Origin of the sequence: Serratia sp. NFX21 (genome assembly GCF_048517035.1) — a bacterium.
Taxonomy (GTDB): Bacteria; Pseudomonadota; Gammaproteobacteria; order Enterobacterales; family Enterobacteriaceae; genus Serratia; species Serratia quinivorans.
The window spans coordinates 1,030,382-1,260,221 of sequence record NZ_CP183196.1 but is presented as its reverse complement, the minus strand read 5'-3'; the positions used below and the strand labels follow the sequence as shown (position 1 = coordinate 1,260,221).

The 229,840-nt window shown below is 56.3% G+C and carries 212 protein-coding genes, 3 tRNA genes, 2 pseudogenes, 1 riboswitch and 1 other annotated feature (2 of these 219 cut by a window edge); of the genes and pseudogenes, 78 read left to right on the top strand and 139 right to left on the bottom strand.

Annotated features, from left to right (window positions below; translation table 11 throughout):
• Positions 1-348: the beginning of a serine endoprotease DegP gene (degP, locus tag ACNT1W_RS05855; RefSeq protein WP_012005237.1), read on the bottom strand. Its footprint begins 1,083 nt before the window's first position; only the first 348 of its 1,431 coding nucleotides appear in the window; the start codon lies at positions 346-348; its stop codon lies beyond the left edge, outside the window.
• A 190-nt stretch (positions 349-538) separates the two neighbouring features.
• Positions 539-2,056, bottom strand: a complete 1,518-nt coding sequence (dgt, locus tag ACNT1W_RS05850) for a dGTPase (protein WP_012005236.1) — start codon at positions 2,054-2,056, stop codon at positions 539-541.
• A gap of 129 nt (positions 2,057-2,185) precedes the next feature.
• Here dgt and mtnN point away from each other — a divergent pair, with 129 nt between their 5' ends.
• From mtnN to ACNT1W_RS05830, 4 genes are all read left to right on the top strand, one after another.
• Positions 2,186-2,887 carry a 5'-methylthioadenosine/S-adenosylhomocysteine nucleosidase gene (mtnN, locus tag ACNT1W_RS05845; RefSeq protein ID WP_261422213.1) on the top strand — a complete coding sequence of 234 codons (702 nt, stop codon included), beginning with the start codon at positions 2,186-2,188 and terminating at the stop codon, positions 2,885-2,887.
• A gap of 46 nt (positions 2,888-2,933) precedes the next feature.
• Complete coding sequence (gene btuF / locus ACNT1W_RS05840) at positions 2,934-3,695, top strand: vitamin B12 ABC transporter substrate-binding protein BtuF (RefSeq protein WP_390901873.1); 762 nt, start codon at positions 2,934-2,936, stop codon at positions 3,693-3,695.
• Positions 3,695-4,309 (top strand): TRIC cation channel family protein, encoded by a 615-nt coding sequence (locus ACNT1W_RS05835; RefSeq protein WP_012005233.1) that lies wholly within the window; start codon positions 3,695-3,697, stop codon positions 4,307-4,309. Before btuF ends, ACNT1W_RS05835 begins: the two co-directional genes overlap by 1 nt.
• 226 nt (positions 4,310-4,535) lie before the next feature.
• Positions 4,536-4,784, top strand: a complete 249-nt coding sequence (locus ACNT1W_RS05830) for a hypothetical protein (protein ID WP_135345175.1) — start codon at positions 4,536-4,538, stop codon at positions 4,782-4,784.
• A 58-nt stretch (positions 4,785-4,842) separates the two neighbouring features.
• Here ACNT1W_RS05830 and erpA read toward each other — a convergent pair whose 3' ends face one another.
• Positions 4,843-5,187 carry an iron-sulfur cluster insertion protein ErpA gene (gene erpA, locus ACNT1W_RS05825; RefSeq protein ID WP_012005231.1) on the bottom strand — a complete coding sequence of 115 codons (345 nt, stop codon included), beginning with the start codon at positions 5,185-5,187 and terminating at the stop codon, positions 4,843-4,845.
• A gap of 89 nt (positions 5,188-5,276) precedes the next feature.
• Positions 5,277-6,716, bottom strand: a complete 1,440-nt coding sequence (gene clcA / locus ACNT1W_RS05820) for a H(+)/Cl(-) exchange transporter ClcA (protein ID WP_012005230.1) — start codon at positions 6,714-6,716, stop codon at positions 5,277-5,279.
• A gap of 178 nt (positions 6,717-6,894) precedes the next feature.
• Between clcA and hemL the strand changes: the two genes are divergently transcribed.
• Positions 6,895-8,184, top strand: coding sequence for a glutamate-1-semialdehyde 2,1-aminomutase (gene hemL, locus ACNT1W_RS05815; protein ID WP_017891616.1), 1,290 nt, complete (start codon positions 6,895-6,897; stop codon positions 8,182-8,184).
• A gap of 60 nt (positions 8,185-8,244) precedes the next feature.
• On the opposite strand, the gene ampE is transcribed toward hemL, so the two are convergent.
• Positions 8,245-9,099: a beta-lactamase regulator AmpE gene (gene ampE / locus ACNT1W_RS05810; protein ID WP_012005228.1), complete on the bottom strand. Its 855-nt coding sequence runs from the start codon at positions 9,097-9,099 to the stop codon at positions 8,245-8,247.
• Positions 9,100-9,314: 215 nt separating this feature from the next.
• Between ampE and nadC the strand changes: the two genes are divergently transcribed.
• From nadC to hofC, 4 genes are all read left to right on the top strand, one after another.
• The gene (nadC, locus tag ACNT1W_RS05805; protein ID WP_261131970.1) at positions 9,315-10,205 is read left to right on the top strand and encodes a carboxylating nicotinate-nucleotide diphosphorylase; all 891 of its coding nucleotides are present in this window, start codon (positions 9,315-9,317) and stop codon (positions 10,203-10,205) included.
• Positions 10,206-10,403: 198 nt separating this feature from the next.
• Positions 10,404-10,853, top strand: a complete 450-nt coding sequence (gene ppdD / locus ACNT1W_RS05800; RefSeq protein ID WP_012005226.1) for a prepilin peptidase-dependent pilin — start codon at positions 10,404-10,406, stop codon at positions 10,851-10,853.
• On the top strand, positions 10,850-12,295 hold the full coding sequence (gspE, locus tag ACNT1W_RS05795; protein ID WP_419246511.1) for a type II secretion system protein GspE: 1,446 nt from the start codon (positions 10,850-10,852) through the stop codon (positions 12,293-12,295). The genes ppdD and gspE overlap by 4 nt, the downstream gene beginning before the upstream one ends.
• Entirely contained in the window at positions 12,292-13,491 is a 1,200-nt protein-coding gene (hofC, locus tag ACNT1W_RS05790) for a protein transport protein HofC (RefSeq protein WP_419246510.1), read from the top strand. The genes gspE and hofC overlap by 4 nt, the downstream gene beginning before the upstream one ends.
• 67 nt (positions 13,492-13,558) lie before the next feature.
• Here hofC and ACNT1W_RS05785 read toward each other — a convergent pair whose 3' ends face one another.
• Positions 13,559-14,602 (bottom strand): GMP reductase, encoded by a 1,044-nt coding sequence (locus tag ACNT1W_RS05785; RefSeq protein ID WP_012005223.1) that lies wholly within the window; start codon positions 14,600-14,602, stop codon positions 13,559-13,561.
• Positions 14,603-14,933: 331 nt separating this feature from the next.
• Between ACNT1W_RS05785 and coaE the strand changes: the two genes are divergently transcribed.
• The 3 genes from coaE to yacG are packed head-to-tail and all read left to right on the top strand — an operon-like array spanning position 14,934 to position 16,560.
• A complete protein-coding gene (coaE, locus tag ACNT1W_RS05780) occupies positions 14,934-15,548 on the top strand; it encodes a dephospho-CoA kinase (RefSeq protein ID WP_017891611.1) in 615 nt (204 codons plus the stop codon).
• A 5-nt stretch (positions 15,549-15,553) separates the two neighbouring features.
• The gene (gene zapD, locus ACNT1W_RS05775; RefSeq protein ID WP_012005221.1) at positions 15,554-16,306 is read left to right on the top strand and encodes a cell division protein ZapD; all 753 of its coding nucleotides are present in this window, start codon (positions 15,554-15,556) and stop codon (positions 16,304-16,306) included.
• A gap of 50 nt (positions 16,307-16,356) precedes the next feature.
• Positions 16,357-16,560, top strand: a complete 204-nt coding sequence (gene yacG, locus ACNT1W_RS05770) for a DNA gyrase inhibitor YacG (protein ID WP_012005220.1) — start codon at positions 16,357-16,359, stop codon at positions 16,558-16,560.
• Between the two features lie 107 nt (positions 16,561-16,667).
• Here yacG and mutT read toward each other — a convergent pair whose 3' ends face one another.
• From mutT to secM, 3 genes are all read right to left on the bottom strand, one after another.
• Entirely contained in the window at positions 16,668-17,072 is a 405-nt protein-coding gene (mutT, locus tag ACNT1W_RS05765) for an 8-oxo-dGTP diphosphatase MutT (protein ID WP_419246509.1), read from the bottom strand.
• Positions 17,073-17,174: 102 nt separating this feature from the next.
• Positions 17,175-19,886, bottom strand: coding sequence for a preprotein translocase subunit SecA (secA, locus tag ACNT1W_RS05760; RefSeq protein WP_419246508.1), 2,712 nt, complete (start codon positions 19,884-19,886; stop codon positions 17,175-17,177).
• A gap of 87 nt (positions 19,887-19,973) precedes the next feature.
• Positions 19,974-20,507, bottom strand: coding sequence for a secA translation cis-regulator SecM (secM, locus tag ACNT1W_RS05755; RefSeq protein ID WP_041418462.1), 534 nt, complete (start codon positions 20,505-20,507; stop codon positions 19,974-19,976).
• 26 nt (positions 20,508-20,533) lie between these two features.
• Between secM and ACNT1W_RS05750 the strand changes: the two genes are divergently transcribed.
• Positions 20,534-21,058, top strand: a complete 525-nt coding sequence (locus tag ACNT1W_RS05750; RefSeq protein ID WP_012005216.1) for a DUF721 domain-containing protein — start codon at positions 20,534-20,536, stop codon at positions 21,056-21,058.
• A gap of 14 nt (positions 21,059-21,072) precedes the next feature.
• On the opposite strand, the gene lpxC is transcribed toward ACNT1W_RS05750, so the two are convergent.
• The 16 genes from lpxC to mraZ all read right to left on the bottom strand — a co-directional run bounded on the left by lpxC (position 21,073) and on the right by mraZ (position 38,923).
• On the bottom strand, positions 21,073-21,990 hold the full coding sequence (lpxC, locus tag ACNT1W_RS05745) for a UDP-3-O-acyl-N-acetylglucosamine deacetylase (RefSeq protein ID WP_017891607.1): 918 nt from the start codon (positions 21,988-21,990) through the stop codon (positions 21,073-21,075).
• Between the two features lie 103 nt (positions 21,991-22,093).
• Positions 22,094-23,248: a cell division protein FtsZ gene (gene ftsZ, locus ACNT1W_RS05740; RefSeq protein WP_004950150.1), complete on the bottom strand. Its 1,155-nt coding sequence runs from the start codon at positions 23,246-23,248 to the stop codon at positions 22,094-22,096.
• A 74-nt stretch (positions 23,249-23,322) separates the two neighbouring features.
• A complete protein-coding gene (gene ftsA, locus ACNT1W_RS05735) occupies positions 23,323-24,579 on the bottom strand; it encodes a cell division protein FtsA (RefSeq protein WP_004950148.1) in 1,257 nt (418 codons plus the stop codon).
• Entirely contained in the window at positions 24,576-25,427 is an 852-nt protein-coding gene (gene ftsQ, locus ACNT1W_RS05730) for a cell division protein FtsQ (RefSeq protein WP_259190223.1), read from the bottom strand. Before ftsQ ends, ftsA begins: the two co-directional genes overlap by 4 nt.
• 1 nt (position 25,428) lies before the next feature.
• Complete coding sequence (locus tag ACNT1W_RS05725) at positions 25,429-26,349, bottom strand: D-alanine--D-alanine ligase (protein WP_261099219.1); 921 nt, start codon at positions 26,347-26,349, stop codon at positions 25,429-25,431.
• On the bottom strand, positions 26,339-27,817 hold the full coding sequence (gene murC, locus ACNT1W_RS05720; RefSeq protein ID WP_012005212.1) for a UDP-N-acetylmuramate--L-alanine ligase: 1,479 nt from the start codon (positions 27,815-27,817) through the stop codon (positions 26,339-26,341). Before murC ends, ACNT1W_RS05725 begins: the two co-directional genes overlap by 11 nt.
• Positions 27,818-27,900: 83 nt before the next feature.
• Positions 27,901-28,965, bottom strand: a complete 1,065-nt coding sequence (gene murG / locus ACNT1W_RS05715) for an undecaprenyldiphospho-muramoylpentapeptide beta-N-acetylglucosaminyltransferase (protein WP_012005211.1) — start codon at positions 28,963-28,965, stop codon at positions 27,901-27,903.
• A 3-nt stretch (positions 28,966-28,968) separates the two neighbouring features.
• Positions 28,969-30,171, bottom strand: coding sequence for a cell division protein FtsW (ftsW, locus tag ACNT1W_RS05710; RefSeq protein WP_115183292.1), 1,203 nt, complete (start codon positions 30,169-30,171; stop codon positions 28,969-28,971).
• Positions 30,168-31,487: a UDP-N-acetylmuramoyl-L-alanine--D-glutamate ligase gene (murD, locus tag ACNT1W_RS05705; protein ID WP_112364385.1), complete on the bottom strand. Its 1,320-nt coding sequence runs from the start codon at positions 31,485-31,487 to the stop codon at positions 30,168-30,170. The genes ftsW and murD overlap by 4 nt, the downstream gene beginning before the upstream one ends.
• 2 nt (positions 31,488-31,489) lie before the next feature.
• The gene (gene mraY / locus ACNT1W_RS05700) at positions 31,490-32,572 is read right to left on the bottom strand and encodes a phospho-N-acetylmuramoyl-pentapeptide-transferase (protein WP_012005208.1); all 1,083 of its coding nucleotides are present in this window, start codon (positions 32,570-32,572) and stop codon (positions 31,490-31,492) included.
• Positions 32,566-33,927 (bottom strand): UDP-N-acetylmuramoyl-tripeptide--D-alanyl-D-alanine ligase, encoded by a 1,362-nt coding sequence (murF, locus tag ACNT1W_RS05695; RefSeq protein ID WP_419246507.1) that lies wholly within the window; start codon positions 33,925-33,927, stop codon positions 32,566-32,568. The genes mraY and murF overlap by 7 nt, the downstream gene beginning before the upstream one ends.
• The gene (gene murE / locus ACNT1W_RS05690; protein WP_012005206.1) at positions 33,924-35,411 is read right to left on the bottom strand and encodes a UDP-N-acetylmuramoyl-L-alanyl-D-glutamate--2,6-diaminopimelate ligase; all 1,488 of its coding nucleotides are present in this window, start codon (positions 35,409-35,411) and stop codon (positions 33,924-33,926) included. The genes murF and murE overlap by 4 nt, the downstream gene beginning before the upstream one ends.
• On the bottom strand, positions 35,398-37,161 hold the full coding sequence (locus ACNT1W_RS05685) for a peptidoglycan glycosyltransferase FtsI (RefSeq protein ID WP_012005205.1): 1,764 nt from the start codon (positions 37,159-37,161) through the stop codon (positions 35,398-35,400). Before ACNT1W_RS05685 ends, murE begins: the two co-directional genes overlap by 14 nt.
• A 42-nt stretch (positions 37,162-37,203) precedes the next feature.
• Complete coding sequence (ftsL, locus tag ACNT1W_RS05680) at positions 37,204-37,524, bottom strand: cell division protein FtsL (RefSeq protein WP_012005204.1); 321 nt, start codon at positions 37,522-37,524, stop codon at positions 37,204-37,206.
• The gene (gene rsmH, locus ACNT1W_RS05675) at positions 37,521-38,462 is read right to left on the bottom strand and encodes a 16S rRNA (cytosine(1402)-N(4))-methyltransferase RsmH (protein ID WP_261131985.1); all 942 of its coding nucleotides are present in this window, start codon (positions 38,460-38,462) and stop codon (positions 37,521-37,523) included. Before rsmH ends, ftsL begins: the two co-directional genes overlap by 4 nt.
• A 2-nt stretch (positions 38,463-38,464) precedes the next feature.
• Positions 38,465-38,923, bottom strand: coding sequence for a division/cell wall cluster transcriptional repressor MraZ (gene mraZ / locus ACNT1W_RS05670; RefSeq protein WP_012005202.1), 459 nt, complete (start codon positions 38,921-38,923; stop codon positions 38,465-38,467).
• Between the two features lie 871 nt (positions 38,924-39,794).
• On the opposite strand from mraZ, the pseudogene ACNT1W_RS05665 reads away from it, so the two are divergent.
• A pseudogene (locus ACNT1W_RS05665) lies at positions 39,795-40,234 on the top strand (L-alanine exporter AlaE).
• Between the two features lie 33 nt (positions 40,235-40,267).
• Here ACNT1W_RS05665 and cra read toward each other — a convergent pair.
• The 5 genes from cra to leuO form a co-directional block, all read right to left on the bottom strand.
• The gene (gene cra / locus ACNT1W_RS05660) at positions 40,268-41,272 is read right to left on the bottom strand and encodes a catabolite repressor/activator (protein ID WP_012005200.1); all 1,005 of its coding nucleotides are present in this window, start codon (positions 41,270-41,272) and stop codon (positions 40,268-40,270) included.
• Between the two features lie 216 nt (positions 41,273-41,488).
• Positions 41,489-41,980, bottom strand: a complete 492-nt coding sequence (ilvN, locus tag ACNT1W_RS05655; protein WP_004932806.1) for an acetolactate synthase small subunit — start codon at positions 41,978-41,980, stop codon at positions 41,489-41,491.
• 2 nt (positions 41,981-41,982) lie between these two features.
• The gene (ilvI, locus tag ACNT1W_RS05650) at positions 41,983-43,701 is read right to left on the bottom strand and encodes an acetolactate synthase 3 large subunit (protein ID WP_419246506.1); all 1,719 of its coding nucleotides are present in this window, start codon (positions 43,699-43,701) and stop codon (positions 41,983-41,985) included.
• A gap of 317 nt (positions 43,702-44,018) precedes the next feature.
• The gene (locus ACNT1W_RS05645) at positions 44,019-45,827 is read right to left on the bottom strand and encodes an AMP-dependent synthetase/ligase (protein ID WP_419246505.1); all 1,809 of its coding nucleotides are present in this window, start codon (positions 45,825-45,827) and stop codon (positions 44,019-44,021) included.
• Positions 45,828-46,291: 464 nt separating this feature from the next.
• Positions 46,292-47,239 carry a transcriptional regulator LeuO gene (gene leuO / locus ACNT1W_RS05640; protein WP_012005197.1) on the bottom strand — a complete coding sequence of 316 codons (948 nt, stop codon included), beginning with the start codon at positions 47,237-47,239 and terminating at the stop codon, positions 46,292-46,294.
• Positions 47,240-48,117: 878 nt separating this feature from the next.
• On the opposite strand from leuO, the gene leuA reads away from it, so the two are divergent.
• From leuA to leuD, 4 genes are read left to right on the top strand one after another with little or no spacing between them, the layout of a single operon-like run.
• Positions 48,118-49,692: a 2-isopropylmalate synthase gene (gene leuA / locus ACNT1W_RS05635; RefSeq protein WP_017891594.1), complete on the top strand. Its 1,575-nt coding sequence runs from the start codon at positions 48,118-48,120 to the stop codon at positions 49,690-49,692.
• A 2-nt stretch (positions 49,693-49,694) separates the two neighbouring features.
• The gene (leuB, locus tag ACNT1W_RS05630; RefSeq protein ID WP_012005195.1) at positions 49,695-50,786 is read left to right on the top strand and encodes a 3-isopropylmalate dehydrogenase; all 1,092 of its coding nucleotides are present in this window, start codon (positions 49,695-49,697) and stop codon (positions 50,784-50,786) included.
• A gap of 1 nt (position 50,787) precedes the next feature.
• Positions 50,788-52,188, top strand: a complete 1,401-nt coding sequence (leuC, locus tag ACNT1W_RS05625; protein WP_329907120.1) for a 3-isopropylmalate dehydratase large subunit — start codon at positions 50,788-50,790, stop codon at positions 52,186-52,188.
• Positions 52,189-52,199: 11 nt separating this feature from the next.
• Positions 52,200-52,802, top strand: coding sequence for a 3-isopropylmalate dehydratase small subunit (gene leuD / locus ACNT1W_RS05620; RefSeq protein ID WP_259190209.1), 603 nt, complete (start codon positions 52,200-52,202; stop codon positions 52,800-52,802).
• Positions 52,803-52,851: 49 nt separating this feature from the next.
• Here the strand turns inward: leuD and ACNT1W_RS05615 are convergent, their stop codons facing one another.
• The 3 genes from ACNT1W_RS05615 to sgrT form a co-directional block, all read right to left on the bottom strand.
• A complete protein-coding gene (locus ACNT1W_RS05615; RefSeq protein ID WP_112364391.1) occupies positions 52,852-54,324 on the bottom strand; it encodes a DASS family sodium-coupled anion symporter in 1,473 nt (490 codons plus the stop codon).
• Between the two features lie 141 nt (positions 54,325-54,465).
• Positions 54,466-55,665, bottom strand: coding sequence for a sugar efflux transporter (locus tag ACNT1W_RS05610; RefSeq protein ID WP_112364392.1), 1,200 nt, complete (start codon positions 55,663-55,665; stop codon positions 54,466-54,468).
• A gap of 156 nt (positions 55,666-55,821) precedes the next feature.
• A complete protein-coding gene (gene sgrT / locus ACNT1W_RS05605) occupies positions 55,822-55,995 on the bottom strand; it encodes a glucose uptake inhibitor SgrT (RefSeq protein WP_012005190.1) in 174 nt (57 codons plus the stop codon).
• A gap of 90 nt (positions 55,996-56,085) precedes the next feature.
• Between sgrT and sgrR the strand changes: the two genes are divergently transcribed.
• The 7 genes from sgrR (at position 56,086) to ilvN (ACNT1W_RS05570) (ending at position 63,517) form a co-directional block, all read left to right on the top strand.
• Complete coding sequence (gene sgrR, locus ACNT1W_RS05600) at positions 56,086-57,747, top strand: HTH-type transcriptional regulator SgrR (protein WP_261099213.1); 1,662 nt, start codon at positions 56,086-56,088, stop codon at positions 57,745-57,747.
• Between the two features lie 37 nt (positions 57,748-57,784).
• Positions 57,785-57,890, top strand: a riboswitch (TPP riboswitch).
• Between the two features lie 58 nt (positions 57,891-57,948).
• Positions 57,949-58,935 carry a thiamine ABC transporter substrate binding subunit gene (gene thiB / locus ACNT1W_RS05595; protein WP_012005188.1) on the top strand — a complete coding sequence of 329 codons (987 nt, stop codon included), beginning with the start codon at positions 57,949-57,951 and terminating at the stop codon, positions 58,933-58,935.
• Positions 58,911-60,518, top strand: coding sequence for a thiamine/thiamine pyrophosphate ABC transporter permease ThiP (gene thiP, locus ACNT1W_RS05590; protein WP_261409102.1), 1,608 nt, complete (start codon positions 58,911-58,913; stop codon positions 60,516-60,518). The genes thiB and thiP overlap by 25 nt, the downstream gene beginning before the upstream one ends.
• A complete protein-coding gene (thiQ, locus tag ACNT1W_RS05585; protein ID WP_419246504.1) occupies positions 60,505-61,209 on the top strand; it encodes a thiamine ABC transporter ATP-binding protein ThiQ in 705 nt (234 codons plus the stop codon). The genes thiP and thiQ overlap by 14 nt, the downstream gene beginning before the upstream one ends.
• Before the next feature lie 88 nt (positions 61,210-61,297).
• Positions 61,298-61,414 carry an ilvB operon leader peptide IvbL gene (gene ivbL, locus ACNT1W_RS05580; protein WP_208295193.1) on the top strand — a complete coding sequence of 39 codons (117 nt, stop codon included), beginning with the start codon at positions 61,298-61,300 and terminating at the stop codon, positions 61,412-61,414.
• Positions 61,415-61,525: 111 nt separating this feature from the next.
• A complete protein-coding gene (ilvB, locus tag ACNT1W_RS05575; protein ID WP_261422234.1) occupies positions 61,526-63,220 on the top strand; it encodes an acetolactate synthase large subunit in 1,695 nt (564 codons plus the stop codon).
• A gap of 3 nt (positions 63,221-63,223) precedes the next feature.
• Entirely contained in the window at positions 63,224-63,517 is a 294-nt protein-coding gene (gene ilvN / locus ACNT1W_RS05570) for an acetolactate synthase small subunit (protein WP_012005184.1), read from the top strand.
• A 27-nt stretch (positions 63,518-63,544) separates the two neighbouring features.
• Here the strand turns inward: ilvN (ACNT1W_RS05570) and ACNT1W_RS05565 are convergent, their stop codons facing one another.
• A complete protein-coding gene (locus tag ACNT1W_RS05565) occupies positions 63,545-64,315 on the bottom strand; it encodes a DedA family protein (RefSeq protein ID WP_012005183.1) in 771 nt (256 codons plus the stop codon).
• 183 nt (positions 64,316-64,498) lie between these two features.
• Between ACNT1W_RS05565 and ACNT1W_RS05560 the strand changes: the two genes are divergently transcribed.
• The 3 genes from ACNT1W_RS05560 to rluA all read left to right on the top strand — a co-directional run bounded on the left by ACNT1W_RS05560 (position 64,499) and on the right by rluA (position 70,861).
• Positions 64,499-66,862 (top strand): DNA polymerase II, encoded by a 2,364-nt coding sequence (locus ACNT1W_RS05560; protein WP_419246503.1) that lies wholly within the window; start codon positions 64,499-64,501, stop codon positions 66,860-66,862.
• A gap of 385 nt (positions 66,863-67,247) precedes the next feature.
• Positions 67,248-70,154 (top strand): RNA polymerase-associated protein RapA, encoded by a 2,907-nt coding sequence (rapA, locus tag ACNT1W_RS05555; RefSeq protein WP_419246502.1) that lies wholly within the window; start codon positions 67,248-67,250, stop codon positions 70,152-70,154.
• A gap of 56 nt (positions 70,155-70,210) precedes the next feature.
• Entirely contained in the window at positions 70,211-70,861 is a 651-nt protein-coding gene (rluA, locus tag ACNT1W_RS05550) for a bifunctional tRNA pseudouridine(32) synthase/23S rRNA pseudouridine(746) synthase RluA (RefSeq protein ID WP_012005180.1), read from the top strand.
• 48 nt (positions 70,862-70,909) lie between these two features.
• Here rluA and djlA read toward each other — a convergent pair whose 3' ends face one another.
• Entirely contained in the window at positions 70,910-71,731 is an 822-nt protein-coding gene (gene djlA / locus ACNT1W_RS05545; RefSeq protein WP_012005179.1) for a co-chaperone DjlA, read from the bottom strand.
• A gap of 228 nt (positions 71,732-71,959) precedes the next feature.
• Between djlA and lptD the strand changes: the two genes are divergently transcribed.
• From lptD to apaH, 6 genes are all read left to right on the top strand, one after another.
• A complete protein-coding gene (gene lptD, locus ACNT1W_RS05540; RefSeq protein WP_017891581.1) occupies positions 71,960-74,323 on the top strand; it encodes an LPS assembly protein LptD in 2,364 nt (787 codons plus the stop codon).
• Positions 74,324-74,388: 65 nt separating this feature from the next.
• A complete protein-coding gene (gene surA, locus ACNT1W_RS05535) occupies positions 74,389-75,687 on the top strand; it encodes a peptidylprolyl isomerase SurA (RefSeq protein WP_012005177.1) in 1,299 nt (432 codons plus the stop codon).
• Complete coding sequence (gene pdxA, locus ACNT1W_RS05530) at positions 75,674-76,666, top strand: 4-hydroxythreonine-4-phosphate dehydrogenase PdxA (RefSeq protein ID WP_017891579.1); 993 nt, start codon at positions 75,674-75,676, stop codon at positions 76,664-76,666. Before surA ends, pdxA begins: the two co-directional genes overlap by 14 nt.
• Positions 76,659-77,477 carry a 16S rRNA (adenine(1518)-N(6)/adenine(1519)-N(6))-dimethyltransferase RsmA gene (rsmA, locus tag ACNT1W_RS05525; protein ID WP_012005175.1) on the top strand — a complete coding sequence of 273 codons (819 nt, stop codon included), beginning with the start codon at positions 76,659-76,661 and terminating at the stop codon, positions 77,475-77,477. The genes pdxA and rsmA overlap by 8 nt, the downstream gene beginning before the upstream one ends.
• Positions 77,478-77,489: 12 nt before the next feature.
• The gene (apaG, locus tag ACNT1W_RS05520) at positions 77,490-77,867 is read left to right on the top strand and encodes a Co2+/Mg2+ efflux protein ApaG (RefSeq protein WP_012005174.1); all 378 of its coding nucleotides are present in this window, start codon (positions 77,490-77,492) and stop codon (positions 77,865-77,867) included.
• 2 nt (positions 77,868-77,869) lie between these two features.
• Complete coding sequence (gene apaH, locus ACNT1W_RS05515) at positions 77,870-78,721, top strand: bis(5'-nucleosyl)-tetraphosphatase (symmetrical) ApaH (protein ID WP_012005173.1); 852 nt, start codon at positions 77,870-77,872, stop codon at positions 78,719-78,721.
• A gap of 39 nt (positions 78,722-78,760) precedes the next feature.
• On the opposite strand, the gene ACNT1W_RS05510 is transcribed toward apaH, so the two are convergent.
• From ACNT1W_RS05510 to ACNT1W_RS05495, 4 genes are all read right to left on the bottom strand, one after another.
• Entirely contained in the window at positions 78,761-80,650 is a 1,890-nt protein-coding gene (locus ACNT1W_RS05510; protein WP_012005172.1) for a PhoX family protein, read from the bottom strand.
• A gap of 193 nt (positions 80,651-80,843) precedes the next feature.
• Positions 80,844-81,326 (bottom strand): type 3 dihydrofolate reductase, encoded by a 483-nt coding sequence (gene folA, locus ACNT1W_RS05505; protein ID WP_012005171.1) that lies wholly within the window; start codon positions 81,324-81,326, stop codon positions 80,844-80,846.
• A gap of 143 nt (positions 81,327-81,469) precedes the next feature.
• Positions 81,470-81,934, bottom strand: coding sequence for a threonine/serine exporter (locus ACNT1W_RS05500; RefSeq protein ID WP_017891577.1), 465 nt, complete (start codon positions 81,932-81,934; stop codon positions 81,470-81,472).
• Entirely contained in the window at positions 81,931-82,731 is an 801-nt protein-coding gene (locus ACNT1W_RS05495; protein ID WP_012005169.1) for a threonine/serine ThrE exporter family protein, read from the bottom strand. Before ACNT1W_RS05495 ends, ACNT1W_RS05500 begins: the two co-directional genes overlap by 4 nt.
• 128 nt (positions 82,732-82,859) lie before the next feature.
• On the opposite strand from ACNT1W_RS05495, the gene ACNT1W_RS05490 reads away from it, so the two are divergent.
• Entirely contained in the window at positions 82,860-83,474 is a 615-nt protein-coding gene (locus ACNT1W_RS05490) for a LysE family translocator (RefSeq protein ID WP_419246501.1), read from the top strand.
• A gap of 43 nt (positions 83,475-83,517) precedes the next feature.
• Here ACNT1W_RS05490 and kefC read toward each other — a convergent pair whose 3' ends face one another.
• The 5 genes from kefC to dapB all read right to left on the bottom strand — a co-directional run bounded on the left by kefC (position 83,518) and on the right by dapB (position 91,782).
• Positions 83,518-85,371 (bottom strand): glutathione-regulated potassium-efflux system protein KefC, encoded by a 1,854-nt coding sequence (gene kefC / locus ACNT1W_RS05485; RefSeq protein WP_261132010.1) that lies wholly within the window; start codon positions 85,369-85,371, stop codon positions 83,518-83,520.
• Positions 85,364-85,921, bottom strand: coding sequence for a glutathione-regulated potassium-efflux system oxidoreductase KefF (gene kefF, locus ACNT1W_RS05480; protein ID WP_259190193.1), 558 nt, complete (start codon positions 85,919-85,921; stop codon positions 85,364-85,366). The genes kefC and kefF overlap by 8 nt, the downstream gene beginning before the upstream one ends.
• A gap of 180 nt (positions 85,922-86,101) precedes the next feature.
• Positions 86,102-89,326, bottom strand: a complete 3,225-nt coding sequence (carB, locus tag ACNT1W_RS05475; protein ID WP_012005165.1) for a carbamoyl-phosphate synthase large subunit — start codon at positions 89,324-89,326, stop codon at positions 86,102-86,104.
• A gap of 15 nt (positions 89,327-89,341) precedes the next feature.
• On the bottom strand, positions 89,342-90,490 hold the full coding sequence (gene carA, locus ACNT1W_RS05470; RefSeq protein ID WP_026142192.1) for a glutamine-hydrolyzing carbamoyl-phosphate synthase small subunit: 1,149 nt from the start codon (positions 90,488-90,490) through the stop codon (positions 89,342-89,344).
• Between the two features lie 470 nt (positions 90,491-90,960).
• A complete protein-coding gene (gene dapB, locus ACNT1W_RS05465) occupies positions 90,961-91,782 on the bottom strand; it encodes a 4-hydroxy-tetrahydrodipicolinate reductase (protein ID WP_419246500.1) in 822 nt (273 codons plus the stop codon).
• A 320-nt stretch (positions 91,783-92,102) separates the two neighbouring features.
• On the opposite strand from dapB, the gene ACNT1W_RS05460 reads away from it, so the two are divergent.
• From ACNT1W_RS05460 to ACNT1W_RS05435, 6 genes are all read left to right on the top strand, one after another.
• Positions 92,103-92,834 carry a FadR/GntR family transcriptional regulator gene (locus ACNT1W_RS05460; protein ID WP_419246499.1) on the top strand — a complete coding sequence of 244 codons (732 nt, stop codon included), beginning with the start codon at positions 92,103-92,105 and terminating at the stop codon, positions 92,832-92,834.
• Between the two features lie 205 nt (positions 92,835-93,039).
• Entirely contained in the window at positions 93,040-94,470 is a 1,431-nt protein-coding gene (locus tag ACNT1W_RS05455) for a sugar porter family MFS transporter (protein ID WP_419246498.1), read from the top strand.
• Between the two features lie 28 nt (positions 94,471-94,498).
• Positions 94,499-95,887: an MFS transporter gene (locus ACNT1W_RS05450; RefSeq protein WP_419246497.1), complete on the top strand. Its 1,389-nt coding sequence runs from the start codon at positions 94,499-94,501 to the stop codon at positions 95,885-95,887.
• Between the two features lie 2 nt (positions 95,888-95,889).
• Positions 95,890-97,602, top strand: a complete 1,713-nt coding sequence (gene ilvD / locus ACNT1W_RS05445; RefSeq protein ID WP_419246496.1) for a dihydroxy-acid dehydratase — start codon at positions 95,890-95,892, stop codon at positions 97,600-97,602.
• A complete protein-coding gene (locus tag ACNT1W_RS05440; RefSeq protein WP_419246495.1) occupies positions 97,602-98,504 on the top strand; it encodes a dihydrodipicolinate synthase family protein in 903 nt (300 codons plus the stop codon). Before ilvD ends, ACNT1W_RS05440 begins: the two co-directional genes overlap by 1 nt.
• A 25-nt stretch (positions 98,505-98,529) precedes the next feature.
• Positions 98,530-99,312 (top strand): SDR family NAD(P)-dependent oxidoreductase, encoded by a 783-nt coding sequence (locus ACNT1W_RS05435; RefSeq protein WP_012005157.1) that lies wholly within the window; start codon positions 98,530-98,532, stop codon positions 99,310-99,312.
• A gap of 53 nt (positions 99,313-99,365) precedes the next feature.
• Here ACNT1W_RS05435 and ACNT1W_RS05430 read toward each other — a convergent pair whose 3' ends face one another.
• The 3 genes from ACNT1W_RS05430 to pvcA all read right to left on the bottom strand — a co-directional run bounded on the left by ACNT1W_RS05430 (position 99,366) and on the right by pvcA (position 102,562).
• Positions 99,366-100,622, bottom strand: a complete 1,257-nt coding sequence (locus ACNT1W_RS05430) for a glycosyltransferase (protein ID WP_419246856.1) — start codon at positions 100,620-100,622, stop codon at positions 99,366-99,368.
• A gap of 20 nt (positions 100,623-100,642) precedes the next feature.
• The gene (locus ACNT1W_RS05425; RefSeq protein ID WP_419246494.1) at positions 100,643-101,506 is read right to left on the bottom strand and encodes a TauD/TfdA dioxygenase family protein; all 864 of its coding nucleotides are present in this window, start codon (positions 101,504-101,506) and stop codon (positions 100,643-100,645) included.
• Positions 101,507-101,596: 90 nt separating this feature from the next.
• The gene (gene pvcA / locus ACNT1W_RS05420; protein ID WP_041418459.1) at positions 101,597-102,562 is read right to left on the bottom strand and encodes an L-tyrosine isonitrile synthase; all 966 of its coding nucleotides are present in this window, start codon (positions 102,560-102,562) and stop codon (positions 101,597-101,599) included.
• A 191-nt stretch (positions 102,563-102,753) separates the two neighbouring features.
• Here pvcA and ACNT1W_RS05415 point away from each other — a divergent pair, with 191 nt between their 5' ends.
• Positions 102,754-103,677: a LysR family transcriptional regulator gene (locus tag ACNT1W_RS05415; RefSeq protein ID WP_012005153.1), complete on the top strand. Its 924-nt coding sequence runs from the start codon at positions 102,754-102,756 to the stop codon at positions 103,675-103,677.
• A 307-nt stretch (positions 103,678-103,984) separates the two neighbouring features.
• Here ACNT1W_RS05415 and ispH read toward each other — a convergent pair whose 3' ends face one another.
• Genes ispH through ribF form a run of 5 tightly spaced genes read right to left on the bottom strand, consistent with a single transcriptional unit; the run spans position 103,985 to position 109,687 of the window.
• Positions 103,985-104,938, bottom strand: coding sequence for a 4-hydroxy-3-methylbut-2-enyl diphosphate reductase (ispH, locus tag ACNT1W_RS05410; protein ID WP_012005152.1), 954 nt, complete (start codon positions 104,936-104,938; stop codon positions 103,985-103,987).
• Positions 104,919-105,389, bottom strand: a complete 471-nt coding sequence (gene fkpB, locus ACNT1W_RS05405; RefSeq protein ID WP_135344687.1) for an FKBP-type peptidyl-prolyl cis-trans isomerase — start codon at positions 105,387-105,389, stop codon at positions 104,919-104,921. Before fkpB ends, ispH begins: the two co-directional genes overlap by 20 nt.
• Position 105,390: 1 nt before the next feature.
• A complete protein-coding gene (gene lspA / locus ACNT1W_RS05400) occupies positions 105,391-105,900 on the bottom strand; it encodes a signal peptidase II (RefSeq protein ID WP_012005150.1) in 510 nt (169 codons plus the stop codon).
• Positions 105,900-108,716, bottom strand: a complete 2,817-nt coding sequence (gene ileS, locus ACNT1W_RS05395) for an isoleucine--tRNA ligase (protein WP_259190182.1) — start codon at positions 108,714-108,716, stop codon at positions 105,900-105,902. The genes lspA and ileS overlap by 1 nt, the downstream gene beginning before the upstream one ends.
• A gap of 32 nt (positions 108,717-108,748) precedes the next feature.
• Positions 108,749-109,687 carry a bifunctional riboflavin kinase/FAD synthetase gene (gene ribF, locus ACNT1W_RS05390; RefSeq protein WP_012005148.1) on the bottom strand — a complete coding sequence of 313 codons (939 nt, stop codon included), beginning with the start codon at positions 109,685-109,687 and terminating at the stop codon, positions 108,749-108,751.
• Between the two features lie 390 nt (positions 109,688-110,077).
• Here ribF and rpsT point away from each other — a divergent pair, with 390 nt between their 5' ends.
• Positions 110,078-110,338 carry a 30S ribosomal protein S20 gene (rpsT, locus tag ACNT1W_RS05385; RefSeq protein WP_012005147.1) on the top strand — a complete coding sequence of 87 codons (261 nt, stop codon included), beginning with the start codon at positions 110,078-110,080 and terminating at the stop codon, positions 110,336-110,338.
• A gap of 69 nt (positions 110,339-110,407) precedes the next feature.
• On the opposite strand, the gene nhaR is transcribed toward rpsT, so the two are convergent.
• From nhaR to dnaK, 4 genes are all read right to left on the bottom strand, one after another.
• Positions 110,408-111,307, bottom strand: coding sequence for a transcriptional activator NhaR (nhaR, locus tag ACNT1W_RS05380; protein WP_004950031.1), 900 nt, complete (start codon positions 111,305-111,307; stop codon positions 110,408-110,410).
• Positions 111,308-111,506: 199 nt separating this feature from the next.
• A complete protein-coding gene (gene nhaA / locus ACNT1W_RS05375) occupies positions 111,507-112,673 on the bottom strand; it encodes a Na+/H+ antiporter NhaA (RefSeq protein ID WP_041418458.1) in 1,167 nt (388 codons plus the stop codon).
• 236 nt (positions 112,674-112,909) lie between these two features.
• Positions 112,910-114,037, bottom strand: coding sequence for a molecular chaperone DnaJ (gene dnaJ, locus ACNT1W_RS05370; RefSeq protein WP_012005145.1), 1,128 nt, complete (start codon positions 114,035-114,037; stop codon positions 112,910-112,912).
• A gap of 106 nt (positions 114,038-114,143) precedes the next feature.
• Positions 114,144-116,057: a molecular chaperone DnaK gene (dnaK, locus tag ACNT1W_RS05365; protein WP_012005144.1), complete on the bottom strand. Its 1,914-nt coding sequence runs from the start codon at positions 116,055-116,057 to the stop codon at positions 114,144-114,146.
• Between the two features lie 324 nt (positions 116,058-116,381).
• On the opposite strand from dnaK, the gene satP reads away from it, so the two are divergent.
• Positions 116,382-116,981 carry an acetate uptake transporter gene (gene satP / locus ACNT1W_RS05360; RefSeq protein WP_012005143.1) on the top strand — a complete coding sequence of 200 codons (600 nt, stop codon included), beginning with the start codon at positions 116,382-116,384 and terminating at the stop codon, positions 116,979-116,981.
• Between the two features lie 52 nt (positions 116,982-117,033).
• Here satP and ACNT1W_RS05355 read toward each other — a convergent pair whose 3' ends face one another.
• The 3 genes from ACNT1W_RS05355 to tal form a co-directional block, all read right to left on the bottom strand.
• On the bottom strand, positions 117,034-118,341 hold the full coding sequence (locus tag ACNT1W_RS05355) for an MFS transporter (protein WP_012005142.1): 1,308 nt from the start codon (positions 118,339-118,341) through the stop codon (positions 117,034-117,036).
• Positions 118,342-118,465: 124 nt separating this feature from the next.
• A complete protein-coding gene (mog, locus tag ACNT1W_RS05350) occupies positions 118,466-119,053 on the bottom strand; it encodes a molybdopterin adenylyltransferase (RefSeq protein WP_017891557.1) in 588 nt (195 codons plus the stop codon).
• A 150-nt stretch (positions 119,054-119,203) separates the two neighbouring features.
• Positions 119,204-120,157, bottom strand: a complete 954-nt coding sequence (tal, locus tag ACNT1W_RS05345) for a transaldolase (RefSeq protein ID WP_012005140.1) — start codon at positions 120,155-120,157, stop codon at positions 119,204-119,206.
• Positions 120,158-120,538: 381 nt separating this feature from the next.
• On the opposite strand from tal, the gene ACNT1W_RS05340 reads away from it, so the two are divergent.
• Complete coding sequence (locus ACNT1W_RS05340) at positions 120,539-121,963, top strand: alanine/glycine:cation symporter family protein (RefSeq protein WP_261099203.1); 1,425 nt, start codon at positions 120,539-120,541, stop codon at positions 121,961-121,963.
• 104 nt (positions 121,964-122,067) lie between these two features.
• Positions 122,068-122,841: a peroxide stress protein YaaA gene (gene yaaA / locus ACNT1W_RS05335; RefSeq protein ID WP_012005138.1), complete on the top strand. Its 774-nt coding sequence runs from the start codon at positions 122,068-122,070 to the stop codon at positions 122,839-122,841.
• Positions 122,842-123,053: 212 nt separating this feature from the next.
• Here yaaA and thrC read toward each other — a convergent pair whose 3' ends face one another.
• From thrC to ACNT1W_RS05310, 5 genes are all read right to left on the bottom strand, one after another.
• Complete coding sequence (gene thrC, locus ACNT1W_RS05330; RefSeq protein WP_419246493.1) at positions 123,054-124,343, bottom strand: threonine synthase; 1,290 nt, start codon at positions 124,341-124,343, stop codon at positions 123,054-123,056.
• Between the two features lie 3 nt (positions 124,344-124,346).
• Positions 124,347-125,276, bottom strand: a complete 930-nt coding sequence (gene thrB / locus ACNT1W_RS05325) for a homoserine kinase (protein ID WP_012005136.1) — start codon at positions 125,274-125,276, stop codon at positions 124,347-124,349.
• A 1-nt stretch (position 125,277) separates the two neighbouring features.
• On the bottom strand, positions 125,278-127,737 hold the full coding sequence (thrA, locus tag ACNT1W_RS05320) for a bifunctional aspartate kinase/homoserine dehydrogenase I (RefSeq protein WP_026142189.1): 2,460 nt from the start codon (positions 127,735-127,737) through the stop codon (positions 125,278-125,280).
• Positions 127,738-127,762: 25 nt separating this feature from the next.
• Positions 127,763-127,881 (bottom strand) — a sequence feature (Thr leader region).
• The gene (thrL, locus tag ACNT1W_RS05315; protein WP_071998276.1) at positions 127,820-127,888 is read right to left on the bottom strand and encodes a thr operon leader peptide; all 69 of its coding nucleotides are present in this window, start codon (positions 127,886-127,888) and stop codon (positions 127,820-127,822) included. (Overlaps the previous feature by 62 nt.)
• Before the next feature lie 212 nt (positions 127,889-128,100).
• The gene (locus tag ACNT1W_RS05310; protein ID WP_012005134.1) at positions 128,101-128,787 is read right to left on the bottom strand and encodes a tRNA/rRNA methyltransferase; all 687 of its coding nucleotides are present in this window, start codon (positions 128,785-128,787) and stop codon (positions 128,101-128,103) included.
• A gap of 633 nt (positions 128,788-129,420) precedes the next feature.
• Here ACNT1W_RS05310 and arcA point away from each other — a divergent pair.
• Positions 129,421-130,137, top strand: a complete 717-nt coding sequence (arcA, locus tag ACNT1W_RS05305) for a two-component system response regulator ArcA (RefSeq protein WP_004949989.1) — start codon at positions 129,421-129,423, stop codon at positions 130,135-130,137.
• A gap of 48 nt (positions 130,138-130,185) precedes the next feature.
• Here arcA and creA read toward each other — a convergent pair whose 3' ends face one another.
• Positions 130,186-130,665 carry a protein CreA gene (gene creA, locus ACNT1W_RS05300; RefSeq protein WP_012005133.1) on the bottom strand — a complete coding sequence of 160 codons (480 nt, stop codon included), beginning with the start codon at positions 130,663-130,665 and terminating at the stop codon, positions 130,186-130,188.
• A 341-nt stretch (positions 130,666-131,006) separates the two neighbouring features.
• Here creA and robA point away from each other — a divergent pair, with 341 nt between their 5' ends.
• Entirely contained in the window at positions 131,007-131,876 is an 870-nt protein-coding gene (gene robA, locus ACNT1W_RS05295) for an MDR efflux pump AcrAB transcriptional activator RobA (RefSeq protein WP_012005132.1), read from the top strand.
• Here the strand turns inward: robA and gpmB are convergent.
• The gene (gene gpmB, locus ACNT1W_RS05290; protein WP_012005131.1) at positions 131,873-132,520 is read right to left on the bottom strand and encodes a 2,3-diphosphoglycerate-dependent phosphoglycerate mutase GpmB; all 648 of its coding nucleotides are present in this window, start codon (positions 132,518-132,520) and stop codon (positions 131,873-131,875) included. The two genes, robA and gpmB, sit on opposite strands and share 4 nt — an antisense overlap.
• A gap of 111 nt (positions 132,521-132,631) precedes the next feature.
• Between gpmB and yjjX the strand changes: the two genes are divergently transcribed.
• Positions 132,632-133,171, top strand: a complete 540-nt coding sequence (gene yjjX / locus ACNT1W_RS05285) for an inosine/xanthosine triphosphatase (protein WP_012005130.1) — start codon at positions 132,632-132,634, stop codon at positions 133,169-133,171.
• Positions 133,172-133,189: 18 nt separating this feature from the next.
• Here the strand turns inward: yjjX and trpR are convergent, their stop codons facing one another.
• Together trpR and sltY are read right to left on the bottom strand one after the other, a co-directional pair.
• Positions 133,190-133,519, bottom strand: coding sequence for a trp operon repressor (gene trpR / locus ACNT1W_RS05280; protein WP_012005129.1), 330 nt, complete (start codon positions 133,517-133,519; stop codon positions 133,190-133,192).
• A gap of 55 nt (positions 133,520-133,574) precedes the next feature.
• Positions 133,575-135,503: a murein transglycosylase gene (gene sltY / locus ACNT1W_RS05275; protein ID WP_012005128.1), complete on the bottom strand. Its 1,929-nt coding sequence runs from the start codon at positions 135,501-135,503 to the stop codon at positions 133,575-133,577.
• A 744-nt stretch (positions 135,504-136,247) separates the two neighbouring features.
• Between sltY and ACNT1W_RS05270 the strand changes: the two genes are divergently transcribed.
• The 4 genes from ACNT1W_RS05270 to ettA all read left to right on the top strand — a co-directional run bounded on the left by ACNT1W_RS05270 (position 136,248) and on the right by ettA (position 140,448).
• Positions 136,248-136,862 carry a YfiR family protein gene (locus tag ACNT1W_RS05270; protein WP_017891552.1) on the top strand — a complete coding sequence of 205 codons (615 nt, stop codon included), beginning with the start codon at positions 136,248-136,250 and terminating at the stop codon, positions 136,860-136,862.
• Positions 136,859-138,106, top strand: a complete 1,248-nt coding sequence (locus tag ACNT1W_RS05265; RefSeq protein ID WP_012005126.1) for a diguanylate cyclase domain-containing protein — start codon at positions 136,859-136,861, stop codon at positions 138,104-138,106. Before ACNT1W_RS05270 ends, ACNT1W_RS05265 begins: the two co-directional genes overlap by 4 nt.
• A 36-nt stretch (positions 138,107-138,142) precedes the next feature.
• A complete protein-coding gene (locus tag ACNT1W_RS05260; protein WP_012005125.1) occupies positions 138,143-138,640 on the top strand; it encodes an OmpA family protein in 498 nt (165 codons plus the stop codon).
• Between the two features lie 140 nt (positions 138,641-138,780).
• Complete coding sequence (gene ettA / locus ACNT1W_RS05255) at positions 138,781-140,448, top strand: energy-dependent translational throttle protein EttA (protein ID WP_419246492.1); 1,668 nt, start codon at positions 138,781-138,783, stop codon at positions 140,446-140,448.
• Between the two features lie 180 nt (positions 140,449-140,628).
• On the opposite strand, the gene ACNT1W_RS05250 is transcribed toward ettA, so the two are convergent.
• On the bottom strand, positions 140,629-141,540 hold the full coding sequence (locus ACNT1W_RS05250; RefSeq protein WP_012005123.1) for a LysR family transcriptional regulator: 912 nt from the start codon (positions 141,538-141,540) through the stop codon (positions 140,629-140,631).
• Between the two features lie 98 nt (positions 141,541-141,638).
• Between ACNT1W_RS05250 and ACNT1W_RS05245 the strand changes: the two genes are divergently transcribed.
• Positions 141,639-142,640, top strand: a complete 1,002-nt coding sequence (locus ACNT1W_RS05245) for a zinc-binding alcohol dehydrogenase family protein (protein ID WP_012005122.1) — start codon at positions 141,639-141,641, stop codon at positions 142,638-142,640.
• 36 nt (positions 142,641-142,676) lie between these two features.
• Here ACNT1W_RS05245 and nadR read toward each other — a convergent pair whose 3' ends face one another.
• The 3 genes from nadR to serB form a co-directional block, all read right to left on the bottom strand.
• On the bottom strand, positions 142,677-143,936 hold the full coding sequence (gene nadR / locus ACNT1W_RS05240; RefSeq protein ID WP_012005121.1) for a multifunctional transcriptional regulator/nicotinamide-nucleotide adenylyltransferase/ribosylnicotinamide kinase NadR: 1,260 nt from the start codon (positions 143,934-143,936) through the stop codon (positions 142,677-142,679).
• A 56-nt stretch (positions 143,937-143,992) separates the two neighbouring features.
• The gene (radA, locus tag ACNT1W_RS05235; RefSeq protein WP_012005120.1) at positions 143,993-145,378 is read right to left on the bottom strand and encodes a DNA repair protein RadA; all 1,386 of its coding nucleotides are present in this window, start codon (positions 145,376-145,378) and stop codon (positions 143,993-143,995) included.
• A gap of 62 nt (positions 145,379-145,440) precedes the next feature.
• A complete protein-coding gene (gene serB / locus ACNT1W_RS05230) occupies positions 145,441-146,418 on the bottom strand; it encodes a phosphoserine phosphatase (RefSeq protein ID WP_419246491.1) in 978 nt (325 codons plus the stop codon).
• Between the two features lie 104 nt (positions 146,419-146,522).
• On the opposite strand from serB, the gene ACNT1W_RS05225 reads away from it, so the two are divergent.
• Positions 146,523-147,227, top strand: a complete 705-nt coding sequence (locus ACNT1W_RS05225; RefSeq protein WP_012005118.1) for a YtjB family periplasmic protein — start codon at positions 146,523-146,525, stop codon at positions 147,225-147,227.
• Here the strand turns inward: ACNT1W_RS05225 and yjjJ are convergent.
• From yjjJ to ACNT1W_RS05135, 18 genes are all read right to left on the bottom strand, one after another.
• On the bottom strand, positions 147,224-148,567 hold the full coding sequence (yjjJ, locus tag ACNT1W_RS05220) for a type II toxin-antitoxin system HipA family toxin YjjJ (protein WP_419246490.1): 1,344 nt from the start codon (positions 148,565-148,567) through the stop codon (positions 147,224-147,226). The two genes, ACNT1W_RS05225 and yjjJ, sit on opposite strands and share 4 nt — an antisense overlap.
• Positions 148,568-148,707: 140 nt before the next feature.
• Positions 148,708-149,439: a purine-nucleoside phosphorylase gene (gene deoD, locus ACNT1W_RS05215; protein ID WP_012005116.1), complete on the bottom strand. Its 732-nt coding sequence runs from the start codon at positions 149,437-149,439 to the stop codon at positions 148,708-148,710.
• Positions 149,440-149,510: 71 nt separating this feature from the next.
• Positions 149,511-150,734, bottom strand: a complete 1,224-nt coding sequence (gene deoB / locus ACNT1W_RS05210) for a phosphopentomutase (RefSeq protein ID WP_012005115.1) — start codon at positions 150,732-150,734, stop codon at positions 149,511-149,513.
• Between the two features lie 69 nt (positions 150,735-150,803).
• Positions 150,804-152,126: a thymidine phosphorylase gene (gene deoA / locus ACNT1W_RS05205; protein ID WP_012005114.1), complete on the bottom strand. Its 1,323-nt coding sequence runs from the start codon at positions 152,124-152,126 to the stop codon at positions 150,804-150,806.
• Between the two features lie 69 nt (positions 152,127-152,195).
• Entirely contained in the window at positions 152,196-152,975 is a 780-nt protein-coding gene (deoC, locus tag ACNT1W_RS05200; RefSeq protein ID WP_012005113.1) for a deoxyribose-phosphate aldolase, read from the bottom strand.
• A gap of 372 nt (positions 152,976-153,347) precedes the next feature.
• Entirely contained in the window at positions 153,348-154,625 is a 1,278-nt protein-coding gene (locus tag ACNT1W_RS05195; RefSeq protein ID WP_012005112.1) for a NupC/NupG family nucleoside CNT transporter, read from the bottom strand.
• A 221-nt stretch (positions 154,626-154,846) separates the two neighbouring features.
• Complete coding sequence (locus tag ACNT1W_RS05190) at positions 154,847-156,394, bottom strand: bifunctional metallophosphatase/5'-nucleotidase (protein ID WP_041418873.1); 1,548 nt, start codon at positions 156,392-156,394, stop codon at positions 154,847-154,849.
• 369 nt (positions 156,395-156,763) lie between these two features.
• Positions 156,764-157,537 (bottom strand): TatD family hydrolase, encoded by a 774-nt coding sequence (locus ACNT1W_RS05185; protein WP_419246855.1) that lies wholly within the window; start codon positions 157,535-157,537, stop codon positions 156,764-156,766.
• Positions 157,537-158,658, bottom strand: coding sequence for a patatin-like phospholipase family protein (locus tag ACNT1W_RS05180; RefSeq protein WP_012005109.1), 1,122 nt, complete (start codon positions 158,656-158,658; stop codon positions 157,537-157,539). The genes ACNT1W_RS05185 and ACNT1W_RS05180 overlap by 1 nt, the downstream gene beginning before the upstream one ends.
• Before the next feature lie 10 nt (positions 158,659-158,668).
• The gene (locus tag ACNT1W_RS05175; protein WP_012005108.1) at positions 158,669-158,854 is read right to left on the bottom strand and encodes a CsbD family protein; all 186 of its coding nucleotides are present in this window, start codon (positions 158,852-158,854) and stop codon (positions 158,669-158,671) included.
• A 58-nt stretch (positions 158,855-158,912) separates the two neighbouring features.
• Complete coding sequence (locus ACNT1W_RS05170; RefSeq protein WP_004857650.1) at positions 158,913-159,074, bottom strand: DUF1328 domain-containing protein; 162 nt, start codon at positions 159,072-159,074, stop codon at positions 158,913-158,915.
• 157 nt (positions 159,075-159,231) lie between these two features.
• Positions 159,232-159,846 (bottom strand): molecular chaperone OsmY, encoded by a 615-nt coding sequence (osmY, locus tag ACNT1W_RS05165; RefSeq protein WP_012005106.1) that lies wholly within the window; start codon positions 159,844-159,846, stop codon positions 159,232-159,234.
• 748 nt (positions 159,847-160,594) lie between these two features.
• The gene (prfC, locus tag ACNT1W_RS05160) at positions 160,595-162,184 is read right to left on the bottom strand and encodes a peptide chain release factor 3 (protein ID WP_012005105.1); all 1,590 of its coding nucleotides are present in this window, start codon (positions 162,182-162,184) and stop codon (positions 160,595-160,597) included.
• Positions 162,185-162,341: 157 nt separating this feature from the next.
• A complete protein-coding gene (locus ACNT1W_RS05155) occupies positions 162,342-162,545 on the bottom strand; it encodes a hypothetical protein (protein WP_261099196.1) in 204 nt (67 codons plus the stop codon).
• A gap of 68 nt (positions 162,546-162,613) precedes the next feature.
• Positions 162,614-162,886, bottom strand: a complete 273-nt coding sequence (locus ACNT1W_RS05150) for a hypothetical protein (protein ID WP_261099195.1) — start codon at positions 162,884-162,886, stop codon at positions 162,614-162,616.
• Between the two features lie 3 nt (positions 162,887-162,889).
• Positions 162,890-163,195: a helix-turn-helix domain-containing protein gene (locus ACNT1W_RS05145; protein ID WP_112363131.1), complete on the bottom strand. Its 306-nt coding sequence runs from the start codon at positions 163,193-163,195 to the stop codon at positions 162,890-162,892.
• Positions 163,196-163,322: 127 nt separating this feature from the next.
• Positions 163,323-163,766 (bottom strand): ribosomal protein S18-alanine N-acetyltransferase, encoded by a 444-nt coding sequence (gene rimI, locus ACNT1W_RS05140; protein ID WP_012005104.1) that lies wholly within the window; start codon positions 163,764-163,766, stop codon positions 163,323-163,325.
• On the bottom strand, positions 163,711-164,148 hold the full coding sequence (locus ACNT1W_RS05135) for a DNA polymerase III subunit psi (protein WP_017891542.1): 438 nt from the start codon (positions 164,146-164,148) through the stop codon (positions 163,711-163,713). Before ACNT1W_RS05135 ends, rimI begins: the two co-directional genes overlap by 56 nt.
• 156 nt (positions 164,149-164,304) lie before the next feature.
• On the opposite strand from ACNT1W_RS05135, the gene rsmC reads away from it, so the two are divergent.
• Entirely contained in the window at positions 164,305-165,348 is a 1,044-nt protein-coding gene (rsmC, locus tag ACNT1W_RS05130) for a 16S rRNA (guanine(1207)-N(2))-methyltransferase RsmC (RefSeq protein ID WP_012005102.1), read from the top strand.
• A 60-nt stretch (positions 165,349-165,408) separates the two neighbouring features.
• Here the strand turns inward: rsmC and ACNT1W_RS05125 are convergent, their stop codons facing one another.
• Positions 165,409-166,401, bottom strand: coding sequence for an aldo/keto reductase (locus ACNT1W_RS05125; protein WP_419246489.1), 993 nt, complete (start codon positions 166,399-166,401; stop codon positions 165,409-165,411).
• Between the two features lie 130 nt (positions 166,402-166,531).
• On the opposite strand from ACNT1W_RS05125, the gene ACNT1W_RS05120 reads away from it, so the two are divergent.
• From ACNT1W_RS05120 to ACNT1W_RS05105, 4 genes are all read left to right on the top strand, one after another.
• Entirely contained in the window at positions 166,532-167,476 is a 945-nt protein-coding gene (locus tag ACNT1W_RS05120; protein ID WP_419246488.1) for a LysR family transcriptional regulator, read from the top strand.
• 72 nt (positions 167,477-167,548) lie between these two features.
• Positions 167,549-167,635, top strand: a tRNA-Leu gene (locus ACNT1W_RS05115).
• Between the two features lie 34 nt (positions 167,636-167,669).
• Positions 167,670-167,756: transfer RNA gene (locus ACNT1W_RS05110), tRNA-Leu, on the top strand.
• A 43-nt stretch (positions 167,757-167,799) separates the two neighbouring features.
• Positions 167,800-167,886 (top strand) — tRNA-Leu (locus ACNT1W_RS05105).
• A gap of 84 nt (positions 167,887-167,970) precedes the next feature.
• On the opposite strand, the gene ACNT1W_RS05100 is transcribed toward ACNT1W_RS05105, so the two are convergent.
• Positions 167,971-168,255 (bottom strand): DUF1435 family protein, encoded by a 285-nt coding sequence (locus ACNT1W_RS05100; protein WP_012005099.1) that lies wholly within the window; start codon positions 168,253-168,255, stop codon positions 167,971-167,973.
• A 263-nt stretch (positions 168,256-168,518) separates the two neighbouring features.
• On the opposite strand from ACNT1W_RS05100, the gene ACNT1W_RS05095 reads away from it, so the two are divergent.
• Complete coding sequence (locus ACNT1W_RS05095) at positions 168,519-169,592, top strand: diguanylate cyclase (RefSeq protein WP_261414054.1); 1,074 nt, start codon at positions 168,519-168,521, stop codon at positions 169,590-169,592.
• Between the two features lie 17 nt (positions 169,593-169,609).
• Here the strand turns inward: ACNT1W_RS05095 and fucP are convergent, their stop codons facing one another.
• The 7 genes from fucP to ACNT1W_RS05060 are packed head-to-tail and all read right to left on the bottom strand — an operon-like array spanning position 169,610 to position 175,762.
• Positions 169,610-170,839, bottom strand: a complete 1,230-nt coding sequence (fucP, locus tag ACNT1W_RS05090) for an L-fucose:H+ symporter permease (protein WP_419246487.1) — start codon at positions 170,837-170,839, stop codon at positions 169,610-169,612.
• A 23-nt stretch (positions 170,840-170,862) separates the two neighbouring features.
• A complete protein-coding gene (locus tag ACNT1W_RS05085; RefSeq protein ID WP_017891539.1) occupies positions 170,863-171,222 on the bottom strand; it encodes an L-rhamnose mutarotase in 360 nt (119 codons plus the stop codon).
• Entirely contained in the window at positions 171,219-171,995 is a 777-nt protein-coding gene (locus ACNT1W_RS05080) for an SDR family oxidoreductase (RefSeq protein WP_261277683.1), read from the bottom strand. Before ACNT1W_RS05080 ends, ACNT1W_RS05085 begins: the two co-directional genes overlap by 4 nt.
• Positions 171,973-172,836: an amidohydrolase family protein gene (locus tag ACNT1W_RS05075; protein ID WP_419246486.1), complete on the bottom strand. Its 864-nt coding sequence runs from the start codon at positions 172,834-172,836 to the stop codon at positions 171,973-171,975. The genes ACNT1W_RS05080 and ACNT1W_RS05075 overlap by 23 nt, the downstream gene beginning before the upstream one ends.
• A gap of 14 nt (positions 172,837-172,850) precedes the next feature.
• Positions 172,851-174,128, bottom strand: coding sequence for an L-fuconate dehydratase (locus ACNT1W_RS05070; RefSeq protein WP_259190159.1), 1,278 nt, complete (start codon positions 174,126-174,128; stop codon positions 172,851-172,853).
• 13 nt (positions 174,129-174,141) lie between these two features.
• Positions 174,142-174,987 (bottom strand): fumarylacetoacetate hydrolase family protein, encoded by an 846-nt coding sequence (locus tag ACNT1W_RS05065; RefSeq protein ID WP_419246485.1) that lies wholly within the window; start codon positions 174,985-174,987, stop codon positions 174,142-174,144.
• Between the two features lie 34 nt (positions 174,988-175,021).
• Positions 175,022-175,762 (bottom strand): SDR family oxidoreductase, encoded by a 741-nt coding sequence (locus ACNT1W_RS05060; protein WP_012005091.1) that lies wholly within the window; start codon positions 175,760-175,762, stop codon positions 175,022-175,024.
• A 235-nt stretch (positions 175,763-175,997) separates the two neighbouring features.
• Here ACNT1W_RS05060 and ACNT1W_RS05055 point away from each other — a divergent pair, with 235 nt between their 5' ends.
• Both ACNT1W_RS05055 and ampH read left to right on the top strand, forming a co-directional pair.
• Positions 175,998-176,756, top strand: a complete 759-nt coding sequence (locus ACNT1W_RS05055; protein ID WP_419246484.1) for a FadR/GntR family transcriptional regulator — start codon at positions 175,998-176,000, stop codon at positions 176,754-176,756.
• A 161-nt stretch (positions 176,757-176,917) separates the two neighbouring features.
• Positions 176,918-178,060: a D-alanyl-D-alanine-carboxypeptidase/endopeptidase AmpH gene (ampH, locus tag ACNT1W_RS05050; protein ID WP_012005089.1), complete on the top strand. Its 1,143-nt coding sequence runs from the start codon at positions 176,918-176,920 to the stop codon at positions 178,058-178,060.
• A 9-nt stretch (positions 178,061-178,069) separates the two neighbouring features.
• Here ampH and ACNT1W_RS05045 read toward each other — a convergent pair whose 3' ends face one another.
• From ACNT1W_RS05045 to ACNT1W_RS04985, 13 genes are all read right to left on the bottom strand, one after another.
• Positions 178,070-178,369 carry an addiction module antidote protein gene (locus ACNT1W_RS05045; protein ID WP_017891533.1) on the bottom strand — a complete coding sequence of 100 codons (300 nt, stop codon included), beginning with the start codon at positions 178,367-178,369 and terminating at the stop codon, positions 178,070-178,072.
• A gap of 3 nt (positions 178,370-178,372) precedes the next feature.
• Entirely contained in the window at positions 178,373-178,690 is a 318-nt protein-coding gene (locus ACNT1W_RS05040; RefSeq protein WP_112363120.1) for a type II toxin-antitoxin system RelE/ParE family toxin, read from the bottom strand.
• A 133-nt stretch (positions 178,691-178,823) separates the two neighbouring features.
• Positions 178,824-179,339: a 4-hydroxyphenylacetate 3-monooxygenase, reductase component gene (gene hpaC / locus ACNT1W_RS05035; protein ID WP_112363119.1), complete on the bottom strand. Its 516-nt coding sequence runs from the start codon at positions 179,337-179,339 to the stop codon at positions 178,824-178,826.
• Between the two features lie 17 nt (positions 179,340-179,356).
• Positions 179,357-180,919, bottom strand: coding sequence for a 4-hydroxyphenylacetate 3-monooxygenase, oxygenase component (gene hpaB, locus ACNT1W_RS05030; RefSeq protein ID WP_419246483.1), 1,563 nt, complete (start codon positions 180,917-180,919; stop codon positions 179,357-179,359).
• Between the two features lie 179 nt (positions 180,920-181,098).
• On the bottom strand, positions 181,099-181,995 hold the full coding sequence (hpaA, locus tag ACNT1W_RS05025) for a 4-hydroxyphenylacetate catabolism regulatory protein HpaA (RefSeq protein WP_017891531.1): 897 nt from the start codon (positions 181,993-181,995) through the stop codon (positions 181,099-181,101).
• Between the two features lie 59 nt (positions 181,996-182,054).
• Positions 182,055-183,425 (bottom strand): 4-hydroxyphenylacetate permease, encoded by a 1,371-nt coding sequence (hpaX, locus tag ACNT1W_RS05020; RefSeq protein ID WP_419246482.1) that lies wholly within the window; start codon positions 183,423-183,425, stop codon positions 182,055-182,057.
• Between the two features lie 30 nt (positions 183,426-183,455).
• Positions 183,456-184,250, bottom strand: a complete 795-nt coding sequence (hpaI, locus tag ACNT1W_RS05015; RefSeq protein WP_419246481.1) for a 4-hydroxy-2-oxoheptanedioate aldolase — start codon at positions 184,248-184,250, stop codon at positions 183,456-183,458.
• Between the two features lie 205 nt (positions 184,251-184,455).
• A complete protein-coding gene (gene hpaH, locus ACNT1W_RS05010; protein ID WP_012005083.1) occupies positions 184,456-185,259 on the bottom strand; it encodes a 2-oxo-hept-4-ene-1,7-dioate hydratase in 804 nt (267 codons plus the stop codon).
• A 10-nt stretch (positions 185,260-185,269) separates the two neighbouring features.
• Positions 185,270-185,656, bottom strand: a complete 387-nt coding sequence (locus ACNT1W_RS05005) for a 5-carboxymethyl-2-hydroxymuconate Delta-isomerase (RefSeq protein WP_012005082.1) — start codon at positions 185,654-185,656, stop codon at positions 185,270-185,272.
• A 9-nt stretch (positions 185,657-185,665) separates the two neighbouring features.
• Positions 185,666-186,523 (bottom strand): 3,4-dihydroxyphenylacetate 2,3-dioxygenase, encoded by an 858-nt coding sequence (hpaD, locus tag ACNT1W_RS05000; protein WP_112363117.1) that lies wholly within the window; start codon positions 186,521-186,523, stop codon positions 185,666-185,668.
• A 9-nt stretch (positions 186,524-186,532) separates the two neighbouring features.
• Entirely contained in the window at positions 186,533-187,987 is a 1,455-nt protein-coding gene (hpaE, locus tag ACNT1W_RS04995) for a 5-carboxymethyl-2-hydroxymuconate semialdehyde dehydrogenase (RefSeq protein ID WP_012005080.1), read from the bottom strand.
• Entirely contained in the window at positions 187,984-188,748 is a 765-nt protein-coding gene (locus ACNT1W_RS04990) for a fumarylacetoacetate hydrolase family protein (RefSeq protein ID WP_375189921.1), read from the bottom strand. The genes hpaE and ACNT1W_RS04990 overlap by 4 nt, the downstream gene beginning before the upstream one ends.
• Positions 188,745-189,377, bottom strand: a complete 633-nt coding sequence (locus tag ACNT1W_RS04985; protein WP_411227762.1) for a fumarylacetoacetate hydrolase family protein — start codon at positions 189,375-189,377, stop codon at positions 188,745-188,747. Before ACNT1W_RS04985 ends, ACNT1W_RS04990 begins: the two co-directional genes overlap by 4 nt.
• Positions 189,378-189,702: 325 nt before the next feature.
• Here ACNT1W_RS04985 and hpaR point away from each other — a divergent pair, with 325 nt between their 5' ends.
• Entirely contained in the window at positions 189,703-190,158 is a 456-nt protein-coding gene (hpaR, locus tag ACNT1W_RS04980) for a homoprotocatechuate degradation operon regulator HpaR (protein WP_012005077.1), read from the top strand.
• Positions 190,159-190,207: 49 nt separating this feature from the next.
• Here hpaR and ACNT1W_RS04975 read toward each other — a convergent pair whose 3' ends face one another.
• From ACNT1W_RS04975 to ACNT1W_RS04955, 5 genes are read right to left on the bottom strand one after another with little or no spacing between them, the layout of a single operon-like run.
• Positions 190,208-190,990: an SDR family oxidoreductase gene (locus ACNT1W_RS04975; RefSeq protein ID WP_135344695.1), complete on the bottom strand. Its 783-nt coding sequence runs from the start codon at positions 190,988-190,990 to the stop codon at positions 190,208-190,210.
• Positions 190,991-190,994: 4 nt separating this feature from the next.
• Positions 190,995-191,792, bottom strand: coding sequence for a molybdenum cofactor biosynthesis F family protein (locus ACNT1W_RS04970; protein ID WP_419246480.1), 798 nt, complete (start codon positions 191,790-191,792; stop codon positions 190,995-190,997).
• Positions 191,793-191,802: 10 nt separating this feature from the next.
• Positions 191,803-192,585: an SDR family NAD(P)-dependent oxidoreductase gene (locus tag ACNT1W_RS04965; protein WP_012005074.1), complete on the bottom strand. Its 783-nt coding sequence runs from the start codon at positions 192,583-192,585 to the stop codon at positions 191,803-191,805.
• Positions 192,578-193,165: a DUF3156 family protein gene (locus tag ACNT1W_RS04960; RefSeq protein ID WP_129939654.1), complete on the bottom strand. Its 588-nt coding sequence runs from the start codon at positions 193,163-193,165 to the stop codon at positions 192,578-192,580. The genes ACNT1W_RS04965 and ACNT1W_RS04960 overlap by 8 nt, the downstream gene beginning before the upstream one ends.
• The gene (locus tag ACNT1W_RS04955; protein WP_419246479.1) at positions 193,140-194,633 is read right to left on the bottom strand and encodes an APC family permease; all 1,494 of its coding nucleotides are present in this window, start codon (positions 194,631-194,633) and stop codon (positions 193,140-193,142) included. Before ACNT1W_RS04955 ends, ACNT1W_RS04960 begins: the two co-directional genes overlap by 26 nt.
• Before the next feature lie 766 nt (positions 194,634-195,399).
• On the opposite strand from ACNT1W_RS04955, the gene ACNT1W_RS04950 reads away from it, so the two are divergent.
• The 4 genes from ACNT1W_RS04950 (at position 195,400) to ACNT1W_RS04935 (ending at position 199,382) form a co-directional block, all read left to right on the top strand.
• Positions 195,400-196,047 (top strand): LuxR C-terminal-related transcriptional regulator, encoded by a 648-nt coding sequence (locus tag ACNT1W_RS04950; RefSeq protein ID WP_012005071.1) that lies wholly within the window; start codon positions 195,400-195,402, stop codon positions 196,045-196,047.
• Between the two features lie 140 nt (positions 196,048-196,187).
• On the top strand, positions 196,188-197,360 hold the full coding sequence (locus ACNT1W_RS04945) for an MFS transporter (protein ID WP_261138759.1): 1,173 nt from the start codon (positions 196,188-196,190) through the stop codon (positions 197,358-197,360).
• A gap of 13 nt (positions 197,361-197,373) precedes the next feature.
• Entirely contained in the window at positions 197,374-198,486 is a 1,113-nt protein-coding gene (locus tag ACNT1W_RS04940; RefSeq protein WP_419246478.1) for a class II histone deacetylase, read from the top strand.
• A gap of 89 nt (positions 198,487-198,575) precedes the next feature.
• Entirely contained in the window at positions 198,576-199,382 is an 807-nt protein-coding gene (locus tag ACNT1W_RS04935; protein ID WP_261132084.1) for an alpha/beta hydrolase, read from the top strand.
• Between the two features lie 37 nt (positions 199,383-199,419).
• Here the strand turns inward: ACNT1W_RS04935 and ACNT1W_RS04930 are convergent, their stop codons facing one another.
• From ACNT1W_RS04930 to ACNT1W_RS04920, 3 genes are all read right to left on the bottom strand, one after another.
• Positions 199,420-199,785, bottom strand: coding sequence for a cupin domain-containing protein (locus ACNT1W_RS04930; RefSeq protein WP_012005067.1), 366 nt, complete (start codon positions 199,783-199,785; stop codon positions 199,420-199,422).
• 21 nt (positions 199,786-199,806) lie between these two features.
• Entirely contained in the window at positions 199,807-201,108 is a 1,302-nt protein-coding gene (locus ACNT1W_RS04925) for an NAD(P)/FAD-dependent oxidoreductase (protein WP_041418871.1), read from the bottom strand.
• A 99-nt stretch (positions 201,109-201,207) separates the two neighbouring features.
• Positions 201,208-201,966 carry a helix-turn-helix transcriptional regulator gene (locus ACNT1W_RS04920; RefSeq protein ID WP_261138737.1) on the bottom strand — a complete coding sequence of 253 codons (759 nt, stop codon included), beginning with the start codon at positions 201,964-201,966 and terminating at the stop codon, positions 201,208-201,210.
• 266 nt (positions 201,967-202,232) lie between these two features.
• Here ACNT1W_RS04920 and ACNT1W_RS04915 point away from each other — a divergent pair, with 266 nt between their 5' ends.
• Positions 202,233-203,360 carry an iron-containing alcohol dehydrogenase gene (locus ACNT1W_RS04915; protein ID WP_419246477.1) on the top strand — a complete coding sequence of 376 codons (1,128 nt, stop codon included), beginning with the start codon at positions 202,233-202,235 and terminating at the stop codon, positions 203,358-203,360.
• A gap of 284 nt (positions 203,361-203,644) precedes the next feature.
• Here ACNT1W_RS04915 and ACNT1W_RS04910 read toward each other — a convergent pair whose 3' ends face one another.
• Together ACNT1W_RS04910 and ACNT1W_RS04905 are read right to left on the bottom strand one after the other, a co-directional pair.
• Positions 203,645-204,214: a GNAT family N-acetyltransferase gene (locus ACNT1W_RS04910; protein ID WP_419246476.1), complete on the bottom strand. Its 570-nt coding sequence runs from the start codon at positions 204,212-204,214 to the stop codon at positions 203,645-203,647.
• A gap of 113 nt (positions 204,215-204,327) precedes the next feature.
• On the bottom strand, positions 204,328-205,257 hold the full coding sequence (locus ACNT1W_RS04905) for a LysR family transcriptional regulator (RefSeq protein WP_115183340.1): 930 nt from the start codon (positions 205,255-205,257) through the stop codon (positions 204,328-204,330).
• A gap of 130 nt (positions 205,258-205,387) precedes the next feature.
• Between ACNT1W_RS04905 and ACNT1W_RS04900 the strand changes: the two genes are divergently transcribed.
• The 3 genes from ACNT1W_RS04900 to ACNT1W_RS04890 all read left to right on the top strand — a co-directional run bounded on the left by ACNT1W_RS04900 (position 205,388) and on the right by ACNT1W_RS04890 (position 209,478).
• On the top strand, positions 205,388-206,728 hold the full coding sequence (locus ACNT1W_RS04900; protein WP_419246475.1) for an aspartate aminotransferase family protein: 1,341 nt from the start codon (positions 205,388-205,390) through the stop codon (positions 206,726-206,728).
• A gap of 15 nt (positions 206,729-206,743) precedes the next feature.
• The gene (locus ACNT1W_RS04895) at positions 206,744-208,252 is read left to right on the top strand and encodes a CoA-acylating methylmalonate-semialdehyde dehydrogenase (RefSeq protein ID WP_419246474.1); all 1,509 of its coding nucleotides are present in this window, start codon (positions 206,744-206,746) and stop codon (positions 208,250-208,252) included.
• Positions 208,253-208,368: 116 nt separating this feature from the next.
• Positions 208,369-209,478, top strand: coding sequence for a P1 family peptidase (locus ACNT1W_RS04890; RefSeq protein WP_368453984.1), 1,110 nt, complete (start codon positions 208,369-208,371; stop codon positions 209,476-209,478).
• Between the two features lie 34 nt (positions 209,479-209,512).
• Here ACNT1W_RS04890 and ACNT1W_RS04885 read toward each other — a convergent pair whose 3' ends face one another.
• The 8 genes from ACNT1W_RS04885 to ACNT1W_RS04850 form a co-directional block, all read right to left on the bottom strand.
• The gene (locus tag ACNT1W_RS04885; RefSeq protein ID WP_419246473.1) at positions 209,513-210,763 is read right to left on the bottom strand and encodes a phospholipase D-like domain-containing protein; all 1,251 of its coding nucleotides are present in this window, start codon (positions 210,761-210,763) and stop codon (positions 209,513-209,515) included.
• The gene (locus ACNT1W_RS04880; protein WP_017891505.1) at positions 210,756-211,406 is read right to left on the bottom strand and encodes a MotA/TolQ/ExbB proton channel family protein; all 651 of its coding nucleotides are present in this window, start codon (positions 211,404-211,406) and stop codon (positions 210,756-210,758) included. The genes ACNT1W_RS04885 and ACNT1W_RS04880 overlap by 8 nt, the downstream gene beginning before the upstream one ends.
• Positions 211,407-211,425: 19 nt before the next feature.
• Positions 211,426-213,669, bottom strand: a complete 2,244-nt coding sequence (locus ACNT1W_RS04875; RefSeq protein ID WP_017891504.1) for a TonB-dependent receptor family protein — start codon at positions 213,667-213,669, stop codon at positions 211,426-211,428.
• A 39-nt stretch (positions 213,670-213,708) separates the two neighbouring features.
• Complete coding sequence (locus ACNT1W_RS04870) at positions 213,709-214,455, bottom strand: energy transducer TonB family protein (protein WP_259190121.1); 747 nt, start codon at positions 214,453-214,455, stop codon at positions 213,709-213,711.
• A 1-nt stretch (position 214,456) separates the two neighbouring features.
• Positions 214,457-214,864, bottom strand: a complete 408-nt coding sequence (locus tag ACNT1W_RS04865; protein ID WP_012005055.1) for an ExbD/TolR family protein — start codon at positions 214,862-214,864, stop codon at positions 214,457-214,459.
• 296 nt (positions 214,865-215,160) lie between these two features.
• Positions 215,161-216,165 carry an Rpn family recombination-promoting nuclease/putative transposase gene (locus ACNT1W_RS04860; protein WP_419246472.1) on the bottom strand — a complete coding sequence of 335 codons (1,005 nt, stop codon included), beginning with the start codon at positions 216,163-216,165 and terminating at the stop codon, positions 215,161-215,163.
• A 418-nt stretch (positions 216,166-216,583) separates the two neighbouring features.
• Positions 216,584-217,504, bottom strand: coding sequence for a L,D-transpeptidase family protein (locus ACNT1W_RS04855; RefSeq protein ID WP_012005053.1), 921 nt, complete (start codon positions 217,502-217,504; stop codon positions 216,584-216,586).
• A 166-nt stretch (positions 217,505-217,670) separates the two neighbouring features.
• On the bottom strand, positions 217,671-218,549 hold the full coding sequence (locus ACNT1W_RS04850) for a helix-turn-helix domain-containing protein (protein ID WP_112363094.1): 879 nt from the start codon (positions 218,547-218,549) through the stop codon (positions 217,671-217,673).
• Between the two features lie 122 nt (positions 218,550-218,671).
• Here ACNT1W_RS04850 and ACNT1W_RS04845 point away from each other — a divergent pair, with 122 nt between their 5' ends.
• A complete protein-coding gene (locus tag ACNT1W_RS04845) occupies positions 218,672-219,490 on the top strand; it encodes an AraC family transcriptional regulator (protein WP_198010404.1) in 819 nt (272 codons plus the stop codon).
• A gap of 20 nt (positions 219,491-219,510) precedes the next feature.
• Here ACNT1W_RS04845 and ACNT1W_RS04840 read toward each other — a convergent pair whose 3' ends face one another.
• The 6 genes and pseudogenes from ACNT1W_RS04840 to ACNT1W_RS04815 all read right to left on the bottom strand — a co-directional run bounded on the left by ACNT1W_RS04840 (position 219,511) and on the right by ACNT1W_RS04815 (position 225,267).
• Positions 219,511-220,281 (bottom strand): 3-hydroxybutyrate dehydrogenase, encoded by a 771-nt coding sequence (locus tag ACNT1W_RS04840; RefSeq protein ID WP_261138706.1) that lies wholly within the window; start codon positions 220,279-220,281, stop codon positions 219,511-219,513.
• 12 nt (positions 220,282-220,293) lie between these two features.
• Positions 220,294-221,687, bottom strand: a pseudogene (locus ACNT1W_RS04835) (GntP family permease).
• A 72-nt stretch (positions 221,688-221,759) separates the two neighbouring features.
• On the bottom strand, positions 221,760-222,683 hold the full coding sequence (locus ACNT1W_RS04830; RefSeq protein ID WP_419246471.1) for a 3-hydroxyacyl-CoA dehydrogenase family protein: 924 nt from the start codon (positions 222,681-222,683) through the stop codon (positions 221,760-221,762).
• A gap of 16 nt (positions 222,684-222,699) precedes the next feature.
• Entirely contained in the window at positions 222,700-223,881 is a 1,182-nt protein-coding gene (locus tag ACNT1W_RS04825; protein WP_419246854.1) for an acetyl-CoA C-acetyltransferase, read from the bottom strand.
• 23 nt (positions 223,882-223,904) lie between these two features.
• Positions 223,905-224,558 (bottom strand): CoA transferase subunit B, encoded by a 654-nt coding sequence (locus ACNT1W_RS04820; protein ID WP_012005046.1) that lies wholly within the window; start codon positions 224,556-224,558, stop codon positions 223,905-223,907.
• Positions 224,559-224,568: 10 nt separating this feature from the next.
• Positions 224,569-225,267: a CoA transferase subunit A gene (locus ACNT1W_RS04815; protein ID WP_012005045.1), complete on the bottom strand. Its 699-nt coding sequence runs from the start codon at positions 225,265-225,267 to the stop codon at positions 224,569-224,571.
• A 169-nt stretch (positions 225,268-225,436) separates the two neighbouring features.
• On the opposite strand from ACNT1W_RS04815, the gene ACNT1W_RS04810 reads away from it, so the two are divergent.
• The 5 genes from ACNT1W_RS04810 to ACNT1W_RS04790 all read left to right on the top strand — a co-directional run bounded on the left by ACNT1W_RS04810 (position 225,437) and on the right by ACNT1W_RS04790 (position 228,942).
• Positions 225,437-226,336, top strand: coding sequence for a LysR family transcriptional regulator (locus ACNT1W_RS04810; RefSeq protein WP_041418456.1), 900 nt, complete (start codon positions 225,437-225,439; stop codon positions 226,334-226,336).
• Positions 226,337-226,391: 55 nt separating this feature from the next.
• Positions 226,392-226,694, top strand: coding sequence for a hypothetical protein (locus ACNT1W_RS04805; protein ID WP_419246470.1), 303 nt, complete (start codon positions 226,392-226,394; stop codon positions 226,692-226,694).
• 156 nt (positions 226,695-226,850) lie between these two features.
• Complete coding sequence (locus ACNT1W_RS04800; RefSeq protein WP_419246469.1) at positions 226,851-227,186, top strand: hypothetical protein; 336 nt, start codon at positions 226,851-226,853, stop codon at positions 227,184-227,186.
• Positions 227,183-227,410: a hypothetical protein gene (locus ACNT1W_RS04795; protein ID WP_419246468.1), complete on the top strand. Its 228-nt coding sequence runs from the start codon at positions 227,183-227,185 to the stop codon at positions 227,408-227,410. The genes ACNT1W_RS04800 and ACNT1W_RS04795 overlap by 4 nt, the downstream gene beginning before the upstream one ends.
• Positions 227,411-227,865: 455 nt before the next feature.
• Positions 227,866-228,942 carry a YncE family protein gene (locus tag ACNT1W_RS04790; protein WP_012005041.1) on the top strand — a complete coding sequence of 359 codons (1,077 nt, stop codon included), beginning with the start codon at positions 227,866-227,868 and terminating at the stop codon, positions 228,940-228,942.
• A gap of 38 nt (positions 228,943-228,980) precedes the next feature.
• Here the strand turns inward: ACNT1W_RS04790 and ACNT1W_RS04785 are convergent, their stop codons facing one another.
• The 3 genes from ACNT1W_RS04785 to ACNT1W_RS04775 form a co-directional block, all read right to left on the bottom strand.
• The gene (locus ACNT1W_RS04785; protein WP_085119571.1) at positions 228,981-229,280 is read right to left on the bottom strand and encodes a helix-turn-helix domain-containing protein; all 300 of its coding nucleotides are present in this window, start codon (positions 229,278-229,280) and stop codon (positions 228,981-228,983) included.
• A gap of 3 nt (positions 229,281-229,283) precedes the next feature.
• On the bottom strand, positions 229,284-229,634 hold the full coding sequence (locus tag ACNT1W_RS04780) for a type II toxin-antitoxin system RelE/ParE family toxin (RefSeq protein WP_085119570.1): 351 nt from the start codon (positions 229,632-229,634) through the stop codon (positions 229,284-229,286).
• 101 nt (positions 229,635-229,735) lie between these two features.
• On the bottom strand, positions 229,736-229,840 hold the end of the coding sequence (locus tag ACNT1W_RS04775; protein ID WP_419246467.1) for a hypothetical protein. 210 nt of this gene lie beyond the right edge of the window; only the last 105 of its 315 coding nucleotides appear in the window; its start codon lies off the right edge, out of view; its stop codon occupies positions 229,736-229,738.

Genomic DNA, 229,840 nt, shown 5'->3' with positions numbered 1-229,840 from the left:
CCCGGCGCCCAGCGCCTGGAATTTCTGCTGGGTCCCCTGACCCGGTGCACCCGGCTCGCCACCCTGACACATCGGCGAAGCCTGGAACGGCGAACCGTCCTGGCAGAACGGTGAATCTTCACCGAAGAACTGTTGGAACTGCGGCGGCATCTTCGCCGTATTGACCGTGGTACTGCCTTCAACATTAATGCTCACCACGGAAGGCATCACTTTTTCCAGCATCGGTGCCAGGCTTGGCAATTGTTGAGTGCTGGAAGAAGCGGTTTCTGCGGCGCTGGCCGTCATCGGCCCCATCGCCATACCAATACTGAATGCCAATGCGCTCAGAACTAATGCGGTTTTTTTCATCTGTGTGTCTCTTATAAAGTCGTTCAGAAAGTATTACGGTCTTAGTGCATAATCAGAACCTATTAATACCGCTAAGTTCCGGCGCAGGTTATTGGTAATAGTAAACAAATATTGTCCGTCTTTACAAAACTCCAAATAGGACCGTAGCGCCAGGCAAAGTGCTTATAATAATATTTATTAGCTGAATGAATTATTCCGCAGCCATTAATCGCCGGTATTCGTCATAGGCATAAAGATCGGTCATGCCGCTGATATAATCCTGCAGTAACCGCGCACGGAAATAATACTCGCGGATCGCCAACTGCTCGGGTGACAGATGTTGCAGGCCTTCAATCGCTTCGATATAGGCCAGCCGATGCTTGGTTGAAAGCTTATGAAACAGACGCGTTTCGATCGGGTAAGCTCGGTGGCTGTCTTCCTGCACCAGCAGGGTAAAGTCCGCCAGCGGCATCGCCAACAGTGGGCTGTAGATATCCAGCAGGCCGCTGATGACCCGGTAGCCCTGCAGCTCCAGCTGTTCCACTTCGGGGTGATTGAACACGTGTTTGAACGCGACATTCTTGAATATTTTCAGTAATTGGTAAGCCGGGCTGGAGTCCTCCAGCAGCGCCTGATTAAAGTTCCCCTGATAGACCGCCTCCAGGTTATCAATAAAACGCTGCGCCGCATGCGGGACCAATCGCGCCACGGTAAAGACCCGTAAATACATGAAGAACTGATCTTCGCTACTGCGCCGCGCGCCACCGTGCGCGATCTTGCGAAAAGCGCTGGCCACGGTTTTATCAAACAAATCACCCGGCGTGACTTCGCCCCACTCCTGGGTTAAATGCTGGTAAAGCTGCTCGACGGTAAAAATGTTTTTTTCCACCGCATCTTCCAGATCGGCCACGCAGTAGGAAATATCGTCAGCGGCTTCCATAATATAGGTCAATGGGAAACGGTCGAACTCGCCCATATTCAGCTCGCGCCGCAGGCGATCGACAAAGGCCTCTTCCGCCAGATAAAAGCCCGGTTTTTTCATCAGGTAATTATGGCTGGCGGGAATGTCACTCGCCCAATAGGCCGGGCGGGTATATTTCAGGATACAGCCCACCTGCGCGTAGGTCAGGTTAAGCTTCAGTAGGGTATGCACCAGCCGGATCGCCTGGGCATTACCTTCAAAATGGCTGAGGTCGTGACGGATGCGGCTGCGCAGGCGGTTAAGATCGCTCTCGCCTTCGTGCAGACGCAATGCGCTGACCTGGCAGCGATCGTTGCTGGCCGGTTCGCTGCCGCAGCTGGCGGGATCGAGACGCTGGGAAAACCAGTTGTTGATCGCCGACTCGCCAAAATGACCAAAAGGCGGGTTACCGATGTCGTGCATCAGGCAGGCCATTTCGACAATGCTTTCAAAAGGATCCAGCAGTTTGGTCAGGCCGAGAGCGTCGACTCGCCCGTCCTGTTTAAAACGATTGAGGATCTCTTTGGCGATATGCCTTCCGACCTGTTGCACTTCCATCGAGTGCGTCAGGCGACTGCGGACCGCGGCGTTACGCTCGAGAGGAAACACCTGGGTTTTTTGCTGCAGACGGCGAATAGCGGCGGAATTGACTATGCGCCCGCGATCGCTCTCGAACTGCCGGACAATATCGTATTCTTCCTCGGCTTCGATTGGCTTGCTGAATGGCCGCTGGAAGCTGATTTTCTGCTTAAAGTCGATCCCGGACATCTGTTTCTCCGCCGTTGCACCCTGCCTCCGTGATAACAATTCCCGACGGCATATGCAACGGATTATCTCTCTATGAGAGCCATGATAGACTATGGCGAAATTCCCACACCCAATCAGTGAGCGTTATTTATGAAAGTAGGCATCATCGGCGCAATGGAGCAGGAAGTCACCCTGCTGCGCGATCAAATCGAAAACCGTCAGACCATTCAACGCGCGGGCTGTGAAATCTATACCGGCCAGATCGGCGGTGTTGACGTGGCGCTGCTCAAATCCGGCATCGGTAAGGTTTCTGCCGCCATGGGCACCACCCTGCTGCTGGAACACTGCAAGCCGGACCTGGTGATCAATACCGGTTCCGCCGGTGGCCTGGCCAGCACGCTGAAGGTCGGCGATATTGTGGTATCCGAAGAAGTGCGCTACCACGATGCCGACGTGACCGCCTTTGGTTACGAGCCAGGCCAAATGGCCGGCTGCCCGGCGGCGTTTGTGGCAGACGACGCGCTGATTGCGCTGGCCGAAAGCTGCATTAAGCAATTGAACCTGAACGCTGTACGCGGCCTGATTTGCAGCGGTGATGCTTTCATTAACGGTGCAGAGCCACTGGCACGCATCCGCGCTACCTTCCCGAACGTAGCGGCAGTAGAAATGGAAGCCGCGGCAGTCGGGCACGTCTGCCACCTGTTCGGCACGCCGTTTGTGGTAGTGCGCGCTATCTCTGACGTGGCCGACAGCGAATCGCACATGAGCTTTGACGAGTTTCTTGTCGTGGCGGCCAAGCAATCTACGCTGATGGTCAACGCCATGCTGCAGACTCTGGCTAAGCGCGGTTGATGTGACGCGACGCTTTTCAGCCCTGCTGTGGCTGCTGGCATTATGGATGGCGCTGCCTGCCGGCGCCGCCCAACGGGTGATCAGCCTGGCACCCAACACCACCGAGCTTGCCTATGCTGCCGGCATGGGCGATACCCTGCTGGCAGTGAGCGCTTATTCCGATTATCCCCCGGCGGCCAGCAAGCTGGAACAAGTCGCTTCCTGGCAAGGCATCAACCTGGAGCGGGTGCTGGCGCTAAAGCCGGATCTGATCCTGGCCTGGCGCGGCGGCAATCCACAACGGGTGCTGGATCAGATCGCCTCTTTTGGCATCCCGATCTTTTATGCCGATGCCACCACCATCGATGACATCGCCCAGCGGCTGGATGACCTGGCCCAATACAGCCCACACCCAGAACAAGCGCATCAGGCCGCGAACGCGATCCGTCAGCAAATTGCCGCGCTGAAAGCAAAATATCCGCACAGTCAGCCGCGACGGGTGTTGCTGCAATTCGGCACCCAGCCGCTGTTCACCAGCTCTGGCGCGACGTTGCAAAGTCAGGTGTTGTCGTTGTGCGGCGCAGAGAACATCTTTGCCGACAGCCGCATGCCGTGGCCGCAAATCAGCCGCGAGCAGGTACTGGCCCGCCAACCGCAGGCCATCGTCATTACCGGCGACCAAAAAGAAATCGCCAGCGTGAAAGCCTTCTGGGCGCCGCAACTGCAGGTACCGGTGCTTGCGGTGAATGGCGACTGGTTCAACCGCGCCGGCCCACGCATCATGCTGGCGGCCCAGCAACTGTGCAGCCAACTGGCGGAGATTCATTAATGCTGGTGTTCTGGCTGGATATTCTCGGCACCGCGGTTTTCGCCATTTCCGGCGTGTTGTTGGCAGGCAAGTTGCGGATGGATCCGTTCGGCGTACTGGTGCTCGGCGTAGTCACGGCGGTCGGTGGCGGCACCATCCGCGATATGGCGTTAGCCAACGGGCCGGTATTCTGGGTGAAAGATCCGACCGACCTTGTGGTCGCCATGATCACCTGCGTGCTGACGCTGCTGTTGGTACGCCAGCCACGCCGTCTGCCCAAGTGGATCCTGCCGGTGCTGGACGCCGTTGGGCTGGCGGTGTTTGTCGGCATCGGAGTCAATAAAGCCTTTGCGGCCGACGCCAGTCCGCTGGTGGCAATCTGCATGGGGGTGATCACCGGGGTCGGCGGCGGTATTATCCGCGATGTGCTGGCGCGGGAAATTCCGATGATCCTGCGAACCGAAATTTACGCCACCGCCTGTATTATCGGCGGCATTGTGCATGCTACGGCCTATGCGACCTTCGGTATGCCGCTGCAACAGGCGATGATGCTCGGCATGGGCATCACGCTGGCGATCCGCCTGGCGGCCATTCGCTGGCACCTGAAACTTCCCGCTTTTATCCTCGAACGCTAATCGCTCCGCCCGGTTTCGGGCGGAGCTTTATCAGGCTGTCACATTTCAAAACAGAATTTTCGACTAATTAATAAGCAAAGTGTTATTATCAACGCCTGAAAAATGCAGGGAAAACAATGTAATAAACTTTTTAACTCCAGGTTAATTATTATCCCGCCCTGTTAAATCTTATTAACTTTTTGCCGATAAGCCACTATGTGATTGCTTACGGATGGCTATTCCCCAAATGATGAAAAATATTCTGTTTTTATTCAGTGCGCTGCTGTGCAGCCCCCTCGTTTATGCCGGTGCCACCAGCGGGCAAATCGGTGTCAGCCTGACCATTACCCCAAAGTGCAGCGTGCGTACTGACGGCCCAGAGCCTCAGATAAAATGCGGCGGTACGGCCGATCCCCAGCCTAAAGTCACCCGCAGCCGGTTGCTGACCGAGGGTGAACATAATCCTCATCAGGAGCTGGTCACGGTGGAATGGTAGCGATAAAAAAACCCGCAAACCGGTGAGGTTGGCGGGTTTTATACTGCAGCAGGCAGGATCAGACGCTGAACGAGGATCCGCAGCCGCAGGTGGTTTTGGCGTTCGGGTTGGTCACCACGAAGCGGGAGCCTTCTAGCCCTTCGGTATAATCGACCGAACCGCCGACCAGATATTGCAGGCTCATCGGGTCTACCACCAGCGCAACGCCCTGCTTCTCGATGGTCATGTCGCCATCGTTGACCTTGTCGTCAAAAGTGAAGCCGTACTGGAATCCGCTGCAGCCGCCACCGGTAATATAAACCCGCAACTTCAGATCCGGATTTTCTTCATCAGCAATCAGGACTTTAACCTTGCTTGCTGCTGCCTCGGTAAATTGCAGGGGCAGTGCTGTTTCATCACTCATACTCTTTACTCCCAACATTGTTCTGCATCAGGTCGCTACAATGGCGGCCGGATTAATGTTATTGATTATCTAATACCTGAGTGTTGCGTTCAAGTATTCACCGCATTTGTTGTATCTTCTTTACCTGTTTTATCTGCCGCTTCACGCGCCTGCAGCGCTTCCTGACGCTGTAAGGTACGGGCCAATATTGAGGAATACAACGGCTTACCGCCGAGGAACTGTGCTACCAAGGTAGCCCCCAGGCAGGTAATAATCATTGGCAGTATCAGCTGGTAGTTATCGGACATTTCCAGCACCAGCACAATGCCGGTCAGCGGCGCACGCACCGTGGCGGCAAACAAGGCGCCCATTCCGGCAATGGCAAAGGTACCGGCCTCGATACCGTAGGCAGGGAACAGATGAGCACCGGCCAGGCCAAAGGCGGTGCCAAACAGCGTACCCAGCGCCAGCATCGGCGCAAAAATCCCGCCCGGCGCGCCGGAGCCAAAACATAACAGCGTGGTGATCACCCGGGTAATAAAAATAAACATCAGCATGCCGACGCTGTAGTTACCTGCCGCGGCGATCGGGATCAGCCCAAAACCCCCGCCGGCCGCTTCCGGCTGGATCAGCCCCAGAATGCCGCAAATGCCGCCAAGCAATCCGCCTATCAGCAAAACCTTACGCATTTTGCCGCCGTGCAGGCGAGCGAACATGTCCTGGGTGCGGAAAATCAGCGCGTTGAACATCACGCCCACCGCACCAAAGATCGCCCCCAGCACCAAGTACAGCCAAAGGGTATTAATCGGTGCCGAAGAGAGCTTGCCCACTGCGATCACCGAACCCTCGCCGTTGAACAGCTGGAACACCACGCTCGACATAATGACGCCGATAAATACCGCTTTAATCGAGATCAGGTTATAGCGGAACTGCGGACGCATCTCTTCAATAATAAACAAAATGCCTGCCAGCGGTGCGTTGAAGGCGGCGGAAAGGCCGGCAGCCGCACCGGTAGCCAATAGCGAATGGCGTGCTTCGGCACCGCGCAGGCGGAAGATATCCAGCACCATGCGCCCGACATTGCCGCCCATTTGCACCGTAGGCCCTTCACGACCCAGCACCATGCCTGCCCCCAGCGTTCCCATGCCACCGATAAACTTCACCGGGATCACTCGCCACCAGCGCACCGGGCGCAACTCTTCCAACGCCCCTTCGATCTCCGGGATACCCGAACCGCCCGCCTCCGGGGCAAAACGGTGCACCAGGTAGTACCCCAACACCGCCAACGCGGCGGAAAGAATAAAGGCCAGCGGCCAAACCAGGATCCAATAATCGGCGACCTGTGCCAGCCCGGACAAACGCTGTTGCTGCACCCAATCCACCGCTTTATCAAAGGCCACGCCGAGCAAACCCGCCAGGGTTCCCACCAGTGCCGCCATCAACAGGATCGCCACCGGCGTTTTATCCCGGCGTATAAGCTGGCGCACCGCGTCGCTACGTTTCAGGCGCGGAGCACGCGCTAGCGGCGGTTGTTGCTGTAATTCAGTCATAATGGGTTATTCATTAATGGAATCAAATGTAATACAAATAGGCTAGCTGATTATTCTAGCCTACCCGCTGACTGACCGCCCCTCTAAATAGGTATCTGACTGTGATCGTTTCATATCGGCGAACACTTCACTAGAATAGCGCGGTCAAATCATTCAAACAGAATCCAGGAGCCGATTTATGAGCTTACACAGCAAGTCCGAAAGTCTGTATGCCCAGGCAAAACAGGTAATCCCAGGCGGGGTTAACTCTCCGGTGCGTGCATTCAACGGCGTTGGCGGTGTGCCGCTGTTTATCGAACGGGCGGACGGGGCTTACCTGTTCGACGTCGACGGCAAAGCCTATATCGACTACGTCGGTTCCTGGGGCCCAATGGTATTGGGGCACAACCACCCGGCGATCCGCAACGCGGTCATCGAAGCGGCGCAGCGCGGCCTGAGCTTTGGCGCCCCTACCGAGATGGAAGTTAAAATGGCGGAGCTGGTCACCGAACTGGTGCCGACCATGGATATGGTACGCATGGTGAACTCGGGGACCGAAGCCACCATGAGCGCCATTCGTCTGGCGCGCGGCTATACCAACCGCGATAAAATCATCAAGTTTGAAGGCTGCTACCACGGCCACGCGGACTGCCTGCTGGTGAAAGCCGGTTCCGGCGCGCTGACCCTGGGCCAGCCAAACTCCCCGGGCGTGCCAGCTGACTTTGCCAAGCACACCCTGACCTGCACCTTTAACGATCTGGACTCGGTACGCACCGCATTTGAGCAGTACCCTTCCGAAATCGCCTGCATCATCGTCGAACCGGTCGCCGGTAACATGAACTGCGTACCGCCACTGCCAGAATTCCTGCCGGGCCTGCGTGCGCTGTGCGACAAGTACGGCGCGCTGCTGATTATCGACGAAGTCATGACCGGCTTCCGCGTGGCGCTGGCCGGGGCACAATCCTATTACGATGTGGTGCCTGACCTCACCTGTCTGGGTAAAATCATCGGCGGCGGCATGCCTGTTGGCGCATTCGGCGGCCGTCGTGAAGTGATGGCAGCGCTGGCACCAACCGGCCCGGTCTATCAGGCGGGCACGCTGTCCGGTAACCCGATTGCGATGGCGGCAGGCTTTGCCTGCCTGACCGAAGTTTCGCAGGTCGGTGTCCACCAGACGCTGACCGAACTGACCGATATGCTGGCAGCCGGCCTGCTGCACGCGGCGAAAGAAGAAAACGTCGCGCTGGTGGTGAACCACGTTGGCGGCATGTTCGGCCTGTTCTTTACCGATGCGCCGTCAGTCACCAGTTATCAGGACGTGATGCAGTGCGATGTAGAGCGCTTCAAGCGTTTCTTCCATCTGATGCTGGAAGAAGGGGTTTATCTGGCGCCTTCTGCCTTCGAGGCCGGCTTTATGTCCATTGCGCACAGCAAAGAAGATATTCAGCGCACTATAGATGCCGCGCGCCGCTGCTTCGCCAAACTGTAAGTTTCGGCTATCCAATAAAAACGGGCGCTCTGCGCCCGTTTTTATTTCCAAATTTCGCCGTCAGAGCAAAGTACCGTAAATCGTCAGCAGTGCTACCACCACCACGATAATCATCGTCACCTTACGTGCCAGGGTTACCGCCGCCCGCGGGGTCTGCACCGGATCCATATGGGGATCACGCGCCAGTGAGAACTGTGCCAGCCGCGTCAGCACCTGATACTGCGAAGAATGGAGATCGCCCAGCGATGCAAACCATGCCGGCAGTGCTCGCTCACCATGTCCAAACAGGGCGTAAGCCACACCGGCCAGACGCACCGGGATCCAGTCCAGCCAGTTCAACAGATGATCGATGCCCGACTGCGAACGCTCCAGCGGGGTATTATGGCGCGCCAACCAGGTCTGGTAAGCACGCAGGAAGGAGTAGCCCGCCAGCGCAATCGGCCCATAAGGCCCGCAGACCACGAACCAGAACAGCGGTGCCAGATAATAACGGAAGTTAATCCACAGCAACGCATTTTGCAGTTCACGCAGGCGCAGCTCTTCGCTGCAATCCACCGGCAAACCGTGGATCAGTGCCAGCTCCTCCGCCATCTGGTCGCTGGCATGAGCATCCCCTTGCCGCGCCGCTTTCAGATAGGCGCGATAGTGTTTACGCTTGATGCCCGCACCCACACACAGCAAATCAATGATAATCCACAGCAACAGCGTCACTACGCCGAAAAACAGCCCTTGGGACAGCCACAGAATGCCCCCGACCACCACCATCCAGGCCAGGGTCATCAGCAACGTCTGCGCCAGCGAGAACCGATGCAGCCGATGAAACACCACCTCCAGCCGATGGTCCAACTGCCAATGCTCACCCAGCTTGAACAAACGTTCCCACGCCAAAACCAGTAACAGCGTAAACAGCGTCATTAGCGACTCCTCTCCCTTTCCATTGTTCCAAGCATAGCGTCATCGGGCTTGCCGGGTTGTTCCAGAGATGCCAGATTTAAATCCCGGTAAAATATCGCCGCTGGATCGGATTAATACCAGATTAGCGGTGCAACCACCGCGCTGCGGTGGTACTTATCATGGCAACAGAGTAGCATGTTCCCCCTACGATATTACCGTCCATTTCGGAGTTTTCTATGCCGACACGCCGCTACAGTGCCGACAGTCGCCGCACCGAGCTTCTTGAACGAATTGAAAGCGATATCCCCTATGCCGTTGCCCAGGCGCTGCGTGAAGACCTGGGTGGTGAAGTCGATGCCGAACGCGATATTACCGCGCAATTATTACCGGCCGACACCCAGGCCGAAGCCACCATTATTACCCGCGAGCCCGGCATCTTTTGTGGTAAGCGTTGGCTGAATGAAGTCTTCATTCAACTGGGTAACCAGGTGAAAGTGGAATGGCAGGTGGCGGACGGCGATAGCCTGGTCCCAGACCAGCCGCTCTGCAAACTGACCGGCCCGGCTCGGATATTGTTGACCGGTGAGCGCACCGCACTGAATTTTGTCCAGACGCTTTCCGGCGTAGCGACCGAAGTCAGCCGCTACGTGGCGCTGTTGCAGGGCACGCAAACCCGCCTGCTGGACACCCGAAAAACTCTGCCAGGGCTGCGCACCGCGCTGAAATATGCCGTACTGTGCGGCGGCGGCAGTAACCATCGCCTGGGGCTTTCCGATGCCTTCCTGATCAAGGAAAACCACATCATTGCCTCCGGTTCGATTAAAAAGGCGGTCGAGAAAGCCTTCTGGCTGCATGCCGACGTGCCTGTAGAGGTGGAGGTCGAATCGCTGGATGAACTGCAGCAGGCGCTGGATGCCGGTGCCGACATCGTCATGCTGGATAATTTCAGCGTCGAGATGATGCGTGCTGCCGTGGCGCAAACTCAGGGGCGTGCCCAACTGGAAGTTTCAGGCAACGTGACCAGTGAAACCCTGCGCACCTTCGCCGAAACCGGCGTGGACTACATCTCTGTTGGCGCCCTGACCAAACACGTGACTGCGCTCGATCTGTCGATGCGCTTTAAATAAAGTCCGTCATCCCTGCCTCCCTGTCCATCGGGGAGGTATTTTCTCGTCAGAATTGCGAAGCTCGCCCCATCTTTTTTCTTTCCTCTGCAATGCGGATAAATTGCTGTGGAACTGCGCCCAAAAACGACCATAACCCGCTCGAAACCCACGTCCTGTACGCTTACCTTTGCTTCCACATTCACACGGAGGCAACAACAGATGGAAACACAGCGCGGCTTTACCCTAATCGAACTGATGGTGGTGATCGCCATTATCGCCATCCTGAGCGCCATAGGCATTCCCGCCTACCAGCGCTATATCCAAAAAGCAGCGATGACCGACATGCTGCAAACCATGACGCCGTATAAACTGGCCGTTGAGTTGTGCGTGCTCGACACTGGCGCGCCAACCGGCTGTAACGCCGGCAGCCAAGGTATCCCTGCCGGTGATGCCTCACGCTACGTCAGCGCAGTCAAGGTCACCCAGGGCGTGATCTCACTGACCGGTACGCAAACGCTGCAAGGGCTGACGGTCGCACTAACCCCAACCCAAAACGCCAGCGGCCTGACCCGTTGGACACGTCAGTGCACTAGCAGCAACGCCAATCTGCAGGAAACCTGTCAGGAAGTTTTCCGTTTTGACGCCACCGCAACGGCACCAACGCCATGAGTACGGCAATCAGTGACGAAATCCATGCGCTGTGCCGCCGTTATCAGGCACTGGCTCTCAGCGAAGATCGGTACTGCCTGAATGTGGCCCTGACGGCAGAGGCGCCACAGGCGCTGCTGTCGGCGCTGCGTTTCGCCACCGGCAAGCGCATTCATCTGGAACAGTGGCCGGCCGCCCGGCTGGAAATGGAACTGAACCAACGTCAAATACAAGGCGATCGCCCTCCGCAAGAAGCGCCGGAGACACAACCTGATTCACCCTCATTAAACGACGACAGTGACGCTCCCGTTGTGCAGTTTATCAATCAGACGCTGCGCATCGCCATTCAACGGCGTGCCTCGGATATTCATTTCGAGCCTTACCAACAGACGCTACGTATCCGCCTGCGTATCGACGGGGTACTGCAGGCGATAACCTCACCGCCATTCACGCTCGCCGCTCGCCTCATCGCCCGGCTGAAGATCATGGGGCAGTTGGACATTGCCGAACGTCGCCTGCCACAGGATGGTCAGCTCAGCGTGCAATTGGATAACGCCAGTTACTCAATGCGCATCGCCACCCTGCCCACGCTGCACGGCGAAAAAGTGGTGCTGCGAGTCCTGCAAACCGAACGCCAGGAGCTACCGCTGGATCGGCTGGGAATGGATCCGCCAGCGTTGGCGGAGTTTGCCGCGGCATTGTCCTGTCCACAGGGTATGATCCTGGTCACCGGCCCGACCGGCAGTGGTAAAACCGTGACGCTTTACAGCGGCCTGCGTCAGTTGAATGATGCGCAAAGTAATTTATGCAGCGTCGAGGATCCGATCGAGATCCCGTTGTTTGGCGTTAACCAGACGCAAATCAATGCCAAAACCGACCTGGATTTTTCCCGCGTTTTACGCGCCTTACTGCGACAAGATCCGGACGTGATCATGATCGGTGAAATCCGCGACAGGGAAACGGCAGAGATCGCGGTTAAAGCCGCGCAAACCGGCCATCTGGTGTTGTCCACATTGCACACCAACTCCACCAGCGAAACCCTGACGCGCCTGACCCATATGGGGATTCCCGGCTATCTGACTGCCGCCTGCCTGAAGCTGGTGATAGCCCAACGGCTGGTGCGCAAACTTTGCAGCCACTGCCGCTATCAGCAAAGCCAGCCCATACGCTTCCCTGCCGCCATTTGGGCCACGCCCCTGCTGCCCTGGCAGGCTGATGGCTGCGAACACTGCTTTAGCGGCTACTACGGCCGCACCGGGGTATATGAATTACTGACTATCACCCCAGAGGTGCAGGCCGGGCTGTTACGGAGCGCCGCTCCTGGTGAACTGGCCGACATTGCACAACAGCAAGGGCAAACAACGCTGCTGCAAGCCGGGTTAACGCTGGTTTCACAAGGCGTCACATCGCTGGAAGAGGTATACCGTATTGTCGGCATCATTGCCGGTGAGGAGGCACCGTGAAAGCGCTGCGCCTTTTCCTCTGGCAGGCGATTGACCCTCTGGGTCAACTGCGTCAGGGCGAACTGATGTGCAGCGAAAAGAATTTGGTCAGCCACTGGCTGATCGAACAAGGGCTGCAGCCCTGCCAGATTAACAGCGGAAAACGTATTGCCCCCAGTCAGTGGCGCGGCGAACCCTTGATCCAGTTCACCCGCCAACTTGCCACCCTGCTGCAGGCCGGGTTGCCGCTGGTCAGCGGGTTGCAATTGCTGGCGGCAGAACACCCGTCTGCCGCCTGGCGCTGTCTGCTGCGGGACATCAGCGAACAGGTGCAGCAAGGCCAACCCTTTTCCGAGGTTATCGCCGGGCAACATGCCATCTTTCCTCTGATCTACCGCCAGTTGATCGCCATTGGGGAACTGACCGGCCACCTGGATCAGTGCTGTTTGCAACTGGCCCAACAGCAGGAAGCACAGCAAAAATTGCAGAAGAAAGTGGTTAAGGCGCTGCGTTATCCCTTGTTTATCTGCGCAGTAGCGCTGTTGGTGAGCATTCTGATGTTGGTCATGGTGTTACCGGAATTTGCCGGCGTCTATCAGTCCTTCAATGCGCCGCTGCCGTGGTTTACCCAGGGGCTGCTGAACCTTTCTACCTGGTTGATCCACGGCGGCCCCTGGCTGGTGACGGGGATGGGTTGCACAATATTTGCTTATTTTCGAAGACTGCACCCGCAGTCACACTGGCGCAGGCGCGAACAGGCGGCATTACTGCGCCTGCCGCTGATCGCTCAATTGATCAAGGGCGGTTGCCTGAGCCAAATATTCCGCATTCTGGCCATGACTCAGCAGGCCGGGCTCACGTTGGTTGAAGGATTGAATGCCGCAGCGCTGTCGGTGGACAACCTGTTTTACCGACAGGCGATGGAGAAGGTGCAGCACCAGATAGCGCAGGGTCAGACTTTCCACAGTGCGTTGGGGGAACAGGCACTTTTCCCCCCACTTTGTCAGCAGTTAGTCCGGGTGGGCGAAGAATCCGGCTCGTTAGATACACTGTTGGGCAAGCTGGCGCTGTGGCATGAGCAGCAAACTTTTGAGTTGGCCGATACGCTGGCGCAAACACTGGAACCGATCTTGATGCTGGTGGTGGGCGGGATCGTCGGCACGCTGGTGATCGCCATGTATTTGCCGATATTCCAGTTGGGGAATGTTTTGGGGTAAGTTCTGGAAAACCTTGAGTGCAGCACTGAACTGCGCCCAAGGTTTGGTCAGGCTGAAGCGAGCCGGATTAGTTACTGCCGAATACGCGGTTTTCCTGCTCCGCTACGCGGATAAAGGTGGTGCGTTTGGTCAGCTCTTTCAGACGTTCCGCACCGACATAAGTACAGGCGGAGCGCAGGCCACCCAGGATGTCACGGACGGTAAACTCAACCTCGCCACGCAGTGGCAGTTTGACGGTTTTGCCTTCTGCCGCACGGTACTGGGCAACACCACCGACGTGACGTTTCATCGCCGATTCGGAACTCATACCGTAGAACAGCATGAATTTCTCGCCGTTCTCTTCCACTACTGTGCCTTCGCACTCGTCATGACCGGCCAGCATGCCACCCAGCATGACAAAATCTGCGCCGCCACCAAAGGCTTTAGCTACATCACCCGGTACCGAACAACCGCCATCACTGACGATCTGACCGCCAAGGCCGTGTGCCGCATCGGCGCACTCGATCACCGCAGACAGCTGCGGATAACCCACACCGGTTTTCACTCGGGTGGTGCAGACTGACCCAGGACCAATACCCACTTTGACGATATCGGCACCGGAGAGGATCAACTCTTCAACCATTTCACCAGTGACCACATTGCCGGCACAGATCACATGGTTCGGACAGGCTTCACGCGCTTTCTGCAAGAAGGCGACAAAATGCTCTGAGTAACCGTTGGCGACGTCGATACAGATAAACTTCAACCCCGGCGACAAGGCCAGAATTTGCTGCATCTTCACAAAATCAGCTTCTGAAGTGCCGGTTGAAACCATAACGTGGCGCAGCACCGATGCCGGTACGCGCTGCACAAATGCGGCCCATTGTTCAAGGGTGTAGTGTTTGTGTACGGCGGTGAGTACGTCGAAGGAAGCCAGGGCCTCTGCCATGCTGAAGGTGCCGACTGAGTCCATGTTGGCGGCGATAATCGGCACGCCGGACCAGCTCAGGCCAGAATGTTTGAAGGTAAACTGACGCTCCAGTTCAACTTCTGAACGGCTTTTCAGCGTGGAGCGCTTAGGGCGAATCAGCACATCTTTAAAGCCTAACTTCAAATCTTCTTCAATACGCATGACTTATGATTTCCTGGTTTATGGCGACGGATCGCAGAACGCAATGTCTTGAAAGGCGACGGTAGATTAATGCCAGTTCCAGTGACGCTATCATACGCGCTAAAAATCGCCGGACAAGACTGCGAATTCTCCTTTATTTACGCTACAATCCGACAAATTTACCTGCGAATACGCAGTGTGACCGCCCGCTCATTTTTTCTTTCCGTCTGCATTTTTTATCACCGTACAGCGCAAGCTGCCGAACAAGCGCCGCCTGCTGACTTGCACTTCTGCGCGATCGCTTTATGATTCGTCTATTATTTTTTTATGAACATCAGGTGCATTCCCTACCATGGCCTACATTGTTGCGTTGACAGGGGGTATCGGCAGCGGTAAGTCAACCGTGGCAGACGCCTTTGCCCGCCATGGCGTGACGGTGGTCGATGCAGACGTTATCGCCAGGCAAGTTGTCGAACCTGGCACCCCGGCGCTGGCTGCTATCGCCAAACGTTTTGGTAATGAAATGTTGCAGCCTGATGGCAGGCTTAACCGCGCTGCGCTCCGTCAGCGTATCTTCAGTAACCCGGATGAAAAGAGCTGGCTGAACCAACTGCTGCACCCGCTGATTCATCAGGAAACCCAATGCCAACTGGCGCAAGTGACCAGTCCTTATGCACTTTGGGTGGTTCCCCTGCTGGTTGAAAACAACCTGCAGGCACGCGCCGATCGCGTCCTGGTGGTCGACGTTGACAGCGAGACTCAGTTGGCCAGAACCATCGCCCGCGACGGCATCAGCCGTCAGCAGGCACAGAACATACTGTCCGCGCAGGTCACGCGCGAGCAGCGCCTGGCCGCTGCAGATGACATAATTGATAATAGCGGCACCGCTCAGGGGATAGAGCCATTGGTTGCCGCACTGCATCGCCGTTACCTTGAGCTGGCGGCATCAGCGACCCGACAGGATTAAACTGAATGAGTGATGTTTCCCCAAGCGTTCTTTTTGAACACCCGTTGAATGAAAAAATGCGTACCTGGTTGCGTATGGAATTTTTACTGCAGCAATTGCACGGCCAGCGGGCATTGAGCGAAACAGCCATTGCCCTGACCTTCTTCCGTACCGTCGCCGATCTGCTCGATGTGCTGGAACGCGGCGAAGTGCGCACAGAGTTACTGAAAGAGCTGGAACGACAGCAGCAAAAGCTTTTGGCCTGGGCCGATGTGCCAGGTGTCGACATGTCGCTGGTGGATCAGTTGCGCAATCAGTTGAAACAGCGCGGGGCGGCATTGATGTCTGCTCCGCGTCTTGGCCAGTCGCTGCGTGAAGACCGGCTGATTAGCCTGGTGCGTCAGCGCCTGAGCATCCCCGGCGGGTGTTGCAGCTTTGACTTGCCGACCCTGCACATGTGGATGCATGCGCCCCAGCAAGAACGGGATGATGACGTAGCCAACTGGCAGCAAACGTTGGAGCCACTGAACCAGGCGCTGACCATGGTGCTGGATCTGATCCGTCAGTCCGGGCAGTTTCGCAATCAGATCAGTTTGAACGGTTTCTTCCAGGATAACGCGGAAGGCGCCGATCTGTTGCGCTTGCGCATCAATCTGGCACACCAACTTTATCCGCAGATTTCCGGCCATAAGACGCGCTATGCGATCCGCTTCCTGCCGCTGGACAGTGAGCTTGGCGTGGTACCGGAACGATTAACCTTTGAGTTGGCCTGTTGCTAACCCAATGACATAAAAACCTTTCACGTGTTGGAAGGGAGTAAGGAACAGATATGACGACCGTAGTGAAATGCCCAACCTGTGGCAAAGGTGTAGTTTGGGGTGAAGTGAGCCCGTTCCGCCCGTTTTGCAGCAAACGCTGTCAGTTAATCGATCTGGGCGAGTGGGCCGATGAAGAGAAGCGTATTCCCAGCAACAGCGATCTGTCGGAAAGCGAAGAATGGAGTGAAGGACAAATCGGTCCGGAACCGATTTGAACGCTGCTTGCAGCGGCCCTGTAAGGGTGAGACTCATGGACGAGTCGAATAAGACGATCGTTGATCGATCGTCTTTTGTCGGCCTGGTTTCTGCCAGGCCGCTCGTTTTACTGTGCAGCGTTCGCCTGTGCCACCAACAGTTTGATAATACTGACATTGGCCTCCGGGAATTCTTCCTCCCGTAAATCAGCCTGTTTCACCCAGCGCATTGGCTGACCTTCACGGCCAAACGGCTCACCTGCCCAACCTTCTACCAGATAAAAATTCAGCGTCACGATACGATCGCTAAATCGGTGTTCAAGCACTTCCAATAGCTCTGCGCTCTTGGTTTCAATGCCGGTTTCTTCCTGCAGTTCACGGCTAAGCGCCTGCTCCGGCGTCTCCCCCTGCTCAATCTTGCCGCCAGGAAACTCCCAGAAACCGGCCATATGTGAATCGGCGGCACGCCGGGTAATAAAGATTTCCTGCTGGGCGTTTCGAATGATGCCAACGGCGATGTTCAGATGTTTCATCGCATCCTCCTGATTGATCCATCGGGGCACGGGCTTCACCCCAAAAAAACAGGGGCTCAGCACGCTGAACCCCTGGGTTTTATTGGTTAAACATTGCCGGGCTTAGCTCTGAAGACGGCCGTGGCACTGTTTGTATTTTTTACCGGAACCGCATGGGCAAGGATCGTTACGCCCTACTTTACGTTCTGCCGTTGCCGGCGCATTCGGATCCTCGGTAACCAGCGCATTTTCTTCATAGTGGCTCAGCTGTTGCTGCTTGGCCAGGCGCTCGGCTTCTTCACGACGCTGCAGCTCCAACGCTTCAACCTCTTCCGGCATCCGCACCTGAACCTTGCTCAGTACGCTGATGACTTCATGCTTCAGCGATTCCAGCATGGTGGCAAACATGTTGAAGGACTCGCGTTTGTACTCCTGCTTAGGATCTTTCTGCGCATAACCACGCAGATGGATGCCCTGACGCAGGTAGTCCATCGCCGCCAGATGCTCTTTCCACAGGGAATCCAGTGTCTGCAGCATCACACCCTTCTCGAAGTTGCGCATCATCTCGACGCCAACCACTTCTTCTTTACGCTGGTACTCTTCTTTCGCCTTTTCCAGAATACGCTCACGCAGAGTTTCTTCGTGCAGCTGAGGCTCTTTGTCCAACCATTCGGCGATTGGCATATCCAGATCGAAGTCGTTTTTCAGGCGCTCTGTCAGCCCCTCAATGTCCCACTCTTCTTCCAGCGATTCTGGCTGAATGTAGCCGTCGATAGTGGTCTTGAACACGTCTTCACGGATGCTGGTGATGGTTTCGCTAACGTCAGACACGTCCAACAGTTCGTTACGCTGGCTGTAGATAGCGCGACGCTGGTCGTTGGCCACATCATCGTATTCCAGCAGTTGCTTACGAATGTCAAAGTTGCGGCTTTCCACTTTGCGCTGTGCATTGGCAATCGCCTTGGTGACCCATGGGTGCTCAATGGCCTCACCTTCTTTCATACCCAGTTTACGCATCATGCTGGAAACGCGATCCGAGGCGAAAATACGCATCAGAGCATCTTCCATCGACAGGTAGAAGCGGGATGAACCGGCATCACCCTGACGACCTGAACGGCCGCGCAACTGGTTATCGATACGGCGTGATTCATGACGCTCGGTACCAATGATGTGCAGGCCGCCTGCGGCCAGTACCGCATCATGGCGAATTTTCCAGGCTGCCTTGATTTCGGCAACTTGCTCTTCAGTTGGGTCTTCCAACTGTTCAATCTCGGCCTGCCAGCTGCCGCCCAGCACGATATCGGTACCACGACCCGCCATGTTGGTGGCGATAGTGACCGCACTGCTTTGGCCTGCTTGGGCCACGATGTCCGCTTCCATGGCGTGGAATTTGGCGTTCAGAACCTTGTGTTCGATACCGGCTTTGGTCAGTTCGCGGGAAACCACTTCGGATTTTTCAATCGAGATGGTCCCCACCAGCACAGGCTGTCCGTTGACGGTACGTTCACGGATATCTTCAATGATGGCGCCAATCTTCTCCAGCTCGGTCATGTAGACCAGATCCGGCATGTCCTTACGGATCATCGGACGGTTAGTCGGCACCACTATGGTATCGAGCTTGTAGATAGAGCTGAATTCAAAGGCTTCGGTGTCGGCGGTACCGGTCATCCCCGCCAGCTTCTCGTACAGACGGAAGTAGTTCTGGAAGGTGATGGAGGCCAGCGTCTGGTTCTCGTTCTGGATTTCCACGCCTTCTTTGGCTTCCACCGCCTGATGCAGACCATCAGACCAGCGACGCCCCTGCATGGTACGGCCGGTGTGTTCGTCAACGATAATGACTTCACCGTCTTTTACGATGTAGTCAACGTCACGGGTAAACAGCACGTGAGCACGCAGCGCAGCGGTCACGTGGTGCATCAGCATGATGTTGGTCGGTGAGTACAGTGACTCGCCTTCATCCATGATGCCGGCTTCCATCAGCATTTCTTCGATCAGGATCAGACCGCGTTCGGTCAGGTGCACCTGGCGCGCTTTCTCGTCAACCGAGAAGTGGCCTTCGCCCTGGAAGGAATCGGAATCTTCTTTTTCCTGACGGATCAACTGAGGGATCAGCTTGTTAACTCTGATGTACATCTCGGAGCTGTCTTCAGCCGGACCGGAGATGATCAACGGAGTACGCGCTTCATCGATCAGGATGGAGTCGACCTCATCCACCAACGCATAGTGCAGCTTGCGCTGAACTCGCTCTTCCGGACTGAACGCCATGTTGTCGCGCAGGTAGTCAAAGCCGTATTCGTTGTTGGTACCGTAGGTAATGTCGGCGGCATAAGCTTCACGCTTGGCCGGTGCCGGCATACCTGGCAGGTTGATACCGATGCTCAGGCCGAGGAACTCGAACAGTGGGCGGTTATTTTCGGCGTCACGCTGTGCCAAATAGTCGTTCACTGTAACCACGTGCACGCCACGGCCGCTCAGGGCGTTCAGATAGGCCGGCAGGGTTGCAGTCAGGGTTTTACCTTCACCGGTACGCATCTCTGCGATACAGCGATCGTTCAGTACCATACCGCCCAGCAGCTGCACATCGAAGTGACGCATGCCAAACACGCGCTTGCTTGATTCGCGCACTACGGCGAAGGCTTCCGGCAGCAGGTTTTCCAGCACTTCACCCTTTTCCAGGCGCGCGCGGAACTCGTTGGTCTTGGCTTTCAGTTCGTCATCGGACAGTTTTTCCATGTCCGGTTCCATCTGATTGATCAGTTCAACCGCTTTACGCATGCGACGCAGTGTACGATCGTTACGGCTACCAAAAACTTTGGTCAATAATTTCACTAACATGATGTTTGATATCTCTGTCATGACAGCCAACACAGGCCGTCAATTTGCTGTTATTTTTAGGTTTTTTGTCGCCCGACGGGCAAGAAATCAGCTTAAGGCTGCGGGTCCGGCGCGAATGCCCTGCACCTGTGCCAGCCATAACCCTGTCTGATGCTGCGCAAAGGCAGGTAGCACGGCATGGTGGGTATCACGAATGATGGTCGGCGGCTTTTGCTCATGCGTCAGCAGCGCGTTGAGAGTAGAAAGCAGCGCCAGTTGCGCTACCTGTAATGGGGGTTCGGTCGCTTCCGCTTCTCTTTCCTGCCCTCTCGCGAAAACCGCCTGCGGTGCAAGAGCAAAAGAAAGGTGACGAATGACGGTGCGAAGCGCATGCTGGTGCCAATAATCGACACTGAAGGTCGGGCGGCGATGCGCTTCCTGCAGTAATGCCAGGCTATTAAAGGCACCGCTGGCGGAATTTTGCCGGTTCAGGCTGGACGAGGTGCTCGGCAGAGCGGCTTGATCGGGCGTGCCGGACAGATTTGTAGGTACGCCAAGCGTGGCCGCGACCATCCCTAACAGGAGATGGGGCCAGAAATAACGTCTGCCAAATTGTCGCCAACGATTTAGAATACCGATCACGAGTTTATTATCCGCCGGAGCCCATTATGCGCGATAGCCGTCCACAATTATTAGATTCCCTGTTTGACGACGCTAACACAGAAGACAAAGGCCCGCTGCATAACGTCCAGCAACGCGCAGTGGCGCTGCTGAAGCTTAACCGTGCAGTGAAAGGCGTATTGCCGGTTCAACTGCATCCCTGGTGCCGCGTCGCAAATTTCCGACAGGGTATTTTAGTGCTAGAAACGGCAAATGCCAGCTGGATGATGCGTCTACGCTACGAACAACCGGCTTTACTATCTGCACTACGAGCGCAAATTCTACCATCATTGTCGTCGATCGACATCAGGATTAATCCGGCCTTGATGGCAAAAGGGAGCAACCTTGTGCAGAACGCCGCAAAAACGGCAGGAAATACGCAGGAGAAGGTGCCTATGCGTCATCTGAGCCAGGAAAGTGCTGAGGAATTAAGGGGATTGGCGAGCCGGAGCCCAGAAAAACTGCGCAAGATATTGGAACGACTGGCATCGCTGGCCGGAGAAGGTGCCAACGCTACCAGTCGTGATAAATAATCAGTGGTATCAGCTTATGCCAATACGGTGGACGGGGCTTTGAATGCCAAAGGCATTTCGGCTTCGTCCTGGAAGGTGACAAATTCCCACGCTTCCTGTTTCGCCAGAACCGCTTGCAGCAGTTTGTTATTCAGCGCATGACCAGACTTGTACGCGGTGAACGCGCCAATGATGTTATGGCCGCACATGAACAGGTCGCCGATGGCGTCCAGCATTTTGTGGCGTACGAATTCGTCTTCAAAGCGCAGACCGTCTTCGTTCAGAACGCGGTAATCATCCACCACGATAGCGCAGTCAAAGCTGCCACCCAGGGCCAGGCCACGTGACTGTAAATACTCGATGTCACGCATAAAACCGAAGGTGCGCGCACGGCTGATTTGACGCACGAACGAGTCGGCAGAAAAATCAAGGCGGTAGCGTTGCGTACTGGCATCGATAGCCGGGTGGTTGAAGTCGATGGTGAAGTCCAGGCGGAACCCGTTATGCGGGGACAGCTCAGCCCACTTGTCGCCATCTTCAACACGCACGGTGTCTTTCAGACGCAGGAATTTCTTCGCAGAGTTCAGTTCTTCAATGCCGGCATCCAGCAACAGGAAGACGAACGGGCTGGCACTGCCGTCCATGATAGGAATTTCGGCGGCGTCAACTTCGATAACGATGTTGTCGATACCCAAACCAGCCAGCGCGGCATTAAGATGCTCAACGGTAGAAATACGCACGTCATGCTCGTTCACCAGGCAGGTGCACAGCATGGTATCACGCACGGATTTTGCATCAGCCGGAAAATCAACCGGGGGATTCAAGTCAGTGCGACGATAGATGACCCCGGTATTAGCCGCTGCGGGGCGCATTGTCAGCGTGACTTTCTTGCCGGTATGCAAACCGACACCAGTCGCCTGAACAATACGTTTTAATGTCCGTTGTTTGATCATCGTTTTATCTCGCAATGTTATCAATCCTACCGACCAAGCATACAGCATGGCCGGCGGGACAGTTTAGCACAAAGAGCGGAGATTCCAAATTCTCAGGATATTCTTAGTCTGCCTGCTTGCGCAGGAAGGCAGGAATATCGAGATAGTCGGGCTCTTTATTAGGCTGCGCAGTCGGATCGTTTACTACCTTGGCGGCAGGTTTCACTTCCTGCGGCAACGGCGACATGCCGTGCTGCTGGTAGCGATGGTCCATCACTGGCTGGCTGGCCTGTTTGTTGGTCACCAGAGTGATTTCCGGACGTTTGTCCATGCCGATACCGGTCGCAACCACGGTCACGCGCAGTTCGTCGTTCATTTCCGGGTCCAGCGAGGTACCGATAACTACGGTCGCATTGTCGGAAGCGAAAGCACGAATGGTGTTACCCACGGTTTCGAACTCATCCAAACGCAGGTCGAAACCGGCGGTGATGTTGACCAGAACGCCGCGAGCGCCGGACAGGTCGATGTCTTCCAGCAGTGGGCTGGAGATCGCCATTTCCGCTGCTTCTTCAGCACGGTCTTCACCACAGGCAACGCCGGAACCCATCATCGCGTAGCCCATTTCGGACATTACGGTGCGCACGTCGGCGAAGTCGACGTTCATCAGGCCCGGACGGGTGATCAGTTCGGCAATACCCTGCACCGCGCCTTTGAGCACGTCGTTAGCCGCGCCGAACGCGTCCAGCAGAGAAATACCGCGACCCAGAACTTTCAACAGCTTGTCGTTCGGGATAGTGATCAGTGAGTCCACATGTTTGGACAACTCTGCAATACCCTGCTCAGCGAACGCCATGCGTTTCTTGCCTTCGAAATTGAAAGGCTTGGTAACCACGGCCACTGTCAGAATACCCAGATCTTTAGCAACTTCTGCGACGACTGGCGCTGCACCGGTACCGGTGCCGCCGCCCATGCCGGCTGCAATGAAGACCATGTCTGCACCATCGAGTGCGGCACGCAAGGCTTCACGGTCTTCTTCCGCTGAATTGCGACCCACTTCAGGGTTCGCGCCCGCACCCAGACCTTTGGTAATACCGCTACCGATCTGGATGGTTTGGCCAACTGCCGTTTTACGAAGCGCCTGAGCGTCTGTATTAACGGCGAAGAATTCAACACCTTCGATGCGCTCGCGCACCATGTGCTCAACGGCGTTGCCACCGCCACCGCCGACGCCGATGACTTTAATCACCGCGTCATTGGTTAGTTCCATTGGTTCAAACATAGTTTCTCTCCGTTTTGTGCCTGTCGCTGCGAGATCATAAAAAGATTACTCAGCATGATCTCTTTGTTGAAACATTAAAACTCTTTTCTCAGCCAGCTATTGATACGTTTAAACCAATTGCCCACCGAGGCGCGTTTTTCTACTTCTGCCTCACCACTCAGGTGAGACTCTTTTCCATAGTGCAGCAGACCTACCGCCGTAGAGTAGTAAGGCTCCTGCGCATAATCCGTCAGACCCGTGATGTTCAAGGGTTGGCCGATGCGTACCTGGGTATGGAACACCCGTTGCGCACAAGCTGCCAGGCCATCAATCTGGGCGGCGCCACCGGTCAGCACAATACCCGCTGCCAGATGATGCTTCACCCCTTGCTGACGCAGTTGCTCCTGCAATTGCAAAATCTCATCGTTAACCAGATTCAACAGTTCGGTGTAGCGTGGCTCGATAACTTCAGCCAGTGTCTGTCTTTGCAGACTACGAGGAGGACGCCCCCCAACGCTTGGCACCTCTACACTTTCATCCTTGCTAACAATCGACCCAAGCGCACAGCCGTGTCGAACTTTGATCGCTTCCGCATCTGTCGGCGGTGTGCCGAAGGCGTAGGCGATATCGCTGGTGACCACGTTCCCGGCGTAAGGGATTACTTTGGTGTGGCGCAGCGCACCGCCGGTGTACACCGCCATATCCATGGTGCCGCCGCCGATATCCACCACACAAACGCCGAGTTCGCGCTCATCTTCGGTCAGTACCGCATAGCTGGCGGCCAGACCGGCGAAAATAAGTTGGTCTACTTTCAGACCGCAACGTTCTACTGCCTTGACGATGTTTTTTGCCATATCGTTATGGCAGGTAATCAGGTGCACCTTGGCCTGCATACGCACGCCGGACAACCCAACCGGGTTTTTGATGCCTTCCTGATAATCGATGGCGTATTCCTGAGGGATGACGTGCAGGATGCGGTGTTCATCACGGACGCGTACCGATTTAGCGGTATGCACTACGTTCTCCACATCTTCCTGTGTCACTTCCTCTTCGGAAATAGGAACCATCCCTATTTCGTTCTGGCAGCTGATGTGTTTACCCGATAATGCGAGGTAAACCGAAGAAATCTGACAATCAGCCATCAGTTCGGCCTGATCGATAGCGCGCTGTACGCACTTCACTACCGACTCCAGGTCGTTAACGCCACCCTTATCCATGCCGCGAGACGGGCAGCTGCCCACCCCGATAATGTTGACCATGCCATCGGGCAGAACTTCCCCTACCAATGCGGAGACTTTTGCAGTACCGATCTCCAGTCCAACTACCAGTTTTCTGTCCGTCGACTTGATCATTGTTGTTTTGCCTGTGCCTGATTCTGTTGCTGATTACTGTTTTGCTGATCGCCTGCTGCCTGCGGGTCGATAAACACTGGGGCCCAACCTACCGATGCACCGGCCTCATAGCGTAAGTCGACGTAGCTGACTCGCTTGCTTTCTGCCTGCCCCTGCTGCTGCAATATCGGATAAAGCTCGATAAAGCGCTGCAGGCGTCCGGTGCGATCGTCGCGTCCCAGCTCCAGCCGAACATCATTATCCAAAGCCAGCTGCCAGGAATGGCGAGCACTCATGGCCGCCATTTTCAGCGTATATTTGCTGGCCGCTAACATGTTGCTCATGGTCCGATATCCGTCCAGAACATCCTGTTCGCTCCCTTCCGGGCCATAAAGCAACGGCAACTTCTGTTTGCCAATTCTTTCTGCCGGCACGCTGAAGGATTTGCCTTCGGCGTCCACCATGTGCAAATCATTCCAGCGCGCCACCGGGACATATTCCACCAGGTGGATTTTCAGTTCGTCCGGCCACTGCTTGCGTACGCTGGCCTGCTTGATCCACGGCAGGCGTTCAATCTGCTGCTGGATGATATCCACATCCTGCGTCATGAAAGTACCCGGCGATCCCAGGGCCAGGATCGCCTGGCGAATATCGTCGTTGGTGGTGTAGTGGCGTTCACCGGTTACCACCAGTCGTGACAGCGGCAGGCGGCTGGCGTCTTTCATCCAGCCAATCACCGCCCAGCCACTCCACAGGACCGTTCCCAACACCATCAGCAGGAAAACCATTCCCGCCAATTGGGTTCCATTGCTGCGGCGCGGGTTGTTATCCACCTCGCGTTCACGCGCATTCAGGGCAGCTTGCGACATATCAGTCGGCCAATTCCAAAATTCTCGCTACCAGCTGCGAGAAGCTTAAACCAGACTGGCGAGCTGCCATCGGCACCAGGCTATGACTGGTCATGCCCGGCGAGGTATTCACCTCAAGCAGATAGAAGCTGCCATCGCTATCCTGCATCACATCCACGCGGCCCCAGCCGCTGCAGTCCAGCCCACGGTAGGCGCGTAACGCCAGGGCAGCCATTTCGGCTTCCTGCTGCGCACCCAGGCCACTCGGACAGAAATACTGGGTATCGTCCGAAATGTACTTGGCCTGATAGTCGTAAAACACGCCGGCCGGTTGAATGCGGATCGAAGGCAATACCTGGTCGCCCAACATCGCTACCGTGTATTCCGGGCCGCTCAGCCACTTTTCGACCAGCACGTCGTCGTCATGGCGGAAACCTTCTTCCAACGCCGCTTCGAGCGCGTCACGCTCGGTGACTTTGCTCATGCCGACGCTGGAACCTTCACGGCTCGGCTTGACGATCAGCGGCAGGCCCAGGGCCTCCACGCGGGCAAGCAGCGTCGCTTTCTCGGCACCAGCATACTGCTTGCGGTTCAGCGCGACATAAGGCGCCACCGGCAAGCCCATCGACTGCCACACCATTTTGGTGCGCCATTTGTCCATGGTCAGCGCCGAAGCCATCACACCGCTGCCGGTATAAGGCAGCTCGAGGAACTCCAGCATCCCCTGCAGGGTGCCGTCTTCGCCGCCGCGACCGTGCAGCGCGATAAAGACTTTAGTAAACCCGTGTTCTTTCAGTTGGGTTACCGGGAAGTCACGGATATCAATGCCGTGGGCATCGATACCGGCTTCACGCAGCCCGGCCAGTACGGCGGCGCCGGATTGCAATGACACTTCACGTTCAGCAGAGGTGCCACCCAGCAGTACGGCAACTTTATCGGCCATGGTGTTCCTCCTCTTTTTTCTGTGGCTGCAGCTTCAGTTCAGCCAGTTTACGGGCAACTTTACCCACGTTGCCGGCGCCCTGCACCAGCACTAAATCGTCGGCCTGCAGCAACTGTGCCAGGGTTTCCGGCACGGTGTCCGCATCGGAAACCAGAATCGGATCCAGCTTGCCGCGGCTGCGGATAGTCCGGCACAGTGAGCGGCTGTCCGCCCCTGGGATCGCCGTTTCACCCGCCGAATACACGTCCAGCATCAGCAGCACGTCCACCTGCGACAGCACGTTGGCGAAGTCGTCATACAGATCGCGTGTACGGGTGTAACGGTGCGGCTGGAAAACCATCACCAGACGCTTGTCCGGCCAACCGGCACGCGCCGCTTTCAGCGTTGCGTCAACCTCGGTCGGATGGTGACCATAGTCATCCACCAGCATCGCGCTGCCACTTTTACCGTTGACCGGCTCCAACGGGAATTCGCCGAGGAAATCAAAGCGGCGACCGGTACCCTGGAAGCCAGCCAGCGCACGCAGGATATCTGCGTCGTCAATGCCTTCCTCTGTTGCCACTGCCACTGCCGCCGCGGCGTTTAACGCGTTGTGACGGCCCGGCGCGTTCAGGGTGACCGTCATTAACGGTTTGTCCTGACGGCTCAGCGTAAAGTGGCCCTGCGGCCCAACCTGGCGATAGCTCTCGATGCGTACGTCGGCATCATCACTGAAACCGTAGGTGGTGATATGGCGGCCCACGCGTGGCAGCAGTTCGCGCACCACCGGGTCATCAACACACATCACCGCACGACCGTAGAACGGCAGGTTGTGCAAAAAGTTAATAAACGTCTGCTTCAAATTTTCGAAGTCGCCCTGGTAGGTCTCCATATGGTCGGCTTCGATATTGGTGACAATCGCCACCATCGGCTGCAAATGCAGGAACGACGCATCGCTCTCATCCGCTTCCGCAATCAGGTAACGGCTGGAACCCAAACGCGCATGGGTACCCGCCGCTTTCACCAGCCCGCCGTTGACAAAGGTCGGGTCCAGGCCGGCTTCGGCATAAATGCTCGACACCATCGCCGTGGTGGTGGTCTTGCCGTGCGTACCGGCAACGGCGATACCGTGGCGGAAGCGCATCAGTTCGGCCAGCATCTCTGCGCGACGGATCACCGGGATACGCGCCTCACGGGCGGCGACAAGCTCCGGGTTGTCGGCGGAAATGGCGGTAGAAACCACCACTACGCTGGCATCCAGTACGTTTTCCGGGCGGTGATGGAAGTAAATCGTCGCCCCGAGCGCGCTCAACTGTTGGGTTACCGGATTCGGTGCCAGGTCAGAACCGCTGATTTGATAACCTTCGTTAGCCAACACTTCGGCGATACCACCCATGCCGGCGCCACCGATGCCGACAAAGTGAATGTGCCGGACGCGTCGCATCTCGGGCACGATAGTACGTAGTTTCGCCAGTTGTTGTGTATTCATCACTCTCTCTAATCCGGGTCCGGCATACCGGGCCCCTGTATGACATTCTTTAATTCAGGCCCGGCGTACCGAACCCCTGCAAATTATTTGGCGACCCGCACCAACTCCGCCGCCACACGCTCGGTAGCATCCGGAATGGCGACAGCGCGCGCCTTTTCAGCCATTGCCAACAGCGTTGGACGATCCCAGCCGGCCAGCAGTTCCGCCACTACATCGGCGTTAAACTGCGGTTGTTCGATAATCTTCGCCGCGCCGGCTTCTTCCAGCGGACGAGCATTCCAATATTGCTGACGGTCTTTGTGCTGGAATGGCACGAATATCGCGGGCAGGCCTGCCGCAGCAATCTCGCTGACGGTCAACGCGCCGGAACGGCACACCACCACATCAGCCCAGGCGTAGGCGGCAGCCATGTCATCAATAAACTCGGCCACCTTGTGCTGTGTCTGCCCTACCCTCTCGTAGTCGCGCAACACGTTTTCCAGTGCACCTTTACCTACCTGATGCCAGAGCGTTATTTTATCGCCCAATCTCGCCGCGACTTCAGGAACTGTCTGATTCAGCACCCGTGCCCCCTGACTTCCGCCAATCACCAACACGCGGATCGGCCCTTCACGACCAATCAAACGTTCTGCCGGTAACGGTAACGCCAGTACGTCGGTACGAACCGGGTTGCCCACCACCTCGGCGTTCGGGAACGCACCAGGAAATGCCTGCAGCACGGTTTTGGCAATACGCGCCAGCCAACGGTTGGTCAGCCCGGCAATACCATTTTGCTCGTGCAATACCACCGGGATACCGCACAACCATGCCGCCAAACCGCCAGGGCCGGAAACATAACCGCCCATGCCCAGCACCACGTCCGGCTGGTAGTTACGCATGATTGCCTTCGCCTGACGTACCGCGTGCCAGATACGCAGCGGTGCGCTCAACTGGGCCTTCAGCCCTTTGCCGCGCAGGCCGGAAATACGGATGAAATCAATTTCGATCCCGTGCTTTGGCACCAGATCGGCTTCCATTCGGTCTGCGGTTCCGAGCCAGCGCACCTGCCAGCCCTGCGCCATCAGATGATGTGCGACCGCCAGTCCCGGGAACACGTGTCCGCCGGTACCGCCTGCCATCACCATTAAACGCTTAGGTTTCCCGCTCATCCCTTACCTCTTCACAAACGCCTGGGCTTTAGCCAGACGCGTTTCATAATCAATACGCAGTAACAGCACGATCGCCGTCGACATAATCAGCAGGCTTGAACCGCCGTAGCTTATCAATGGCAGCGTCAGACCTTTGGTCGGCAACATACCTGCCGCGGCACCGACGTTAACCAACGCCTGGAAGCTAAACCACACGCCAATTGAGCAGGCCAAAAAGCCGGAAAAACGTTGATCCAGCTCCAGCGCACGGCGGCCAATCGACATAGCACGAAAAGCGACGCAGAATACCATTAACAATGCAAAAACCACACCGATATAGCCCAGTTCTTCGCCTAAAATCGAGAAGATAAAGTCGGTGTGCGCTTCCGGTAAATACTCGAGTTTCTGTACCGAGTTCCCCAACCCCTGTCCCCAGAACTCACCGCGTCCAAAGGCCATCAGCGACTGGGTCAACTGGTAGCCGCTGCCGAACGGATCGGCCCATGGATTCCAGAACGACGTCACGCGGCGCATACGGTAAGGTTCGGCAATGATCAACAGCACCACCGCGAAAGCACCGGAGCCGATAATCGCCAGGAACTGCCACATTTTGGCACCGGCCAGGAACAGCATCGCCAGCGTGGTAATGAACAGCACGACCACGGTACCCAGATCCGGCTGGGCCAGCAGCAATACCGCCAGCACCACCATCACGCCCATCGGCTTGCAGAAGCCCCAAAAGTTGGTACGCACTTCTTCTACCTTGCGCACCAGATAACTTGCCAGGTAACAGAACAGCGACAGTTTGGACAACTCTGCCGGCTGAATACGCAGCGGCCCCAGCGAGATCCAGCGTGATGCCCCGTTTACCGAGCTGCCGACCACCAATACGATCAACAGCATCACAATCGACATCAGCAGCATGATGTTGCTGTAGCGCTGCCAGACTTCCATCGGAATGCGCAGCGTCACCATCGACAGGCCGAACGCCAAGGCGAGGTAGAGCGCATCACGCTTGGCGAACAGGAAAGGATCGTCCGCCAGACGCTGACCGATCGGCATCGATGCCGAGGTCACCATCACAAAACCGATAATGGCCAACCCAAAGGTCAGCCACAGTAAGGTGCGATCGTACAACACCATATTGACCGAGTCGTTATCACGCGATCCCGCGACCCAGTTTTTAAACAGTTCGGTCAGCCCGAAGTTCGGCAAGCGTAGTCTCATCCGCCGAGCTCCTGTGCCAGACGGGCGAACTCGTCGCCGCGCACTTCAAAATTACGGAACTGGTCCAGGCTGGCGCATGCCGGTGACAGCAACACCATATCGCCGGACTGCACCCGACCGGCTATCGCCTGCATCGCCTGTTCCATGGTCTCGGTCAGCGTAGCGACCTCCGGCCGCAGCTGCGCCAGTTGTTCGCCATCACGACCAAAACAGTAAAGACGGACGTTATCGCCTTGCAGATACTGCGCCAGCGGGGAAAAGTCGGCAGACTTGCCGTCGCCGCCCAGCAACAGATGTAGAGTGCCGTCCACCTGCAGACCATTCAACGCCGCTTCGGTACTGCCGACGTTGGTGGCTTTGGAATCGTTAATCCAGCGTACGCCGTTATGTTCCCACGCCAGTTGGAAGCGATGTGCCAGGCCGGTAAAGGTGGTCAGCGCTTTCAGGCTGGAGGCGCGTGGGATATTGACCGCATCGGCCAATGCCAACGCCGCCAGCGCATTGGTATAGTTGTGACGGCCGGTCAGTTTCATCTCGCGGGTATTGAGGATTTTCTCGCCACGCACACGCAGCCAGGTTTCGCCCAGTTGACGGTTCAAATGGTAGTCGCCCACATCGGCACCGAAACTGATGCAGCGCTTATCGGCGCCGCGAACCGGCATGGTTAGCGCATCATCCGCATTGACCACGCAGACCTCGGCATTTTCATAAACGCGCAGTTTGGCTGCACGGTACTGCTGCAGGCCAAATGGGTAGCGGTCCATGTGATCTTCTGTGACGTTCAAAATGGTCGCCGCGGCCGCATGCAGGCTGAAGGTGGTTTCCAGTTGGAAGCTTGATAGCTCCAGCACGTACAGTTGGCACTCCTGACGTAACAAACTCAGCGCAGGCAGGCCGATATTGCCGCCAACGCCCACCGCCCAACCGGCCGCTTTCGCCATCTCACCCACCAGGGTAGTGACGGTGCTTTTGCCATTAGAGCCGGTGATGGCCACGATCGGTGCCTGCGCTTCGCGGCAGAACAGCTCGACGTCGCCGACGATCTCCACGCCGGCATCCGCAGCGGCGCTTAATGCCGGGGTAGCCAGCGCCATTCCCGGGCTGGCAACGATCAAATCCGCCGCCAACAGCCAGTCCTGATTCAAATCGCCCAGATGACGCTCAACGCTTTCAGGCAGCTTGTCCAGCCCTGGCGGTGAGATGCGGGTATCCATAACGCGTGGCGTCACGCCGCGCGCCATAAAGAAATCAACACAGGACAGGCCGGTAAGGCCCAGCCCGATGATGACTACTTTTTTACCCTGATAATCCGCCATAATTACCGCACCTTCAGCGTCGCCAGGCCAATCAGCACCAGCATCAGCGAAATAATCCAGAAGCGCACGATCACGCGCGGCTCTGGCCAGCCCTTCAATTCATAGTGGTGGTGAATCGGTGCCATGCGGAAAATACGTTGTCCGCGCAGCTTGAACGACCCCACCTGCAAAATCACCGACAGCGTTTCAACCACGAATACGCCGCCCATAATCAACAGCAAAAACTCTTGGCGCAGCAGCACCGCAATGGTGCCCAACGCGCCGCCCAGTGCCAGTGAGCCAACATCGCCCATAAAGACCTGAGCCGGGTAGGTGTTGAACCACAGGAAACCCAGACCGGCGCCCACGATGGCAGTACAGACAATCACCAATTCACCGGCGTGACGCAGATACGGGATGTGCAGGTAGTTGGCGAAGTTCATGTTACCGGTCGCCCAGGCCACCAGTGCAAAACCCGCAGCCACAAACACCGTTGGCATAATTGCCAGGCCATCCAGACCGTCGGTCAGGTTGACCGCGTTGCTGGTGCCGACAATCACAAAGTACGCCAACAGCACATATAACAGGCCCAGCTGCGGCATGATGTCCTTAAAGAACGGCACAACCAGCTCGGTGGCTGGCGTGTCTTTTCCTACGGCATACATGGCGAAAGCAACCACCAGCGCAATCACCGACTGCCAGAAATATTTCCAGCGGGCAATCAGCCCTTTGGTGTCTTTGCGCACCACCTTGCGGTAGTCATCAACGAAACCGACGATGCCGTAGCCCACCAGCACGAACAGTACGCACCACACGTAAGGGTTGGACGGATAGGCCCACATCAGCACCGAAACGGTGATGGAGGTCAGGATCATGATGCCGCCCATGGTCGGCGTGCCACGCTTGCTGAAATGCGACTCTGGACCGTCGTTACGCACCACCTGGCCGAAGGACATCTCCTGCAGGCGTTTAATCACCCGCGGCCCCATCCACAAGGAGAGGAACAGCGCGGTCAGCAGGCTGACAATGGCTCGGAACGTCAGGTAGGAAAAGACGTTGAAGCCGGAATAATATTTGACCAAATGTTCGGCCAGCCAAACTAACATGGTGCTTTCTCCTGTAACGCGCGTACTACCTGCTCCATTGCGGCACTACGTGAACCCTTGATTAACACGGTAATTACCGCATGTTCTGACAGTAATTCCGCCACGCGCGCGATCACTGCTGCCTTATCCTGAAAATGTTCGCCATTACCCGAAGCTTCAATCAGCACCTGGCTTAACGGACCGACACCCAATACTTTGTCGACCCCTGCCAACCGGGCGGCTTCGCCCACCTGACGGTGACACTCTTCGGCTTCTGCCCCCAACTCTGCCATGTCACCCACCACCATCACGCGGTAGCCCGGCATTTCCGCCAGTACCTGTGCGGCGGCGGTCATTGAACCGACGTTGGCGTTATAGCTGTCATCCAGCAGCAGCTGATGGTCAGAAAGTGCAATCGGGAACAAACGCCCCGGCACTGCCTGTAATTGCTTGAGCCCCTGACGCACCGCCTCAAGCGATGCTCCGGCCGACATGGCCAGCGCCGCAGCGGCCAACGCATTGGCTACGTTATGGCGACCCGGCAACGGCAGTGCAATCTCTGCGCTGCCGAACGGACTGTGCAGCCTAAACTGTGTGCCCTTGCCGTTCACCTGCACGTCGCTGGCAAAGAAATCAACGCCTTCTGCCGCCTGCGGCGAGAAGCGCCAGACGGTTTTGCCGTCCAGCATGCTCTGCCAGTGCGGCCAGTCGTTATTGTCGGCGTTGATGATCGCCACGCCGTCAGCCGGTAAACCGGCAAAAATTTCGCCTTTCGCCTGAGCGACGCCGGCCAAAGAGCCAAAGCCTTCCAGGTGGGCGGCCGCCAGGTTATTCACCAGGGCGGTTTGCGGACGGGTTAAAGCGGTGGTGTAAGCAATTTCGCCAATATGGTTGGCACCCAGTTCAATCACGGCAAAGTCATGCTGTGGCTGCAAACGCAACAGCGTCAGCGGCACGCCGATATCGTTGTTGAAGTTACCGGCGGTATACAGCACTTCACCGCATTCGCGCAGAATGGCCGCGGCCATTTCCTTCACCGAGGTCTTGCCCGATGAACCGGTTAACGCCACTACGCGGGTCGGCACCTGCTGGCGAACCCAGGCAGCGAGCTGTCCCAGTGCCAGGCGGGTGTCTTTTACCACCAGTTGCGGAACCTCCACCAATAAGCGCTTACTTACCAGCAGTGCCCCGGCGCCAGCGGCTACCGCATCAACAGCAAAATCGTGAGCGTCGAAACGCTCGCCTTTCAGTGCCACAAACAGGCAACCTGCGGTTACCTGACGGGTATCTGTCGTCACCTCAACGATTTGGCAATCGGCGCCGATCAACTCAGCGCTCAATACATCGGCCAGTGTCCGAAGGGAGACAGGGATCATGCTACTACCCCCAGCAGACGCGCTACGGTGGTACGATCGGAGTAATCCAAACGGCGATTCCCCACCAGTTGGTAGTCCTCGTGGCCTTTACCCGCCACCAGGACCACATCTTGTTCTTTGGCTTGCATGATGGCGCTGGTTACCGCTTCCGCACGACCGTGGATCACCAGAGCGCGTCCGGCGTCCAGCAGGCCGGTAAGGATATCGGCGATAATCGCCTGCGGCTCTTCGGTACGCGGGTTGTCATCGGTCACTACTACGCGATCGGCGAACTGTTCGGCGATGCCGCCCATCAGCGGGCGTTTGCCTTTGTCACGATCGCCGCCGCAGCCAAACACACACCACAACTGCCCCAGGCAGTGCAGACGTGCGGCTTCCAATGCTTTTTCCAGCGCGTCCGGGGTGTGGGCGTAATCAACCACTACCGTCGGTTTACCCGGCGCGTTGAACACTTCCATGCGGCCACAGACCGGCTGCAGTTGATTGCCGGTGGCAACCAATTTGGCCAGCGGGTAACCCAGCGACAGCAGCGTAGCCAGTGCCAGCAGCAGATTGCTGACGTTGAAGGCTCCCATCAGACGGCTTTCAATCTCGCCGTCGCCCCAGCTTGAGCTGAAGTGGATAGTCGCGCCGTTATCGTGATAGTTGACCGCGGTAGTCTTCAGCCAGCGACCATGGCAGCCTGGCTGCAGGTTATCCTGCATGGTGACGGCCACTGCATCCGGCAATTGGCTTAACCAGCGCTGACCGACTTCATCATCGGCATTGATAATCGCCTGGCCCACTTCGTGACCGGCGAACAGCGACCACTTGGCCGCTTCGTAATTGGCCATGTCGCCGTGGTAATCCAGATGGTCGCGGCTCAGGTTGGTAAACACCGCGGCGGCAAACGGCAACGCCGCCACACGGTGTTGCACCAGGCCGTGAGAAGAAACTTCCATCGCGGCAAGGGTCGCGCCCTGATCAACCAGTTCATTTAGCACGTGTTGAATATCCACCGCAGAACCGGTGGTATTCTCGGTTGGGCATACCTGGCCCAGCAGGCCGTTGCCCACGGTGCCCATCACTGCGCTGGTTTCACCCAGCAGTTGGCCCCACTGTGCCAGCAGTTGAGTGGTGGTGGTCTTGCCGTTGGTCCCGGTGACGCCGACCAAACGCAGACGCTCTGCCGGCTCATGGTAAAAACGACCGGCCAACGCGGAAAGGCGCTGATTGAGCTGGCTCAGATAAATCACCGGCACGCCGTGCATTTCAGTAATAGCACCGTCTTCAGCCTGGCCTTCAGCTTCGGCAATCACAGCGGCAACGCCCTGCGCGATAGCCTGCGGAATAAAGCGGCGTCCATCTGCCTGATGGCCAACAACGGCGACAAACAGATCCCCGGCAGCCGCAATACGGCTGTCTAATGTCATTTCCCGCAGCGCGCGCCCGGGCGCCGTTGGCACCCACGGAGCGAGTAAGTCGCGCAAATTACGATCGGCCACCTGAACCCTCTTTTCTGTTAATTACAAAATCGCTTTTCTCACCGGTAGGCAACGCGTCCGGCTCGACGTTCATGGTGCGCAACACGCCGCCCATGATGGCGCCAAATACCGGTGCGGAGATCGCACCACCGTAGTATTTCCCACCCTGCGGGTCATTGATGACCACCACCAGAGCAAAACGGGGATTACTCGCCGGCGCAACGCCGGCGGTATAAGCGATGTATCGGTTGACGTATTTGCCGTCCGGGCCCACCTTTTTGGCGGTACCGGTTTTAATGGCAATTCGGTAGCCCTTGATCGCGGCTTTCACCCCACCGCCGCCCGGCAGGGCAACGCTTTCCATCATGTGCACCACGGTGCGCACCAGAGGTTCAGGGAAGACGCGCTCACCGGCAACCGGTGGGTCAACTTTGGTAATCGACAGCGGACGATAAACGCCCAGGCTGCCGATCGTGGCGTAGACTCGCGCTAACTGTAACGGGGTTACCATTAGCCCATAGCCGAAAGAGAAGGTGGCCCTCTCTATGTCAGACCACCGTTGTTTTTTTGGGTATATGCCACTGCTTTCTCCGACCAGCCCCAAATTGGTCGCTTTTCCCAATCCAAAACGAGAGTAAGTATCTACTAACGCTGAGGACGGCATCGATAACGCCAGTCGTGAAACACCGACGTTACTCGACTTCTGCAAGATCCCGGTCAGGGAAAGTTCCGCGTAACGCGCAACGTCCCTGATTTCCTTGCCGTTGATACGGTAAGGGACGGTATTGAGCACGCTGTTTTCTTTCACAATGCCGTGCTGCAATGCCGTCATGACCACCATAGGTTTTACGGTGGAGCCGGGTTCAAAAATATCGGTGATAGCACGGTTACGCATGGTTTCTTTCGGCGTACCGGCCATATTGTTCGGGTTATAAGACGGGCTGTTGGCCATCGCCAACACTTCGCCGGTGTTCACGTCCACCAGTACCGCGGTACCGGATTCAGCCTTGTTGAACGCCACGGCGTTGTTCAGTTCGCGATAAACCAGCGCCTGCAGACGTTCGTCGACGCTCAGCACCAGGTTATGCGCCGCCTGACTGTCGACCGAAGAAATGTCCTCGATCACCCTGCCAAAGCGGTCTTTACGTACGGTTCTTTCGCCCGGTTGCCCGGTCAGCCAGCGGTCGAAGCTCTTCTCTACGCCTTCAATCCCCTGACCGTCGATGTTGGTCACGCCGATAATATGCGAGGTCACCTGGCCGGACGGATAGTAGCGGCGAGACTCCTGACGCAGGTAAATGCCCGGCAGTTTCAGCTTGTGGATGTAGTCGCCAATCGCCGGATTCACCTGGCGCGCCAGGTAGACAAAGCGCCCTTTCGGGTTGGCGTTAATGCGGGTAGAAAGCTGATCCAGCGGGATATTCAGCGCATCAGACAGTGCCTTCCAGCGGCTGTCCAGCGTTATGCCACCACGCTCATTGAGCTCTTTCGGGTCGGCCCAAATGGCGTTCACCGGCACGCTCACCGCCAGCGGCCGCCCTGAGCGATCGCTGATCATGCCGCGCGAAGTGGGCACTTCCTGCACGCGCAGTGAACGCATGTCGCCTTCTTTCACCAGGCGGTCCGGATTAATCACCTGCAGATAAGCCACACGCAGCATCAACCCAACCAACGCCAGCAAAATACAGCCGCACAGCAACGCAAAACGCCAGCTTACAAAGCTGGCCTGATCTTCCTGGCGTTTCAACTTACCGGGCCGTGCTGCTTTCATGCGTTCCCTTTCTACTCCGTGTAGTGATTTCAGTTAAACCATTCATTGTTTAACGATGATATTTTCCTGCGATGGATCAACATGTTGCATCTGCAGTTTTTCAGTAGCGATGCGCTCTACCCGACTGTGGTCCCCAAGAGCATTCTCTTCCAGGATCAGGTTGCGCCACTCAATGTCCAGAGCATCTCGCTCTAAAACCAGCTGCTCGCGCTCGGCGGTCAGCAAACGGGTGCGGTGCGCGGTGGTCACCACAAAAACCGCTGACACCAGCGAGGCAATCAGCAAAATCAACGGGATCTTGGCGTTACGCAGCAGATCGCCGCCAATCACCCCAACCAGGCCGTGACGCTCATTACCAATCACGCGGGCATCCTCTCGGCAATACGCAGCACCGAGCTACGTGCGCGCGGGTTTTCCGCCACTTCGGCATCCCCAGGCATCATCTTGCCCAGCGCTTTCAGCGTGCGTCCGCCCATACTGCGCAATTGCGCTTCGGTCAGCGGAATACCGGCCGGCACCTGAGCGCCGCGGCTGTGGTGGCGCATAAAGCGTTTAACGATACGGTCTTCCAGCGAGTGGAAACTGATCACCGACAGGCGCCCCTGCGGAGCCAGCACTTCCAGCGCGCCATCCAGCGCACGTTCGATCTCTTCCAACTCACTGTTGATGTAGATGCGGATCGCCTGGAAACTACGGGTTGCCGGGTGTTTGTGCTTGTCCCGGAACGGGCTGGCGTTGGCGATCAAATCGGCCAGCTGTTTGGTGCGAGTCATCGGCTCGACCTGGTTTCTTTCCACGATGGCGCGAGCGATACGCTTGGCGAAACGCTCTTCGCCAAAGGTTTTCAACACCCAGGCAATGTCGTCGGCTTCCGCTTTCATTAGCCACTCGGAGGCTGACTGACCGCTTGAGGAGTCCATACGCATGTCCAGCGGCCCGTCACGCATGAAGGAGAAACCGCGCTCTGCGTCATCCAACTGCGGCGAAGAAACGCCCAGATCGAGTAAAATGCCGTCAATCTGCCCCACCAATTCGCGTTCCCGCACATAGTGTGACAAATCTGAAAAGGGGCCGTGTACGATGCTAAAACGAGGATCTTCAATAGACTTGGCGGCTGCAATCGCCTGTGGGTCGCGGTCAATTGCCAGCAAACGCCCTTCCGGCCCCAACTGGGACAGAATCAGACGCGAATGGCCACCGCGGCCAAAAGTACCGTCGATATATGTGCCGTTACTGCGAATATTAAGGCCGTTAACCGCCTCATCCAACAGTACGGTGGTGTGTTTATAATTTTCCAACATGCTTATAGCGACAAGTCCTGTAGCCGCTCAGACAACGGTTCCTGAGTCGACTGTTCTGCGTCAATATCATCCTTGACTTGTTGATACCAGGTCTGTTCATCCCACAGTTCAAACTTGTTGAACTGCCCGACCAGCATCACTTCTTTGGTAAGCCCGGCGTGTTGGCGTAGCGTTGTCGCTAACAGCAACCGACCGGCGCTATCCATCTGACACTCACTGGCATGTCCCAACAGCAAACGCTGAACGCGGCGCTCGGCGGGATTCATACTCGACAGACGGGATAACTTTTGCTCAATAATTTCCCATTCGGGCAGTGGGTAAAGCAGTAGGCAGGGCTGGTGGAGGTCAATGGTACAAACCATTTGGCCTTCCGATTGCTCGTTCAGCAATTCCCGGTAACGGGTGGGTACGGCAAGCCGCCCTTTGCTGTCGAGATTAACCATCGTTGCTCCACGGAACATGCCTGAGCTACCCCTCCACGACCGTTTTCACCACTTTACCCCACAAATTCCCACATAATGGAGTTTACGGAGGGTATGAAAACCTTGTCAAGCCAGAGCGCCAGCGCTTTGGCAATATTTCTTCGGTCATTTTGGGAGCTGGCTCGCGAAAGGAACGCTATTTATTAGATGATTAAAAATTAACATCATGATAAACGGGGAGAAATTTCTAAGCGGAAAGAGCGTGATTAAAAACCTGACAAATTGGCGATTAATTAACTCAATACTTCCTTCTGCAATCGATGTCTCATTTTTTAGCTCGGCAATCACATCCCTGTAACCCGGTGCGACCCGCACCGGACAAGGCTCGGCGCAAACTCGCCCTAAAGCCGAAATAGGGCTTAAGCCATTGAGTTAATAACACTCAACGCTTATTAGGCTGCAGGCCGGCCGCTATTTTACTTCAATTAAAGCCTCAGTGATAAGTGCGCTGAAAAAATAAATGACTCGGATATTACGAGCAGAGCTAATTTCTATTTAAATCAATTTAGTAAGATTATTCTCAAAATACCTGTTTACAATTATGGTTTCATTTCCTTACATCATTTATTCCCACAATTTTTACTGTGAAAAATCGCCCGTTCGCAACAAATAATGCAACTCATTGTTTTTAATTGAATAGTTTGAATTCATCCATTTTTAATCCCTTCGCGCCACATTCCTCAGCCTGAGCTCAGCACAAAAACCACGCAACGCCTTTAAATAAAAATATTCAGCTACTTAGCCAACTCGAGGCAGAAGCGTAAACTAAAAGAAGAATAAAAAACCAGATTTAACACCTTAAAAATAACAATTTAACAGAACATTAACCAATAATCATGGAGATTGCATCATGCTTTCGCCTGTTGCTCACTGGCGCAGCGCCGCTGCCGATACCTTTGCACTGGTGGTGTACTGTTTCATCGCCGGTATGGCGATAGAAATCCTGGTGTCCGGCATGAGCTTTCAACAATCACTCTCGTCCCGCTTGCTGTCGATCCCGGTAAATATCCTGATCGCCTGGCCCTATGGGCGCTATCGCGATCTGTTTATCCGTGTCGCCAGGCGCTTTCAACGCCAACCTTTTTTACTGCGTAACCTGGCCGATCTGTTGGCCTATGTCAGTTTCCAATCACCGGTCTATGCCGCCATCTTATGGAGCGTCGGCGCCATGGGCAACAAATCATCACGGCGGTGACCAGCAACGCGGTGGTGTCGATGGCAATGGGCGTGGTGTATGGCTATTTTCTGGAATACTGCAGAAGGTTGTTCAGGGTGGCGGGCTACGTGTGAAGCAGGAGCGCAACGGGGCGCTCCTGTTTGGGTTTACTTCCGGCTAAGGCTGCCGCGGCGGAACAAATTACGGCGGATACGCGTCAGACCCGGCTTGGGTTTACGCGGCTCATCCAGGCTGGCCAGTACCAGTTCAAGCACCCGCTCGGCCACGTCACGATGGCGCTGAGCGACCGCCAGAACCGGACACTCAAGGAAGTCCAACAGCTCGTGATCGCCGAAGGTGGCGATGGCCAGATCGGTCGGCAAACGGCCACGTTGCTTCAGCGTCACATCCATCACCCCTTGCAACAAAGAGAATGAGGTAGTGAACAGCGCCTGGGGCATAGGATGGGTTTTCAGCCATTCGGCAAACAACACGCCGGCCGCCTCACGCTCATAGCTGTTGGCATACAGATAATCGACAGGTCGTTCGTCATCCTGCCAGGCTTCGCGGAAACCCTGCTCACGCAGGAAGCTGACGGAAAGCTCCGGCAACGCTCCCAGATACAGTACCGACTCTGCCGGGAAGGTACGAAGCTCCTGCGCCAGTGCGAAGGAATCCTCTTGGTCGGCCCCGACCACACTGATGAAATGCTCGCGATCCAGCGCCCGATCCAGTGCGATAATTGGCAGCGGATCATTGGCCCAGCGCTGATAGAACGGATGCTCCGGCGGCAGGGCGGTAGAAACGATTAACGCGTCGACCTGGCGTTGCAGCAGATGCTCAATACAGCGCATTTCGTTATCCGGCTGATCTTCCGAACAGGCAATCAACAGCTGGTAACCGCGTTGACGGGCCTGACGCTCCAGATAATTGGCGATGCGGGTATAGCTGGTGTTTTCCAGATCCGGTATCACCAGACCGATTGAACGAGTTCGCCCGGCGCGCAGCCCTGCCGCGACGGCATTCGGGTGATAGTTGTGCTCCCTGACCACGGCCATCACTTTTTCGACGGTTTTATCGCTGACACGATACTGCTTCGCCTTGCCGTTGATGACATAACTGGCCGTGGTGCGCGAAACGCCTGCGAGACGCGCGATTTCATCCAGTTTCACGTTAACCCCTTAATGACGCTGAAAATAGAAGTGAAAACCATGCTCGGATTAACCATCGCATCCTGTGCGGTTATTCAATCCAGCCTCTGCGATCTAACAGCAGAAAACACTGCCTAGCAACCGCTTTTGCCGAAAGGTGCCAGCAAACGGGCAAAAAACACCGAAAAACAAAGGGCGCAGCCTGGCCGCGCCCTCAGATTATGCCAATATCACGCCTCAGCGCATGATTTTATCGCCGCGCGACACGCCGACCACACCGGAACGCGCCACTTCAACAATTTCGGCCACTTCACGCACCGCACTCAGGAATGCATCCAGCTTGTCGCTGGTGCCCGCCAGCTGAACGGTGTACAGCGTGGCTGTGACGTCAACGATTTGACCGCGGAAAATGTCGGCGCAACGTTTCACCTCTTCGCGGCCATAACCGCTGGCCTGCAGCTTCACCAGCATGATTTCACGCTCAACGTGAGCCCCCTGCACCAGTTCGCTAACGCGCAACACGTCCACCAGCTTATGCAGCTGTTTTTCGATCTGCTCCAATACCTTTTCATCGCCGACGGTTTGAATCGTCATACGTGACAAAGTGGGATCGTCGGTCGGGGCTACCGTCAGGCTTTCAATGTTGTAACCGCGCTGAGAGAACAAACCCACCACACGCGATAACGCACCGGATTCATTTTCCAGCAATACAGATAAAATACGGCGCATGATCAGGTCCTCTCCGTTTTGCTTAACCACATTTCGTCCATGCTTCCACCACGAATCTGCATTGGGTAAACATGTTCGGTCTCATCGACGGTCACGTCGACAAATACCAGGCGCTCTTTCTCGGCCAGCGCCTGAGCCAGTTTGCTTTCCAGTTCATCCGGCGTGCGAATGGCAATGCCCACGTGGCCGTAAGCCTCCGCCAGTTTGACGAAGTCCGGCAGGGAATCCATATAAGACTGGGAGTGACGGCCGGAATAAATCATGTCCTGCCACTGCTTCACCATACCCAGATAGCGGTTGTTAAGATTCACCACGATCACCGGCAGGTTGTATTGCAACGCGGTGGACAGTTCCTGAATGTTCATCTGGATGCTGCCGTCGCCGGTGACACACACCACGGTTTCATCAGGCAGCGCCAGCTTCACGCCCAGCGCCGCCGGCAGACCAAAGCCCATGGTGCCCAATCCGCCGGAGTTGATCCAACGGCGTGGTTTGTCGAACGGATAGTAGAGTGCAGCGAACATCTGGTGCTGGCCGACATCGGAAGTGACATAAGCGTCCCCTCTAGTCAGCCGATGCAGGGTTTCGATCACTGCCTGCGGCTTAATGGTGCCGCTGTTTTTGTCGTAACCCAGGCAATCACGCGCACGCCACTGCTCAATGGACTGCCACCAGTCGCGCAACGCGTCGTGATCCTGCACTTTATCTTCCTGCGCCAGCAGCTCCAGCATTTGGGTCAACACCTGTTTGGCATCGCCGACAATAGGAATATCGGCGTCTACCGTCTTGGAAATTGAGGTAGGGTCAATATCGATATGCAGCACTGTAGCGTTCGGGCAATATTTGGCCAGGTTATTGGTGGTGCGATCGTCAAAACGCACGCCGACGGCAAAGATCACGTCAGAGTTGTGCATGGTTTTGTTGGCTTCATAAGTCCCATGCATGCCGAGCATACCCACGCTCTGGCGATGCGTGCCGGGGAAGGCCCCCAACCCCATCAGGGTACAGGTAACAGGCAGATTCAGCTTCTCCGCCAGTTCCAGCAGCTCTGCGTCACAGGCCGAGTTGATCGCCCCGCCACCGACGTACATAACGGGCTTTTTGGCCGTCAGAATGGTGTGCAGTGCCCGTTTGATCTGCCCGCGATGCCCTTGCACCGTCGGGTTATAGGAACGCATGCTCACGTCCTGCGGATAGGCGTAAGGCATTCTCACTGCCGGGCCCACGATGTCTTTCGGCAAATCGATCACCACCGGCCCAGGGCGGCCGGTTGAGGCCAGGTAAAAAGCCTTTTTCAGTATGCCGGGAATGTCTTCGGTACGTTTGACCAGGAAACTGTGTTTCACCACCGGGCGTGAAATCCCGACCATGTCGCACTCCTGGAAGGCATCATAGCCAATCAGCGAGCTGGGAACCTGACCGGAAAGCACCACCATCGGAATGGAGTCCATATAGGCGGTTGCAATGCCGGTGATCGCATTGGTCGCCCCAGGGCCAGAGGTCACCAACACCACCCCCACTTCGCCGGTCGCACGCGCATAGCCATCGGCCATATGCACCGCACCTTGCTCATGGCGCACCAATATGTGGTCGATCCCTCCAACCGTATGCAGGGCGTCGTAGATATCTAGTACCGCCCCGCCCGGATAACCGAATACATGCTTAACGCCTTGATCGATCAACGATCGGACGACCATCTCGGCTCCTGACAACATCTCCATGGGTTTGCCTCCAGGCTAACTTATTCTTATCTGGCACCGGAACGTGGCACCTGTTGTGGGGCAATACCCCAAAATTTTTATGGATTGACTATAACCCATTAACATAACGTCAGAAGATAAGGCAGGCAAACGGCAAAATGGCACAACAACAGAAAGGTTACTGGCTACGGGCTGGGGATCGGGGATTTACAAAAACAATGCACTAGCCGCTGGCAAATCGGGCTAGGCATTGTTTCAGTCAGGTGGAGAATTACAGAACTATATCAGGCAAGAACGATGCTGATTTTTTAACCGGATAATCTGCCCCGGCAACAGGATTAAGTCTTATCCTGGTACATCGAGTCAATTTCACTCTGGTAGCGCTGCATAATCACCTTACGGCGCAGTTTTAGCGTTGGCGTCAGCTCACCCAACTCCATCGAAAAGGCCGCCGGCAACAGAGTAAATTTCTTCACCTGTTCGAACCGCGCCAACTCTTTTTGCATCTCACGCAGACGGCTTTCGAACATTTCCAGAATATGGCTATGGCGCAGCAGTTCAAGCCGATCCTGATATTTCAGGTTGATGGACTTGGCATATTCTTCCAACGACTCAAAACTGGGCACAATCAAGGCGGAGACAAATTTGCGGGCATCCGCGATGATTGCCACCTGTTCGATAAAGCGATCTTGCGCCAGCGTGCCTTCAAGCATCTGCGGGGCAATGTACTTGCCGCCGGAGGTTTTCATCAGATCCTTAAGACGCTCGGTGATAAACAGATTTCCCCCTTCATCTATGGCACCGGCGTCGCCGGTCTTCAACCAGCCATCTGCAGTAAAGGAGGCGGCGGTTTCCAGCGGCTTATTGAAATAACCGCGCATCACTACCGGGCCACGCACCTGAATTTCACTTTCCTCGCCAATACGCACCTCTATCCCCGGCAGCGGCTTACCAATCGAGCCAAAGCGGAAATTGCCCTCTTCCCAGCAGGAAACGGTGGCGCAGGTCTCGGTCATGCCATAGCCATATTTGATGTTAATGCCCATCGCCTGGAAAAACAGAATGACGTTGTCATCCAGTTTGGCACCGGCGGCCGGCAAGAAGCGCACCCGCCCACCGAGGATGCCGCGTAATTTGCTCAGCACCAGCTTGTCGGCCCAGCGGTGGGAAAGATCAAACAGCTTGCCCAGTGGTTTGCCGGCACGTTCCTGTAAAAACTTGCGTTCACCACAGACAATCGCCCAATGAAACAGGGCACGACGCAACCAGGGTGCACGCGCAACTTTCTCGTGCACCGCACTGAAGATTTTTTCGTAGAAACGCGGTACCGCGCACATCAGCGTCGGACGTACTGCCGTCATGGCTTCGCGCACCCAGTCGGTGTTCGGCAAGAACACGTTTTGCGCGCCGGAATGCATAATGAAGAAGCTCCAGGCACGTTCGAACACATGCGACATCGGCAGGAAACTGAGAGAGACATCTTCCTCATTTACCGTCAGCCGCCCATCGTGCAGATAAAGCTGTGCCGCCAGGTTACGGTAATCCAGCATCACCCCTTTGGGTTCTCCGGTGGTACCGGAGGTATAAATCAGCGTGAACAGATCCTGCAGGCAGCAATCGGCAATGCGTTGCTGTAACTGCGATTCAAACGCCGCCAGATCGGCTGCGCGCTCAAAGGTGCTCAGGTGCTGAGCAATCTCACAGCCACGCAGATCGGCATCATCATCAAATACAATAATGTGGATCAGTTGAGGGCAGACACCGCGCAACGCAATGGCGGCGTCCAGTTGAGCCTGCTCGCCAACGAACAAAATGCGGATATCGGCGTCATTAATGATAAAAGCCGCCTGGGCCGGCGTATTGGTGGCATACAGCGGTACGCTGACCCCACGTAACCGCAGCACGGCCAAATCCGCCAGCGACCAGGCCATGCAGTTATTGGCAAAGATCGCGATACGTTCCTGCACGTCGGTACCCAAAGCCAACAGCGCACTGGCGATGCGGTTGATATGCGTATCGACCTGTCGCCAGGTCAGTTGGCTCTCGCCACTGGGAGACCATTGGCGAAAAGCGGTGCAATCGGCACGCTGGGAAATTTGGTGCTGTATACGGTGAGTTAAATGGTATTGCAGCAGATTATTGATCATAGCGCCCTGAGCCTGAAATGAATCAAACAGTTAGCGTTGAGCAGGACATCTGGCTCTGCGTCTCAGCTTACACGTGTTTACTTTTTTCGCGCAGTCTACCTACTCCATGGCGGCGGGAAAAGAGATTTCAGCGTAGAAGTGTGAGCTAAAACTCAGGTTAATTTCACCGCCTCCTCCAGTTGGACAGAAGGGTGATGAAAAGGTTTTATTTAGCTCACAAAATGGGTGTTCGACAGGCAGCGAGGGAAACAGATAAAAACACCAGATGTAATAAATATCTCAGCACATAATTTTATAATGATAATTTTTAATGAAACTATCGAAATCTTTCGGAAGCGGTTAATTTAACACAGTTAAGCCAAGATATATCTTAGATAAACCCAAGATAATTCTTAACCAAAGCACGGGAAAATTATTCCCCCTATGGAAAACCACCACCTCGGGGGGGGTAATAATAGGCTGATTTATTCAGTCAACTCAGACTGGCCAAGCATCAGTTTCATCCATTGATGTCCCTTATCCCGTTCAGCCGACTCATGCCAGGACAGATAACAGGTCACCTTGTTTTCATTCCAGGGTAAAGGAATAAAACGCAGCTTTAAGGATTCAGCCTGCTGTCGAGCCAGCCAGGCCGGAACAATGGCAATCATGTCAGTACTGGATACTATATTCAGCACGCTGTATAAATCAGTACATTGTTGATCCACGACTCGTTGCATAGCTTCTTCTATATAGTAGGGTTTACTGAAAGAATAAAAACTCTCGAGTGAAACCACCGCGTGTTGCTCCGCCAGGATTTGTTCCGGCGTAATGGATTTTTCTATCCTCGGATGTTTCCTGGAAAATACCAGCACCAGCTCGTCATCAAAAAGCGCCATACTTTTAAACTCTGAAGACTCAAAGCTGGCATAGCCAACAACGAACTCAACCTCCTGGTAGCGTAATTGGTTATCGATGTTATTGGTTATATATGACTTTATTTTCAAATGGGTATGAGGCGCTATTTCCCTCATGTGATTGATTATGGTAGCCCCCAAACGCAAATCAAGCGGACTGCAAATGGCGATAGAGAAAGCTCGCTCACTGCTAAAGGGTTCAAACTCCGCTCCGGGCAACTCATTTTGCACCAACTGCAACGCCTGCCTAACCGGGCCAAACAGCTGCTTAGCCCGCACCGTAGGCTGGATCCCACGCCCACAGCGGACGAACAGCTCGTCATTAAACATCAGCTTTAAACGTGCAACGGCGTTGCTCACCGCCGGCTGCGACATCCCCAAAAAGCTCGCTGCCCGGGTAATATTCTGCATCTGCATAACGGCATCAAACACGGTGAGCAAATTCAGATCGACGCTGCGCAAATGCAGTTCGCTGGTTTCTTTATCGATAACAACTCCTGAATTACATTCCGACATATCCCACTCCACTAAGTCCTGTGTAGATAATTCCCCACGCGCAATAAAAATGACAAAACAGCGCCATCTTGATTTCACACGGTAGAATTAGTTATCTCTCGCTCCGTTCATTTAAAACCAAGCGCAAGAATCATCCTATATACAAACATGGTTAAGATTTTGTTCTAATACACACTGGGTTTATTTTCTAACAAAGAGTCATCTCGCACACCATCAAAATAGCCCCATTGTAGTAGCCCATCACCACACTATCATTTACCGTTTATATTTAATCAAACGATTAAATACAGCATGCATAACCGCCCTCTATTCATTAACGCCCATAGTTTTCCAACACCAGTCCGCCTTATGAATAATTCACAAAAAACATAGCTGACAGCAACATATTGATATCAAGAATACAAAATCCACACTTTTAATTTTTGGCTAGCACGCCTTCAGCAGTTTTGCATCTTTAATTTTAACCCAATCAACATCAGAAGCAATTGCGGCGATATATATTCATTTAATTTATGCTAACAGGCTCGCAAATCCCCCATTACTTTTTATCTGACAATAGCATTTTTTACCGAACTATCCTCTGCCAGCAAAAGCCCGTTAATCTGGAGGTAAAGGAGTACCCTCATTTTCAATCAGGTGTTGACATAACCAAGCCAATAACGTATCAAATTAGGCAACGAAACTATTTTAGAGAGCTGAACCGCCATGAACTCTACTTTCCGTCTACTAGGCCTACTACTTAACGCATCTTGTTTGCGCGGTATGCCGGTGGACGCAGTTCAGAGCTGATTCAGCCCACCTCATAACAAACCCGCGCTACTGCGCGGGTTTTTTTTTACCCGCTTAGCGTGAAATAAACACGATAAGGAACCACCCTGATGAGCCAACAAGTCATTATTTTCGATACAACGCTGCGTGATGGTGAACAAGCGCTGCAAGCCAGCCTGAGCGTGAAAGAGAAGATTCAGATCGCGATGGCGCTGGAAAGAATGGGTGTCGACGTCATGGAAGTCGGCTTCCCGGTCTCCTCGCCGGGCGATTTTGAATCTGTGCAAACCATCGCGCGCCAGATTAAAAACAGCCGCGTATGTGGCCTGGCCCGTTGCGTGGATAAAGATATCGACGTCGCAGCCGAAGCGTTGCGCGTAGCCGAAGCCTTCCGTATTCACGTGTTCCTGGCCACCTCAACCCTGCATATTGAATCAAAACTGAAGCGCTCGTTCGACGAAGTGCTGGAGATGGCGATCCGCTCGGTGAAACGCGCCCGTAATTACACCGACGACGTAGAATTCTCCTGTGAAGACGCAGGCCGTACGCCAATCGATAACCTGTGTCGCGTGGTAGAAGCCGCGATCAACGCCGGTGCCACCACCATTAACATTCCGGATACCGTGGGCTACACCACGCCGAACCAGTTTGGTGGCATTATCACTACCCTGTATGACCGCGTACCGAATATCGATAAGGCCATTATCTCCGTCCACTGCCACGACGACCTGGGTATGGCGGTCGGCAACTCCATCGCCGCGGTGCAGGCGGGTGCTCGCCAGGTCGAAGGCACCTTGAACGGCATTGGTGAACGCGCAGGCAATACCTCGCTGGAAGAAGTGATCATGGCGATCAAAGTGCGCCAGGACATCATGAACGTGCACACCAATATCAATCATCAGGAAATTTTCCGCACCAGCCAAATCGTCAGCCAGCTGTGCAACATGCCGATCCCGGCCAACAAGGCTATCGTCGGTTCCAATGCCTTCGCCCACTCTTCTGGCATTCATCAGGACGGCGTGCTGAAAAATCGTGAAAACTACGAAATCATGTCACCGCAGACCATAGGTCTGAAAGATGTGCAGTTGAACCTGACCTCTCGTTCCGGCCGCGCTGCAGTGAAACACCGTATGGAAGAGATGGGCTACAAAGAACAGGACTACAACCTGGACAACCTGTACGCCGCCTTCCTGAAGCTGGCCGATAAGAAAGGTCAGGTGTTCGATTACGATCTGGAAGCTCTGGCCTTCATTAATAAGCAGCAGGAAGAACCCGAGCATTTCAGCCTGGACTACTTCAGCGTGCAATCAGGCAGCAGCATCATGGCCACCGCATCGGTGAAATTGATCTGTGGCGAAGAAGAAAAAGCCGAAGCGGCCACCGGCAACGGGCCGGTTGACGCGGTCTATCAGGCCATCAACCGCATTACCGGATACCCGATCGAACTGGTGAAATACCAGTTAACCGCCAAAGGCCAGGGCCGTGACGCACTGGGCCAGGTGGATATCGTGGTGTCCTACAACGGCCGCCGCTTCCACGGCGTGGGTCTGGCGACCGACATTGTGGAATCCTCTGCCAAGGCGATGGTTCACGTATTAAATAATATTTGGCGCTCCCAGCAGGTAGAAAAAGAAAAACAGCGTCTGCAGCAAAGCAAACATCAAAATAATCAGGAAACGGTGTGAACATGACGAAGACCTACCACATTGCCGTCTTGCCCGGAGACGGAATCGGCCCGGAAGTAATGGCCCAGGCCCGTAAGGTGTTGAACGCGGTGCGTCAGCGCTTTGATATCCGCATCACTGAAGCCGAGTATGACGTCGGTGGCATCGCCATCGATCGCCATGGCAGCCCGCTGCCTCCGGCCACCCTCGCCGGTTGCGAGCAGGCCGACGCCATCCTGTTCGGCTCGGTCGGTGGCCCGAAGTGGGAACACCTGCCGCCGGCAGAGCAGCCTGAACGTGGCGCTTTGCTGCCGTTGCGTAAACACTTCAAACTGTTCAGCAACCTGCGCCCTGCCCGTTTGTATCAGGGGCTGGAAGAGTTCTGCCCACTGCGAGCCGATATCGCCGCCCGTGGTTTCGATATTCTGTGCGTGCGTGAACTGACCGGCGGTATTTACTTTGGCCAGCCTAAAGGCCGCGAAGGCCAGGGCATGCAGGAACGCGCCTTCGATACCGAGGTGTATCACCGCTTCGAGATCGAGCGCATTGCACGCATCGCCTTTGAGTCTGCCCGCAAGCGTCGCAACAAGGTGACCTCGATTGATAAGGCCAACGTACTGCAAAGCTCCATTTTGTGGCGCGAAGTGGTTAATCAGGTCGCCCAGGATTACCCGGACGTGTCGCTGTCACATATGTACATCGACAACGCCACCATGCAGTTGATCAAAGACCCGTCCCAGTTCGACGTGCTGCTGTGCTCCAACCTGTTCGGCGACATTCTGTCCGACGAATGTGCGATGATCACCGGTTCGATGGGCATGCTGCCTTCCGCCAGCCTGAACGAACAGGGCTTTGGTCTGTATGAACCGGCCGGTGGCTCAGCGCCGGATATCGCGGGTAAAGGCATTGCCAACCCAATCGCCCAGATCCTGTCTGCCACCCTGCTGCTGCGTTACAGCCTGGGCGCCACTGAGGCGGCCGACGCCGTTGAACACGCCATCAATCAGGCACTGGAACAAGGTTACCGCACCGCCGATCTGGCCGGTGTCGGCCCAGCCATCAGCACCGATGAAATGGGTGACATCATCGCCCGCTTTGTCGCTCAGGGGGCATAACATGTCTAAAACTTTATATCAGAAATTATACGATGCCCACGTGGTGTACTCAGCGCCGGAAGAAACCCCGCTGTTATATATCGATCGCCACCTGGTACACGAAGTGACTTCGCCTCAGGCATTCGACGGCCTGCGCGCCATGGGCCGCAAAGTGCGTCAGCCGGGCAAGACTTTTGCCACCATGGACCACAACGTCTCTACCCAAACCAAAGACATCAACGCCAGCGGCGAGATGGCACGCATTCAGATGCAGGAACTGATCAAGAACTGCGAAGAGTTTGGCGTATTGCTGTATGACCTGAACCACCCATACCAGGGCATCGTACACGTGATCGGCCCAGAGCAGGGCATGACACTGCCGGGTATGACCATCGTCTGCGGCGACTCCCACACCGCGACTCACGGGGCTTTCGGTTCGCTGGCGTTTGGTATCGGCACCTCCGAAGTGGAGCACGTGTTGGCGACCCAAACCCTGAAGCAGGGCCGCGCCAAGACCATGAAAATTGAAGTGACCGGCGACGCCGCGGAAGGCATCACGGCGAAAGACATCGTACTGGCGGTGATCGGCAAAACCGGCAGCGCCGGCGGCACCGGCCACGTAGTGGAATTCTGCGGCAAGGCCATTCAGGCGTTGAGCATGGAAGGCCGCATGACGCTGTGCAACATGGCGATCGAAATGGGTGCCAAAGCCGGGCTGGTTGCGCCGGACGACACCACCTTTGATTACCTGAAGGGCCGTCAGTTTGCGCCAACCGGCAGCAACTGGGAACAGGCCGTTGCCTACTGGCGCACGCTGAAATCCGATGACGATGCCAAATTCGATACCGTTGTCACCCTGCGTGCTGAAGACATCGCGCCACAGGTGACCTGGGGAACCAACCCTGGGCAGGTTATCGCCGTCAACCAGACCATCCCGGCCCCTGAGTCGTTCAGTGATCCGGGTGAGCGTGCCTCGGCCGAAAAAGCCCTGGCCTATATGGACCTGAAACCGGGCATCAAGCTGACAGACGTGCCGATCGACAAAGTCTTTATCGGTTCCTGCACCAATTCACGCATTGAAGACTTGCGTGCAGCGGCTGCCATCGCCAAGGGCCGCAAGGTTGCCAGCGGTGTTCAGGCCATCGTGGTACCCGGCTCCGGCCCGGTAAAAGCGCAGGCGGAAGCCGAAGGCCTGGATAAAATCTTTATCGATGCCGGTTTTGAATGGCGCCTGCCGGGCTGCTCAATGTGTCTGGCGATGAACAACGACCGCCTGAACCCCGGCGAACGCTGTGCCTCCACCAGCAACCGTAACTTTGAAGGGCGTCAGGGCCGCGGTGGGCGTACTCACCTGGTCAGCCCGGCAATGGCCGCTGCGGCCGCTATTGCCGGTCATTTCGCCGATATCCGTGATATTCACTAAGGAAGGCTACCGTGGCTAAATTTACTCAACATACCGGTTTAGTGGTGCCTTTGGATGCGGCGAACGTCGATACCGATGCCATTATTCCAAAACAGTTTTTGCAAAAGGTGACGCGCACCGGTTTTGGTAAGCACCTGTTTAACGACTGGCGTTTTCTGGACGATGCCGGCCAGCAGCCAAACCCGGAGTTTGTCCTGAATAAACCGCGCTACAAAGGCGCCAGCATTTTGCTGGCCCGTGAAAACTTCGGCTGCGGCTCATCACGCGAGCACGCGCCCTGGGCGCTGACCGACTATGGTTTTAGAGTGGTGATTGCCCCCAGCTTTGCCGATATCTTCTACGGCAACTCGCTCAACAACCAGCTGCTGCCGGTCAAGCTGAGCGAACAGGACGTGGAAACGCTGTTCCAGCTGGTGACTGCCAATGAAGGCATTGAATTTGAAGTTGATTTGGAAAACCAGACGGTCAAAGCCGGTGGCAGAAGCTATCCGTTCGAGATTGATAGCTTCCGCCGTCACTGCATGATTAACGGGCTGGACAGTATCGGCCTGACGCTGCAGCACGAAGCGGATATTTCCCGCTACGAGGCGCAGCAGCCCGCCTTCCTGAACTGATATTCACACACCCGCCACCTGGCGGGTGTTTTTTATTATCAATAATCGCTTACCAGTAGCCCAGCCACTTCCACCAAGCCCCACCAATCAATATCCAAATCAGCAGGTTGACCACGCTCATCACAAAACCGGCTTTCCACCACTCACCCAAAGTCGCATAGCCGGAGCCAAAGACAATCGGTGCCGTGCCGGTACCGTAGTGGGTCAGCGACATCATCAGCGAGGAAGAGAACGCCAGGATCAAGCCCAGCAACGCGGGTGGAGCACCCAGTGCAATGCCGGCGGCAAAGAACGCGGCAAACATGGCGGTAACGTGCGCGGTGGTGCTGGCAAAGAAGTAATGCGAATACAGATAGATAAGGGTCAACAGGATGGTGCCGCCAACCCAACTCATTCCCATATGATCAATCCCACTGCCCACGGTTTGTGACAGCCAACCAATCAACCCCAACTTGCCGAGGAAGCTGGCCATCATCACCAACGCGGAGAACCACACCACCGTGTCCCAGGCCCCCTTGTGCTTGAGCACATCTTCCCAGCTCAATACCCCGGTCGCGAGCAACACCGCCAGACCAATCAGCGCCGCCGTGGTTGGGTTAACCGCCAGTGCCGGGCCGAAGAACATCGCCGGAATACCGGCCCACAGCACCAACAGCAGGGCAAACACCGCTAGCGTGATTTTCTCCGGCAGCGTTACCGGCCCCAGAGCCTGCAGCTTTTCACGAGCGAAACGCGGCGCGTCCGGGGTACTTTTCACCTCTGGCGGGTAGAGCAGGTAAATCACCAAGGGCATGACAATCAGCGAACACAGCCCAGGCACCAGTGCCGCCACCGCCCACATGGACCAGGACAGCTCGAAGTTGCCATGAGTGCCCTTGGCAATCAGGCTGACGATCAACGGGTTCGGCGCGGTAGCGGTGATAAACATCGCCGAAGTGATCGGGTTGATATTGTAATTAACCAGCGACAGATAGCGGCCAATCTTGCCGGAGGTATTGAGCTCGGGTTTGGAGCCGAAGCTGTCGGCAATCGACTTCATAATCGGGTGGATAATCCCGCCGCCACGCGCGGTATTACTTGGGGTCACCGGCGCCAGGGTGGTTTCCGCCAGCGTCAATGCATAAGCAATACCCAGCGTCTTTTTACCAAACAGCGAGATGAAGTAATAACCGATGCGCGCCCCCAGCCCGGTTTTGTTCAGGCTGAGTGAGATCATGATCGAAAAACCAATCAGCCAGATCAACTGGTTGGAAAATCCGCTCAGCGCGTCATTGAGCGCAGCACCGGGTTTGCCGGGATTGGTGACGCCGGTTACCGCCACCAACGCAATCGCCACCACCGAAACGGCACCAATCGGCATCGCTTTGCCGATGATGGCGATGATGGTACCGATAAACAGCGCCAGCAAATGCCAGGCATTGGGTGCCACGCCTTCAGGCACCGGGATCACAAACCAGATGAGTAGAGCAGCGGCGACGGCACACAGAGAAGGGACGGGCTTGAGCGGCGTTAGTTTATCCATAACATACCCACTTTTCTAAACGGATCGGCATCTTGGCAGCAAGATGGGCGGGAACGCACTTATCGCGTTCCGGGTCCGTTCAGCTTGGGGGGCGGGCGTAATGTTCTCAATGACATGCGTCAAGGTTGGTGACGTTTAAGCTCACACTTCCCGCACGCGGGCACTCATCCACAGCGCCACTACTGCCAGGACAGTCGCCAACCAGTAAACCGCATAGTGCCCCAGGTTTTCCACCAGCGCCCCCTGCAGCACCCCGGCCAGGATCACCCCGGTGGAAATACTGTTGGTAAACAGCGTGGTCGCCGCACCCGGTCGTCCCGGCATCAGGTCCTGGAAATAGAGCATGCCAATACCGGCGATGATGCCGATAAATATGGCGTTGAACAGCTGTAATACCATCAGCGCCAGCTTAAATTTAAACACCACCAATCCGGCATAAAACAGGATGCCGGCCGCCACGGCGAACAGCATCATATTGCGCTTGCCGAATCGTTTGACGTAGTAACCCGCCAGCAACATGGCCGGGATCTCCAGCCCGGCGGCCGTGCCCATCAGCAGCCCCGCCAGGTTTTCCGGCAGGCCCAGATCGGCGGTGATATACAGCGGCATATCGATGATATACATGGTATTGCAGGTCCACATCAGCATCGACGCAATAAACAAACGACGTACATCGCGGTTGCGCCAGGCGCTGACGGGGGCAATCGGAACCGAAGCAGTAGCGTTCAGCTCCGTACTACTGTGCTCCGCACGTGGCACAGAAGGCAGGGTAAACCACACCAGCAAGGCGCAAATCGCGAAGGTCGCAGCGGCAATCATGAACATCCAGGTAAACCCGTAGTTCAGCGCCAGCGTAAATGACAGCGGCGGGCCAATCACCCAGGCCAGCGACAGTTGCGCACGCATCACCGAGCTGAACATCACCACTTCGCGCGCCGAGCTGTCTGCATATTCTCGTGCCAGCGCAAAAATCTGCGGCATCGCGGTATTGGCAATCGCCGACAGCAATACCCCGGCGGTGATCAGCGTCAGGTAGTCACGGTTAAAGGCAAACAGCAGGCAGTTACCGACCGCCATCAGGCAGCACAGCAAAATCAACTTGCGACGATCGCCGCGCGTATCCGAACGCTTGGCCAACAGGAAACTTACCGCGATGCCGACAATAGCGTTGACGGTATAGAACAGGCCAACCCACAGCGGCCGCACCTTAACCTCGGTGGTCAGGAACAGGCTCAGCGTCGGCGCCAAAAGCGCGCCGGCAATGCCGGAAAGAAAGGCAATCAGCAGGAATGCGGCAAAGACGGGATTAAAGCGGCGTGGCAGCCAGCGCTGACGTTTCATCTCTTCGTTCCTGACCCTAAAGCGGAAGACAGAACCTTAGGCTACGGTGGCAAAATTGCAAGAATATCCCCGCGACCGAGAATAAAAAAACCAGTGGGTATGATCCCACTGGCTGGTGAACAACACCATTACTCAGAAACTTTTTCTACCCGAGCCTCACAGATGCTCACGGTATTGCTTATCCGTCATCGAGTGGATGTCCCACTGGGTCAGATGGGCCAGCATCTCCAGCCGCGCCTGTTCAGGCACCAGCCCCAACCAATCGGCCCGCTGGCGACGCACCGCGCTGAAATAGCGCTGATAGAACTGTTTTGACAAGAAAACCTTCATCCGTCGCCCTCCCCCTTTCATTGAAGAAAATTATCGGCGTAATATAGGGAAAGATAAATTGATGGGTTGATGCCGGAGCGTTCCTCTTTTATGTCCACCTCCAGATTGCAACAGCAGTTCATTCGCCTGTGGCAGCGCTGCCACGGCGAGCCGACCGAAACCACCCTGCAGGAGCTGGCCGAAGTGCTCAGCTGTTCGCGCCGCCACGTGCGTTCGCTACTGGGTGCCATGCAGCACCAGGGCTGGTTAACCTGGCAGGCCGAGTCCGGGCGCGGCAAGCGTTCACGGCTCACCTTTCACTACACCGGTCTGGCACTGCAGCAACAGCGGGCGGAGGAATTGCTGGAGCAAGACCGTATCGATCAACTGGTGCAACTGGTCGGCGATAAAAACGTGGTGCGCCAGATGTTGCTGTCCCAACTGGGACGCAGCTTTCGTCAGGGGAAACACATCCTGCGGGTGCTCTACTATCGCCAGTTGTACAACCTGCTGCCCGGCTCGGCGCTGCGGCGCTCGGAAACCCATCTGGCACGGCAGATTTTCAGCGGTCTGACGCGGATAAACGAGGAAAACGGGGAACTGGAGTCTGATCTTTCGCATCACTGGCAAGCTTTGACCCCGCTGCATTGGCGTTTTTATCTCCGCCCGGCGATTCATTTTCACCATGGCCGCGAGCTGGAAATGGAGGATGTCATCAGCTCGCTTACCCGTTTGATGCCACAGCCACTGTTTTCACATCTCGAACGCGTGACCTCACCGACGCCTTATGTGATCGACGTGCATTTGCACAGTCCCGATTACTGGCTGCCGTGGCTGCTGGGCAGCGTGCCCGCGATGATCCTGCCGCGCGAATGGCAAAGCCTGCCGGACTTCTCGCGCCACCCGGTGGGCACCGGGCCATATAGCGTGGTACGCAACCACCGCAGCCAGATGAAAATCCATGCCTTTGACGATTACTTTGGCTACCGCGCGCTGATCGATGAGGTGAATATCTGGGTGCTGCCGGAAGTGACCGAAGAACTGGTACATTCCGGCGTCCAGTTGCAGGCGGACGACACCGGCAAAAACGAACTGGAAAGCCGGCTGGAAGAAGGCTGTTATTTCCTGCTGTTCGATCAGCGTTCGCCACTGGCGGCCGATCCGGCCATTCGCAGTTGGCTGTGCGAGTTGATCAACCCCATTTCGCTGCTGAGCAATGCCGGCCCGGTCTATCAACGCTATTGGTCGCCGGCCTACGGCCTTCTGCCGCGCTGGCATCACAACCGCGCACTGGCACAATTGCCCAAACCGGACGGGTTGACCGAACTGACGTTGACTTACTACAGCGAGCACTCGGAGTTCCACGCCATTCAGTTGGCGATCGAACCCCTGCTGGCGCAGCAGGGTATCAAGCTGAAGATCCAGGCCGTGGATTACGACACCTGGCATAAAGGCGAAGCCATCAGCGATTTGTGGCTCGGCAGCGCCAACTTCTATCTGCCGCTGGAGTTCTCGCTGTTCGCCACCCTGTATGAACTGCCGCTGATGCAGCACTGCATGAACGAAGATCTCGCTGAGGATGCCGCGTTGTGGCGCGCCAATAGCCTGCCGCTGGCCGATTTTTGCCAGCGCCTGGTCAGCAATCATCAGTTACACCCGCTGTTCCACCACTGGTTGCAATTGCACGGCCAGCGCAGCATGCGCGGCGTACGGATGAATACCCTGGGCTGGTTTGATTTTAAATCCGCCTGGTTTGCGCCGCCGGAAGCATAAGCGCCTTTCACCGACGCCCGTTAGTCTTTACAATGACGCCGTCTCAACGGGGTGCAAAATGCGGCGTGCCGCTTTTGCTGAGAACAAACCCGTCGAACCTGATCCGGTCAATACCGGCGGAGGGATTTGAGCCCAGCGAACCGGCAGCCGCCGCTCGCCCCCTCAGATACCCTTGCCCCCCTAAATTTTCAGGAGTGCAAAGTGGTCAAAAAAAGCCTGCCCTTGTTACTGTTGTTGTGCGCCGCACCGGTGTTCGCCAAACCGGTACTGACGGTCTACACCTATGACTCTTTCGCTGCCGACTGGGGCCCTGGCCCGGCGGTCAAAAAAGCCTTTGAAGCCCAGTGCGACTGTGAGCTGAAGTTTGTCGCGCTGGAAGACGGCGTTTCGCTGCTTAACCGTCTGCGCATGGAAGGAAAAAACAGTGCCGCCGACGTGGTGTTGGGGCTGGACAACAATTTGCTGCAGGCCGCGCAACAAACCGGTTTATTTGCGCCGAGCAACGTCGACAGCACCAAACTGAGCGTGCCCGGCGGCTGGCAGGATAAAACCTTCGTGCCTTATGACTACGGCTACTTTGCCTTCGTTTACAACAAAGAAAAACTGAAGAACCCGCCCAAAAGCCTGCAAGAGTTGGTCGACAGTGACCAGAACTGGAAGGTGATTTACGAAGATCCGCGTACCAGCACGCCGGGCCTCGGCCTGCTGTTGTGGATGCAGAAAGTCTATGGCGACAAGGCTCCCGAAGCCTGGCAAAAGCTGGCAAAGAAAACCGTTACCGTGACCAAGGGCTGGAGTGAGGCTTACGGCCTGTTCCTGAAAGGCGAAGGCGACCTGGTACTCAGCTACACCACCTCTCCGGCCTACCATCTGATTGAAGAAAAGAAAGACAGTTACGCCGCCGCTAACTTCAGCGAAGGCCACTACCTGCAGGTCGAGGTGGCAGGCAAACTCAAGGCCGGCAAACAGCCGGAGTTGGCAGAGCGGTTTATGCAATTTATGGTGACCCCGGCGTTCCAGAACAGCATTCCCACCGGCAACTGGATGTATCCGGTGATCAAAACCCAGCTGCCGGCCGGGTTTGAGCAAATGACCGTACCGCAGACCGCGTTGCAATACAGCGCTGAAGAAGTGGCCAAACAACGCGGCAACTGGATCCGGGCATGGCAAACCGCCGTCAGCCACTGATCCCACGCTGGCTATGGCCGGGGCTGCTGGCTTCCGGTCTGATCCTGACCATCGCCGTACTGGCGATGGGTTCGCTGTGGCGACACGCGCCCGAAAGCGACTGGCAGGGTCTGTGGCAGGACAGCTACCTGTGGCACGTGGTGCGTTTCACCTTCTGGCAGGCGTTGCTGTCGGCACTGATCTCGGTGCTGCCCGCTATCCTGCTGGCGCGAGCGCTGTTCCGTCGCCGTTTCCCTGGCCGCCAATTGCTGCTACGGCTGTGCGCCATGACGCTGGTGCTGCCGGTACTGGTGGCGGTATTCGGCCTGCTCAGTGTTTATGGCCGACAAGGCTGGCTGGCCGCAATATGCGGTTGGCTCGGCATTAACTACAGTTTCTCCCCCTATGGCCTGCAGGGCATTCTGTTGGCCCATATGTTCTTCAACCTGCCGCTGGCGACCCGCCTGCTGCTACAGGCGCTGGAAAACATTCCGGTCGAACAGCGTCAACTGGCTGCGCAGCTTGGCATGAGCGGTCGGCAGCAGTTCCGCTTTGTCGAGTGGCCGGCACTACGCCGCCAGATCCTGCCGAGCGGTGCGCTGATCTTTATGCTGTGCTTTGCCAGTTTCGCCACCGTATTGTCACTGGGCGGCGGGCCGCAGGCCACCACCATCGAATTGGCTATCTACCAGGCGCTCAGCTACGACTACGATCTCAGCCGTGCCGCGCTATTGGCACTGATCCAACTGGCCTGTTGCCTGGGGCTGGTGGTGCTCAGCCAGCGGTTAAGCCAGGCATTGCCGGTCGGCAACACTCACGCCCACATCTGGCGTAATCCGGAAGACAGCCTGTGGCGCCGCACCAGCGATTTTTTGCTGATCGCTGCCGCCCTGCTGCTGCTGTTACCCCCGCTGCTGGCGGTGATTGCCGACGGTGCCAACCAAAGCCTGGTCAGCGTACTGCAACAGCCTGTGCTGTGGCAGGCGTTATTCACCTCGTTGCGCATTGCTCTCGGTGCCGGCGTACTGTGCGTGCTACTGACCATGATGCTGCTGTGGAGCAGTCGTGAGCTGAAGCTGCAACAGCGGCTGCGCTGGGGCCAACGACTTGAGCTAAGTGGCATGGTGATCCTGGCAATGCCTGGCATCGTGCTGGCGACCGGTTTCTTCCTGCTGTTGAGTGACACCGTCGGGCTGCCGCAGTCGCCGTATGCGCTGGTGATCCTCACCAATGCACTGATGGCGGTGCCCTACGCGCTGAAAGTGCTGGAAAACCCGATGCGCGACCTGGCCGAACGCTACAACCCACTGTGCCTGTCTCTGGATATCCACGGCTGGCAGCGACTGCGGCTTATCGAACTGAAAGCATTGCGCCGCCCACTGGCCCAGGCGCTGGCCTTCGCCTGCGTACTGTCGATTGGCGATTTCGGCGTCGTCGCCCTGTTCGGCAACGAGCACTTCCGCACTCTGCCTTACTACCTGTATCAACAGATCGGTGCCTATCGCAGCAATGATGGCGCGGTCACCGCCCTGTTGTTGCTGCTGTTGTGCTTCCTGCTGTTTACCCTGATTGAACGCTTACCGGGCCGCCATGATAGAGCTTGAAAAACTGACCTACCTGTATGAACACCTGCCGATGCGCTTTGACCTGCACATTGCGCCTGGCGAACGTGTTGCGGTGCTTGGCCCCAGCGGCGCGGGCAAAAGCACGCTACTCAGCCTGATTGCCGGGTTCCTGCCGGCTGCCAACGGCAGGTTGCGGCTCGACGGCAGCGATCACACCGCCACGCCACCGGCCAAACGCCCGGTCTCAATGCTGTTTCAGGAAAACAACCTGTTTGCTCACCTGAGGGTAGAGCAGAATATCGGGCTGGGTCTGGATCCGGGGTTACGGCTCAACGATCGGCAAAAACAGCAGTTGGCGCAAATTGCCCGCCAGGTGGGACTGGAAGAACATCTGTCGCGTCTGCCGTCCCAGCTTTCTGGTGGCCAGCGCCAGCGTGCCGCTTTGGCGCGCTGTCTGATCCGCCAGCGGCCGATCCTGCTGCTCGACGAACCTTTTTCGGCGCTCGATCCGGCATTACGCAATGAGATGCTGCAACTGCTGCAAGAGGTGTGCGACCAACGTAACCTGACGCTGCTGATGGTATCGCACAATCTGGATGACGCCGCGCGTATCGCCCCGCGTACCCTGCTGGTGGTCGATGGCCGTATTTTTTACGACGGCCCAACGCAGGCGTTGCTGGACGGCAGCGCACCGGAAGCCAGGGTGCTGGGCATTTCACACAAACCGTGATCTGCAGCGCGTTTTTTATGCTGCGCAAATAAACCTGTTGTGTGAATTTTGCGCCTGTGGTTTTATGAAAACCTGACTTTTTTTACTGATGATAAGGTTCCCTGTGATCGCATCCTCGCTGACTTCGACCCTACTAGTTACCGCGCTACCAGCCGCGGTGATGGTCGTCGTGCGTGTGGTGGTGGTCGTCGGCAATGCGCCGTAGGGTCCGAATCAACGCATCGATTCCCAAACCCCGCCGGCGCAAACCGGGCGGGGTTTTTAGTTTCAGTCCCCTGCCCAGAAAAGCGAACCGGCCTTGAGAAAGGATAGGAACATGGCAATTTCGGGCACGCCACAGCAAGGCAACAGCTTCACCGGCGCACAGTTGATCGTCCACCTGTTGGAACGTCAGGGCATCACCACCGTTGCCGGTATTCCCGGCGGCGCTGCACTGCCGCTGTATGACGCACTGAGCCAAAGCACCCGCATTCATCACGTACTGGCCCGCCACGAACAGGGCGCGGGCTTTATGGCACAGGGCATGGCACGCGCCAATGGCAAGGCGGCGGTGTGCATCGCCTCCAGCGGGCCGGGGGCCACCAACCTGGTCACCGCTATCGCCGACGCCAAGCTCGATTCCATCCCGCTGGTGTGTATCACCGGCCAGGTGCCGTCTTCAATGATCGGTACCGACGCCTTCCAGGAAGTGGATACCTACGGCATCTCGATTCCTATCACCAAGCACAACCATTTGGTTCGCGATATCCGTGAACTGCCGCAGGTGATTTGCGACGCGTTCCGTATTGCCGAATCCGGCCGCCCTGGCCCGGTGTGGATCGACGTACCGAAAGACGTGCAAACCGCGGTGATCACTCTGGATGAACTGCCGCCGATAGCTATTCCCGACGCGGCACCGGCCTTCGAGACCGCAGCCGTAGCGCAGGCCGCCGCAATGATCAATCAGGCCAAACGCCCGGTACTGTATCTGGGTGGCGGCATCATCTGCGCCAATGCTCACCAACAGGCGATTGAGCTGGCGGAACGCGCCAACCTGCCGACCACCATGACGCTGATGGCGTTGGGTGCCATGCCGGTGCAGCACCCGCTGTCGCTGGGTATGCTGGGCATGCATGCCGCACGCAGCACCAACTTTATTCTGCAAGAGGCCGACCTGCTGATCGTACTGGGCGCCCGCTTTGACGATCGGGCGATTGGCAAAACCGAACAGTTCTGCCCGAACGCCGCCATCATTCACGTGGATATCGACCGTGCCGAACTGGGCAAGGTGAAGCAGGCCAACATTGCCATTCACGCCGACGTTGGCCAGGTATTGCAACAGCTGTTACCACAGATTGAGGCACAGCCGCGCAGCGAATGGCTGGACACCGTCAACGGCCTGAAGCGCGAGTTTCCGTTCAGCATGCCGAACGCCGAGGATCCACTGAGCCACTATGGGCTGGTGCTGGCTGCTGCGCGCTGCGTGGATGAAAGCGCCATTATCACCACCGACGTGGGCCAGCATCAGATGTGGGTGGCGCAGGCCTACCCGCTGAGCCGTCCGCGCCAGTGGCTGACCTCCGGCGGATTGGGCACCATGGGCTTCGGCCTGCCTGCAGCGATAGGTGCAGCCCTGGCCGAACCGCAGCGCAAGGTGCTGTGCTTCTCCGGTGACGGCAGCCTGATGATGAACATTCAGGAAATGGCCACCGCCGTCGAACATGATCTGGACGTGAAAATTATCCTGATGAACAACCAGGCGTTGGGGCTGGTGCATCAGCAGCAAACGCTGTTCTACCAGCAGCGCATCTTTGCCGCCGCCTATCCCAAGCGTACCGACTTTATCAAGATTGCCGCCGGTTTCGGGCTGGACACCTGTGATTTGAACGCCGCAGAAGATCCGCAAGCCGCGCTGGCCGAGGCGATCCAACGGCCTGGCCCTTGTTTGATCCACGCGCTGATTGATATCAATGAAAAAGTGTTCCCGATGGTGCCGCCGGGTGCCGCCAACATCGACATGATTGGAGAATAAGCCATGTCAGAACAATTGAATAATCCACAGGTGATCCTGGAACTGACGGTACGTAACCATCCCGGCGTGATGTCGCACGTGTGCGGCCTGTTTGCCCGCCGTGCCTTCAACGTAGAGGGTATTTTGTGTCTGCCGCTGAAAGACGGCAAACAGAGCCGTATCTGGCTATTGGTGGCGGACGATCAACGGCTGATGCAGATGATAAGTCAGGTAGAAAAACTCGAAGATGTGCTGCAGGTAAAACGCCATAGCGAGGACGTGCGGGTGTTCGAACAGTTAGAAGCCTTCTTCCAGTAATGTACAGAGGGGCGTTACGCCCCCTTGTCACTGACCGGCCAGCACCTTCCACAGCAAATGCCGGTAAACCGGCATCAGCGGCTGCAGGGACAGGTAATAAAAGGTGCCGATCGCCAGGATCCAGCTCAGCACGCAGGCTACCCGCAGCCGCAGTGGCGACAGCCAGCGGCTCAAGCGATCATTGCTGCGTTTACCTTCACGCCACCAGCGCCAGCTCAGCCAGGCGGCCAGCCAAATCAGCATCGCCACGGCAAACAGCAGCCATTTGAATAAGGCACTGTTGGCGCTGGCGGGAATGTCGATAGCCACGCCGGCCAGAATACCCGGAAAGAAATAGACCGGCGGCCAGGTGATACAGCCGATAATGTTCGGCAATGCGAATTTGTACGGCGGCAAGTCCAGCATTCCGGCCACCATCGGCACCAGCGGGCGCGTCGGGCCGACAAAACGGCCAATCAGAACGGTTGCCATACTATGTTGATGCAGCGCGTGCTCGGTCTTGTCGAGCATCGCCTTGTTCTTTTTCAGGAACGACCAGCGGTGCAGCGGCCCCTTGAACGCGCGGCCGATGAAGTAGGAGATCCAGTCCCCCAGCAGGCAACCGACGATCCCCGCCGCCCAGGCATAATAGAAGTCCACCTGGCCGCTGCCGATCAGCGCGCCGATGCTGGCCATCATCACCGTACCGGGCAGCAACAACCCTACCAGCGCCAGAGATTCCAGAAACGCGACGAACATGACCACCATCAGAGTGAAAGCCAAAGACTGGGTAATCAAATGCTGTAAATAGGCTTCCATTAAACCTCTGTTGGTTATCCAAAGCGCGTGGGCGTGGGATTGTCAGGTGCGGCCGGGAACGAGTCAACCGGTGAATTGTATGCGTTTTTGGCAGAACTGTGCGGCAATGGACAATTACTGTATAAAAACCCATACTATATTTATATTTTCTCCCTTATAGCTTAGCTTGTCAGGAACAGCGCGATGTCACTCCAACAGGGTTTCTTGCTCACCCGCCACTGGCGTGATACGCCCGCCGGCACCGAGGTAGAGTTTTGGCTGGCGACCGACAGTGGCCCGCAGCAACTTCGCCTGGCACCGCAGACCTCGGTCGCCTTTATCCCGGCCGAACAGCGCCAACGCGCCGAACTGTTGCTGCGGGAAGAGCGGCAATGGGAGCTAAAACCGTTGCCGCTGACCGATTTCCATCATCGCCCGGTGTTGGGGCTGTATTGCCGTCAGCATCGTCAGTTGATCAAACTGGAAAGGCTGCTGAAAGACGGTGGCGTTAACCTCTATGAGGCCGATATTCGCCCGCCGGAACGCTACCTGATGGAGCGTTTTATCACCGCACCGGTCTGGTTCAGCGGCCAGGTCAACGGCAATGGCCCGTTGATCAACGGGCAAATGAAACCGGCACCGGAATACCGCCCGACCTTGAAACTGGTCTCGCTGGACATTGAAACCACCGCCCACGGCGAGCTGTACTCGATTGCGCTGGAAGGTTGCGGTCAGCGCCAGGTGTACATGCTCGGGCCGGCCAACGGGGGCAATGAAGCGCTGGATTTTGACCTGGAGTACTGCGTCAGCCGCCCGCAGATGCTGGAACGGCTGAATCAGTGGCTGGAGCGGCACGATCCCGATGCCATCATTGGCTGGAACCTGGTGCAGTTCGATTTACGGGTGCTGCAAAAACACGCTGAGCGTTACCAAATTCCGCTAAAACTGGGCCGCGGTGGCAACCTGCTCGAGTGGCGTGAACACGGTTTCAAACAGAACCACTTTTTCGCCTCCGCTGCCGGTCGGTTGATTATCGACGGTATCGAGGCGCTGAAATCCGCCACCTGGAACTTCCCTTCTTTCAGCCTGGAACATGTGTCGCAGGCGCTGTTGGGCGAAGGCAAGTCGATCGACAATCCCTACCAGCGAATGGCAGAAATCGACCGGCGCTTCGCCGAAGATAAACCGGCGCTGGCACGCTACAACCTCAAAGACTGCGAACTGGTAACGCAAATCTTCGCCAAGACCGATTTGCTGACCTTCCTGCTGGAGCGCGCCACGGTGACCGGATTGGCGGCCGATCGCAGCGGCGGTTCCGTCGCCGCATTCAGCAATCTGTATATGCCACGCATGCACCGGCTGGGTTTTGTCGCCCCCAACCTTGGCGAGCAGCCGGAAGAGCACAGCCCCGGCGGCTTTGTGATGGATTCACAGCCCGGCCTGTATGACTCGGTGCTGGTGCTCGATTACAAGAGCCTGTACCCGTCGATCATCCGTACCTTCCTCATCGACCCTGTAGGGCTGGTGGAAGGCATGCAACACCCCGGCGATGCCGATTCGGTGCCCGGTTTCCGCCATGCCCGTTTCTCGCGCAGCAAACACTGCCTGCCGGCGATCGTCGAGCAGATCTGGCAGGGTCGCGAAGCAGCCAAGCGTCAGCAGAACAAAGCCTTGTCCCAGGCATTGAAGATCATCATGAACGCGCTGTACGGCGTATTGGGATCGAGCGGTTGCCGTTTCTTCGATCCCCGTCTGGCCTCGTCGATTACCCTGCGTGGCCATGAGATCATGCGCCAGACGCGCGAACTGATCGAGGCTCAGGGTTATCAGGTGATCTACGGCGATACCGACTCCACCTTCGTCTGGCTCAAACAGCCGCATGACGAGCAGCAGGCAGCGCAAATAGGCCGGACATTGGTCGAACAGGTGAACCAATGGTGGCAACAGCATTTGCAGCAACAGTATGGGCTGGAGAATGCGCTGGAACTGGAGTTCGAAACCCATTACTCACGTTTCCTGATGCCCACCATTCGCGGTGCCGAACAGGGCAGTAAAAAACGTTACGCCGGGCTGATCGCCAAACCGGACGGCAGCGAAGAGATGGTGTACAAAGGGCTGGAAACGGTGCGCACCGACTGGACACCGCTGGCGCAGCAGTTCCAGCAGCTGCTTTACCAACGTATTTTCAAACGCCAGCCGTATCAGGATTTTGTGCGTGAATACGTTCGCCAAACGCTTAACGGCGATTTCGACGATCGGCTGGTCTACCGCAAGCGCCTGCGCAGAAAGCTGGACGAATATCAACGCAACGTCCCACCACATGTCCGCGCAGCCCGCATCGCCGACGACTATAATCGTCAGCAGGGACGACCGCTGCAATACCAGAACGGCGGCTGGATCAGCTATGTGATGACCGTAGCCGGGCCAGAACCGCTGGAAACCCAGCAGTCGGCGATTGATTACCCCCATTATCTGGAGCGCCAGTTGGAACCGGTGGCAGACGCTATACTGCCATTTTTGCATGACGATTTTACTACGCTGGTGACCGGGCAGATGGGCCTGTTTTAGCATTCGGCCCACTCTGCGGGCTTTGGTGAAGGGTTAAAAAAATTCATCGGGTTTTGCAGGTGACGAACGCGCCGCCTTCCATTACCATAGCGCCCTTCCCAAATTCTGAATCATCTCCCTCACCGCCTGATGACATAGGCATGGGAGCGATACCCTATGGATTTCAAGCTGCAGTTAGGCGCCCAACTCGCTCATCCCCAAGCGCTTACTTGAGTAAGTAACTGGGGTGAGCGAGTGCAGGTAACAACACTGCAGCTTGAAAGACGACGGGTATTAGCTATTGCCCGCCATATTAAAATAAATCGGGATTAGCAACGTTTGATACGGGTGCCGCGGCCCTTTCGCCCGGTAACAAGACTTACTTAAAGAATCGAGCCGACAATATATGCCTTTTACACTTGGTCAACGCTGGATCAGCGACACGGAAAGCGAATTAGGACTGGGAACCGTCGTGGCGCTGGATACGCGCATGATTACCCTGCTTTTCCCCGCCACCGGCGAAAACCGCCTCTATGCCAGAAATGACTCGCCAATCACCCGCGTGATGTTCAACCCGGGCGACACCATCAGCAACCACGAAGGTTGGGAGCTGCAGGTGGAAGAGGTCAAAGAGGAAAACGGCCTGCTGACTTATATTGGCACTCGCCTGGATACCCAGGAAAGCGGTGTGGCAATGCGTGAAGTGCTGCTGGACAGCAAACTGACCTTCAGCAAGCCACAGGACCGTCTGTTTGCCGGCCAGATCGACCGTATGGACCGTTTCGCCCTGCGTTTCCGTGCGCGCAAGTACCAGAGCGAGCAGTATCGTCTGCCATTTGCCGGCCTGCGCGGCATGCGCGCCAGCCTGATCCCGCACCAGTTGCACATCGCCTATGAAGTCGGCCAGCGCCATGCACCGCGCGTACTGTTGGCAGATGAGGTGGGTTTGGGTAAAACCATCGAAGCCGGGATGATCATTCACCAGCAATTGCTGGCAGGCCGCGCCGAGCGCGTACTGATCGTGGTGCCGGAAACCCTGCAGCACCAGTGGCTGGTCGAAATGATGCGCCGCTTCAACCTGTATTTCTCGCTGTTCGACGACAGCCGTTACTCCGAGGCCAAGCTCGACAGCAGCAACCCGTTTGAAACCGAACAGTTGGTGATCTGCTCGCTGGACTTCGTCCGTCGCAACAAGCTGCGCCTGGAAGAGCTGGCCGACGCCCAGTGGGATCTGCTGGTGGTCGATGAAGCCCACCACCTGGCCTGGAGCGAAGAGGCACCAAGCCGCGAGTATCAGGTCATCGAACAACTGGCTGAGCACATTCCCGGCGTGCTGCTGCTGACCGCCACCCCGGAACAGCTCGGCCAGCAAAGCCACTTCGCCCGCTTGCGCCTGCTGGATCCGAACCGTTTCCACGATTACCAGGATTTTGTCGCCGAACAGCAAAAATATCGCCCGGTGGCCGATGCCGTCACCCTGCTGCTGAGCGGTGAACGCCTGGCCGATGACAAACTGAACCTGCTGGGCGAACTGATCGACGAGCAGGATATCGAACCGCTGCTGAAAGCGGCCAACAGCGACAGCGACAACAGTGAGCAGGCGCGTCAGGAACTGGTCACCATGCTGATGGACCGCCACGGCACCAGCCGCGTGCTGTTCCGTAACACCCGTAACGGCGTCAAGGGCTTCCCGCACCGTTTCCTGCACCAGATCAAACTGCCGCTGCCGACCCAGTATCAGACCGCGATTAAAGTGTCCGGTATCATGGGCGCGAAGAAAACCGTTGAGGCGCGCGCGCGCGATATGCTGTATCCGGAGCAAATCTATCAGGAATTCGAAGGCGAGAACGCCACCTGGTGGAACTTCGATCCGCGCGTTGAATGGTTGCTGAACTACCTGGTGGCCAACCGCCACGAGAAAGTACTGGTGATCTGCGCCCACGCCGCCACCGCGCTGCAGCTTGAACAAGTGCTGCGTGAACGTGAAGCGATCCGCGCCGCGGTATTCCACGAAGGCCTGTCGATTATCGAACGCGACCGCGCCGCCGCTTACTTCGCCTCAGAAGAAGATGGCGCCCAGGTGCTGCTGTGCTCGGAGATTGGCTCAGAAGGCCGTAACTTCCAGTTCGCCAGCCACCTGGTGATGTTCGATCTGCCGTTCAACCCGGACCTGCTGGAACAGCGTATTGGCCGTCTGGACCGTATCGGCCAGATGCATGACATTCAGATCATGGTGCCTTATCTGGAAAACACCGCTCAGGCGGTGCTGGGCCGTTGGTTCCACGAAGGGCTGGATGCCTTCGAGCACACCTGCCCGACCGGCCGTACCATTTATGACAGCGGCTACGAGCAGCTGATTGGTTTCCTGGCGGCACCGACCGAGCAGGAAGGGCTGGATGAGTTCATTCACCACTGCCGTCAGCAGCACGACCACCTGAAAGTGCAACTGGAGCAGGGCCGTGACCGCCTGCTGGAAATGCACTCCAACGGCGGCGAGAAAGCGCAAGCGCTGGCAGAGGCCATCGCCAATCAGGATAACGACGTCAATCTGGTGGGCTTTGCGCTTAACCTGTTCGATATCGTCGGCATCAACCAGGACGATCGCAGCGACAACCTGATTGTCCTGACGCCATCCGACCACATGCTGGTGCCGGACTTCCCGGGCCTGCCGCAGGACGGCTGCACCGTGACCTTCGATCGCGAACAGGCACTGTCGCGTGAAGATGCGCAGTTCGTCAGTTGGGAACACCCGATTATTCGTAACGGCCTGGATCTGATCCTGTCCGGCGATACCGGCAGCTGTGCGGTTTCCCTGTTGAAAAACAAAGCGTTGCCTGTCGGCACCCTGCTGGTCGAACTGGTCTACGTGGTAGAAGCTCAGGCGCCGAAGCACCTGCAACTGACCCGCTTCCTGCCACCGACGCCAATCCGTATGCTGATGGACCGCAAAGGGACCAATCTGGCGGCGCAGGTTGAATTCGAAAGCTTCAACCGTCAGTTGAACGCGGTCAACCGCCATACCTCCAGCAAACTGGTCAATGCGGTGCAACAGGATGTGCATGCCATGCTGCAACAGGCGGAAAACCTGGTTGAAGAGCAGGCACGCGCATTGATAGAGCAGGCGAAACAGGAAGCGGATGACAAGTTGAGCACCGAGCTGGCGCGTCTGGAAGCCCTGAAGGCGGTCAACCCGAACATCCGTGATGACGAAGTCGAAGCGCTGGAGTTCAATCGCAAGCAGGTGCTGGTAAACCTGAATGAAGCAGGATGGCGTCTGGATGCTATCCGTCTGGTGGTAGTAACTCACCAGTAACCTGCGCACAGGGGAACTTCGGTTCCCCTGTTGTCACTTTCAGCGGAGCCAATTAGATGGAACCCTACAATCCCCCGCAAGGCCCGATGCATATTCTGTATCAGGATGAGCACATTATGGTGGTCAACAAACCGAGTGGCCTGTTGTCGGTACCCGGCCGCGCACCGGAAAATAAAGACAGCCTGATGACGCGCATCCTGGCGGATCACCCAGCGGCAGAATCGGTGCATCGCCTGGATATGGCGACCAGCGGTGTGATTGTGGTGGCACTGAACAAGGCGGCAGAGCGTGAGCTAAAGCGCCAGTTCCGCGATCGCGAGCCGAAGAAATCTTATATCGCCCGCGTATCGGGCCATCTGGAGCACGATGAAGGCCTGGTGGATTTACCGCTGATTTGTGACTGGCCGAACCGGCCGTTGCAGAAGGTGTGTTTCGAGACGGGCAAAGCGGCGCAAACCGAGTACCTGGTGCTGTCACGCGACGCCGATGGCAGCACGCGGGTAAAACTCATGCCGATTACCGGCCGCTCGCATCAGTTACGCGTGCATATGCTGGCGCTGGGCCACCCAATCCTCGGTGACGGTTTCTACGCCCCGCCAGAAGTCAAAGCCATGGCGCCCAGGTTACAACTGCATGCCCAGGAACTGCGTATTACCCACCCGGCGTTCCAGACCCCCATGCACTTTCGCGCCGAGCCGGATTTCTGAAAACGGGCCCAGCATGCTGGGCCCCTATCAGGCATTCAGGATCCAGACTTACTTGAAGCCTTTCTCACGCTTGATCAGGTCGTATGCTGCCTGAATCTCCTGCGCTTTCTGCTTGGCCATTTCCATCATTTGCGGCGGTAAACCTTTCGCCACCAGCTTGTCCGGATGGTGCTCGCTCATCAGCTTGCGGTAAGCGCGCTTGATGGTGGTGGCATCGTCGCTACTGCTGACACCCAGCACTTTGCAAGCATCGTCCAGCGTTGGCCCACGTTGCGCCTGCTGGAAACCGCCGTGCGAATAACCGCCCTGCTGACCGCCGCCAAACTGGCGCCCGCCTTCCATCATGCTGAGGAATTGATCGAACTGCGCACGCGAAATACCCAGTTCTTCAGCAATCACATACAGCACCTGCCGCTCGTTCGGGTGCAGCGAACCGTCGGCGAATGCCGCCTGGATTTGAATTTCCAGAAACATCCGAATCAGGTCAAAACGGCCGAAACAAATGCTGCGGAACTGCTGCAGCGTTTCTCTCAACGGAAACTGGCTCTGTTTGCCTTCACGAAATGCCTGCTGCGCCGCGGTACGAGCTTCTCCGTGCAGTTGCAGACGATCCATAAACAGGCTGGCGATCTGAATATCCGCCTCGGTAACGCGTCCTTTTGATTTGGTCAGGTGACCCATCACCTGAAAAGTGGTGCGGAAAAACAGCGTTTGCCGCGTTTGCTGGCCGGCGAAAAAGCCCCGGCTACGCTTATTGCTGCGCGCAGTATCGATCATATGACCGACAATCAGCCCCAAAACTACACCCCAGAATCCCGCGCCAGCCCAAACGGCCACGATGACCCCGAGCAGTTTTCCCCAATACTGCATATACTCCTCAATTATCATGCCGAAAGCCGACTGCTCCCTTCCGTCTTAGGTAAGGGTTAAGGCGATTTTTCTCAGGATTTGGATTATCATACCTGTCATTTATCTTTGCGCCTATCGACGACGCAAGTAAACGGCCGGATTTAACACTAGCGCAACGCAGATGAGTAATATAGTCTCTGACCGTTTGCCGGACATGACGCCTCTGATGACGGAACACCAAAACCGCGTATGAAAAAAAGTTTCCCAACACTGCTGGCCACACTGATTTGGACGGCACTCTACAGCCAGCACGCTCTGGCTGACCTTGCTGAGCAATGCATGCTTGGCGTTCCTGTTTATGATAAACCGCTGGTCAGCGGCGATCCCAACAGCCTGCCCGTCACCATTCACGCCGATGACTCCCGCGCGGACTATCCGAAAAGTGCGCTGTTCACCGGTAACGTGAATATTGAACAAGGCAACAGCACCCTGACCGCCAAACAGGTGGAACTGAACCAGACGCAAAATCCGGGGCAGACCGATCCGGTGCGCACCGTGACCGCTACCGGTGACGTGCACTACAGCGACAATCAGATCAAGCTGAAAGGCCCGAAAGCCTGGTCGAACCTGAACAACAAAGATACCGACGTCTATGAGGGTGACTACCAGATGGTAGGCCGTCAGGGGCGTGGCGATGCCGACAAGATGAAGATGCGCGGCGCCAACCGTTATACCATTTTGGAAAACGGCACCTTTACCTCCTGTCTGCCCGGCGACGACAGCTGGAGCGTGGTCGGTACCGAAGTGATCCACGACCGCGAAGAGCAGGTGGCGGAAATCTGGAACGCTCGCTTTAAAATTGGCGGCGTGCCGGTTTTCTACAGCCCGTACCTGCAATTGCCGGTCGGTGATAAACGTCGCTCCGGTTTCCTGATCCCGAACGCAAAATATGGCAGCAGCAATGGCTTTGAATTTATGCTGCCGTATTACTGGAACATTGCGCCGAACTTCGACGCCACCATCACACCGCACTACATGTCCCGACGCGGCCTGCAGTTGCAGAACGAATTCCGCTATCTGGTACAGCCGGGCCTGGGCCTGATGGAGTTCGACTGGTTGCCGAACGATAAGGAATACAGCAAGGACAACCCTGACGACAGTAAACGTTGGTTGTTCTACTGGAACCACAATGGGGTGATGGACCAGGTGTGGCGCTTCAACGTCGACTACACCAAGGTCAGCGATTCCAAATACTTTACCGATCTGGATTCAACCTACGGTTCCACCACCGACGGCTATGCGACGCAGAAATTCAGCCTCGGCTACGCCATCGATAACTGGGACGCGACGTTAAGCTCCAAGCAGTTCCAGATCTACGACGATACTGACCGCAGCCAATCCGACTCTTATAAAGTTCAGCCACAGCTGGACCTGAACTACTATAAAGACGATCTCGGCCCGTTCGATTTCCGCATTTACGGCCAGGCGGCCAAGTTCATCAGCGTCAACCCATACAGCCCGGACGCCACTCGTCTGCATATGGAACCGTCGTTGAGCCTGCCGCTGACCAACGGCTGGGGCAGTCTGAACACCGAAGCCAAACTGCTGGCAACCCACTATCAGCAGGATATTCCTGACGGTTTTGCCGCCAACTACAAGAGCCGTACCGGTAACAATGCGCCAGGTCTTGAAGACTCGGTCAACCGCGTGTTGCCGCAGTTCAAGGTCGACGGCAAGATGGTATTCGACCGCCCAATGGATTGGTCCGAAGGCTATACCCAGACCCTGGAACCGCGCATGCAGTACCTGTATGTGCCGTATCGCGACCAGAGCAACATCTACACCTACGACACCACGCTGCTGCAAACCGACTACTCCGGTCTGTTCCGTGACCGTACTTACAGCGGCCTGGATCGCATCGCTTCACAAAACCGTGTTTCAACCGGTTTGACCACGCGAATTTATGATGACGCACTGATTGAACGTTTTAACGCTTCCGTGGGTCAAATTTACTACTTCAGCCGTTCCCGTACCGGTGACCAAACCACGGGCTACGATAACAATGATGATACCGGCAGCCTGGCCTGGGCCGGTGACACCTATTGGAAGATTGACGATCGTTGGGGCCTGCGTGGCGGCCTGCAGTATGACACGCGCCTCAATAGCGTTTCATTGGGCAACGGCGTACTGGAATACCGTCAGGATTCTGAACGCGTCCTGCAGTTGAACTACCGTTACGCCACGCCGGAGTATATTGAAACGGCACTGAACACCACGCAGGTTCCGGCCTATCAGGACGGTATTTCGCAGGTGGGCGTCACCGGCAGTTGGCCAATCGCCGATCGTTGGGCCGTCGTTGGGGCTTATTACTACGACACCCGTGCCAAACAGTCCGCCGATCAGTTGCTCGGTGTGAAGTACAACACCTGCTGCTGGGCAGTGACCTTGGGCTATGAGCGTAAGATCACCGACTGGAATGGCAGCAACAATACCAGCGTTTATGACAACAAAGTTTCGTTCAACGTCGAACTGCGTGGCCTGAGCAGCGATCACAGTCTGGGCTCCGCAGAAATGTTGCGTTCCGGCATTCTGCCTTACCAGCGTGCATTTTGATGCTTTGTAACACTTTGAAAACGAGAACTTTAACCCGCATTTGCGGATTACATAATGGGAAATGTATGAAGAACTGGAGAACGCTTATTCTCGGATTGGTGGTTTGTGCCAATACCGCGTTCGCAGCACCCCAAGAAGTGGATAAAGTCGCCGCCGTCGTGGATAACGGCGTGGTCCTTGAGAGCGACGTAAGCACCCTGTTGCAGTCGGTAAAACTCAATGCACAGCAGGCCGGCCAGCAATTGCCGGATGACAAAACGCTTCGTCACCAGATCCTTGAGCGTCTGATTATGGATAACATCCAGCTGCAGATGGCCAAGAAAATGGGGATCAACGTTTCTGACGCCGATCTGGACAAAGCCATCGGCAACATCGCCGCACAGAACAAAATGAGCATCGATCAGATGCGCAGCCGTCTGGCGTACGAAGGCCTGAACTACAACACCTACCGTTCGCAGATCCGCAAGGAAATGCTGATTTCTGAGGTGCGTAACAATGAAGTGCGCCGCCGCGTCACTATCCTGCCGCAGGAAGTGGACTCACTGGCCGCTCAGGTTGGCGCTCAAAACGGTAGCGATACCGAAATGAACATCAGCCACATCCTGATCCCGCTGCCGGAAAACCCGTCGCAGGCGCAGGTAGATGACGCGGAAGCGCTGGCTAAAAAACTGATGGGTGAAATCAACGGCGGCGCCGACTTCGGCAAGCTGGCAATCTCCTACTCTGCCGACTCCCAGGCGCTGAAAGGCGGCAACATGGGCTGGGGCAAACTGCAGGAGATCCCGACCCTGTTCGCCGAAAGACTGGTTAACGCCAAAAAAGGCGATGTGGTTGGGCCAATCCGCTCCGGCGTCGGCTTCCACATCCTGAAAGTGAATGATATCCGTGGTGCCAACCAGTCGGTATCTGTTACCGAGGTTCACGCTCGTCACATTCTGCTGAAACCTTCTGTGGTGCTGACTGACGATCAGGCACGTGCCAAGTTGCAAGAGGTGGCCGAAGCCATCAAGAGCGGTCGCGCCAAGTTTGCTGACGAAGCCAAACAGCTTTCTCAGGATCCAGGTTCTGCATTGCAGGGCGGCGATCTGGGCTGGGCTTCTCCAGACATCTACGATCCGGCCTTCCGCGACGCGTTGATGAAGCTGAGTAAAGGCGAAGTCAGCCAACCGGTGCACTCTTCCTTCGGCTGGCACCTGATTCAGTTGCTGGATACGCGTCAGGTAGACAAAACTGATGCGGCGCAGAAAGATCGCGCTTACCGCATGCTGTTCAACCGCAAGTTTGCTGAAGAAGCGCAGACCTGGATGCAGGAACAACGTGCTCAGGCTTACGTGAAGATCCTTGACGGTAATGCACAACAATAATCGCATCGTAATCACCCCCGGCGAGCCTGCCGGGGTTGGGCCGGATTTGGTGGCAGCGCTGGCGCAACAGGATTGGCCTGTTGAACTGGTGGTGTGCGCGGATCCGGCCTTGTTGCTTGAACGCGCCCGGCAGTTAGACCTGCCGCTGCAACTGCGCACCTATCAGCCACAGCAACCTGCTCAGCCGCAGCGGGCGGGTACCTTGACGGTGTTGCCGGTCGCTACCGCTCATCCGGTAGTAGCGGGTGAGTTGAACGTAGGTAACAGTGCCTACGTGGTAGAAACTTTGGCGCGTGCCTGCGACGGTTGTCTGAACGGTGAATTCGCCGCGCTGATCACCGGCCCTGTGAACAAGGGCGTCATCAACGACGCCGGCGTGCCGTTCATTGGCCATACCGAATTCTTTGCCGATCGCAGCGGTTGCGATCGCGTGGTGATGATGTTGGCGACCGAAGAGCTGCGCGTGGCGCTGGCGACCACCCACCTGCCCTTACTGGCGGTGCCTGGCGCTATCACCCGGCAAAGCCTGCATGAAGTCATCCGCATTCTCGACCACGACCTGAAAACCAAATTTGGCCTCGCCCAACCGCAGATCTACGTCTGTGGCTTGAACCCGCATGCCGGGGAAGGCGGCCATATGGGACGTGAAGAGATAGATACCATCATCCCGGCGCTCGACGCGCTGCGTGCTGAAGGTATCACTCTGATCGGCCCACTGCCGGCAGACACCCTGTTCCAGCCCAAGTATCTGCAACATGCCGATGCGGTGCTGGCGATGTATCACGATCAGGGTCTACCGGTGCTAAAATACCAAGGGTTCGGCCGGGCGGTAAATATTACCCTCGGTTTGCCTTTTATCCGTACCTCGGTCGACCACGGTACCGCTTTGGAACTGGCCGGCACCGGCACCGCCGATGCAGGCAGTTTTAAAACGGCCTTGAATCTCGCCATTAAAATGATAATTAATTGTAATGAATAATAAAGTCCACCAAGGGCACTTTGCCCGCAAACGCTTTGGACAGAACTTTTTAACCGATCAGTTTGTCATCGACAGCATTGTCTCCGCCATTCACCCGATGCCGGGTGAAGCGGTGGTTGAAATCGGTCCCGGCCTGGGCGCACTGACCGAACCGGTCGGCGCACGCATGGATCGCATGACGGTGATTGAGCTGGACCGCGATTTGGCGGCCCGCCTGGCAAATCACCCACAGCTGAAAGACAAACTGACCATTCACCAGCAAGATGCCATGACGGTGAACTTTGCCGAAATGGCCGAACAGGCTGGCCAGCCGCTGCGCGTGTTTGGTAACCTGCCGTATAACATTTCGACGCCGCTGATGTTCCACCTTTTCAGCTATACTCAGGCCATTCGCGACATGCACTTTATGTTGCAGAAAGAAGTGGTTAACCGCCTGGTTGCCGGCCCGAACAGCAAGGCCTACGGGCGTTTGACCGTAATGGCGCAGTACTACTGCAACGTTATTCCGGTGCTGGAAGTGCCACCGACCTCCTTCACCCCGGCACCGAAAGTGGATTCCGCCGTGGTGCGTCTGGTGCCACACCTGGTGAACCCGAACCCGGTAGGCGACGTGCGGATGCTGAGCCGTATCACCACTCAGGCGTTCAACCAACGCCGGAAAACCGTCCGTAACAGCCTGGGCGACCTGTTCACCCCAGAGCAACTGACGGAGTTGGGTATCGATCCGATACTGAGAGCAGAGAATATTTCTGTGGCGCAATACTGTAAGCTGGCCAACTGGCTTTCAGCCAATCCCGCGCCGCAGCAATAAGGAGTAGTGGTCATGATTGATTCGCCCCGCGTATGTATTCAGGTACAAAGTGTCTATGTGGAATCACAGTCGATACCTGAGGAAGAACGTTACGTCTTCGCTTATACCATCACCATCCGCAACCTGGGGCGTTTCAATGTGCAACTGCTGGGCCGCTACTGGCTGATCACCAACAGCAATGGCCGTCAGACCGAAGTTCAGGGCGAAGGCGTCGTCGGCGAACAGCCGCTTATCCCGCCCGGTGGAGAATTCCAATACACCAGCGGCGCGATCCTTGAAACGCCATTGGGTACCATGGAAGGCCATTACGAAATGGTTGATCATCAGGGTCAGCCGTTCCAGACCGCTATTCCGGTGTTCCGCTTAGCTATCCCAACGCTGATTCACTAATTATGTCGACATATCTTATCGGCGACGTTCATGGCTGTTTTGATGAACTGAAATCGCTATTGGCCCAGGTGGCTTTCGATCCTCAGCAAGACCAGCTGTGGCTGACCGGCGATCTGGTCGCCCGCGGCCCCGGTTCACTGGATGTATTGCGCTACGTGCGTTCACTCGGCCCTGCGGTACGCATGGTGTTGGGCAACCACGACCTGCACCTGCTGGCGGTCTACGCCGGTATCAGCCGCAACAAGCCCAAAGACCGCATCACCCCGCTGTTGGAAGCCCCGGACGCCGACGAATTGATCAACTGGCTGCGCCGCCAACCGGTATTGCAGGTAGATGAACAACTCAAACTGGTGATGGCGCATGCCGGTATCACACCGCAGTGGGACATTGAAACCGCGCAACTGTGCGCCCGTGAAGTGGAAGCGGTGCTGAGCAGCGACAGCTACCCACTGTTCCTCGATGCCATGTACGGCGATATGCCGAACAACTGGAGCCCGGAACTGAGTGGGCTGGCGCGCTTGCGTTTCAGCACCAATGCCCTGACGCGCATGCGTTACTGCTTCCCGAATGGCCAGCTCGACATGATCTGCAAAGATGCGCCAGGCACCGCGCCTGCGCCGCTCAAACCCTGGTTTGAATTGCCACGATTGGTCGATGCCGATTACACCATTATCTTTGGTCACTGGGCATCACTGGAAGGCAGAGGTACACCGGCAGGCGTTATTGGCCTCGATACCGGCTGCTGCTGGGGAGGCGATCTGACCATGCTGCGCTGGGAAGACCAACAGTACTTTACCCAACCTGCCAATCGCCGGGATTTGCTGGACGGCGTGCACCAACAGGCCGCGTCATAATCAAGCCGGGGCGGTCAATGCCGCCCCGCTGTTTTCTTCTTAAGCCCCAATCACTCCACCGTCTTCACGCGTAATCATCAATACTGACGAGCGCGGACGCGGGCTATTGTTCGGGAAATGAGAGTCTCCTTCTTCCCCCGGATGCTGAACGTTGACGAACATCGTCTTGTAATCCGGCGTGAAGGTAATCCCGGTCAGCTCGCACGACTTTGGCCCGACCATGAAGCGGCGGATTTCGCCACTGAGTGGATCGCCCACCAGCATCTGGTTGTTCCCCTGCCCGGCATAATCGCCCTTGTTACTGTATTTACCGTCGGTGAGGATCCACAGGCGACCGGACTTATCAAAGCCCAACCCGTCCGGGCTGTTAAAGGTATTGTCTGCCGTGATATTTGGCGTACCGCGGTTCACCCCTTCCGGATGCGCAATCGGGTTGCCGCACAGCGCATAAATATCCCAGGTGAATGACGCCGCCGTAGCATCGCCGCCCTCATCCCAACGGATAATCTGGCCATAGACATTGTTCGGGCGCGGGTTAGCCGCGTTCAATGGCATGCCTTCTTCGCCGCGCTTGCTGTTGTTGGTCAGTGTGCAGTAGGCACGACCATCATGCGGGTTGACCGCGATCCATTCCGGACGGTCCATTTTGGTGGCGCCCACCTGTGCCGCGGCCTTGCGGGCGAAGATCAGCACTTCGGCCTCATCACGGAAACCGTTTTCCGGCGTCAGGCCATTTTTGCCGAACTCCAGGGCAATCCAGCGGCCGGTGCCTTTCAACGGCGTACCGCCGGCATCACCGTCAAACTGCGCCACATACAGCGTGCCTTCGTCCAGCAAACTACGGTTATTGGCCGGGTTAGCCACGTCCACCACGCCTTTGGAAACATACTTGTAAATGTGCTCACCGCGCTCATCGTCACCCATGTAAACCACCAGGCGACCATCCTTGGCAACGGTTACCGCGGCATTTTCATGTTTGAAGCGGCCCAGCGCCGTATGTTTGATTGGCGTCGAAGTTGGATTCATCGGGTCGATTTCGACGATCCAGCCATGGCGGTTAAATTCATTCGGATTCTTCGCCACGTCAAAACGCTCGTCGTAATCCGGCCAATTGCGCTCCGGTTCGCTGACTTTTAGCGTATAGCGCTTTTGATCCGCCGTGGTCTTATAGTCGGCCTGATGGGTGCCGAAATAGGTATCGAAGTTCTCTTCGCAGGTCAGATAAGTCCCCCAAGGCGTTTTACCGTTGGCACAGTTGCCGAAGGTGCCCAGGACCTTGCGCCCGGTCGGATCGGCTGCCGTTTGCAGCAATGCATGACCGGCGGCCGGGCCGCTGAACTGCATCTCGGTGTTGGCCGTAATACGACGGTTATAGCGCGACGGACGCTCTACTTCCCAACGCTGGCTGTCACCGGCGCGCTTCACCGCCACGATAGAAACACCGTGCGCGGCCTGCGATTTACGCACATCTTCCAGACTGGTGGCTTTGCTGCCGCCATGGGCAAACAGATACTGCTCGTTAACATATTCATTGTTGATGGCCATCACGCCGTGATTATCATCAATCGGGAAGAAGCTCATACCATCGTTGTTGTCGCCGAACTGCTTTTCCTGGTCGGCGGCACTGTTGTTACCCTGCGGGTCAAAAGCGGCAGCGCCCTCTACCAACGGCTCACCCCAGGAGATCAGCACCTCGGCACGGTACCCCGGTGCAATCACCACCTCATCGGCGGTGGAGGCCGCAATGCCTTTGAAACCCAGCAGCTTGTTCGGCGGTAAATCCTCGGCCAGTGCTTCGGCGGAAACCGTCCAGATGCCGCCGCCGAGGAAACCGGCCAGGCCTACGGCTCCGGCGCTGCCCAGCAGCAGTTTACGACGGGTGGGGTCGGTCAGGCGGTCGGCATCTAATGGCTCAATTTTGCTCGTCATTGCATTGCTTCCTTTTTTAAATGGCGCCGCAGTCAAGATTCACCAGAGTTGCCGGGCGCTCAGAGTTGGGCTTCATACTAATCAGGAAGTGTGACGAAAATGTTACAATCAGAAGTCGGCGGAGGTTTGCCGCAGAAACGACAAAGGGCGCAATCTCTTGCGCCCTCAGGAAGATACAACTAACGCCCGGGAATTAACGGTGTTCTAAAATCTCGAAGCAATAGCTGTGAGAATTCACTTCGTCAGCATCGTGGAATTCGCTGAACGACGTTTCCCATTCATCCGGCTCATAGTCAGGGAAATGGGCGTCGCCACCGACTTCGGCATCGATATGCGTCAGATACATGCGATTGGCGCGCGCCAGGAATTGGCTGTAAATACGCCCACCGCCGATCACCATCACTTCTTCCACATCCCCGGCAGCGGCCAGCGCTTCGTCGATAGACGTGGCCCAGGTCACCCCGGCATCGGTGCCGGCGCGGCTGCTTAACACGATGTTATGGCGGCCCGGCAATGGACGACCAATCGACTCGAAAGTTTTACGGCCCATAATCACCGGTTTATTCAGCGTGTTACGTTTAAACCACGCTAAGTCCGCCGGCAGGTGCCACGGCATGGCGTTTTCCATGCCAATAACGCGATCCGCCGCCAAGGCAGCGATCAGGCTGATAATCATTGTTAAACCCTGTGTAGGCAGCAAAATTGCTCACACTATACGTAAAGCCCCAACTGCCGTCGATAGGCTAATCAAGCAATATGAATATATAAGATAGCTCTTATCAGTATATCTAATAATCAATTTTACCGGCTTGGTCACGCTTAAACGCCAGGGCGTTTCCGGTACAGCCACAACCCGGGTAACGACAGCCCGATCGATAACGCGCCGACGATAAAACAGGCCTTGAGGAGGTTGCTCATCAGGGTGGCCATCAGCGCCTCGCTGTAACCCAAATGCGAAATTTCCACCACCGAGATCATCGCGGTATAGGCCGAAATGCCCGGGAACATCGGGATCACTGCCGCCACGGTAAACACCTTCGGGTGTGCCAGCAGCCAGCGCGACCAGTAAATGCCGATCATGCCGATCAAAATCGCCGCCAAAAACGTGGCCCATTCGATGTTCATTCCTGCGTGCATCATCAGCATGCGTGAGCCGTGGCCTACTGCGCCAAGCAGCGCACAATAACGCAGCGCGCGTACCGGTACGTTGAATACCATGGCAAAACCCAGCGCCGGTACCGCCGCCAGCAGCATGTCCTGCAGCAAAGCCCAAAGCAGATTCATGACCACCCCCGCAGATCCCACAGCGACATTGCCATCACCACGCCAATGCAGGTCGCCAGCGTCAGCAGGCTGGCCATCGCCCAACGCGCCAGCCCGGTATTGATGTGGCCTTTGAACATGTCCGCAACCGCGTTAATCAGCGGAAAGCCCGGCACCAGCAACAGCACGCTGGCAGCCATCGCTACGGTGGAGGTTTCGCTGAACATCGGCAGCCGCAGCAACAGGCCGGAAACCGAGGTGGCGACAAACGCCGTCAGGCAAAAGTTGATCAGTGGATTCATGTGGCGCGCGGTCAGCATTTGGCGCACGCTCATCGCCAGACCACTGGCGATAAAGGTCACGGCGAACGCCTTCTGATCGCCGCCGTTCAACACGCTAAAGCAGCCACAGGACAGTGCCACCATCAGCACCACCAGCCAGCGCGGATAGCGCAGCGGGCGAATTTTCTCGAAGCGTCGGGCCACGTCGTGCGCGTCCGCCAGCCGGTGTTCCGCCAAAATAACGATATGCTGTACCTCGGTCACCATCTGCATATTGATGCCGCGATCGACGTTCTTGCGCGTCGTCGTCAGGCATTCGCCGTGACTGATTGTCGTCAGCACCACCGCATTGGCCGAGATAGAGCTTTCCACGCTGTCCATCCCCAGCGCCAGCCCCAAACGGGTCGATAACTGCTCCACCACCGTGCTTTCGGCGCCGTGCTGTAACAACAGCAAGGCACATTGAATACACAGACGAGTGATTTCACGCTGTTGCCGGTTCAGCTCCGGCGTTTCTGTCGGGGTTGCCTGATGCATTATGCTCCGTCACGTCCGTGAGTGAATATTCATCATAGTGCTACACATTACCTCATTGGGTTGATGCGTATCAGGGGAAGTGGCGTTATTATCAGCGCAATTAGGCCTTTTGTGCAGAGAGTCAAATCATGCTTGAAACTTCGCTGTTCGTTGCCGGTATTGCTACCCTGGGTATGCTGTCGCCCGGCCCGGATTTTTTCATGGTGATCAAGAATGCCGCCCGCTACCCGCGCCTGGCCGCCATGATGACCGCTTTCGGCGTGATCTGCGGCGTCGCGACCCATATGTCTTACTGCGTTGCCGGATTGGCGGTAGTGATCACCACCACCCCATGGCTGTTCAACGTGCTGAAATACGCCGGTGCGGTCTATCTGGTCTGGATTGGCATTCAGGCGCTGTTGTCACACGGCGGCAGTAAAATGAACGTTAGTAATGTGCCACAGCAGCAGGTGAGTCTGAAAAGTGCCTTTGTGCAGGGCTATCTGTGTAATCTGCTCAATCCGAAGGCCACGCTGTTCTTCCTGGCGGTATTCACTCAGGTATTGCAGATCGACTCCGGGTTGGGTGAAAAACTGTGGTATGCGGGGATTATCCTTGGCCTGTCCGTCCTGTGGTGGCCGGTGCTGGTGTTCCTGATCCAAAGTGGTCCGGTGCGTCGCGGGCTGGAAAAGACCCAGAAGATAGTTGATAAATTGCTGGGCGGGATGTTGATTGCCCTGGGCATCAAAGTCGCACTGAGCTAACTCTTCCAGAATGGGGCGCAGCACCGTGCTGCGCCCATCGGGTTTACCCCTTGGCTTCCACTACCTCATCCTCTGGTGCCTTGCCGTCAATACTGCCACGCCAGCCACTCTGCTGTACCCGTGCCAACCGATTCTGATCCTGCTCGATAGCCGCACTTAGCATCTCTTTGGCCCGTTGCAGACCCGCGAGACGGAATTCGGTATCCTGATAATTCTCCAGCGTTTCCTCGAGCATTTTCAGGTTGTAGCGCCGGAAGGTATCCGCTTTTTCACGTGCCTCGTAAGCATCCAACCCCAAAAGTTCCAGCGTTTCGCGACCAATGCGCAACGAGCTTTCAAAGGTTTCACGCTCCGGACTTTCCACCCCTAACTGGCGCAACTGATACCAATGGTCAACATCGCGTGCGCGCGCCACCACCTTCAGGTGTGGGAAATGCCGCTTGGCCAGTTCGGTCAATTGCAAATTGGCCTCCACATCATCGATAGCATTGATCAGTACCTTGGCGTGCTCGGCGCCTGCGGCCTCCAGCAGATCGGCGCGGGTGGCATCACCATAAAACACCTTGGTATCGAACTTACGCAGCGTTTCAATATGGTCCGGATCGTGATCCAGTACCACGGTATGGACACCATTGGCCAACAGCAAACGGCCGGCGATCTGGCCAAAACGACCAAATCCGGCAATGATCACACTGGCATTCTCATCATCGATTTCATCCGCCGGACGTTCATCTTTCGGCGCGTTTTTCTCAATCCTTGCAGCCAGCACCAGCAACAGCGGCGTCACCGCCATCGACAAGGCCACCGCCAGCGTCAGCGATTTGGCCCACTCCGGCGGCAACACCCCGGCCAGCTGTGCGGCCCCGAAGATCACGAAGGCAAACTCACTGCCCTGACCTAATAAAATGGCGAACATGCCGCGCTGGCGTTTCGGTACGCCAAGCCAGGGAGCAATCAACCACAACAGCGCCGCTTTGATCAGCATAAAGCCCAACAGCAGCGAGGCAATCAACAGCGGATGATGGAACAGGGTGCCGAAGTCGATCGACATGCCAACACCGATAAAGAACAGCCCGAGCAGCAGGCCTTTGAACGGCTGAATATCACTTTCCAATGCATGACGGTATTCGGAGCTCGCCAGCATCACCCCGGCAAGGAAGGCGCCCATCGCCATCGACAGCCCGGCCATTTCCAACAGGATGCCAAAGCCAAACACCAGGAACAGCGCCACGGCGCTAAAGACTTCGCGCATGCCGGAGCGGGCGACAAAGTGCAGCAGTGGCCGGGTCACATAGCGGCCGAGCAGCACCACAATCACCAACGCGCCGACGACCTTGGCCGCCGACAGGGCGAAGGTCGCTAACGTGGTGACGGCGCCGCTGCTGGCCAGCAATGGGATCATCGCCACTAGCGGGATCGCCGCAATATCCTGGAATAACAGGGCCGCAAACGCGCTGCGACCAATCGGTGACGGCGTCAGGTTACGTTCACTCATTGCCTGCATGGCTATCGCCGTAGAGGACAACGCCAGCGTCAGGCCAATCAGCAGTGCCACCTTCCAGTCCAGCCCGAGGAAATAGCAAAAGGCACTCAGCGCCAACCCGCAGGCCGCCATCTGGATAATACCGCCGCCAAACACCGAAGCACGCAGTGTCCACAGCCGTTTCGGATCCAGCTCCAGCCCGATGATAAACAGCATCAGCACCACGCCAATCTCGGCAAAGGTGAGGATCGACTCGGCATCAGAGACCAGTTTCAGCCCCCAGGGGCCAATAATGCAGCCGGCGATCAGATAACCCAGTACCGAGCCCAACCCCAGCCGCACCGCTATCGGCACGAACAGCGCGGCCGATCCCAGATAGATCAGCCCCTCAATCATCATATGGTGATTATCCATGTTCTACTCCCTGCTCCGCCGGTTCACTGTGTTCCATCAGGTAATCCACCAGCCGCCGCCGGTAGGCTTCTCCGGCGGCAATCAGCGCCGGTTCATTGCAGGTAAAGGTGTTATGAACGGCAAAATAGGGCTGCCAGTTCATCCCGCAATACAGCGCCGTAGCCTGCAGCGGCTGCCCCAGAGCGGCAAAATTTGGGTAATCGCCCAGTTCGAAATGGTGCTCATCGCCACCGCTGGTTACCGCCCACAGCAGATCTTTGCCTACCAGGGCATCGCCTTCATGGCCGTAGGCCCAACCGTGCTCCAGCACTTTGTCGATCCACAGTTTCAGCAACGGCGGTTGGCTGTACCACTGCATCGGATGCTGCAGCACCACCAGGTCGGCACGCTCCAGCGCTTGCTGTTCGGCGTTGATATCGATATTGAAATCGGGATACAGCTCATACAGCGAACGGACTTCCACCTCGGGAAGATCCTTGACCGCCTGTAACAGGCGGTGGTTGGCATGAGAATGCCGGGGATAAGGATGGGCGTAAATTATCAGGATCATGGTTGTCGTCGTTCCTTCGTTCCTTGCCAATATATCAAGCATATACCAATCACACAGAGTGACAGTTTGCTGAATGATTGATAGCGGAAATTTTTAACGCGAGACAACAAATTGGCTGAAGGAGATAAAAAAAGGGCGCTGCATTGAACTGCAGCGCCCCGATGTTACGGCCTGGAGAGATTACTTACCGATGCGTGCGTGCATCTCCTGCACCGAAGTGACCTGTTCGGTCGGGTCAGCCTTCAGCGCCATCGCGGTGGCGAAGCCGCCGTTCAGGGTAGTGTCGTAATGCACCTTGTACTGCAGCGCACTACGGCGAATCAGCTTGGAGTCCTCAATCGCCTGACGACCGGCCGTGGTGTTAACGATGTAGGTGTACTCGCCATTCTTGATACGGTCCTGAATGTGCGGACGGCCTTCATGCACCTTGTTGACCAGGCGCGGGTTAATCCCCGCTTCGCCCAGCACCACGGCGGTCCCGTGGGTCGCATCCAGTTCAAAGCCCTGTTTCAGCAGGCTTGCCGCCAGATCCACCACCCGGGCTTTATCGCCTTCACGTACCGACAGCAGTGCACGGCCCTGTTTCTTCATGCCTGACTGGCTGCCGAGCATCGCCTTGGAGAAGGCTTCCGCGAAGGTGCGGCCAACGCCCATCACTTCCCCGGTAGAGCGCATTTCCGGCCCTAAAATCGGGTCGACGCCCGGGAACTTATTGAACGGCAACACCACTTCTTTCACCGAGTAGTAAGGCGGGATAACTTCTTCCGTTACGCCCTGCTCGGCCAGCGTTTTGCCTGCCATCACGCGTGCCGCCACCTTGGCCAACTGGACGCCGGTCGCCTTGGAGACGAATGGCACGGTACGCGCGGCACGTGGGTTGACTTCAATCAGGTAGACTTCGTTGTTCTTCACCGCAAACTGCACGTTCATCAGACCACGAACCTGCAGCTCGAACGCCAGTTTCTCAACCTGCTGACGCATCACGTCCTGGATCTCTTTGCTCAGGGTGTAGGCCGGCAGTGAGCAAGCGGAGTCACCGGAATGCACGCCCGCCTGTTCGATGTGTTCCATGATGCCGCCAATCAGCACCCGCTCGCCGTCGCAAATCGCATCGACGTCGACTTCTACCGCGTCATCCAGGAAGCGGTCCAGCAGCACTGGCGCGTCGTTAGAGACGCTGACCGCGTTCTGGAAGTAACGGCGCAGGTCGATGTCGTCGTAGACGATTTCCATCGCGCGGCCGCCCAGTACGTAGGAAGGACGAACCACCAGCGGGTAACCGATACCGGCCGCTTTCTCTACCGCCTGTTCTATGGTGGCGACGGTGGCGTTGGCCGGCTGTTTCAGGCCAAGACGCTGTACCGCCTGTTGGAAACGCTCGCGGTCTTCCGCACGGTCAATCGCATCCGGGCTGGTACCGATAATCGGCACGCCTGCGGCTTCCAGCTCACGCGCCAGCTTCAGCGGGGTCTGGCCACCGTACTGCACGATCACGCCTTTCGGCTTCTCGATACGCACGATTTCCAGCACGTCTTCCAGCGTGACCGGCTCGAAGTACAGACGGTCGGAAGTGTCGTAGTCGGTAGACACGGTTTCCGGGTTACAGTTGACCATAATGGTCTCGTAACCGTCTTCGCGCAGCGCCAGCGAGGCGTGTACGCAGCAGTAGTCGAACTCGATGCCCTGGCCGATACGGTTCGGACCACCGCCCAACACCATGATTTTCGGACGGTCATTGGTCGGATTAGACTCGCACTCTTCTTCATAGGTGGAGTACATGTAAGCGGTGTCGGTGGCGAATTCCGCCGCGCAGGTATCCACACGCTTGTACACCGGGTGCAGCCCATAACCGTGGCGCAGCTTGCGGATTTCGCTTTCGGCAACGCCGGCCAGGGTAGCCAGACGCGCATCGGCGAAGCCTTTACGCTTCAGGGTGCGCAGGAATTCTTGCGTTAAACCGTTGATGCCGGTTTCGGCCACCTGCTCTTCCAGGCGCACCAGCTCTTCAATCTGCACCAGGAACCAGCGGTCAACGTTGGTCAGGTTGAAAACGCCGTCCACCGACAGACCGGCGCGGAAGGCATCGGCGATGTACCAAATGCGGTCAGAACCGGCATCTTTCAGCTCGCGGCGAATTTTGGTCAGCGCTTCCGGGTCGTCCAGGCTCACTTTAGGGTCAAAACCGGTGGCGCCCACTTCCAGGCCGCGCAGCGCTTTTTGCAGCGACTCTTGCTGGGTGCGGCCAATCGCCATCACTTCGCCGACGGATTTCATTTGGGTGGTCAGACGGTCGTTGGCGCCGGCAAATTTCTCGAAGTTGAAACGAGGAATTTTGGTTACCACGTAGTCGATGGACGGTTCAAACGAGGCCGGCGTACGGCCACCGGTGATGTCGTTCATCAGTTCGTCGAGGGTATAGCCCACCGCCAGTTTGGCGGCGATTTTGGCAATCGGGAAGCCGGTTGCTTTCGATGCCAGCGCCGAAGAGCGGGACACGCGCGGGTTCATTTCAATAACGATCAGGCGGCCGGTTTTCGGGTTAACCGAGAACTGCACGTTGGAGCCGCCGGTTTCCACGCCGATTTCACGCAGCACCGCCATCGAGGCGTTACGCATGATTTGGTATTCTTTGTCGGTCAGCGTCTGCGCCGGGGCCACGGTGATAGAGTCACCGGTATGGATGCCCATGGCGTCGAAGTTTTCAATCGAGCAGACGATGATGCAGTTATCATTTTTATCGCGCACCACCTCCATCTCGTACTCTTTCCAGCCAATCAGCGACTCGTCAATCAGCAGCTCTTTGGTCGGTGACAAGTCCAGGCCGCGTTCGCAGATCTCTTCGAACTCTTCGCGGTTATAAGCGATGCCGCCGCCGCTGCCGCCCATGGTAAAGGAAGGACGGATGATGCACGGGAAGCCAACGTCAGCGGCAACCGCCAGCGCTTCTTCCATATTGTGCGCGATACCGGAGCGCGCGGTGTCCAGGCCGATTTTTTTCATCGCCACGTCGAAACGGCGACGGTCTTCGGCTTTATCGATCGCGTCAGCGGTGGCGCCAATCATGGTCACGCCAAATTCGGCCAGCACGCCCTGACGTTCCAGCTCCAGCGCACAGTTCAGTGCGGTCTGGCCGCCCATGGTCGGCAGCACGGCATCCGGGCGCTCTTTTTCGATGATTTTGCGTACTACTTTCCAGTGAATCGGCTCGATGTAGGTCGCATCGGCCATTTCCGGGTCAGTCATGATAGTGGCCGGGTTGGAGTTCACCAAAATAACGCGGTAACCCTCTTCGCGCAGCGCTTTACACGCCTGAGCACCCGAGTAGTCGAACTCACACGCCTGGCCGATAACAATCGGGCCAGCGCCGAGGATCAGGATGCTTTTTATGTCTGTACGTTTTGGCATTTTTACTGCTCCTGATTATTTGGCGTTAGAACGGTAAGTCTCGATCAGTTCGATAAAGTGATCGAACAGCGGCGCGGCATCGTGTGGGCCCGGGCTGGCTTCAGGGTGGCCCTGGAAGCTGAACGCCGCCTTGTCGGTGCGGTGAATGCCCTGCACCGTATGGTCAAACAAGGATTTGTGCGTTACGCGCAGTTCCGCCGGCAGGTTATTTTCGTCCACGGCAAAACCATGGTTCTGCGCGGTGATCATGACGCAGTCCTTATCCAGGTCTTTTACCGGGTGGTTGCCGCCGTGGTGGCCGAGCTTCATCTTCACGGTTTTCGCGCCGCTGGCCAGTGCCAGCAACTGGTGGCCGAGGCAGATGCCAAACACCGGAATGTCGGTTTCCAGGAACTGCTTGATGGCGGTGATGGCGTAATCACAAGGCTCCGGGTCACCCGGGCCGTTGGACAGGAAAATGCCGTCCGGATCCATCTTCAACACTTCATCTGCCGGGGTCTGTGCCGGCACTACCGTCAGGCGGCAGCCGCGATCCACCAGCATGCGCAGGATGTTGCGCTTGGCGCCGAAATCGTAAGCCACCACGTGGAACGGCAGTTCGGAGGCCGCTTTGGCTTCCGGCAGTTCGCCTTCCAGCGTCCAGCTGCCTTGCTGCCAGCTGTAAGCTTCCTGGGTGGTCACTTCTTTCGCCAGATCCATGCCTTTCAGGCCCGGGAAACCTTTGGCCTTGGCCAAGGCCAGGGCTGCATCCGGGGTATCGGCAGCAATGATGCAACCGTTCTGTGCACCCTTCTCACGCAGCAGACGGGTCAGCTTGCGGGTATCAATATCGGCGATCGCCACGATGTTATGACGCTTCAGGTAGTCAGACAGGCCTTCTTCGTTGCGGTAGTTGCTGGCAATCAGTGGGAGGTCGCGAATGACGAGGCCTTGGGCGTGTACTGCGGAGGATTCTTCGTCAGCAGCATTGGTGCCGACATTGCCGATATGAGGATAAGTAAGAGTAACGATCTGGCGGGAGTAGGAAGGATCAGTGAGGATTTCTTGATAACCGGTCATCGACGTATTGAAGACCACTTCTCCTACTGCCGTACCCTCTGCCCCGATGGCCCGACCGTGGAATTGGGTTCCGTCTTCGAGAACCAATAGCGCTGACTTAATCAAAACACCCTCCAAGGAATAATCAATCACAATATTTGCATATTAATTCAGATATCGCGATCTAAATCAATGCAAAAACCGCCCTCAAGGTCAATTTTTGGCAAATTGGGCGCATTCTAATGATGAGAGCTCCGCTTGTCTACCCAAAGCGCCATTTTTTCTCTTATTTTTGCACTTCTCGACGTTTAATAGGGTTAGCAGCCATAAAAACACCGCTAAACTCGGGTTGGTAAACGGTTGCGGGGACGAATGACAAAAAAGCGCGATGATGAAGGCCAAATCCAGGGAAAAAAACATCACCATCAGGAGATCCTGGTTAAAAAACACATAAAAACATACAAAAATAGCAACTACAAAAACAAATAAACGCATAACTCATGTTTTATGTGTTAAAAAAAAGGACAATAAAATTATTGTCCATTAATCATAGCATTATGATCAATACAACCACATCACGATGGTATATAAATCAATTATAACTGGTCTAAATTGAGCACGTTTCGCATATCAAACATCCCTTTATCACGGTTATGCAACCATGATGCCGCCCGTACCGCCCCGCTGGCAAAAGTCATCCGGCTGGAGGCTTTATGGGTGATCTCAACCCGCTCGCCAATGTCGGCAAACATGGCGGTATGCTCACCCACGATATCGCCTGCACGAACAGTGGCAAAGCCAATGCTCTTCGGATCGCGTTCACCGGTATAACCTTCACGCGCATACACCGCGCACTCTTTAAGATCGCGCCCCAGTGCGCCAGCGATAGCCTCACCCATTGCCAACGCCGTGCCCGAAGGGGCATCCACTTTATGGCGATGGTGCGCTTCAATAATCTCGATATCGGTATAGTCGCCCATCACCTGTGCGGCTTTTTCCAACAGTTTCAGCACCAGATTGACGCCGACGCTGAAGTTGGCGGCAAAGACGATCCCAATCTGCTGCCCGGCGGCACGGATGGCGTCTTTACCGGCGTCATCAAAGCCGGTAGTGCCAATCACCATGGCTTTTTTATGCTCGACGCAGAAAGCCAGATAGGCCAGGGTGCTTTCCGGGCGGGTGAAGTCGATCAGAATATCGAAATCATCGACCACCTTTTCCAGACTGTCGCTAACGGTCACGCCCAGCGCGCCAACGCCCGCCAGTTCACCGGCGTCGGTACCGATCAGGCTTGAACCTGGCCGCGATATCGCTGCCCCCAGCACCACGCCCGGTGCCTGCTGTACCGCCTGGATCAATTGACGGCCCATACGGCCGCCGGAACCCGCAACCGCGATGCGGATTAATGAATCAGTCATACTTGCTCTCTTGTTGATTTGACGCCTATCCCATTAGGCTATCGGTTCAGGGTAACTGCCTCGCCCTATCACCGCCAGAGGATTCATTTCATAATTAGAAAATTATGATATCTCTCGTATTTCATCAGCAATGCTGTCAATGGGTTAACAATTGACCTAAAAGTGTCTGTTGCCGATTGTACATAATCATGCAATTTCAATGGCTAAACATCGCAGGAAAAAACCCTCATTTCATTCACTAAAACCGGCATGGGTACCACCAATCAGCCGCTTAGCTTAGTATATGGCGTAACTGCCGCTTTATTGCCTGAGAGCCACGGATGAAAACCGCACCCACGACCCTATCGGAAACCCTGACGCAAGATTTGGCACGCCGCATCATCAGAGGCGATTTGCCGCCCGGGCTGTCGTTGCCGGGGGAAAATGAGCTGGCACAGCAGTACGAGGTTTCACGCACCTCGGTACGCAATGCCTTGCAGGTGCTGGCCGCAAAAGGGCTGATTTCCATCCAGGCCAAGAAGCGCAGTACGGTTAACTCACGCCAGCAGTGGAGCTTTTTGGATACCGATGTTCTGGCCTGGCTGGCAGAAGACAGCCTCGATCCGTTGTTGATTGAACAGCTAATGATCACTCGTTTGATCTTTGAACCCAATATCGCCGCGCTGGCGGCGGTTAATGCCACCGGTCATGATTTAGCGGCGCTCGAAGATGCCTGCAAGTTGATGGCGCAAGGGCAGCAACAAGCCAGCCGCGAACTGTTCGAACAGGGCGATATGGCATTTCATCTCGCTTTACTGGGGGCCAGCCATAACCCCTTTTTACATTCATTAGGCAGTGCGCTGTCCGCCGCAATGGCCCTCTCTTTTCAGCAAACGCTGGAAGAGGACGTACGCCTGGCCCAAAAAGCCGTAGAAGAACACCAACAGCTGCTGGAGGCTATCCGCTTCAAGCAGGTGGAGAATGCGCGCCAATGCATGCGTGTCATTCTGCTCAACGCGGCCAGAAAGAATAATTGGCATAAACAGCCAGAAATGTTCGCTCATATCCTCTAAAAACCCTCCTTTGCTGTAATTTCGATCAATCTCACAGTTCCCGAGTGCTTTTGTCTCTAGCATTCTTGTATTACAAGATTGATAACTTTGTATTACCTGAATGAATAATAACTGAACGGCTTACTTCTGGGGCGGGCTTCACCGACAGTTCGGTGCCAGCGCTTTCCGCATAAAAATATAACGCATTGAATAAAAAGGTGTTGTTATGAAAAAAAACGCTGTTCCCGCCAAAACTAACCGGCAAACCCTGCAGGTTTGCTTTCTCGCCGCCTTAGCAGGGCTGCTGTTTGGCCTGGATATGGGGGTAATCGCCGGTGCGTTGCCGTTCCTGGCCCACGAATTCAGCCTGTCCAGCCAACAGCAGGAAATCGTGGTCAGCATTATGATGCTCGGTGCCGCACTCGGGGCACTGGGCAGCGGGCCGATGTCTTCCCGCCTTGGCCGTAAAAAAAGCCTGTTGTTGAGCGCCGTGTTGTTTGTCGTCGGCTCTGTCGGTTGCGCCATTGCCCTTAATCTCGAAGTGTTGGTTATTTCGCGCTTTATTCTGGGTTTAGCCGTCGGCGTAGCGTCATTCACTGCACCACTGTACCTGTCGGAAATCGCCCCGGAACAAATTCGCGGCAGCATGATCTCGCTTTATCAATTGATGATTACTATCGGCATTCTGGCGGCCTTCCTGTCTGACACCGCCTTCAGCGCCGGAGGTCACTGGCGCTGGATGCTGGGTATTATCACATTCCCCGCCATCATCCTGTTTATTGGCGTGGTGACGCTGCCGGAAAGTCCGCGCTGGTTAGCCATGAAAGGCCGCAGCGAGCTGGCCTCAAAGGTGCTCATGCTGCTACGTAACTCGGATGATGAAGCCCGCGTGGAACTGGACCAAATCCGTGAAAGTCTGCAAATGAAGCAACGCGGCTGGCAACTGTTTCGCCACAATGCCAACTTCCGCCGTTCCACCTGTCTTGGCATCTTGCTGCAATTTATGCAGCAGTTCACCGGCATGACGATAATCATGTACTACGCACCGAAGATCTTTGAAATCGCCGGCTTCTCCACCACCAGCGAACAAATGTGGTGCACCGTGATCGCCGGGTTGACCAACGTGCTGGCTACCTTTATCGCTATCGCGCTGGTCGATCGTTGGGGACGCAAGCCAATGCTCAAGCTGGGTTTCGGTGTGATGGCCATTTGCATGGGCACCCTGGGTTATATGTTCCACACCGGCATCAGCAATCCAGCAGAACAATACGCAGCGGTTATGGTGCTGCTGATTTTCATCACCGGCTTTGCCATGAGTGCAGGCCCCTTGATTTGGGTATTGTGCTCCGAGATCCAGCCGCTGGCCGGACGCGATTTTGGCGTTACCTGCTCCACCATGGCCAACTGGATGGCCAATATGATCATCGGCGCTACCTTCCTGACGCTGATCGACACCGTCGGCAGTGCCGGTACTTTCTGGCTTTACGCTGGGCTCAACCTGTTCTGTATCTTGCTGACGTTATGGCTGGTGCCAGAAACCAAGAATATCTCGCTCGAACACATCGAAAAAAACCTGATGAACGGTGTTGCCCTGCGCCACATCGGCAAATCACCGCAGCCGAAGGCTGATGTTCGCTCCTTGAATACGCCGGTATAACCCGACTAATAAATCTGAGGAACCGCTCATGAAGTTGACGACGGAAAAGCAGACGGTGAAGCAAGCCGCTGAAACGCAGGTCTACGGTAAGATCACACGCCGCCTGATCCCTTTTTTGATCCTGTGTTATTTCTTCGCTTACCTGGACCGCGTTAACGTCGGGTTCGCCAAGCTGCATATGCAGGATGCTTTGAACTTCAGCGATACCGTCTATGGGCTGGGCGCCGGTATCTTCTTTATTGGTTATTTTATTTTTGAGCTGCCCAGCAATCTGCTGATGCAACGCTTTGGGCCACGATTCTGGATAGCCCGCATCATGGCGACCTGGGCAGTACTGTCAGCGGCCATGATGTTTGTCACCACCCCCACCAGCTTTTACGTATTGCGCTTTCTGCTCGGCGTGGCCGAAGCCGGTTTCTTCCCAGGCATCGTGTTCTATTTAACCCTGTGGTTTCCTTCATGGCGTTCCGCCCGCACGCTGGGGCTGTTTATTCTGGTCACGCCGCTGTCGGTGATCATCGGCAGCCCGCTTTCAGGTTTGATCCTCAAGCTGTTTGAAAACGTCGGCGGCTTGCATAACTGGCAGTGGCTGTTCTTGATTGAAGCGGTCCCATCTTTGGTTCTGGCCTTTGTGGTACTGCGTTATCTGGATAACAACGTGGCCGAAGCCAAGTGGCTAACCGCCGAAGAGAAAAACCTGGTACAGGCCGATCTGGCTAAAGATCAGGCCAACCGCGACCGGGCGGCCAACGGCAAAGCGGCTCAAAGTCTCAAAGAGATGCTGGCTAACCGCTACGTCTGGCTATTGGCATTGATTTTCTTCAGTTTTAATGTTGGCTACTACGGCATCAGTTTCTGGCTACCTTCCATCATCAAAACCTCGGGCATCAGCGACGATTTGCAAATCGGCCTGCTGGCGGCCTTGCCCTACGTATTTGGCGCGTTGTTTATGATATGGAACAGCCGACACTCCGATCTGAAACAGGAGCGGCGCTGGCATATCGCCATTCCGGCGGTGATCGGCTGCATCGGGCTGACACTCAGCGCTTACTGCAGCGGCTCGACCTTCTGGATGATGACGTGGATCTGCGTTGCCATGTCCGGCACCCTGGCGCTGATCCCCACCTATATCAGCCTGCCGGGCGCATTGCTTTCCGGCACTGCGGCGGCGGCCGGTATCGCACTGGTGAATTCGGTCGGCAATCTCGCGGGGTTCTTCGGCCCCACGGTACTCGGCTGGCTGAAAGACCAAACCGGCCAGACTGACAGTGGACTGTATATTTTGGCGGGCTTCCTACTGCTCTGCGCCCCGTTGATCTTCATGCTTCCGGCCAGATTGATAAACCCAAAGATCAAACCGCATCAGGCGACTCAGCCTGATACCGAAGGCCCTTTAAATATCACTGAGAGATTTTAATTATGAGCGGATGTGGAACCTGTGGCGGCGGCAGTTGCGGCGCGCATTTTAACCCAATCCTCGAGGGTGATGACGGTGCGCTGAAACGTGCGCTGTATAAATCGATGGGCCACAGCGACGAACAACTGCGACGCCCGGTGATCGCCGTGGTTAACAGCTATACCAACGCCACCGCCGGCCACGTCAACCTCAATGAACTGACGGCCAGGGTATTACAGGGTATTGAAGAGGCCGGTGGTGTCGGCATGGTGTTCGGTACTATCGCCCCCTGCGATGGCATTGCCGAAGGACATCTTGGCATGCGCTATATCCTGGCCGCCCGCGAGGTGATCACCGCCTCAATTGAAGTGATGATGCGCGCCCATCGCTTCGACGGCATGGTACTGCTGGGATCCTGCGACAAAATTGTGCCTGCCATGCTGATGGCGGCGGCACGGCTGGACGTTCCGGCGATCATGGTCAATGGTGGGCCGATGTATCCAGCGGAATATAAAGGCAAACACTGGGACGGCAACATCGTCACCGAAGCCATCGGCTGGAAAAAACGCGGCGAAATCGATGAGGCGGAATTCGCTCATATCGAAAATATCGCCGAGCCCGGCCCCGGCTCCTGCACCATGTACGGTACGGCTAACACCATGTGCTGTATCGGCGAAGTTTTGGGTATGAGCCTGCCGGGTAGCAGCACACTGCCGGCGGTATCCGCCGAGCGGCGCGAATGCGCTGTCGAAACCGGCCGTCAGGCGGTGGCGCTGGTGCTCAACGGTATCAACGCACGCCAAATCATCACCGCCGCATCGATCCGCAATGCGATGGTTTATCTGTTGGCCACCGGCGGTTCCACCAACGCCATTTTGCATCTGCAAGCCATTCACTACGAAGCGGAATTGGGGCATCTGCCGCTGTCCGCCTTCGATGAGCTGAGCCATCAGGTGCCGCTGGTCGCCTCACTCTACCCGGCCAGTGAACATGACATGATTGACTTCTGGGAGGCTGGCGGCGTACCGGCGGTCGAAGTTGAGATTGCCAAACTGCTAGACCTTAACGCCTTGACCGTCACCGGTAAAACCAAGGCTGAGCTAGTGGCGAGGACCCCGCCAAGCCGACGTCCTGAGGTCATCCACACCCTGGCCATTCCGGTGCGCAATGAAGCCGGCGTTGCCGTGCTGCACGGCAACCTGTCGCCGCTCGGCTGCGTGGTGAAACCGGCCGCAGTGCCCGATCACCTGATGCGTTTTAGTGGCCCCGCCGTGGTGTTCAACAGCGAGCAGGAATCGGTCGAGGCGATTATGTCCGGCCAGATTAAGCCGGGCAGTGCTCTGGTGTTGCGTTACGAAGGGCCTAAAGGCGGCCCCGGCATGCCGGAAATGTATAAACCGATGAAATCACTGGAAGGTATGGGCCTGTCCGACAGTTGCGCCTTGATCACCGATGGCCGTTTTTCCGGTTCCAACCGCGGGCTGTTTGTCGGCCACATTTCACCTGAGGCGGTAGAGGGCGGCGAACTGGCACTGGTGCAGAACGGAGACCCGATCTCCATCGATATTCCTGCTCGTACCCTAACGCTGCATGTCAGCGAGAGCGAACTGATCCTGCGACGTAAAACCTGGCAGCCGCTGGATAAAGAAGTGCCACGCGGTTTCCTGCGACTTTATCGCCGCTGGGCAATGCCGGCCGCGCAGGGTGCCGTACTGGCTGACCGGGAGGAAGAATAATGAGCCGTTATCAAGCCGCAGATATTTGCGGCGTCAATCCTATTGTCGCTATGCCGTTTAGGGCTGACGGCGAGATAGATGAAGCAAGTTTTGTGCGATTGCTGGAGCATTTAGCCGCCACCGGCGTTCAGGGAACGACGCTGTTTGGCATCGCCAGTGAGTTCCCTAAACTGGACGACCGCGAACGCGCTCGGCTGGCGGAAATATTTATCGCCACGCTGGAGGGTGCCCCACTGTACCGCGCTATCTCAGTCACCGATCACAGCAGCGAAGTCGCCGTTAAGCGCGCCCGCCATTATCAACAACTGGGCGCGGATGCGTTGATGCTGCTGCCGCCATTTTTCCTGCAGCCCAGTCCGCAGGCGATCCAACAGCACATTTTTGCCGTACTGGATGCGGTAGATATTCCGGTGATGGTGCAATACGCGCCGAGCGAAACCGGGTCGCCGATCGCTGCGCAACAATTGGCTGGCGTGGCAGCACGCTACCCCCATGCGGTGTTCAAGATAGAGTGCAATCCGCCGGTGGATTACACCAAAGAATTTCTGCAACTGGCGCCGCAGGCCAGCGTGTTAAATGGCTATGCCGGGCTTTATATGTTGCCAATGCTGGCGGCGGGCGGCAAAGGCGTGATGCCTGGCTGTTCGTTCAGTGAGGTTTATCTGCGGATTTATCGCCACTGGCAAGCCGGAGAGACTGAACTGGCGCAAAGGCTGCATCAGGCACTCTTGCCTTACATTCAGCGCTGGATGAGCCACTGCGAATACATTATTCAGGTTGAGAAGACGATTCTGCAGCGGCGCAATATCATTGCCACCGATTACTGCCGTCACCCCGGCTGGCAACTCACCGCAGACGATCACCTGATGATCGACCGGTTTTTAGGCCAGTTTTCTCTTTAGCAAAACAGCCCTTGCCGAGGTTTATATGCTTATCGACAAATCCGGGCGAGTGGTGATCGTCACCGGTGCCAGCCAGGGCATAGGTCTGGCTATTACCAAGGCCTTTCTCGCTAACGGCGATAGCGTTATGGGTTGCGCCGAACCAGCCCTGGAGAAAGCCCCCCATGCCCAGCAATTGCGGCGCGAGTACCCGCAACATTTTTTCTACGACTCGGTGGATGTCACGCAGACCACCGAGATAAAACGTTTTGTCGCCAATGCTGAGCAACGGTTCCATCGTATCGATATTGTGGTTTCCAACGCCGGTAAAAACGTTTTCAAAGGCATTGATTGCGAAGAAGAAGACTGGACACATAACTTCAATCTCAATCTGCGCTCACATTGGTATCTGGCCAAATGTGCCCGTGCGGCCCTGACCCAAAGCCGTGGCGTGATCCTGGTGATCACCTCCAACCACGCATTCTCCACCCTGCCGGGCTGTGCGCCGTATAACATCAGCAAGCGGGCACTACTCTCCCTGGTACAAAGCCTGACTATCGAGTGGGGTCCGGCGATCCGCACGCTGGGGATTGCTCCTGGTTTTATCGATACCGAAGGCAACCAAACCTGGTTCGATAGCCACCCAGATGCCAAACTGGCGCGGGAAAGAACCGTAAACAAGCACCCGGTCGGCCGCCTGGGAGCACCTGAAGAAGTCGGTGATTTGTGTTTGTTTCTCGCCAGTGAACACGCGGGATTTATCGCAGGCACCACGATTGTGATGGACGGAGGACGCAGTGCCATCATGCAGGATGAAGACCCCGACTAACTGAAAGAAAAACGGGGAGCCAAAGCCCCCCGTTCGACAGACCATTCAACCGGCTAGGTTAACACTGCCACCTCGTCGGCGATTGCCGTCAGTGCATCATGACGGGCGTAATCGGCCTGCACTACAGCAGCACGCTGCCGATAAGCCGGCTGCGCCAGAATTTGCTGCACCGCCTGACGCAACTGCTCCTCATCCGGGGTGCTGGTATGCAGGCTAATGCCGCAGCCCGCGGCCACCACTCTGGCAGCGGCTTCGAGTTTATCCTCGCCGGTTCCAGCGACAATCAATGGTACTCCCTGATCCAGGGCGTAGTTGATTGAGCCATAGCCACCGTTGGTGATCAGCAGCGCCGCCTGCGGCAGCCAGTGTTCGAAAGAGATAAACTCCCGCGCTCTGGCGTTAGCGGGTAACAGCGCCAAAAGTGGGTCGATCGGACGGCCCCCCGTGGTGGCCAAAACCCGTACCGGCAATTCAGCCAGTGCTTTCAGCGTCGGGACAATCAACTGATGCAGATCGACATTCGCCAGCGTCCCCTGCGAAACAATCACCAACGGCCGCCGGTCGGCCTCCTCCCTTTCATCGGTGGCTTCAACCGCCGCCACCGCGCTGCGCAGCGGCCCGATAAAGCGCAGGCTGTCCGGCAGATCTTCGCGCTGATACTCCAGCGCCGGAGTGGCCAGTTGCAAAAAGCGATCGCACCCGCCAATCAACGCATCGGTAAAAGGCTGTTGCAGCGGCTGGCCACCAGATTGTGCCATCGCAATATCAAAACTCCGTTGCACCTCATCAATTAACGCGCGAGTGTCTTCGTCCACCAACTGCTCTCGCTGCAGCTCTCGTGGCAACAGCGCAGGAGGAATTCGCGGCCCATAGAAGATTGAATCCCTTGAGGAATACGACAACGGCGTTACCCCAATGCCAATCACCGGTGGACGATCCGTCCTCTGTAACAACGGCAGCACCCCATAAAAGCAGTTTTCCACGATCAACAGGTCAGGAGTCTCGGCAGCCATCACGCTGCGTAACTGCTGATCCAACAACGGGATCGGGGCGGCAAAGAAGTCTTTCAGCGCCAGTGCCATCTGTGCATTGCCCGGTGGTAGCGCAGCCCGTTCGGGAAAGTGCTGCTCAAGATAGCGATAGTCGAAATCTACCCGCTCATCAAAGGCGATAAACTGCACGCCTGCTGCCTCAGCACGTTGACGAAACAGCGCACCGGTCATCACCCGCACCTGGTGCCCTTGCCCAATCAAGTGCCGGGCAATGCTCAGCATCGGATAAACGTGGCCGGGCGTGGCCACTGCGGTCATCAGAATACTTGCCATCGGGATTAAACCTCTGCGTTGACCGGCTTCAGTGCCTGATTGGCGCACACCGGGTTGCTCTGAATATGCACCCGCTGCAAATGGCGAGCAGAACGCGCGGTAAAGCCTTCGCGCCCGTGTAACAACGAGAAGTTATCCGCTATCACCACGTCTCCCTGCTGCCATTGATGGGCGTAATAATGACGCGGATCGTAGAGATGCTGTTGCAGGGTCTGATGAAACGCCTCCTGCTGCTCCTGTGGCACCCCGTGATATTCCAGCGCATGCTGGTTAAGGAACTTTTTGCCTTCGGTCGGCGGCTCGTTGTAGCGCATGATCTGCCCATTGCCGTTCGGATGATCCACTACCAGCAGCGAACGCACCTCACCGCCGTAATGCACCACCTGCTTAATGCGATAAGAGATCGACACTTCCCGCCACTGCGCCAACAAAGACTCATCGGCATTAGCCAGCAGGCACGTGGTGTCGACAAAAGTGGTGCGGCCGCCTTCATCCTGTGAAGGTGCTGCCACACAATGGAACAGCTGGAATTCCGGAATGGTCGGCTTGTACATGCCATCCCAATGCAACGGCACATAGCTGCTGTCGAAAATATGATCTTTGGCATCCGGATGCTCTTTCACGTCCAGCACCGCTCCGAACGGCCACATCATGATTTCGCCCCAGCCTTCGGCATAGCGGGTTAGTAACTGCGGATCGGTAAAACCAGAGTCGAAGCCGCGCAGCACCAGCAGGTGATGCTGCTGGGCCAGTGAACGAAGCGCTGCCACCGGCAGTTCGCGAATAGATTGGCCAGGATACTGCGGGGTCAGCACTGCGCCAAAAGGGGTATTAAGTTCAATGCGGCAGTTCAGCGTTTGATTTTCCATAGGTCACTCTCCTTGAATCGAATTTGCTGCTCACACGGCCACCGTGCCGTTAAAAGACGCCCGTTAAAGTGGCGGGCGCAAGATGCTGCATTACGCCATCTGTGGCTGTTCAACCAGGTAATGGCTGGGTGTTCCGCGGATCGCCACCAGTTCGCCCGCCAGCTGCTGCGCGTCTTTGCGCTTCATCAGCACAAACTGTCCGTTAACGTTGGCTGCCACGCCATGCCAGGGAGTCAGCCAGTCGTCTTTGGTCGGCATCATGTGGATACCCATTTTCAGGCTGTCGGCGGGCTGTGGGTGAATCGACAAACGTATTGCCAGCGGGAAATGCTGGGCCAGCAAATTGCCCCAGGCCCAACTGCGCTGGATCACGCCACAGGCGCGCTGTTTGGCGTCTTTCTGCAGCGCTGCATTGGAGCCGCTGTAGCCCGGTAGTTGGCTGTCTTCATACAGGAATCGGGTGATTGCGCGATACAACTGCAACCCCTGCTCGTCCTGCATCAACCGGTGTTTGATCGTTTCCTCCGGCTCGGCATAGCCGTCAACCAGCAACTGCCGCAGCAGGTCATAGTCACCGGTATACTCGGCCAGCCCTTCCACGTCACCCAGATTGAAAACGCTCAGATGAGTCGCCCCCACCTCGTGCAGCAGGTTTTCAATTTCATGTTGATAACGGTTGATCGCGTCGTCGCTGACACGGATTAAATCACCGAAAACGTGGCCATCGGAGCAGATGATGATATGAGCACCCGGCGGGTAATAAAGCTGAATACGCTGACAGAGGGAATTAAGAAATATCAATGACAGTCGCTCGGCCATATCGGGCAGTGCACCGATCACCTTATTAGTATTGGGTGATTTTGTCGGGAAGGCAGGCAGGACAAACTCAATGCGCTGCTCATTTTCAATAAATGCCCGAATACGCGGTAATTGCACCAGAGCAACCGCCTGTTCCTCTTCAGCGTTTGAACTTTCCATCCCCGGAAATCGACGCCGATATTGCAATAGCTCATGAAGGATTTTTAACGATATTTGTTCAATGCGAGCACTATCCACAATTAACTCCTGTTCAGATGTGGCGCAGGCGACTTATTTGCAAACGCAATAAGACTTATCAAAAAGAGAGAGGCCGAACGGGAAGTCGGACTTACCTCGCGATTTATCTGCTTCAGGCAATATAGAAGAGATAATGCTATATTATTAGCCCTTATAATTAACAATCTTGGTTAAGTTGAACTTAACAAACTATGAGTAATATTCTAAAACGCATGGCTATTTTTTCTAAAGTTGTCGATTGCGGCGCATTCAGCACGGCAGCCAAAGAATTAGGCATTACAACCTCCGCCGTCAGCCAACATATCCGCCTGCTGGAAAACGAGTTGGGCATTCAATTACTTCTGCGTTCTACCCGTTCACTGAGCCTGACCGAGGCCGGGCTGTGTTTTTATGAGGATTGCGTGTTGATGATCCATGCCGCCGAACGCGGGCAACAACGTATTGCCGCGCTACGCGGTGAACTGGCCGGGGAACTGCGCGTCGCCACTTCTACGGAGTTTGCCACTCATTATCTGGTTCCGGCACTGCAAAGCTTCCTGGACGAACACCCGCGCATCACGCTGAGGCTGGAAATTCATGATGAAAAGATCGACCTGATAAACCAGCGTATTGATCTGGCGATCCGCGGTGGCGTGATGGCTGACTCCAGCTATGTTTCCACCCGTCTGGCGCGCTTTCGGGAAGTGCTGTGTGCCTCGCCGGCCTACCTTGCCAACCACGGCATGCCAGAAACTCCACAGGCGTTGACGCACCATCAATGGGTCACTTTTACCCCGCTGGGAAACCCACAATTTGTTCGTCTGCTCCACCCTGATGGCGACGAGCATCGGCTGCGTATGACCGGACGTTTATTTACCAATAACGGCATGGCGATGAAAGAATTGGCGCTGGCCGGTAAAGGGATCATCCGTAATTTCTTCGTCAATGTTGAAAAGGAATTGAACCGGGGTGAGCTGGTCGAGGTACTGCCAGAGTGGCGCCTACCAGATATTAGTTGCTATGCCATTATGCCGCGCAGGGACAGCCAACCATTAAAGGTCCGTCGTTTACTTGAACATATGAAAATCCATTTACAGCAAAAAGAGCAAAATTCCGTAGGACAATTACGCATTTAAAATAAGAATAATCTGTAACGCCAATTAATTTAGTTATTTAACCTTTCAGCCCGTTGCTGACCAGCACCAGAGTTTATTTAGATTGCAGCCTAATGATATTAACCTTAATAACTATTATCACTGTCCATATAATCATTCCCTCTGCCATTAATTCAAATTGTCAGAACAAATTTGACTTTAAGTAACAGAAAATTTGAATCAGTCATCCCTCAAATTCATTTTTAATAATTTCATTGCCGGGTACCGATCCCTAAAAACAAAACGGAGAGCCGAAGCTCCCCGTTATCTTATTTATGCCCGATGCTGATTAATCGACCTGTTTGATATCAACCCGCAGCTCTTTCGGTACTTCGAACACGATGTTCTCTTCACGGCCGCTGACTTCCTGCACGTTGACACCGCCCAGCGCTTTCAGGCGGCTGATAACATCCTGTACCAACACATCAGGTGCCGAAGCCCCAGCGGTAACGCCGATATTATGAGCGTCCTTCAGCCAGGCTTCCTGAATGTCAGCGGCGGAATCGATCAGGTATGCCGGTTTGCCAACACGCTGCGCCAATTCGGCCAAACGGTTGGAGTTGGACGAGTTTTTCGACCCCACCACCAGCACCACGTCCGCATCCCCGGCCAGGTTGCGTACCGCTTCCTGACGGTTGGTGGTTGCGTAGCAGATGTCGTCCTTACGCGGCCCGATAATGCTCGGGAAACGCTTGCGCAAGGCATCAATCACGTCAGAAGTATCGTCCACCGACAGCGTGGTTTGCGTCATAAAGCACAGGTTGCTTTCATCCTTCACCTGCAGCTTCCAGACGTCGTCCGGTGACTCCACCAGGTACATGCCGCCCTTCGGGTTGCTGTACTGGCCCATGGTACCTTCCACTTCCGGGTGACCGGCGTGGCCGATCAGGATCGCCTCGGTGCCACGGCGGCTGGCTCGCGCCACCTCCATATGCACCTTGGTCACCAACGGGCAGGTGGCGTCAAACAGCATGGTTAAATCACGCGCCTTGGCCTCTGCTCTTACCGCCTGGGAAACCCCGTGCGCCGAGAAGATCAGAATCGACCCGTCCGGCACTTCGGTGATTTCCTCAATAAACACCGCCCCACGCTCACGCAGGCTATCGACCACGTAGCGGTTATGCACCACTTCGTGACGCACGTAGATAGGCGCACCGTAAATTTCCAGCGCGCGTTCAACGATACTGATCGCACGATCAACCCCGGCGCAAAAGCCGCGTGGGTTAGCCAGCAATATTTGCATGCGTCTCCTCCTGCTGCGGATCGATCTCCAGCACTTCAATATCGAAGGTGACCGGATGGCCCGCCAGCGGATGGTTGAAATCAACGGTAATCGAATCTTCCGCCACCTCGCGCACCACGCCCGGCATTTCGCTGCCGTCGACCGCGGTAAACAACATGATGGTGCCCGCGTCCGGTACGCCGGTTTCCGTGAAGTCGCGACGTGAGAAGAACTGGACCAGGTCCGGGTTCTCTTCGCCGAACGCCGCTTCCGGTTGCAGGGTAAAGGCGCACTTGTCGCCCGCCTTCAGACCGATTAACTGCGCTTCCAGCGGCTCGGACAGGCTGCCGTCGCCCAGACGAAACAGCGCCGGTTTACCGTTGCCACGAGTGGATTCTGCCGTCGTTCCGTCTTCCAGTTTCAGCGTGAAGTGAACCAATACTTCGCTGTCGCCCTTAACCTGAGCCGTCATATTACTCACCTTTGCTCTTTGCACTTTTGTTCGCCGGCGACAAGAAGCCTTCCAGCACGATCATCGCCGCCCCCACGCAGATAAAGCTATCCGCCAGGTTGAAGGTCGGGTAGTGCCAGTTGCCCACATAGAAGTCGATAAAATCGACCACGAAGCCGTGCCACAAGCGATCGAACAGGTTGCCGAGCGCTCCACCGATGATAAATGCATAGGCAATGTTGTTCAGCTTTTGCTGCGCCGAACTGCGGTACATCATCACCAGCAGCACCGCCACGATGGCGACGGCAATACCGGCGAAGAACCAGCGCTGCCAACCGCCGTGATCGGCCAGGAAACTGAATGCGGCACCGTAGTTACGCGCATAAAACAGATTGAACGACGGGATCAGCGGCTGGGACTGGCCCAGCACGAAGTTACCGAGGATCCACTGCTTGCTGGCAAAATCCAGCACCAGCACTACCACTACCAGCCATAGCCAGCGCAAGCCGGTCGAACAAATAGGTTTACTCATCAGGCAAACTTACGCTTTTCGCCGTCGCCGGCTACGTTGACAACACAGCGGCCGCAAAGATCTGCGTGCTCCGCCACCAGGCCGATATCGGTGGTGTAATGCCAGCAGCGCGGGCACTTCTCACCTTCTGCGGTGCTGAAGGCAATTTTCAGGCCTTTCACCAGCTCTGCAGCTTGTGCATCTGCCGGCGCATCGGCCAGAGGTGCAACGCGCGCGCCGGAGGTCAGCAGCACAAAGCGCAGTTCATCCTGCAGGCTGTTGAGGCGTTCAGCCAGTTCGCTATCGGCATACAGCGTCACCGCGGCTTCCAGAGAACCGCCGAGACGTTTGTCGGCACGAGCCTGTTCCAGCACCTTGTTCACTTCGCCGCGGACTTTAAGCAGCTCGGCCCAGAAGCTATCGTTCATGCCTTCGCCTTCGGCCAGACCGAACAGGCCGTCGTACCACTCTTCAGTGAATACGTACTGCGCGCGTTTGCCCGGCAGGAAGGCCCAGATTTCATCGGCAGTGAACGACATGATAGGTGCCATCCAGCGAACCAGTGCTTCTGCGATATGGAACAAGGCAGTCTGGCAGCTACGACGGGCGACGCTGTCGCTCTTCGCGGTGTACTGACGGTCCTTGATGATATCCAGATAGAAGGAGCCCATCTCAACAGAACAGAACTGCATCAGACGCTGTACCACTTCATGGAAATCGTAATTGGCGTAAGCCTTTTCGATATCCTGCTGCGCCGCCAGTGCACGACCCACCGCCCAGCGATCCAGGACTACCATATCTTCCGGTGCCACGCAGTCGGTGCTCGGCTCAAACCCGTTCAGGTTGGCCAGCAGGAAGCGCGCGGTGTTACGGATGCGGCGGTAAGAATCGGCGGAGCGTTTCAGGATCTCGTCCGACACGGCAATTTCACCGGTGTAGTCGGTAGAAGCGACCCACAGGCGCAGGATGTCGCCACCCAGCTTGTTCATCACGTCTTGTGGACTGATGGTATTGCCGATCGACTTGGACATCTTGCGGCCCTGACCGTCCACGGTGAAGCCGTGGGTCAGAACTTCTTTATACGGTGCCTTGCCTTTCATCGCAGTGGAGATCATCAGTGATGACATAAACCAGCCGCGGTGTTGGTCGGAGCCTTCCAGATACATGTCGGCGCCATGGCCATTGAACTCGGGACGAACGTCGACCACGGAAGAGTGGGTCGAACCGGAGTCGAACCAGACGTCCAGGGTGTCTGGTACTTTCACGTAATCGGCAGCATCCGCACCGAGAATGTCGGCCGCGTCCAGATCCCACCAGGCCTGAATACCGTCCTGCTCAACGCGCTTGGCCACTTCTTCCATCAGCTCAACGCTGCGTGGGTGCAGTTGCTCGGTGTCTTTGTGCACAAACAGTGACATTGGCACGCCCCAGGTACGCTGACGCGAAATACACCAGTCCGGGCGGTTGGCAACCATGGTTTCGATGCGCGCCTGGCCCCATTCAGGGATCCACTGCACGCCTTTGATCTCTTCCAGCGACTGCTTGCGCAGGCCTTTCTGATCCATGCTGATGAACCATTGAGGGGTCGCGCGGAAGATGATCGGCGTTTTGTGGCGCCAGCAGCACGGGTAGCTGTGAACCAGTTTTTCCACGTGCAGCAATGCGCCTTTCTCGCGCAGCAAGTCAACGATCAAATCGTTGGCCTTGAACACAAATTTGCCATCCAGCAGTGGATGGGTGCCGGTCAGATAGCAGCCGTTCGGCCCTACCGGATTGGCGATTTCCAGACCGTATTTCTGGCTGATGACAAAGTCATCCGGGCCATGGCCACCGGCGGTGTGTACCGCACCGGTACCGGCATCCAGCGTGACGTGCTCACCCATGATCGCCGGTACGTCGAAGCCCATGAACGGGTGTTCGAAACGCATCAGCTCCAGATCGGCACCTTTGCAACTGCCCAGGACTTCCCAATGGGTAATACCCGCGCGTTTCATTACGCTTTCAACCAGCTCAGCCGCCAGGATCAGGCACTGGCCTTCTACCTGTACCAGCTGGTAGGCAAATTCCGGGTGCAGCGAGATGGCGCGGTTAGCCGGCAGCGTCCACGGGGTGGTGGTCCAGATAACCAGAGAAACCGGGCCGTTGAAGCGGGTCACGCCAAATTTAGTCGCTACGGCAGCTGCGTCAACCGCGTGGAAAGCCACATCGATCGACGGCGAAGTTTTGTCGTAATACTCCACTTCCGCTTCCGCCAGGGAAGAACGGCAATCGGTACACCAGTGCACCGGCTTGGCGCCTTTCAGCAGGTGGCCATTGCTGATGATTTTACCCAGCGCGCGGATGATGTTGGCTTCGGTTTTGAAGTCCATGGTCAGGTACGGACGATCCCAGTCACCCAGCACGCCCAGGCGGATGAAGTCTTTCTTCTGGCCTTCAACCTGCTCGGCGGCGTACTCACGGCACTTGATACGGAATTCTGCCGCGGTGAGTTTTTCACCCGGCTTGCCGTACAGTTGCTCGACCTTCAGTTCGATCGGCAGGCCGTGGCAGTCCCAACCCGGAATGTAAGGCGAGTCGAAACCGGACATCCCTTTCGACTTGATAATAATGTCTTTGAGAATCTTGTTAACCGAGTGACCAATGTGAATGCTGCCGTTCGCATACGGAGGGCCGTCATGCAGAATGAAGGATTTCTTGCCCTTTTTGGCAGTACGAATCATCCCGTACAGATCCTGTTCATACCAACGTTGCAGCATGCCAGGTTCACGCTTGGCCAGATCGCCGCGCATCGGGAACCCTGTTTCCGGCAAGTTCAGGGTATTCTTGTAGTCACTCATTAGATTCTCGGTTCCGTTTTCGGCTATAGAGATTAAACCGGTGTCTGTAGCCCGAAGAACTTCCGGGCCGTCACCACATCATTGGCGATTTGCTGCTTCAGCGCATCGAGCGAAGCAAAACGCTGTTCATTGCGCAATTTCGCGCGGAGCACCACGTCTATATGGCGCCCGTAAAGATCCATTGTGACATCCAGCAGGTGGACTTCCAGCTGCTGTCGCACGCCGGCAACGGTTGGGCGTGTACCAATATTGGCCACGCCGGGGAGCGGCTGGGGCCCCAGGCCATAAACCTCCACCGCATAGACTCCCTTCACCGGGGCAACCAGGCGTTTCAGCGGCAGGTTGGCGGTGGGAAAGCCGATGGTACGGCCCAGTTCATCGCCGTGTACCACCCGACCAGAAATACTGTACGGATGGCCCAGCAGCGTTTCAGCCAATGCCAGGTCGTCATCGCGCAGCGCATTGCGGATCGCGGTGCTGCTGATGCGTTGATCGCCCTCGCGGAAGGTCGGCGTGCTAATCACTTCAAAACCGTATTCTTTCCCGGCTTTTTGCAATAGCGGAAAATCGCCCTGGCGGGTCGCGCCAAAGCGAAAATCATCCCCGACCATCAGGAATTTCACGCCCAGTTTCTCCACCAGCAGTTCGGCAACAAATGCCTGCGCCGTATTGGCAGCGAAACGCGGGTCGAACTTGACGCACAACAGGTAGTCAACGCCCGCCTGCGCCAGGTATTTGGCCTTGTCACGCAAACGCGTGAGGCGGGCCGGTGCCTTGTCCGCTGCAAACATTTCCAGCGGCTGCGGCTCAAAGATCATGACCATCACTGGCAGCCCGAGGCGTTGCCCCTCTTGTTTCAGCTGCTCCAGCAACGCCTGGTGACCGCGGTGTACGCCGTCAAAGTTGCCGATGGTGAGCACGCAACCATGGTGGCGTGCCCGGATATTGTGAATGCCGCGAATTAGCTCCATAGCTGGCTCAAAACAGTGGAAATCGCCGGATTATACCTTGTACAGCGGTTAAGGTTAACCCGCGATTGGTGCCTTTATGTAATAGACATACCATACCGGAGATAATCTGCAGGTGAAACGCCCTGGCCGCAGTTTATCCGGCGCCATCCGTATGATTACCGACTGCGGCCAAGGGGTTGCGGTGACCCTGGCAAATCATTGGTGAATTTTCTCGCGAAACACTGTATTCCCACGACCGAAGCTGGTAAAATCCTGCGCCATCACAACGTAGCAAGTGCCGCCCGTACAAACGGCGCTTATTTGCACAAATTCATTGACAAACGCAGGCCAAAAGGGCATATTCCTCGGCCTTCGAATTGTCCTCAATAGAATATATTTGGGAGTTGTACCTTGGCTAATATCAAGTCAGCTAAGAAACGCGCCGTACAGTCTGAGAAGCGTCGTAAGCATAACGCTAGCGGCCGCTCAATGATGCGTACCTACATCAAGAAAGTAGAAGCTGCTATCGCCACTGGCGACAAAGAAGCTGCGCAAGCTGCTTACGCTGTAATGAAACCAATCGTGGACCGCAAGGCTGCTAAAGGCCTGATCCACAAAAACAAAGCTGCACGCCATAAGTCAAACCTGTCGGCGCGCATCAACGCTTTGTAATAAGCATCGTGTTGTCTGCTTGAAAAAAAACCGGCTCAGGCCGGTTTTTTTACGTCTGCAATACCCGGTCTAGTAAGCAAACAACGCAGAGAAGTCCTTGTTGCACACCCGCTGTACCGCCGGATGCTGGATCATGCGCTCGGCAAAGATGATGTAGTACTCTTCCTGCACGCTATCAATACGCCCAATCTCCACCACGTCATCATCGTTATAGGTATCCTGCGCATACAGCGTCGGCGCAACGAAGATCGCGTTGTGGTACATGCCAAAAGTTTTCATCAGGGCCGCATCATCAAACTCGCCCAGGATCTCCACCTGAATGCCCTGGGTGTTAAACCAGTTCAGCAGTTTACGGCCCAACATTGAACGCCGACCCGGGATCAGCAGTTTTCGCTGTTCCAGACAGGCGGGGAACGGCAGATCCGGTGCCGGTTGGCGGCAGAAGAAACTGATACCGCATTCACCCAGCTTGAGCGAAAACAACCCTTCCTGCTGGCTGGAATCCACCGGGCAGTCTGACAGGATCATATCGAGCTTATGCTGACTGAGCTGCTCCAGCAGCATCTCATGCGTCGACTCAAAGCACCGCAGGTGAATTTGCTCATTATCCACCACTACCGCCGTCTCCAGCACCTGGCTCACCAAACGTTTGGACAACGCATCCGCTACCCCGACGTCAAACAGCAGGTTGGATTCCTTGCGGTAATTAACGATATCCAGCATTTCCTGGCTGAGCATAAACATCTTGTCGGCATAGCGAAAAACCAGTTGCCCCAATTCGGATGGCACCAGCCCACGCCCCTGACGCTTGAACAGTTTGCCGTCCAAACGCTCCTCCAACGCTTTGATCTGGCCGGTGATGGTCTGCGGTGTCAGAAACAAGGCTTCGGCGGCGCCGACCACCGAACCTTCCTTGCAGACCTGCCAGAAGTAGTAAAGGTGATTAAAGTTGATATGCGACATCCTCACGAGGTGCTCTCCTTAACATTCCGTCATGGCAAAACTGCGGCCGTAACGAGCGACTAATGTCCTTTCCCTGTTTCAGACAACCTGTTGCTGCATTCGTCCCAAACAGAACGGTCGGAGCTGCGCATATTTTATCCTGCGCAGCTCCGACCAGCTATTGTATTGTAGTGAGTCCCAACGAACAGGGGATCCCCTAAAAGAGTTATCTGACTCGTGGTAACGACATGCGTAACAGACCATACCCGACCACCGCCGCCGTGGTTGACCCAATCAGGATCCCCAGTCGCGAATAGGTGCTCAGAACAACATCCGCATCGCCAAAGGCCAGCGAAGCGATAAATATCGACATGGTGAAACCAATACCACAGAGCACGGAAACGGCAAACACCTGTTTGAAACCAATTCCTTCAGGTAGCCTCGCAATACCCAACTTCACTGCCAGCAGGCTAAAGGTGAAGATGCCCAACGGCTTACCGATAAACAGGCCTGCCGCAATGCCCACCGGCAACAGGGAGGTCAGCCCGCTCAGTGACACGCCTTGTAATGAAACCCCGGCGTTGGCAAAGGCAAACAGCGGCAGTATCAGGAATGCCACCCACGGATGCAGTTCATGCTCCAGCGTCTCTGACGGCGACGGCCCTTTCTTCACGTTCAGCGGGATCATAAAGCCGATAATAACCCCGGCCAGCGTCGCATGTACCCCGGACTTGAGGATAGCCACCCACAGTACCAGGCCGACAATCATATAAAGCGAGGTTTTGCCCACCCCGCGCCAATTCATAAACGCCAGCACGGCAATAGAGGCTGCTGCCACGCCCAATGCCGCCATCGAGACTTCGTGGGTATAGAACAATGCGATAATCACGATGACACCCAGGTCATCGATGATCGCCAGCGCCAACAGGAACACCTTCAGGCTGGTCGGCACGCGGTTACCCAATAGCGCCATCACTCCGAGGGCAAAGGCAATATCGGTTGCCGCCGGGATCGCCCATCCCTGACGAGTAACCTCGTCCGCCCCGTTGAACATCAGGTAAATCAATGCCGGTGCCAGCATGCCGCCCAGTGCGGCGATCGCCGGGAACACGGCCTTGTCACGCCCGGCCAATGAACCTTGCATCAGCTCGCGCTTGACCTCCAGCCCGACCACCAGGAAAAAGATCGCCATCAGGCCGTCGTTAATCCACAACAGCAGTGGCTTGGCAATCTCCAGTGAGGACACTTTCACCATCACAGGCAAATTGAGGAAGGCGTGATAAATCCCCTGGGCTGGGGTATTGGCCATGATCAACGCGATAATCGCGGCTACGATCAGGATAATGCCGCCCGCGGCTTCCTGACGTAAAAATTGACGAATGATGTTGGTCACAATACGTCTCTCCAGAGCAGCGCAAGGCACAGACGGCCCTGCAGACAAAGTAATGGAATGAGTATAGACGCCGAATCACTTCGATAAAATACGTTTATAAATGCTTAAAACATCGTAAAAACCGATCTATAAGCGATTTATATCACACTTTAACCAGGGCTATTGGCGGAGGTTAAGCAATAAAAAACCCCGGTTTTGACGCCGGGGTTATTCAGTACGCTAACGGAAACAGTAGCTTAGCGCGTCAGGTCGTCAAAAAACTTTTTCACCCCGTCGAAGAAGCTCTTCGAACGTGGGCTGTTTTTATCGCCGGAAGGGCCACCCAGACTTTCTTCCAGTTCCTTCAGCAATTGCTTCTGCTTGTCGTTCAGGTTAACCGGAGTTTCTACCACCACACGGCACAGCAGGTCGCCCTGGCTGCCACCACGTACCGATTTGACACCCTTGCCGCGCATGCGGAACAGTTTGCCTGTCTGAGTCTCTGCCGGCACCTTCAGCTTCACACGGCCATCCAGCGTCGGGACTTCAATCTCGCCGCCCAATGCCGCCATCGCGAAGTTAATCGGCACTTCACAGTACAGGTTATTGCCTTCGCGCTCGAAGATAGGGTGCGCTTTCACCTGAACCTGAACGTACAGATCGCCTGCCGGCGCGCCGTGCTCACCCGCTTCACCCTCACCCGCCAGGCGGATGCGGTCACCGGTATCAACGCCGGCCGGGATTTTCACCGACAGCGTTTTGGCTTTCTCTACCCGGCCGTGGCCGTGGCAGCTATTGCATGGGTCTTTGATGATCTGACCACGACCATGACAGTGCGGACAGGCCTGCTGCACGGTAAAGAAGCCCTGGCGCATCTGCACCTGGCCCTGCCCGTGACAGGTTGGACAGGTGACCGGCGAGCTGCCCGGCTTCGCGCCGCTGCCGTGGCAAACGCCACACTCTTCCAGCGTCGGGATGCGGATCTCTTTGGTCACGCCACGAACCGCTTCCTCGAGGGACAGCTCCATGTTGTAGCGCAGATCGGAACCGCGGCTGGCGCGCTGACGGCGGCCACCACCGAAGATATCGCCAAATACGTCGCCAAAGATATCGCTGAATTCAGCACCGCCGCCAAACCCGCCGCCGCCGCCCATACCGCCTTGTTCAAAGGCCGCATGGCCGTATTGATCGTAGGCCGCACGTTTTTGAGCGTCAGTCAGGATTTCGTAGGCTTCCTTGATCTCTTTAAACCTGGCTTCGGCGTCTTGCTCCTGGTTGCGGTCAGGATGGAATTTCATCGCCAGACGTTTATACGCCTTTTTGATCTCACGCTCTTCCGCCGTCTTGGAGACGCCGAGAATCTCGTAATAGTCTTTCTTCGCCATTATTTCTGTAACCCTTAACATGCGTGCACGGGCGTAGAGTTGCCTCGACGCCCGTGCTGGTTTGCGGTAACGGCCTCTCGGCCGTTCCGTGCCCGCTTAAGGGCGATTATTTTTTGTCTTTAACTTCTTCGAACTCAGCATCAACCACGTCGTCGTCTTTCTGCGCCGCGTTGTCAGCACCGGCATCAGCACCTTGCTGAGCCTGCTGCGCCTGAGCCATTTCCAGCAGCTTGCCGGAAACCTGCACCAGAGCCTGGGTCTTCGCTTCGATCTCGGCTTTATCTTCGCCTTTAACCGCTACTTCCAGATCTTTCAGCGCCGCTTCGATAGCCGTTTTGTCTTCCGCCGGCAGTTTATCGCCCGCTTCTTCCAACTGCTTACGAGTGCCGTGGATCAGGTGGTCGGCCTGGTTACGGGTCTGCACCAGCTCTTCGAACTTACGGTCCGCTTCGGCGTTCACTTCGGCATCACGCACCATTTTCTGGATTTCTTCTTCGTTCAGACCGGAAGAAGCCTTGATGGTGATTTTCTGCTCGCGGCCAGTATTCTTGTCTTTGGCAGACACGTGCAGAATACCGTCGGCGTCGATGTCGAAGGTCACTTCGATCTGCGCCATACCGCGTGCAGCAGCCTGGATACCGTCCAGGTTGAACTGGCCCAGTGACTTGTTATCGTTAGCGCGTTTACGCTCACCCTGCAGCACATGGATGGTTACCGCAGACTGGTTGTCTTCAGCGGTAGAGAACACCTGGCTGTGCTTGGTCGGGATAGTGGTGTTTTTGGTGATCAGCGGAGTCATCACGCTGCCCATGGTTTCGATACCCAGCGACAGCGGGGTAACGTCCAGCAGCAGAACGTCCTTCACATCACCGGCCAACACGCCGCCCTGTACCGCAGCACCCACCGCAACGGCTTCGTCCGGGTTAACGTCTTTACGCGGTTCTTTACCGAAGAAGTCAGCAACTTTCTTCTGAACCATTGGCATACGGGTCTGGCCACCGACCAGGATCACGTCCTGAATGTCGGAAACCGACAGGCCTGCGTCTTTCAGAGCTACTTTCAGCGGCTCGATAGAACGCGCAACCAGATCTTCAACCAGCGACTCGAGTTTTGCACGAGTCACTTTGATGTTCATGTGTTTAGGACCGCTCGCATCTGCAGTGATGTACGGCAGGTTAACGTCGGTCTGCTGAGCAGAAGACAGTTCAATCTTCGCTTTCTCAGCGGCTTCTTTCAGACGCTGCATCGCCAACGGATCGTTGCGCAGATCGAAACCTTGTTCTTTCTTGAACTCTTCCACCAGGTAGTTGATCAGGCGGCTGTCGAAGTCTTCACCACCCAGGTGGGTATCACCGTTGGTTGCCAGAACTTCGAAGGTTTTTTCGCCGTCAACTTCGTCGATTTCGATAATAGAGATATCGAAAGTACCGCCACCCAGGTCATAAACCGCGATGGTACGGTTGCCGACTTCTTTGTCCAGGCCGTAAGCCAGGGCCGCAGCGGTCGGTTCGTTGATGATACGTTTTACTTCCAGACCTGCGATACGGCCGGCGTCTTTGGTCGCCTGACGCTGTGCATCGTTGAAGTATGCAGGTACGGTGATAACCGCTTCAGTTACTGGTTCGCCCAGGTAATCTTCAGCCGTTTTCTTCATTTTCTTCAACACTTCAGCAGAGATCTGCGGAGGTGCTACACGCTGGCCTTTCACTTCAACCCATGCGTCGCCATTATCAGCAGCCACAATTTTGTACGGCATGATGTCTTTATCACGCTGCGCTTCTTCATCCTGGAAGCGACGGCCAATCAGGCGCTTAATCGCAAACAGGGTGTTTTGTGGGTTGGTAACAGCCTGACGCTTAGCAGGTTGGCCAACCAGAATTTCACCATCCTGGGTATATGCGATGATCGAAGGTGTAGTACGGTCGCCTTCGCTGTTTTCCAGCACGCGCGCTTTACCACCATCCATAATTGCTACACAAGAGTTGGTAGTACCCAGGTCGATACCAATAATTTTGCCCATCTAAACGTCTCCACTAATAAATTCATATTCGGTCAGGTTGCTAACCTATATGTGGGCAATTTTTTGTTTTTCAACTGCCCAACATTTCAGTCTTAGCCGCGGTCAGCAACTGCGGTTGCAAATAAGATGGGGTCATACAACCGAGCATCAAGGGGCAGGACAAAAAAAAATTCTTTTTTATCGTCACTCAGATCATTGTTTCCTGTTCTGGGGATCATTATGATGCCGCGCGCTCTGATGGAAGTTATCAACTTTTCGGCCATTCAGACCATATATGAATTTACTTCACTGTTTCCGTTAATTTTCTGTTATTGCAGAGGACTTATGCACACCAACAAGTTGGCGAATCCCGGCCCTCTCGGCCTGATGGGCTTCGGGATGACCACCGTCTTGCTGAACCTGCACAACGCGGGCTTTTTCCCATTGAACTCCGCCATTATCAGCATGGGGATTTTCTTCGGTGGACTGGCCCAGATTATGGCCGGCCTGCTGGAATACAAGAAAGGCAACACCTTCGGGATGACGGCCTTTATCTCTTACGGCAGCTTCTGGCTGAGCCTGGTTGGGTTGCTGTTGCTGCCGCGTCTGGGTCTGGCGGAACCGACCGATGCCGGCGTGCTGGGGATTTACCTGGCACTGTGGGGCGTCTTCACGCTGTTCATGTTTTTCGGCACTCTGCGTGCCAACCGCGTGCTGCAGTTCGTGTTCGGCAGCCTGACGCTGCTGTTCGCCCTGCTGGCCATCGGTAACATCACCGGCAACCCTGCGCTGCTGAACTTTGCCGGCTACGAAGGCATTATCTGCGGTGCCAGCGCCATTTACCTGGCCATGGCGGAAGTGCTCAACGAGCAGTTTGGCCGCACGGTGCTGCCGATTGGCGAGCCAACAGTCGACAATGTAGAACCAATTCGGGCAGTGGCATAAACGCCACTGGCCTGAAACCAGAAGCCCTGCGGTTGATTGCAGGGCTTTTTTTTCAGCTGTAGGAACCGGCGCGCTGTGCCTTGGTTTCGCTGTTCAGATCGCGATGCAGGTAGATCCCCAGCAGCAGTCCGATGCCCGACAGCGCCAGTACATAGTAAGCGGGCGCTAACGGGGTTAACTTCATGATCAACGTCACAAATATTGGGGTTAAACCGCCAAAAATGGCGTATGCGACATTATATGAGAACGAAATCCCGGTAAATCGCACTTCCGCCGGAAAAGCCCGCACCATCACGTAGGGGACCGCGCCCACTACGCCTACGCTGAAACCCACCAGCGCGTAGCAGGCAAACAACATTTCCGGGTGTTCGCCCACCGTCCGATAAAATAGCCAACTGCAACCGGCCAGCAGCAGGCTGCCGACGATAAAGGTTTTGCTGGCGCCAAAGCGATCCGCCGACAAGCCGGCGATGATGCAACCGGCGATCAACATGATGGTGGCGATGCTATTGGCCTGCAGCGATAACGCCGGGGCGATAGCAAACTGTTTTTGCAGGTAGGTCGGAGTCATCAGGATCACCACCACAATGCCGGCGGACAATAGCCAGGTGAGCAGCATCGACACCACCACTTCCTTGCGATGATTGAGCACCACCGATTTCAACGGCAGCTCTTCTGCCAGGGCCTTACGCGCCTGCATCTCGATGAAGATCGGCGTTTCCTGCAGCCAGCGGCGCAGGTACATCGCCACCAGGCCGAAAATGCCACCCAGCAGGAACGGGATGCGCCAGCCACCGTCAATAATGGTCTGTTGACTGAGTGTGGTGTTGATTACCGTCGCCACCAGCGAGCCCAGCAGGATGCCGACGGTCAGGCCGGCAGTCAGCGTGCCGCAGGCAAAACCGATGCGCCGACGCGGCACGTGTTCAGCCACAAACACCCAGGCCCCCGGCACCTCGCCACCGATCGCCGCCCCTTGCAGCACACGCATCAGCAGCAACAACAGCGGTGCGGCAATGCCGATGCTGGCATAGGTCGGTAACAGACCCATCGCCAATGTCGGCAGCGCCATCAGCAAAATACTCAGGCTGAACATTTTTTTGCGGCCGACCAGATCGCCGAAGTGCGCCATCACGATGCCGCCCAGCGGGCGGGCCAGATAACCGGCGGCAAAAATGCCGAAGGTTTGTACCTGACGTAGCCATTCCGGCATATCCGCCGGGAAAAACAGCTCGCCCATCACCGCCGCAAAGAAGACAAAAATGATGAAATCATAGAACTCCAGCGCACCGCCCAGGGCAGCTAACGTCAGAGTTTTGTAGTCTTGCCGGTTTAACCGGCGATTATTATCGTGAGGCATAGGGTACCGTCGGAGGAAACTGTGAAAATAAAAGCCAGCGGCTTTCTGTAAACGAATCCTTACTATAACGGCAAATTATTTTCACACCAGATCGGCTAGCGCTAATCTCACAAAAGGCTGAAATTTAGAGGTTTATCTCGCGACGCGCATTCTTCGGACGAAATGCTGCTACCACTGCCGCCTCGGTTTCCACATAGGGCCCCTCAAGCAACTGTATGCAGTACGGCACGCTGGCGAAGATGCCATGCACCACCACCTTGCCCTGCTCGTCCTTAACCCCTTCCAGCGTTTCCTTGATCGACTTGGGTTGCCCCGGCAGGTTGATGATCAATGCCTGCTTGCGGATTGCCCCCACCTGACGTGAAAGAATGGCCGTTGGCACATAGTGTAGGCTGATTTGACGCATTTGCTCGCCGAAGCCGGGCATCACGCGATCGGCAATGGCCAAGGTAGCGTCAGGCGTCACGTCGCGGCGCGCGGGGCCGGTACCACCGGTGGTCAGCACCAGATGGCAGCCCATTTCATCCACCAGCTCACACAGGGTTTGTTCGATCAACGTCTGCTCATCGGGGATCAGGCGGGTTTCCAGCTTAAACGGAGTGCTCAGCGCGCCAGTCAGCCATTCCTCCAGCGCCGGTATCCCTTTGTCCTGGTAAACGCCGCCGGAAGCGCGGTCAGAAACGGAAACCAAACCAATACGTAATATGTCCATGCGTAACCTCTACAGCCTGATGGGGTTCGGACGGGTTCGCTTCCCGCCCTATTTTCAATCTTGAGAGTATAAAGTGTCTGCCTGCCTGCGGGATCTGCAGGCATAAAAAAAGGCGGCCTAAGCCACCTTTTTCTGCGCTGATTGCCGGAATTACAGCAGATCGGCGATCATTTTTTCCAGCTTGCCCTGGTCTACGGCAAACTTGCGGATACCGTCGGTCAGTTTCTCAACTGCCATTGGATCCTGGTTGTGCTGCCAGTAGAACTCAGGCTCGGTCAAAGCGGCAGGACGCGCTTGCACTTCGCCGGTGTAGGCCAGTTTACGCTCCAGTGTACCTTCGCTCTCTGCCAGCTCTTTCAGCAGTGCAGGGGCGATGGTCAGGCGGTCACAACCGGCCAGTTCGATGATTTCGCCAACGTTACGGAAGCTGGCGCCCATCACCACGGTTTTGAAACCGTGCTGTTTGTAATACTGGTAGATCTCGGTAACGGAAACCACACCTGGATCTTCGTTTGGCGCGAACTCTTTCTTGTCGCCATTGGCTTTGTACCAGTCGAGGATACGGCCAACAAACGGAGAGATCAGGTAAACGCCGGCTTCGGCGCAGGCACGGGCCTGAGCAAAGGAGAACAGCAGCGTCAGGTTACAGTTGATGCCTTCTTTTTCCAGCTGTTCCGCAGCGCGGATACCCTGCCAGGTAGAGGCCAGTTTGATCAGGATGCGATCGTTGCTGATGCCGGCATCGTTGTACAGTTTGATCAGGCGCTTGGCCTTGGCAACGCTGGCTACGGTGTCGTAAGACAGACGTGCGTCCACTTCGGTGGAGATGCGACCTGGAACCAGCTTCAGGATTTCCAGACCAATGTTAACGGCCAGCTTGTCAGCGGCATCGGCGATCTGCTGTTCGCGATCGCTGCTCTGCTCGCGAGCCCAGGCAATGGCTTCGTCAATCAGTTTGCGGTATTCAGGAATTTGGGCTGCATTGAGGATCAGCGAAGGGTTGGTCGTAGCATCTTGCGGTTGATACAGCTTCATAGCCGCGATATCGCCCGTATCTGCAACCACGGTAGTCAGTTGGCGCAGGGAAGTTAATTTATCGGTCATGTTGGCATTATCTCATCGTGTGTGCATGAACTTTTGGCATCGTTCAACCATGCCCTGCCCTGATAATAACATGCGCAAGGCCCGGTGCAAGGCTGGAAAATCACGCCCCGGCGGTGCTGGTTTTATCCTTGAGCGAGCAACCGTTTACGCTGCTATCTTTCGTCATTCCCGAGCTGATGAAAAGGCAATAACGTGCTATCGCTTGAATAAATTATGTTAAATTCGCGAAAATTAATGCAATAGGTTTCGAAATCTGAGAAAAGTCTCAATTGCTCGGAACCGGGCTGATTTCAGCTAAGCTCTTGTAAAAACTCAGTCAATATATTTTCACCCGCGGTGGATACGGCGCGGTGCGCAACAAATTTCAACAAGGAGGGATCCGTGACGGACCTGATAAATTTTATAAATAATATTTTGTGGGGTTCGGTACTGATTTATTTGCTGCTCGGTACCGGTATTTATTTCACCCTGCGCACGCGTTTTATCCAGGTTCGCCATTTCGGCCACATGTTCTCGCTGCTGAAAAACAGCAACAAGAGCGACAGCGCAGGTATCTCCTCCTTTCAGGCCTTGTGTACTACCCTCGCCGCTCGCGTCGGTACCGGTAATCTGACCGGCGTGGCCATTGCCCTCACCGCCGGTGGCCCCGGTGCCATCTTCTGGATGTGGGTAGTGGCCTTTATCGGCATGGCCACCTCCTTTGTGGAAAGCAGTCTGGCACAGCTCTACAAAACCAAAGACGACCAGGGTAACTACCGCGGCGGCCCGGCCTATTATATGGAGAAAGGGCTGGGCATGCGCTGGATGGGCGTGCTGTTCTCAATCTTCCTGATCATCGCCTTCGGCCTGGTGTTCAACGCCGTACAGGCCAACTCCATCGCCCAGGCTTCCGCCGTCGCTTTCCACGCTAAGCCGCTGTATGTCGGTATCGGCCTGGTGGTCCTGAGCGGTATCGTGATTTTCGGCGGCATTCGTTCCGTAGCTCGCGTGGCCGAACTGGTGGTGCCGCTGATGGCCGCAGCCTATTTATTGCTGGCCCTGTGGGTGATTGGCCATAACATTGAACATATGCCGGCGATCCTCTCGCTGGTGGTGAAAAGCGCCTTCGGGCTGCAGGAAGCGGCGGCCGGTGCCGTCGGCTACGGTATTTCGCAGGCGATGACTCAGGGTGTGCAGCGCGGCCTGTTTTCCAACGAAGCCGGTATGGGTTCTGCGCCCAATGCGGCGGCCTCCGCCTCACCTTACCCACCGCATCCGGCCTCGCAGGGCTATGTGCAGATGCTTGGGGTGTTTGTCGACACTATCGTGATTTGTAGTGCAACTGCCGCCATCATTCTGTCCTCCGGCGTATTGGATCAACCGGTGGACAACATCAGCGGTATCGACATGACCCAGCGCGCGCTGTCTGCTGCCGTCGGCAGTTGGGGCTCGCCGTTTGTCGCCATCGCCATTTTCTTCTTCGCCTTTACCTCGATTATCGCCAACTACGCCTATGCCGAAAGCAATCTGGTGTTCCTGGAGCGCAACCACCCGGCCGGCCTGTTGATTTTCCGTTGCGCCGCACTGGGTATGGTGATGTTTGGTGCGTTGGCCGAATTGCCGGTGGTATGGAAAATGGCCGATACCTCTATGGCGTTGATGGCTATCACCAACCTGACGGCGATCCTGCTGCTGTCACGCGTGGCGTTGAAATTGGCTAACGATTACCACCGTCAGCGAACGCTGGGAAGATTGCCCACTTTTGACGCCAACCGCTTCCCCGAGCTGAAATCCCAGCTTGAACCGGGCGTGTGGGACAAAAATTAATTTTTGCGGGCGCGTCAGACACGCGCCCTGCCTATCAGACCCATTGACCCTTTTTCCCGCGCTTTTTGCTACAGTAGCGGTTCTTGGAAAAACAGGATCTGGCCATGCTCGTTATTATTTCACCTGCAAAAACTCTTGATTACGAAAGCCCACTGGCAACCGAACGCTTCACCCAGCCGGAACTGCTGGATAAATCGAAGCAGTTGATCAAAATCTGCCGCGATCTGACGCCGGTACAAATCTCCAAGCTGATGGGCATCAGCGATAAACTGGCCGGCCTGAACGCCGCTCGCTTTGGCGACTGGCAACCGAAATTCACCCCGGAAAATGCCCGCCAGGCCCTGCTGGCGTTTAAAGGCGACGTTTATACCGGCCTGCACGCGCAGGACTTCAGCGAAGATGACTTTGATTTCGCCCAACAGCATCTGCGTATGCTGTCCGGGCTGTACGGCGTGCTGCGCCCGCTTGATCTGATGATGCCTTACCGTCTGGAGATGGGTATCAAACTGGACAATGCCAAGGGCAAGGATTTGTACAGTTTCTGGGGCGAGCAAATCACCAAAAAACTTAATGAAGCGCTGGAGCAACAAGGTGACGATGTGGTGGTCAACCTGGCTTCCGACGAATACTTCAAATCGGTGAAACCGGCTAAACTGCACGGCGAGCTGATTAAACCTGTGTTCCTCGACGAGAAAAACGGCAAATACAAAGTGATCAGCTTCTACGCCAAGAAGGCGCGCGGACTGATGAGCCGCTTTATCATCAAAAATCGTCTGACGCAGCGCGAACAACTGCTTGATTTCAATCTGGAAGGCTACGCATTTGACGAAGCCAATTCCCAAGGCAACGAGCTGGTGTTCAAACGCCCAGAGCAGTGAAACTTCCGCCCATAAAAAAGCCGTCACACGGACGGCTTGAGTTTGATGACAAAGTGGTCTTTGAATCCGAGATACCCGGGCCTAGCGCACCGAGGGGCACTCCGGCGGGCAAGCCGCTACGACCCCTTCGGCACGCTCTCCCTAATAACGGGCTTTGTCAGTTGTCTGAAGCCGCCACAAGGACGGCTTTTCGCTTTATGTGGCCATGAGGATCAGGCTGGCAAGTCCATCAGGAACTTACGCAGTTCGCCAAAACCGGCGGGCAGGTTGTGAGACAGCAGCGGCAAATCAGCACGCAGTGCCAGCGCCTTCGGCAGTGGCAATTCCTGGCCGAGAATGTCCTCGACGCTCTCTTTGAATTTGGCTGGATGCGCGGTGCCGAGGAACAGACCAAACTCCCCTTCCTGCAACTGGTCACGCAACGCGCGGTAAGCAATCGCCGCGTGCGGCTCGGAGAGATAACCCAACTTCGCCAGTTCACGCATAGTGTCTTTGGTGGTTTCGTCACTGACCGTGGCATGGCCCAGCTCTTTCAACTGCCAAATCTTACGGCGGAACAGCTCTTCAACCCGTGGCCAGTTGTTCGGCTGGCTGACATCCATCGCATTAGACAGCGTAGCCACCGTGGCATGAGGCTGCCACTGACCGTTAGTCAGGAAGCGCGGTACGGTGTCGTTGGCATTGGTCGCGGCGATAAAACGCTTCACCGGCAGGCCCAGTGACTTGGCCAGCAGCCCGGCGGTCAGATCGCCGAAGTTGCCGCTGGGTACTGAAATCACCAACTGGTTGCGTGCTTCCTGTGGCAATTGCGCAACCGCTTCGAAGTAATAACAAATCTGCGCCAGCAGGCGGCTGATGTTAATCGAGTTGGCCGAGTTCAGGTGCAGGGATTCTTTCAATTCCTGATCGTCAAATGCCTGCTTCACCAATGCCTGGCAGGCGTCAAAATCGCCGTCAATCGCCACGGTATGGATATTGCCACCCAGGGTGCAGAACAGTTTTTCCTGCAGCGGGCTGATTTTGCCCTGTGGATACAGGATCACCACGCGCACATTCTTCAGGCCGTAGAAAGCATGGGCCACCGCCGCGCCGGTATCACCGGAGGTCGCGGTCAGGATAGTGACCGGCTGATCGCCCGCCACTTCCGCCAGCATTTGCGCCATAAAGCGGCCGCCGAAGTCTTTAAACGCCAGCGTTGGGCCGTGGAACAACTCCAGGCAGGCGATATCATCTTCAACTTGCGCTACCGGTGCCGGAAACTCAAAGGCCGCCGCCACACGCTTATGCAATGCTTCTTCAGAAACTTCATCGCCAATAAATGCCGACAGGATACGGCTGCTGCGCGTGACAAAATCCTGTTCCAGCAGATGGTCGATTTCGGTCAGTTCAAACTCCGGCAGATCCAGCGGGAAAAACAGCCCTTGCTGTTTGCCCAGGCCCTGTTTGATCGCCTGTGTGAAGCTGACCTGCTCGTTATGATCCTTAAGGTTGTACAGTTTCATGCGTTATCCCAGTAGTCGTGCGCCTGCGGTATCCAGGCGGCAAATATGAACAAAACCTTCGTCGTTTTGCAGATAGTGATTAGTCAGCCAGTCGGCCATGCGTTGCGCCGTTGCGCCGTCATCACAAACGGCGAACAGCGTCGGGCCGGAACCGGAAATACCGCAAGCCAAAGCACCGATATCCTGAGCGGCTTTGCGTGCGTCGGCAAAACCCGGCAACAGGCGGGTGCGGTACGGCTCGGCAATCACGTCCTGCATCAGTTTGGCGGCCAGGCGCGGTTGTTGGGTATGGCAGGCATGGATAAAGCCCGCCAGATAGCGACCGTGGCTGATACAGTCCTGACGACGATACTGCGCGGGCAGGATCGCACGCGCTTCGGCGGTGGATACCTTGATGCCCGGATAGGCCATCACCCACAGCCAGTCTTTAAAGCATGGCACTTCCTGGCTGATGAAGCCTTCTTCTTCCAACATCAACTGCAGGCCGCCGAGGTAGCAAGGCGCTACGTTATCGTAATGCACGCTGCCGGAGATGCGGCCTTCCAACTCGCCCATCAGGCCCAGCAGCGTCATTTTATCCAGCGGGCGGTTGCAGAACTCGTTCATCGCCATCAACCCGGCGACCACCGAGCAGGCACTGGATCCCAGACCTGAACCGATCGGCATATTTTTCTCGAGTCGCATCGCCACCGGGATCTGCTGACCGATCTCCTGGCAGAAGCGCTCCCAACATTGGTAAACGATGTTCTCTTTCGGATCGTCCGGCAGCTTGCTGACGAAGCGACCGGCATTTTGCAAACTGAACGTTTCGGCGGCCTCTACACTGACGCAGTCGCCCAGCAAGGTACCGTCAATCGGCGACACCGCTGCACCCAGAACGTCGAAACCGACGCTGACGTTACCAATTGAGGCCGGCGCATACACCTTAACCATATTAAACTCCCAACTTCCATGACAGTGTGCGCAACAGGTCGGCAAATACCCCTGCGGCGGTCACATCGTTACCGGCACCGTAGCCGCGCAGCACCAGTGGCAATGGCTGATAGTAGCGGCTGTAGAAAGCCAAGGCGTTCTCGCCGTTCTTCACTTTATACAACGGATCGTTACCGTCTACCGCATCTATACGCACCTGACAGCGGCCATTTTCGATCGCCCCGACATAGCGCAGCACCTTACCCTGCTCGGTGGCATTGGCCACGTTGCGTGCGTACTCTTTATCCAGCTCCGGCAGGCGCGCCATAAAGGTTTCCACGTCACCGGAAGCGTCAAAGGAAGGTGGCAGCACCGACTCAACCTCGATATCGGCCAACTCCAGTTTGTAACCCGCCTCACGCGCCAGGATCAGCAGCTTGCGCGCCACATCCATACCGGAAAGATCGTCACGCGGATCCGGCTCGGTATAGCCCTTGGCTTTGGCCTCCAGGGTCGCGGCCGACAGCGACATGCCCTCATCGAGCTTACCGAAAATAAACGACAGCGAACCGGACAGAATGCCAGAGAAGCGCGTCAGCTCATCACCGGCGTTCAGCAGGTTTTGCAGGTTTTCGATCACCGGCAACCCCGCACCGACGTTGGTGTCGTACAGGAACTTGCGACGTGAACCGGCAGCGGCGGTGCGCAGTTGTTGGTAGTAGTTCATCGACGAAGTGTTGGCCTTTTTGTTCGGCGTCACCACGTGGAAACCATCGGCCAGGAAATCGGCGTATTGATCGGCTACCGCCTGGCTGGAGGTGCAATCGACAATCACCGGATTCAGCAGGTGGTACTCCTTCACCAGGCGGATCAGACGGCCAAGGTTGAATGGCTCCTGCGCACCGGCCAGTTCATCACGCCAGCTATCCAGCGCGATGCCGTGTATGTTGGTCAACATGGCGCGTGAATTGGCAATGCCGCACACCCGCAGGTCGATATGCTTTTGCTTCAGCCACGGCTGCTGACGGTAGATCTGTTCGATCAACGCACCGCCGACGCCGCCAACGCCGATAACAAACACTTCAATCACCTGATCGGTGTTAAACAGCATCTGGTGACAGACACGAACCCCGGTAGTCGCCGAGTCGTTGCTGACCACCACCGAGATGGAACGTTCGGAGGACCCCTGGGCAATAGCGACAATATTGATGTTGGCGCGCGCCAGGGCGGAGAAGAAGCTGGCCGAAATACCGCGCAGGGTGCGCATGCCATCGCCGACGACCGAGATAATCGCCAACTGCTCCATCACGTCCAGCGGCTCCAGCAGGCCATCTTTCAATTCAAGATAGAATTCGTCTTCCAGTGCGCGACGGGCACGCTGCAGCTCACTCTGCGGTACGCAGAAGCTGATGCTGTATTCGGAAGAGGACTGGGTGATCAACACCACTGAGATTCCGGCACGGGACATCACGGCAAACACGCGCGCGGCCATGCCGACCATGCCCTTCATCCCTGGCCCGGAGACGTTGATCATCGCCATGTTATTGAGATTAGTGATGCCCTTCACCGGGGTATCGGTATCCAGATTTTCGCCGCCAATCAGCGTGCCAGGGGCCTGCGGGTTGGCGGTATTTTTGATCAGGCAAGGGATTTGGAACTGGGCAATGGGAGCGATAGTACGGGGGTGAAGCACGCTGGCGCCGAAATAGGAAAGCTCCATAGCTTCCTGATACGACATCGATTTCAGCAACCTGGCGTCTGGCACGGTACGAGGATCGCAGGTATAAACACCGTCGACGTCGGTCCAGATCTCACAGCAGTCGGCGCGCAGGCAGGCAGCCAGCACCGCAGCAGAGTAGTCGGAGCCGTTACGGCCCAGCACCACCAGTTCCCCTTTATCGTTACCGGCGGTGAATCCGGCCATCAGCACGATGTGATCCGCCGGGATTGCTGCGGCGGCGATGCGCAGTGTGGATTCGGCAATGTCTACCGTGGACTCCAGGTAATGCCCCTGCGCCAGCAGTTTCTCCACCGGGTTTATCACCGTAACCGGGAAACCTTTGGCGCGAAACACCCCTTCCATGATGGCGATAGAGAGCTTCTCACCGCGGCAGATGATAGCCGCATTCACGCTGTCCGGGCATTGCCCCAGCAGCGCAACGCCATGCAGTACCTGTTTGAGTTGGGAAAATTCCTGATCGACCAGCGTCTTGAGACGATCGTATTCAAAGCCGGGCAACGCCTGTGCCAGACCGCTCAGCAGGTCGGCAAAGATGCGTTCTGCATCGCTCATATTTGGCAGAATGTCCTGCCCCGCTACCGTTTTATCAATCATCGCCACCAGGTGGTTGGTGATTTTAGCCGGAGCGGACAAGACCGTGGCCACCTGTCCCTGACGTGCGTTACTTTCCATGATGTCGGCGACGCGCAGAAAACGTTCTGCATTCGCTACCGAGGTTCCGCCAAATTTCAGCACTCGCATTTCTTGTCTCTCCCGAATTTAAGCCGAAAAAAAAGCCCGCACTGGTTAGGTGCGGGCTTTTTTCTTTTGTTTCCTGTACGCGTCAGCCCGCCCCGTTACCTGTGGTATCGGTGGTGGTAATAATTGTTGTGTTCAGGCTGATATTTCGCATTTTGTCTGTCTGTCTCATTAAATACTCTGTCCCCTCTATTGGTTAAAGCAATCGCTATCCCAAGTCAAATTATTTCTTGTTTTTGCTTGTTTATTGCCCAACCCAGCAACTGGGCAATGCGACAGTCGAAAAGCCAAATAGCAGGATAAAAAGACAGACAGACGGCAGTTTTGCAGTGGATCACACTGCCTAATTAGCCATGTTTACGGGTATCACTTTGTCAGTTTTTTTTCGATGTCATGCAGCAAAGTATGCAACATTGCCGTATCGCGCTGCTGCAAGGTACCAAGCCGCTGGTGCAGCCAATCGCGCAATTTTTGATCGTCACCCACCCCCAATGCCCCCAGCAAACCATCGGCACGCTGACGCAGTGCTTTAAGCTGGCCCTCATTAGCCACTGGTTCCTGCGGTGCGCTAACCTTCATCAGTTCCGACAATTGATAGCAATACACCATCACCGCCTGGCCGAGATTCAACGAAGGGTAATCTGCCTGCATCGGCACACCGGTCAGCAAATCGGCCAACTCCAGCTCTTCATTGGTCAGGCCGGAATCTTCACGGCCAAACACCAACGCGGCCTGCCCCACCCACTGACTGCGCTCACTCAACTGACCCAACAGTTGCTGCGGCGTACAGTAATAATGGAAACGCGCGCGGCTGCGGGCAGTGGTAGCAACGGTGAAATCCACGTCCGCCAGCGCCTGCTCGAGAGTGGCGAAAGTCTGCACGCCGTCGAGGATATCTCCCGCCCCATGAGCCACCCAACGAGCCGCCGGTTGCAGGTGCGCTTCGCTGTCGACAATGCGCAACGAAGTGAAACCCATGGTTTTCATTGCCCGCGCCGCAGCGCCGACGTTTTCCGGCCGCGCCGGAGCCACTAAAACAATATGAAGCTGCATCAATACTCCACTAAACGACAGATCGCGTATTTTTGACTGTTTGGGATAGTCTGATTATATTTACATCTACGCAACAATAATCCCGAAATTGAGGGTAGACAGGGCTAAATAGGTTATTGCCCCGATAAATTGCTCGTAATACATATTATTGCTACTTATGTTTTACTGTGCTTATTAATCAAAGCGTTAAAAGAAGCCTTTTATCAATAAGTCAATAATTCTACCTCATTAGGCGCCGCAATGCTGAATCGTACACAGAATTTAGGCTTCTGTGACTTAAGCTGGCATTTCTGTAAGTGTTTTTCACAAAACTGTTAACGTGCTACAATTGAATTTGATATATGTCAACAAACCTTAGTTTTGTTGGGTGATGAATTCGGTGCGCACTGTTATATTGCTGTTAATACGGTTAGGATATGCACCGTTTTGGCACCTTTGGGGATGTAAGGAATAGCGCCCCAACCAAGCTAGCGATCTTGTTGACATGGGATGGAAAGTGCATCAAGAACGAGTTTACGTACTTTAGTCGTTTGGTAGAAGGGAACGTGAGCGCTAATCTCTGCCCTCCGCTATGAAAACAAAGACTTCTGTACTTCCTATTTTCTATTTTGTTGGCAATTTTAGGTAGCATATATGCAGACCCCGCACATTCTGATTGTCGAAGACGAGTTAGTCACTCGTAACACCCTGAAGAGCATTTTCGAGGCGGAAGGCTACGTTGTTCATGAAGCCAATGATGGTGCAGAGATGCACAACATCCTGTCTGAAAATGATATCAATCTGGTTATCATGGACATCAATCTGCCAGGCAAAAATGGCCTGCTGCTGGCGCGTGAATTGCGCGAACAGGCCAGCGTTGCGCTGATGTTCCTGACCGGCCGTGATAACGAAGTTGACAAGATCCTCGGCCTGGAAATCGGCGCCGATGATTACATCACCAAGCCATTTAATCCGCGTGAATTGACCATTCGCGCGCGTAACCTGCTGTCACGCACCATGAACCTGGGCAGCGTCGGCGAAGAACGTCGCCTGGTTGAAAGCTATAAGTTCAACGGTTGGGAGCTGGACATCAACAGCCGCTCACTGATCAGCCCCGCGGGCGAGCAATACAAACTGCCACGCAGTGAATTCCGCGCCATGCTGCACTTCTGCGAAAACCCGGGCAAGATCCAATCCCGTGGCGAACTGCTCAAGAAGATGACCGGCCGTGAGCTGAAGCCGCATGACCGTACCGTGGACGTGACCATCCGTCGCATCCGCAAGCACTTCGAATCAACGCCGGACACGCCGGAAATCATCGCTACTATTCACGGTGAAGGTTACCGTTTCTGCGGCGATCTGGAAGAGTAAGCCCTCCTCCCGCGTTAAAATATTTGGGGTTCCGCAGAACCCCAAATCTTATTTTGCCTCACCCCAGGGGATGATCGGCACTGCACTCAGCGCATTCTTCGGTGAACCATCCACCACGCGGTCTGAATAGCTAAGATAAATCAATGCATTACGTTTAGCATCGTAGAAACGCACCACCTGCAGTTTCTTGAACACCAGCGATGTTCGCTTCTGGAACACGACCGTCCCTTCCGCCTTACCATTTTTGATTTTATCAGTCAGCTCAATCGGCCCAACCTGCTGGCAAGAAATGGCGGCATCCGCAGTATCTTCCGCTAATCCCAACCCACCTTTGATGCCACCGGTTTTTGCCCGGCTGATATAACAAGTTACATTTTTAACATCAGGATCGTCGAACGCTTCCACCACAATTTTATGGTCCGGACCAAAGAGTTTAAATACCGTATCAACCGACCCAACCTGTTCTGCTTGCGCACTATTTACCGTTGCGCAAACTAAACAAAACAAAAATAACCATCCTTTTTTCATTCACTTAACTCCAATAGGCTAAATCCTAAAAATGGGTTCCGGCAATCAATATTGTTTATGTTTTAGGTCACAGAAAAAGGATCTTTCTGGTCCGCACCGGTCTTTTTAGCACAGAGCGTGAAAAAAATCTTTGAGAGTCTCGGAGGAAAAAAATTGCTATTATGCGGCGTCGTTATATCTTTGCGCCCGTTTAAGGTGTGCCCCTATCCAACCCTTGCTCAACAGTGGCAAGAGGAAAGAGTGCTACGCAAAATGGCTCATGGATTGGTCTGATAGCGCAAGCACCAGCGTAATGAATAAACAGTTCGGGTTCCTACCCTAAAGCTCTACGAGGAAGATCTATGGATCAAGCCGGTATTATTCGTGATCTGCTTAGCTGGCTGGAAAGCCATTTGGACCAACCTTTGTCACTGGACAATGTGGCGGCCAAAGCAGGTTACTCTAAATGGCATTTACAACGGATGTTTAAAGATATTACCGGTAACGCCATCGGGGCTTATATCCGGGCAAGGAGATTATCCAAGGCTGCGGTAGCGCTGCGTTTAACCAGCCGACCTATTCTGGATATAGCCTTACAGTATCGCTTCGACTCGCAGCAGACATTTACCCGCGCATTTAAAAAACAGTTTGCGCAAACGCCGGCACTGTATCGCCGTGCAGAAGACTGGAACTCATTCGGCATTTGTCCACCAATCCGCCTGGGCGCCTTTACTCTGCCGCAACCCGAGTTTGTCACGATGCCGGAACAGCACTTGATTGGCCTGACGCAGAGCTATTCCTGTACGCTGGAGCAAATTTCCAACTATCGTACCGAGCTGCGTTCACAGTTCTGGCGCCAGTATCTGGGCGAAGCAGAGTCGCTGCCGCCGGTGTTATACGGGCTGCACCATTCACGTCCGAGTCAGGAAAAGGATGACGAGCAGGAAGTGCTGTACACCACGGCGCTGGAACCGCATCACGTACCGGCGAAAATTCAGGCCGGACAGCCGCTGGTGTTGCAAGGTGGCGAGTATGCGATGTTCAGCTATGAAGGCCCGGCTTCTGGCCTGCAGGACTTTATTCTGACCGTTTATGGCACCTGCCTGCCGGCACTCAAACTCACGCGCCGTAAAGGGCACGATATTGAGCGCTTTTATCCCAAGGGTGACCGCCGGCCACCCCAACCGCCAACCGAGATCAACTGCGACTATTTGATCCCGATCCGCCGTTAACGCTGCAGTTCATCCAGCGCGGGCGTGTCCAGATGCGTGACATCGCCCGCCGTTTCGACGATCCAGCCAGAAGCCAACCAGGGACTCTGCTGGTGATCGACTCGCGACAATGAACAGTTACGTAAACGCAGGCGGCGCTCGGCATAGGCCGGTAGCCCGAGCACGGTACTGATCAGACAGCCTAAAGCGATACCATGGCTGACAATCAGCGGTTTGCTGCCCTCAGGCAACATCAGGCAACTTTCCAATGCCTCGCGCATCCGGTCGCCCAACTCGCTCATTGACTCACCTTGAGGGATACGGCCATCGGCAGTACCATCGACCATCTGCTTGCGCCACTGTTCTTCCTGCGGCGTCAGACTGTCGATTAAGCGCTCTTCCAGCACCCCCATATGCAACTCACGCAAACGCGGGTCGTTTATCACCTCGCAACCGCAAGCCTCCGCGATGATTTGCGCAGTGCGACGGGTACGCCCCAGATCGCTGGTAATCACGTGTGTGATGCCTTGTTTGCTGACGCGCTGGGCAACCAGGCGAGCCTGATGTTCACCGTTGGCGGTTAACGGGCTGTCCGACTGACCCTGGATGCGGCGAGCCGCATTCCACTCCGTTTCGCCGTGGCGAACGAGGTATACCTGTAACATTTTGCTTTTCCGTTATACTGCGTGAAACCTGAGTTTATCGTCGTCAGATGCCGCTTGCGCAAACGCCTGACGTAGTGAATAGGCTCTTAGCTTAAGGATGCCAAACCCGTTATGTATCATGTTGTCGCTGCAACTACCAACCCGGCAAAGATCAAGGCTATTCAACTGGCCTTTGAGGACACTTTTGGCCAGGACCAATGCCGCATTGAATCGGTCGACGTCGCCAGTGGCGTTTCACTGCAACCCATAGGTAATCACGAAACCCGCACCGGTGCACGCCAGCGTGTTATGGAAGCGCGGCAGGTACGCCCTGAGGCCGACTTTTGGGTCGGCGTTGAGGCTGGAATCGAAGAGAATATGACTTTCGCCTGGATGACGGTGGAAAACCCGCAGACCCGTGGCGAATCGCGCTCAGCCAGCCTGATGCTGCCGGAGACGATTTTACAGGGAATTCGCGCCGGCCGCGAATTGGGCAGTGAAATGGCAACCATCACCGGCAATGCCGAAGTGAAACGCCAGGGTGGCGCTATTGGCATCTTTACCGATGGGCGATTGAGCCGCACCAGCGTTTACCATCAGGCTCTGCTGCTGGCGCTGGTGCCTTTCCACAACCCGATCTACCAGAACCATAACAACGCGGCACAGAAATAACCTTCGGTGGGCGCGGCGCTACTGCGCATCGCCCAGCAACTGCTGTTCCAGCCACTGTTTCAGCGCAGGCGTCGCCGCCTTCAGGCTGTTCGAACCGCGAGTGATGGTGGCAATCCCCGCCCCCAGTTCATTCTTCAGCTCACGTTGGCTCATCTCACCGCGCATCAATTCCTGGATAATCCGTACCCTTGTGCCTAAAGCCGTACGTTCGTCCGGCGTCAGCAGCAGTTGCATCAGCGGTTGATGCAGATCCTGGGCAAACGAATTCTGCAGCAGCGCAACAAAGCGCAGCCAATCCTCATTACCTTGTTCTGAAAGAGCCGGGTCGTTAAGCGATAATTGCGTCATGGCAAGCCACCATACTATTTAACTAGTACAGCAGCATACCATAGCGACGTCAAAATCAATAACGCCTCTGCCACTCGGCGTCGGTCAGCACTTTAGCCGGCCGATGCATGAGATAGCGATAAAATGCGTCGTATGCCAACACGTTCTTCACGTAAGAACGGGTTTCCGAGAACGGGATGCTTTCGACAAATGCCACGGCATCAACCCGCCCTTCACTGTTACCCAACCAGGTATTCACCCGAGACGGACCGGCATTGTAAGCCGCCGATGACAGGATCCGATTGCGGCCGAATTGCTGGTAAACGTACTCCAGATAGCTGGTGCCGATGGTAATATTGACGCGCGGATCAAGCAGTTGGCTGGGGCTTGAGTAACCGGGAATATTGTACATCTGCACGGTATGCTGCGCGGTACGTGGCATCACCTGCATCAGGCCGCTGGCCCCTACCGGTGACTGTGCTTTCGGGTTCCAGGCGCTCTCCTGACGGGCAATCGCCATGGCATAACTCGGCGTTATCCCCTTGTCATCGGTCGCGGCGCGGAATTCTTGCGGCCAGGCCACCGGGAAACGTTCCTCAAGGTGGTCCCACATTTTGCCGACAATAGTTGCCTGCACGCTGAGATCGGCCCATTTCTGCTCGAAGGCATAACGCGCCAGCGCTTCCTGTTCCGGGCGGCTGCGACTGGCCACGAAGGAAGTCCACTCGCTGCGCGCCAGGTTATCCATATTCCAGTACATTAACTCGCGCACCCGGGCAATTTCCGGGCCATCCACCAATGAAGCGCGGGGTTTTGCCGCTACCGCCACCATCACCGGGTAAGGCGTGTTCAGTTTCTGTGCCGCCACCATCGGGTAGAAGCCACGTTCGGTCATCAGCCGACGCAGGATCTCTTCCCCTTCGCTGCGTTTGCCTTCGTCCAGTAACATGCTCGCACGCCAGTAGCGCCATTCATCTTTATTGCGTGACTCGGTCGGCAGACGCGCCAGCCAGGTCGCCACCCCCTGGCGATCGCCGGCCCCCAGCGCCATACGCACGCGGCGCTCCAGCAGTGCCGGTGACTGGCTACGCAGGATCACCTTGTCGCGCCACTGGGTCTGTTCAAAGGTCGCATCGCTGCCCATCAGGCGCCATGCCACCGCTTCCTCCAGCCCCAGCCGCTCGCTGTCGCTCATTTTCTGCAGCCGGACGAGGGTTGGGATCATCGCGCGGGCGTTTTCCGCATCCTGACGCGCCAGGCGTTCGAAGGCGATGCCGGTCGCTGCGCGGGTAAAGTCGGTCGGCCCCACGCTGCGGGCAAAGGACTCAACCGTCGCAGGATCGTTTTGCAGGCGCACCAGGGCATCACCCATGGTCTGATAATCTGACGGCAATTGGCGATAGAGGCTGTTCACCAGGCCACTGTTGCCCTCTTTCAACGCCAGTTTCATGCGTTCCAAAATAGCCGTTGGCGTTTGTTTACCGGCCCCCTGCCAGACGCTGAACAACTTGTCACAGGCTCCCGGCAGCGATTTACCGCTCATCCAGATGTCGTCGACGCCGCTCCAGGCCGCGGTCTGATCGCCAGTGGCCCATTTGGCATAGTAGTAATTGCAACGCGCAGCAATGGGTTTCGGCGCCTGCGGGCTGAAGGCCAGCAGGGTACGCCAGTCTTCACGCCGCGCCAGTTCATTAACAAAACGCGGGGCCAGCGATTTGGCCGGTGGCAGCGTCGGATGCTGCTTGATAAAGTCATTCACCTCAGAGAATCCGACCTGGCTGAGATCTTGCGTCAGCTCACGGTATTCCAGATAAGGGTAAAGCGGGTAATCACGCAGCGTCGGCATCAGTTGCGCCACCACGTCCATCTGTTTGCTGTCCCACGCCTGCTTGATCTGCAGGTAGCGCTGACGCTGAGCGTCCAGGGAATCCGCCAATGCGGCGCTTGAAAATGCCGTCAGGCACAGGCCCACAGCCAAAAACCGCCACTTGTCTACCTTGACCATACTGACTCTTTCCTCGCTAATGCTGATGGTGTTGCCAGAGCCGCTTCAGCCCGTTGCCGCGCTACGTCAGCAGCCAACGGATCGGTGAACCCGGCTCTCCGAGTATTTCGCGCTCTGTCGTGGAATAACGTCTATCCGGCACGCCAGAGCAAAAGGGGGACGCTGAGCAACCCGCTCAGCCGTCTATCATAGACAGCAGGATCGCCTATCCATTCACTACTGTAGAAGAAGTTTATCGTCACGATGGGCTTCAGGTAAAAAAGGTTTACCCTCGCTGACAAATTAATTAAAGCTGGCGGCAATTTTGCCATATTAATCATTTCACCCTGGGCTAACGCTAAAAACCGGTCGGACCCGCGATTATTAATCCCCACCGCCAATATAAAACCAAGCCATTTGAAATTATTAGCCGTCGCAGGATTTCGCACCCAAAACGAGGGGCAGAAAAGTTGCGCAAACCGCCAGAACCCAGGCCTGGCGCGCCAACTTTGCAGAAAACGCCTGGCAAACCCCGGTGGTCGTTTTTATACTATTAAAAAAGGCTAAGATAATTCCGAGAAAATGGCACATAAAGCGCGCAACAGGGATATCTTATAATACAATCCGCGCCAATTATGGGTTAGATAGTGTTCATCAGGCAGTGCGATTGACAGTTTTCAGCAAGACAATTATCCCTTCGACCGGGTCAGGCTTCTCATCGTTATGTTGCCGCAACAGTACTGCGGACGTGGGCAGGAATAGCAGATGAAGATGGCAAAAAATGCCGCGTTGTTAGTGACCTGCGCAAAAAACTCATTCATGAGTTTCCTTTGCGCACGTCTGGACAACGGCCGTCTGTTATCGCTGTTTCTACTCGCTCTGTTGGCATTTCCCGGTTTGGCCCACCCCGAGACGGGCGATTCATATAAAAATCGTACCCATGCCGTCACCACTGTGGTGGTCGGCATCATCAGCTATGCCCGCTGGCCGAGTGGACCCAACCCTATCCGATTGTGCGTGACGGCGCCGACACAATATGCCGACGGACTGTTCGATCCCATCCTGCTTAGCGCGCCCAGGCCAATAAAAGCCGAGCGCATCGCTTTCGACAGCCCATTGCTGAGCACCGGCTGTGACGTGATTTATTTAGGCAATATCAATGCCGGGCAGAAACAGAATTTCATCCAGCGCATTAACGGTCATTCGATTCTCAGCATCAGCGAGAACGATGCTGAGTGTTCTGCCGGCAACGCATTTTGTCTGCAGTTCGAAGGGGACGAGGCCAGCTTTAAAGTGAACCTAGATGCACTGGCACGCAGCGGCGTACGCGTTCACCCCAACGTGCTGCAACTGGCACGCAAACCGGTGCCGCCGCTATGAAGTGGTTGCGCAAGAACCGATCGGGGCAGTCACGCCCGACGCTGGGCCGGGTGCTGCAACGGGTGCATCTTGGGCTGGCGCTGATTGCCGTCGGCACCGCCGGGATTTTCCTGACGCTGGTCGCGCTGTTTGCGCTGCGCGCTTATGCCAACCATAACCTGCACCTGATTGCACGCTCCATCAGCTATACCGTCGAAGCTGCCGTGGTGTTTGAAGACCGCACCGCCGCAAGTGAGGCGCTGGTATTGATCGCCTCCAAAGAGGAGGTATCGGAAGCCAGAATTCTGAACAACAGCGGCAAAGTGCTCGCCACCTGGCGTCACCCCGAAGATGGCCCGCTGCACGGTATGGAACAAATCGTGGCCCGCTGGGCGCTGCCGGAACCGGTGATCCTGCCGATTACTCATGAAGGCAAAGAGGTCGGCAAAGTTTGGCTGCTGGGCCACGGCGGCAGCCTGCTGCGCTTTCTGTTGCGCGGCATGATCGGCATGATCGCCTGTCTGGTGCTCAGTACCCTGTGTGCGCTGGTGCTTTCCCGCCGCATGCTGGTGGGCATTGTCCGTTCTCTGGATGACATCGCCAATGTCGCGCATGCGGTACGTCGCGATCGCGCCTTTGGCCTGCGGGTGCCGTCGGCGCCGATTGCCGAACTGCATGAGCTGAGCAGCGACTTTAATGGCCTGCTCGACGAGCTGGAAGCCTGGCAGGCACACCTGAAACAGGAAAATGACTCACTGACTCACCGGGCCACCCACGACAGCCTGACCGGCTTGCCGAACCGCGCCTTCTTTGAGGGCCGTCTGAGCCGTGCGCTGGGGGACATTAAACCCAGCGAAAAACTGGCGGTGCTGTTTATCGACGGTGACCGTTTCAAGGAAGTTAACGACAGTTACGGCCATGCCGCAGGCGATGTGGTGTTGACTACCATTGCCGGGCGCATTCGCGCGCAGCTGCGTGAAAGCGATCTGGTGGCACGTTTGGGAGGTGATGAATTCGCCGTATTGTTGGCACCGGTCCACACTACGGAAGATGTCCTGCAGATTGCCGATAACATTATCGACTGCATGACCCAACCGGTGATTTTACCGAACGATGAGGCGGTGATTTCCTCTCTGAGTATCGGTATTGCACTTTACCCAGAGCATGCGGTAACGCCTCAGGGGCTCTTGCACGAAGCTGACGATGCGATGTACCAGGCAAAGCATCGTTATAACGGAGGCTGGCGGCTGGCAATACAAAAATAAGGCCCCGGCTAAAAAATAAAACTAGGGATTTTGATTATGATACAGCAAACACTAAAAAACCGTTTTTCACTGCTGGCGATGATGTTTATCGCCCTGCTGGCCCTCACCGGCTGCCAGAGCAAACCTCAGGGCCTGACGCCCGAGCAAATTGCCCTGTTGCAGTCGCAAGGGTTCAAGCTGACCGATAACGGCTGGGAATTTGGCCTGTCCGACAAAGTGCTGTTTGGCAATAACATCGGCAAGCTGAACCCGGAAAGTACCGACACGGTACAAAAAATGGGCCGCGCATTGATGAGCGTCGGTATCACTCAGTTCCGTCTGGATGGTCATACGGATAATTACGGTGAAGACAGCTATAACGATCAGCTCTCTCTGCGTCGCGCCAATGCTGTGGCGGATCTGCTCGCCAGCGTAGGCATTCCACGTGCCAACATCGAAACCCGCGGCATGGGTAAACGCGATCCGGTGGCCGATAACCGCACCTCCAGCGGCCGGGCGGAAAACCGCCGCGTCGCGATAGTCGTCACCCCTTAAGTGACCAATATGCGCCTTCACCGGCGCATAAAAGGTTATACTTGACGATCGCTGTGTGATGTCTGGGATCCGCTGTCGAAACGGGCTACACTCCGCAGCCAGACATCCTATAAAAACTGATATAGAGAGGCAGAGGCACCGTGGCTCAATACGTCTATACCATGCATCGCGTCGGCAAAGTGGTTCCGCCGAAGCGTCACATCCTGAAAAACATCTCGCTGAGCTTCTTCCCTGGCGCCAAAATTGGTGTGCTGGGTCTGAACGGCTCGGGTAAATCCACTCTGTTGCGCATCATGGCCGGCATCGATACCGATATCGAAGGTGAAGCTCGCCCACAACAAGGGATTAAGATCGGTTACCTGCCGCAGGAACCGCAGCTGAACCTCGAGCATACCGTCCGTGAGTCGGTCGAAGAGGCGCTGGCAGAAGTGGTCGGTGCGCTGAAACGCCTTGATGAAGTGTACGCACTGTACGCCGAAGAAGGTGCCGATTTCGACAAGCTGGCCGCTGAGCAGGGCCGCCTGGAAGAGATCATTCAGGCCCATGATGGCCACAACCTGAACACCCAGCTGGAGCGTGCCGCCGATGCGCTGCGCCTGCCGGAGTGGGACGCGAAAATCGCCAACCTTTCCGGTGGTGAACGTCGCCGTGTCGCTCTGTGCCGCCTGCTGCTGGAAAAACCGGACATGCTGCTGCTGGACGAACCGACCAACCACCTGGATGCCGAATCCGTGGCCTGGCTGGAACGCTTCCTGCATGACTTCGAAGGCACCGTAGTGGCCATTACCCACGACCGTTACTTCCTCGACAACGTGGCCGGCTGGATCCTCGAGCTGGACCGTGGCGAAGGTATCCCATGGGAAGGCAACTACTCTTCCTGGCTGGAGCAAAAAGACGCTCGTCTGGCGCAGGAAGCCTCTTCCGAAGCCGCACGTCGCAAATCCATCGAGAAAGAGCTGGAGTGGGTTCGTCAGGGCGCCAAAGGCCGTCAGTCCAAAGGCAAGGCCCGTTTGGCTCGCTTTGAAGAGCTCAACAGCACCGAATACCAAAAGCGTAACGAAACCAACGAACTGTTTATCCCACCTGGCGCACGCCTGGGCGATAAAGTGGTTGAAGTCAGTAACCTGCGCAAGTCTTACAGCGACCGCGTGCTGATTGATGACCTGACCTTTGCAGTACCGAAAGGCGCGATTGTTGGCATTATCGGCCCGAACGGCGCCGGTAAGTCTACGCTGTTCCGCATGATGTCCGGCCAGGAACAACCTGATTCCGGCAGCATCGTGTTGGGTGACACCGTCAAACTGGCCTCGGTCGATCAGTTCCGCGACAGCATGGATAATTCCAAAACCGTTTGGGAAGAAGTTTCCGGCGGCCAGGACATCATGCGTATCGGCAACACCGAAATGCCAAGCCGTGCCTATGTCGGCCGCTTCAACTTCAAGGGTGTCGATCAGGGCAAACGCGTCGGCGAATTGTCCGGTGGTGAGCGTGGCCGTCTGCATCTGGCCAAGCTGCTGCAGGTTGGCGGCAACGTATTGCTGCTCGATGAACCGACCAACGACCTGGATATCGAAACCCTGCGCGCGCTGGAAAACGCCCTGTTGGAATTCCCAGGCTGTGCGATGGTCATCTCGCACGACCGTTGGTTCCTTGACCGCATCGCCACCCACATTCTGGATTATCAGGATGAAGGCAATGTGGAATTCTTCGAAGGTAACTTTACCGAATACGAAGAGTACAAGAAACGGACGCTGGGTGCCGAAGCGCTTGAACCACACCGTATCAAGTACAAGCGAATCGCCAAGTAATCCCGGAAAGCGCCGCATGCGGCGCTTGAGTTTGATGACTGAGTTGTCTTTGAAACCGAGATACTCGGGCCTAGCGCACCGAGGGGCGCTCCGGCGGGCAAGCCGCTACGACCCCTTCGGCACGCTCTCCCTAATAACGGGCTTTGTCAGTTGTCTGAAGCGCCGCCTGCGGCGCTTTTTTTATTCCCACGCCAGCTCGCGGGCATAATCGTCAAACACCGGGTGTTGCAATACCACGTCGATAAAACAGGCCAGCGCCGGTGAATTCAGCTTGCGGCTTGGATAAACCAGATACAGCTCATTACCTTCCGCCTGCCATTCCGGCAATACCTCCACCAATTGCTTCTGCGCCACCACCTCACGGCTGAGAAAGGCCGGCAGCATGGTGATACCCGCACCGGCAATCGCACATTCCCGCGCGTACAGCAGATTATCGGTAACATGCCGCATCGGCAGCTGCCAACGAAAATACTCGTCGCCCCGACGCAGGCTCCAGACCGGCCAGGAGCTGTGTGCAATACAGCGGTGCTGCTGCAACTGTTGCGGATCGACAATCTGCGGGGACTGCGCCAGATAGGCCGGCGACGCCAGCAAATAACGTGGCGCATGCCCCAAACGACGGCCAATCAGTGAAGAATCCTGAGGCTTACCGGTTCGCAACGCGGCATCGAACCCCTCCTGCACCATATCTACCATGGCATCAGATACCGACACCTCCAGCGAGACATCCGGATATTGCCGCTGGAAATCCGCCGCCAGCCGCGCCAGCAAGGTTGCCCCCAACCCGGCGGGGGTCGAGATACGCAACCGCCCACTGGGGTTATCACGCAGCCGTTGCAGCGCCAGGTCGGCCCGTTCGGCGGCGGACAGCATTTCCTGGCAGTGTTCCAGATAGCGTTCACCGGCAAAGGTCAGATTGAGCTGACGGGTGGTGCGGTTCAACAGCCGCAGACCCAGCGTCTGTTCCAACTGACTAATGCGCTGGCTGACGCTGGACTTTGGCAAGGCAGCTCGTTTGGCGGCGGCGGTATAGCTGCCACATTCAGCCACCAGCGCAAACAACGCCATATCCTGAAGCTGTTTAAACCTCATTGTTCACCTCAAACGAACACTCAGTTATTTATTGTCCATCTTATCATCAACTGCCAACAGGTCTACACTGAGGGTATTCATTCGAAAGGAGCACAGTCATGTCGATTAAAGCCATTGCCGTAGACCCGAAAAACCCCGCCAACTTCATTGCAATCAGCCCGGAAAAACCCACCCCAGGCCAGTACGATTTATTGGTTGAAGTCAAAGCGGTGTCGGTCAACCCGGTGGATACCAAGGTCCATGCCGGCCTGCAAAAAAGTGGCCTGCAACAGCCCCGTATTCTCGGTTGGGATGCCAGCGGTATCGTGGTCGAAGTGGGCAGCAGCGTCAGCGGTTTCAAACCCGGTGATGAAGTCTGGTACGCCGGTGATATCACCCGCCCAGGCAGCAACACTACCCATCAGTTGATTGACTCGCGTATTACCGCCCATAAGCCGCAAAGTCTGAACTGGGCTGAAGCCGCCGCCATGCCGCTGACCGCCCTGACCGCCTGGGAAGCGCTGTTCGAACACCTGAAGATTCAGGACGCCGCCCCCGGTAAAACCCTGTTGATTATCGGCGGTGCCGGTGGCGTAGGTTCGCTGGCGATCCCGTTTGCCGCGCAGCGCAGCCAGGTGAAGGTGATTGCGACTGCATCACGCCCCGAGTCGGCGGCCTGGTGCCGGGAGCGCGGTGCCGATCTGGTGGTGGACTACCGCGATCTGAAAGCGAATCTGGCGCAGCAGGGCATTGAGAATGTGGATTATATTCTTTGCCTGAACGACACCGACGGGCACTGGAAAGCGATTTCCGATCTGATTGCGCCAATGGGCCATATCTGTACCATCGTCGAAAATGCACAGCCGTTGGACCAAAATGCGCTGAAGTTGAAAAGTGCCGCTTTGCATTGGGAGTTGATGTTTACTCGCAGCATGTTCACCACGCCGGACATCGCCCAACAGGGTGAGATCCTCAAGCAAGTGGCGCAAATGCTGGATGAAGGAAAACTGAGTACCACCCTGAGCGAAACCTTGCAGGGGTTGACGGTCGACACCCTGACCGCCGCGCATAAAAAACTGCTCGACGGGCATATGCAGGGCAAACTGGTGATTGTTTACTGATGGCAGACGGGGCGCAGCACGCTGCGCCCCGATGGCTTATACCGCCGCAACACCGAGCAGCCGACTGGCATCGGCCGCCAGCAGTTGTTTTACCAGCTCGACGCAGCGCAGGAAGCGTTCGTCATAGTCGCTGGACTCCACGTGTACATACTCGATGTTATTGGCCCGCAGCATCTCTTCCAACAAATGCTGGAACACTTTGCGATCCTTGGGGTTACCCAGGCTGCGCAGGCCATCCGCCACCCAGGGGGTGTTGTTTTCCAGCAGGATCACCAGATCAAACCGGTACTCGTCGATCAGCGCCTGCACAAAGGGGTGCTCGCGCCCTTCGTACTTTTTACAGAAGGCCTGAGTGGTGACGAAGTCGGTGTCGATAAAGGCCACTTTATTGGCGTACTTCACCGCAAAGTCGACGTACTGCGCCTGCCCAAGAGCAATCTTGTCGTAGTCGGAATACTGCAGCGCCATCTCATCCCCACCGAGGTGCGAGAACACATAGTCGCGGCCATATTCCCAGGCACTGGTGGTGTTAAAGATGTTTGCCAGCTTATTCACCAGCGTCGATTTGCCGCTCGACTCACCGCCGAGGATCGCCACGGTACGAACAAAGAACGGCTTCACTTCGGTCGGAATATAATCCCAATAAAGGAACGGATCCTGACGGATCTGGCGGCCGCTGATATTCATAAATGAACGTTCGGGATCAATCAGAACGGTTTCAATCCCCAGATGTTCACGGTAGCGCGGGGCATCCTGCGCTTCGCTGGAATAGATAAAGCTCGGCACAATGGCTTTCTGTTCCAGAAAAGCCTTCACCCCATCGCTCCAGACGTTCCAGCCATGCGGATAGGGTTCAATGCCCTGTTCGTCGAAGGAATGAATATGGATGTTTTTCTGGTACTTGAAGGTTTGTAGCAGCCAGCGCAGACGATCGCTGACCGTCGGCTGTTGCGACATTGAACTGTTTTCGAACAGCTCCCGGTCGCGGGGTTCGTCGTGACACAGGATCACGTGCAGCTCATCTACCTGGCTGCAGGCGCGCTGGATCAGGTAAATGTGGCCGGTGTGCAGAGGGTAAAATTTACCAAACACCACGCCGACCTTTTTCTCACGCCGTGGAAACTCCAGGCCAAGGTAGCGGTGCAGCGCCTCCAGTTTCTGGGCGCTCGGACTTTTGATTTTGTCGTTCAATAACTGGCTGAGATAGCCTTTGGTCATGCCACTGGCATCCGCCACCTGCTGCAGAGTGCAGCTCTTCTGCTTAATCGACGCCTTCAGGTAATCGAATTGCCGCATAGCCCCTCCGTTTAATATGCTAAACAAAATAGCATAATCTGCACACCGCGTGGCAATTAATAAAACTGTTCCAGCACGTCCAATGCGTCCGCCAGTTTCTTCACGCCGAACACCTGCATATTGGCCGGTGGTTTCTTGGGTACGTTGGCATGTGGCACGATGGCCCGCTTGAAACCGTGTTTCGCCGCTTCGGAAATACGTTCCTGGCCGCTCGGCACCGGACGGATCTCCCCCGCCAGCCCCACTTCGCCAAACACCACCAAATCGTTTGGCAGCGGGCGATCGCGCAGGCTGGACACCAGCGACATCAGCAACGCCAGATCGGCGCTGGTTTCACTGACTTTCACCCCGCCAACCACGTTAACAAACACGTCCTGATCCGACATCTGCAGCCCGCCGTGGCGATGCAGCACCGCCAGCAGGATCGCCAACCGGTTTTGTTCCAGACCCACGGCCACCCGACGCGGATTGGACATCATCGAATGATCCACCAGCGCCTGAATTTCCACCAGCAACGGCCGCGTGCCTTCCCACACCACCATCACCGAACTGCCGGAGGTGACCTCATCGCCACGGCTGAGGAAAATGGCCGATGGGTTGCTGACTTCACGCAGGCCCTGTTCTGTCATGGCGAAAACGCCCAATTCATTCACCGCACCAAAGCGGTTTTTGTGGCTGCGCAGGGTACGAAAACGCGAATCGGCGTCGCCGTCCAGCAGCACCGAGCAGTCAATACAGTGTTCCAAAACTTTCGGCCCGGCCAGAGAGCCGTCTTTGGTGACGTGTCCCACCATCACAATCGCCACACCGCGCGTCTTGGCGAAACGCGTCAGGTAGGCGGCGGTTTCACGCACCTGCGCTACGCTGCCCGGCGAAGACTGAATGTCCGCCATGTGCATCACCTGGATGGAGTCAATCACCATCAGTTTCGGCTGTTCCTGCTCGGCAATCAGGCAGATCTGCTCGATACTGGTTTCCGACAGCATATTCAGGCCGCCAGTCGGTAAGCCAAGACGGTGGGCGCGCATCGCGACCTGCTGCAATGATTCTTCACCGGTGACGTACAGGGTTTTCATCTGTTCGGAAAGTTTGCACAGCACCTGCAACAGCAGCGTACTCTTGCCGGCGCCAGGGTTACCGCCGATCAGGATCGCACTGCCCGGCACCACCCCGCCCCCCAGCACCCGGTCAAACTCAAGGAAACCGGTGGAGAAACGCGGCAGCTCATCCAGACTGATGTCCGACAGTTTTTGCACCTTGCTGATGCCGGCATCGCCGGCGTAGCCGCTCAGGCGCTCATTGCGAGAAGAGGAAGACACCGCAGCCAGACGCACTTCTGTAATGCTGTTCCAGGCGTGGCAAGCGCTGCACTGCCCTTGCCAGCGCGGATAATCGGCCCCGCACTCATTACATACAAACGCCCGTTTTGCTGCTTTTGCCACGTATTACCTCTGTTTTTACCACATTGCCGCTGTCTGGCATTATCGCCGGATCAGGGTCAACTTTAGCGAACTTCGTGTTTCAGGCTACCGGTCAGTACACACAGCACGCCAATCAGGTCAGCATGGCGAATCGACACCTGCGCCTTCTCATAGACTTTCGGTTTGGCGTGATAGGCAATGCCCAACCCGGCAACCTGCATCATTTTTAAATCGTTGGCACCGTCGCCGATGGCCACGGTTTGCTGCGGCGGAATACCCAGTTTTTCCGCCAGTGCGACCAGCGTATCGGCTTTAAACTGCGCATCGACTATCGGTCCCAGCACTTCACCGGTCAGTTTGCCGTCGCGAATTTCCAGCTCATTAGCCGCCACCGCCACCAATTTTAGTTTATCGCGCAGGTACTCGGCATAATAGGTGAAACCGCCGGAAGCGATCGCCACGTGCCAGTCCATCGCCTGCAGCTTGCGCACCAGGTTGGCCAGCCCAGGCATCAGTGGCAGCTCATCGCGCACCTGCTTGAGGATATTGGCATCGGCGCCTTTCAGCGTGCCGACGCGTTGGCGCAGGCTGGCGGTAAAATCCAGTTCACCCCGCATCGCACGTTCGGTGACTTCAGACACTTGCTCACCGACGCCTGCCAGTTTGGCGATCTCGTCGATACATTCAATTTCTATCGCCGTAGAGTCCATATCCATCACCAGCAGCCCAGGGGTGCGCAAATGAGGAATTTTGCCAAGCGGTGCCACATCCAGCCCGCTCTCCGCCGCCAACAGCTTGGCGCGTGCCGTCAGGGTGCCAGCCAGACGCACCACCTGATAGTCCTCGACGCACCAGGCGGTAACAATCACCATCGCCGCACCCAGCTTGCGCTGGAAATCGGTAATGCGCGTTTTGTTCAGTTCTCTGCCATATAATAGCCAACCGGTATGACCCGCCCGATAATCCAGCGGCATCACTTCGTCACCGCTCAGCGAAAGGGGAAGACCCGGCCATTGAGAGATCTCTGCCGGGAGATCGCAATAGGTCAGACTATTCGACATCCTTAACTCCTGAAAAAACACTGCATGATAAAACGACGCATCAAGCTATCCTATCGCCATTGCTTCTGGCAACATAAAGTGTCCAAGATGCCCAAGGAACCTGCATGGCTCGCGCTAAACTGAAATTTCGCCTGCACCGCACCGCTATTATCCTGATTTGCCTGGCTTTGCTGGTACTGTTGATGCAGGGCGCGTCCTATTTTAGCCTGAGTCACCAACTGGCGCGATCCGAACAGGTGGAAGAACTGGCGCAAACGCTGACCAAACAGGTGGCCTCCAGCCTGGCACCGCTGATGGACGACGACAGCGACGTCGATAACCAGCGCATCGACGCCATCCTCAAACAGCTCACCGGGGGCAGCCGCATTCTGGACGCCAGCGTCTATCAGCTCGACGGCACGTTGGTTTCACACGCCGGTGAACAGATAAGTATACGCGATCGTTTGTCGCTCGACGGTAAACGCGCCGGCAGCTACTTCAATCATCAACTGGTCGAGTCCATTCAGGGCAAAGACGGCCCAATCGGCTTTATCCGCATCACGCTGGATACCCACGTACTGGCGACCGAATCCAAACAGGTGGATAACACCACCAACCTGCTGCGCCTGATGATCCTGCTGGCTCTGGCCATCGGCATTATTCTGGCGCGTACGCTACTGCAACACCGCCGCAGCCGCTGGCAGCAATCGCCGTACCTGCTGACCGCCAATACGCCATTGGAAGAAGGTAACACGGTAGAAAATGACGATGACGACGCGCGGCCGGATGCGAATAAAGAAGAAGAGAAGAAGCCCGAGAGCGGTTCTTAAGCCATTCGCTGAATACGCTCGTTCAGCCCCTGAACCTGTGCCAGCATCTGGTCGGCGATAACGCGAAAATCTTCGCTGATAAGTGTATGCCGTGCCACACGTTGCCAAAACTCCAGCGCCATCAATTCCGCCTGCCGCCAAACGGCACCGCTGACTTCATGACCCAATCGGATTTCCAACGCTTGATGGCGCATATTACCGCTGCTGGTTGGCGCAAATGCCATCGGCAACATGTCATACAAAGGGGCTAAAACCACCGGCCGCTGTTCGGGATACAGAAACGACAAGTTCCCCTGATGCATATCGCTATTGGCAATCAACCGGCCGAATGCCCAATACAGAGCCATTCTCTGACAGGTGGGGTTGTCTATCACACCATGCTGCAATAACCCTTGCGCCGCCGTAACCCAATTGGCATTGCCGCTACCGCTAAACTCGGCATCCAATGCTTCGAGTGAAACCATCGCTACCCGGCCAAACGGGCCGATGCGATCGAACCGTTCAATTTCCAGAAAACACTGCTGATTTTCACCCAACAAGACTTCACTTCGTGCCGCAGGCAACCCCGCTTCCGCCACGACCTGTAACGCCAGTGACTCTGCGATCAGCAAATCACTCCAACGCTGCGCATTGGGGTTTTCCGGGGCCGTACTGAATTTAACCAATACATGACCTTGTCGCTCGTCCCTCAGTTCAGCATAAGCAATAAACTTGGGTTGCTCACCACCGGCAGAAGACCCAACCAGTTCCCCTGCAAGCGCCTTCTCAGCCAGCTCTGCGTAACGGGCTGTTTTTTCCGCCATCGGCACTGCCTGCTCCAGGTCATGTACCAGCCAGCGTTGATAGCTGCCGTTGCCAGGCAGCAGGTTACCGCTCATGTCGTCACCAAAGTGACAAAGCGCCCACAGTCGCTGCTCTTCGTTCCAAAGCAGAGTATCTTCCGGCAGGCGCAATACTTGAGAAACCGCCTTCCCCCATGCCCGGCCAAGAAAACCTATCGGCCGCAGATCGTTCAGATACCAAGGCAAACCATCATAAAGTTGCCATTCACCATTTTGCTCATTTTGTACCGCGCATCCTTCAGCCGGATAGACAGGATAAAGCGTGGCAAACTTATGTGCCTTACCCTGCTCATCCACCTGATACAGCGGAAACTGCCCTTCACCTGCCACGCTTCTGAGCAACGCATAGCGGGTGGCCCGGCCTTTGCCCATCACCAGTACGCTTCCTGCCAAATTGCGAATACGGCGCGATAATGTCGGTTGACTGATACCCAGCGCTTCAGTAAGTGCTGTAGATGTCGCTGGGCCATTACGTAGTAATTGCTCGATGCCCGTCATAGATGAATAGATTCGTGAATAGATTTATGAATAGAGTAATAGCGCTAATTAGCTGTCAGGTAAAGTATTTGCAGGAAATGATTTAGGAAAGGTGAATAGATTGCTACAGGGGCGCAGCAGAGTGCTGCGCCCGCTGGAAATTACTCTTTGTCGCCCAGCAGTACAGATTCCAGCGCGATAACGATCATTTCGTTAAAGGTGGTCTGACGTTCTGCCGCGGTGGTCGCTTCGTGACGCAGGATGTGGTCAGAAACGGTACAAATGGTCAGTGCCTTACAGCCAAACTCTTCGTACAGCTCCGCCGCCACACCGTAGATACCGGCCGCTTCCATTTCCACACCCAGGATGCCGTACTTCTTCATCACCTGGAACATGTCCGGATCTGGCGTGTAGAACAGGTCAGCGGAGAAGATGTTACCTACGCGCGCCGGAATACCCTGCGCTGCCGCTGCGTCTACTGCGTTACGCACCATGTCAAAGTCGGCGATTGCCGCGTAGTCATGATCCTTGAAACGCATGCGGTTCACTTTGGAATCGGTGCAAGCACCCATGCCGATCACCACGTCACGCAGTTTAACGTCGTCACGCACCGCGCCGCAGGAACCCACACGGATGATTTTCTTCACGCCGAATTCGGCAATCAGTTCACGCGCATAAATGGAGCAGGACGGGATACCCATACCGTGACCCATTACGGAGATTTTGCGGCCTTTGTAGGTCCCGGTGAAGCCCAGCATGCCACGCACGTTGTTCACTTCCACCGCGCCTTCCAGGAAAGTTTCCGCGATGTATTTTGCACGCAGCGGATCGCCCGGCATCAGTACTACGTCAGCGAAATCACCCATTTCAGCATTAATATGCGGCGTAGCCATAATTGTCTTCCTTTAAATCGTCGTCATGAATAAAAAAATACGCCGGGCAACCGCCTGGCACTAACAAAGTCTTAGAACATCGATTTGCCGTAATCCATCGGCGACACGCCAAAGTAGCTGGCAACGGTCTGGCCGATGTCGGCGAAAGTTTCACGGTGGCCCAGCGAGCCAGGCTTCACTTTCGGGCCGTAAACCAAGACCGGGATGTGTTCACGGGTGTGATCGGTGCCCGGCCAGGTCGGGTCACAGCCGTGGTCAGCGGTGAAGATAATGATGTCTTCATCTTTAACCAGTTTCAGCAGCTCCGGCAGGCGACGGTCGAACAGCTCCAGCGCGGCGGCATAGCCAGCAACGTCACGGCGGTGGCCGTAAGAGGAGTCAAAATCAACGAAGTTGGTGAACACAATGGTGTTGTCGCCGGCTTTTTCCATTTCGATCAGGGTGGCGTCGAACAGCGCATCGATACCGGTCGCCTTGACCTTTTTGGTGATACCCACGTTAGCGTAGATATCGGCGATTTTACCGATAGACACCACTTCGCCGCCCTTCTCGTCCACCAGTTTTTTCAGCACGGTTGGCGCCGGTGGCTCTACTGCCAGGTCATGGCGGTTACCGGTACGCTGGAAGTTGCCCGGCTTGTCGCCCAGGAACGGACGCGCGATCACGCGGCCAATGTTATAACCGCCTTCGGTCAGTTCTTCACGGGCGATTTCACACAGCTCATACAGACGGTCCAGGCCGAAGGTCTCTTCGTGACAGGCGATCTGGAAGACCGAGTCGGCAGAGGTGTAGAAAATCGGTTTGCCGGTTTTCATGTGCTCTTCGCCCAACTGGTCGAGGATCACGGTGCCGGAAGAGTGGCAGTTGCCGAGGTAACCCGGCAGATTGGCGCGCTCAACCAGCTTGTCCAGCAGCTCCTGCGGGAAGCTGTTGTGCTCATCGCTGAAATAGCCCCAGTCGAACAATACCGGCACGCCGGCAATTTCCCAGTGGCCTGAAGGCGTATCCTTACCGGAAGAGAGTTCGCTGGCGTGAGCATAGGCGCCAATGATATCCGCATTGCGGTCCAGCCCCTGCGGGAAGGTACCGGTGGATTCTTCCGCCGCTTTGCCCAGGCCCAGACGGCTCAGGTTAGGCAGGGTCAACGGGCCCTGACGGCCCACGTTGGCTTCACCGCGAGCACAAACCTCGGCAATGTGGCCCAGAGTATCGGAACCCTGATCGCCAAATTTCGCCGCATCTTCGCTTGCGCCAATACCGAATGAGTCTAATACCATAATAAATGTGCGTTTCATCATGCTCTCCTGCGTGTTCTCACGCTGTGGGCGACAGCGAAAACGCCGCTGCCACTCCTGATTCGTTAATTATTCAGTGATACGCTTATAAACGACTGGCGTCACTTCCGGCGCTTTGTCACTCAGCACCATCGCACTGCGCACCTCTTCGGCCGCCTGCTGCCAGCTTTCTTCGTCGTTAGCGTGGATCACCGCCAGCGGCTGCTGGGTATCGACTTTATCGCCCAGACGGGCCATGCCTGTCAGGCCGACGCTGTAGTCGATATTGTCGGTCGCGCGACGACGGCCGCCGCCCAGCGATACCACCGCCATGCCCAGCGCACGGGTATCCATCGCACTGATGATACCCTGTTTTTCGGCGTAAACCGGTTTACTCAGGGTGGCCGCCGGCAGGTAGCTGTCGTAGCGCTCGACGAAATCGGTCGGGCCCTGTTGCGCCGCCACCATGCGGCCAAACACTTCCGCCGCTTTACCATTGTCCAGCACCGCCTGCAGTTTGGCACGCGCATCGGCGTCATCTTTCGCCAGGCCGCCGGAAAGCAGCATTTCCACGCACAGTGCCATGGTCACTTCCAGCAGGCGCGGGTTACGGTATTCACCGGTCAGGAAGCGTACCGCTTCGCGAACTTCGACCGCATTACCGGCGCTGGAAGCCAGCACTTGGTTCATGTCAGTCAGCAACGCGGTGGTTTTGCAGCCTGCGCCGTTAGCCACGCCCACAATCGCCTGTGCCAGATCGGCCGACAATGCGTAGGTTGGCATAAAGGCACCGGAACCGACTTTAACATCCATCACCAACGCATCCAGCCCTTCCGCCAACTTCTTCGCCAGAATTGAGGCGGTGATCAGCGGGATAGAATCCACCGTGGCGGTAATATCACGGGTCGCGTAGAAGCGCTTGTCCGCCGGTGCCAGCGAGCTGGTCTGGCCGATAATCGCCACGCCCACGTCCTGAATAATCTTACGGAAGGCATTGTCGTCCGGGAAAATATTAAAACCCGGGATCGCTTCCAGCTTGTCCAGCGTACCGCCGGTATGCCCCAGGCCACGGCCGGAGATCATCGGCACGTAGCCGCCACAGGCCGCCACCATTGGGCCGAGCATCAGCGAAGTCACGTCGCCCACGCCACCGGTAGAATGCTTGTCGACCAGCGGACCGTTCAGAGACAGGCTTTTCCAGTCCAGCACGGTGCCGGAATCACGCATCGCCATGGTGAGCGCCACGCGCTCCGGCATGGTCATATCGTGGAAGTAAATGGTCATCGCCAGCGCCGCGATCTGCCCTTCAGAAACCACATTGTCACGGATACCATTGATGAAAAAGCGGATTTCCGCTTCGCTCAACGGCTGACCGTCACGTTTTTTACGAATAATTTCTTGTGCCAGGAACAAGGCATCCCCCTGTTTTAGCTAATGTAGAGTGCAGGCAGACGCCATATCGCGCCTAGCCGACGGAATCGATCAGTAACCGCTGCCAGACGGCTCGGCACCGTGGCCCAGCGTCGCCAACAGGCTGGCTAACAGGCTGGAAGCCCCGAAGCGGAAATGACGCGCATCGGCCCAGCCTTCACCCAGAATACGATCGGCAAGTTGCAGGTAATGCAGTGCATCTTCCGCCGTACGCACGCCGCCGGCCGGCTTGAAGCCCACCGTCTTGGCGACGCCCATATCGCGGATCACCGACATCATCAGCTCGGCGCTTTCCAGCGTCGCGTTGACCGGCACTTTACCGGTTGAGGTCTTGATAAAGTCCGCGCCGGCATTGATGGCAATTTCCGAAGCCTTGCGGATCAGATTGGCCTGCTTGAGCTCACCGGTTTCGATGATCACTTTCAGCAGCACGTTGGCGGCCAGACAGGCCTGCTTGCACTGTTTCACCAGCTCAAAACCAACCTGCTCATTACCGGCGATCAGTGCGCGGTATGGGAACACCACGTCCACTTCATCGGCACCGTAAGCGATAGCCGCACGGGTTTCCGCCAGCGCGATCTCGATATCATCGTTGCCATGCGGGAAGTTGGTGACGGTCGCAATGCGGATGTCTGGCGTCCCCTGCTCACGCAGGGCCTTGCGCGCCGCCGGAATAAAGCGCGGGTAAATGCAGATGGCCGCGGTATGCCCGGCCGGGCTGTTCGCCTGACGACACAGCGCGATCACTTTCTCATCGGTGTCATCATCGTTCAGCGTGGTCAAATCCATTAAGGTCAGCGCACGTTGCGCTGCTGCGGTTAATTCGGTCATAAAACTCTCCAACTGAGAACCTGGGTGTTGGCGAGCGGACTTGGTTCCTTGAAGATAGCGCTGGGGAACGGGTCCCTCATCGGCAACTGAGATCCTTCTCACCGCACATAACCCTTCGCATCGCGCAGGGTCAGTAATAGCTATTTGAACACGATCGCCAGGGGCAATTCGCGTTCACAGTCACACTATATGAAATAACACTGTAACAGACCGGAATTATATGTGAAGACCATCACAAAATAACGCGATATCGTTCACAAATTCGCTAAAGAAACGGGCAAAGATAGCGGGCACAGCATTCTGTGCCCGTGTTAGAAGTATAGGCGCTGTCCTGCAATAGAGCCTGTTGCCCTATGCAGGACAGCCCGGGGATTACAGCGCCAGGAAGAACCCGGCGATGGTCGCGCTCATCAGGTTGGAGAGCGTCCCCGCCGCCACGGCTTTCAGACCGAAACGCGCGATGTCGTGACGACGATTCGGTGCCATGCTGCCCAGACCACCGAGCAGGATCGCCACCGATGACAGGTTGGCAAAGCCGCACAGGGCAAAGGAGATAATCGCCTTGGTATGCGTCGACAGCACCTGCAGCCCCTCTGCCGCCACCACGTCGTCCGGACGCAAATAAGCACCAAAGTTCATGTAGGCAACAAATTCATTCACGATGATCTTCTGGCCGATAAACGAACCGGCGGTCATCGCTTCATGCCATGGCACGCCGATCAGGAAGGCAATAGGTGAGAACACCCAACCGAGGATCAGCTCCAGCGACAGCTGCGGATAGTCGAACCAGCCGCCAATACCGCCGAGAATGCCGTTCAACAGGGCGATCAGCGCGATAAACGCCAGCAACATTGCGCCCACGTTCAGCGCCAACTGCATGCCGGAAGCTGCACCGGAAGCCGCTGCGTCAATCACGTTGGCCGGGCGGTCTTCTTCCGCGATCAACTTCGTTGCATCGTCCCTGTCGTGGGTTTTTTCGGTTTCCGGCACCATCAGCTTGGCAAACAGCAGGCCACCCGGTGCGGCCATGAACGAAGCCGCAATCAGGTATTCCAGCGGTACGCCCATCTGGGCATAACCTGCCAGCACCGAACCGGCCACCGAGGCCAGGCCGCCACACATCACGGTGAACAACTCAGATTGGGTCATGGTGGCGATATACGGACGCACCACCAGCGGAGCTTCAGTTTGGCCAACAAAGATATTGGCGGTCGCCGACAGCGATTCTGTCCGCGAGGTACCCAGCAATTTTTGCACGCCGCCGCCCAGCACGCGGATCACCAGTTGCATGATGCCGAGGTAGTAAAGCACCGCAATCAGCGAGGAGAAGAACACGATCACCGGCAGGACGCGCAGCGCAAAAACAAAGCCGCCGCCGCCAAAGACTTCAAACATCTTGTCGGAAACCAGACCGCCGAAGATAAATGAAATGCCCTGATTACCGTAGGCGATTACGTTAGCCACGCCGGCCGACATGCCGCCAAGAATGGCGCGACCTACCGGGACGTACAGCACCAGCGCGCCGATGGCGACCTGAAGAACGAATGCCCAGCCAACGGTGCGAAACTTAATCGCGCGGCGGTTGCTGGAGAGCAGCACGGCGATGGCGATCAGCGCCGCCATGCCGACCAGGCTCATGATGAGTTGCATGCAAAGTATCCCTGTTGCGAAAAAAAGAAATGCATCCCTGTCCGGTTGTCCCGCGAGGGTTGCTTATGAGTGTTTTCGGGGTGCGATTATACGGAGCGGGACAACGCCCGCACCGATTTATGTCACAAATATATACAACCAGACGCAATAGAAAACACCAGTACGTGACATGCATCACGGTTTAATCCTTCTGCATGACCTTGGCTCACCGGCCTAATTGGCTACAGTGCCACGTCCTTAATCCGTTTTTGCTCGTTGGGGGAGATCTCCGCTTGGGACTTGATATAGTCCACCACCGCTTCTGCCGCGCCGCTGCCGGCCACCGTCTTGATGTTACGCCCTTCGGTAAAGGCGCTGAACCCATCCCCACCCGTGGCCAGGAATGAATTCACCACAATCGGGTACCAGGCGTCATCCTTTAGCGGCTGCCCCTGCACCGTTAACGAGACGATGCGTTGATTGAGCGGCTTGCGGCTATCGTATTTCATCTCGATGCCCTTCGAGACTTGCAGGATGCCATTGGTCAGATTTGCCGCATGATTCATTAACGAACGTAGCTGTTTGCCGTTGATTTCCATGTAGCTCAAGTCGTCCGGGAAAGGAAACAGGGTGATAATATCGCCCAGTTTAATTTCCCCCTGAGCCAGCTCACTTCTCAAACCGCCACTGTTGACGAAGGCGAATTGCGCCCGTGGATCCATGGCCAAAAAGGCATCACCGACCATATTGCCTACGGGAGAAGACTCACCATAAGAACGCGTCAATTCTGCACTGGCCTTACCGATTTTCTGCTGAGTGATCTCTTTCAGCTTATCCGTCCATAGCGCGATCTTATCCGCCGTTGCCCGATCGGGTTCAACATCACCAGCGTAAATATTGATTAGCTGCCCTTTATAGCCGGTGATCTTTTTACTTTTATCGTCAATATTCAGCACCAGTTTTCCCAGATCGATGCCATAGGCATCGGTGGAAACGATTAATGTATTGTTCACCTTGATGGGTTCCGGCGTACCCACATGAGCATGACCGGTAATAATGATATCCAGCCCCTGCACCTGCTTTGCCAGCTCTATGTCTTTATTTAACCGCCGACTCACGTCCGTCGCACCAAAACTGGATTGCCGTGCCGGCACGCCTTCATGAATTAACAATACGGTAATGTCCACCTTGTCGCGGATCTGCCCAAGATATTTATTCAGGTATTCCACTTCGTCGCGCATCTCGACACCCTTGCGCATATTTTTATTTACCGTATCGTAGAAAGCGAATTTCCCGTGCAAACCAATCACGCCAACCTTAACGCCGGCCTTCTCCAAAATAACCCAGGGTTTATCCCACACCGGTTTATCGCTATTTTCATAGAACAGGTTGCCTAATAACGCAGGAAAGGTGGCCTTATTCATCTGCTGAATCATATTAGGTACACCATGATCAAATTCATGATTACCGATAGAAACAGCATCAAACGACATTTGATTCATCACATCAATGATAGCCTCACCCTTCGTTAGCGTGCTGATATAAGGACCGGTAAAAAAATCCCCGGCATCGAAGAAGAAGACGCCATCATCTTTGGCTTTGGCCTGTTTGACGATAGTGGCAATATTGGCGAATCCCCCCACTGGTTTTTCTTTGCTGACATAAGGGGCTTTAAAAGGGAGCACATTGGCATGCAAGTCGTTGGTATGATATATCGTAAGGTCAACAGCCTGAACAGAGGCGCTGGTAAAAAATGCCACTGTGACTAATGGAAAGATAAACTTTGATATTTTCACGTAATATTCCCTCAATCCATGTGTAGGGCACAGCCTGATCCAATATGCGGTTTTTGAATCACCCTTTATTTAAACGCGTTAAGTGTATTGTAATACCTGATGATTGGAGATTAACTGCCCTGCTGTCTGAATATAACAGGGTAAATATGAATGGAAAACGATAGACGCGCTTAGTTAAACATAGCATCCACTTTTGTTTTGTGAATTATGTCATGTTTGAAAAATAAGACTCAGTCAGTTATCGAGTCATTTATTGATTGTCATTAACTTATTATTCGAAAAGCAATTACAATACGTTAATAACAAAATGAAAAAATGGCAAAGCATCCATAACGAAAATATAATTCCCGGAAAAACACCCCATCACACTGAAAATAACTCTCGTGTATTTCGCTGTAATTGGGCGCCGATCATCTCCTCCGACTCTGGGCGCAATTGGCACAGGGCAGCGAACACTTCAGCAGCGCGCTCGGGGCGGTTCGGTTGCCCCTGGTAACCGGCCAGCGGCATGTCGGGCGCATCGGTTTCCAACAGCAGCGACGTCAACGGCAGTTGGGCCATGACATTACGGGTTTTCTGCGCCCGCTCATAGCTAATGGTGCCACCGACGCCAATGTAATATCCCAGGCGGATAAACGCCTGCGCCTGCGACAGACTGCCGGCAAAGCCGTGCACCACGCCGCGACGAGGTACTTCGGTGCGGCGCAGCATCGCCGCCAACTGATCGTGACTGCGGCGCGAATGCAGGATCACTGGCAAATCATGTTGCTTTGCCAGCTTCAATTGCGCGGTTAACACCTGCTGTTGGCGCTCGAACTGCGGGTTTTCCATATACAGATCGAGGCCAATCTCCCCCACCGCCACCAGCTTAGGCGGTCGGCTGGCCAGGAACCCCGCCAATTGTTCCAGCTCCGGCTCATGGTGCTCGGCAATATACAACGGGTGTAGCCCCAGGGCAGCAAACAGCGGTGGATAATCGCGTGCCAGCTTCAATACCCGCACAAAACGATCGGCGGTCACCGTAGGCACGATAATCCGTCGCACGCCCGCTTGCTCCGCCAACGCCAGGCTTTCGCGTTCTTGACCGCTGAACGGCGGAAAATCGAAGTGGCAGTGGGTGTCGGTGAAGTCGTACATCACAGCAGGCCACCCTCGCCCGGTGGCACTTCGCCCGGCAAAATAATGTCCATCGCCGCCAGCTTGGCTTCCGACGGGTTGGCAAGATCGCGCGGGTGACTGATGTCGGTAATAATCGGTGAAGGCATGATGACGTTCTCCGGTTGGATCAAACGACGCGACAGCGCCTTTTTCACCTTCATGCCGTCCAGTTTGTCCTGTTCTACCAGCCAGTGACCGACGGTTGCCAGGAAATAGCGCCCGCACTTACGGCCCAGGTGATAGTCCTGATTGAGCGACGTGACGCGACTCCCCAGGGCATTACTGGCCAACGGCTTCGGCGGGAAAATCTCGAAGATGCGCAGCTCGCCGGGCGGCTTCTCAATAAACTGCTGGATGCGGTGGTAACTTTGCTCGTGGTGTTGCAGGATGCGCACCATCTGCTGCAGGCTGCTTTCGCTCAGCCAGTGTTCCATGCGTTTCATCCACTGCGGCGTGTAGTACATCTGCGACGGCACGGTGCGGATCACCACGATGGTATCCGCGCCACGGCGATAGGCTTCTTCAACCGGGATCGCATCGCTGATGCCACCATCCTGATAGCTGACGCCGTCCAACTCCACTCCCATGCGGTAAAAACCGGGGATGGCGCTGGATGCTTTGATGGCCGGTAGCCAGCTCTCGCGTTGCGCGGGCAGGTAGGTCGGTTCGAAGTCATCACTGCGGCAGGCGCACATCAGGAATTCACGGCCATCAACCAGGCTTTTTTCCGCAACGTCCATCGCCAGCGGCAGCTGTTGGGTAGTGGTATCGAGCAGCCAGTCGAGATCGATAAGATGCCCACCGCGCACAAAGCGCAATGGGTTAAAAAATTCAGCGGAAGTGGTGTAGCGGGTGATCACCCGCCGCGCGTAACCCATCTGGCCACAAATAAAAGCCGAGAGGTTTTGCGCGCCGGCAGAAGTGCCGATCATCAGATCAAAAGGATTAAAGCGGGCACGCTGGAACTCGTCCAGCACGCCGGCAGTGAAAATGCCGCGCTGCCCGCCCCCTTCACATACCAGCGCCATTTTACCGGGCCGGTAAGGTTTATACGCCAGCGGTTCGATATTGCCGAGCGTGATGGGTATTCTGTATCCCAACCCTGCATCCTCAGTGAGACGTTTTACCCGAGGATACCTTGTCTTGCTCTCTTCCGTAATCCTCTTGCAGTACACCAGAGAGGCAATCATTGCTGCCCATCAGCCAGATGCAGTCGCTGTCAGACCACTGCGCCAACCTCTGACACACCCGGCCCTTCAGCTGTTTCCAGCGTCCGAGGATGATGTCGCTGTTCATGACTGACCTCCCTACTGCGAGAAAACAGATTAAGCTTTGTTACACTTTGAGGATAAAGCTAAGGGCGTCGGCGACCGGTAAACAGGCTGACCAGGAACAGAATGATCCCTACGACGAAGACGATTTTTGCAGCCCAGGCGGCGGTACCCGCCAGTGAACCAAAACCTAATGCTGCAGCAATCAATGCGATGACTAAAAAGATAATGCCCCAACGAAACATAAGCTTCTCCTTACCATAGTGAAAAAACGCATCGCAATCCGTGCCCTTCTCGGGCGCCACCGGACTGCCGGTCAGTTTCTTTTTTTGATGGTGCATCCTGGGCTAGCCTCACGGCTAACCCAGGATTTGGTGCTTGTTGTTACGCTTGCTAGAAAATTTATGGCTTAACGACCAGGTCGTTTTTAACGCTTTTCACACCGTCGATAGCCTTGGCAATGCTTTCTGCACGCTCTGACTGCGCCTGAGTTTTCACTTCACCGGAAAGCTGTACCACACCGTCGGTGGTTTCTACTTTCACATTGCGCGAAGGGACGATGTCATCGGCCAGCAGTTTGGCCTTCAATTCGCTGGTGGTCGCAGTATCACCGGCATAGGCCTTCATCGACTGTTTGCCTTCGTCTTTCACGTGCAGCTTGTCGCTGACGGATTTGACGCCTTCCACTTTACCGGCCACTTCAACCGCGTGTTCGGCCTGCGCCTGGCTGCCGACAAAACCACTCAGGGTGACGGTGCCTTTTTCGGTTTTCACCGAGATATCAGAGCTGGCGATGGATTTGTCATCGACCAGCGCACTTTTAACTTTAGCCGTTGTTGCGCTGTCATCCATGTAGCCGTCAACTTTTTTCATGGAGCTATCGATTTTGGCACCCGCGCTATCAGCGGCACTTGACGCTTTATTGAGCAGAGTATCTTCAGCCAGCGCGCTGCCACTAACCAGAACGGAACCCAAAACAACAGCCATCAGTGATTGTGCAAATTTAGTATTTTTCATCGATCTCTTCCTTTGGTTGCGGATCCAAAATGGTTAGGATCCTTCAGCCGCCATAACGCGGCCCACTCAGTAATACTTCACGATTTCTATACGTTCAAACATTCACGCTAAACGATTGTTGCCACATCAGGAGTATTGCAACGGCCGTGCCAATTTTAAAAAACCATTTAAAATCAATAATAAAATAAATAACGCTTACATTTTAGGCTAAAAACTGTCGCCTATTGACGACAACACCCATCAGTAAAATCAATGTTATTGCTATGTTATTGATTTCTAAAACATCACACTGTCTCTTATTGGCAACAGTGCAGAATAACTCGCTACCGTTAAGACAAAGCGCAGTGAATTACGCTTAACGGTTCGGTTATGCCCTGTTAAATATAGACCATATGACAGAAAAAGCAGGTATTGCCGGGCAAATCCTGGCGGCTGCGGGGGGACTGAAAAGATGAAGGAGACTTATTAATTAGCAGAATGGGGTGAAGCAATATAACACAGGGCGCCCTAAGACTGCTGACAAAGCACGTTATTAGAGAGAGCGTGCCGAAGGGGTCGTAGCGGCTTGCCCGCCGACCAATTTGCCGGGAGCAAATTGGAACGACTTCCAGTCGGCCCGCAGGGTGGGACACATGGACGTGTCCCATAATGGCCCCTCGGTGCGCTAGGCCCGGGTATCTCGGCTTCAAAGACAACTTTGTCACCAGAAACTAAGGGCGCCCTAAGGCGCCCTGCTGTTCTGTTACCGTTAGTGCTCGCGTGTTTTGCGGAACACCACTTCAGGGTAGCGTTCCTGGGTGATATTCAAGTTAACCATGGTTGGCGCGATGTAAGACAGGTTGTCGCCGCCGTCCAATGCCAGGTTAAGCTCACACTTGCGCTTGAACTCTTCAAACTTCTTCACGTCGCTGCATTCCACCCAACGGGCGGTCGAAACGTTGACCGACTCGTACAAGGCTTCGACGTTGTATTCGCTTTTCAGGCGTGCAACCACCACTTCGAACTGCAGCACACCGACCGCGCCGACGATCAAATCGTTGCTGGCGATCGGACGGAATACCTGCACCGCCCCTTCTTCGGACAGTTGCACCAGGCCTTTCAGCAGCTGTTTTTGCTTCAACGGATCGCGCAGACGAATGCGACGGAACAGCTCCGGCGCGAAGTTCGGAATACCGGTGAACTTCATATCTTCACCCTGGGTGAAGGTATCACCGATCTGAATGGTGCCGTGGTTATGCAGACCAATGATATCGCCCGGATAAGCCTCTTCGACGTGCGAACGGTCACCCGCCATAAAGGTCAGGGCGTCGGAGATCACCACGTCTTTACCGGTGCGCACCTGGCGCAGCTTCATGCCTTTCTCGTAGCGTCCGGAGACCACACGCATAAAGGCTACTCGGTCACGGTGTTTAGGATCCATATTGGCCTGGATCTTGAACACGAAACCGCTGAATTTCTCCTCTGCGGCTACCACTTCACGGGTGCTGCTTTGACGCGGCATCGGCGCTGGAGCCCAGGCCACCAGACCGTCAAGCATATGGTCCACACCGAAGTTACCCAAAGCGGTACCGAAGAATACCGGCGTCAAATCACCGCTCAGGAAAGCTTCATGATCGAACTCGTGAGATGCGCCCTGCACCAGCTCCAGCTCTTCACGCAGCTGCGCGGCCAGATCTTCACCCACGGCGGCATCCAGCTCCGGGTTATCCAACCCTTTGACTATGCGCACTTCCTGAATGGTGTGGCCTTTACCGGTCTGGTAAAGATAGGTTTCATCCTTGTACAGATGATAAACCCCTTTAAACAGCTTGCCGCAACCGATAGGCCAGGTGATAGGTGAGCAGGCGATTTTCAGCTCACGCTCCACTTCATCCATCACTTCCATCGGATCGCGGATATCGCGGTCCAATTTGTTCATAAAGGTCAGGATCGGCGTATCGCGCAGACGGGTAACTTCCATCAGCTTGCGGGTACGATCCTCAACCCCTTTGGCGGCGTCGATCACCATCAGACAGCAGTCAACGGCGGTCAGGGTGCGGTAAGTATCTTCGGAGAAGTCTTCGTGCCCCGGGGTGTCCAGCAGGTTAACCAGACATTCACGGTACGGAAACTGCATCACCGAGGTGGTGATTGAGATCCCACGCTGCTTTTCCATTTCCATCCAGTCGGATTTGGCATGCTGATTTGAGCCGCGGCCCTTTACCGTACCGGCGGTCTGGATAGCCTGTCCGAATAACAACACCTTTTCGGTAATGGTGGTTTTACCGGCATCGGGGTGCGAGATGATGGCGAAAGTTCTTCTTTTCGAGACTTCGCGGGCAAATTCACTAGGAGACATGTTTTTCAGATTCTACAGTTAGTCCGCCCTGCGAAAGCATCAGAACGCGCCGCGCACGGCGCCAGGCAAAGCGGTAAATAAAAGATAATAGCCGGGCATTTTCGCTGATTTACCAACCGGTGACAATCAATGGATCCCGCGAAGATAGATTAAATCCTCAATGCAGTCGGAAATCCGGTGACAACGAAGCCCAATGCCGGTGCAATATCGCTTTATGCTCTTCCGCCATCGGTAGGGTTGCCAATAGATCCGGCCATAGGGTACGTGCCTGCTCGATAGCATCCAATAAATGCACCCGTATAGCGGGCCAGGGCAGACCAACACGGCCCGCCCAATGTTCGAAAGTTTGCATTGAAATCATAGACCAACGCTTTTCCCTCGCCATATTCAGCGCCACTTCTGACTCACGCGGAATATAAGCCAAAGTGGTTACAATGTCATAAGCGGGAGAGAGCCGAACATTAAATTGGATAGAACCGGGGGAAGGCGCTGTGATGACATCAAAACTTGCTCAAGATACTCCGGATGCGCCCGCTGTCTTAGGGTAAACAGCGGACGAATGGCCTCCGGCAAAGCAAGATAATGCGGATCAAACGTCAGGATATTTTTGCCGCCGCTATAATGCGCCAGCACACCAATACGCACATGGTGTAAAACCAAGGCTAGTGCCTGTACCGATTCAACCTGCCGCTGTCCACTCATTAGCTAGTCCTCGAGATCTTTCAGCTTTTTTTCGAAACTCGGTAATCCATTAGCTTCTGAAACTCTATCTGTTTCCTTTTGCAGCAATAACTCCACTTCACGCACCTTGTTTTTAGGTACGATAACGCATTCCAAGTCCATCGCCATCAATATACGTAGCAGCGTGCTCATCCGCATATCACTACCGGATTCGATACGCTGATATTGTTGCTGGGTCATGCCAATCTTCATCAAAAAGTCTTTTTGGTTCCAGCCCAGTTCGGCACGTTTTTCTTTTAATACCTTTGATATTTCTGATGATTTTCGCATCAATCACCTCAAAACAACTCATTGCTTGTATTTGCATCAATAAACAACAAATTAGTTGTACAGTGATGCGAAAACAACCTATTTATTGTAAATTAACGATAAAACAATAAAAAAGTTGTTTTTGGATTCAAGCCAGCGGCAGCGCCATGACTATCGCGTCTTCACGCCCATGGGCTGCAGGGTAGTAGTTACGGCGGATGGTCACTTCATTAAAGCCGAGATCTTCGTACAGCGCGATGGCCGCACGGTTAGAGGCACGCACTTCCAGCCACAGCGTAAACACGCCGCGGGGTTCCAACTGTGCAATCAGCGCTTCCAGCAATTGACGGCCAAAGCCCTGGCGTTGCCAGTCCGGATGAATGGCGATATTGAACAGCGTGGCTTCATCCAGCACGATTTGGGTGATGGCAAAACCCGCCATCTGCCCGTCGGCTTCCAGTTTCAGGTTAAGGTAGCGATCGCCCTGATTAGTGGCAAAGGTAGCTTGTGTCCAGGGAAAGGCGTGGCTGGCCTGCTCAATCTTGAAGGCTGTGGCCAGGTCGGCCGCGGTCAGGGTAGAAATCTTGTTCATGATGACAAATCTGCTGCCAGAGTGCGCGTTTGGCACTCGCATCGAGAGAAAGCTCGGCCAGTGCCGGGCTGTATAGCTGCGCGCCGGCCACCGCAAGCGGCTCCGCAACGCCCAACCGCCAACTGTTGCATTCGGTATCCTCAGGCAACATAGCCACCTGATCCGGCGTCAGGCCATAGGTTTGAGCCGGGGTCAGGCCCAGGCTGCGCAGCACGTCGCAAAACAGCGGATCGTTATGCTCAGGCAAGGCCTGCGCCACGACCAGTAAACGCACCTCGGGTGGCAGGCTGACGGCTACTTCGCCCTGCAACACGCCCGGGCGGCGCAATGTCCACTGCGTAATACCCAGTTGTTGTAACAGCCAGTCGCGTTTTGATGCCATGCCGATTCCTGTCAGGATCTACCCGTTGTGGTGCGCCATGCCTGCCATGCGCCGCGCTATGCTAACAAACCCGCGCGGCCTGCGCCAACAAACCCGTCGAACATATCGCCACAAAGCTCTATAATCCCCGGTCTAATTTCTAGGAGCCAAAACCTGATGTCTGCATTAACCCCCGCCAGTGAAGTCATGCTGCGCCACAGTGATGAGTTTATCGAACGCCGCGTTCTGTTCGCCGGTGACCTGCAGGACGCCCTGCCGGCCCAATTTGAGGCCGCGGATGTGCGTGTCCATACCCAGCAATACCATCACTGGCAGTTACTGAACCGGGCGATGGGTGACAACGTGCAGTACGGCCTGACCGTAGACGCTGCATTCGTCGCCGAGTGCGATACGCTGATCTACTACTGGCCGAAGAGCAAACAGGAAGCGCAATTCCAGCTGTGCAACATTCTGGCACTGCTGCCGGTAGGCACTGACGTGTTCGTGGTCGGTGAGAACCGCAGCGGCGTGCGCAGCGCCGATCAGATGGTGGAAGACTACGCCACGCTGGTGAAAATCGACAGCGCCCGCCGCTGTGGCCTGTATCACGGTCGCCTGGACACCCAGACCGAATTCAACCTGGAAGACTGGTGGGAAAGCTATCAGTTGCACGATCTGGAAGTGAAAACCCTGCCGGGCGTGTTCAGCCGCGACGGACTGGATGTCGGTAGCTCACTGCTGCTGTCGACGCTGGATAAACACATGAAAGGCAAAGTGCTGGACGTGGGTTGTGGTGCCGGTGTGATGGCCTCGGTGCTGTCCAAACTGTCGCCAAAAATGAAGCTGACCCTCAGCGATGTCAACGCCGCAGCCATTGAATCCAGCCGCGCAACGCTGGCCGCTAACGGCATTGAAGGTGAAGTGATCGTCAGTAACGTCTATTCCGACATTACCGGCCGTTTCGATCTGATCATCTCCAACCCACCGTTCCATGATGGGCTGCAAACCAGCCTGACGGCGGCGGAAACCCTGATCCGCGGTGCGTTGAAGCACTTAGGCGTCGGCGGTAAACTGCGCATCGTGGCCAACGCCTTCCTGCCTTACCCGGACATTCTGGACGCCACCTTCGGCAGCCATGAAGTGCTGGCGCAAAACGGCCGCTTCAAGGTGTACCAGGCAACCGTTGCCCGTGCACCACGCGATGCCAAGAAGAAGAAATAAGTAACGCCGCCCGCAAATAGCGGGGATCAGGGCGCAGCGTTCACACGCCGCGCCCTTTTTTTATCCGTTGATATAGGTCATCGACTCTGCGCCATAGCGTGCGCCTGCCGCCGCCTGCAACGGAAACACCGCCTCAATCGCCGCCAGTTCCGCCTGGCTCAGCGTCAGTTCGACCGCCGCAATGTTCTCTTCCAGATAACGACGGCGCTTGGTCCCCGGGATCGGCACAATATGCTCGCCCTGCGCCAATACCCACGCCAATGCCAGCTGTGAAGGTGCCACGCCTTTCTGTTTGGCCAATTCAGTCACTTTCGCCACCAGCGCCAGATTGCGGGCAAAGTTTTCCCCCTGGAAACGCGGGTTGCTGCGGCGGAAGTCGTCGGCATCCAGATCTTCCGGCCGTTGGATAGCTCCGGTCAGAAAACCTCTCCCTAACGGGCTGTAAGGAACAAAGCCGATGCCCAGACGCTCACAGGCCGCCAATACCCCTTGCTCGGCATCACGCGTCCACAGTGAATACTCGGTCTGCAACGCGGTTATCGGATGCACCTTGTGCGCACGCTCCAGCGTAGCGACCGAAGCCTCGCTCAACCCGATGTAGCGGATTTTACCTTCGCTAATCAGGTCCGCCATGGTGCCAACCACCTCTTCGATAGGCACTTCTGGATCCACGCGATGCTGGTAATAAAGATCTATCACCTCAACCCCAAGCCGCTGCAGGCTGCCTTCTACCGAACGACGGATATACTCCGGCCGACTGCTGACGCCCCGGGCGCCGGGATCGGCCGGATCGCGCAGGATGCCAAATTTGGTGGCCAGGAAGACCTGCTGCCGTTTGCCCTTGATCGCTTTACCGATCAACCGTTCGTTGGTGTGCGGGCCGTACATGTCGGCGGTATCGAGCAGGGTGACCCCCAGTTCCAATGCCCGGTGCAGTGTGGCGATGGCCTCTTTTTCGTCCTGCGCCGTCGAATAGAAATCACTCATCCCCATGCAGCCCAGCCCCAGGGCAGAAACGGTCGGGCCATTGGGACCTAATTGACGTTGTTGCATTGTGTTGCCCTCATGCGGTTTTCATCAGCGGAGTGCTGGTACAACAGAGTCTGGTTGTTTACCCTGTAAAGATAAATAATGCAGATTACACATCACTGTTCAAAAATCGCTAACAATACGGAGCGGCAAAATGGATCAGATCCAGGCCATGCGCATTTTCACCCGCATCGTCGAACTGGGCAGTTTCAGCCGGGCAGCAGAGCGTTTGCAGTTACCTCGTGCCACGGTCAGCAATGCCCTCAAACGGCTCGAGCAGCGCCTCGGCGTCCGTTTACTGATCCGCACCACCCGCCAGGTGCAGGTGACCAGCGAAGGCACGCTGTATTATCAGCGCTGCGTGCAGTTGCTGGGTGCGCTGGAGGAGGCGGACACGCTGTTCAGTCACCATAAGCTGCAGCCCTCCGGCAAGGTACGCATTGATATGCCCCATTCGCTGGCGCGCGAAATCGTGATCCCCGCTCTGGATGACTTTTACCAACGTTATCCGGATCTGACTCTGGCGTTGGGCGCCAACGATACTCATGTTGATCTGCTGCGCGAGGGGGTGGATTGCGTGCTGCGCGCCTGGGAAACCGAAGATGACAGCCTGGTGGCACGACGCATCGCCATGCTGCCACAGTTGACCTGTGCTTCTCCCGGCTATCTGGCCGCGTTCGGTGTCCCCCAGTCGATTGACCAGTTGCAGCAGCATCAGGCGGTGGGCTATTTTTCCCTCGCCAGTAACCGTAATTACCCGCTGGAGTTTTGCCGCAACGGTAAAGTGGAGTTGCGCGAATTGCCCGCCAGGCTGAGCGTCAGCGGTGCCGATGCTTACACCAGCGGCTGTCGCGCCGGCATGGGGTTGATACAGGCGGCGCATTACTCGCTGGCGCCCTGGCTGCAGAAAGGGGAATTAGTCGAAGTGTTGGCGGAAACCCCGCCGCCGCCGATGCCCATTTACATCATGTATCCCCCCGGCCGTTTCCTTGCGCCGCGGGTCAGGGTATTGATTGACTGGCTGATTTGGCTGTTTGAACAGTATCAACAGCCCAAAACGGACGTTTTTCCAGCAAACACCCTCAAACAGGGGAAATAACTATTGACGTCCCCGCCAAAATCTCTAGAATTCGCCTCCGTGGTACGTTACTCCGGTAATGTTTCTTGGAATGCGAAGGTGGCGGAATTGGTAGACGCGCTAGCTTCAGGTGTTAGTGTCCTTACGGACGTGAGGGTTCAAGTCCCTCTCTTCGCACCAAATAACCACATGATTTATATTGCACAGCATCAATGCGAAGGTGGCGGAATTGGTAGACGCGCTAGCTTCAGGTGTTAGTGTTCTTACGGACGTGAGGGTTCAAGTCCCTCTCTTCGCACCAAGCTGGTGATATAAATCGAAAGCAAAATAAAGATATCGGCTGTGCGAAGGTGGCGGAATTGGTAGACGCGCTAGCTTCAGGTGTTAGTGTTCTTACGGACGTGAGGGTTCAAGTCCCTCTCTTCGCACCAATCGATAACTCTCTCCGGTAATATCCCCAAAGTAATCCCCAATCGAAACAATGAAGAACACGCGAAAGCGTGGTTTTTGCGTTTTCAGCCCAGATTGAAGTTCAGACCGATCGCCGCCAGTCCACCGGCCAGCGCCATGCAGGAAGGCAGCAGCAGGTAGTGTCGCCAACGGCTATTGAACAGCATCACCAGGGTGGCCAGCATGGCAATCACAATCAGCGTGCGCAATTGCATCATATCCAGGTTGATCAATGCCAGTAACGGCAACAAGGCGCAGGGCAGCAAAACGCCCCAGGCGCTGGCCAGACGGCTACCCAGGCACCAACTGACGCCCCACAGCCCACACGCGGTAATCATGGCGGCAATCATGATAACCCTACCCTTCAAGTGATAATGAGAACCAATATCATATACCACTTTTTTTCACTGCGCATCATTTTCGCCGCGACGGTCAAACGCGGATGACATAACGGTTGAAAAATGATAATTTGCCATAAGAAAATTCCTAGTCTAATTCGCATGTTAATAATCACAATCTACAACCATACAATGCGAGTGTTTAATTCCCACCGACAGAATTTTTCGCAACCTTACCTTTTCGACAGATCGATATTGTAAAGAGTGAATTCCGCATGAACGCGCGTTCTTATCAGGAACTGCTGAACAGCAAACACCGCTTATCATTATTTTTATTTTTATTGATGAACGCGGCCTCTTCCGTATTTACATTATTAGTCCCGTTTCAAAATAAACCCGCTTTTACCCTGCCTTTATTAGGTATACCGCTATTTTGTCTGGCGGCATTTTTATTTACCTTGCAGTCTCCGCGGTTATACGTCAAAAAACTGAATCTATTTTCCTGCGTCTTGGGTCTGCTGTGGGCGGCACATATTTACCTTAAAAGTCAGCACTGTGCGCCGAACAACCAAAGTTTTCTATTAATTAGCCTGTTCAGTATGTTTTTTATCAGCGCCATTGCCTTAACTGATAATTTTATCGCCTTCTGCCTGCACGCCGTTCCATCCGCATTAGTCATTCTATTACTGGACGGCATGCACAATACCATGCGGATAGTATTCACCACGGTATTGCCGATTATCGCGTTCTCTATCCATCACCTGATGCTTAAACGCAGCGAACACTTTACCCAAACCCTGGTGGCTAATCTGTATAACGAACGGGACAGGTTCAGCAATTTAAGCATGATCGATCCCTTAACCGGGCTCTATAACCGTCGTGGCCTGGAGAATAAAATCAATATGTTGCCGGCGGCCGCGTCAGACTGCCATTTCGTGCTGCTGCTCGATATCGATCACTTCAAGGCTTATAACGATAATTATGGTCATACCATGGGTGACCAGGCGCTGGTGCAGGTCGCCATCGCCATCCGCGATTCGGTACGTTCACGCGATATCGTGGTGCGTTACGGTGGGGAGGAGTTTTTGGTGCTGTTGACCAATGTGAATGAGGATTACGCCACCCAAGTGGCTGAACGGGTGCGGCAGCGGGTGCAGGAACTCAAAATCCCCCATCGCTTTAACCAGTTTGAAACCACCACGGTCACGCTCAGTGCCGGGATCTCCGCGTTGGACAAGCTGGATGTAGCCTCGGCGATCCGGGCGGCCGACGCCGCGTTATATCAGGCGAAAAACAACGGCCGCAATAATATTCAGCTAGCTCCCACCATTGAGCCCGCCGCCGTGTGAGCCGGCGGGCTGTGAGCTTAGCGGCGGCGCTGCTGTAGGCCGTAAACAAACACCACGGCAAAGCACAACAGCGGCAGGCAATACGACAACGCCGTGCTATACCTGTCCGCCAGCGCCCCCATAAAGTAAGGCATGATGGCACCGCCAACGATCGCCATGATCATAAAGGAGCTGGCGCGCTTGGTGTGTTTGCCCATGTTTTTCACCCCGAGGGCGAAAATGGTCGGGAACATAATCGACATAAAGAAGAATACGGCGATCAGCGCCACCACCGAGATGCCATCCATACTGAGCATGACGACACCGCACAGCACAATGTTGACCAACGAGTAAACCATCAACAGCGTGGCCGGTTTGACCCTGCCCATCAGCCAGGTGCTGAAGAAGCGTCCGACCATAAAGCAAATCATGGCGATAGAAAGCAAATAGGACGCGCTTTGGTTGGAAACGTCGCTCCAGTGTTCGGTGGCATAGTTAATAAAGAACGCACCAACACCGACCTGTGCCGCCACGTAGAAGAACTGGGTGATCACCCCGCCAACAAAGTGCTTGTGCTGCCACAATCCCTGGGCGATTTCACCGTGCTCCGGCTGCTCTTCCTCGCGGATGTCCGGCAACCGGGTGCGGCTGAACAAAAAGGCAATCAGCAGTACCAACACGGCGATCGCCACATAGGTCATCTTCACCGCACTCTGGTCACCGCTGCCTGCCCCCTGGGTGGCGGAGAAAAACAGCGTGCCGCCGATCATCGGGCCGATAAACTGCCCTAACCCATTAAACGACTGGGACAGGTTCAGCCGCCGTTCGGCCCCCTTTGCGTCCCCCAATACCGTGGCGTAAGGATTGGCGGCGGTTTCCAGGCAACCCAGCCCGCAGGCAATCACAAACAGCGCAAACAGGAACATGCCAAAACTGTTGGCGGAAGCCGCCGGTACAAACAGCAATGCCCCGAGCGCATACAGGCACAGTCCGATCAGAATGCCGGCTTTGTAGCCTTTTTTATCCATAAAATAGCCGGCGGGCAGCGCCACCAGGAAGTAGGCGCCAAAATATGCCGCCTGTAATAATCCCGACTGCGCCTTGGTCACGTGCAGCGTTTCCTGAAAGTGCTTATTTAATACGTCCAGCAGGCCATATGACAGCCCCCACATAAAGAACAGGCTGGTCACCAAGATAAAAGCCCAGCGCAGATTGGCCGTCGCCTTGGCGCCCACCTGAGGTGGGGCAGCAGTTTTTTCAGCAAGCATTGATATATCCTCGGTAGGGTAAGTTATTGTTGTTTCAAAGAGAATATCCGCTCCATCACCACCCATTTTTCGCCTTGCGGCGTCCAGGGGGTGGCCACCTGGTAGTGCCACATCAGGGCTTCCCAGCGCTGCACGTGGGGATTGCTCAAACCGGCGGCGTCAAACCGCTCGGCATCGAATCCGCTACTGACTTCAACAATCATGAACAGCCGGGTACCCAGCCGGTAAATCTCCATATCCAGGATGCCGTGCTCACGCAGATGAGTGGCAATTTCTGGCCAGATGCGTTGGTGATAGGCCAGGTATTCCTCGATCAACGCCGGTGAGTCGACCAGATCGAGCGCCTGACAGAAGCGCTGCCCCGTCCCCGTCACGCCACTCATGTGATCGCCCGGTCAAGATGCAGATACCCGCCGTCCACCGACAGCCATTGCCCGGTGGTGTGCGACGAACGCGATGAAATCAAAAACACCACGGTGTTGGCGATCTCCTGCGGCGTGGTCATCCGCTGTTCGAAAGGAATGCGCGCGGTAATTTTCTCAAGCTGCTGCTCCGGCTGCTCGAAGGTATTGATCCAGCGCTGATACTGCGGCGTGATCACCTCCGCCGGCACCACCGCATTCACCCGCACCCCTTCATGGCGCAGCGACACCGCCCACTCGCGCGTCAATGCCAGCACCGCGCCCTTGGCGGCGGTATAGCCACTGGTGCCGCCCTGCCCGCTGAGTGCGGTCTTGGAGGCGATATTGACGATCGCCCCTTTGCTGCTTTGCAACGCCGACTGGCACAGGTGCGCCATCAGGTAGTAATGAATCAGGTTTTTCTCCAGCGATCCGACAAAGGCTTCACGCCCGGCCTCCAGCCCTACCCCATCGTTAACGCCGGCGTTATTCACCAATGCATCGATACGGCCGAAGCTTTCCTGCGTTTGCGCCACCGCCCGCCGACACTGCTGTTCTTCACACAAATCGGTGATGATCACCGTGCTCCGTGGCTGCAAGAGACGCAGCTGCGCCAGAAACTCGGCCTCAGGCATGGCGTTAGTGACAATCACCGGGATTGCCCCTTCTTCAGCCAGCAGTTGGGAAACCGCCGCACCGATGCCAGAGCCGCCACCGGTAACCATCACCACCTTATCTTTCAGATACAGATCCATAACCAGACTCCGTTAACCCATAAATTCGGCATGCCGTGCCACCCCAAATCTCCGCCTGCTGCGAAGGACTCAGCGTGGCGATCGCCTGCTCATTCAGTTGATAAACCTGGCCGTAATCACCCGCCAGCAGGCACACCGGCCAGTCAGAACCAAACATCAGCCGCTGCGGGCCGAACGCCTCCAGCGCCGCCTCAAAAAACGGCAGTAGCTGTGAGGCCTGCCAATGCCCACCGGGGGCTTCGGTGATTAACCCGGAAAGCTTGCAGACCACGTGCGGCAACGCCGCCAAAGGCTTGATTTGCTGTGCCCAATGTTCTGCACCCTGAGCGATATCCGGTTTGCCAAGATGGTCCAGTACCAGCCAGTAATCGTCATGTTCGGCAGCAAACTGCGCCGCCGCCGACAAATGCCGGTGAGTAACCAGAATGTCGTAGACGTAGCCATGCCGCTGTAACGCCTGCATACCGCGCCGCACTTCCGGCAGCGCCAGCCAGGCATCCGGCTGCGGCTCGTCTTGCACCAAATGACGCCACCCGCGCAGCAGCGGCTGCTGCCGCCATGTCTCCAGCCGCTGCGGCAGCTGCGGCGCGGTGATATCCAGCCAGCCCACCACCCCGCACACACCGCGGCTCTGCTGCGCCTGCGCCAGCAGCGTTTGGGTTTCTTGCTCGCACTGCCGTGCCTGTACCACCAGCGCACCGTCAAAACCGTGGCGTTCCAGCAGGGGTTCGAGCTGCTTTGGGCCAAAATCCTGTCGCAACACCGCCATCTGCTCGCTGATCCACGGATAGCGTTGCGGCTGGTAATGCCAGTAATGTTGGTGAGCATCGATGCGCAGCATGGTTTGTTTCCCGTTCAACCGCGGAACCGGTATTGTTCGAGCGACGCCGCATGCATCTCGATCGAATATCCGGGATTGAGCGGTGGCATATAGGCCGCCCCCTTGACCTCACAGGGATGGACAAAATGTTCATGCAGATGATCGACGTATTCGATCACCCGGCCGTCGTGGGTGCCGGCAATGCACAGGTAGTCGATCATCGACAGATGTTGAACGTATTCGCACAGTCCCACGCCACCGGCGTGCGGACACACCGGCAGGTTGTATTTGGCCGCCATTAGCATCACCGCCAGCACTTCATTAACGCCCCCCAGGCGACAGGCGTCGATCTGCACCACGTCAATCGCTTCGCGCATAATGAACTGCTTGAACAGGATGCGGTTTTGGCACATCTCGCCGGTGGCCACCTTGACCGGATGCACCCCTTCGCGGATACGACGGTGCCCTTCCACGTCGTCCGGACTGGTCGGTTCTTCGATAAACCAGGGTTTGGCGAACGCCAGATGCTTCACCCAGGGAATGGCGTCGTTGACTTCCCAAACCTGGTTGGCGTCGATCATCAGTTGACGATCGGGGCCGATCACCTCGCGGGCAATGCGCACCCGGCGAATATCATCTTCCAGATCGCGCCCGACCTTCAGCTTCAGGTAGGAGAAACCGGCATCGACCGCTTCCTGGCACAATCGGCGCAGCTTATCGTCCGGGTAACCCAGCCAACCGGCGGAAGTGGTGTAGCAGGGATACCCGTCCTGCAGCAGCCGTTCCAGGCGCTGCTCCTTGCCGTGTGCCCGCTGTTTGAGCAAGGTAAGCGCTTCCTGCGGGGTAATGCAGTCAGTGATGTAGCGAAAATCGATGCAGCGTACCAGCTCCTCTGGCGTCATCTCTGCCACCAGTCGCCACACCGGTTTACCCTCGGCCTTGGCCCACAGATCCCAAACCGCGTTGATCACCGCCCCGGTCGCCAGGTGGATCGCGCCCTTGTCCGGGCCGATCCAGCGCAACTGGCTGTCACCGGTAAAACGTCGCCAGAAGGCGCCCATATCGGCGGCGATCTCTTCCAACGAAACCCCGACGATCTGATGCTCCAGCGCGCGGATCGCCGCGCAGCAAATCTCATTGCCGCGGCCGATGGTAAAGGTCAGCCCATGGCCGGTCAGATCGTCACGATCGGTCTCCAGGATCACGTAGGCGGCGGAATAGTCCGGATCCGGATTCATCGCGTCGGATCCATCCAGCGCCAGCGAGGTCGGGAAGCGAATATCTTCAACCCGCAGTGCGGTAATTGTGGTCATGGCATGCTCCCCATCAGGCTTGTACGGTTGTTTGACACTGTTCACCCAATCCCTCAATGCCCAGGCGCATCGTCTGCCCGGCCTTCAGGTAGACCGGCGTTGGCTTTTGCCCCATGCCGACGCCAGGTGGCGTGCCGGTGGAGATCACATCGCCCGGTTGCAGGCTCATAAAACGGCTCAGGTAACTGATAATTTGTGGAATGCGGAAGATCATGGTGCTGGTATTGCCGTCCTGATAGCGTTTGCCGTCCACTTCCAGCCACAGATTCAGGCTATGGGGATCGGCAATTTCATCGGCAGTCACCAGCCAGGGGCCGGTGGGGCCAAAGGTGTCGCACCCCTTGCCCTTGTCCCAGGTGCCGCCGCGTTCGATTTGGAACTCACGCTCCGAGACGTCGTTGATCACGCAGTAGCCGGCGACGTGCTGCATCGCGTCCTGCTCGCTGATATAGCGCCCACCCTGACCAATGATCACCCCCAGCTCCACCTCCCAGTCGGTCTTAAGCGAGTCACGCGGGATCTGCACCTCGTCGTTAGGCCCGACCACCGCGCTGGTCCACTTGTTGAACACCACTGGTTCAGAGGGGATCGCCGCGCCGGTTTCCGCCGCATGGTCGGCGTAATTGAGACCAATACAGATAAACTTGCCGATGTGGCCCACGCACGGCCCCAAACGCGGTTGTCCAGCCACCTTCGGCAGTTGGTTGATGTCCAGCGCACGCAGTTGGTCCAACGTGGCGGGCAGCAGTGCTTCACCACTCAGATCGGCGATGTGCTGCGAGAGGTCACGGATCTGACCCTGATTGTCCAATATCCCCGGACGTTCCTGCCCCGGTGCGCCATAACGTAGAAGTTTCATGCAATCCTCACTAAGAAAGTAGATGGCCAGGGCCTCAGTTACTCCAGCCGCCGTCGATAATCTGCACCGTACCTGTGGTATAGGAACTAGCGTCAGACGCCAGATACAGCGCCAACTGGGCAATCTCGCCGGTGGTGCCAATGCGGCCAATCGGCTGGCGGGCAACAAACGCCTGATACACCTCTTCTTCGCTGCGTCCCTGCTCACGGGCCTGCTCGGCGATGCGCTGGCGCAGCGACGGCGATTCCACCGTGCCGGGGCAAATGGCGTTGCAACGAATGCCCTGAGTGACGTAATCCGCCGCCACTGAACGCGTCAGGCCGATCACCGCCGCCTTGGTGGCGCTGTAAGCGAAGCGGTTCGGCACCCCTTTCACGCTGGAGGCGACCGACGACATATTGATAATCGAGCCGTTTTTGCGTGCCAGCATGCCGGGCAGGAAGGCGCGGATCATGCGGAACATCGCCGTCACGTTAAGATCGAGGGCGAATGCCCACTGCTCCTCGCTGCACTCGAGGATCGAACCGCTGTGCACCACACCGGCACAGTTGAACAGCACGTCGATCGGCCCGAGGGTTTCCGCCGCCGCGGCGATCGCCGCAGGATCGGTGACGTTTAGCGTCATTGGCTGAATACCGGGCAGCCCCTGCAGCTGTTCGGTGTTGATATCGGTGGCGATAACCTCGGCACCCGCATCGGCAAACAATCTGGCGGTACTGAAACCGATACCCTGTCCAGCGGCGGTGATCAGCACGCGTTTTCCACTTAAATTCATTTTCGCTCCCTTGGCCTAAAGGCCTAATGGTCAGGCCATTAAAGGCGGTTAAAGGTCAGGCCTTTAACATGACAAAAGACGCTTTACGCGTTATGGTTTGGTGAGAATGTTATGAGACACAGGCAAAACAGCTTTCCGTTTAACCAATTTTTTACACTTGATTAACCATTACTCAAGCGGCTTGAGCCATATTTGTGCGCAATATCACTTAACATCGAACAGCCTAAGGTCAAAAATGCCGATCACCAGACTGGAAAACCCACGTATTTACAGACAGATAGCCGACCAATTGAAGCGGCTTATCGATAATAATGAATTTCCTCCGGGCAGCCGCCTGCCGTCCGAGCGGGATCTGGCCCAGCAGTTACAGGTCAGCCGCGCCTCTGTGCGTGAGGCGCTGATCGCGCTCGAAGTGATTGGTCTGGTGGATGTTAAAGTCGGCAATGGGGTGATTGTCCGGGCACAGACGCCAACCATGGTTTCGCAGGAGCCGGTGATGGCGCAGGCCGGGCGCGGTCAGTGGGCAGAAATCGACGATGAGCTGAATATCGAGCTGGATTTTAACGCCGAGCTGCCGCCGTTCTCACTGCTGCAAACCCGCCTGTTGATCGAACCGGAAACCGCCGCGCTGGCCGCGCGCCACGCTACCGATCAGGAGCTGGCAGGCATCCGCGATGCCTACGAGCAAAACTGTCGCGATAACCGCGCGGGTTCGGCTACCCATCCCGGCGATCGGCTATTCCATATCCGTATCGCTCAGGCCAGCGGCAACCCGGCCTACGCGTTTGTCATCGGTCACCTGCTCGGCCATCGTTACGGCAGCATGTTCCGCGTATTGCAACGCAACTATACGCCGGACGATATGCCGCACCGTTCCGAACAGGAACACCGGGCTATTCTGGCGGCGATTGAAGCCCGTGACATACGCGGCGCACGCAAGGCGATGAAAGCCCATCTGGACCAAGTGATCGCCATTTTCACTCGCGCACAGTAGGCCGAATGGGCAGCATCGGAGCGGCGGAAATTTTTTTTTCAAACCGCTCTTTTTTCCACATGCAGCCAGGGCCGAGGCACATTACACTGACAGCCTATTACGCCGTGTCATACCACGGCCCAGGCCTTTTCCCTGCTGCCTTTTAAAATGGATAACGACCGTTGAAGAACTCTTTCTCCGCTTCATTGCTGGCGCTGAGCCTGTGTGCCGCCCCGCTGGCCGCGCAGGCCGCCGCCCCGCAGCTGGCCTCGCAAATCGTCGACCAGTATGCCGAACATATTTTCTACAACAGCGGTGCCACCGGTATGGCGCTGGTGGTGATCGACGGTAACCAGGTGGTTAACCGCAGTTTTGGTGATACCAAACCCGGTAATAACCTGCGCCCGCGCCCGGACTCGCTGATCCGCATTGCCTCAATCACCAAACTGATGACCAGTGAAGTGATGGTCAAGATGGCGGCGGAAGGCCGGGTCAAGCTTAACGATCCGTTGCGTAAATATGCCCCGCAGGGTGCTTACGTGCCGGCCTATAACACACGCCAGCCGATCACTTTGCTGAACCTGGCAACCCACACCAGCGCCCTGCCGCGTGAACAACCGGGCAAGAAGCCGCCAAAAACGCCGGTCTTTACCTGGCCGACCAAGGCACAGCGCTGGCAGTGGCTGGAGCACGCTAACGTCACGGTGCCACCGGGCGTACGCGCCTCTTATTCCAACCTGGCGTACGACCTGCTGGCGGATGCACTGTCGCGGGCGGCGGGTAAACCTTACACCGCGCTGCTGAAGGAAAAAATCACCGCACCGCTCGGCATGGTCGACACCACTCTCACCCCAAGTGCCGAACAGTGCTCACGCCTGATGGTGGCTTCCGCCGGCCCGAGTGCCTGCCGTGACACCACAGCCGCGGCCGGTAGCGGCGGCGTTTACTCCACCCCGCGCGACATGCAGCGCTGGATGCAGCAATTCCTTACCTCCAACGTCTCTGGCTCACGTAAATCGACCGCCGCCAGCGAACAGACCATGTACTTCCAACGCAACGATCTGGTCTCGCTAAAAGGCATGGACGTGCCGGGTGAAGCCAGCGCATTAGGATTGGGCTGGGTGTATATGGCACCGAACGGCGAACTGCCGGGAATTATTCAGAAAACCGGCGGTGGCGGCGGCTTTATTACCTATATGGCGATGATCCCGCAGAAAAACGTCGGGGTATTCGTGGTGGTGACCCGCTCGGAACTGAGCAAGTTCACCAACATGAGCGATCCGGTGAACCGACTGGTGAGTGATTTGGCGGCGAATAAAAGTTGATGTTAAAAATCAAACTATTGCACTGAACTTCATACCAGAAGCATGCACGACACGGGTGATCGTCTTTAAGGTAGGGTTCCCTTTAGGCGATAGGGTGCGATACAGCGTTTCTCTGGATATACCTGCCTTATCGGCAATAAACGCCATTCCACCATTGGCTTCAACAATGTGGCGTAATGCGATGAGGAACGCTGTTTCCCCCCCCTCTTCATCAAGCTCTTCTAATGCTGTTTTTAAATACGCGGCTGCAAAGGCCCGATCATTACGAATCATTTCAATAACAGACGCATCGTGATCACGGGATTTCATATATTACCTCGACTGATAATCTCTCAAATAAACTATGGCTTTCTCAATATCTGCCTGTTGTTTGCGTTTGTCACCCCCAGACAAAAGCAACAACGTGATATTTTCTATCTGAGCATAATAGACCCGATATCCTGGCCCTTGATCTATTCGAAGCTCCCAAACACCTTCTCGTAGAGGTTTACAATCGCCGAAGCTACCGGCAGATAATCGGTTAATTCGAGTAGTGATTTTTGCTTTTGCGATAGGATCTTTCAGCGAGTTAAGCCACTCCTGATAAGGGTCTTTACAATCGGCAGTAAGGTAATGAACTATTGTTTTCACTGGTACAGTGTAGCTTTAAAGCTACAAAAAGCAAGCATTAGGGTTGGTATCTATTCCAGATTAATGCTTCAAGCCCCGGTTAATTCCTTCAGTTAAAATCGTCGGGCGCAGCGGTGAGCTGCGCCCATTAGGGTCAGGCCAGAGCCAGCCTTTCGTGCATTACCGGATGGAAGTTGCGCTTGAAGTAGATCAGGCCGTTACCGGCCGCACTGACCACGATCTGGCGGATCTGCACCAGATACACCTGATGGGTGCCGATGCTTTGGATCTGCTCGATCTCCCCTTCCAGGCTGGCCAGCGTGTTACGCAACACCGGTTGCCCCAGCGCGCCACTCTGCCAGTCCTCCAGACGGAAACGCTCTTCCATACTGACCTCGGTCATTCCGGCAAAGTGGCGCGCCATCAGCTCCTGCTCATGATTCAACACGTTGACGCACAGCCGTTGATTGGCCTGGAAAACCGGGTTCATCGCGCTGTTGCGGTTAATGCACACCAGCAGCGTCGGCGGCGTATCGGTCACCGAACACACCGCGGTGGCGGTAATACCGCAACGTCCTGCCGGGCCATCGGTGGTGACGATATTCACCGCGGCAGACAGGCTGGCCATGGCGTCGCGAAACAGCAGACGGTGTTCATTTTCCTGAGACATACAAACCTCCTCGCGGATCACTTAAGCAGTTTATCCAACTGATTAATATCGTCATTATTATGCAGATGCGGCACTTTCCAACCGTGCTGGTCATAGTCGGACAGGCATTTGTCGACCATCGCCATCATCTTGCCCATGGTGCCGGATCCCTGCGCCTGACGCAGGCATTGCAGGCGGATCTCGTCCTGACTGCCGGCATAGTTGATCTCGTACAGTTCGTGACGGCCACCGAACTCACTGCCGATCGCATCCCACATCAGTTTGAGGATCTTGATGCGCTCGACGTGATCCATCCCGTTGGATCCGCGCACATAGCGGGACAGATATTTATCGATTTCCGGGTTATTCATGTCGCGCACGCTGGACGGCAGGTAAATCAGGCCGCTGGTGACGTTCTTTTCGATGATGTTCTTCACCTTGGCGTAGGCCATCGGCGCCATCACGCGATAAGTCTGCAGCGCGGCGGAATCCGGTAAATAGGCGCCGTTTTCCCACTTGGTGGCCTCGGCGCACATCGCATCGGTCAGCGACCAGAACAGATTGCGCCAGGCCACCACTTCGCCGAGATCGGCCTGAACGCCACGGAACTCCAGCACGCCGGTACAGGCCAGGCTCTTTTGCAGCAGCGCGGTAATAAAGTCCATCTTCACCGCCAGACGAACGCAGGCCTGCAGCGGGAACAGCCGGGCGAAGCCGCCCTCGGTGCTCCAGCGGCGGCAGCGATCGAAATCGCGGTAGATCAGCACGTTTTCCCATGGGATCAACACATGATCCATAATCAGGATCGCATCGTTCTCATCAAAACGGCTCGAAAGCGGATAATCGAATGGCGATCCGGTGGCACCGGCAACCAGTTCATAAGAGGCGCGAGAGATCAACTTCACCCCTTCGGCGTCCATCGGTGCAACAAACATCAGCGCAAAGTCCGGGTTGTCGCCCATCACCTGGGCCGAGCCGAAGCCGATAAAGTTGTAGTGGGTCAGCGCCGAGTTGGTTGCGACCACCTTGGCACCGCTGACGATAATGCCGGCGTCGGTTTCCTTTTCCACCTGAATAAATACGTCTTTCACTTCGTTGACCGGCTTGTGGCGGTCGATCGGCGGGTTGACGATAGCGTGGTTAAAGTACAGACCGGTTTCCTGAATGCGTTTGTACCAGTGGCGCGCGTTATCAGCGAACTGGCCGTAAAACTCCGGGTTAGCGCCCAACGCAGATCCGAAGGCCGCCTTGTAGTCCGGGGTGCGTCCCATCCAGCCGTAGCTCTGACGCGACCAGTCGGCGATGGCGTCACGCTGCTGGCGCAACTCATCCGGGCTGCGGGCGTAACGGAAGAATTTGTGGGTGTAGCCGCCGCTGCCGGTATCGGTGCCCCAGCACAGACGGTCCTGGCTAACCGGATCGTGCAACGCGTCGTACAACTGGCCGACCGAGGCCGCTGCGTTGCGGAATGCCGGATGAGTGGTAACGTCCTTCACCCGCTCGCCATAGATATAAATTTCGCGGCCGTCCTGCAAACTCTTCAGGTATTCGTCACCGGTGAACGGGCGTTTGTTGTCAGCACGAAAGTCTTCAGGTTTCATTTAAGTCTTCCTCGTAATCGGCATTTTATGGGCCGTGGAGTCGGCCACTTGTTAAAATAATGTTTTCTTTTGGTTGCTTAATTGAAGCCCCCAACGCCGATTTCGAGAAGAGACTTTTGCGGCAATCGCCGGTACTTTTCAGGCAGCTTTGCCACTATCGCTGCAAACTGTGATCCAGCTTACGAAAGGGAGTGTTGTGCGGCGCGGTAGCTCGAAGGGGAACAGCCTTCCAGCCGATTGAAAAAACGGGCGAAATAAGCCGGATCCTTAAAACCCAGGCTATAAGCGGTTTCATGCACCGTGCAGGCACTGAACAGCAGCATGCGTTTGGCCTCACGCAGCAGGCGATCGAATATCAGTCGTTTGGGGGGCTGATTGGCGAAACGCCGACACAGATCATTGAGCCGTGACTCGGTGACCCCCAGCGCCTGGGCATAGTCCGGCACCGGCAGGTGATCGCGGAAGCGTTCGTCCACCATCTTGTTGAAACGTTGGAATAATTTCAGCTCGCCGCGCACCCCACTGGCGGCAGAGTCCTCCAGCGACGCATTGCGTAACAGCAGGGTGAACACCGCCTGCGCCAGCAGCGCCAGCGTCTGTTCGCGACCGGCCAGGCGCTGGCTGAATTCGCGGCGGATCAGTGCCCAGTAATGGCTGAGCGCCGTCAGCTCTTGCGGCACATCTGCCATTGACAGGCAAATGCCCGGCATATCCAGCGCCAGGTTGCTGCCGGGGTACAGCCGTTCCAGCAGCGGCCAGATCAGCTCCTGACGTACCGTCAGCACGTGGCCGTCACTGTCCGGCTCGGTGAAGAACGCATGCGGCACCGAGGGCGGCGTGAGGATAAACAGCGGCGCCTGCACCGAATAGTGCTGTGAGTCCAACTGCAGCTCAATCTTGCCGGTCTCCAGAAAGTGCACCTGGAAGTAACGGTCGTGCCAGTGCACCTGCATATCGCGACCAAAAAAGGCCGCCAGCCCGGCAAAGGTTTCGTAATGCACTTCATCGGTGGCATAACGCGCATCGTACTCTTTGCAGATATCGATATTGGCGATAAAACCGGTACTTTTCTGCATCTATTGACCTCATTCCTCCGGTAAGGGGCGCCACATGCCGCGCCCGTAACCTATCCCCATTATGGCGTGGCCCGCGGCCGCGAACCCTGCATCGGAATACGCCAGACGATCAGCGCACCCAGGATCAACAGCCCCGCAACGAAATACAGCCCGGAGTTAAAGCTGCCGGTCAGATCCTTGAACCAGCCAATCAATAGCGGGCTGACCGCCGAACCTATATTGCCGGTGGCGTTGATCACCGCGATCCCGATCGCCCGCGCCTCCAGGCTGATCGACTGATCCGGCGTGGTCCAGAAGATCGCCATAGCGGTGAACGAGCCTACCGACGCCATAACTATCCCCAGCAGCTGGATCATGCTGTGATCGGTAGCCGAGGCCAGCAGCCAACCGGCGGCGGCAAACAGGTACGGCAGTGCGGTGTGATGTTTTCGCTCCTGTAACCTATCCGAGCGTTTGCTCCACCAGATCATCCCGGCGATGGTGCAGATCTGCGGGATCGCCGCCAGAATGCCGATCACAATGTTGCTGCTGCCCTGGTTGAAGCTCTGCAGGATCTGCGGCGTCCAGATGTTAATGGCGCTCAGGGTATTGGTCAGGCAGAAATAGGCCAGCGTGTACATCAGCACAATCGGCGTGAAGATTTCCCGCCACAGGTTACGCTGCTGCATCGCCCGGTGGCTGCCTGGCCCATTGGGCTGCACCAGCTGCAGTTTGTCGGCGTCCATCATGGCTTTCAGACTGGTTTTTTCTTCGTCGGTCAGCCATTTGGCCTTGGCTGGGGTATCGTCCAGATAGAACCACACCACCACACCCAACAGCATCGAAGGAATGCCCTCTATCAGGAACAGCCATTGCCAGCCCTTGAGGTTCATCAATCCGTCCAGCGCCAGAATATAGCCGGACACCAGCGAGCCAATCGCCATGGTCACCGGCATGGCGATCATAAACAGCGCGTTGGCCCTGGCGCGGTAAAACGCCGGGAACCAGTAGGTGAGATACACCAGAATACCCGGCAGGAAGCCGGCCTCGGTGATACCGACGATCATCCGCAGCACATACAGACTAGTTGGCCCGGTGGCGAACAGGGTGCAGGTGGAGGCGATGCCCCACAGCACCATGATGGTGGCGATCCAGCGCCGCGCCCCGACAATCCCCAGCATAATATTGCTCGGGATACCGAAAATCACGTAGGTGACGTAGAACAGGGTCGCTGCCAGACCGAACATGGTCGAACTGAGACCGAGATCCTTGCCCATCGTTAGCCCGGCGAAACCGATATTGATGCGGTCGAGGAAAGAGAAAACAAACAGTACAAACAGGAAAATAATCAGTCGCCGAAATAACTTTTTAATCACCGATTGTTCGGTGGCGGTTAACGCTTTATGTTGCTGCGCCGGGTTGACCGGCGGCAGCGAATCGACGTTGCTCATGGTGTCTCCAGTAAGATTGCGTCCTGCAACCTAATAAACGCCCGGGGATTGCTCGGGAGGCTGTTGCTGCTTAAAGCGACCGGCCAGGGACTCCGCCGCCCGCGCCAACAGGGTGGTATCCACCCCTACCGCGACAAACAGCGCGCCGGACGCCAGGTAATGCTGCGCCAGCTCAGGATTGGCGGTCAGAATGCCCGGCGCCTTGCCGGCAGCGCTGATGCGCGCAATGGCATCGTCGATGGTGCGTTGCACCTCCGGCTGTTGCGGATTACCGGCATACCCCATGTCGGCACTGAGATCCGCCGGGCCGATAAACACCCCGTCGACGCCTTCTACCTGCAGGATCTCATCCAGGTTTTTCACCGCCTCACGAGTTTCGATCTGCACCAATACGCACATCTGCGCATCGGCCTGTTGCAGATAATCCGGTACCCTATTCCAGCGCGACGCACGCGCCAATGCACTGCCGACTCCGCGTATCCCATGCGGCGGATAACGGGTGGCACGCACCGCTTCACGCGCCTGCCCGGCGTTTTGAATCATTGGGATCAGCAGCGTCTGGGCACCGACGTCCAACAGTTGCTTAATCATCACCGCGTCGTTCCACGCCGGGCGTACCACCGGTTGGCTCGGATAAGGCGCAATCGCCTGCAACTGGCCCAGCACTGTTTGGACGTTGTTGGGCGCATGCTCGCCGTCGATCAGCAGCCAGTCAAAGCCGGAGCCGGCCAACAGTTCTGCACTGTAGCTACTGCATAGCCCCAGCCACAGGCCGATCTGCGGGCGTTTTTCCTGCAGCGCATGCTTGAAAGTGTTGGTTAACATGATGTTCTCCTTGGTGTTTTCCCCTCACCCCGGCCCTCTCCCAAAGGAGAGGGAGTAAACCGCCTCGATCGATCCCCTCTCCCAATGGAGAGGGAGTAAACCGCCTCGATCGATCCCCTCTCCCAATGGAAAGGGAGTAAACCGCCTCGATCCCACTCGATCTATCCCCTCTCCCTCTGGGAGAGGGCTAGGGTGAGGGAGGAAATCAAACAAAACGGCAGCTAATGCAGCCCATCGGGCCGTAATCGGCATGGAAGGTATCGCCACGTCGTGCGGCTACCGGCCGGGTAAAGGAGCCGCCGAGGATCACCTGTCCGGCTTCCAGCTCCACGTCATACGGGAACAGCTTATTGGCCAACCAGGCCACACCGTTGGCCGGATGGTTCAACACCGCCGCCGCCACGCCGGATTCTTCGATCACGCCGTTTCGGTACAGCAGCGCACTGATCCAGCGCAGATCCAGCGCATCCGGTTTGATCGGCCGCCCGCCCATCACCACGCCGGCATTGGCGGCGTTATCAGAGATAGTGTCGAACACCTTGCGCGGGCGCTGAGTTTCCGGATCGACGTTATGGCTGCGCGCATCGATGATTTCCAGAGCCGGGATGATGTAATCGGTAGCGTTGTAAACGTCGAACAGCGTGCAGTTCGGTCCGCGCAGCGGTTTGGCCAGCACAAATGCCAGTTCAACCTCGACGCGCGGCACGATAAAGCGATCGATCGGAATATCGCTGCCGTCGTTGAAAAACATGTCGTCCAGCAGCGCGCCAAAATCCGGCTCAGTGATTTGCGAACTGACCTGCATGGCGCGTGACGTCAGGCCAATTTTATGGCCCTTCAGCGTGCGGCCCTCGGCAATTTTCAGTGCTACCCACTGCCGCTGAATGGCGTAAGCGTCTTCGATGGTGATCTCGGGATGATCCAGCGACAGCGCGCGGATCTGCTCGCGGTTCTGCTCCGCCTGATGCAAACGCTGCACGGCACGGCTCACCAGCTCTTTATTCAACATGGACGGCCCCTTACTCTTTACGAAATAGCGCGTGGACATTGTTTTGCTTGTAGTTCAGCACCGGATCCAACTCTTCCATGGTGAAGGACAGCGCCAGATAGCGGCTGGCCATCAGCGCAGCGAAGTGCTCGGTGATCAGGCTGAACAGCATCGCCCCGACCTGTTCACGGCTTTCCAGACTGCGCCCGTGGCCGATCTTCAATGTCATATGCACGAAAGCGTAGTCCCGCTGGCCATCGGCCATCTGCCAGGTATCGAGCCAGATGGCGCGGCTGCGCACCCCGGCCAGTGGGAAAATGCCGGTGTCCGCCAGCGCCTGATTGACCCTGGCGAACAGCGCGGGCAAATCCGCCTCATGGCGGATGTTGTCGGTACATTCAGCGTAAAAATGGGGCATGGAGACTCCTCAGGCTTCGGCCGGCAGCGGGAAGATGGCGTTGACTTGCCCGGTGCCGGAGCTGGCAAACAGCGGGGTAACAAACTCCACCTTGCCGTCATATTTGTCCCAGCCCAGCAGGCCGAGCAGCATCACGGTGTCATGCATGTTGCCTTCGCCGTAGCAGTAGTCGGCGTACTCCGGCAGCATTTCGCAGAACTCGCGAAAGCGCCCTTCCTCCCACAGCTTGACCACCCGTTCGTCCATCTGCTGGTCAAACTGGCGGGTGTAGCTGTTCATACCTTCTTCGGCACGCTGGTCGTCGATGAAACGGTGTGAAAGCGAACCGCTGGCCAATACCGCCACCGTCCCGTCGTATTTCTCAATCGCGGTTTTGATCGCCTCACCTAACCGACGACTGTCGGCAAAGTCATGCACGGTGCAAAACGCCGAAATCGAGATCACTTTGAAATGTTTGTCGCTATTCATGTAGCGCATCGGCACCAGCGTGCCGTACTCCAGCTTCAGGCTTGGGATTTCATGCGCTTTGGCGCGTACCCCGAGTTTGCAGGCTTCAGCGGCAATCAACTGACCCAGTGCCGGGTTGCCTTCGTATTCGTAGGTCATGTCGCGGATGAAGTGCGGCAGTTCGTTGCTGGTATACAGCCCTTCGAAATGCGGGCTGCAGTTGATGTGATAGGCGCTGTTCACCAGCCAGTGGGTGTCGAACACAATAATGGTGTCGACGCCCATTTCACGGCAGCGCGCGCTGATCTCTTTATGACCGTCGATCGCCGCCTGGCGGCAACCGTGGTTTTTTCCAGGCATTTCCGACAGATACATCGACGGCACATGAGTGATCTTTGCTGCTAAAGCCAATTTGCCCATATAACCCTCCTAGACGCCCCAACGTGGGATCGGGTGATCCCCCATGGAAATACACACGTTCTTCATCTCGGCGAACACTTCGAAACTGTATTCCCCGCCTTCACGGCCGGTGCCGGACGATTTCACGCCGCCAAATGGCTGACGCAGATCGCGTACGTTTTGGGTGTTGACGAAAACCATGCCCGCTTCAATATTGCGAGCCAGACGCAGCACCTTGCTCACATCCTGCGTCCAGATATACGACGCCAGGCCGTACTCCACGTCGTTGGCCATACGCAGGCCGTCTTCTTCTGATTTGAACGGCAGCAGGCAGGCCACCGGCCCAAAAATCTCCTCCTGCGCAATGCGCATCCGGTTGTCGACATCCGCCAGCACCGTCGGGCGCAGGAAGTTGCCGTGGCTCAGACCGGCCGGTTTATCCGGGCCGCCGGCCAACAGAGTGGCCCCTTCTTCCAGCCCCAGGCGGATATAGCCGGAGACTTTTTCCCAGTGCTGCGGGCTGATCAACGCCCCGACCTGGGTGTTGGGATCCTGTGGATCCCCCACCCGCAGGCGGTTGGCGCGCTCGGCGAAGCGTTTGACGAATTCCGGGTAGATGCTCTCCTGAATAAAGATGCGCGACCCGGCGGTGCAGCGTTCACCGTTGATCGAGAAAATGGTGAACAACGCGGCATCCAGCGCACGTTCAATGTCGGCATCCTCAAAAATCAGTACCGGCGATTTGCCGCCCAACTCCATGGAAAACTTCTTCAACCCGGCGCTTTCAATAATCCGGCGACCGGTAGCGGTGCCGCCAGTGAAGGACACGGCGCGCACGTCTTTATGGCGCACCAGAGCATCCCCGGCGGTAGCGCCGTAACCTTGCACCACGTTGAGCACCCCGGCCGGAATGCCGGCTTCCAGCGCCAGTTCACCCAGGCGATCGGCGGTCAACGGCGACAGCTCGGACATTTTCAGCACCGCGGTGTTGCCCAGCGCCAGGCAGGGCGCGGTTTTCCAGGTCGCGGTCATGAAAGGCACGTTCCACGGCGACACCAGCGCACACACCCCGACCGGCTGGATCAGCGTGTAGTTGAGCATCTTGTCGTCCACCGGGTAGGTGCGACCATTCATCTGCTGACAGATCTCGGCGAAGAACTCAAAGTTGTGCGAGGCACGCGGGATCAGCACGTTTTTGGTTTGGTGGATTGGCAGGCCGGTATCGGCGGTTTCCATCTCGGCGATCTGCGGCACGTTCTCGTCGATCAGTTCGCCCAGGCGACGCATCAGGCGCGCACGCTCTTTCATTGGCGTATTGGCCCATTTCGGGAAGGCGGCCTTGGCGGCGGCCACCGCCTGATCGATCTCCAGCTGTCCGCCGGACGCCACTTCCGCCAGCACCTCACCGTTGGCCGGGTTGGTGGTGGTGAAGTACTCTTTACTGGCTACGTTTTTACCGTTAATCCAATGGTTGATGGTTTTCATCGCAGGCTTTCCTCGTAATCTTTTTCACTGATGATGTGGTTAACCAGACGGCCAATGCCCTCGATCTCCACCACCACTTCGTCCCCCGGCAGCACGTCGGCCAACCCTTTCGGCGTGCCGGTGGCGATCATGTCGCCCGGCTGCAGCGTCATAAATTCGCTCAGGTAACTGATCAAATAGGGGATATCAAAAATCATGTCGCCGGTGCTGCCGCGCTGGCGCAGCTCACCGTTGACGTAAGTGCTGAGCGCCAGACGGTGCGGATCGGCGATATCATCGCGATCGACGATGTACGGCCCAATCGGCGTCAGGGTGTCGCGGCTTTTCACCCGCAGGTTCGGGCGGTAATAATTTTCCAGATAGTCGCGGATGGCGTAGTCGTTACACAGGGTGTAACCCGCTACATAGTCCATGGCGTTCTCACGGCTGACGTTGCGTGCCGTTTTGCCGATCACCGCCACCAGCTCGGCTTCGTAGTGCATATACTCGACGTCGGCCGGGCGCACCGACACCTGACGGTGGCCGGTCAGGGTGTTGGGGGCCTTCAGGAACACCAGCGGTTCTTCCGGCGCCTTGAATTCCAGTTCGCTGGCATGGTCGGCATAGTTCAGGCCCAGGGCAAATACCGTGCCCTGCGCCGGTGGCAGCCATTCGACGTCCAGTTCATTGAGCACGCTGCCGTCCGGCAGGGTGACACGCAGTTGCTGGTCAACGTTGACGTTAAAGATTTGGCCGTGATGGCGAATACGGGCGTGTTTCATGATGCTCCTCCTGCCTGCGTCACGCGGTTGGTCAGGGTCGGCAGACCGGCGGCGCGTACCGTCACTTCATCCCCAGGATTGATCTCCACCCGCTGGTGCGGCGTTCCGATCAGCACCGCGTCGCCCGGCTGCAGGGTAATAAAATCGCTGATGGCGGCGATCAGTTCCGGCACCGAACGTACCAGATCGGCCGTCGACCAGCGGTCCTGCTCCACGCCGTTGATTTCGGTGATAATTTCCAGCCTGTCGCTGGTTGCCAGTTGACCGATATCCCCCAAAGGACAGAAGCCATCTCGGCATTTCGCTTTGATCGCCGGGCGGTAAAAACTGCTTTCCGGCAGGCTGACATCATTGGCCAACGCATAGCCGGCCAGATAGTCGGCTACCCGCTCGACCGGCACTTTACGGGCGGTGTTGCCAATCACCACCGCCAGCGTGGCGCCGCTGTGTACTTGCTCACCGGCAGGAAACGGGATCGCCCCGCCGTTGGCGAGGTGGGTATTGCGGGGTTTGATAAACCACACCGGGGTCTTCGGCGGGGTTTTATAAGGTGGCTGATGAAACGCCTGATCCCAGGCGTCCATTTGGCTGCGGTGGTTCAACGCGACGGAAAATACGGTGCCTTTCATGCAAACTCCTTTCAATGACAGAACATGACAACCGGCATTCATTAATATGTTAATGATTACTTTTATACGCTGTTCAGCTTTTACGCAACGCGGGAGGATTGATTTGTGATCGTGATAACAAAATATTCACAAACCGTGAACATTAGCGTGATTATTCAACGTATTAATCATTTTCAGGCGATTTTTCCACCCACAGGTGCATTTTCGCTTTATCCGGCAAGGTAAACCTGGCTACTATTAAGTTATTAATAAATCCAGACTGCACCGGGCATTACCTGTGTGCGGTACCGGAATAACGAACACCTTGATAGCTAAGGCCAAATCTATGCATGAATCCTTGACCATTGCCCTGCTACAGGCGCGTGAAACCGCCATGGGTTTTTTCCGCCCGATCCTGAAAAGCCATAATCTGACCGAGCAGCAGTGGCGCATCATTCGCGTGTTGGCCAACAGCCGTTCAATTGAGTTCCACGAGTTGGCGGCAGAAACCTGCATTCTGCGCCCCAGCCTGACCGGCATTTTGTCGCGCATGGAGCGCGACAAGCTGATTTTCCGTCTGAAACCGGTTAACGATCAGCGCAAGCTGTATGTATCGCTGACCCAGCAGGGCCAGGAGCTGTATGAAGTGGCGCGCCATCAGGTGGAACAGGGCTACGCGGAGATTGAAGCCGCCTTTTCGCAGCAGAAGATGGGCCAACTGATGACGCTGCTGGACGAACTGATCCGGCTTGGCGACCAACTGCCCGCCAATGTGACCGCCCATCCGACAAAAAAGCCGTAGGGACGCGACCTGCTGCGCCCGTATAAATCGGGACGAACCTGTTCGTCCCTTACGGATGAGCCTCGGGGAGTAGTGCGCCGCCATCCACCACCAGCGTTTGGCCGGTGATATAGGCCGCCGCCGGGGAGGCGAGAAACACCATCGCCGCCGCGATGTCTTCCGGCTCCCCCAGCCGCCCAAGCGGTACCGCTGCGGCAATAGCCTGATTGACCGCCGCGCCCCCCAGATTGGCCATTGCCGGCGTGCGGATCATCCCCGGCTCCACGCCATTGACCCGAATGCCCGCCGCCGCCAGCTCCAGCGCCGCCGCCCGAATAAAACCGTTAACCCCGGCTTTGGAGGCGGCATAGTGCGCCAGCCCCGGATAAGCCACCCGTGGCCCGGTCACCGACGAGGTCACCAGAATGCTGCCGCCGCCCTGGCGCTGCATCCACGGCAACGCCGCCTGTGCCAGAAAAAACGGGGCCATCAGATTGACGCTCAGCGTACGTTGCAACAGCACCACGTCAATCTCGGCAAAAGGGGTCAACGGGAAGTAGGCTGCGTTATGAATCACCACATCCAGCCGCTGATGCTGCTGCCCCACCGCCGCCACCCGTTCAGCTATTTGCCCAGGGTCGGCCAGATCACAGGCCATCGCCTGCACCCGCCAGCCCTGCTGCTGCAGCGTCTCGGCGGCATCCTGCGCCTTTTTCAGTTGCAGATCCGCCATCACCACCGTCGCCCCCAGCCGGGCAAAGGCGCTGACAATCGCCAGCCCAATGCCCTGCGCGCCACCGGTCACCAGCACCACCTGACCGCTAAAGGCATCGGCCGCATAAGTTGTCTTCATCGGTCTAGCCCTGTGGATGACGCGTGGTGTTCAGCACCTGTGCATGAGCACCCACGGCAAAATTGCTCAGCGCGCTGAAATCGCTGCCCTGATACCCGAGGATCTTGCCGTCGGTGCGCATGCCCTGCAGATCAATCATCACCACGCCCAGCGTCGGCACGATCTTCTCGCGCCACACGAACAGGTAAAGTTTTTCCGCCACCTTCACGTAATGACAACGATCGACATCCGCCAACCCCTTCTCTACCCCGTCCAGACACTGCCAGGCGTAGAAATTGTCGTTCAGGTAAATGTGCTCATAGCGTTCGGTCGGGCTGTAGGTGTACATATTGCGCATGCCGATTAACTCATCGGTGAAATCCGGCGGCGCAACGGTAGCGTCATCCAGCGTGCCGAAATGGAACTCCGCATTGACCGCCGTCAGCGGCAACCCTTGTTCTACGCGGCTGAAAGCGTCCAGACGGGTTTGCTTTTCGTCCGGCAACTGGCCGTAGACCGCCGTGAAATTGCCCTGATTGCGATCGCACACCAGCGTAATACTGGCGTTGTCCTGCGCGGGATCGAGAAAATCAATAAACAGAATGCCGGGGCGAATGCTGGTGGCGCGATAAGCGATGCCCCGGTACTCGCCCCAGCTCAGCGTTTGCTGATCGACGAAATGACAGCTCAGCGTTTCCCCGTCGGCAAAGCGCAGTGCCAGCGTGGTGCCGCTCAGGCCGTGCTGCTGTTCCAGCGTATTGCTGTTCGGCGCAAAGCCTTCCGCCAGTGCGCCAACCTGAATGAATATCGCTTCTGTACTCATTTGCTGCTCCTTAAAGGGAAGTGAATGCCAAAGTCGGCACATCGACAATGGTTGAGCCGCCGTCGGCCACCAGCGCCGCGCCGGTAATAATTGATGCCTCTGGCGAACAGAGAAAACGGCAGATGCCGGCGATTTCTTCGGCACTGGCCGGGCGGCGTAACGGCACGTCGCGGCACACCCGCTGGTAGGCTTGTTCCAGCGTCAGTTGGTGCGCGGCCATCAACGGCTGCATCTCTTCATCCGCCATCGGCGTCGTCACCCAACCAGGGCACACCGCGTTGGCGCGCACCCCGAGCGGGCCGTAGTCACGGGCGATAGATCGCATCAGCCCGATCAGCGCATGTTTGGCAGTCACATAGCCGCAGACTTCCGGCCCGGCTGCCAGCGAAGCAATAGAGGCGACAAACAGCAGGTTGCCGCCGCTTTTCACCAGCTCCGGCAGGCAGGCACGGGCGCTGGCAAAAGCGCTGTTGAGGTTGCTGTCCAGCGCCTGACGCCAGTCATCGTCACCGATCTCGGTAATACGCCCCACCCCCATGCCGCCGGCGCAGCCGATCAGGCAGTCGATGCGCCCGGCCTGTTGCAAAATGGCCGGCAGCAGCAGGCTTTGCCAACACTCCCCGCTGGCGGCATCGCCGACCAACGCCTGAGCGCCAATCTCATCGGCCAGCGCGGCCAGCGGTTCACGGCGGCGCCCGATGATAAACACCCGATCGCCGTGGGCTGCCAATAACCGGGCGCAGGCGGCCCCCACGCCGGTGCCGCCACCGGTAATCACCACCACTCTACTCATCGATTTTCTCCATCAATTGGCCGATCATCAGCAGGCTGCTGAGCAGCAACCGCCGTTGCTCCGGCTCCAGCCGCAGATAGCGACGACCGGCGGGCAAACGGCTGACCACTTCCGAAGCGGCAAAATGTTCGATCTCCAACCGCCAACGACCGGCAACCACCGTCAGTTGAATACGACGAAAATCAAGTTGCTCCAGCGTTTGGCCGATCTGCGGATAACGCTGCAGGGCGGCGATCACCCGTTGCGCCGTTGCGTCATTCCGGCTGGCGCGATAAACCACACCGCTTCGCCGTAACCATCCCCCGGCGGTAATACGCAGCGTCAGCGGCGCTGTCAGCCGACAGTCCCCCTGCCGTTGAAAACGCTGGCTGACGATATGTGCCATAAACAGCGCGCTAACCTGTTCGCTGATGTCAATAACCGGCCCCTGTGGCAACGTCAGCCGCAGCAGGCACGGCGTAACGCGCTCGCAGGCATAGGGCTGCAGGTTGTTCGCCAGACGGCTGAGGGTCACTCCCGGCTGATAGCCCGCCGGGGAACGCTGCCAGAGGCGGTTAAGTGAGGGAAGTAAGCCGATCAAACTGCGCCTCCTCGTTTTCTGCCTTGGCAAAAGCGGTTTCCAGCACCTGCTCAACCGGCACCGGTTTGAACGGGTTGACCTTCTGTACGCACAGAGTCCAAAACAGTGCGTAAGTGGCGGTCAGGCCAATCATGATGCTAAAAGGGATATACACCGCGCGCGGGTTCATGCCTGGCGGAGTGATATAGATAATCGCCAGCACGATACCGACGCTGGAGACGATTTGCGGCAGCGGGAACCAGGGCGATTTGTAGGCACGCGGCAGATCCGGGCGGCGGATCCGCAGGATCACCACCGAGCAGGTCACCAGCAGGTAGGCCACGCCCCAGGCGCACACCGCCGCCAGCACCAGCGGGATAATGCGATCGAGATCGCCCTGGATGGCGAAGGCGTGCACACAGGGGATCAACACCGCCACCAGGATCCCCACCACCGGGGTTTTAAAACGCGGATGCAGATAAGCGAAAATGCGCGGCAGCGCGCCATCCAGCGCCATGCCGTAGAGAATACGCGGCACCGCCGCCATCAGCGTATTGATGGTCGCTGCCCCGGCCAGCAGCAGCCCGATGCCCAGCCAGTATTTGCCGAATTCCCCCATCACCTGGCCGGCAAAGGCCGGAATGGCCATCGGCGTGTCCAGCAGATGAACGCCATTGGCGGCATCCACCAGCACGTTTTCCACCTGGTGGCTGAGCGCTGCGCCGTATAACGCCATGCAAACCGCCACGCCGCATAGCCCCAGCGACATGGCACGCGGGATCACGCTGGCGGAGCGTTTGATCTCCGGTGCCATAGGCGTGACCAGTTCGCAGCCGACGAACATAAACATCGCCATACCGATCAGGCTCAATACCGCGAACGGATCGTTCAGGCTCAGCGTGCTGCCGAACCAGCCTTCCAGCGGTACCGCATGCGGTGACAACAGCCCGGCAATGCCGAAGATCACCAGCGTGCTCCACATGGCGAAGGTCAGCACGATTTCCGCCTTACCGAACGCCTCGATACCGAAGGCGTTGAGGATGCCGAACACAATCACCAGCCCAACCCCGACCATCCAGGAGGCATTGTGGGTTTCCATCAGGGTGTTGAGGTGCTCGAAATTTACCAGCGCCATGATGCCGGAGAGAATGGTTTCGGCGGTACCGGCAAAGATGTGCACGATCAGGTAGGCCGACAGTGCGCCGGTAATGGCAAAAAAGCGTCCCATGCCGCAGGCGATGTAGTCATATACCGAGCCGGAAGTCGGCAGTATCGCCGCCGCCTCGGAGAAGGTGGTGAGCTGAGCCTGCATCATGATAAAGGCGATCAGCATTGCCAGCGCGAAGGTATCACCGCCGATACCGAAACCGCTGGTGACGGTGAGGATCACCGGACTGGCCATAATCACCCCGACCGAACTGGCCAGCGTGGTAGGGAATCCGACCTTGCCCCGCTCAAGATGGGCGTGAAGCCGCGACGACAGGTTCATGGGTATTTCCTCTTATAGTTTTATCGTTTTGCCCTGATGTTGCATTTGCAGGTGTAGCGTCGCCAGTGGCGGCAATATCACTATAGAGAGGAAAAGAAAATGCTGACTATCGTCCTTAAGAACGAGAGGATTTGATCGCAAAGTTGCTATTTAGCCCTAGATACCCGGGCCTAGCGCACCGAGGGGCTATTATGGGACACATCCGTGTGTCCCACCCTTCGGGCCGACGAAGTCGTTCCAATTTGCTCCCGGCAAATTGGTCGGCGGCTGCGCCGCTACGACCCCTTCGGCACGCTCTCCCTAATAACTGGCTTTTTAAGGAATCTAAGGCCTAGCCATAGTTTTTTCGTCTTACCCTGGTCGCCCGGTCAGCCGTTATGGTTTTAACCGGATCGAAGCGGTTTTCACCGGGGAATAAGAGAGGTTGCGTTTGTCTATCGTTCTTAGGAACGAGATGCCGATGGCGGCTCAACGGGGCGATAAAAGGAGGATTCGTGGCGGGGACGTCACTCTAAATGGGAAATCGCTGTAAATTCAGCGGGAAGGATACAGCGCACTCATTAATATATTAATGAAATATTGACCCCCAAGGACCGTCAGGGTCTTCAACCACCGGCCGCCACCTTGTTATTTATGTATTTTATTGCAATCCGGCTCACGTTGTTAATATGTTTTTATTGTGTTGCGAAATTGCTACAACTATGCTTGTATCGTTCATATATTGACCGAACCTTCCAGAGCGAACGGGTAAAGGGGGAAATGAATCATGCACACCGCACCATCCGATGCCTTTATCACTAGCTGCCTGAACACCATTGCGCACCTGATCCCGGTGTCCGCCGGGGTATTTTATTTGGTGAACTCGGATCTGCGGCCAGACCATTATATTTTGCATGGCATTTCCGATAAGACCCATCAGCAGTATTTGAATCATTTCCAGCAGATTGATCCGCTTAAACCGGCCAACTTCCACCAGCAGGATATCAATATGGTCGGCATGAGCCCGGCGGCGATCAACAATAACCGCCATTATTATCATGACTTTATGCTGCCCAATAATATGCGCGATATGACAGAGATATTTATCCGCCAGCGCAAGCGCATTGTCGCCGGGGTGTCTTTAATTCGCGATACGCCGTTTACCGAACTCGAACGCGGTCGTCTGCGCGCGGTGATGCCGCTGATTGAACTGGCGACCCGCGATCTGTTGCCCGAGGGGGAGGCCCAATTGCTGACCGCCAAGGAACAAGAGATCGTCAATATGGTGCGCGAAGGGGCCAGTAATAAACGCATAGCGCTGAAATTGGGTATTTCCCTGTCCACGGTAAAAACCCATATGCGTAATATTTTTGCCAAAACCGAAGTGGTCAATCGCACCGAATTGGTCGCCAGCAGCTTTATTGCTCACGGTTAATAAATTAAGCCATAGCAATGGCTTATGACCGATAAATAAAACGCGTTAATTATTCGCCATTAATGGCGCGGTTTCCGCCTGCCCAAAACAGGGTACCGCGGATATATCTGACCCAGACTTACCCGGTGGAGATAATTTTTATGTCCAGTGATTCTGTTTCCGTACCCGCAGCCGGGGCGGCTCTCCCCTGCCCGCCGCGGCTGTTGACCGCCATTATTATCTTTGCCGCCATTGCGCCGGGCATTCTGATGACCGCACCGGCGGTAGCGGCACAACTGGCCAGCCAGTGGCAACTGACCCCGGCGCAAGTCGGCCACCTGTTTTCGACCGAACTGGGGGCGATGAGCCTGGCCACGCTACCCGCCTGGTGGTGGATTGGCCGCGTTAACTGGCGTCGGGTGGCAGCGCTGGCGGCAGGGGTGTTTATCGCCGGTAACCTGGCCTCGGCGTGGGTCAACGATTTCGGCCTGCTGCTGGGGTTGCGCTTTGTCGCTTCGCTGGCAGGCGGCACCCTGATGATCCTGTGCATCACCTGCGCCGCCGGCACCGCCAACCCCAGCCGGGTCTATGCCCTGTGGGTGCTGGGCCAACTGGTGCTGGGGACGATCGGGCTGCTGGTGCTGCCAGCGTTATTTGCCCATTTTGGCCTGATGGCGGTTTATCTAATCCTGGCGGCTATCATGCTGTGCTGCCTGCCCCTGATCGCTGCCTTCCCCACAGGGTTTCACCCGGTGCACTCCGCCGCCCATCGCGCCGCAATCCCCTGGTTTCGTAAACTCTTCGCCGTGCTGGCGGTACTGACTTTTTACATCAGCCTAAGCGCGGTCTGGACCTTTATCGGCAGCATCGCTGCTGCCGCCGGTCTTTCGCCGGTCAATAGCGGACAGATACTGGCCGCGGCCACGCTGTTCGGCATCGCCGGTGCCGGGGGGGCGGCGTTAATCCGAGGGCGGCACGCGGGTAATCGACTGATTTGGCTGAGCTATGGCTTGTTAATCGCCGGTATCGCGCTGCTGACTCGTGAGCCACTGCTGTTGCGCTTTGCGGTGGCCGCCGTGTTGTTCAAGTTCACCTGGACCTTTGTACTGCCGTTTATTCTGGCCCGCGTCGCCGGGCTGGATAACAACGGCAAGTTGATGAACAACATCAATCTGGTGATTGGCGGTGGTATGGCGATTGGCCCGACGCTGGCCGGTTATCTGATTGAATCTTTCGGCGGTTTTGACGCACTGCTGGCCGGGGCGCTGGGCTGCTCGCTGCTGTCGTTGCTGTTGATTTTGTTGGCTTCACCGCGCGCACGCCGCGCCGTTTAACAGGAGTAATAAGGTGAAAAGAAAAACCGGTTTCTTGTTTGATGAACGCTGCTTCTGGCATAGCACCGGCCTGCACGCCACTACGCTACCGGTCGGCGGCTGGGTGCAACCGCCTTCGGGGGCCGGCCATGCCGAGTCGCCGGAGACCAAACGGCGGATGAAGAACCTGATGGATGTGTCCGGCCTGTCGCGCCAGCTCTCACTGCTGAGCGCCGAGCTGGCGACCGATGAAGACCTGCTGCGCATTCACCCCGCCAACTATCTGCAACGTTTCAAACAGTTAAGCGACAACGGCGGCGGCATGCTGGGAGAGGAAGCTCCGCTGGGGCCGGGCAGTTATGAAATCGCCAAACTGTCCGCCGGGCTGGCCTGCGCCGCCGTCGAGGCGGTACTGCAGGGAGAGCTGGAAAACGCCTATGCGCTGTCGCGTCCACCCGGCCACCACTGCCTGCCGGACCAGTCGATGGGTTTTTGCTTTTTGGCCAATATTCCGATCGCCATCGAACGTGCCAAGGCCAAATACGGTCTGGGCAAAGTCGCAGTGCTCGACTGGGACGTACATCACGGCAATGGTACCCAGCATATCTACTGGCAGCGGGATGACGTGTTGACGCTGTCGCTGCATCAGGACGGCTGCTTCCCCGCCGGGTACTCCGGTGAACAAGACCGTGGTGCCGGTGCGGGCGAAGGCTATAACGTCAATATTCCGCTGCTGGCCGGGTCCGGTGACGACGGTTATCTGTACGCCATGCGCCAAATCGTCATCCCGGCGCTGGAGCAATTCCAGCCGGAGCTGATCATTGTCGCCTGCGGCTACGATGCCAACGCGCTCGATCCGCTGGCTCGCATGCAGTTGCACAGTGACAGTTTCCGCAACATGACGGCTTTGGTGCAGGACGCCGCCGATCGTCTGTGCAACGGCAAACTGGTGATGGTACACGAAGGGGGTTACGCCGAATCCTACGTGCCGTTCTGTGGCCTGGCGGTGATGGAACAGCTCAGCGGCATCCGCACCGAAGTGCAGGATCCGCTGCTGGCCTTTATCCAGCAACAGCAGCCACGCGACGCCTTTAATCAGTTCCAGCGTCAGGCTATCGACCGGCTGGCGCAGCAGTTCAAACTGTAATGTCTCTTCGGGGCACAGCACGTTGTGCCCCTTGGCAATTCTGGCTTTGCCGCTACGCTGAATATGACCCTACCGTTGAGAACAATAATATGTCTGAACAAAAAATAAGCTTTATCAAAGGCAGCCAGGGCGATATCGCCGTGCATGACTGGGGCCATGATCAGCCGCGCTTTCTGGCGCTATTGGTACACGGGTACGGCGAACATCTTGGCCGCTATCAGTACGTGGCGCGCACGTTAGAGGCGCAGGGCGCACGGGTATTCGGCCCCGACCACCTTGGCCATGGGTTGTCGCAGGGCGAACGCGTATTGATTGAGGATTATGATGCTGTAGTCGACGACGTTCACCGCGTAGTTGAGCATTTTAAGGCTTTGCACCCTGATCTGCCGCTGGTGGTCATCGGCCATTCCATGGGCGGCATGATTGCCACCCGTTACGTTCAGCGTTATGGCGATAACCTGCGTGCGCTGGTGCTGTCCGGCCCGTTGATCGGCGAAAGAACCCAGATCTCCGATCTGCTTGAATTGCCGAAGATCCCCGACGAACCGCTCGATACTGCCACCCTGTCGCGTGACCCGGCGGTGGGAGAGGCTTATCAGGCCGATCCGCTGGTATGGCATGGGCCATTCAAACGCCCGACGTTGCACGCCATGCAACAAATGCTGGCTAAAATCAACGCCGGGCCGGGCTTCGGCACACTGCCCACGCTGTGGATACACGGCGATGACGACCGCCTGGTGCTAATGGCGCAATCGCAAACCGCCATCAACCTGCTGAAGGGCAACGATTTTGAAGTCATGATCAACCCGGGCGGGCGGCATGAAAGCTTTAACGAGACCAACAAGGATCAGATATTAAGGCGGATCGGCGATTTTATTGAGCGGGTGCTGGGGTAGCGGATCCCCTCTCCAACGAAGAGGGGAAAGTTCGAGATTAGCCTTCGACAATCGCCAGATAGTGTTTCACAAAGCGATCGGAGGTGATCTCCCAGCGCACCGGGGTTCCCTTCTCGACAAACCACGAGTCACCGGCCTGATACTGCACGGATTGACCGGTGTTCTCATCGGTCAGGGTCGCGGTGCCTTCCCACACCGTGGCATGCTCGGCAAACGGATACTCCATCACGAAGGTGCCACGGGTGCAGCTAAAGATACCGCAGCTCAGGTTGTCGGTCGGCTCCCCAAAAATGCCCGCCACGCCGACGTTCGGCTCACCGGCGATCACGGTGGCGCCCAGGTTGCTGACGCTGCCAATTTCCAGCAGTTCAGGCAGCGGTTGTTTAAGCAGTAATGGTTTCATTTCTCTCTCCTCAGGTAACAATTAACGGCGGCCTTTCCAGTAGCCGGAAGTCTGGTGCCACACCTTGCCGGCGGTAGTCATCACCCGCCGTAGTTTGTCCTTGCCGAAGATATTGACGTGTGGGATCGAGCTCATCAGATCGTAACGATCGGATCCTTCACTCATGCCCTCCGCCAACACCTTGCAAACGATATGGCTCGGGGTCACGCCAAAGCCGGAATAACCCTGCACGTAGAACACGTTGTCATGCTGCGGCAAGGTACCGATCTGTGGGAACAGGTTGGCGCTGCAGCACAGCGGCCCGCCCCAGGCCAGGTCAATTTTGACGTCGTGCAAATAGGGGAACACCTTCAGCATCAGGTTGCGGTTCCAGGCTTTGAGATCCGCCGGAATGTATTCGATCAATCGGGTAGCGCTACCGAACAGCAGGCGGTTTTCGTTGGTCACCCGGTAATAATCAATCACCGGGCGGATATCGCTGTAGGCACCGCGGATCGGGCTGATCTGGCGGATCAGCTCATCAGACAGCGGTTCGGTCGCCAGTTGGAAAGCATAGGTATTAATGGTTTTGTTGTAGATGAACGGCTCCATGCCGTTGAGAAAACCGTTGCATGCCCACAGCATTTTGTTGGCGCGCACTGACCCCATGGCGGTACGCACTTTTATGCGCTGGCCATACTCCACGTCAATCACACTGCTGTTTTCGAAGATCTTCACGCCGTAGCCACTCAACGCCTGGGCCTCGCCCAGTAACAGATTGAGCGAATGCACGTGGCCGCCGCCCATGTGTTTCAATGCGCAGGTGTAAGCGTCCGATCCCACCACCTGCTTCACCTCGGCACCGGTATAGAGCTCGATCTCTTCATCCGGCGAGACCGCCTTAAACTCCTTCAGCCAACTGCGCAGGGTTTTCTCCTGACGCGCATTGCTGCCGAGGTAGCCGTAGCCAAAGCAAAAATCAGCATCGATTTGGTATTTTTTGATGCGTTCGCGAATGATCCCGGCGCCGAGATTGCTGATTTTGAAGATGGTTTCCAACCCGGCCGGGCCGACGTGACGTTTGATCTTCTCCAGATCGTGGCCGATGCCGGCCATCACCTGCCCGCCGTTGCGTCCGGTGCCGCCGTAGCCCAAATGGCGGCCTTCCAGAATAGCGATATTGGTGATGCCCCGTTCCGCCAGCTCCAGCGCAGTGTTGATGCCGGAGAAGCCACCGCCGATGATCACCACGTCAACGTCCAGATCTTCTTCCAGCGTCGGGAAGCGCAGATCGTACTTTTTGGTTGCCGCGTAATAGGTTAAGGATTCGATATTATTATTCACTGCCGCACTCCCGATGCCCTGCTCTGTCATCGGATTATCGGCAAGCGGCCGGGCGGCCACCATGTCCCCTTAGGGACATTCGCAACAAATAATTAACACTCAGGCGCTGCGACGCAGCGGCGTGGCCAGCAGCAGGCTGAACAGTTCGGCCTGCGAACCAATATCCAGCTTGCTGTAGATGTTTTTGCGGTGGTTTTTTACCGTGCCCAGGCTGATAAACAGCCGGTCGGCGATCTGCTGCGAGCCGCAGCCGTCGAGGATCAGATCCACAATCTCGCGCTCGCGTGGCGTCAGCAGATAACGTGCCTGTACGGCACTGTCCGTTACCCGATCTGACGTGGCAGGCGCAACCCGCACTTCGCCATGCAGGCGAGCGACGCTTTTCAACAGCGTCAATGCATCACGCAGGTCCGCCAGTTGCGGGGAACGTACTCCCACCGACTGGCGCGCCGAACCAAAAAACACCCCCAACCCGCGCTCCGCCGTCAGCGGCAGCAGCACACCGGCTTCGTCATGCCAGCCGGTCTTGCGATAAAAATTACGGTAATAATCCGTATGATAAAACCCACAGGGGGCCAGTTGGCGCAGGGTCAATACCTCGCCGCATCCCCCGCCGTTCAGCGCCTGATAAAACGGATCCTGCAGGTAAGCGCCCTGCTGGTAGAGTTGATTGACCGCGTCACTGTTTTCTTTCTCGGTTTTGATCAGACAGCGCGGCGCCTGGCCGCGTTCGAAGGCGTAAACAATGGCGTTATCAAAGGCGAAGAAACCTTCCAGCCAGGCCAGCAGGCTGGGATAGAAGCGCGGGGTCGCTACCGCATCGATCACTGCTGATAATCTTTCGACCTGAATATTCATCTTCGCCTCGCCATCATTAATAAATTAACAATCACTTTATTTCGGCTGCGCCGTGGCCTGCTTGTTATAGAAAACACTCAATAGCGCCAAATGCAACAGCGCAATTGTTTACATGTTAAACAAATCACACCTTCGCCCGGTTATTGCAGGCTGGCTCAGCGACGCAGGGTTAATATATTAATGGAATGCCTTTCGGGCGCTGAAAAGCAGTGGTTCAGCCGCAGAGGCTGGATTATGCTGGGGTTTTCGCGCGCCAAGGAGAGACCATGACTACCAGCCTGACAATAGCCAACCGCCATACCTGGTTCGGCCACGGCAGTATCAGCCAACTGATCCCGCTACTGACCGCTGAACCGCAGCCGACGCTGCTGTTTAGCTGTCGTTCCTTCCTCAATGGCGCGGTGTACTCTTCTCTGGCCGATGCGCTGACGCCGCTGCTGATCGGCACTGAGATCGTCAGCCACGAGGCCTCACCGCAGGAGATAGACGCCTGGGTGGCACGCTGGCGCGGAAAAGCCCAGCGAGTCGTCGCCATCGGCGGTGGCAGCGTGCTGGATGCCGCCAAGGCGTTCGCCGCCCTGGTGGAGCACCCGCTGCCCACCCTGCGCTATATGGAAAAGATCGGCGATACCAAAATCAGCGGAGCCACGCTGCCGCTGATCGCCATTCCGACTACCGCCGGTACCGGCAGCGAAGTCACGCAAAATGCGGTGATCACCGACACTCAATTGAGCAAGGTGAAAGCCTCGCTGCGGCATAACAACTTTGTGCCACATACCGCCATTCTGGATCCGCAACTGCTGGAAGGCGCGCCGGACAAGGTACTGGCCTACTGCGCCATAGACGCCTTCACCCATTTGTTCGAAGCCTATTTGTCCAAAACCGCCAACGCCATGACGCGTGAAATGTCGCTGACCGGCATTCGCCATTTCCTGCTCGCCTGGCCGGCACTCAACCGCAGTGCCCAGGCTCGCGAGCATATTTTGCAGGCCTCCTACCTTGGCGGGCTGACGCTGAGCGCCGCCGGGCTGGGGGTGATCCACGGCATTGCCGGCGAGATAGGCGCCTTGCGTGATTATCACCACGGCCAGGTCTGCGGCCGCCTGCTGTTGCCGTTCCTCGAACTGCTGGCGCAAAGCGAGCAACCGCAGCAACGAGCGCTGATGGCCAAACTTGCCGCCCGCCTGTTCCCCGACCAACAGGACAGCCCTGAGCGCTATCTGATCGACTTTATTACCCGCAACGCCATCGCCAGTTTCTGGCAGGACGACCTGCCGATCACCGCCGACGAACTGGCGGTAACGCTGGCAAAATCCAACAGCAAAAACTCGCTGATCGACTACAGCGCGCCGCAGCGGCAGCAGATGATCGAAGGCGCTTTCCACGTCGAATGATTATATAATTCGATCAAAGTAATAGCGGGAGATAGGAAATGGGTATCGTCAGTTGGATTTTCACCGGCATCGCCATCGGCATCCTGGTCGGCGTGCTGATCAAGATTTTTGGCAAGAAGAAAGACCAGTAAACTGCCTTTCAAAGGCTAGTCGCACCGAACGCCTGCTCGGCAATACCCTCTTTACGCAACAGGTAACGGCGGTATATTTCCAGTTCGAGCAGGCAACGCCCCCTGAAAAGTCCGTGTTTCAAATAAACCCAGAACGGGTGCTGTTTAACATTCTTACTCCTGCTCGCTCACCGGAAAAACATACGAATTCAGTACATGATCCTGCCATTTTCCGTTGATTTTCAAATAAGACCGCGCAAAGCCTTCTTGTACAAAACCCAGTTTCACCAGCGTATTTTTGCTGCGCTGATTATCCGCCAGGTGATTGGCCATAATGCGGTGTAAGCCATACTGCTGATGGACATAATCGAGGGCAGTCACCAACACTTCAGACATCAATCCTCGTCCTTCATGTTGTTGGTCAAGAGAGAATCCTAGATAGCCCGCCTGAAAGACTCCGTAGACAAAGTTGGTAAAATTGACGCTTCCTGCAATTTCATCGGAGTCCTTTAATGAGAAAACCAACAGCAGGCATTTCTTATCCTGATAATCGGGCCAGGATGCGGTAATGCGCTGGCTGATACTGGCGTGGGAATAATAGTCCTCAGTGCGTAATGGCTCAAAAGGCGCAAATTTCTGTTTATTGCTCTGCAAGAAGGTCTGCATCGCCGGGACGAAATATTCCGTCAAACAATAGACGTCGGTTCTGTCGGTAGAGAAGAGCTTTACTTTTCCCGTGTTCATTTTCATGTCCCTGTGTCACTCAGTTAACCGGTTGTATTTCAATCGCCTGCGAGGAGGTTATACCATGGTTTTCGTGGGCTTTTGGCAGGGCATAAACCCTACCGCATGATTGATCACGCTGTTCCATGGGTCGCCAGCAGGCATTCGTGGAACAGTTTGACCACCCGCTGTGGGCTGGGTGAACGCCGCAGCACGCTGGAATACTCGCAATGGTAACGAAACAGCGCCGGTTTGATGGCCCGCATCATATTCTGCGCGACAAAAAACGCCGCATAGTGGTCGGGCAGGAAACCCACGTACTTGCCGGATAGAATTAAGGTGGCGATAGATTCCTGGGCAAAGCCCGTAGCCTTGCGCTGCAAATGCTGCTGCAGGCTCAGCTCCATATTCGGCGAGTGATAACCTAATCCGGCAAAGGCATAATGGTGCAACAGATCCCAATTCAGCATTTCATGATCGGCGGAAAATAATTCATGCTGCGCACCGCAATATAAGAACATCCTCTCACTAAATAATGAACTATAAGATAAACTTTCCGCACTGCGGTGCATGGGAATAATGCCAATCTGAAATTGTCCGTCAATAACGCCACGCTCAATGGTATTTATTGGCTCCACATACATTTGCAAAGACACTTCCGGCGCCTGCTCGCTAAATAAGGCAATCGCCCGGCCAATATGCGCCTGCGGGTTGCTGACGGTATGGTCAAATATCGCCACGTGCAGTTGCCCACCCAGGCGCTGGTGTACGTCATCCACCCCACGGCGAAAAGCCTCGGTGGCCGCCAGCAGGTTAATGGTTTCCTGGTAAATCAGCAGCCCTTCATCAGTGACCGCAAACCCCTCGCGCCCGCGGTGGCACAGCGTCAGCCCCAGCCGTTGCTCCAGATCCTTGATATGCTTGCTGATGGTCGACAGGCTGATATTCAGCTCCAGTTCGGCGGCGCTCATGCCACCACAGTCGACCACCACCTTAAACACCCGCAGCAAGCGCAGATCCATATCCGACAACTGCCCTAAAATCGCACGCTTTTTTACTTGCATAAAACCTTAAGTAAGTTTCGATATTTGATTATTCACATTAGTGAAGAAGCGGAACATAGTCAATTTGAAGCAACAATTCATTAACACGTCAGATTATTAACCCTACCTATTCTCCCGCCCGGAGGGAAAAATGGCTGATTTAAATCACCCTGAAAATAAACCCGAACCTGAATGGTTAGAAGCCCATTGGATGCCCTTTACCGGTAACCGTAATTTTAAAGCCAACCCGCGAATGATAAGCCATGCTGAAGGCGTTTATTATACCAGCCAGGACGGCCGCAAAATTTTTGACGGTTTATCCGGGTTATGGTGCTGCGGATTAGGTCACGGCCGTCAGGAAATTGCCGAGGCGGCCTACCGACAACTCTCTCGGCTGGATTATTCTCCGGCGTTTCAGTTTGGCCATGCATTATCTTTCGAACTGGCCAACAAGATTAAGGCCATGACGCCTGCCGGGCTGGACTATGTGTTTTTCACCGGCTCCGGCTCCGAAGCCGCAGACACCTCGTTAAAAATGGCCCGTGCCTACTGGCGGGCCAAGGGGCAGGCAGGCAAAACCTGTTTTATCGGCCGCGAAAAGGGTTACCACGGCGTTAACTTCGGTGGTATTGCGGTGGGTGGCATCGCCGGCAACCGTAAAGCCTTTGGCGCCAGCGCCGAAGCGGATCACCTGCCGCATACCCTGCTGGCAGGTAACGCCTTTTCACGCGGTATGCCCGAACAGGGCGCAGAACTGGCGGAAGAGCTGAACCGCATCATTACGCTACGTGACGCCTCAACCATCGCCGCGGTGATTATTGAGCCGTTCTCCGGTTCCGCCGGGGTGATTGTGCCACCGGTCGGTTATCTGCAACGCATCCGCGAGATCTGCACTCAACACAATATCCTGCTGATTTTTGACGAAGTGATCACCGCCTTCGGTCGCTGCGGTGCCCTGACCGGGGCCGAAGCCTTTGGCGTCACGCCGGACATCATGAATATCGCCAAACAGGTGACCAACGGCGCCCAGCCGATGGGCGCGGTGGTAGTTCGGCCAGAGATTTATCAGGCCTTTATGACCACCGATGAACCCGAGTATTTGCTTGAGTTCCCGCACGGCTACACCTATTCCGCCCACCCGGTCAGCTGTGCGGTAGGGCTGGCGACGCTGGATATCATTGAACGCGAGCAGATGATTGAACGGGTGCAGGCACTGGCACCCTATTTCGAGCAGGCGGTGCACGGTTTACAGGGTTGCCGTCACGTCACCGACATTCGCAACTTTGGTCTGGCAGCCGGCATCACGCTGGCGGCGCGACCGGGGGAAGCGGCACGCAGGCCGTATGAGGTGGCGATGCGCTGCTGGGAAAAAGGCTTTTATGTTCGCTACGGCGGCGACACCCTGCAGCTGGCCCCGCCGTTTATCAGCAGCGAGGCGCAGATCGATTCGTTGATCAACGCCCTGGGCGACGCCATCAACGCAACCAAATAATCAGGAGCGAATGCCATGCCTATTGCACATTGGATCAACGGCCAGTCCGCCACCGGCGGCAGCCGCAGCCAGCCGGTATTCGATCCGGCGACCGGGCAGTCCCAACAGGAAGTGTTGCTGGCCGACCGGGCCACGGTAGCAAGCGCCATCGATGCTGCCGAGCAGGCCTACCCGGCCTGGCGCGATACCCCGCCGCTAAAGCGGGCCAGAATTATGATCCGCCTGAAAACATTGCTGGAGCAGCACGCCGACCACATCTGTCAGTTGATTACCGCCGAGCACGGCAAGGTACTCAGCGACGCCATGGGCGAACTGCAACGCGGCATCGAAAATATTGAGTACGCCAGCTATGCGCCTGAGTTGCTCAAAGGCGAGCACAGCAAGGATGCCGGGCCGGGTATCGACAGCTGGAGCGAATTCCAGCCGCTGGGGGTGGTGGCAGGCATCACGCCGTTTAACTTCCCGGCAATGGTGCCGCTGTGGATGTGGCCGATGGCAGTGGTTTGCGGCAACACTTTTGTGCTGAAACCCTCAGAACGTGTGCCCTCCTCCACGCTGTATATCGCCCAACTGGCGTCAGAGGCCGGGCTACCGCCCGGAGTGCTGAATCTGGTCAATGGCGACCGCGAGGCGGTAGAAACCCTGCTGCACGACCCACGCGTTAAAGCGGTGAGTTTTGTCGGATCGACACCGGTAGCAGAGCATATTTATCACACCGGTTGCGGCCAAAACAAACGGGTGCAGGCGCTTGGTGGGGCGAAAAATCACGCGGTAGTGCTGCCGGACGCCGATATCGCCGGCAGCGTCAGCGCGCTGATGGGGGCGGCCTTCGGTTCCTGCGGGCAGCGTTGTATGGCGATCCCGCTGGTAGTGGCGGTAGGGGATGACACCGCCGACGCGCTGATCGCCGGGCTACGGCAGCAAATGACCAACATGCGGATTGGTGCCGGTAGCTACAACCGCAACGATATGGGGCCGCTGGTCACCCACCAGCATTATCAGAAGGTGAAAAGCTACATCGATCAGGGCGTCGAAGAAGGAGCCAGCCTGGTGGTCGACGGCCGCGAGCTGCAGGTACGGGACGACAGTGGACAACTCAGTCAGGGGTATTTCCTCGGCCCGACGCTGTTTGACCATGTGCGGCCCGGCATGCGGATTTATCAGGAAGAGATCTTCGGCCCGGTGCTGGGCCTGGTACGAGTCGGCTCGCTGAAAGAAGCGATGGCGCTGATTGATGCCCATGAATACGGCAACGGCACCTGCCTGTTCACCCGCGACGGCGAGGCGGCACGCTACTTCTCCAGCCATATACAGGTCGGCATGGTGGGGATCAACGTCGCCCTGCCGGTCCCGGTGGCCTACCACTCCTTTGGCGGCTGGAAACGCTCGCTGTTCGGTGACCTGCACGCCTACGGCCCGGATGCGGTGCGCTTTTACACCAAACGCAAAACCATCACCCAGCGCTGGCCATCATCCAGCGATGCCCAATATGCCAGCTTCAGTTTCCCATCAGGGCAGGGTTAAGCCATGACAGAACATAAATTCAAAGGCAATCTCAGCGTCCTCGACGTGGTGCTGGGCTACATGCGCAACCGGCAGGCCGTCCCGCTGGTTGAACCCTCAATTGAAGGAGAATAACCATGTCGCAGCGCGCTCAGGATTTGGGCATTAAAATCGGCCACGGCGTTGCCGGCCCGCTGAACGCCATCACCGACGTGCCCGGCGTCCGCGTCGGCCACGCCAGCATCCACGCCGATCTGGCCGACGGCCGCAGCGTACACACCGGCGTCACGGTGATCGAGCCACGGGCCGGTCAGGCCCGGCAATCCCCCTGCTTTGCCGGGGTGCACGTACTCAACGGCAACGGCGACGCCACCGGGTTGGAGTGGATCCGTGAAGCCGGCCTGCTCACCAGCCCCATTGCCTTTACCAACACCCACAGCGTCGGCGTGGTGCGCGACAGCCTGATCGCGCTGGAGCGCGAAACGCTCCCCGCCGACGATAAGGCGGTGTACTGGAATATGCCGGTGGTGATGGAAACCTTCGACGGCCTGCTCAACGACATCAACGGCTTTCACGTCAAGCCCGAGCATGTACGGCAGGCGCTGCAGGCAGCACATAACGGTTTGCCACAGGAAGGTGCGGTCGGCGGCGGCAGCGGTATGATCTGCCATGAGTTTAAGGGGGGTATCGGCACCGCATCCCGTCGTCTGCCTGCAGACCGTGGCGGTTGGACGGTCGGGGCCATCGTGCAGGCCAACCACGGCAAACGTGCATCGCTGCTGGTTGGCGGCTATCCGGTAGGTCGCCATCTGGGACATATTCACTCGCCATTCACCCCACAACTGCCACATCCGGGCATGGGGTCAATTGTCGTCACGCTGGCCACCGACGCCCCGCTGTTGCCACACCAATGTACGCGTTTGGCCCAACGCGCCAGCATCGGCATTGCGCGCACCGGCGGCGGTACCGAAGATTCGAGCGGTGATATTTTTATCGCCTTCGCCACCGGCAACGACGGGCTGCCGCCAGCCGACTACGCCGACAAAGGGGCCTTCACCACGGCACTACGTATGGTGAATAACGATTACATCTCCGAACTTTTTGCGGCGGCGGCCGAAGCGGTGGAGGAGGCAATTATCAATGCCCTGCTGGCGGCCAATACTATTTCCGGTAACGGCCAACGGGCGGAAGGACTAAGTGCCGGGCAGTTGCTGACCGCGCTGGAACAAGCCGGCTGGCGAGCATAAGAGTAGAGGCGCGGCATGCCGCGCCCTGTATCAGTCAGGACTCACCACCCGGCTTGGGGGCCGGGTAGTCATAATCGAGCTTGATCGGTTCGGCGTAAACGCTGTCCCATAGCTGGCTGTAGAGCTTATCCACCCGCTGGCTCATCGCCGGGTTGTGCAGCACCAACTCCAGATTGCGCGAGTTATCCAGATAACCGCCGGTCCAGTTGCTGGTGCCGATCCACGCCGTTTCGCCGTCAATGGTCATGATTTTGCTGTGGATCACCCGGGCGAACGGGATAAAGCCGCTGCTGGCCGGGGGAATAGTGACAATTCTCACCTGCACGTTCGGCACCACCGCCAGACTTTTCAGCCAGGCGATATCCGGTTTTTTGGTGTTCCAGTTGGCGACCATCAGCTCAACCTGCACGCCGCGGGCGGCAGCGCTGCGCAGGGCATTGTCGATCGTCGCGTAGTAAGGCCGGGTGTGGTCTGGGCCAAAAGACAATGGCGCGTAATCCATCACCTGCACCCGTACTCGCTGTTTGGCCGTAGCCAGCAGACGCGGCAACTCCACCTGCGAGTCAATCACCCCGGCCGGATTGTAGGCACGCGGACTGGCGACCAGATAGTTACCCTGCGGCGTTTCGGCCTTTGGCTGGTAAGGCCGTTGCGGCACCGGCTTACCCGCCGCCAGCAAAGCCTGAGCTTGCCAATCCTGCTCGAAGATCGCCTGGATCTGCCCGACCACCCCGGCATCGCTGATGCGCAGCCCGGTTTCATGGATATGCGCCAGCGCACGCCAGTCGAAGTTCTGGCTGCCGACAAACGCCTGCTCACCGTCCACCAGCAGGTATTTGGCATGCAAAATACCGCCGCTAAGCCGCTGATAAGGAATAATGCGCAGTTCCAGGTTAGGGATCGCCTTAAGCTGTTCCAGTGTCTCAGGGGTAGAGATGCGGATGCCCTTCTCTTCCATCAGAAAACGGATCTTCACTCCGCGTTCGCCCGCCGCTTTCAGGTGTTGCAGCACACCATCCAGCAGTGAACCCTGTTGGTTCGCCACGTAGAATTGGCCCAGATCGATGCGGGTTTTCGCCGCATCGAACATCTGCTGCCACACTTGCGCGGTGTTACGCAGGTCATCCGCCTGCAACGCGGTTTCCACCGGCGCGGTATACACCAGCTCGTAGCCGGGAATATCAAAACGCGCTGTCGCACTCTGGCTCAACATCAACAGGCAGCTACCCCATAACGCAGTGTAAAGGCGGCCCAGCGGCCGCCGTGGTTGACGGCCATTAGGCATAGCGCGGTGCCTCACTGTCAACCCATTGCTCGCGGTTGCCGTTTTCCGGGCGGCTGGCTGGCGCACCGGCGCGGATCAGCAGCACTTTGAGCAGCTCGTTAATGCGTTCCATGCGGCTTTGCAGATAGTTGTTGCCCACCAGGCACAACAACGCGATGGCGATCCCCAGCCCGGTGGCGTACAACGCAGTACCCATCCCGGCAGAAACCAGGCTCGGCTCGGAGACCCCGGAGGCCGCCAGCGCCTTAAAGGTTTCGATAATCCCCATCACCGTCCCCAGCAGCCCCAACAGCGGTGCGGCGGTCACGATGGTTTCCAGCAGCCACAGGCCACGCGCCATCAGCGGTTTACTCAGCAGGTACTGGGCGTCGATCAAATCCCCGATCGCTTCGCGGTCGCCGGCACGGTGCTTTTGCTCCAGCACCGGTGAAATTACCGCCAACGGCAGGCTGTTGCGCTGGGTCAGCTCATCCGGCAGATCGGCGGTGCGGCGAACGTCCAGCGTTAATGCCTGCTCCAGTCGGCGTGCCTGGCGCTGGGTGTAGGCGAAATACAGCGCGCGTTCGATAATGATCACCAGCGCAATCGCCAGTGCGGCGTACATCACGTAGAAAATAATGTCGTGCATTAAATTGGCATTCATCATTCAGATCTCGGATTGGTTAAAAGGTGGCTTCCAGCGATACGCTGAAGGTACGTTCTTCCCCGACGTTGTAGTACGGCGTACTGGCCTTCACGCCGCCATACGGCGCTGCGTTGAAGGTGGTGGTACGCACCGATGTCAGGTACTCCTTGTCGAACAGGTTGCTGATACCAAAGCGCAACGCCGCGCTCTTGACGATCTTCTTGTCTACCGGCAGATGCACCCCCGCCGCCAGATCGAACACCGTGCGGCCGCCGATCTTCTCGTCGTTGGTCAGGTCGCCGTAGAACGAACTGACGTATTTGCCGCTGACGCTGCTGTAATACAGGCCATCGTCATAACCCAACGTCATGTTGAGCAGGTTTTTCGGCACGTTCGGCACCTCTTTGCCACTGGTCGGCAGCGGCTGGCCGCCGTTGCTGACAATGTCGCTCTTCTGCCTGGACTGGGTGTAAGTGTACGAGGTGTAGTAGTTGAAGTTATGCGGCAACTGGCCGCTCCACTCCAGCTCCAGCCCTTTGTTCTCCACATTACCGATGTTCATCATCTCGTAATCGCCGGACGAGTTGGTGGTGGAGATTTGACGATCGCTGTAGCGCATATAGAACAGCGTGGCACTCATCAGCATATTTTCCTGCTGGAAACGCCAGCCCAGCTCGTGGTTCCAGCTCAGTTCCGGTTTGGTACTAAGCGAGTCGCCCACGTTGTACAGCACGTAGTTCGGCGGAGTACGCATGTTGCGCGTCAGGTTGTAGAACACCTGGTTTTCCTGGTTCAGCTTGTAGCTGGCGCTGAAATTCGGCAGGAATTCATGATATTTGGCATCACGCTTTTCCGGCACGTTGTACAGGCTGCCCTTGTTATCCCCTTTTCGCTCAACGTACTGATAAGCCAGCCCGCCGACAAAGGTCCAGTCCGGCGTGGCGAACCAGGTGTCCTGCAGCCAAACTTTTTGTGCCGGGGTGATGGTGTATTGGTTGCGCCCCTGCACGGTTTTGCCATTGGCGTCCTTCACCTGATCGCTGCCGCCCGGTTTGCCAGAGAGTTGCTCCGGGTTACCGTCGTCCTTGATGCCGATAAACGGCTGGGTCTGCGACTGGCGCGCACGTTCATACCAGTAGCCGATATCCAGGCTGTGCTGATCGTTGATGTCCCACTTCAACTTGGTGGTAATGCCCGGCCGCCAGGTTTGCGTCCAGGAAGGGCGGTAATAGGTGTTGGACTGCAAATTGCTCAGATCGTACTGACCGGCCTTATCCGAAGTATTGGACAACACCGAAGCGGTCTGGCCGGTGAAGCTGCCGCCATTACCCCAGTAGTAATAGGGTTGCAGAGTCAACGCCAGGTTGTCGCGCAGTTGCAGCTTCTGGGTGAACGACAACGTGAAGGTGTCAAACGGGTTGCGGTTGAGTTTGTAGTACTTGTTCAACTGGCCCTTGCTGTTGTACTCCGGCGTGGTGGCGTAGTCGGTATAACGGCCGTCATTTTCAAACTGCGCCTTGCTCAGGGTGTTGTAGTTGACGTTATTCTGCTGGTTGTACTTCATGATCAGGTTGCTGCTGTTGCCGTTGCCGTCCTCATACAACGAGTTCATTTCGAACTTATTGGAGTACTCGCGCCCTTCCCCTCGCCACTTTTTCGCCTCGGTGTGCGAGTAGGAAATCCAGTTGCTGAAGCCGTTGTACTCACCGGTCTCCAGACGGGCGAAGGTTTTGCTCAGGTTGTTGCTGCCCAGCGTCTGTTTGACGAAGCCACCGAAATCTTTTGCCGGACGGCGCGTCACCATACCAATGTTGCCGCCGCTGGAACCGATATGCGGGCCATCCACCTCAGACGAACCCTGGGTGACGAACACCTCCTCCAGGTTTTCCGAGTCGCCCAGCAGGTTTGGGTAAACCGCGTAGTTGCCGGAATCGTTAATCGGAATGCCGTCCATCGACAGGCCGATTTGATCTGAGTTCATACCGCGCATGGTGTAATCGACGCCGCTCAGGCCGCTGGCGTCGTTGCTGTTGACGTTCAGGCCTGGGGTATATTTCAGTTTGTCGATGGCGTTGGCCGCCGCCGGCATTTTATCCATTGCCTCTTTGGTGACGGTCGATCGCCCCTTGGCGCTATCGTCCTGCACCATCATGCCACCGCCCAGCGACTGCCCTTTTACGCTGATGGTACCGACGTCGGTCGAGTCCGCCGCCAGCGCCGCCCCCGGCAATATCGCCGACATCACCGCCAGATAAAGCCCAGATCGATTGAAAGATTTCATTGTTCCCTTCCCATAAAAATCAAACTGTTATGCCAGGCGTCAAGGCGCCTGATAATTGAACGTGGCTGAAAATCGTTTTGTTGTTTGCCCGTTGAAAGCCTCGCTTGGGAACGGCTTCACCTGGCTGATGCTTTGCAGACTGCTTAGCGCCGCACGGTTGAGCAGCATGCTGGCCGCTTTATTGGCGATGCCGGACGAGAGCACACGACCGCTGCGATCGACCTCCAGCCAGACCTCGACGTTGCCCTGCGGCCGCTCAAGTGACGCCTGCCGCCCGCTTGGATAGCGCTTGCGCTGCTCCAGCTCATGACGCAGCGCCTGCAGATAACCGTTTTCGATTGCCTGCGCATTCACTTTCGGCGCCGCCGGGGCGACCGGGGCAGGTTGTGCCACCGGTTTGCTGACCAGTGCCTTCGGCGCTGCAGGGGCCGCAACAGGTTTAGCCTTCTCCACCGGCCTGGCTTTTTCTTTTACTGGCTTGGGCTTGGGTTTCGGCTGTGGTTTGGGCACCGGTTTGGCTTCGATAATCGGCTCCGGTGCCGGCACAACCGGTTCGGGGATCGCTTCCGGCTCTGGCGGCGGGGGTTCGGGTTGCGGCTCCGGTGGTGTTTCCGCTTGAGGTTCTGGTGCAGGTTCAGGCTCGACCAACGCCAATTCCATGGCGGTTTCGTCATAGCGCGGCTGAATTTTCAGCGCCGCCTGCTGGCTGGCAAACAGTACGCAGCCGACGACGATCAGCGCCGGTAACCAACTGAAAAGGTGACGTGAACGATAGAGCAGATACATGTCACAGCTTCCGTGTGGCGATAGAGACAGAGTAAAAACCGCCCTGACGCAGGTTATCCATCACCGCCACCAGCCGCTCTACCGCGACGCCCTTGTCGCTGTTGACGATAATGGTGGTGGTCTGGTTTTCCTGTTGCTGTTGCTTTAGCGTGCTGACCAGCGCACTCAGCGCCAACGGCTGGCCGTCGAGCTGCAGTTGATCTTCGGCACCCAGCGTAATGATCGCCTTCTTCTGCGGTTTCAACTGCTGCGCACTGCCGGCGGACGGCAACTGAGTTTTCAGCCCGAGGGCCGGGATCACATTCAGGCTAATCAACACAAAAAACACCAGCAAAAACATCATCACGTCGATCATCGGGATCAGTTCGATGTGCGCTTTGTTCTTCTTCGGCTCGTTCCAGTTACGCATGGCACTCCCTCCCAAAAGCAAAGCAGCCAATATAGAGAGCCTATGTTTACCTTTTGTTACGCTTGTGTGATCTTATTCTCACAGTGAACACATTTTGAGAGAATATTCCCAGCGAGTAACTGGTCAGAGGGGTTATATAACTGGTTAATTGGATATGATTTTTAATGGAATAATGACGAGGAGGAACTTATAGCGGTTAATGCATAGGAAGGGAGTTTGTGATTATCCTGACACTTTATAGCAAGATCTTCAGACCGTGCTTTTGCATCAGGATTTAGGAGGAGGGGTTCACACAATTAATGGCGGATTTGCGCCAGGTCTTCAACCGTCAAACCGGTCATTTTCATTACCGAGTCGTGGTCGATACCGTTCGCCAGCATGGCGCGGGCAACGGTAAGTTTTCCTTCAAGCACGCCTTCTTGACGCCCTTTCTCGATACCGCGCTGTTCACCAAGCGGGATGCCCTTCTCGATGCCCATTTCGATACCCTGTTCGATACCCTGTTCGATACCCTGCTCGATGCCTTTTTCGATGCCCTTCTGCTCAAGCTGTTGTGCAATAGTCATTAGTTCATCCTCATGTTGCGGTACCCACAGTGCCAATTCGCGTACAAAGGCTTCAGCATCGGACGCTTCTCCGGCCAGAAGAATATAGTGTACCAGCGAAATCACCTGTGGCGAAGACAGATAGCCACTCAGCAGGATAGTGGCCAGTTTGTCAGTCAGCTCTGCCAGGTCCCGCTGCCGAATATGTTTCTGCAGCAAGGTCAGTGCGGCCATGCTGCGATGGCCCATGATCTCGTTATCAGGGATAACCGTCACATCGACCAGCGGAAATTCGGCCGTATAGAGTTTTCCCGCCAGTTCCGGATCGTAAAACTCCCGCAGCCAGTTGGTGGAATAAGGATAAGGAGTGCGTTTGCCGGTATAAAACAGGACAGGTATCACCAACGGCAGTTTTTTGTGACCGGCGTCCAAATGTCTCTGCATGGCCGCTATTGCATACCTGATTAGCCTGAAAGCCATGTGTTTATCGGGTGTAGACTGATGCTCAATAAGTACGTGGATATAACCATCATCCCCGGCAGTGGTTTTCAGGCTGTAGAGCACATCGCTGAAATACTGGCGAAGGTCATCTTCAACGAAAGAACCGGATTCCAGTTTCAACGTACTGAGGTCGCAGATGGCACGCAGTTCTGGCGGAAGATGGAGCTCCATAAAGTCGCGGGCAATTTCCGGCTGCGTCAAAAACTGACGAAATGCCGCATCGTGTGGCGTTGGCGTTTTGTTTTTCTTTTTCATTCCCTGATAGCCTTTGCGTATTATTTAATTCCACACTATCACAAGCAACTACCTGGTTATATTAGCGACCATGGTAAAGTGAACGCGCAATACAGAGACAAACACGACACAACACCATGAATTAAAATGAAAATAATAAATTAAACTTAAAACAAAATTCTGAAAAAAATATATCAACCTGAACTAATTCAGAGTGTTTATATTATTTACAAACAGGTTAATCATGGCCATCCAGCATTGATTTATATATATCTCACAACGGTAAGACACCTTTAAAATATAACTACGGAATATTTAAATTATAACTATCCCATCCACATGACGATAATTCACTTTTTTGAGAGATAAATATTTTTATTTAAAATAACCACCATAAAAAAAGACGCCCGCAGGCGTCTTGTTTGCAGTACTGATTTAATCAGTTCACTTTAACCGGCATACCGGAACGGGCTTTCATTGCCGCGTCCACTTCGCTCTGGTTAACGGCTGGGTCCATCATCACTTTGCCTACTGGCGCAGAGATGGTCAACGGCACCGGGTCTTTCGACTTCAGCTGCTCTTCGTTAGCGGAAAGCGGGTTGTGCACTTCCAGGTAACGGGAACCGTCCGGCTCTACGCTGACTTTGATCGGCTCGTTGATAAATTGCACACGAGTCCCGACCGGCACGTTATCGAACAGGAACTTGATGTCGTCAGCACGCAGACGCACGCAGCCGTGGCTCACGCGCAGACCGATACCGAAGTTGGCGTTGGTACCGTGGATCGCATACAGACGACCAACGTACAACGCATACAGCCCCATCGGGTTGTCAGGACCGGCCGGGAATACCGCTGGCAGGATCTCGCCGTCAGCGGCGTATTCTGCGCGCATCTTGGCGGTTGGCGTCCAGGTTGGGCCGTCTTTCTTGCGCTGTACCGTGGTGGTCCAGTTCAGAGGGGTATCTTTACCCAACTGGCCGATACCGATTGGCAGCACGATCACCGTGTTGGTGCCTTTCGGGTAGTAGTACAGACGCATCTCGGCGCTGTTGATGATGATGCCTTCACGCGGAGCGTCAGGCAGGATCAGCTGCTGAGGGATGGTCAGGGTGCTGCCGGCCTTCGGCAGGAACGGATCCACACCCGGGTTGGCTTCCAGCATATTGCTCAGGCCCATCTGGTATTGAGCGGCAAAGCTCTCCAGCGGCAGCTTGCTGTCTTCCGGTACGGTGATTTGGATGTTCTCACCTACCAGACGGCTGTCTTTGGCAGGTAAAGGATAGACAACGGCGAAGGCAGCTTGGCTGAATACCACCAGTGCCGTAAACAGGGTTAGTAACGCGCGAATGCTCATTTTCATCTTCGTGTAGGTTATGGCCACTGGCAGTTATAGGTTATTTCGGCCATGAAAGACCGGATGCGCATTATATGTGCACATCGACCTAAGTGTGAAACATTACCGGCGCAATATCGAACTTTTTTGTAACCTGGTGCGGCACGAAGAGGAGTCACTGTGAAAACCGCCGCTAAAGCGCGGCAATTGGCGCTGACATCAGGCGGATAGGGATCAGATATTCGCAGCGGATCGCCGTACCGCCGGCGCTGCAAACGCCACCCAACGCGGGATAAAAACGCTCGATATCCTTACCCGGCCGCCGTATTGCTTTCATCATGGGTATCGCGGTGTCATACAGGCGGGCGATAAAGTTTTGTAACTCTTCAACCTGCCCCTGATAGGTAAAGCTGGCGTAGTCGCCCTGCTCGATCAATACCCGTTCGCCTTCTGCCCGCTCGTCCGCCAACGCCAGGGTATAAGCCATCCGTTGCCTACCGCGTAGCCTGCTGTCGGCCTCCAGACTGGTAAGGCCATAGACCACCGCCAAGGTTTCGGCTTCCTTCGGCATCATCTGCCGCCAGGCATGCTGACGCAGCTCGTTTTTCGAATGCAGCAGCTGTCCCAACGTACAACTGCGGTGCTGGGTGTGGCCAATCAATTGCATTGCCGGCAGCGTAATGATCTCCGCCTGTGGTAATGGCGCATCCATCGGCCGCAGCGGAGGCTGCATCCCCTGCCCTGACCAGTCGGTACTGCGGCGATAACCGGCCGGCGGCATACCAAACTGCTTTTTGAAACAGCGGGTGAAAGTCTGCTGGGAATCAAACTGATACTTGTCGGCGATAAAGGCCACGCCGTGATTGGTGAGCCGCAGTTCGCGTGCGGCGGCCGTCAGCCGCCTGCGCCGGGCGTAAGTTCCCAGGATTTCGCCGGTTAACTCTTTGAATAACCGCTGCAGGTGCCATTTGGAATAGCCTGATTTGGCCGCAATATCGTCGAGCGTCAGCGGCTGGTCGAGGTTTTGCTCGATCCAGGCCAGCAGTGCCGTAATGACCTGTTGTTGATACATAGCGCCACCTTATCTCCTGAGAGTGCCAAAACCAGCGCTCACTGTATCGGTCGCGGTGCTAGACCACATTGCACAATCAGGACATAATGTTTTTCAATTACGCCAAACTGAGAATTATTCTCATGACCTTTATCACCGAGCCGCGTTTCGATATCGATCAGGTACCGCGCGCCATTTTTGCCGTGCAGGGCTCCACCATTGATAAAGATTGGGAGATCACCCATCACCGGCACCGCAAAGCACAGCTGATTTATACGGTGCGCGGCATGATCCGTTGCGAGGTGGAAAACGGTCTGTGGCTGGTGCCGCCACAGTGTGCGTTATGGATGCCCAGCAATGTGCTGCATAACGCCCAGGGGGCCAGTGCCAGTGAGTGCTACTGCCTGTTTGTCGATCAGGATGCTATCGCCGGGTTGCCGACCCACTGCTGTACGCTGGCGGTGTCACCGCTGCTGCGTGAACTGCTGTTCCAGGCCAGCGCTTTCGAACAGCTGTACGACCAACAAGGCCCGGAAGGACGATTGGCCGGCGTATTGTTGGATCAGTTGGTCAAGGCGCCGGTTGAGAATCTGCACCTGCCGGTCTCCAATGACGCGCGCATTCGCCAGTTAACGGAGCGGCTGCTGGCCAACCCGGCGGACAAGGCGACACTTGGCCAATGGGCGCAGCGTATCGGCATGAGCGAACGCTCGCTCAACCGCACTCTGCAACAACAAATGGGCATGAGCTTTGGCCACTGGCGGCGACAATTGCACGTGGTGCTGGCGCTGCAACGGCTGACCCAGGGTGACAGCGTGCAACGGGTGGCGCTGGATCTGGGCTACGAAAGCGCCAGCGGTTTTGTCACCATGTTCAGAAAAGCGGTGGGTAAACCGCCGGCGCGCTATCTGGCAGAGAAAAATGCGGCGGACCGGGCGCAAGGGGCCGGGATCGTCATGTAGTACCGAAACCGGCCACAAAGTTACTGCGCCAACCAGCCGCCATCCATATTCCAGGCGGCACCGCGCACCTGCACTGCGGCGTCGCTGCACAGAAACAGCGCCAGTTCCCCCAACTGCTCCGGCGTCACAAACTCCAGCGAGGGCTGTTTCTCCGCCAGCAGGTCATTGCGGGCCTGCTGTGGATCGGTGCCGGCGGCAATCCGTTGGTCAATTTGCTGCTGCACCAACGGCGTCAGCACCCAACCGGGACAGATGGCGTTGCAGGTAATGGCGCTACGCGCGGTTTCCAGCGCGATGGTTTTGGTCAGCCCCACCACGCCGTGTTTGGCCGCCACATAGGCCGCCTTGTCTTTGGATGCCACCAACCCATGCACCGAGGCAACGTTGATAATCCGTCCCCAACCGCGCTCTCGCATACCCGGCAGTGCCAGGCGGCTGGTGTGGAACACCGACGACAGATTAATCGCGATAATCGCGTTCCATTTATCGGCCGGGAATGACTCCAGGGGTGCAACATGCTGAATACCGGCGTTATTGACCAGAATGTCGGTGCCACCAAACTCCAGCTCGACATAGCGCATCAGGTCGGCGATCTGTTGCGGATCGCTGAGATCCGCGTCGTGGTAGCCGGGCGCGGCGCCCAAACCTGCGATATGTGCCTTCGCCTGCTCCACCTCGCCAAAACCGTTGAGGATCACCTGGGCGCCCGCGGCCGCCAGGCTGGCGGCCAGCCCGAGGCCGATACCGCTGGTCGAACCGGTCACCAGTGCCGTTTTGCCTTGTAAATTCATGTTGTTGCTCCTTTAAACAATGCCGGTCAGGTAGAACACGCCAATCACAAACAGCACTGCGGCGCTCTTAATCAGGGTGATGGCGAAGATGCCACCATAGGCCTGCCTATGGCTAAGACCGGTGATCGCCAGCAGGGTGATCACCGCACCGTTATGCGGCAAGGTGTCCATGCCACCGCTGGCCATGGAGGCCACCCGGTGCAGCACTTCCAGTGGGATATTCGCGGCATGGGCGGCGGCGATAAAGGATTCGGACATGGCCGCCAGCGCGATACTCATGCCGCCGGAGGCCGAACCGGTGATGCCCGCCAGCAGCGTGACGCTGACCGCCTCGTTCACCAGCGGGTTGGGAATGGTTGCCAGCGCCTTCGACAGCACCAGAAACCCCGGCAGTGCCGCGATCACTGCGCCAAAGCCGTATTCCGAAGCGGTGTTCATCGCGGCCAAAATCGCCCCGCCGACCGCCGTTTTACTGCCCTCCGCCAGCCGTCCGCGAACGTTGCGGAAACCAAAAATCAGCACCAGCAGAATACCCGACACCAACGCCGCCTCCACCGCCCAGATGGCGGTGATCTTGCCGATCTCGGTGGTGATCGGCTTGGCCAACCCCGGCAGGGTCAACTCGTGGCTGACGCCATACCACTGCGGGATCCAGTGGGTAAAGCCCAGGTTCAGCAAACCCACCAGGATCAACGGCATAATGGCGATCAGCGGATTGGGTAAATTGATGTTGTCCGGGGTTTCAGGCTCGTTGAGCAGTTCGGTGCCGTAGCCTTCACCCCGTGCCTGTGCCTTGCGGCGCTGGCGTTCAAGATAAAACAGGCCGACCGCGATGATAAACAGCGAGCCAATCAACCCCAGCCAGGGTGCGGCCCAGGCATTGGTGCCGAAAAAGCTGGTCGGAATGATGTTCTGGATCTGTGGCGTGCCGGGCAGCGCATCCATGGTGAAGGAAAACGCGCCGAGCGCCACCGTCGCCGGGATCAGCCGTTTGGGGATACCGCTCTGGCGAAACAGCTCGGCGGCGAAGGGATAGACCGCAAACGCCACCACAAACAGCGAGACGCCGCCGTAGGTCAGCAGTGCACAGACCAGCACAATCACCGGGATAGCGTGGCGACGGCCGAGGATGTTAATCGCCGCTGCCACAATCGAGCGGGAAAAACCGGACAGTTCAATCAGTTTGCCAAACACCGCCCCCAGCAGAAACACCGGGAAGTAGAGTTTGACGAAGCCGACCATCTTTTCCATAACAGCCCGGTGAAGGTCGGGGCGACCGCGCCGGGATCGGTCAATAACACCGCGCCCAGCGCGGCGATCGGGGCAAACAAAATAACGCTGTAGCCGCGATAGGCGGCCAGCATCAGGACTCCCAGTGCTGCCAGGGCAATCAGAACGCTCATCATCACTCCCTATTGCCCTTGATGTCTGAACCACGCCAGCCATATTGAGCAACTCATTATTGTTGTTGGGTGCGGTTAAGGTTTCAGAGCAAAGCGCAGCTGGTGCGCCCGCCGCTGTTGAATGCGTTCCCTGCGTGCTTCATCCCAGTGATAAAATCCCTGGCCGCTGCGTTGGCCAGTGTTGCCCTGGCGGAGCCGGCTTTCCACCAGCGCCATCATGCTGTCATCGGTCGCCAGCTCCGGCAGCAAGTGGCCGGCGATATCCGCTACCGTCTCCAGACCGGTCATATCAGCGGCCTCCAACGGTCCGACCATCGCGTAACGCCGCCCAAGCGAAGCGCGCATCACCTGATCCACCACCTGCGGGCTGGCAATGCCGCTTTGCACGATGTGTAGCGCCTCGCGCAGCAGCGCAAACTGCAGCCGGTTGCCAACGAACCCCGGTGCGGCACGGTCCAGCAGCACCGCCTCCAGCGCCATGCTACTGAGCAATTCCTGCACCGCGGTCAGATAACGGGGATCGGTGGCACTGCCGGGTACGATCTCCACCAGCGGGATCAGGTGCGGCGGATTCCAAAAATGGGCGATCAACAGGCGCTGCGGATGGATCATTCTGACCGCCAACTCATCCGGCGGCAGACCGCTGGTGTTGCTGGCGATCACCGCATCGTCGGCAATCAGCCCTTCCAGCTGTTCGTACAAGGCGTGCTTGAGCGCCAGGCGCTCGGGGATCGCCTCGATCAACAGCCGGGCGCGGGCCACATCGTTCAGATCGTCGGTCACGCTCAGACGTGCCAGCACCATCGCCTGCTCTGCCGCCGCAAACTGCCCAACCTCGATCAGCTCCGCCAGAATACTGCCCGCGACCACCGCAACCTCCGCCAGCCGCTGCGAGTCCGGGTCATACAGCAGGACGTCGTGGCCGTGGCGGGCAAAGTGGGTGGCGATGCCAACCCCCATCAGCCCGGCGCCCAGCACCACAGTCTCAGATGAACGCATAGTTTCCTCCTGGGTATCAGCCGCGCTCAACCGCCAGCGCCACGCCCTGTCCGCCGCCGATGCACAGCATCGCCAGCCCCTTGTTGACCTCACGGCGCTGCATCTCATACAACAGCGTGACCAAAATACGGCAACCGGAAGCCCCGATCGGATGCCCGAGCGCTATCGCCCCGCCGTTAACATTGACCCTGGCGCTGTCCCACTCCAGTTCGCGGCCGACGGCCAGCGCCTGTGCGGCAAAGGCCTCATTGGCCTCGATCAAATCGACTTCGCTCAGCGACCAACCGGCATTGGCCAGACAGCGACGCGCCGCCGGTACCGGACCAATCCCCATGATCGCCGGATCAACACCCGATGCCGCATAGCCGGCAATGCGCGCCAGCACCGGCAGCTTCAGCTCTGCCGCCTTCGCCGCGCTCATCAACAGCACCGCCGCCGCACCGTCGTTAATTGAGGAAGCGTTACCGGCGGTCACCGTACCGTCTTTGCGGAACGCCGGACGCAGCCGGGCCAGACTTTCCAGCGTGGCGTCGCCGCGGGGTTGCTCGTCACTGGCCACCCGCAGCACTTCCCCTTTGGGTTTGGCGACCTCGACCGGAGTGATTTCCGCCACAAAACGTCCGGCCTGTTGGGCGGCCTGGGTTTTCTGTTGTGAACGCAGCGCAAACTCATCCTGCTCGCTGCGACTGATGGCGTATTTCTCCGCCAGATTTTCGGCGGTGATACCCATGTGATAATCGTTGAAGGCATCCCACAGGCCGTCCTGGATCACGCTGTCAGTCAACTGACCGTGGCCCAGCCGCAGCCCGGCACGCGCGCCGTTCATCAGATACGGCGACTGACTCATGCTTTCCTGCCCCCCGGCGATAATCACCTCGGCGTCACCACAGCGGATCGCCTGCACCGCCAGATGAATCGCTTTCAGACCGGAGCCACAGACTTTGTTGATGGTTAGCGCCGGCACGCTATGGGGCAGCCCGGCGTTCAATGCGGTCTGGCGTGCCGGGTTCTGGCCACAACCGGCCGTCAGCACCTGCCCGAGGATCACCTCATCCACCTGATCCGCTGCAACCCCGCTGCGGGCCAGCAGGGCTTTCACCACCACAGTTCCCAGATCCACCGCCGACAATGAGGCCAACACGCCCTGAAAACTGCCAATCGGCGTGCGAGTCGCCGCTACAATCACTACCTGTTGCATGGTTTTCTCCCTGGATAACATCATCAGAAGCGCATCTCCGGCACCTGAGTCGGCACTATCAGCCGACCAGCGGTTTTGGCGACAATCTCCTCCACGCTGACGCCGGGCGCACGTTCGCGCAGCACAAAGGCACCGTTTTCAATTTCCAGATAGGCCAGGTCGGTCAGAACCTTGCGAATGCAACCGGCACCGGTCAACGGCAACGTGCAGCGCGGTAACAGCTTGGACTCGCCACTCTTTGACGCGTGGGTCATCACCACAATGATGTTCTCCGCACCGGCCACCAGGTCCATCGCGCCGCCCATGCCCTTCACCAACTTGCCGGGGATCATCCACGAGGCGATGTTGCCTTCAACGTCCACTTCAAAAGCGCCCAATACGGTGAGATCGACATGGCCGCCACGGATCATGGCGAACGACTGTGCCGAGTCGAAAATCGAGGCGCCGATACGGGCGGTGACCGTCTGCTTACCGGCGTTGATCATGTCGGCATCCAGCTCAGCCTCGGTCGGGAAGCCGCCCATTCCCAGCAGGCCGTTTTCGGATTGCAGCATCACGTCCATGCCCGGCGGCACATAGTTGGCCACCAGCGTCGGAATGCCGATCCCCAGATTGACGTAGTCGCCGTCACGCAGTTCTTGTGCCACGCGCTGCGCCATTTGTTCACGGGTAAGCATGGGGTTCTCCTCAGGTACGCAGAGTGCGCTGTTCAATGCGCTTTTCGAAACTGCCCTGGATCAGGCGGTCAACGTAGATGCCGGGGGTGTGGATCGCGGCCGGATCCAGCTCGCCCGGCGCGACGATCTCTTCCACCTCCACTACGGTGATTCGCCCGGCGGTGGCCATCAGCGGGTTAAAGTTCTGTGCGGTGTGGCGATAGATGACATTGCCGAAGTGATCGGCCTTCCAGCCCTTGATGATGGCGAAGTCACCGGTGATCGCCTGCTCCATGATGTAAGGGCGGCCGTTGAACTCGCGTACCTCCTTGCCTTCGGCCACCGGGGTGCCGTAGCCAGTAGCGGTGAAGAACGCCGGGATACCGGCGCCCCCGGCGCGGATTTTTTCTGCCAGAGAACCCTGCGGCGTCAGTTCCACTTCCAGTTCACCGCTGATCGCCTGCTGCTCGAACAGCGCGTTCTCACCAACGTAGGAGGCCACCACCTTGCGGATCTGCCGGTTTTCCAGCAGCAGGCCGAGGCCAAAGCCGTCGACGCCGCAGTTGTTTGATACCACCGTCAGGCCGGTTACTCCCAAGCGACGGATCTCATTAATCAGGTTTTCCGGGATGCCGCACAGGCCGAAACCGCCCGCCAACACCGTCATATTGTCCGTCAGGCCTGCCAGCGCTTCCTGGTAGCTTGCGACGCGTTTATCGAGCCCTGCCATTGGCTGCCTCTGAGTATTCTGTGGCCGTGGGCGGCATGCCCCTGCCTGTGCAAAGGCATCATCAGGTCACAAAAATGATTTGTTAATTTTGTTTTTGTGCCCCATTGATTTAAAATTTTTATTAATAAATTGTTAATTACTGTTTTCAAAAGAGTTAAATAATTCAAAAATGAAAATGAGCATCAAACAGTTACGCGCGTTTTTAGCGGTAGCTCACACTCTTAACTTCGCCCAGGCGAGCGAACGGCTGAATATTTCGCAGCCGGCGCTGAGTCTCGCCATTCGCGGACTGGAAGAGGTGCTGGGGGGGCAGTTGCTGCTGCGTACCACCCGGCGTGTGGCGCTGACGCCGGAAGGGGAAAGCTTCTTCCCGATGGCGCGCCAACTGTTGGCGGACTGGGACAATGCGGAAGAGGCGATGCGTCAGCGCTTTACCCTGCAACTGGGCAAAGTGGCGATCGCTGCCATGCCTTCGTTCGCTGCCAACCCGCTGCCGCCGATCCTGAAAGTGTTTCGCGATCACTACGCCGGGATCAATGTGGCGGTGCACGACGTGATTAACGAGCAGGTGTTCGAGATGATCCGCGAAGGCCGGGTGGAAATGGGCATTGCCTTCGAGCCGGAGCCCAGCGATACCCTGCACTTCACCCCGTTGTGCAACGATCGCTTTGTCGCGGTGGTGCCAAAGCATTCACCGCTGGCGAGCCGGGCGCAGGTGAGCTGGAAAGAGTTGCTGACGCTGGACTTTATTACCCTGCAGCGCCCTTCTGCAGTGCGTCTGTTGCTGGAACAAACGCTGGCGAAAAGCGGCAGAACGCTGGAGGTGGCGTTTGAAAGCCACCAGTTGGTGACGGTCGGCCGCATGGTGGCTAACGGACTGGGCGCCAGCGCGGTACCGGCGCTGTGTGAACAACAGATGGGCGAGTTAGGAGCAACCTGCGTGCCGTTATTCGGCCCGGTGATTGAACGCCGCGTCGGACTGATCCGCCTCGCCCAGCACCGTCTGTCTTCGGCGGCCCAGGCGCTGGCCGGGGTAATTGAACGGGAAATGGCGATGAGTGGAGTTTAATATAGAGTAATTATTTATCCTTATTAAAATTCGATAAATATAAAAGGATTGTAAAATGCAAGAAAAAAACAGCTCAGATATCATGCATAAAATCAAAAGATATATGATACATATCAAACGCTTCCGTGAGTCTCTAAATATAGAAGGGGTGTGGATTTTTTTAGCCACTTTAGGATGTTGGAGCGTCACCAATAAATATATCCAACTATATGCGATGTTAACCACCGTATTCATCTTCTCATATCGATTGAAGTCAAAAGTTAAAGACATGCGGCCTTTTTCTAAAATAGAAAATGATATAACTGAAATGATAAACACATCATCTAATGAAGGAGAATTAAAATCACAACAACTATAAGCTCTTGATATTACTAAAAATTTAGAATGTCATTTAAAAATGCAATAAAAACATCACCTATCTTTATAATTTGCTATATATTTTTTGGGGTGAGCCTTTTACATTTCATGGAGGTATTTTAACTCTATTTACAGCGCCAGCCGCGCTGCGAAATTTATGAAAACCGGCGGTTGGGTTGGCATCGGCCTCAGTGGGTTGAATACCACCAATGACGTTTATAACGCCTGTACCAGCGGCAGGGAGCAGGAATGCACCAAAATCGCGGTTAAGGGGTACAGTAATTTTGCTGCGAGTACCGCTGCCGGAATTTGGGGGGGTAATGTAGGTGCAGGCCTTGCTATTACAGCTTGTTCAATTGTTCTTGGTGCCGCAACAGCAGGAGCTGGTGTGATCGTTTGTGGTGTTGCGGGAGCAGCTATCGGAGGTGCGGCAGGCTCCACTCTAGGCAGCATGGGTTCCGATTATTTGACAACCCTGGTGGTAGGTGAATGATGAAAATTATCGTCATACTGTGTTTGTTGCTGCTGGCTTTAGGAGCCCTCATTCAGTATCTCTGCTATCACCGTCATAAAAAAGAATTTGACGTTTTTTATCAAGACTATGTAACCAAGGGATACTTTATCCCTCCCTATGTTGCCTTCGCAGATAGCCTTGGCATGCTCGGTACCTCCCTGAAAGCTCAGTGGTTTCTCTGGATCCTGAAGAATAAAAAATAAAGATAAGAGATCAGGTTTGGCTTGATGCAAAAACTTACGCTTTCGTGCAAAAGACGACGTCCCCGGCGTTACAAAAATGGTTGGCGTTAGACTTTATATTTTTGCTTGTGGAAGCTTTTATTATCGTCGTTGGTTGTATTTTTATTTTTCTCATTAAGAACCGTATTTAACAATGATATTCAACCACCATCGCCCAGTCAGCCCCTGCGAACTGGGCTGGCAACCGCTATCGAACGGGCAATGGCCGCCAGCCAATCCTCCACACTGTGATTTTCACCCCAGCCTGCATTGAAATAACTCCCATTCTCAATAAATAATGATTACTATTCTCAAGAACAGGATCCGGTGCGCCACGACGCGACCGGCAGGACTTTACCCTTAATTCAATGTTGAGCTTTCTTGACCTCAGGGCAACGGCTCTGCGGCGACAGGCTTTTTAACTCCATGGAGAGGTTATGAACTCTGCAACAACTCGCAACCGCCGTTTCGGCACGCGCACCGCTTTCCCACTGTTACTGCTCACTTCAATGCTGTTTTCTGCCCCGCTGCTGGCCCAGGGCGAGCCAGAACTGCTGCGTAAACCGATCGCGAAAGGCGCTTATGAGATGGTCTACAGCCAGGGCGAGAACGCGCTGTATCTGGCCACTTCGCAAAGCCGCAAGCTGGATAAAGGTGGCGTAGTCTATCGTTTGGATCCACAGACGCTGGATATCACCCAGATCATTCACAACGACATCAAACCCTTCGGCGCAGCCATTAACAGCAAAACCGACACGCTGTTCTTCGGCAACACCACCAGTAACTCGGTGACCGCCATCGATGGCAAAACCGGTGAGGTGAAAGGTCGCCTGGTGCTGGACGCGCGCAAGCGTTCCGAGACGGTAAAACCCCTGGCTCCGCGTGAGCTGGTCGCCGATGCCACCACCGATACCCTGTATATCACCGGGCTGGGTGAATCCAGCGTGGTTTGGGTGGTCGACGGCAAGGATCTGACCCTGCGCACCACCATCACCGAGACCGGCAAATACGGCACCGGCCTGGCACTGGACGCCGCTGCCGGCCGTCTGTATGTAACCAACGCCGATGGCGAACTGGTGACTATCGACACCAAAACCAACAAGGTCGTCAGCCGCAAGAAGCTCGATGAGTCCAAAGAGCACTTCTTCCTGAACATCAGCCTGGATCCGGCCACTCACCGCGCCTTTATCACCGACTCCAAGCAGGCGCAGGTGTTGGTTGTCGATACCCGCGACGGCAAAATTCTGAGCAAGATCGACGTGCCGGAATCGCTGGCGGTGTTGTTCAACCCGGCGCGCAATGAAGTCTACGTGACCCATCGCCAGGCGGGTGAAGTGAGCGTGATTGACGCCAAGAGCTACAAGCTGCTGCAAACCATCAAGACACCGACTCACCCGAACAGCCTGGCGCTGTCACCGGATGGCCAGACGCTGTACGTCAGCGTCAAACAGGCTTCCAGCCGTGAGAAAGAAGCCACGGCGCCGGATGACGTGATCCGTATCGCTTTGAAATAACACCGACAGGGGGGCGCTATAGCGCCCCTTTTATCAATTCAAACCTTAAACCCGACGTGCTTGCCGTCCGGCAATTCGATATCCAACCGCAGTGTCCCACCCATGGCTTCGACATAACGCTTTAATGTCGAAATTTTTAGCTCATTCCCACGCTGCTCGATCGCCGCAACGGAGGGCTGGGAAATACCGAGACTATTCGCCAGCGCCTGCTGAGAGATATTTAGGGCTTCGCGCAACTCGTACAAACGGGTTTCCAACAGCATCTCCTCTGCCATTTCCTCGATCCGCTGCCTGCTCTCAGGAGTACGTGAAGCCAACATTTCTTTTAAAGTACCCATTGGTTACTCCTCAAAATTGAACATCAAATGCTGGGTAAATTGCGCATCTGCAATAGGTAGCATGACTTTATAAAACCGCTTCTCGTTACCTGTCTTATCGCCAGCACACAGAACGATTGCCTGACGTTTCGGATCAAATGCAAAAAAAGCACGAATTGGCCGCCCCTTATGCTGAATTCGCAACTCTTTCATATTTGGGTGTTGTGATCCCCTCAATGAGTCTACAAACGGCCTTGACAGGTTGGGGCCTGTTCGCCCAAGCATTACCATTGCAGCAAGCACCTTCTCTTGAGTAGGTTCATCTTGCGATGCAAACCATCGATCAAACTCTTCCGTAGTTATTACAGTCCACATGGCATTCCCTTTTTATAGACTACAATCTATGACAAAGATATAGACCACAATCTATAAACACAACGCCATTGTTGAAAATTTAGCCATTAATAGTCCGTTGACTACACCTGCCCCACCAGCCCGTCGGCATCCTGGATCACCGCTTTTTTGGTCGCACGCTGGTAAAGGCACAGCTCTTTGCCCGGTTTGTTGTGCATAAACGCCTG

Bases quoted from the DNA above. Each gene is read 5' to 3' on its own strand.
- ACNT1W_RS05005 (WP_012005082.1), bottom strand. From the start codon at position 185,656: ATGCCCCATTTTTACGCTGAATGTACCGACAACATCCGCCATGAGGCG.
- ampE (WP_012005228.1), bottom strand. From the start codon at position 9,099: ATGACGCTGTTTACGCTGTTACTGGTTTTGGCGTGGGAACGTTTGTTC.
- tal (WP_012005140.1), bottom strand. From the start codon at position 120,157: ATGACCGATAAATTAACTTCCCTGCGCCAACTGACTACCGTGGTTGCA.
- ACNT1W_RS05455 (WP_419246498.1), top strand. From the start codon at position 93,040: ATGAAAAAAAACGCTGTTCCCGCCAAAACTAACCGGCAAACCCTGCAG.
- ACNT1W_RS05100 (WP_012005099.1), bottom strand. From the start codon at position 168,255: ATGATTGCCGCCATGATTACCGCGTGTGGGCTGTGGGGCGTCAGTTGG.
- ilvD (WP_419246496.1), top strand. From the start codon at position 95,890: ATGAGCGGATGTGGAACCTGTGGCGGCGGCAGTTGCGGCGCGCATTTT.
- dnaJ (WP_012005145.1), bottom strand. From the start codon at position 114,037: ATGGCGAAGAAAGACTATTACGAGATTCTCGGCGTCTCCAAGACGGCG.
- erpA (WP_012005231.1), bottom strand. From the start codon at position 5,187: ATGAGTGATGAAACAGCACTGCCCCTGCAATTTACCGAGGCAGCAGCA.
- ACNT1W_RS04955 (WP_419246479.1), bottom strand. From the start codon at position 194,633: ATGAACCTGTCGTCGCGGCTTCACGCCCATCTTGAGCGGGGCAAGGTC.
- rsmC (WP_012005102.1), top strand. From the start codon at position 164,305: ATGTCTGCATTAACCCCCGCCAGTGAAGTCATGCTGCGCCACAGTGAT.
- deoC (WP_012005113.1), bottom strand. From the start codon at position 152,975: ATGACCGAATTAACCGCAGCAGCGCAACGTGCGCTGACCTTAATGGAT.
- ivbL (WP_208295193.1), top strand. From the start codon at position 61,298: ATGATAAGGTTCCCTGTGATCGCATCCTCGCTGACTTCGACCCTACTA.
- ppdD (WP_012005226.1), top strand. From the start codon at position 10,404: ATGGAAACACAGCGCGGCTTTACCCTAATCGAACTGATGGTGGTGATC.
- hemL (WP_017891616.1), top strand. From the start codon at position 6,895: ATGAGCTTACACAGCAAGTCCGAAAGTCTGTATGCCCAGGCAAAACAG.
- ACNT1W_RS04975 (WP_135344695.1), bottom strand. From the start codon at position 190,990: ATGAAGACAACTTATGCGGCCGATGCCTTTAGCGGTCAGGTGGTGCTG.
- fkpB (WP_135344687.1), bottom strand. From the start codon at position 105,389: ATGACGGCTCAGGTTAAGGGCGACAGCGAAGTATTGGTTCACTTCACG.
- lpxC (WP_017891607.1), bottom strand. From the start codon at position 21,990: ATGATCAAACAACGGACATTAAAACGTATTGTTCAGGCGACTGGTGTC.
- ACNT1W_RS05145 (WP_112363131.1), bottom strand. From the start codon at position 163,195: ATGCGAAAATCATCAGAAATATCAAAGGTATTAAAAGAAAAACGTGCC.
- fucP (WP_419246487.1), bottom strand. From the start codon at position 170,839: ATGCTTGCTGAAAAAACTGCTGCCCCACCTCAGGTGGGCGCCAAGGCG.
- ispH (WP_012005152.1), bottom strand. From the start codon at position 104,938: ATGCAAATATTGCTGGCTAACCCACGCGGCTTTTGCGCCGGGGTTGAT.
- ftsZ (WP_004950150.1), bottom strand. From the start codon at position 23,248: ATGTTTGAACCAATGGAACTAACCAATGACGCGGTGATTAAAGTCATC.
- kefC (WP_261132010.1), bottom strand. From the start codon at position 85,371: ATGGATAATCACCATATGATGATTGAGGGGCTGATCTATCTGGGATCG.
- ACNT1W_RS05685 (WP_012005205.1), bottom strand. From the start codon at position 37,161: ATGAAAGCAGCACGGCCCGGTAAGTTGAAACGCCAGGAAGATCAGGCC.
- ilvN (WP_004932806.1), bottom strand. From the start codon at position 41,980: ATGCGCCGTATTTTATCTGTATTGCTGGAAAATGAATCCGGTGCGTTA.
- robA (WP_012005132.1), top strand. From the start codon at position 131,007: ATGGATCAAGCCGGTATTATTCGTGATCTGCTTAGCTGGCTGGAAAGC.
- ACNT1W_RS05430 (WP_419246856.1), bottom strand. From the start codon at position 100,622: ATGACCGCAGTGGCCACGCCCGGCCACGTTTATCCGATGCTGAGCATT.
- ACNT1W_RS05135 (WP_017891542.1), bottom strand. From the start codon at position 164,148: ATGGCATCAAAACGCGACTGGCTGTTACAACAACTGGGTATTACGCAG.
- mtnN (WP_261422213.1), top strand. From the start codon at position 2,186: ATGAAAGTAGGCATCATCGGCGCAATGGAGCAGGAAGTCACCCTGCTG.
- ACNT1W_RS05250 (WP_012005123.1), bottom strand. From the start codon at position 141,540: ATGAGGTTTAAACAGCTTCAGGATATGGCGTTGTTTGCGCTGGTGGCT.
- apaG (WP_012005174.1), top strand. From the start codon at position 77,490: ATGATTGATTCGCCCCGCGTATGTATTCAGGTACAAAGTGTCTATGTG.
- ACNT1W_RS04895 (WP_419246474.1), top strand. From the start codon at position 206,744: ATGCCTATTGCACATTGGATCAACGGCCAGTCCGCCACCGGCGGCAGC.
- dnaK (WP_012005144.1), bottom strand. From the start codon at position 116,057: ATGGGCAAAATTATTGGTATCGACCTGGGTACTACCAACTCTTGTGTA.
- hpaC (WP_112363119.1), bottom strand. From the start codon at position 179,339: ATGTCTCAGGAAAATGAACACCGTCTGCTGTTTCGCGACGCCATGGCC.
- ACNT1W_RS05095 (WP_261414054.1), top strand. From the start codon at position 168,519: ATGAACGCGCGTTCTTATCAGGAACTGCTGAACAGCAAACACCGCTTA.
- rluA (WP_012005180.1), top strand. From the start codon at position 70,211: ATGGAACCCTACAATCCCCCGCAAGGCCCGATGCATATTCTGTATCAG.
- thrB (WP_012005136.1), bottom strand. From the start codon at position 125,276: ATGGTTAAGGTGTATGCGCCGGCCTCAATTGGTAACGTCAGCGTCGGT.
- deoD (WP_012005116.1), bottom strand. From the start codon at position 149,439: ATGGCTACGCCGCATATTAATGCTGAAATGGGTGATTTCGCTGACGTA.
- hpaB (WP_419246483.1), bottom strand. From the start codon at position 180,919: ATGAAACCTGAAGACTTTCGTGCTGACAACAAACGCCCGTTCACCGGT.
- ACNT1W_RS05245 (WP_012005122.1), top strand. From the start codon at position 141,639: ATGTCGATTAAAGCCATTGCCGTAGACCCGAAAAACCCCGCCAACTTC.
- ACNT1W_RS04865 (WP_012005055.1), bottom strand. From the start codon at position 214,864: ATGCGTAACTGGAACGAGCCGAAGAAGAACAAAGCGCACATCGAACTG.
- ilvN (WP_012005184.1), top strand. From the start codon at position 63,224: ATGTCAGAACAATTGAATAATCCACAGGTGATCCTGGAACTGACGGTA.
- ACNT1W_RS05070 (WP_259190159.1), bottom strand. From the start codon at position 174,128: ATGACCACAATTACCGCACTGCGGGTTGAAGATATTCGCTTCCCGACC.
- ACNT1W_RS05435 (WP_012005157.1), top strand. From the start codon at position 98,530: ATGCTTATCGACAAATCCGGGCGAGTGGTGATCGTCACCGGTGCCAGC.
- ACNT1W_RS04915 (WP_419246477.1), top strand. From the start codon at position 202,233: ATGACTACCAGCCTGACAATAGCCAACCGCCATACCTGGTTCGGCCAC.
- ACNT1W_RS05725 (WP_261099219.1), bottom strand. From the start codon at position 26,349: ATGGCCGATAAAGTTGCCGTACTGCTGGGTGGCACCTCTGCTGAACGT.
- ACNT1W_RS04965 (WP_012005074.1), bottom strand. From the start codon at position 192,585: ATGAGTAGAGTGGTGGTGATTACCGGTGGCGGCACCGGCGTGGGGGCC.
- ACNT1W_RS04875 (WP_017891504.1), bottom strand. From the start codon at position 213,669: ATGAAATCTTTCAATCGATCTGGGCTTTATCTGGCGGTGATGTCGGCG.
- ACNT1W_RS04920 (WP_261138737.1), bottom strand. From the start codon at position 201,966: ATGAATATTCAGGTCGAAAGATTATCAGCAGTGATCGATGCGGTAGCG.
- ACNT1W_RS05150 (WP_261099195.1), bottom strand. From the start codon at position 162,886: ATGAGTGGACAGCGGCAGGTTGAATCGGTACAGGCACTAGCCTTGGTT.
- prfC (WP_012005105.1), bottom strand. From the start codon at position 162,184: ATGTCTCCTAGTGAATTTGCCCGCGAAGTCTCGAAAAGAAGAACTTTC.
- serB (WP_419246491.1), bottom strand. From the start codon at position 146,418: ATGTCGAATAGTCTGACCTATTGCGATCTCCCGGCAGAGATCTCTCAA.
- ACNT1W_RS05750 (WP_012005216.1), top strand. From the start codon at position 20,534: ATGCGCGATAGCCGTCCACAATTATTAGATTCCCTGTTTGACGACGCT.
- ACNT1W_RS04890 (WP_368453984.1), top strand. From the start codon at position 208,369: ATGTCGCAGCGCGCTCAGGATTTGGGCATTAAAATCGGCCACGGCGTT.
- hpaX (WP_419246482.1), bottom strand. From the start codon at position 183,425: ATGAGCAACGTCGATTCGCTGCCGCCGGTCAACCCGGCGCAGCAACAT.
- ACNT1W_RS04795 (WP_419246468.1), top strand. From the start codon at position 227,183: ATGATGAAAATTATCGTCATACTGTGTTTGTTGCTGCTGGCTTTAGGA.
- ACNT1W_RS05560 (WP_419246503.1), top strand. From the start codon at position 64,499: ATGTCACTCCAACAGGGTTTCTTGCTCACCCGCCACTGGCGTGATACG.
- ACNT1W_RS04820 (WP_012005046.1), bottom strand. From the start codon at position 224,558: ATGCTTACCCGTGAACAAATGGCGCAGCGCGTGGCACAAGAACTGCGT.
- yacG (WP_012005220.1), top strand. From the start codon at position 16,357: ATGACGACCGTAGTGAAATGCCCAACCTGTGGCAAAGGTGTAGTTTGG.
- ACNT1W_RS04840 (WP_261138706.1), bottom strand. From the start codon at position 220,281: ATGAATTTACAAGGCAAAACGGCACTGGTGACCGGTTCGACCAGCGGT.
- ACNT1W_RS05265 (WP_012005126.1), top strand. From the start codon at position 136,859: ATGAAGTGGTTGCGCAAGAACCGATCGGGGCAGTCACGCCCGACGCTG.
- ACNT1W_RS05645 (WP_419246505.1), bottom strand. From the start codon at position 45,827: ATGATCAATAATCTGCTGCAATACCATTTAACTCACCGTATACAGCAC.
- ACNT1W_RS04860 (WP_419246472.1), bottom strand. From the start codon at position 216,165: ATGAAAAAGAAAAACAAAACGCCAACGCCACACGATGCGGCATTTCGT.
- leuC (WP_329907120.1), top strand. From the start codon at position 50,788: ATGTCTAAAACTTTATATCAGAAATTATACGATGCCCACGTGGTGTAC.
- rsmH (WP_261131985.1), bottom strand. From the start codon at position 38,462: ATGTTGGAAAATTATAAACACACCACCGTACTGTTGGATGAGGCGGTT.
- gspE (WP_419246511.1), top strand. From the start codon at position 10,850: ATGAGTACGGCAATCAGTGACGAAATCCATGCGCTGTGCCGCCGTTAT.
- ACNT1W_RS05260 (WP_012005125.1), top strand. From the start codon at position 138,143: ATGATACAGCAAACACTAAAAAACCGTTTTTCACTGCTGGCGATGATG.
- carB (WP_012005165.1), bottom strand. From the start codon at position 89,326: ATGCCAAAACGTACAGACATAAAAAGCATCCTGATCCTCGGCGCTGGC.
- ftsQ (WP_259190223.1), bottom strand. From the start codon at position 25,427: ATGTCGCAAGCTGCCCTGAATGCGCGTGAACGCGAGGTGGATAACAAC.
- ACNT1W_RS05175 (WP_012005108.1), bottom strand. From the start codon at position 158,854: ATGAACAGCGACATCATCCTCGGACGCTGGAAACAGCTGAAGGGCCGG.
- murD (WP_112364385.1), bottom strand. From the start codon at position 31,487: ATGGCGGATTATCAGGGTAAAAAAGTAGTCATCATCGGGCTGGGCCTT.
- ACNT1W_RS04990 (WP_375189921.1), bottom strand. From the start codon at position 188,748: ATGAAACACGCCCGTATTCGCCATCACGGCCAAATCTTTAACGTCAAC.
- ftsA (WP_004950148.1), bottom strand. From the start codon at position 24,579: ATGATCAAGTCGACGGACAGAAAACTGGTAGTTGGACTGGAGATCGGT.
- ACNT1W_RS04945 (WP_261138759.1), top strand. From the start codon at position 196,188: ATGTCCAGTGATTCTGTTTCCGTACCCGCAGCCGGGGCGGCTCTCCCC.
- ACNT1W_RS05495 (WP_012005169.1), bottom strand. From the start codon at position 82,731: ATGCATCAGGCAACCCCGACAGAAACGCCGGAGCTGAACCGGCAACAG.
- ACNT1W_RS04780 (WP_085119570.1), bottom strand. From the start codon at position 229,634: ATGTGGACTGTAATAACTACGGAAGAGTTTGATCGATGGTTTGCATCG.
- mog (WP_017891557.1), bottom strand. From the start codon at position 119,053: ATGGACATATTACGTATTGGTTTGGTTTCCGTTTCTGACCGCGCTTCC.
- ACNT1W_RS04815 (WP_012005045.1), bottom strand. From the start codon at position 225,267: ATGGCAGGGCTCGATAAACGCGTCGCAAGCTACCAGGAAGCGCTGGCA.
- murG (WP_012005211.1), bottom strand. From the start codon at position 28,965: ATGAGCGGGAAACCTAAGCGTTTAATGGTGATGGCAGGCGGTACCGGC.
- ACNT1W_RS05415 (WP_012005153.1), top strand. From the start codon at position 102,754: ATGAGTAATATTCTAAAACGCATGGCTATTTTTTCTAAAGTTGTCGAT.
- yjjJ (WP_419246490.1), bottom strand. From the start codon at position 148,567: ATGACGGGCATCGAGCAATTACTACGTAATGGCCCAGCGACATCTACA.
- creA (WP_012005133.1), bottom strand. From the start codon at position 130,665: ATGAAAAAAGGATGGTTATTTTTGTTTTGTTTAGTTTGCGCAACGGTA.
- deoB (WP_012005115.1), bottom strand. From the start codon at position 150,734: ATGAAACGCACATTTATTATGGTATTAGACTCATTCGGTATTGGCGCA.
- ilvI (WP_419246506.1), bottom strand. From the start codon at position 43,701: ATGGAGATGTTGTCAGGAGCCGAGATGGTCGTCCGATCGTTGATCGAT.
- hpaH (WP_012005083.1), bottom strand. From the start codon at position 185,259: ATGTTGAATAAAGAGCTGGTGAGCCGTGCCGTGCAGCGTTTGCATCAG.
- ACNT1W_RS04825 (WP_419246854.1), bottom strand. From the start codon at position 223,881: ATGCAACAGGTAGTGATTGTAGCGGCGACTCGCACGCCGATTGGCAGT.
- ACNT1W_RS05565 (WP_012005183.1), bottom strand. From the start codon at position 64,315: ATGGAAGCCTATTTACAGCATTTGATTACCCAGTCTTTGGCTTTCACT.
- ACNT1W_RS05225 (WP_012005118.1), top strand. From the start codon at position 146,523: ATGGCTCGCGCTAAACTGAAATTTCGCCTGCACCGCACCGCTATTATC.
- hpaI (WP_419246481.1), bottom strand. From the start codon at position 184,250: ATGTTAACCAACACTTTCAAGCATGCGCTGCAGGAAAAACGCCCGCAG.
- mutT (WP_419246509.1), bottom strand. From the start codon at position 17,072: ATGAAACATCTGAACATCGCCGTTGGCATCATTCGAAACGCCCAGCAG.
- mraZ (WP_012005202.1), bottom strand. From the start codon at position 38,923: ATGTTCCGTGGAGCAACGATGGTTAATCTCGACAGCAAAGGGCGGCTT.
- clcA (WP_012005230.1), bottom strand. From the start codon at position 6,716: ATGACTGAATTACAGCAACAACCGCCGCTAGCGCGTGCTCCGCGCCTG.
- ACNT1W_RS04805 (WP_419246470.1), top strand. From the start codon at position 226,392: ATGCAAGAAAAAAACAGCTCAGATATCATGCATAAAATCAAAAGATAT.
- ACNT1W_RS04800 (WP_419246469.1), top strand. From the start codon at position 226,851: ATGAAAACCGGCGGTTGGGTTGGCATCGGCCTCAGTGGGTTGAATACC.
- ACNT1W_RS05060 (WP_012005091.1), bottom strand. From the start codon at position 175,762: ATGAATTTAAGTGGAAAACGCGTGCTGATCACCGCCGCTGGACAGGGT.
- murC (WP_012005212.1), bottom strand. From the start codon at position 27,817: ATGAATACACAACAACTGGCGAAACTACGTACTATCGTGCCCGAGATG.
- nadR (WP_012005121.1), bottom strand. From the start codon at position 143,936: ATGCGGCAATTCGATTACCTGAAGGCGTCGATTAAGCAGAAGAGCTGC.
- ACNT1W_RS04985 (WP_411227762.1), bottom strand. From the start codon at position 189,377: ATGAAAGGCACCGTATTTTCCGTCGCGTTGAACCACCGCAGCCAAATG.
- ACNT1W_RS05310 (WP_012005134.1), bottom strand. From the start codon at position 128,787: ATGCAGCTTCATATTGTTTTAGTGGCTCCGGCGCGGCCGGAAAACGTC.
- zapD (WP_012005221.1), top strand. From the start codon at position 15,554: ATGAGTGATGTTTCCCCAAGCGTTCTTTTTGAACACCCGTTGAATGAA.
- nadC (WP_261131970.1), top strand. From the start codon at position 9,315: ATGCCGACACGCCGCTACAGTGCCGACAGTCGCCGCACCGAGCTTCTT.
- ACNT1W_RS05785 (WP_012005223.1), bottom strand. From the start codon at position 14,602: ATGCGTATTGAAGAAGATTTGAAGTTAGGCTTTAAAGATGTGCTGATT.
- ACNT1W_RS04930 (WP_012005067.1), bottom strand. From the start codon at position 199,785: ATGAAACCATTACTGCTTAAACAACCGCTGCCTGAACTGCTGGAAATT.
- thrA (WP_026142189.1), bottom strand. From the start codon at position 127,737: ATGCGAGTGCTGAAATTTGGCGGAACCTCGGTAGCGAATGCAGAACGT.
- rimI (WP_012005104.1), bottom strand. From the start codon at position 163,766: ATGAACAAGATTTCTACCCTGACCGCGGCCGACCTGGCCACAGCCTTC.
- dapB (WP_419246500.1), bottom strand. From the start codon at position 91,782: ATGACTGATTCATTAATCCGCATCGCGGTTGCGGGTTCCGGCGGCCGT.
- sgrT (WP_012005190.1), bottom strand. From the start codon at position 55,995: ATGAAGGTTTTCTTGTCAAAACAGTTCTATCAGCGCTATTTCAGCGCG.
- ACNT1W_RS05500 (WP_017891577.1), bottom strand. From the start codon at position 81,934: ATGAATCTGCTTTGGGCTTTGCTGCAGGACATGCTGCTGGCGGCGGTA.
- btuF (WP_390901873.1), top strand. From the start codon at position 2,934: ATGGCGCTGCCTGCCGGCGCCGCCCAACGGGTGATCAGCCTGGCACCC.
- ACNT1W_RS04900 (WP_419246475.1), top strand. From the start codon at position 205,388: ATGGCTGATTTAAATCACCCTGAAAATAAACCCGAACCTGAATGGTTA.
- ACNT1W_RS04885 (WP_419246473.1), bottom strand. From the start codon at position 210,763: ATGCCTAATGGCCGTCAACCACGGCGGCCGCTGGGCCGCCTTTACACT.
- ACNT1W_RS05170 (WP_004857650.1), bottom strand. From the start codon at position 159,074: ATGTTTCGTTGGGGCATTATCTTTTTAGTCATCGCATTGATTGCTGCA.
- ilvB (WP_261422234.1), top strand. From the start codon at position 61,526: ATGGCAATTTCGGGCACGCCACAGCAAGGCAACAGCTTCACCGGCGCA.
- rapA (WP_419246502.1), top strand. From the start codon at position 67,248: ATGCCTTTTACACTTGGTCAACGCTGGATCAGCGACACGGAAAGCGAA.
- surA (WP_012005177.1), top strand. From the start codon at position 74,389: ATGAAGAACTGGAGAACGCTTATTCTCGGATTGGTGGTTTGTGCCAAT.
- ACNT1W_RS05065 (WP_419246485.1), bottom strand. From the start codon at position 174,987: ATGAAACTTCTACGTTATGGCGCACCGGGGCAGGAACGTCCGGGGATA.
- leuO (WP_012005197.1), bottom strand. From the start codon at position 47,239: ATGTCGGAATGTAATTCAGGAGTTGTTATCGATAAAGAAACCAGCGAA.
- lspA (WP_012005150.1), bottom strand. From the start codon at position 105,900: ATGAGTAAACCTATTTGTTCGACCGGCTTGCGCTGGCTATGGCTGGTA.
- ACNT1W_RS04785 (WP_085119571.1), bottom strand. From the start codon at position 229,280: ATGGGTACTTTAAAAGAAATGTTGGCTTCACGTACTCCTGAGAGCAGG.
- sltY (WP_012005128.1), bottom strand. From the start codon at position 135,503: ATGGTCAAGGTAGACAAGTGGCGGTTTTTGGCTGTGGGCCTGTGCCTG.
- ACNT1W_RS05195 (WP_012005112.1), bottom strand. From the start codon at position 154,625: ATGCAACTCATCATGAGCCTGGTCGGCATGGCGGCGCTGATCGCCATC.
- ACNT1W_RS05185 (WP_419246855.1), bottom strand. From the start codon at position 157,537: ATGTACGACTTCACCGACACCCACTGCCACTTCGATTTTCCGCCGTTC.
- ACNT1W_RS05490 (WP_419246501.1), top strand. From the start codon at position 82,860: ATGCTTGAAACTTCGCTGTTCGTTGCCGGTATTGCTACCCTGGGTATG.
- murF (WP_419246507.1), bottom strand. From the start codon at position 33,927: ATGATCCCTGTCTCCCTTCGGACACTGGCCGATGTATTGAGCGCTGAG.
- yaaA (WP_012005138.1), top strand. From the start codon at position 122,068: ATGCTCGTTATTATTTCACCTGCAAAAACTCTTGATTACGAAAGCCCA.
- leuB (WP_012005195.1), top strand. From the start codon at position 49,695: ATGACGAAGACCTACCACATTGCCGTCTTGCCCGGAGACGGAATCGGC.
- ftsW (WP_115183292.1), bottom strand. From the start codon at position 30,171: ATGAGACTACGCTTGCCGAACTTCGGGCTGACCGAACTGTTTAAAAAC.
- ACNT1W_RS04905 (WP_115183340.1), bottom strand. From the start codon at position 205,257: ATGCAAGTAAAAAAGCGTGCGATTTTAGGGCAGTTGTCGGATATGGAT.
- gpmB (WP_012005131.1), bottom strand. From the start codon at position 132,520: ATGTTACAGGTATACCTCGTTCGCCACGGCGAAACGGAGTGGAATGCG.
- ACNT1W_RS05450 (WP_419246497.1), top strand. From the start codon at position 94,499: ATGAAGTTGACGACGGAAAAGCAGACGGTGAAGCAAGCCGCTGAAACG.
- ribF (WP_012005148.1), bottom strand. From the start codon at position 109,687: ATGGAGCTAATTCGCGGCATTCACAATATCCGGGCACGCCACCATGGT.
- arcA (WP_004949989.1), top strand. From the start codon at position 129,421: ATGCAGACCCCGCACATTCTGATTGTCGAAGACGAGTTAGTCACTCGT.
- thrC (WP_419246493.1), bottom strand. From the start codon at position 124,343: ATGAAACTGTACAACCTTAAGGATCATAACGAGCAGGTCAGCTTCACA.
- thiQ (WP_419246504.1), top strand. From the start codon at position 60,505: ATGATAGAGCTTGAAAAACTGACCTACCTGTATGAACACCTGCCGATG.
- ACNT1W_RS04870 (WP_259190121.1), bottom strand. From the start codon at position 214,455: ATGTATCTGCTCTATCGTTCACGTCACCTTTTCAGTTGGTTACCGGCG.
- ACNT1W_RS05125 (WP_419246489.1), bottom strand. From the start codon at position 166,401: ATGCAACAACGTCAATTAGGTCCCAATGGCCCGACCGTTTCTGCCCTG.
- ACNT1W_RS05080 (WP_261277683.1), bottom strand. From the start codon at position 171,995: ATGGATCTGTATCTGAAAGATAAGGTGGTGATGGTTACCGGTGGCGGC.
- ACNT1W_RS05085 (WP_017891539.1), bottom strand. From the start codon at position 171,222: ATGAGTGGCGTGACGGGGACGGGGCAGCGCTTCTGTCAGGCGCTCGAT.
- apaH (WP_012005173.1), top strand. From the start codon at position 77,870: ATGTCGACATATCTTATCGGCGACGTTCATGGCTGTTTTGATGAACTG.
- ileS (WP_259190182.1), bottom strand. From the start codon at position 108,716: ATGAGTGACTACAAGAATACCCTGAACTTGCCGGAAACAGGGTTCCCG.
- ACNT1W_RS05355 (WP_012005142.1), bottom strand. From the start codon at position 118,341: ATGCCTCACGATAATAATCGCCGGTTAAACCGGCAAGACTACAAAACT.
- djlA (WP_012005179.1), bottom strand. From the start codon at position 71,731: ATGCAGTATTGGGGAAAACTGCTCGGGGTCATCGTGGCCGTTTGGGCT.
- rsmA (WP_012005175.1), top strand. From the start codon at position 76,659: ATGAATAATAAAGTCCACCAAGGGCACTTTGCCCGCAAACGCTTTGGA.
- ACNT1W_RS04880 (WP_017891505.1), bottom strand. From the start codon at position 211,406: ATGAATGCCAATTTAATGCACGACATTATTTTCTACGTGATGTACGCC.
- lptD (WP_017891581.1), top strand. From the start codon at position 71,960: ATGAAAAAAAGTTTCCCAACACTGCTGGCCACACTGATTTGGACGGCA.
- pdxA (WP_017891579.1), top strand. From the start codon at position 75,674: ATGCACAACAATAATCGCATCGTAATCACCCCCGGCGAGCCTGCCGGG.
- ACNT1W_RS04970 (WP_419246480.1), bottom strand. From the start codon at position 191,792: ATGAGTACAGAAGCGATATTCATTCAGGTTGGCGCACTGGCGGAAGGC.
- ACNT1W_RS04850 (WP_112363094.1), bottom strand. From the start codon at position 218,549: ATGTATCAACAACAGGTCATTACGGCACTGCTGGCCTGGATCGAGCAA.
- kefF (WP_259190193.1), bottom strand. From the start codon at position 85,921: ATGATCCTGATAATTTACGCCCATCCTTATCCCCGGCATTCTCATGCC.
- sgrR (WP_261099213.1), top strand. From the start codon at position 56,086: ATGTCCACCTCCAGATTGCAACAGCAGTTCATTCGCCTGTGGCAGCGC.
- osmY (WP_012005106.1), bottom strand. From the start codon at position 159,846: ATGAAAAATACTAAATTTGCACAATCACTGATGGCTGTTGTTTTGGGT.
- ACNT1W_RS05075 (WP_419246486.1), bottom strand. From the start codon at position 172,836: ATGCTGCGCATCGATGCTCACCAACATTACTGGCATTACCAGCCGCAA.
- ACNT1W_RS05610 (WP_112364392.1), bottom strand. From the start codon at position 55,665: ATGAAACGTCAGCGCTGGCTGCCACGCCGCTTTAATCCCGTCTTTGCC.
- satP (WP_012005143.1), top strand. From the start codon at position 116,382: ATGCACACCAACAAGTTGGCGAATCCCGGCCCTCTCGGCCTGATGGGC.
- folA (WP_012005171.1), bottom strand. From the start codon at position 81,326: ATGATTATCAGCCTGATCGCTGCCTTGGCGGCGGATCGCGTTATTGGC.
- leuA (WP_017891594.1), top strand. From the start codon at position 48,118: ATGAGCCAACAAGTCATTATTTTCGATACAACGCTGCGTGATGGTGAA.
- ACNT1W_RS05510 (WP_012005172.1), bottom strand. From the start codon at position 80,650: ATGACGAGCAAAATTGAGCCATTAGATGCCGACCGCCTGACCGACCCC.
- coaE (WP_017891611.1), top strand. From the start codon at position 14,934: ATGGCCTACATTGTTGCGTTGACAGGGGGTATCGGCAGCGGTAAGTCA.
- ACNT1W_RS04810 (WP_041418456.1), top strand. From the start codon at position 225,437: ATGAAAATGAGCATCAAACAGTTACGCGCGTTTTTAGCGGTAGCTCAC.
- ACNT1W_RS05460 (WP_419246499.1), top strand. From the start codon at position 92,103: ATGAAAACCGCACCCACGACCCTATCGGAAACCCTGACGCAAGATTTG.
- ACNT1W_RS05830 (WP_135345175.1), top strand. From the start codon at position 4,536: ATGATGAAAAATATTCTGTTTTTATTCAGTGCGCTGCTGTGCAGCCCC.
- ACNT1W_RS04855 (WP_012005053.1), bottom strand. From the start codon at position 217,504: ATGAAAATGAGCATTCGCGCGTTACTAACCCTGTTTACGGCACTGGTG.
- ACNT1W_RS05615 (WP_112364391.1), bottom strand. From the start codon at position 54,324: ATGGATAAACTAACGCCGCTCAAGCCCGTCCCTTCTCTGTGTGCCGTC.
- ACNT1W_RS04950 (WP_012005071.1), top strand. From the start codon at position 195,400: ATGCACACCGCACCATCCGATGCCTTTATCACTAGCTGCCTGAACACC.
- hpaA (WP_017891531.1), bottom strand. From the start codon at position 181,995: ATGCAGAAAAGTACCGGTTTTATCGCCAATATCGATATCTGCAAAGAG.
- hpaD (WP_112363117.1), bottom strand. From the start codon at position 186,523: ATGGGCAAATTGGCTTTAGCAGCAAAGATCACTCATGTGCCGTCGATG.
- ACNT1W_RS05120 (WP_419246488.1), top strand. From the start codon at position 166,532: ATGGATCAGATCCAGGCCATGCGCATTTTCACCCGCATCGTCGAACTG.
- yjjX (WP_012005130.1), top strand. From the start codon at position 132,632: ATGTATCATGTTGTCGCTGCAACTACCAACCCGGCAAAGATCAAGGCT.
- secA (WP_419246508.1), bottom strand. From the start codon at position 19,886: ATGTTAGTGAAATTATTGACCAAAGTTTTTGGTAGCCGTAACGATCGT.
- ACNT1W_RS05440 (WP_419246495.1), top strand. From the start codon at position 97,602: ATGAGCCGTTATCAAGCCGCAGATATTTGCGGCGTCAATCCTATTGTC.
- ACNT1W_RS05045 (WP_017891533.1), bottom strand. From the start codon at position 178,369: ATGAAATCCCGTGATCACGATGCGTCTGTTATTGAAATGATTCGTAAT.
- ACNT1W_RS05155 (WP_261099196.1), bottom strand. From the start codon at position 162,545: ATGATTTCAATGCAAACTTTCGAACATTGGGCGGGCCGTGTTGGTCTG.
- dgt (WP_012005236.1), bottom strand. From the start codon at position 2,056: ATGTCCGGGATCGACTTTAAGCAGAAAATCAGCTTCCAGCGGCCATTC.
- hpaR (WP_012005077.1), top strand. From the start codon at position 189,703: ATGCATGAATCCTTGACCATTGCCCTGCTACAGGCGCGTGAAACCGCC.
- ACNT1W_RS05835 (WP_012005233.1), top strand. From the start codon at position 3,695: ATGCTGGTGTTCTGGCTGGATATTCTCGGCACCGCGGTTTTCGCCATT.
- hpaE (WP_012005080.1), bottom strand. From the start codon at position 187,987: ATGAAAACCATCAACCATTGGATTAACGGTAAAAACGTAGCCAGTAAA.
- ACNT1W_RS05270 (WP_017891552.1), top strand. From the start codon at position 136,248: ATGAAGATGGCAAAAAATGCCGCGTTGTTAGTGACCTGCGCAAAAAAC.
- ACNT1W_RS05055 (WP_419246484.1), top strand. From the start codon at position 175,998: ATGCCGATCACCAGACTGGAAAACCCACGTATTTACAGACAGATAGCC.
- mraY (WP_012005208.1), bottom strand. From the start codon at position 32,572: ATGTTAGTTTGGCTGGCCGAACATTTGGTCAAATATTATTCCGGCTTC.
- thiP (WP_261409102.1), top strand. From the start codon at position 58,911: ATGGCAAACCGCCGTCAGCCACTGATCCCACGCTGGCTATGGCCGGGG.
- ACNT1W_RS05425 (WP_419246494.1), bottom strand. From the start codon at position 101,506: ATGGAAAATCAAACGCTGAACTGCCGCATTGAACTTAATACCCCTTTT.
- trpR (WP_012005129.1), bottom strand. From the start codon at position 133,519: ATGACGCAATTATCGCTTAACGACCCGGCTCTTTCAGAACAAGGTAAT.
- ACNT1W_RS04845 (WP_198010404.1), top strand. From the start codon at position 218,672: ATGACCTTTATCACCGAGCCGCGTTTCGATATCGATCAGGTACCGCGC.
- ACNT1W_RS04935 (WP_261132084.1), top strand. From the start codon at position 198,576: ATGTCTGAACAAAAAATAAGCTTTATCAAAGGCAGCCAGGGCGATATC.
- ACNT1W_RS04830 (WP_419246471.1), bottom strand. From the start codon at position 222,683: ATGCGTTCATCTGAGACTGTGGTGCTGGGCGCCGGGCTGATGGGGGTT.
- ACNT1W_RS04910 (WP_419246476.1), bottom strand. From the start codon at position 204,214: ATGAACACGGGAAAAGTAAAGCTCTTCTCTACCGACAGAACCGACGTC.
- ACNT1W_RS04790 (WP_012005041.1), top strand. From the start codon at position 227,866: ATGAACTCTGCAACAACTCGCAACCGCCGTTTCGGCACGCGCACCGCT.